The 230686-nt window shown below is 59.6% G+C and carries 193 protein-coding genes, 2 tRNA genes and 1 pseudogene (2 of these 196 only partly in view); 86 read left to right on the forward strand and 110 right to left on the reverse strand.

The annotated features are described in order from the left end of the window. From KJA79_RS07945 to KJA79_RS07975, 7 genes are all read left to right on the forward strand, one after another. Window positions 1-501 carry the 3' portion of a HesA/MoeB/ThiF family protein gene (locus KJA79_RS07945; protein ID WP_213041501.1) on the forward strand. 324 nt of this gene lie to the left of the window's left edge, so 501 of the gene's 825 nt are visible here — the last part of the coding sequence; its start codon lies beyond the left edge, outside the window; its stop codon occupies window positions 499-501. 13 nt (window positions 502-514) lie between these two features. After that, window positions 515-1765 carry a threonine synthase gene (gene thrC / locus KJA79_RS07950; protein ID WP_213041502.1) on the forward strand — a complete coding sequence of 417 codons (1251 nt, stop codon included), beginning with the start codon at window positions 515-517 and terminating at the stop codon, window positions 1763-1765. After that, entirely contained in the window at window positions 1762-2034 is a 273-nt protein-coding gene (locus KJA79_RS07955) for a MoaD/ThiS family protein (protein ID WP_213041503.1), read from the forward strand. Before thrC ends, KJA79_RS07955 begins: the two co-directional genes overlap by 4 nt. A 2-nt stretch (window positions 2035-2036) precedes the next feature. Then, window positions 2037-2276, forward strand: a complete 240-nt coding sequence (locus KJA79_RS07960) for an NIL domain-containing protein (protein WP_213041504.1) — start codon at window positions 2037-2039, stop codon at window positions 2274-2276. Between the two features lie 101 nt (window positions 2277-2377). Continuing rightward, on the forward strand, window positions 2378-3181 hold the full coding sequence (gene moeB / locus KJA79_RS07965; protein ID WP_213041505.1) for a molybdopterin-synthase adenylyltransferase MoeB: 804 nt from the start codon (window positions 2378-2380) through the stop codon (window positions 3179-3181). 1 nt (window position 3182) lies between these two features. After that, window positions 3183-3695: a M67 family metallopeptidase gene (locus KJA79_RS07970; RefSeq protein ID WP_213041506.1), complete on the forward strand. Its 513-nt coding sequence runs from the start codon at window positions 3183-3185 to the stop codon at window positions 3693-3695. A 98-nt stretch (window positions 3696-3793) separates the two neighbouring features. Beyond that, entirely contained in the window at window positions 3794-4123 is a 330-nt protein-coding gene (locus KJA79_RS07975; protein WP_213041507.1) for a hypothetical protein, read from the forward strand. Between the two features lie 223 nt (window positions 4124-4346). Here KJA79_RS07975 and KJA79_RS07980 read toward each other — a convergent pair whose 3' ends face one another. From KJA79_RS07980 to KJA79_RS08050, 15 genes are all read right to left on the reverse strand, one after another. Then, window positions 4347-5096, reverse strand: a complete 750-nt coding sequence (locus KJA79_RS07980) for a hypothetical protein (protein WP_213041508.1) — start codon at window positions 5094-5096, stop codon at window positions 4347-4349. A 136-nt stretch (window positions 5097-5232) separates the two neighbouring features. Beyond that, complete coding sequence (locus KJA79_RS07985; RefSeq protein WP_213041509.1) at window positions 5233-5919, reverse strand: hypothetical protein; 687 nt, start codon at window positions 5917-5919, stop codon at window positions 5233-5235. Between the two features lie 182 nt (window positions 5920-6101). Next, complete coding sequence (locus tag KJA79_RS07990) at window positions 6102-6413, reverse strand: DUF2442 domain-containing protein (RefSeq protein WP_213041510.1); 312 nt, start codon at window positions 6411-6413, stop codon at window positions 6102-6104. Further along, entirely contained in the window at window positions 6373-6546 is a 174-nt protein-coding gene (locus KJA79_RS07995; protein ID WP_213041511.1) for a DUF4160 domain-containing protein, read from the reverse strand. The genes KJA79_RS07990 and KJA79_RS07995 overlap by 41 nt, the downstream gene beginning before the upstream one ends. A 373-nt stretch (window positions 6547-6919) precedes the next feature. Continuing rightward, window positions 6920-7129, reverse strand: a complete 210-nt coding sequence (locus KJA79_RS08000) for a hypothetical protein (protein WP_213041512.1) — start codon at window positions 7127-7129, stop codon at window positions 6920-6922. Window positions 7130-7548: 419 nt separating this feature from the next. Next, on the reverse strand, window positions 7549-9228 hold the full coding sequence (locus tag KJA79_RS08005) for an ABC transporter ATP-binding protein (protein WP_213041513.1): 1680 nt from the start codon (window positions 9226-9228) through the stop codon (window positions 7549-7551). Window positions 9229-9297: 69 nt separating this feature from the next. After that, window positions 9298-9828, reverse strand: coding sequence for a peptide deformylase (gene def / locus KJA79_RS08010; protein WP_213041514.1), 531 nt, complete (start codon window positions 9826-9828; stop codon window positions 9298-9300). A 126-nt stretch (window positions 9829-9954) separates the two neighbouring features. Then, a complete protein-coding gene (locus tag KJA79_RS08015) occupies window positions 9955-10761 on the reverse strand; it encodes a HEAT repeat domain-containing protein (protein WP_213041515.1) in 807 nt (268 codons plus the stop codon). A 194-nt stretch (window positions 10762-10955) separates the two neighbouring features. Beyond that, window positions 10956-12101 (reverse strand): efflux RND transporter periplasmic adaptor subunit, encoded by a 1146-nt coding sequence (locus KJA79_RS08020; protein ID WP_213041516.1) that lies wholly within the window; start codon window positions 12099-12101, stop codon window positions 10956-10958. Further along, the gene (locus KJA79_RS08025; protein WP_213041517.1) at window positions 12098-13444 is read right to left on the reverse strand and encodes a TolC family protein; all 1347 of its coding nucleotides are present in this window, start codon (window positions 13442-13444) and stop codon (window positions 12098-12100) included. The genes KJA79_RS08020 and KJA79_RS08025 overlap by 4 nt, the downstream gene beginning before the upstream one ends. 96 nt (window positions 13445-13540) lie before the next feature. Beyond that, on the reverse strand, window positions 13541-14611 hold the full coding sequence (locus KJA79_RS08030) for a polyamine ABC transporter substrate-binding protein (protein WP_213041518.1): 1071 nt from the start codon (window positions 14609-14611) through the stop codon (window positions 13541-13543). Further along, entirely contained in the window at window positions 14612-15385 is a 774-nt protein-coding gene (locus tag KJA79_RS08035; RefSeq protein ID WP_213041519.1) for an ABC transporter permease, read from the reverse strand. Beyond that, window positions 15382-16272: an ABC transporter permease gene (locus KJA79_RS08040; protein ID WP_246507517.1), complete on the reverse strand. Its 891-nt coding sequence runs from the start codon at window positions 16270-16272 to the stop codon at window positions 15382-15384. Before KJA79_RS08040 ends, KJA79_RS08035 begins: the two co-directional genes overlap by 4 nt. 2 nt (window positions 16273-16274) lie before the next feature. Next, window positions 16275-17411, reverse strand: coding sequence for an ABC transporter ATP-binding protein (locus tag KJA79_RS08045; RefSeq protein ID WP_213041520.1), 1137 nt, complete (start codon window positions 17409-17411; stop codon window positions 16275-16277). Between the two features lie 39 nt (window positions 17412-17450). Next, window positions 17451-17729, reverse strand: a complete 279-nt coding sequence (locus tag KJA79_RS08050; RefSeq protein WP_213041521.1) for a hypothetical protein — start codon at window positions 17727-17729, stop codon at window positions 17451-17453. Window positions 17730-17863: 134 nt separating this feature from the next. Here KJA79_RS08050 and glgC (KJA79_RS08055) point away from each other — a divergent pair, with 134 nt between their 5' ends. From glgC (KJA79_RS08055) to KJA79_RS08065, 3 genes are read left to right on the forward strand one after another with little or no spacing between them, the layout of a single operon-like run. Beyond that, window positions 17864-19102 (forward strand): glucose-1-phosphate adenylyltransferase, encoded by a 1239-nt coding sequence (gene glgC, locus KJA79_RS08055; RefSeq protein WP_213041522.1) that lies wholly within the window; start codon window positions 17864-17866, stop codon window positions 19100-19102. Further along, window positions 19077-20939, forward strand: a complete 1863-nt coding sequence (locus KJA79_RS08060; protein WP_213041523.1) for a helicase-related protein — start codon at window positions 19077-19079, stop codon at window positions 20937-20939. The genes glgC (KJA79_RS08055) and KJA79_RS08060 overlap by 26 nt, the downstream gene beginning before the upstream one ends. Beyond that, on the forward strand, window positions 20936-22006 hold the full coding sequence (locus KJA79_RS08065; RefSeq protein WP_213041524.1) for a DEAD/DEAH box helicase: 1071 nt from the start codon (window positions 20936-20938) through the stop codon (window positions 22004-22006). Before KJA79_RS08060 ends, KJA79_RS08065 begins: the two co-directional genes overlap by 4 nt. 185 nt (window positions 22007-22191) lie before the next feature. On the opposite strand, the gene KJA79_RS08070 is transcribed toward KJA79_RS08065, so the two are convergent. Then, window positions 22192-23223 carry a hypothetical protein gene (locus tag KJA79_RS08070; protein WP_213041525.1) on the reverse strand — a complete coding sequence of 344 codons (1032 nt, stop codon included), beginning with the start codon at window positions 23221-23223 and terminating at the stop codon, window positions 22192-22194. A gap of 515 nt (window positions 23224-23738) precedes the next feature. Here KJA79_RS08070 and KJA79_RS08075 point away from each other — a divergent pair. The 16 genes from KJA79_RS08075 (at window position 23739) to KJA79_RS08150 (ending at window position 36793) form a co-directional block, all read left to right on the forward strand. After that, a complete protein-coding gene (locus KJA79_RS08075) occupies window positions 23739-25415 on the forward strand; it encodes a BACON domain-containing protein (protein WP_213041526.1) in 1677 nt (558 codons plus the stop codon). A 117-nt stretch (window positions 25416-25532) separates the two neighbouring features. Then, window positions 25533-25608: transfer RNA gene (locus tag KJA79_RS08080), tRNA-Arg, on the forward strand. A gap of 466 nt (window positions 25609-26074) precedes the next feature. After that, entirely contained in the window at window positions 26075-26401 is a 327-nt protein-coding gene (locus tag KJA79_RS08085; RefSeq protein WP_213041527.1) for a YtxH domain-containing protein, read from the forward strand. Between the two features lie 50 nt (window positions 26402-26451). After that, window positions 26452-26760, forward strand: a complete 309-nt coding sequence (locus KJA79_RS08090; RefSeq protein WP_213041528.1) for a BON domain-containing protein — start codon at window positions 26452-26454, stop codon at window positions 26758-26760. Window positions 26761-26810: 50 nt separating this feature from the next. Then, the gene (locus tag KJA79_RS08095; RefSeq protein WP_213041529.1) at window positions 26811-28286 is read left to right on the forward strand and encodes a DUF4403 family protein; all 1476 of its coding nucleotides are present in this window, start codon (window positions 26811-26813) and stop codon (window positions 28284-28286) included. A 160-nt stretch (window positions 28287-28446) separates the two neighbouring features. Beyond that, the gene (locus KJA79_RS08100; protein ID WP_213041530.1) at window positions 28447-28857 is read left to right on the forward strand and encodes a hemerythrin domain-containing protein; all 411 of its coding nucleotides are present in this window, start codon (window positions 28447-28449) and stop codon (window positions 28855-28857) included. A 60-nt stretch (window positions 28858-28917) separates the two neighbouring features. After that, entirely contained in the window at window positions 28918-30018 is a 1101-nt protein-coding gene (locus KJA79_RS08105; RefSeq protein ID WP_213041531.1) for a Gfo/Idh/MocA family protein, read from the forward strand. A gap of 126 nt (window positions 30019-30144) precedes the next feature. Next, window positions 30145-30375, forward strand: a complete 231-nt coding sequence (locus KJA79_RS08110) for a hypothetical protein (protein ID WP_213041532.1) — start codon at window positions 30145-30147, stop codon at window positions 30373-30375. A gap of 12 nt (window positions 30376-30387) precedes the next feature. Continuing rightward, complete coding sequence (locus KJA79_RS08115; RefSeq protein ID WP_213041533.1) at window positions 30388-30795, forward strand: phage holin family protein; 408 nt, start codon at window positions 30388-30390, stop codon at window positions 30793-30795. Further along, the gene (locus KJA79_RS08120; protein WP_213041534.1) at window positions 30759-31487 is read left to right on the forward strand and encodes a hypothetical protein; all 729 of its coding nucleotides are present in this window, start codon (window positions 30759-30761) and stop codon (window positions 31485-31487) included. The genes KJA79_RS08115 and KJA79_RS08120 overlap by 37 nt, the downstream gene beginning before the upstream one ends. Beyond that, complete coding sequence (locus KJA79_RS08125) at window positions 31480-31971, forward strand: hypothetical protein (protein WP_213041535.1); 492 nt, start codon at window positions 31480-31482, stop codon at window positions 31969-31971. Before KJA79_RS08120 ends, KJA79_RS08125 begins: the two co-directional genes overlap by 8 nt. Before the next feature lie 8 nt (window positions 31972-31979). After that, entirely contained in the window at window positions 31980-32480 is a 501-nt protein-coding gene (locus KJA79_RS08130) for a DUF421 domain-containing protein (RefSeq protein WP_213041536.1), read from the forward strand. Window positions 32481-32482: 2 nt separating this feature from the next. Then, on the forward strand, window positions 32483-33442 hold the full coding sequence (locus KJA79_RS08135) for a YihY/virulence factor BrkB family protein (protein ID WP_213041537.1): 960 nt from the start codon (window positions 32483-32485) through the stop codon (window positions 33440-33442). Further along, window positions 33439-34641 carry an AI-2E family transporter gene (locus tag KJA79_RS08140; protein WP_213041538.1) on the forward strand — a complete coding sequence of 401 codons (1203 nt, stop codon included), beginning with the start codon at window positions 33439-33441 and terminating at the stop codon, window positions 34639-34641. Before KJA79_RS08135 ends, KJA79_RS08140 begins: the two co-directional genes overlap by 4 nt. Further along, the gene (locus tag KJA79_RS08145; protein ID WP_213041539.1) at window positions 34638-36386 is read left to right on the forward strand and encodes a thiamine pyrophosphate-dependent enzyme; all 1749 of its coding nucleotides are present in this window, start codon (window positions 34638-34640) and stop codon (window positions 36384-36386) included. The genes KJA79_RS08140 and KJA79_RS08145 overlap by 4 nt, the downstream gene beginning before the upstream one ends. Window positions 36387-36418: 32 nt before the next feature. Further along, entirely contained in the window at window positions 36419-36793 is a 375-nt protein-coding gene (locus tag KJA79_RS08150; protein ID WP_343224242.1) for a sensory rhodopsin transducer, read from the forward strand. Between the two features lie 28 nt (window positions 36794-36821). Here the strand turns inward: KJA79_RS08150 and KJA79_RS08155 are convergent, their stop codons facing one another. The 5 genes from KJA79_RS08155 to ku form a co-directional block, all read right to left on the reverse strand. Further along, window positions 36822-36995: a hypothetical protein gene (locus KJA79_RS08155; RefSeq protein WP_213041541.1), complete on the reverse strand. Its 174-nt coding sequence runs from the start codon at window positions 36993-36995 to the stop codon at window positions 36822-36824. A gap of 242 nt (window positions 36996-37237) precedes the next feature. Then, window positions 37238-39820, reverse strand: a complete 2583-nt coding sequence (gene ligD, locus KJA79_RS08160; protein WP_213041542.1) for a DNA ligase D — start codon at window positions 39818-39820, stop codon at window positions 37238-37240. 54 nt (window positions 39821-39874) lie between these two features. Beyond that, window positions 39875-41917, reverse strand: coding sequence for an amylo-alpha-1,6-glucosidase (locus KJA79_RS08165; protein WP_213041543.1), 2043 nt, complete (start codon window positions 41915-41917; stop codon window positions 39875-39877). Between the two features lie 5 nt (window positions 41918-41922). After that, window positions 41923-43788, reverse strand: coding sequence for a malto-oligosyltrehalose trehalohydrolase (treZ, locus tag KJA79_RS08170; RefSeq protein ID WP_213041544.1), 1866 nt, complete (start codon window positions 43786-43788; stop codon window positions 41923-41925). A gap of 74 nt (window positions 43789-43862) precedes the next feature. Beyond that, window positions 43863-44453, reverse strand: coding sequence for a non-homologous end joining protein Ku (ku, locus tag KJA79_RS08175; protein ID WP_213041545.1), 591 nt, complete (start codon window positions 44451-44453; stop codon window positions 43863-43865). Between the two features lie 206 nt (window positions 44454-44659). On the opposite strand from ku, the gene KJA79_RS08180 reads away from it, so the two are divergent. Continuing rightward, window positions 44660-46207, forward strand: coding sequence for an FAD-dependent oxidoreductase (locus KJA79_RS08180; protein ID WP_213041546.1), 1548 nt, complete (start codon window positions 44660-44662; stop codon window positions 46205-46207). Window positions 46208-46520: 313 nt separating this feature from the next. On the opposite strand, the gene KJA79_RS08185 is transcribed toward KJA79_RS08180, so the two are convergent. After that, window positions 46521-47390, reverse strand: a complete 870-nt coding sequence (locus KJA79_RS08185; RefSeq protein WP_213041547.1) for a DUF6279 family lipoprotein — start codon at window positions 47388-47390, stop codon at window positions 46521-46523. A gap of 192 nt (window positions 47391-47582) precedes the next feature. On the opposite strand from KJA79_RS08185, the gene KJA79_RS08190 reads away from it, so the two are divergent. Continuing rightward, the gene (locus tag KJA79_RS08190; protein WP_213041548.1) at window positions 47583-48020 is read left to right on the forward strand and encodes a cupredoxin domain-containing protein; all 438 of its coding nucleotides are present in this window, start codon (window positions 47583-47585) and stop codon (window positions 48018-48020) included. Between the two features lie 325 nt (window positions 48021-48345). Here the strand turns inward: KJA79_RS08190 and KJA79_RS08195 are convergent, their stop codons facing one another. Continuing rightward, complete coding sequence (locus tag KJA79_RS08195; RefSeq protein WP_213041549.1) at window positions 48346-49071, reverse strand: endonuclease/exonuclease/phosphatase family protein; 726 nt, start codon at window positions 49069-49071, stop codon at window positions 48346-48348. A 21-nt stretch (window positions 49072-49092) separates the two neighbouring features. After that, window positions 49093-51369, reverse strand: coding sequence for a VTT domain-containing protein (locus KJA79_RS08200; RefSeq protein WP_213041550.1), 2277 nt, complete (start codon window positions 51367-51369; stop codon window positions 49093-49095). Window positions 51370-51529: 160 nt separating this feature from the next. On the opposite strand from KJA79_RS08200, the gene KJA79_RS08205 reads away from it, so the two are divergent. From KJA79_RS08205 to KJA79_RS08245, 9 genes are all read left to right on the forward strand, one after another. Beyond that, entirely contained in the window at window positions 51530-51925 is a 396-nt protein-coding gene (locus tag KJA79_RS08205; RefSeq protein ID WP_213041551.1) for a four-helix bundle copper-binding protein, read from the forward strand. Window positions 51926-51978: 53 nt separating this feature from the next. Continuing rightward, window positions 51979-52431 carry a hypothetical protein gene (locus KJA79_RS08210; protein WP_213041552.1) on the forward strand — a complete coding sequence of 151 codons (453 nt, stop codon included), beginning with the start codon at window positions 51979-51981 and terminating at the stop codon, window positions 52429-52431. A gap of 212 nt (window positions 52432-52643) precedes the next feature. After that, window positions 52644-57371: a response regulator gene (locus KJA79_RS08215; protein WP_213041553.1), complete on the forward strand. Its 4728-nt coding sequence runs from the start codon at window positions 52644-52646 to the stop codon at window positions 57369-57371. Beyond that, window positions 57368-60487 carry a response regulator gene (locus KJA79_RS08220; protein ID WP_213041554.1) on the forward strand — a complete coding sequence of 1040 codons (3120 nt, stop codon included), beginning with the start codon at window positions 57368-57370 and terminating at the stop codon, window positions 60485-60487. Before KJA79_RS08215 ends, KJA79_RS08220 begins: the two co-directional genes overlap by 4 nt. Next, window positions 60484-61323, forward strand: coding sequence for a CheR family methyltransferase (locus KJA79_RS08225; RefSeq protein ID WP_213041555.1), 840 nt, complete (start codon window positions 60484-60486; stop codon window positions 61321-61323). The genes KJA79_RS08220 and KJA79_RS08225 overlap by 4 nt, the downstream gene beginning before the upstream one ends. A gap of 5 nt (window positions 61324-61328) precedes the next feature. Beyond that, window positions 61329-61919: a chemotaxis protein CheB gene (locus tag KJA79_RS08230; protein WP_213041556.1), complete on the forward strand. Its 591-nt coding sequence runs from the start codon at window positions 61329-61331 to the stop codon at window positions 61917-61919. Then, window positions 61916-64012 (forward strand): response regulator, encoded by a 2097-nt coding sequence (locus KJA79_RS08235; protein WP_213041557.1) that lies wholly within the window; start codon window positions 61916-61918, stop codon window positions 64010-64012. Before KJA79_RS08230 ends, KJA79_RS08235 begins: the two co-directional genes overlap by 4 nt. A 114-nt stretch (window positions 64013-64126) precedes the next feature. Beyond that, window positions 64127-66124 carry a PAS domain S-box protein gene (locus KJA79_RS08240; RefSeq protein ID WP_213041558.1) on the forward strand — a complete coding sequence of 666 codons (1998 nt, stop codon included), beginning with the start codon at window positions 64127-64129 and terminating at the stop codon, window positions 66122-66124. Window positions 66125-66325: 201 nt separating this feature from the next. Then, window positions 66326-69139: a PAS domain S-box protein gene (locus KJA79_RS08245; RefSeq protein WP_213041559.1), complete on the forward strand. Its 2814-nt coding sequence runs from the start codon at window positions 66326-66328 to the stop codon at window positions 69137-69139. A 16-nt stretch (window positions 69140-69155) separates the two neighbouring features. Here KJA79_RS08245 and KJA79_RS08250 read toward each other — a convergent pair whose 3' ends face one another. The 13 genes from KJA79_RS08250 to KJA79_RS08310 all read right to left on the reverse strand — a co-directional run bounded on the left by KJA79_RS08250 (window position 69156) and on the right by KJA79_RS08310 (window position 77736). Then, window positions 69156-69323 carry a DUF1328 domain-containing protein gene (locus KJA79_RS08250; protein WP_213041560.1) on the reverse strand — a complete coding sequence of 56 codons (168 nt, stop codon included), beginning with the start codon at window positions 69321-69323 and terminating at the stop codon, window positions 69156-69158. A gap of 365 nt (window positions 69324-69688) precedes the next feature. Further along, complete coding sequence (locus KJA79_RS08255; protein WP_213041561.1) at window positions 69689-70774, reverse strand: DUF1207 domain-containing protein; 1086 nt, start codon at window positions 70772-70774, stop codon at window positions 69689-69691. 66 nt (window positions 70775-70840) lie between these two features. Next, the gene (locus KJA79_RS08260) at window positions 70841-71437 is read right to left on the reverse strand and encodes an outer membrane protein (RefSeq protein WP_213041562.1); all 597 of its coding nucleotides are present in this window, start codon (window positions 71435-71437) and stop codon (window positions 70841-70843) included. Between the two features lie 40 nt (window positions 71438-71477). Beyond that, window positions 71478-71819, reverse strand: coding sequence for a CsbD family protein (locus KJA79_RS23310; RefSeq protein WP_246507519.1), 342 nt, complete (start codon window positions 71817-71819; stop codon window positions 71478-71480). Window positions 71820-71887: 68 nt separating this feature from the next. Continuing rightward, window positions 71888-72166, reverse strand: a complete 279-nt coding sequence (locus tag KJA79_RS08270) for a PepSY domain-containing protein (protein ID WP_213041563.1) — start codon at window positions 72164-72166, stop codon at window positions 71888-71890. A 48-nt stretch (window positions 72167-72214) separates the two neighbouring features. Next, window positions 72215-72454: a CsbD family protein gene (locus tag KJA79_RS08275; protein ID WP_213041564.1), complete on the reverse strand. Its 240-nt coding sequence runs from the start codon at window positions 72452-72454 to the stop codon at window positions 72215-72217. Then, on the reverse strand, window positions 72451-72684 hold the full coding sequence (locus KJA79_RS08280) for a hypothetical protein (protein ID WP_213041565.1): 234 nt from the start codon (window positions 72682-72684) through the stop codon (window positions 72451-72453). Before KJA79_RS08280 ends, KJA79_RS08275 begins: the two co-directional genes overlap by 4 nt. A gap of 209 nt (window positions 72685-72893) precedes the next feature. Then, entirely contained in the window at window positions 72894-75032 is a 2139-nt protein-coding gene (glgX, locus tag KJA79_RS08285) for a glycogen debranching protein GlgX (protein ID WP_213041566.1), read from the reverse strand. A gap of 62 nt (window positions 75033-75094) precedes the next feature. Continuing rightward, window positions 75095-75634, reverse strand: coding sequence for a ferritin-like domain-containing protein (locus KJA79_RS08290; protein WP_213041567.1), 540 nt, complete (start codon window positions 75632-75634; stop codon window positions 75095-75097). Window positions 75635-75692: 58 nt separating this feature from the next. Further along, entirely contained in the window at window positions 75693-75875 is a 183-nt protein-coding gene (locus KJA79_RS08295; RefSeq protein WP_213041568.1) for a hypothetical protein, read from the reverse strand. Window positions 75876-75998: 123 nt separating this feature from the next. Continuing rightward, window positions 75999-76439, reverse strand: a complete 441-nt coding sequence (locus KJA79_RS08300; RefSeq protein WP_213041569.1) for a CBS domain-containing protein — start codon at window positions 76437-76439, stop codon at window positions 75999-76001. 64 nt (window positions 76440-76503) lie between these two features. After that, window positions 76504-76800 carry a hypothetical protein gene (locus KJA79_RS08305; RefSeq protein ID WP_213041570.1) on the reverse strand — a complete coding sequence of 99 codons (297 nt, stop codon included), beginning with the start codon at window positions 76798-76800 and terminating at the stop codon, window positions 76504-76506. 300 nt (window positions 76801-77100) lie between these two features. Beyond that, a complete protein-coding gene (locus KJA79_RS08310) occupies window positions 77101-77736 on the reverse strand; it encodes a superoxide dismutase (RefSeq protein ID WP_213041571.1) in 636 nt (211 codons plus the stop codon). Window positions 77737-77987: 251 nt separating this feature from the next. Here KJA79_RS08310 and KJA79_RS08315 point away from each other — a divergent pair, with 251 nt between their 5' ends. Then, a complete protein-coding gene (locus tag KJA79_RS08315; RefSeq protein ID WP_213041572.1) occupies window positions 77988-78644 on the forward strand; it encodes a response regulator in 657 nt (218 codons plus the stop codon). A gap of 3 nt (window positions 78645-78647) precedes the next feature. On the opposite strand, the gene KJA79_RS08320 is transcribed toward KJA79_RS08315, so the two are convergent. Then, window positions 78648-79331, reverse strand: coding sequence for a response regulator (locus KJA79_RS08320; RefSeq protein ID WP_213041573.1), 684 nt, complete (start codon window positions 79329-79331; stop codon window positions 78648-78650). A gap of 89 nt (window positions 79332-79420) precedes the next feature. Next, the gene (locus KJA79_RS08325; protein WP_213041574.1) at window positions 79421-80743 is read right to left on the reverse strand and encodes a hypothetical protein; all 1323 of its coding nucleotides are present in this window, start codon (window positions 80741-80743) and stop codon (window positions 79421-79423) included. A 762-nt stretch (window positions 80744-81505) separates the two neighbouring features. Here KJA79_RS08325 and KJA79_RS08330 point away from each other — a divergent pair. The 3 genes from KJA79_RS08330 to KJA79_RS08340 all read left to right on the forward strand — a co-directional run bounded on the left by KJA79_RS08330 (window position 81506) and on the right by KJA79_RS08340 (window position 83978). Continuing rightward, complete coding sequence (locus tag KJA79_RS08330) at window positions 81506-81829, forward strand: hypothetical protein (RefSeq protein ID WP_213041575.1); 324 nt, start codon at window positions 81506-81508, stop codon at window positions 81827-81829. Between the two features lie 89 nt (window positions 81830-81918). After that, window positions 81919-82701, forward strand: a complete 783-nt coding sequence (locus tag KJA79_RS08335; protein WP_213041576.1) for a class I SAM-dependent methyltransferase — start codon at window positions 81919-81921, stop codon at window positions 82699-82701. Window positions 82702-82889: 188 nt separating this feature from the next. Beyond that, window positions 82890-83978: a glycosyltransferase family 4 protein gene (locus KJA79_RS08340; RefSeq protein WP_213041577.1), complete on the forward strand. Its 1089-nt coding sequence runs from the start codon at window positions 82890-82892 to the stop codon at window positions 83976-83978. Window positions 83979-84061: 83 nt separating this feature from the next. Here the strand turns inward: KJA79_RS08340 and KJA79_RS08345 are convergent, their stop codons facing one another. From KJA79_RS08345 to KJA79_RS08365, 5 genes are all read right to left on the reverse strand, one after another. Then, window positions 84062-84769, reverse strand: coding sequence for a PRC-barrel domain-containing protein (locus tag KJA79_RS08345; protein ID WP_213041578.1), 708 nt, complete (start codon window positions 84767-84769; stop codon window positions 84062-84064). A 56-nt stretch (window positions 84770-84825) separates the two neighbouring features. Further along, entirely contained in the window at window positions 84826-85185 is a 360-nt protein-coding gene (locus KJA79_RS08350) for a PRC-barrel domain-containing protein (RefSeq protein ID WP_213041579.1), read from the reverse strand. 250 nt (window positions 85186-85435) lie between these two features. Further along, window positions 85436-88333: a malto-oligosyltrehalose synthase gene (treY, locus tag KJA79_RS08355; RefSeq protein WP_213041580.1), complete on the reverse strand. Its 2898-nt coding sequence runs from the start codon at window positions 88331-88333 to the stop codon at window positions 85436-85438. Between the two features lie 26 nt (window positions 88334-88359). After that, a complete protein-coding gene (gene glgC / locus KJA79_RS08360) occupies window positions 88360-89619 on the reverse strand; it encodes a glucose-1-phosphate adenylyltransferase (RefSeq protein ID WP_213041581.1) in 1260 nt (419 codons plus the stop codon). Between the two features lie 104 nt (window positions 89620-89723). Beyond that, a complete protein-coding gene (locus tag KJA79_RS08365) occupies window positions 89724-91094 on the reverse strand; it encodes a cytochrome B6 (protein ID WP_425518107.1) in 1371 nt (456 codons plus the stop codon). Window positions 91095-91376: 282 nt separating this feature from the next. Between KJA79_RS08365 and KJA79_RS08370 the strand changes: the two genes are divergently transcribed. Further along, window positions 91377-91598, forward strand: a complete 222-nt coding sequence (locus KJA79_RS08370; RefSeq protein WP_213041583.1) for a hypothetical protein — start codon at window positions 91377-91379, stop codon at window positions 91596-91598. 105 nt (window positions 91599-91703) lie between these two features. Beyond that, a complete protein-coding gene (locus KJA79_RS08375; protein ID WP_213041584.1) occupies window positions 91704-92549 on the forward strand; it encodes a hypothetical protein in 846 nt (281 codons plus the stop codon). Window positions 92550-92649: 100 nt separating this feature from the next. Here KJA79_RS08375 and KJA79_RS08380 read toward each other — a convergent pair whose 3' ends face one another. From KJA79_RS08380 to KJA79_RS08400, 5 genes are all read right to left on the reverse strand, one after another. Continuing rightward, a complete protein-coding gene (locus KJA79_RS08380) occupies window positions 92650-93078 on the reverse strand; it encodes a Na-translocating system protein MpsC family protein (protein ID WP_213041585.1) in 429 nt (142 codons plus the stop codon). Between the two features lie 301 nt (window positions 93079-93379). Then, window positions 93380-93739, reverse strand: coding sequence for an isocitrate dehydrogenase (locus KJA79_RS08385; protein ID WP_213041586.1), 360 nt, complete (start codon window positions 93737-93739; stop codon window positions 93380-93382). 34 nt (window positions 93740-93773) lie between these two features. Beyond that, window positions 93774-94787 carry an isocitrate/isopropylmalate dehydrogenase family protein gene (locus KJA79_RS08390; RefSeq protein ID WP_213041587.1) on the reverse strand — a complete coding sequence of 338 codons (1014 nt, stop codon included), beginning with the start codon at window positions 94785-94787 and terminating at the stop codon, window positions 93774-93776. Window positions 94788-95049: 262 nt separating this feature from the next. Further along, window positions 95050-96441 (reverse strand): bifunctional folylpolyglutamate synthase/dihydrofolate synthase, encoded by a 1392-nt coding sequence (locus tag KJA79_RS08395; protein ID WP_213041588.1) that lies wholly within the window; start codon window positions 96439-96441, stop codon window positions 95050-95052. 156 nt (window positions 96442-96597) lie between these two features. Beyond that, window positions 96598-99879, reverse strand: coding sequence for a DUF2309 domain-containing protein (locus KJA79_RS08400; RefSeq protein WP_213041589.1), 3282 nt, complete (start codon window positions 99877-99879; stop codon window positions 96598-96600). 20 nt (window positions 99880-99899) lie between these two features. Here KJA79_RS08400 and KJA79_RS08405 point away from each other — a divergent pair, with 20 nt between their 5' ends. Then, a complete protein-coding gene (locus KJA79_RS08405) occupies window positions 99900-100109 on the forward strand; it encodes a hypothetical protein (protein WP_213041590.1) in 210 nt (69 codons plus the stop codon). 27 nt (window positions 100110-100136) lie between these two features. Here the strand turns inward: KJA79_RS08405 and cysD are convergent, their stop codons facing one another. The 6 genes from cysD to KJA79_RS08435 form a co-directional block, all read right to left on the reverse strand. After that, entirely contained in the window at window positions 100137-100934 is a 798-nt protein-coding gene (cysD, locus tag KJA79_RS08410; protein ID WP_213041591.1) for a sulfate adenylyltransferase subunit CysD, read from the reverse strand. 384 nt (window positions 100935-101318) lie between these two features. Continuing rightward, window positions 101319-102719, reverse strand: coding sequence for a sigma-54-dependent transcriptional regulator (locus tag KJA79_RS08415; protein WP_213041592.1), 1401 nt, complete (start codon window positions 102717-102719; stop codon window positions 101319-101321). Window positions 102720-102796: 77 nt separating this feature from the next. Next, entirely contained in the window at window positions 102797-104773 is a 1977-nt protein-coding gene (locus KJA79_RS08420; protein WP_213041593.1) for a PAS domain S-box protein, read from the reverse strand. Window positions 104774-104889: 116 nt separating this feature from the next. Continuing rightward, window positions 104890-105213, reverse strand: a complete 324-nt coding sequence (locus KJA79_RS08425) for a P-II family nitrogen regulator (RefSeq protein WP_213041594.1) — start codon at window positions 105211-105213, stop codon at window positions 104890-104892. A 49-nt stretch (window positions 105214-105262) separates the two neighbouring features. Continuing rightward, window positions 105263-108610 carry a DUF2309 domain-containing protein gene (locus tag KJA79_RS08430; RefSeq protein ID WP_213041595.1) on the reverse strand — a complete coding sequence of 1116 codons (3348 nt, stop codon included), beginning with the start codon at window positions 108608-108610 and terminating at the stop codon, window positions 105263-105265. A gap of 34 nt (window positions 108611-108644) precedes the next feature. Further along, on the reverse strand, window positions 108645-110312 hold the full coding sequence (locus KJA79_RS08435) for an NADH-quinone oxidoreductase subunit 5 family protein (RefSeq protein WP_213041596.1): 1668 nt from the start codon (window positions 110310-110312) through the stop codon (window positions 108645-108647). Window positions 110313-110646: 334 nt separating this feature from the next. On the opposite strand from KJA79_RS08435, the gene KJA79_RS08440 reads away from it, so the two are divergent. The 6 genes from KJA79_RS08440 (at window position 110647) to KJA79_RS08465 (ending at window position 118114) form a co-directional block, all read left to right on the forward strand. Next, on the forward strand, window positions 110647-111144 hold the full coding sequence (locus KJA79_RS08440; protein WP_213041597.1) for a hypothetical protein: 498 nt from the start codon (window positions 110647-110649) through the stop codon (window positions 111142-111144). Between the two features lie 258 nt (window positions 111145-111402). Then, entirely contained in the window at window positions 111403-112659 is a 1257-nt protein-coding gene (locus KJA79_RS08445; RefSeq protein ID WP_213041598.1) for a TolC family protein, read from the forward strand. Between the two features lie 39 nt (window positions 112660-112698). Next, a complete protein-coding gene (locus tag KJA79_RS08450) occupies window positions 112699-113862 on the forward strand; it encodes an efflux RND transporter periplasmic adaptor subunit (RefSeq protein WP_213041599.1) in 1164 nt (387 codons plus the stop codon). Between the two features lie 7 nt (window positions 113863-113869). Then, window positions 113870-116992, forward strand: coding sequence for an efflux RND transporter permease subunit (locus tag KJA79_RS08455; protein ID WP_213041600.1), 3123 nt, complete (start codon window positions 113870-113872; stop codon window positions 116990-116992). A gap of 188 nt (window positions 116993-117180) precedes the next feature. Continuing rightward, window positions 117181-117546 (forward strand): response regulator, encoded by a 366-nt coding sequence (locus KJA79_RS08460; protein ID WP_213041601.1) that lies wholly within the window; start codon window positions 117181-117183, stop codon window positions 117544-117546. A 124-nt stretch (window positions 117547-117670) separates the two neighbouring features. Further along, entirely contained in the window at window positions 117671-118114 is a 444-nt protein-coding gene (locus KJA79_RS08465; protein WP_213041602.1) for a VanZ family protein, read from the forward strand. A gap of 132 nt (window positions 118115-118246) precedes the next feature. Here the strand turns inward: KJA79_RS08465 and KJA79_RS08470 are convergent, their stop codons facing one another. The 9 genes from KJA79_RS08470 to KJA79_RS08510 form a co-directional block, all read right to left on the reverse strand. Then, a complete protein-coding gene (locus KJA79_RS08470) occupies window positions 118247-119104 on the reverse strand; it encodes a hypothetical protein (protein WP_213041603.1) in 858 nt (285 codons plus the stop codon). A 59-nt stretch (window positions 119105-119163) separates the two neighbouring features. Then, on the reverse strand, window positions 119164-120933 hold the full coding sequence (locus KJA79_RS08475; RefSeq protein WP_213041604.1) for a SagB/ThcOx family dehydrogenase: 1770 nt from the start codon (window positions 120931-120933) through the stop codon (window positions 119164-119166). 45 nt (window positions 120934-120978) lie between these two features. Beyond that, complete coding sequence (locus KJA79_RS08480; protein WP_213041605.1) at window positions 120979-121674, reverse strand: VIT1/CCC1 transporter family protein; 696 nt, start codon at window positions 121672-121674, stop codon at window positions 120979-120981. Between the two features lie 242 nt (window positions 121675-121916). Next, on the reverse strand, window positions 121917-122774 hold the full coding sequence (locus KJA79_RS08485; protein ID WP_213041606.1) for an HDOD domain-containing protein: 858 nt from the start codon (window positions 122772-122774) through the stop codon (window positions 121917-121919). Window positions 122775-122927: 153 nt separating this feature from the next. Then, entirely contained in the window at window positions 122928-126644 is a 3717-nt protein-coding gene (locus KJA79_RS08490) for a DUF4347 domain-containing protein (protein WP_213041607.1), read from the reverse strand. Window positions 126645-126883: 239 nt separating this feature from the next. Next, window positions 126884-129022 carry a site-2 protease family protein gene (locus KJA79_RS08495; protein ID WP_213041608.1) on the reverse strand — a complete coding sequence of 713 codons (2139 nt, stop codon included), beginning with the start codon at window positions 129020-129022 and terminating at the stop codon, window positions 126884-126886. A gap of 3 nt (window positions 129023-129025) precedes the next feature. Beyond that, entirely contained in the window at window positions 129026-130396 is a 1371-nt protein-coding gene (locus KJA79_RS08500) for an efflux RND transporter periplasmic adaptor subunit (protein WP_213041609.1), read from the reverse strand. A gap of 3 nt (window positions 130397-130399) precedes the next feature. Further along, complete coding sequence (locus tag KJA79_RS08505; RefSeq protein ID WP_213041610.1) at window positions 130400-131191, reverse strand: efflux RND transporter periplasmic adaptor subunit; 792 nt, start codon at window positions 131189-131191, stop codon at window positions 130400-130402. Further along, on the reverse strand, window positions 131169-132698 hold the full coding sequence (locus KJA79_RS08510; protein ID WP_213041611.1) for a TolC family protein: 1530 nt from the start codon (window positions 132696-132698) through the stop codon (window positions 131169-131171). Before KJA79_RS08510 ends, KJA79_RS08505 begins: the two co-directional genes overlap by 23 nt. A 319-nt stretch (window positions 132699-133017) precedes the next feature. Between KJA79_RS08510 and KJA79_RS08515 the strand changes: the two genes are divergently transcribed. The 8 genes from KJA79_RS08515 (at window position 133018) to tadA (ending at window position 138489) form a co-directional block, all read left to right on the forward strand. Then, on the forward strand, window positions 133018-133440 hold the full coding sequence (locus KJA79_RS08515; RefSeq protein WP_213041612.1) for a hypothetical protein: 423 nt from the start codon (window positions 133018-133020) through the stop codon (window positions 133438-133440). Window positions 133441-133535: 95 nt separating this feature from the next. Beyond that, entirely contained in the window at window positions 133536-134303 is a 768-nt protein-coding gene (locus KJA79_RS08520) for a tetratricopeptide repeat protein (protein WP_213041613.1), read from the forward strand. 67 nt (window positions 134304-134370) lie between these two features. Beyond that, on the forward strand, window positions 134371-134688 hold the full coding sequence (locus KJA79_RS08525; RefSeq protein WP_213041614.1) for a tetratricopeptide repeat protein: 318 nt from the start codon (window positions 134371-134373) through the stop codon (window positions 134686-134688). Window positions 134689-134705: 17 nt separating this feature from the next. Continuing rightward, complete coding sequence (locus tag KJA79_RS08530) at window positions 134706-134906, forward strand: hypothetical protein (RefSeq protein ID WP_213041615.1); 201 nt, start codon at window positions 134706-134708, stop codon at window positions 134904-134906. Between the two features lie 158 nt (window positions 134907-135064). Next, window positions 135065-136144 carry a glycosyltransferase family 28 protein gene (locus KJA79_RS08535; RefSeq protein ID WP_213041616.1) on the forward strand — a complete coding sequence of 360 codons (1080 nt, stop codon included), beginning with the start codon at window positions 135065-135067 and terminating at the stop codon, window positions 136142-136144. A 124-nt stretch (window positions 136145-136268) separates the two neighbouring features. After that, window positions 136269-136871 (forward strand): sigma-70 family RNA polymerase sigma factor, encoded by a 603-nt coding sequence (locus KJA79_RS08540; protein ID WP_213041617.1) that lies wholly within the window; start codon window positions 136269-136271, stop codon window positions 136869-136871. Further along, a complete protein-coding gene (locus KJA79_RS08545; RefSeq protein ID WP_213041618.1) occupies window positions 136868-137884 on the forward strand; it encodes an anti-sigma factor in 1017 nt (338 codons plus the stop codon). Before KJA79_RS08540 ends, KJA79_RS08545 begins: the two co-directional genes overlap by 4 nt. Window positions 137885-137973: 89 nt before the next feature. Then, a complete protein-coding gene (tadA, locus tag KJA79_RS08550; RefSeq protein WP_246507520.1) occupies window positions 137974-138489 on the forward strand; it encodes a tRNA adenosine(34) deaminase TadA in 516 nt (171 codons plus the stop codon). A gap of 1 nt (window position 138490) precedes the next feature. Here tadA and KJA79_RS08555 read toward each other — a convergent pair whose 3' ends face one another. Genes KJA79_RS08555 through KJA79_RS08565 form a run of 3 tightly spaced genes read right to left on the reverse strand, consistent with a single transcriptional unit; the run spans window position 138491 to window position 150363 of the window. Continuing rightward, window positions 138491-139258: a 4'-phosphopantetheinyl transferase family protein gene (locus KJA79_RS08555; protein ID WP_213041619.1), complete on the reverse strand. Its 768-nt coding sequence runs from the start codon at window positions 139256-139258 to the stop codon at window positions 138491-138493. Between the two features lie 27 nt (window positions 139259-139285). Further along, window positions 139286-140983: a cyclic peptide export ABC transporter gene (locus KJA79_RS08560; RefSeq protein ID WP_213041620.1), complete on the reverse strand. Its 1698-nt coding sequence runs from the start codon at window positions 140981-140983 to the stop codon at window positions 139286-139288. A gap of 17 nt (window positions 140984-141000) precedes the next feature. Then, window positions 141001-150363, reverse strand: a complete 9363-nt coding sequence (locus KJA79_RS08565) for a non-ribosomal peptide synthetase (protein WP_213041621.1) — start codon at window positions 150361-150363, stop codon at window positions 141001-141003. Between the two features lie 280 nt (window positions 150364-150643). On the opposite strand from KJA79_RS08565, the gene KJA79_RS08570 reads away from it, so the two are divergent. Together KJA79_RS08570 and KJA79_RS22960 are read left to right on the forward strand one after the other, a co-directional pair. Then, window positions 150644-150731 (forward strand) — tRNA-Ser (locus KJA79_RS08570). 226 nt (window positions 150732-150957) lie between these two features. Continuing rightward, window positions 150958-151092, forward strand: coding sequence for a hypothetical protein (locus KJA79_RS22960; RefSeq protein ID WP_281412670.1), 135 nt, complete (start codon window positions 150958-150960; stop codon window positions 151090-151092). Here KJA79_RS22960 and KJA79_RS08575 read toward each other — a convergent pair. After that, complete coding sequence (locus tag KJA79_RS08575; RefSeq protein WP_213041622.1) at window positions 151089-152594, reverse strand: DUF2779 domain-containing protein; 1506 nt, start codon at window positions 152592-152594, stop codon at window positions 151089-151091. The two genes, KJA79_RS22960 and KJA79_RS08575, sit on opposite strands and share 4 nt — an antisense overlap. Before the next feature lie 101 nt (window positions 152595-152695). Here KJA79_RS08575 and KJA79_RS08580 point away from each other — a divergent pair, with 101 nt between their 5' ends. Continuing rightward, window positions 152696-154033 carry an MATE family efflux transporter gene (locus KJA79_RS08580; RefSeq protein ID WP_213041623.1) on the forward strand — a complete coding sequence of 446 codons (1338 nt, stop codon included), beginning with the start codon at window positions 152696-152698 and terminating at the stop codon, window positions 154031-154033. Window positions 154034-154038: 5 nt separating this feature from the next. Here the strand turns inward: KJA79_RS08580 and KJA79_RS08585 are convergent, their stop codons facing one another. After that, window positions 154039-155406: a 2-dehydropantoate 2-reductase gene (locus KJA79_RS08585; protein WP_213041624.1), complete on the reverse strand. Its 1368-nt coding sequence runs from the start codon at window positions 155404-155406 to the stop codon at window positions 154039-154041. An 83-nt stretch (window positions 155407-155489) separates the two neighbouring features. Here KJA79_RS08585 and KJA79_RS08590 point away from each other — a divergent pair, with 83 nt between their 5' ends. Further along, on the forward strand, window positions 155490-156221 hold the full coding sequence (locus tag KJA79_RS08590) for an SIR2 family NAD-dependent protein deacylase (protein ID WP_213041625.1): 732 nt from the start codon (window positions 155490-155492) through the stop codon (window positions 156219-156221). On the opposite strand, the gene KJA79_RS08595 is transcribed toward KJA79_RS08590, so the two are convergent. Further along, window positions 156207-156932: an HAD-IA family hydrolase gene (locus KJA79_RS08595; protein ID WP_213041626.1), complete on the reverse strand. Its 726-nt coding sequence runs from the start codon at window positions 156930-156932 to the stop codon at window positions 156207-156209. The two genes, KJA79_RS08590 and KJA79_RS08595, sit on opposite strands and share 15 nt — an antisense overlap. 208 nt (window positions 156933-157140) lie before the next feature. On the opposite strand from KJA79_RS08595, the gene KJA79_RS08600 reads away from it, so the two are divergent. The 9 genes from KJA79_RS08600 to KJA79_RS08640 all read left to right on the forward strand — a co-directional run bounded on the left by KJA79_RS08600 (window position 157141) and on the right by KJA79_RS08640 (window position 168625). Next, window positions 157141-158274 carry a response regulator gene (locus KJA79_RS08600; RefSeq protein ID WP_213041627.1) on the forward strand — a complete coding sequence of 378 codons (1134 nt, stop codon included), beginning with the start codon at window positions 157141-157143 and terminating at the stop codon, window positions 158272-158274. 386 nt (window positions 158275-158660) lie between these two features. Then, window positions 158661-161423 carry a valine--tRNA ligase gene (locus KJA79_RS08605; RefSeq protein WP_213041628.1) on the forward strand — a complete coding sequence of 921 codons (2763 nt, stop codon included), beginning with the start codon at window positions 158661-158663 and terminating at the stop codon, window positions 161421-161423. A 22-nt stretch (window positions 161424-161445) separates the two neighbouring features. Beyond that, on the forward strand, window positions 161446-162291 hold the full coding sequence (gene nadC, locus KJA79_RS08610; RefSeq protein WP_246507521.1) for a carboxylating nicotinate-nucleotide diphosphorylase: 846 nt from the start codon (window positions 161446-161448) through the stop codon (window positions 162289-162291). Then, window positions 162275-163147, forward strand: a complete 873-nt coding sequence (locus tag KJA79_RS08615; protein ID WP_213041630.1) for a biotin--[acetyl-CoA-carboxylase] ligase — start codon at window positions 162275-162277, stop codon at window positions 163145-163147. The genes nadC and KJA79_RS08615 overlap by 17 nt, the downstream gene beginning before the upstream one ends. 34 nt (window positions 163148-163181) lie before the next feature. Beyond that, complete coding sequence (locus KJA79_RS08620) at window positions 163182-163952, forward strand: type III pantothenate kinase (RefSeq protein ID WP_213041631.1); 771 nt, start codon at window positions 163182-163184, stop codon at window positions 163950-163952. A 134-nt stretch (window positions 163953-164086) separates the two neighbouring features. Continuing rightward, complete coding sequence (gene grpE, locus KJA79_RS08625; RefSeq protein ID WP_213041632.1) at window positions 164087-164641, forward strand: nucleotide exchange factor GrpE; 555 nt, start codon at window positions 164087-164089, stop codon at window positions 164639-164641. A gap of 88 nt (window positions 164642-164729) precedes the next feature. Beyond that, complete coding sequence (dnaK, locus tag KJA79_RS08630) at window positions 164730-166658, forward strand: molecular chaperone DnaK (RefSeq protein WP_213041633.1); 1929 nt, start codon at window positions 164730-164732, stop codon at window positions 166656-166658. Between the two features lie 82 nt (window positions 166659-166740). Continuing rightward, window positions 166741-167853: a molecular chaperone DnaJ gene (gene dnaJ, locus KJA79_RS08635; protein ID WP_213041634.1), complete on the forward strand. Its 1113-nt coding sequence runs from the start codon at window positions 166741-166743 to the stop codon at window positions 167851-167853. Between the two features lie 34 nt (window positions 167854-167887). Then, window positions 167888-168625, forward strand: coding sequence for an RsmE family RNA methyltransferase (locus KJA79_RS08640; RefSeq protein WP_213041635.1), 738 nt, complete (start codon window positions 167888-167890; stop codon window positions 168623-168625). Between the two features lie 23 nt (window positions 168626-168648). On the opposite strand, the gene KJA79_RS08645 is transcribed toward KJA79_RS08640, so the two are convergent. The 3 genes from KJA79_RS08645 to KJA79_RS08655 all read right to left on the reverse strand — a co-directional run bounded on the left by KJA79_RS08645 (window position 168649) and on the right by KJA79_RS08655 (window position 172002). Then, window positions 168649-169617 (reverse strand): WD40/YVTN/BNR-like repeat-containing protein, encoded by a 969-nt coding sequence (locus KJA79_RS08645; RefSeq protein WP_213041636.1) that lies wholly within the window; start codon window positions 169615-169617, stop codon window positions 168649-168651. A gap of 11 nt (window positions 169618-169628) precedes the next feature. Further along, window positions 169629-171302: an IPT/TIG domain-containing protein gene (locus KJA79_RS08650; protein WP_213041637.1), complete on the reverse strand. Its 1674-nt coding sequence runs from the start codon at window positions 171300-171302 to the stop codon at window positions 169629-169631. 238 nt (window positions 171303-171540) lie between these two features. Continuing rightward, complete coding sequence (locus tag KJA79_RS08655; protein ID WP_213041638.1) at window positions 171541-172002, reverse strand: RidA family protein; 462 nt, start codon at window positions 172000-172002, stop codon at window positions 171541-171543. A gap of 242 nt (window positions 172003-172244) precedes the next feature. Between KJA79_RS08655 and KJA79_RS08660 the strand changes: the two genes are divergently transcribed. Together KJA79_RS08660 and KJA79_RS08665 are read left to right on the forward strand one after the other, a co-directional pair. Next, the gene (locus KJA79_RS08660) at window positions 172245-172526 is read left to right on the forward strand and encodes a hypothetical protein (RefSeq protein ID WP_213041639.1); all 282 of its coding nucleotides are present in this window, start codon (window positions 172245-172247) and stop codon (window positions 172524-172526) included. Between the two features lie 2 nt (window positions 172527-172528). Further along, window positions 172529-172729, forward strand: a complete 201-nt coding sequence (locus KJA79_RS08665; RefSeq protein WP_213041640.1) for a hypothetical protein — start codon at window positions 172529-172531, stop codon at window positions 172727-172729. Window positions 172730-172807: 78 nt separating this feature from the next. Here the strand turns inward: KJA79_RS08665 and KJA79_RS08670 are convergent, their stop codons facing one another. The 14 genes and pseudogenes from KJA79_RS08670 to recA form a co-directional block, all read right to left on the reverse strand. Next, window positions 172808-173113, reverse strand: a complete 306-nt coding sequence (locus KJA79_RS08670) for a HigA family addiction module antitoxin (protein WP_013248276.1) — start codon at window positions 173111-173113, stop codon at window positions 172808-172810. Window positions 173114-173125: 12 nt separating this feature from the next. Further along, window positions 173126-173404, reverse strand: coding sequence for a type II toxin-antitoxin system RelE/ParE family toxin (locus KJA79_RS08675; protein ID WP_213041641.1), 279 nt, complete (start codon window positions 173402-173404; stop codon window positions 173126-173128). A gap of 288 nt (window positions 173405-173692) precedes the next feature. Continuing rightward, window positions 173693-175642 carry a LamG-like jellyroll fold domain-containing protein gene (locus KJA79_RS08680; RefSeq protein ID WP_213041642.1) on the reverse strand — a complete coding sequence of 650 codons (1950 nt, stop codon included), beginning with the start codon at window positions 175640-175642 and terminating at the stop codon, window positions 173693-173695. 602 nt (window positions 175643-176244) lie between these two features. Then, window positions 176245-177600, reverse strand: a complete 1356-nt coding sequence (locus tag KJA79_RS08685) for an RHS repeat domain-containing protein (RefSeq protein ID WP_213041643.1) — start codon at window positions 177598-177600, stop codon at window positions 176245-176247. Window positions 177601-177675: 75 nt separating this feature from the next. Continuing rightward, window positions 177676-178107: a YbbD-related protein gene (locus KJA79_RS08690; RefSeq protein ID WP_213041644.1), complete on the reverse strand. Its 432-nt coding sequence runs from the start codon at window positions 178105-178107 to the stop codon at window positions 177676-177678. 25 nt (window positions 178108-178132) lie between these two features. Next, window positions 178133-181522, reverse strand: coding sequence for an RHS repeat-associated core domain-containing protein (locus KJA79_RS08695; protein WP_213041645.1), 3390 nt, complete (start codon window positions 181520-181522; stop codon window positions 178133-178135). After that, window positions 181521-181610, reverse strand: a pseudogene (locus KJA79_RS23145) (HigA family addiction module antitoxin); the annotation flags it as partial. The gene KJA79_RS08695 and the pseudogene KJA79_RS23145, both read right to left, overlap by 2 nt. A 1036-nt stretch (window positions 181611-182646) precedes the next feature. After that, on the reverse strand, window positions 182647-183801 hold the full coding sequence (locus tag KJA79_RS08700) for a phosphopentomutase (RefSeq protein ID WP_213041646.1): 1155 nt from the start codon (window positions 183799-183801) through the stop codon (window positions 182647-182649). Between the two features lie 91 nt (window positions 183802-183892). Then, window positions 183893-184582 (reverse strand): deoxyribose-phosphate aldolase, encoded by a 690-nt coding sequence (deoC, locus tag KJA79_RS08705; RefSeq protein WP_213041647.1) that lies wholly within the window; start codon window positions 184580-184582, stop codon window positions 183893-183895. A gap of 86 nt (window positions 184583-184668) precedes the next feature. Continuing rightward, on the reverse strand, window positions 184669-185721 hold the full coding sequence (gene mltG / locus KJA79_RS08710) for an endolytic transglycosylase MltG (protein WP_213041648.1): 1053 nt from the start codon (window positions 185719-185721) through the stop codon (window positions 184669-184671). Next, window positions 185606-186217: a Holliday junction resolvase RuvX gene (gene ruvX, locus KJA79_RS08715; RefSeq protein WP_213041649.1), complete on the reverse strand. Its 612-nt coding sequence runs from the start codon at window positions 186215-186217 to the stop codon at window positions 185606-185608. The genes mltG and ruvX overlap by 116 nt, the downstream gene beginning before the upstream one ends. A 4-nt stretch (window positions 186218-186221) precedes the next feature. Then, window positions 186222-188852, reverse strand: coding sequence for an alanine--tRNA ligase (gene alaS / locus KJA79_RS08720; RefSeq protein WP_213041650.1), 2631 nt, complete (start codon window positions 188850-188852; stop codon window positions 186222-186224). Next, entirely contained in the window at window positions 188849-189337 is a 489-nt protein-coding gene (locus KJA79_RS08725) for a regulatory protein RecX (protein ID WP_213041651.1), read from the reverse strand. The genes alaS and KJA79_RS08725 overlap by 4 nt, the downstream gene beginning before the upstream one ends. An 8-nt stretch (window positions 189338-189345) precedes the next feature. Further along, window positions 189346-190458, reverse strand: a complete 1113-nt coding sequence (gene recA / locus KJA79_RS08730; protein WP_213041652.1) for a recombinase RecA — start codon at window positions 190456-190458, stop codon at window positions 189346-189348. Window positions 190459-190994: 536 nt separating this feature from the next. Between recA and KJA79_RS08735 the strand changes: the two genes are divergently transcribed. After that, a complete protein-coding gene (locus KJA79_RS08735; protein ID WP_213041653.1) occupies window positions 190995-191258 on the forward strand; it encodes a hypothetical protein in 264 nt (87 codons plus the stop codon). Between the two features lie 62 nt (window positions 191259-191320). Here the strand turns inward: KJA79_RS08735 and thpR are convergent, their stop codons facing one another. Genes thpR through KJA79_RS08750 form a run of 3 tightly spaced genes read right to left on the reverse strand, consistent with a single transcriptional unit; the run spans window position 191321 to window position 193878 of the window. Further along, on the reverse strand, window positions 191321-191935 hold the full coding sequence (gene thpR, locus KJA79_RS08740; protein ID WP_213041654.1) for an RNA 2',3'-cyclic phosphodiesterase: 615 nt from the start codon (window positions 191933-191935) through the stop codon (window positions 191321-191323). Beyond that, window positions 191932-193215 (reverse strand): competence/damage-inducible protein A, encoded by a 1284-nt coding sequence (locus KJA79_RS08745; RefSeq protein ID WP_213041655.1) that lies wholly within the window; start codon window positions 193213-193215, stop codon window positions 191932-191934. The genes thpR and KJA79_RS08745 overlap by 4 nt, the downstream gene beginning before the upstream one ends. A gap of 48 nt (window positions 193216-193263) precedes the next feature. Further along, the gene (locus KJA79_RS08750; RefSeq protein ID WP_213041656.1) at window positions 193264-193878 is read right to left on the reverse strand and encodes a hypothetical protein; all 615 of its coding nucleotides are present in this window, start codon (window positions 193876-193878) and stop codon (window positions 193264-193266) included. Between the two features lie 145 nt (window positions 193879-194023). On the opposite strand from KJA79_RS08750, the gene KJA79_RS08755 reads away from it, so the two are divergent. From KJA79_RS08755 to KJA79_RS08775, 5 genes are all read left to right on the forward strand, one after another. Continuing rightward, window positions 194024-194731 (forward strand): chlorite dismutase family protein, encoded by a 708-nt coding sequence (locus tag KJA79_RS08755; RefSeq protein WP_213041657.1) that lies wholly within the window; start codon window positions 194024-194026, stop codon window positions 194729-194731. Between the two features lie 101 nt (window positions 194732-194832). Then, on the forward strand, window positions 194833-195495 hold the full coding sequence (locus KJA79_RS08760; RefSeq protein ID WP_213041658.1) for a hypothetical protein: 663 nt from the start codon (window positions 194833-194835) through the stop codon (window positions 195493-195495). Window positions 195496-195597: 102 nt separating this feature from the next. Further along, window positions 195598-195810 (forward strand): hypothetical protein, encoded by a 213-nt coding sequence (locus KJA79_RS08765; protein ID WP_213041659.1) that lies wholly within the window; start codon window positions 195598-195600, stop codon window positions 195808-195810. Between the two features lie 33 nt (window positions 195811-195843). Continuing rightward, entirely contained in the window at window positions 195844-197013 is a 1170-nt protein-coding gene (locus KJA79_RS08770) for a hypothetical protein (protein ID WP_213041660.1), read from the forward strand. 127 nt (window positions 197014-197140) lie between these two features. Beyond that, on the forward strand, window positions 197141-197578 hold the full coding sequence (locus tag KJA79_RS08775; RefSeq protein ID WP_213041661.1) for an OB-fold nucleic acid binding domain-containing protein: 438 nt from the start codon (window positions 197141-197143) through the stop codon (window positions 197576-197578). A 284-nt stretch (window positions 197579-197862) separates the two neighbouring features. Here KJA79_RS08775 and KJA79_RS08780 read toward each other — a convergent pair whose 3' ends face one another. The 8 genes from KJA79_RS08780 to KJA79_RS08815 form a co-directional block, all read right to left on the reverse strand. Further along, complete coding sequence (locus tag KJA79_RS08780) at window positions 197863-198429, reverse strand: YcbK family protein (RefSeq protein ID WP_213041662.1); 567 nt, start codon at window positions 198427-198429, stop codon at window positions 197863-197865. Between the two features lie 296 nt (window positions 198430-198725). Further along, window positions 198726-200138, reverse strand: coding sequence for a sigma-54-dependent transcriptional regulator (locus tag KJA79_RS08785; RefSeq protein WP_213041663.1), 1413 nt, complete (start codon window positions 200136-200138; stop codon window positions 198726-198728). Window positions 200139-200243: 105 nt separating this feature from the next. After that, window positions 200244-200633, reverse strand: coding sequence for a response regulator (locus KJA79_RS08790; protein ID WP_213041664.1), 390 nt, complete (start codon window positions 200631-200633; stop codon window positions 200244-200246). A gap of 23 nt (window positions 200634-200656) precedes the next feature. Beyond that, a complete protein-coding gene (locus tag KJA79_RS08795) occupies window positions 200657-200899 on the reverse strand; it encodes a hypothetical protein (RefSeq protein ID WP_213041665.1) in 243 nt (80 codons plus the stop codon). Window positions 200900-201338: 439 nt separating this feature from the next. Continuing rightward, window positions 201339-201986, reverse strand: coding sequence for a response regulator (locus tag KJA79_RS08800; RefSeq protein ID WP_213041666.1), 648 nt, complete (start codon window positions 201984-201986; stop codon window positions 201339-201341). A gap of 29 nt (window positions 201987-202015) precedes the next feature. Beyond that, a complete protein-coding gene (locus KJA79_RS08805; protein WP_213041667.1) occupies window positions 202016-205168 on the reverse strand; it encodes a sensor histidine kinase in 3153 nt (1050 codons plus the stop codon). A gap of 260 nt (window positions 205169-205428) precedes the next feature. Further along, entirely contained in the window at window positions 205429-205851 is a 423-nt protein-coding gene (locus KJA79_RS08810) for an NUDIX hydrolase (protein ID WP_213041668.1), read from the reverse strand. 42 nt (window positions 205852-205893) lie between these two features. Further along, window positions 205894-206751: an SDR family oxidoreductase gene (locus tag KJA79_RS08815; protein ID WP_213041669.1), complete on the reverse strand. Its 858-nt coding sequence runs from the start codon at window positions 206749-206751 to the stop codon at window positions 205894-205896. A gap of 306 nt (window positions 206752-207057) precedes the next feature. Between KJA79_RS08815 and KJA79_RS08820 the strand changes: the two genes are divergently transcribed. Continuing rightward, on the forward strand, window positions 207058-207741 hold the full coding sequence (locus KJA79_RS08820; protein WP_213041670.1) for a S16 family serine protease: 684 nt from the start codon (window positions 207058-207060) through the stop codon (window positions 207739-207741). A 96-nt stretch (window positions 207742-207837) separates the two neighbouring features. Here the strand turns inward: KJA79_RS08820 and KJA79_RS08825 are convergent, their stop codons facing one another. The 12 genes from KJA79_RS08825 to KJA79_RS08880 all read right to left on the reverse strand — a co-directional run bounded on the left by KJA79_RS08825 (window position 207838) and on the right by KJA79_RS08880 (window position 225471). Next, the gene (locus KJA79_RS08825; protein ID WP_246507522.1) at window positions 207838-210315 is read right to left on the reverse strand and encodes a CHAT domain-containing protein; all 2478 of its coding nucleotides are present in this window, start codon (window positions 210313-210315) and stop codon (window positions 207838-207840) included. A 17-nt stretch (window positions 210316-210332) separates the two neighbouring features. Beyond that, the gene (locus KJA79_RS08830) at window positions 210333-211622 is read right to left on the reverse strand and encodes a two-partner secretion domain-containing protein (protein WP_213041671.1); all 1290 of its coding nucleotides are present in this window, start codon (window positions 211620-211622) and stop codon (window positions 210333-210335) included. A 143-nt stretch (window positions 211623-211765) separates the two neighbouring features. Further along, complete coding sequence (locus tag KJA79_RS08835) at window positions 211766-213574, reverse strand: ShlB/FhaC/HecB family hemolysin secretion/activation protein (RefSeq protein WP_246507524.1); 1809 nt, start codon at window positions 213572-213574, stop codon at window positions 211766-211768. Window positions 213575-213888: 314 nt separating this feature from the next. After that, window positions 213889-215313 carry a tryptophanase gene (locus KJA79_RS08840; RefSeq protein ID WP_213041672.1) on the reverse strand — a complete coding sequence of 475 codons (1425 nt, stop codon included), beginning with the start codon at window positions 215311-215313 and terminating at the stop codon, window positions 213889-213891. After that, complete coding sequence (locus KJA79_RS08845; RefSeq protein WP_213041673.1) at window positions 215288-216343, reverse strand: helix-turn-helix domain-containing protein; 1056 nt, start codon at window positions 216341-216343, stop codon at window positions 215288-215290. Before KJA79_RS08845 ends, KJA79_RS08840 begins: the two co-directional genes overlap by 26 nt. Before the next feature lie 18 nt (window positions 216344-216361). Beyond that, entirely contained in the window at window positions 216362-218287 is a 1926-nt protein-coding gene (locus KJA79_RS08850) for an acyl-CoA dehydrogenase family protein (protein WP_213041674.1), read from the reverse strand. A 21-nt stretch (window positions 218288-218308) separates the two neighbouring features. Further along, the gene (locus KJA79_RS08855; protein ID WP_213041675.1) at window positions 218309-219517 is read right to left on the reverse strand and encodes a patatin-like phospholipase family protein; all 1209 of its coding nucleotides are present in this window, start codon (window positions 219515-219517) and stop codon (window positions 218309-218311) included. A 43-nt stretch (window positions 219518-219560) separates the two neighbouring features. After that, on the reverse strand, window positions 219561-220349 hold the full coding sequence (locus KJA79_RS08860) for an enoyl-CoA hydratase (protein WP_213041676.1): 789 nt from the start codon (window positions 220347-220349) through the stop codon (window positions 219561-219563). 105 nt (window positions 220350-220454) lie between these two features. Next, window positions 220455-221678 (reverse strand): 3-hydroxyacyl-CoA dehydrogenase, encoded by a 1224-nt coding sequence (locus KJA79_RS08865; RefSeq protein WP_213041677.1) that lies wholly within the window; start codon window positions 221676-221678, stop codon window positions 220455-220457. Window positions 221679-221755: 77 nt separating this feature from the next. After that, window positions 221756-222946, reverse strand: a complete 1191-nt coding sequence (locus KJA79_RS08870; protein WP_213041678.1) for a thiolase family protein — start codon at window positions 222944-222946, stop codon at window positions 221756-221758. A 19-nt stretch (window positions 222947-222965) separates the two neighbouring features. Next, window positions 222966-224681 (reverse strand): long-chain-fatty-acid--CoA ligase, encoded by a 1716-nt coding sequence (locus KJA79_RS08875; RefSeq protein ID WP_213041679.1) that lies wholly within the window; start codon window positions 224679-224681, stop codon window positions 222966-222968. Window positions 224682-224712: 31 nt separating this feature from the next. Beyond that, window positions 224713-225471 (reverse strand): iron-containing redox enzyme family protein, encoded by a 759-nt coding sequence (locus KJA79_RS08880; protein WP_213041680.1) that lies wholly within the window; start codon window positions 225469-225471, stop codon window positions 224713-224715. Window positions 225472-225769: 298 nt separating this feature from the next. Between KJA79_RS08880 and KJA79_RS08885 the strand changes: the two genes are divergently transcribed. The 6 genes in view from KJA79_RS08885 to KJA79_RS08910 are tightly spaced (at most 37 nt apart) and all read left to right on the forward strand, a layout consistent with a single transcriptional unit that may run on beyond the window. Further along, a complete protein-coding gene (locus KJA79_RS08885) occupies window positions 225770-226366 on the forward strand; it encodes a VOC family protein (RefSeq protein ID WP_213041681.1) in 597 nt (198 codons plus the stop codon). A gap of 37 nt (window positions 226367-226403) precedes the next feature. Beyond that, window positions 226404-227519, forward strand: a complete 1116-nt coding sequence (locus tag KJA79_RS08890; RefSeq protein ID WP_213041682.1) for a homogentisate 1,2-dioxygenase — start codon at window positions 226404-226406, stop codon at window positions 227517-227519. After that, window positions 227516-228511: a fumarylacetoacetate hydrolase family protein gene (locus KJA79_RS08895; protein WP_213041683.1), complete on the forward strand. Its 996-nt coding sequence runs from the start codon at window positions 227516-227518 to the stop codon at window positions 228509-228511. Before KJA79_RS08890 ends, KJA79_RS08895 begins: the two co-directional genes overlap by 4 nt. 5 nt (window positions 228512-228516) lie before the next feature. Next, window positions 228517-229278, forward strand: a complete 762-nt coding sequence (locus KJA79_RS08900; RefSeq protein WP_213041684.1) for a hypothetical protein — start codon at window positions 228517-228519, stop codon at window positions 229276-229278. 35 nt (window positions 229279-229313) lie between these two features. Further along, window positions 229314-230315 (forward strand): thiamine pyrophosphate-dependent dehydrogenase E1 component subunit alpha, encoded by a 1002-nt coding sequence (locus tag KJA79_RS08905; RefSeq protein ID WP_213041685.1) that lies wholly within the window; start codon window positions 229314-229316, stop codon window positions 230313-230315. Continuing rightward, on the forward strand, window positions 230312-230686 hold the 5' portion of the coding sequence (locus KJA79_RS08910) for an alpha-ketoacid dehydrogenase subunit beta (protein ID WP_213041686.1). 618 nt of this gene lie beyond the right edge of the window; 375 of the gene's 993 nt are visible here — the first part of the coding sequence; it begins with the start codon at window positions 230312-230314; the stop codon falls past the right edge of the window. The genes KJA79_RS08905 and KJA79_RS08910 overlap by 4 nt, the downstream gene beginning before the upstream one ends.

A 230686-nucleotide genomic window follows, 5' to 3' on the forward strand; every position in this document is an offset into this window, starting at 1 on the left:
CTCACCGCGAGTAATGCCCTCAAGATCATGAGCGGCTACGATGTGGTGATCGACGGCGTCGATAATTTCCCGACGAAGTTTCTGATCAACGACGCCTGTTACTTCGCCGGAAAACCGCTCGTGCACGGAGGAATCCTGCGCTTCGACGGTCGTGTCACCACCATCATCCCGAAGAAGTCGGCCTGTTATCGTTGCGTGTTCAAGAAGCCGCCGCCCGAAGGACTCGTCGCGTCTTGCCAGGAAGCGGGCGTCATCGGCGTGTTGGCCGGCATCATCGGCACGATCCAGGCGACCGAAGCCCTGAAGCTGATCCTCGGTATCGGCCGACCGCTGACGGATCGCTTGCTGGACTTCGATGCACGACGCACCCAGTTTAGAGAAATCCGCATCAAGCGGAACCCCGATTGCCCGCTCTGTAGCGAACGGGCCACGATCACGGAGTTGATCGAGGACGGGAATGTCGGGCCGACCTGTGCGCTCCCGGGTCAACGTAACTTGTAGCGAAGGTGTCTCCATGTCGAAAATGAAAGCGCTCGTGTGCCGGGAATGTGGGAAGGAATATCCACCCAAAGCCATTCACGTCTGTGAAATGTGCTTCGGCCCGTTGGAAGTCAAATACAACTACGACGAGATCAGGGCGACGATCTCCCGAAAGAAGATCGAAGACGGCCCGGACAGCATGTGGCGCTACATCGACCTGCTGCCGGTCGAGAGCACCTCGATCATCGGGCCCCATGCCGGACTGACGCCGTTGGTGCGGGCCAAGAATCTCGGTGCGCATCTGGGCATCGACGAGCTCTACATCAAGAACGATACGGTCAATCATCCGACCCTGTCGTTTAAGGATCGCGTCGTCTCGGTCGCCCTCACGCGCGCGCGGGAGTTGGGATTTGAAACCGTCGCCTGCGCCTCAACGGGAAACTTGGCCAACTCCGTCGCGGCCCATGCCGCCGCAGCGGGCATGAAGTGTTATGTCTTCATCCCTGCCGATCTAGAAGCAGCCAAGGTGCTGGGAAATCTGATCTATAAGCCGAACGTGGTCGAGGTCGAAGGCAACTATGACGATGTGAACCGGCTATGCAGCGAAATCGCCGGTGAACATGGCTGGGCCTTCGTGAACATCAATATTCGCCCCTACTACGCCGAGGGGTCCAAGACGTTGGCATTTGAAACGGTCGAACAACTCGGCTGGCGGACGCCCGATCAGGCGGTCATCCCCATGGCCTCTGGCTCCTTGCTGACAAAAATTTGGAAGGGCCTGCACGAAATGCACGCCCTAGGACTGGTGGACGAGGTCCGCACCAAAATCAACGGCGCGCAGGCCGAAGGCTGTTCTCCGATCGCCACCGCCTTCAAGGCCGGCCGTGACTTCTTCAAGCCAGTGAAGCCGAAGACCATCGCGAAATCGTTGGCCATCGGCAATCCGGCGGACGGCTACTATGCCCTCAAGGCCACGGCTGAGAGCAAAGGCGCGATGGACGCGGTGACGGACGAAGAAGTGGTCGATGGGATCAAGCTGCTGGCGCAGACCGAGGGCATCTTTGCCGAAACAGCCGGCGGCGTGACCATCGGGGTGCTCTGCAAACTCGTCAAACAGGGACTGATCAAGAAGAACGATGTGACAGTCGCCTACATCACCGGCAACGGGCTTAAGACACAAGAGGCCGTCGTGGATGCCGTGGGACGCCCGTTCCGCATCCAACCAAGCCTGGTGAACTTCCAAAAAACATTCAAAATGGGAAAGAACAGTGGTGGTGACTCATGATTAAGGTTCGTATTCCGACTCCCCTGCGTCCCCTCACAAAGGGCCAAGGCGAAGTTGAATCCGCGGCAGCCAACATTGTGGACATGATCGGATCGCTCGATGCCGCCTATCCTGGCCTGAAGAACCGTCTCTGCGATGAAAAGGGCGACTTACGACGCTTCGTCAACATCTACGTCAATGAGGAGGACATTCGCTTCCTCAACGGAAAAGAGACGTCGCTGAAAGACGGTGACGAAGTGTCGATCGTTCCCGCGATCGCCGGAGGGTAACCATGACCAGCCTACGATTTCACATTCGTTTTCCTGAGAATAAAATCAAGGAGCCGATCATTTATCAGATCGGCCATGAGTACAAGGTGGTGACGAACGTGCGCCGAGCCGACGTGCGTGAAACCACCGGCTGGATGGATCTCGAATTGACCGGTGAGACGGAGGAGATCGAACGCGCGATCGACGGCATCCGGACCAAAGGTTGTGTCGTTGATCCGATCGAACTCAACGTGGTGGAATAACAGTGGGCGAAGCGCACCTCGCTTTCCGAAATACTGTTCAATGCTCAATGTTCGATTGAACATTCAAAACTGAACACTGAGCATTCCAGAGAGACGAATACATGGAATTTACCGAGCAGCAAATTCAGCGCTACAGCCGACACATTATCCTCAATGAAGTGGGCGGCAAAGGACAGGTGAAACTGTCCAAAGCCAAAGTCCTTCTCATTGGCGCCGGCGGCCTCGGTTCTCCGGCCGCCTTATACTTGGCGGCAGCCGGGATCGGCACGATCGGTCTCGTCGACGGCGATGTTGTGGATTTGTCCAACCTGCAGCGACAGATTCTGCATACCACCGCCACCGTCGGTGTGCCCAAGGTGGAATCGGGACGCAGGATGCTGTCGGCCATCAATCCCGACATCACGATCAAAACGTATCAACTGAACGTCAATACCGAGAATATTCTCGGCCTCGTGGCCGACTATGACATCGTGCTGGACGGATCGGATAATTTCACCACGCGCTTCCTGGTGAACGACGCATGCTTCTTTGCGAAGAAAACGCTGATCTCTGCCAGCATGTTCCGGTTTGAAGGCCAACTCACGAGCATTAAACCCCATGCCGGGTTCCCCTGCTACCGCTGCCTTTATCCCGAACCGCCTCCGGCCGGATTGGTTCCGAACTGCCAGGAAGCCGGTGTGTTGGGAGTACTGGCCGGCACCATGGGCATTCTCCAGGCATCGGAAGCCATCAAGGAAATTCTCGGCATCGGTGAGACGATCGCCGATAAGCTGGTGATCTACGATGCCTTGGAAATGAAATTCCGCAAGGTCTCCCGCCCCAAGGATCCGCGTTGCCCCCTGTGCAGCGCTACCCCGACCATCAAGGATCTTGGCGGAGATTACAGCGTGGCCTGCACCATCTGACATGCCTGATCTCTCGATTCCACAACACATCCTGGATCAGATCGTCGCGCACGCGCGCGAGCTTGCTCCGTTCGAGTGCTGCGGCCTGCTGGCCGGCAAGGATAAAACGGTCACACATCTCTACCGCATCACCAACATCGTGGCGGTGGAGGGGGCCCAAAATCTGTCGACCTTTGACGACGACAAGATCGCCCATCTCGAGCGCCTGTCTCCTGAAGAGCGGGCAGAGATCGCGTTCGTCATGGACATGGGAGACTTTTCCGCAGCCAAAAAAGACATCCGCAAGAACGGACTCGATCTTCAAGTCGTCTACCATTCGCACCCGAAGGACCCGGCCAGGCCGTCTCAGACCGATATCAAAATCGCCACCGACTACGAGGAAATCTGGCAACGCATCAACCTGCCGGTTCCCGCTTATCTCCTCGTCTCGCTGATGCACGCCCCCGCCGCAGACATTCGCACCTATTGGATCACCGGCGGCCACGTGCGCCCCGCCGACATCCACATCAGCTAGCAATCTGCCTCTTCAACAATTCTGTCTTCCTCCCCTACCAATCGATCGGCAACGATGCCATAATCCGGCTTTGTCTTTGTCATCGAAGGGAGCATTCGATGCGATTCATCCTGCTATTCATCGCTTTTCTTCCCTGCCTCACCGGCTTGACGAATCCTGATCTTGGCGCGGCCGCCGAAAAAAGCTACTACAGCCCGATCATCAATGTAGATGTCGACAACGGCCGCATTCTGATCTCGACGCTGGGTGCGGTCTTTTGGGTGGAGGTCCCCGAAGAAGCCAAGGCTCACATCGAGAAACTCCCGCAATCAGGATTGGTGGATATCGTGGTGGAAACGCGCGAGGGGCAACCGCCGATGTTGAAGACCTGGAAGGTGAAGTCCGGCGAGTCGACCTGCCTCTACTTCGACGGCAAAGTCTGTAAGTAGGCCGGTGGGGGCGGAGGGGAGACTTCCAGATCGGCCGGTCCTCTTTTGCCGTAATTCACTTTCGACTTATATAACCACTTTGACCATCTTATGAATCAGAAATCGCTTGCCACCTTCATAAACTGCCAAAAGGATCTTCAGTTACCCCCATGGCGGACAAGTAGCCGACGCTTCCCCATCATCACAGAATACGTTTGACCACATTTTTCGTCATCGGCCGTACTCATCGTGCAAGTTTACCATTCGACAAGATCACATCGGGGCGCCGCGCCAAAAGGAGTTCATATTCAGTATTGAACTCGCAGACAATACCGGCGAGACGCCATGAAAAGACGGTCGTTTGCACCAACGTCCAGAGCGGTGTACCGCTAAGTCCACCGAGCCACTGCCCTTGCGGAGGCTCACCCGTACCGAACATATCCACCATTTCCTCACGCCGGAACTGACACGTCACGTCCCTTTGACTAACGCTCGTGGCTGTCAGGATGCCGACATATGTCCCCCATTCGATCTGCTGCTCCCCCACTACTTTTCGGTGTGCCCGAGGATAGCCTGCGAAGAAGAGCCCTCTATTAAGGTCCGGAGGTCTTGGCGGCCACTTCCCAGATAACGCTTGATGAATGATCTTACCTTCTGGAATTTCGCCTACCTCAAACCTGAAAGTTGCAATATCGAGAGTTCGATCGCAATCGATGAGACGCTTCTCTGGCACGAACGAGCAGTCGCCGATCTTGCACCGCACTCTTGGATCTGCTTTGCGTCGCTCAAGGTAGGCTTCATACACGTGGTTAGCCGTAACTCCAAAGATGCCGTGACCGAGATCGAGAAGAAAGATACATCCATGACCGATCTGCGAGTTGAGAGCAGGGCTGAACCAGAAGAGAGGTGCAGTGTAATTGCTGGCGAGGTTCCCGATTTCACGACCATAAGGTCCCATCAATAAGGCAATGCCGTGCTCTTTAGGTGTCGCCATCCGGCCTCACTCCATCCATCTTGAACTACCCTCACAGTAGGCAGTTTCTTGTGCGGTCCCGACTCGAAATCACTTAGGAAGTCAGATTTCCCACGCGTGACAGCTTTTCCCACCTGCAGCGTTCAGCCAAGAGACATTACTTCCTAATCACCCGCAAAATTGACGTGGGCCATTGCTCACCATATCTAATGTAAAATTCTACGGTTGAGTGCTTTACTGTCTCATAGTTGAATTTGACCTCGACAAAACTAATCGAATTCTCCTTTATTAGCAGCAGATCAGGCGTGCCGTTCTTGTCCTTAACCATATAGGCAAGCTCCCTGAACTGTGCCGGAGTCATCAATGTTTTCAGCTTCTCTATTAGAGATCTATCCTGCTCAGTAATTCTTGAGGCAAAATCTTGCCAATAGAATTCCACTCCAATTGACCGGTAGCCACCATTTACCCTCGACCGATAAACCTCATAACCTTGTTCCTTGTAATACTCTTCAGCAATTTGCTCAGCTTTGGCATTTTGAGGCACTTCTATTTCATGGTATGGAATCCGTGACGATTCATAATGAAACAGTTGATTGACCTTGCTGAACAACCTCAACTTTTCCGATCTCTCCATCAATGAGAACTCTGCTTCATTGACGCCGACAATTTTCTTTTTCCTGCCCATGGAGAAAGTCCTCTCAGTGAACCGTGCTTGATCGGTTTCATACACAAGCCGCATTTCACTGTGTACACCTGAGATGATTTCACCGCTCCCTTCGAAATTAGAGAACAGTTCAGCCAGCTCCATCTCGCCGCGAGACAGCCAGTATATCTGCCAGTTCACCAACTGCACCCAGGCTCTCTCGAGGCTTCCAGAACACCAAGTTTGATTAATCGCAGATACGCATGGCACATGTGGTCGATAGCATGAATGGGTACGGTGAGAATCGATAACGGCGCAGACTGCGGCTGATTCACATGAAATTGGGGAGATCAGAACCTGTAACCACCTCAGTACGCACAGGATCAGCCTTGATCCAACTTTGTTCGTCGCCTGGGGCCGATCTTCTGGCGAAATTTCTTCGAAACGAGCGGGAACTTCTTTGGATGCCTGATGGATTCGACGGCTAGGTCTAGGTCAAGATCCGGCCAATACAGGTGATGAGGGTGTGGCCATTGAACATTGAGAAGTTCGGCTACAGAGGCATTCTTGAACCAGGGGAACTCCTTGAACGAAACAAACAGTTCCTCGTTCGCAAGAAGCAGCCAGAATCCATGTCTGGAGATATTTGTGACCTCAGCTTCCGAAGTGTTCTTGCCAAGCGTTGCTGATTTCATCGTAATGCTCCTCGATGAGATTTTTCACTACCCGAATCTCGCGAGTGGACAGCCCGAAGTTTTGCGCCAACTCAACCCTGGGATCGAGCCAGAATTTCGCCTCACCACGCTCACAATGTACATGAACGTGCATTCGTGTTTCCTCGCGGGAGAAGAAATAGAACCGAAATCCTCCTGTTCTGAAAATTGTCGGACTCAGACACACCTCTCTCGGGGGAACAGCGAACAATCTCTTGAAGCGGGCGCATTGTCTTCCAATTCACCCATACCGTCAAGGCACCACAGGCTACGGTCGGCGAATGGCTTTCAAATGGCTTTCATTTGACATGATGGTCCATGACCTCAAGTGGCGGACGAAGCGCAACCCGTTCCAACTGTGCGAGGAACAGACACACCACATTCCAGTGCAGGATAATTTCAGCGGAGGGTGATTGAAACGTGTCGGCTGGAATTGTTCGTTGTGCCGGCTTTGGCGACTCACGGGTCAGAACATACCCGTAGCACGACTACTCCGAACTCCCCAACATGTCGTCGACCAGCGGTCGGTTGATATCCGTACACCCCATACAAATCGTATCAAACAGCGCTTCATGATCGGAGACGAAGTTGCGCTGATCTACAAGGTTTTCAGCGAAGACCTGCTCGTAGCAGATATCACATAACATCATCAGCCCACGCGACACCGACACAGTTTTCCGGCCTGTACTTCCCGCCATGACACTCCCCTTCATCTATCGGCTCTCAGTGCTCGCCGTGGCGCTACACTGACCCTTTTTGCCTCGCCACCCAAAAATCCTCCGGTTCCAAATCCACCCCACACACCGCACATTCATAAACCGATTGCCCTTGCGGCAAGATAATCTCCGTCCGATCAATTCGCCCTCGGCACACGTGATAAAACCGCCCTCTGGCATCTTCAGTGTCGAGCGGATCATTTTCGTAAATCAGTACCATATGGTCCTCTTACTCCTTCATGTCTGAGCATGAACCGTCGTTCGTCTTGGTCGTCGCAGGCTGTTCAGAAAGTCCGTCCGGCAAGGCCGCAGGACGCGCGGCGACTGAGGCGTACCCTCCGGGTACGTCGCAGGGAGACGTGCGACCGAGAACGCCGACGGCAGACTTTATCAACAGCCGGCTAAATTTTAAACTGCGCCTCATACAGACCGGCATAGACGCCGCCGCGTTTCATGAGCGCCTCGTGGTCTCCCTCTTCCACGATCGTCCCTCGTTCCACGACGATGATGCGATCCACGTCGTGCAGCGTCGCCAAACGATGCGCAATGATAAACGTCGTGCGCCCTGCGGTGAGATCGTTCAAGGCCTCCCGGATTTTGACCTCCGTCTCCGTGTCGATGTTCGACGTGGCTTCATCAAAGATCACGATCGGCGGATCTTTCAGCAGCACACGGGCAATCGATACCCGCTGCTTCTGCCCCACCGACAATTTCACCCCCCGCTCGCCGATCCAGGTATCATAACCGTCCGGCAAACGTGAGATAAAGTCATGGGCTCGAGCGGCCCGAGCCGCCGCTTCGATACGCTCCTGTCCGGCCGACAGATCACTGTAGACGATATTTTGCCGCACCGTCCCGTTGAAGAGAAAGGGTTCCTGCTGAACCAGGCCGATCTGCCCTCGCAAAAACGCCACCGGCAGATCCCGCACATCATAGCCGTCGACCAACACCGCACCGCTGCGGACGTCGTAAAATCGCATCAGGAGTTTCAGCAGGGAAGTCTTTCCCGCCCCACTCGGGCCGACCAAGGCGATCCGTTCGCCCGGCCGTACTGTCAGATTGACATTGGACAGGACCAGCCCGTCCTGCCGATAGCCGAACTGTACCTGACGGTATTCCACTGCTCCTTGTAACCGTTCAACAGGCCGCACGACACCCGGGCGGTCTTCGACTTCCGACTTGGTGTCCAGGATTTCAAAGACCCTCTCACTGGCAGCCAGCGCATGTTGCAACATGTGGTTCAAGGAATGAATTTCATTGATCGGCGTGTAGAAGAGCCCGAGATACGAGAGAAACATGACGAGTTGGCCGACCGTGAGATTCCCCGCCAGCACCTCCTCGGCACCGTACCACAGGATCAAGACCGTGCCGGTGCTGCCCACGAACACCATACCCGGCCAGTACCAGGACCAGAGCAGCATGGCCCGCAAACTATTCTGGCTATAGGCCTGACTCAAGCCCTCAAATCGTTGCCGTTCGTACGCATGCTGATTGAAGCCGATGGTTTCCTTGATGCCGGAGAGGGCATCCTGCAGATAAGCATTGAGATCGGCCACGCTCTTGCGGATTTCCGCGTAATACTTGTGCACCCGCTTCGTAAACCAGGCGGCACAGACGATCAGAATCGGAATCGGCAGGAGAGACAGCAGCGCCAGTTTCCAGTTCAAGAAAAACATCATGATGGTGATCCCGACCAGGGTCAGCGAGGCAGTGAGCAAGCCTTCGAGCCCGTCAACGAAAATTCGCTCGACATGTTCGGTGTCACTCGTCACCCGGGTCATGATCTCGCCGGTCGACCGATTCTCGAAATAACTCAGCGACAGACGCTGCAATGCCCTGAACACCTGCAGCCGCAGCGTGTGCACCGCCTTCTGCTCCAGCAGGTTGTTGAACCGGACCCGCATGGAACTCATCACATTTCGCAACACGTACGAGCCCATCAATGCGCTCAAGACCCAGAGCAGCATGTCGGGCCGTTTGGCCTGAATGACGTCGTCGATCACGATTTTGACGAGATACGGCGGCACCAATTCCAGCGCCGTGGCGAGACCTGCACAGACGAAGGTCACCACCGCCAGCATCCGAAAGGGTTTCAGGTAGGAGAGAACGCGTAGGAGCGAGTTCACAACGACTCGGCGATCCGGGTCGGCTCAGATGGCACTAGCCGGTTCCTTTTGCCAGTATTTCTGAAACTCTTCCATTTGGGTCAGCGTGGAGAAATCGGTCATACGATCGATGAACAACTTGCCGATGAGATGGTCGAGCTCATGTTGAATGCAGACGGCAAACAGGCCGCTGGCTTCGAAATCCAATGGTTTGGCGTTCCGGTCGAGCCCGGTCACCCGCACGGTCGAGGGCCGTGTCACTTTGCCTCTCAACCCGTCAACGCTCAGGCACCCTTCCCACCCTTCCACCTGCTCGGGTCCGTAAAACTGGATCGTGGGATTGATGAGGACGGTTTTGGGAAACCCGCCTTCACCGGGACAATCCATGACGACCAGTTGCTGCGACCGTCCCACTTGGGGAGCGGCAAGCCCGATGCCCGGTTCGTCGTACATGGTTTCAAACATATCGTCGATGAGTTGCTGAAACGCGGCTTTTTTTATGTCGGCCGGACTGACAGGCAACGCCTTCTGCCGGAGAATCGGATTACCGAGTTTACTGATCGCCAGAATCGCCATGCTCTATCCTCTATCTCGATCTCTATCTCTGTCGTATGACGCGACGGGAGGCCGCGTCACCGTTTATTGACTCTCTTCCTACCACGGGATTTTCGTGCTGCGCAACCGCCACCGCTCTCGGCGGCACTACCCTGCCTGCTTCCGACTCTTCGGCTCAGGGAGCTCGAACGTGTCTTTCGACTGATTCCACCATTCCACCCATTCCTGGGCCCATGTCTGGCGATCCTGTTTGTTCGAGGCGTCCCAATCGTGGAACTCCGCTTCGTGCCTGGTCAAGGTCCACAAGGACTGCACGGCCGACATCGCGACAAACTTCTCTTCATCACCAAGGAGATCGATCAACGGCTGGATCACCTCTTTGCGGCGCACATACCGCGCCTCAAACGCCGCCGCCTTCCGGATCACCGAATTCGGGTCCTTGGCCATGGCCTCGATGGCCGGAGGTGCCTGCTGAGGATCGATCCGCACCGCCACCCGCAGCGCATGCTCACGGATACGCGGCAGTTCCGAGCCCAATTTTGCCGCTTCCAACAAGGCTGGCACTGCGCCTGGTGATTTGATCATCGACAAGGTCTCGATGGCATTATATCGGACGCGGGGGCCCGGCATCGTCAGGGCCTTGGTCAGGACGGGCACGGACGGCTCTCCCAAATGCACGAACTCTCCCATTGCCCAAAACTCCTGCTTCCCCTCCAATAGCGGCAGCAGGGCCTCCGCACGTTGCAGCTCTTCCGGAGTCAGGCTTTTCGTGTTCGGCGCCACTGATACGTCGGGCACCGGATCCGACTTCGGCGGTGCTTCATAGGGCATCTGCACCGGCCAGACGATACCCGCCGACCATGTGTGGGCCGGCACCATACCGACGACACTCAGCACCCCGATCGTCCAGATGACCCATCGACCGCCCATCCGCCTTCCCACTCCTGTCTTCATGCGATCCTTCTCCAACTCGCGTCGTTAGTCGTTAATAGAGGGCGACGATGCCTCTGCGGCATCGATCGCTCGCGGTCCCTCGATTCACACTTTCCTCACCCACTTGTCATGGAAGATTAACAGGAGTCTCCTAGGATTCGCTACTCCCAGGCTCCGATACCAGCTCGGGGGGTGACAGGAGACGCCGTGAGCCGTTACTTCACTTCTTGCCCCTTGATCAGTACCGCGCCTTTGGTCACGATGCGCTGGCCGGACGTCACACCCTCCAGCACACGGACTTGCCCGCCGGACACATTCGAAACGACCACTTCACGTTTCACATAGCGCCCTGGCGCTTCCACGACATACACAAAGTGTTTCCCGTCGATTTCGACGACCGCCTCTTTCGGGATTGCCAGGAACGGCGTAGCATCGCCCACATCCAGCCTGAGCCGCGCGAACATTTCCGGTTTGAGGCGTTGATCCCGGTTGTCCACCCAGGCGCGCACTTTGATCGTACGCGTGTTGGGATCGACCACGTCTCCGATCGACGCCACCACAGACGCAAAATCTGTCCCCGGGTAGGCTTCCACATTGATACGACCGACCTGACTGACCTTCACCAGGGCCAGGTCCCGCTCATACACATCCGCCACCACTTGCAACCGGTCCAGATCTGCGACGGTGAACAGCACCTGGGCGGGATCGCCTCCCACGGACTGCCCCGGAGTCACCGCCCGCTCGACGACAGTACCGGCCAGGGGACTTTTCATTTCAAATCGCGACGTGATGCGTTGCTGCGCAAGGGGCTTCTCCAACTCGGCCGCCGGAATCCGCAACGACAGCAAGCGCTCCTTGGACCGACGAAATTCGGCGCGCGCCTTGATCAAATCGTTTTCTGCCTGTTTCAGATCCTTTAACGCCAGGGCCTTGGTGGCGTACAACTCCTTGGCCAACTCCTGAGCTCGACTGGAATATTCGAGTTCCGACGCTTCCTTGACAAACTCCGAGTAGGCGGCGGTAATGTCGGAACTGTCGATCACGAGCAAGGTCGCGCCAGCCTCGACCCGGTCGCCCAACTTGGCCCGCACCTCTACGACCCGTCCTTGCAGCGGAGAGGAGATTTTGGAGTAGCGGTCTTCCCCATACGCGATCTTTCCCACCAGCACCAATTCCGGCTGCACCGGTTTGAAGTCCACCACCGCCGTTTCGATTTGCCCCGTGGACGGCACGGTCAGCTGCCCGGCGGCCGGTTCGGCCGGGGATGCAGCCGGAGCCGAAGCCGGCTCCGGCTTCTGACTACAGGCGCACAGGCAGAGCACCAGGCCCAAGACAACGACACGGTTTGCACCGGAGATCATGAGGCAATCTCCTGTCCGACGGAACTTTCCAGTTGAAACAGGTTGTGTTGATAGGAAAAGAGCGCTTCGATGAAGTTCTGTTGAATCGTTCGAGACGTCCGGGCCGCGTCCAGCAGATCCAAAATCGTGGCGCCGCCCCGTTCATACGCGCGTTCCACGATGGTAAACGTCGAACGGGCGTCTTCCAACACGCCGGCCAGATACGCTTCCACTAGTCGGCGGCTCTGCAGGAGATTTTGATAGGCTACATCCACCTGATTCTCGACCTGGTTGACCGTGCGATCCAACGCTGCCTGGGCCGATTGCACCCCGACTTCGGCCTGCACGATCCCGCCCTGATTACGATTGAACAACGGCAAGGGCACGCCCAAATTTAAGATCGCCATCTGCTGATTGTCCGGCCCCTGCGGCCCTTGTATCGAATACCCGGCACCGATAGTCACATCCGGGACTCGGAAGGCCTTGGCTAACTTCAGATCCGCTTCGCGCTGCAACAGCGCCGCCCGCCGGCTCTTGATGTCAGGCCGAATCTCCAACGCGACCGACCGGAGCTTCCCCATATCAGGATCGACCCGCCGATAGTCCATCTCCGTCGTCAGTTCCAGTTTCGACGCGGGCGAGAGCCGAAGCAGTTGTCGCAACTCCGCCCGTGCCGTCTCGCCCTCCTGAATCGACTCGATCACCTGCGACTGAAAATCCACCACCTGCAACCGGATACGAATCAGGTCGACCTCGGCGATATAGCCCTTCTTAAAACGAATCGTGTTGACATCCAGAATCCTGGCAAATCGATCCCGATTCTCCTCCGCCAGCGCCAGCCGACGCTGCGCCACCAAGACACGGTAGTAGGCATCCTTGATCGTGAACCCCAGTTGCCGCACCGCATCCTCGAAATCCGCTTCCACCGACTGGACACCGAATCCGGCACTCTCAATGCGGTACCCGCGCTTGCCGGCCAACTCAAACAGCTGCTGCACTTGCATCGTGAGCGCTCCGGACTTGGACAGCGTATTGCCCTGCGTAAAAGACGCCACGTTACCGATCTGCGCCACCGGGTTCGGGAAGAGGCGAGCCGTAATCTGCTGCCCCTTGCTGGATTCGATGCCATACTTCGCGATGAGGAGATCCAGGTTTTGTTTCAGAAAGAGGGCCATCGCTTCGGACAGATTCAAACGGACCACCGGAGGCACGAACGGTGAGGTGGAGAGGCCGATTGAGTCTGCTGCGTGTCCCCACCCCCCGACGGGCGTGGTACAGATCACCAGGAGGAATGCCAAGCCGATGCGAGTGCTCCAAGCTACGGCAGCGCTACGTAGTCTGAAGCCAGTTTCATCATGGCGCATGTCGTTGTGCATTGTGCGGGAATATCGACTAACCGAGGACAGGGGCCGCATTATACTGATTCTTCAACATATTTGAAATAACCTCGCCGGCTCGGCTCACTGCATTTTCAGCTCCGTCCAGGCCCGGTCGTACAGGCGAATACCCTTCCCCACATCCCGCATCCATTCCAGGCGGGCCAACTGATCCAGCGGTGGATAGATGGCAGGATTGTCCCTGATCGCGGGACTGACCAACTCACGCGCCGGCCTGGAGGCGGATGCAAAGCGGAGGCGCTCCGACGTGCGAGCGGCCACCCCGGGCTCCATCAGATAGTTGATGAACCTCATGGCGAGCGCTTTCTGGGGTGCGGACTTGAGCACAACCAGACAATCGGCCCAGAGGGTTGCCCCTTCCTTCGGTACCACATACCGAATGGACGGTCGCTCCACCATGGCACGAGCCACCTGCCCTCCCCACCCATGGGCCAGCACCACCTCGCCCGAGGCCAGCAGCTGGTCGTAGTGATCACTCGTATAGGTTTTGACCAGCGGCTTCTGTTTCAGCAACCGCTCCTTCGCCGCCTCGATCACCAGCGGATCGGTGCTGTTCATCGATTGCCCCATGGATCGCAAGACCGCACCGAACACTTCCCGCTGATCGTTCAACATGCTGATCCGCCCCTGGTAGCGAGCTTCCCACAGGATCGACCAACTGTCCGGGGCAGTGGAAATGCTGTCGGAATCGTAGCCGATCCCCACCGTGCCCCACAGATAGGGAACCGAAAATCGCCCTTCCGGATCGAACGGCAGCGCTTGGAGATGCGGCTCCAACAGCGAGATGTTGGGCATAACCTGGGCCTCCAACTCCTGCAGGAGCCCCTGCTGAATCATCATGGCGACCATGAAATCCGATGGAACGGCCACATCGTAACCGGTCGCGCCGCTCTGCAGCTTGGCCAATAGCTCTTCGTTGCTGCTGAAGGTGTCGATAACGACCTTGACCTGTTCTCGCCGCTCGAACTCCGCGATAATTTCAGGCCCGACATAGTCCGACCAGGTAAAGTAGTGCAGGACCGGTCTCGCCTCACCGGACTCCCCTTCCGTGCCTTGGCCACAGCCGGAGAGTCCCCCGACCAGAGCCAGCAGCCACACGCCGGTCAGGAACATGCTCCGGAACCACGTCTTCACTTACACCTCGCGGCGCTGCAGATGGAGGGAGAGGGCGACGCAGGCCATCGAGACCAGTACCAACAACGCCGACAGGGCGTTGATTTCAGGCGTGACGCCGGACTTGATCATCGAATAGACCTTCAAGGGCAAGGTGGTTGCGCCGGGACCGGCCGTAAAAAACGTGACCAGAAAGTCATCGAGCGAGACGGTAAACGCCACCAGAACCGCCCCCCAGATGGCCGGGCGTAGCAGCGGAAAGGTCACATGCCGGAACGTGTGCCAGGCATCTGCCCCCAGATCCTCGGCTGCTTCGCGCAAGGCCGGGTCAAGTTTGCGCAAACGCGTCCGGATCATGATCGTCACCAGCGGAATGTTGAACACGATATGGCCGAGGATGACGGTGGTGAGTCCGAGCGGCATCTTGAGCAGCACAAAAAACAGCATCAAGGCGACGCCCATCATCACTTCGGGAATCACAAGGGGGAGCACTAGACTGCCTTCGAGGAGTCGTTGTCGACCGGGAGACATCGCCTCCATGCCGAACGCCAGCAAACCACCCAGAACGGTGGCGCCGATGGTCGACACCACGGCGATCACCAAACTGTTGGCCGTCGCCGCCAGAAGGGCCTCGTCATGGACAAGCGCTGCGTACCATTTCAACGTCGTCCCTCGCCAGGCCATGGATAGATGCGCGGCATTAAACGAGTACGCAACGAGCACCAGGATCGGCCCGTACAGAAACAGCATGGCCAGCAGGCTGACCACTCGCAGCCCCACCGCCTTCCGTCTCATCGTTCCTCCACCGAACCGGCCGATCGATCGGCATGGCGGTAGTACAACGCGACCGCGGCCATGACGACCGCCATCAGCACGAACGACACGGCTGACCCCAGGGGCCAGTCGCGTACCACGAGATACTCGTGTTGAATCAGATTGCCGATCATCATGCTACGCGCCCCGCCTAACAGATCCGGCGTGATGAACGAACCGATCGAGGGAATGAACACCAGCACGCACCCGCCGACGATACCGGGCATGGTCAACGGCACCACCACCCGTGAAAACACCGCCCATCGGGATGCATAGAGATCCCAGGCCGCCTCCACCAACACAGGGTCCAGCCGCTCAACCGCCACATACAGAGGTAACACCATGAACGGGAGGTACCCGTAGACCAATCCGATCACGACGGCCGTCGGCGTATAGAGCAACTCCAGCGGGGCCGTGACAATCCCCAGGGAAACCAACACACTGTTGATGAGACCGTCATGCCGCAGGAGGATCATCCAGGCGTAGGTACGGACGAGAAAGTTTGTCCAGAACGGCAACATCACGAGGAGCAGCAGCACCGGCTGCCAGCGGGCCGGACTCCTGGCAATCACGTACGCGAGCGGAAAACCCAGCATAAAACAGCAGGCCGTGGTAAGCGTCGCGTACCACAATGAGTGCCCCAGAATCTTGCCATACAGCGGATGCAGGAGATCGAGATAATTCGCCGTGGTGAACTCCCACACGATACCGCCATAAGTCCCGCGCGATGCGAAACTGATGGCAAAAACCAGTCCGAGCGGAACCAGAAAAAACAGGGCCATCCAGACCAGACCGGGAACGGCCAGCCAGCAGGAACGGCAGGCCTCTCTCGGGGCCAAGGTGACGGATGAAGTACGATGCGTCAGCATGCTCACTCGAAGAATAATCGCCCATCGGAGGACGCCCAGTGGAGAAAGATCTGTCCCCCGGGCGTCAAGGCCGGTGTCTCGGAACCGTTCGTCCTGGCCTCCCAGAGACTCTCGCGGCCGACCCGCACCAGATATTTCGTCTCGCTTCCGGCAAACATTGTCTTTTGAATGCGACCGGACAAAAGGGGACCGGCAGAGGTCGGTCGGTCGCGCGACATGTGGAGCTGTTCCGGCCGTAGCGACAGGGTAGCGAGGCGACCGACGGCTTCCGAAGTTTCAATGCGGAGCGGAAATGGAGACAGTTCGGGGTCGGTGGGATGAAAAAGACGATCTCCTCCCACGCTGTCACCCAGGCGGCCGGTCAGTTCGTTCGAGACCCCGAGAAATCGCGAGACAAATAGGTTGCACGGCCTGGCGTAGACCTCACGAGGAGTTCCCACCTGCCACATACGTCCCTGGTGCATGACGGCGATACGATCCGACATCATCATCGCCTCTTCCTGATGATGCGTGACGCAGACACAGGTCAATCCGGCCTGCTCCTGGATGGATTTCAGCTCAACCTGCATCGCCTGCCGCAATTGTTGATCCAACGCCGCCAGCGGCTCGTCAAGCAACACGACCGCCGGTTTGTTCACCAGCGCCCTGGCAAGGGCGACCCGCTGCTGCTCGCCGCCGGATAACTGCCCTGGCCTCCGCGACTCTTTGCCGAGCAGCTTGACCATCGTGAGCGCCTGCCGCACCTCCTCATCAATCTGCGTGGCGGGAACTCGCCGCATTTTGAGGCCGAATGCCACGTTGTCTTTGACGGTGAGATGGGGAAAGAGCGCGTACGATTGAAAGACCAGATTGACAGGCCGCCGGTTCGGCGGGACCCCGAGCATAGACCGACCGTCGATCCGCACATCGCCTTCGTCCGGATCTTCAAAGCCGGCCAGCATACGCAGGACGGAGGTCTTGCCCGCGCCGCTGGGACCGAGGATGGAGAAAAATTCGCCCCGACGCACCTCGAAACTGACCCGATCCACGGCTGTGACTGCCCCGTGGCGACGCACGATGCCCTGAACCTCAATGGTCGGCGGTGCGGGAGAACTGGAGGAAGAAGACGCGATGACGGGAGGGATGGAAAAGTTGGCCATCGAGGGCTGAATTCAGACCGCCGCGTCGGCGGTCACGGCTCACGGCTCTACGCCGACTTTGGAACTCACATCGCGCAAATGCTTTCGGACGCGCACGCGGTGTTCGTGTTTCCGCAAGAGTTCGCGCCGGATCACATCGCGGTCTTCCGCCACGATCCGCACGAGCCGATCATTATCCTCGGCATGATTGCGGACGAGTTCCGACAGCCGCTGCACTTGCCGCTCCAATCGCTCGAGTCGCCACACCATTTCCATCATCGGATTGGCCGGCTCGATCTCCGGTTTCATGACCGCCGGACGGGCATTCTGCTTCTTCATGTCCGCTCCTTCATCGTGAGCCCGAGCTGCTGTCGGGGTTGCGCGTTGATCGTAGTATCGACCGAGATCGAGTTGAAGTCAATCATTCTGCGTCCTTTCTATTCCCTCTTCGTCCTGCTACAATCGGCCACTCTATGGCGAACATCTTCACGATGGTCCTGGCAGGAGGAAAAGGCGAACGCCTCCAACCCCTCACAGACCAACGCGCAAAACCCGCAGTCCCCTTCGGCGGAAAATATCGCATCATCGATTTCACCCTGAGCAATTGTCTGAACTCCGGCCTGCGACAGATGGCCGTGTTGATTCAGTATAAATCACACTCCCTCGACCGCCATATCCGCACAGGTTGGAACATTCTCAACCCCGAACTGGGCGAATACATCGTCTCGGTGCCTCCCCAGCAGCGCATCAGCGAAGAGTGGTATCGCGGCACGGCGGATGCGGTCTATCAAAACCTGTTCCTCCTCGACAACGACCATCCCGAGTTCCTCCTGGTGCTGGCCGGCGATCACATCTACAAGATGAACTATGCCGACATGTACAACCTGCTGATTGAAAAGCAGGCCGATGCCGTCGTCGGCGCGATCGAAACCCCCGTGGCTGAGGCGAACCGGTTCGGGGTCATCGGCGTCGATGACGATCGCCGCATCTTGAGTTTCGATGAAAAGCCGGACAAGCCCATGCACATTCCCGGCGACCCGAGTCAGGCGTTCGTCTCCATGGGCATCTACTTGTTCCGCACGGAGGTCGTGCGCGAGCAACTGATCCGGGATGCCAAGGAAGGCACGAAGCATGATTTCGGCAAGAACATCATTCCCCGGATGATCAAAGAATGCCGCGTGTACGCCTTCAAATTTCAGGACGAAAACAAGAAGGCGGTGAAATATTGGCGGGACATCGGCACGCTCGACGCCTATTGGGAAGCCAATATGGATTTGGTCTCCGTCGATCCGCAATTCAATCTCTACGATGAGCATTGGCCGATCCGCACCTACCAGGGGCAGTTTCCACCCGCCAAGTTCGTCTTCGCCCAGGACTTTCAGGGCGGCCGCATGGGGGTAGCGTTGGACTCCATCGTCTGCGGCGGCTGCATCATTTCCGGTGGGCGCGTCCAGAACTCGGTACTGTCGCCGCATGTCCGCGTGCATGACCATGCGGATGTGCGGGAATCGGTGGTGATGGAAAATGTGGTGATCGGCGAACATGCCCGCATCCGCCGCGCCATCATCGACAAGGATGTCATCATTCCACCCAAAACCGTGATCGGCTTCGACCCGGCCGCGGATCGTCAACGTTTCAAAGTCACCGATTCCGGATTGGTGGTCATTTCAAAGGGAATGAAACTGCATGCCGCCGTCGATCCATCCGGTTGATCTGGTCGCGACCCTCCGCCAACGACACCTTACCCCTGCGATCATCTTCCTCACCTCGAGACGGGCCTGTGACGAAGCGATGCAATCGTTCGAACGCAGTCAAGTCACCCTGCCGAAAATGCAACAAGAGCAGATCGCCCGCGTCCTGGCACAGGTCATCGAACAATATCCCAGCATTGCGGAACATCCGCTCATCGAGACGGTCCAACGCATCGGCGTGGCCGCGCACCATGCGGGGCATCTGCCGTCCTGGAAGATCGCCGTGGAAGAGTTGATGCGCACCGGCTCCCTTGATGCCGTCTTTGCAACCACCACGCTGGCCGCCGGTGTGGACTTTCCCGCCAGGACCGTCGTCGTGACGCAATCCAGCATCCGCAAGGCGCGTGATTTCACCGACCTGACCGCGAGCGAAATTCAACAACTGGCCGGCCGCGCCGGCCGCCGCGGCAAAGACCTCGTCGGATTCGCGGTCATCACGCCCTCTCCCTACATCGATTTGACGGTCTTGACCAAGGGCCTCACCGGACAGCCCGAGGCGATTCACAGTCAGTTCGTGATTACCTATCCGATGGTCTTGAACCTGCTCAAGGCGCACCCCCGCGAACAGATTCAATCCATCCTGGCCAAGAGCTTCGCCCAATTTCAGCTGAATCAGCGCACGGCGGTGCTCGAAACCAAACTGGACGGCCTGCGGGCGGAAATGGAACCGTTCGGCCCGCGTGTCTGCTCGGACTGGATCACGCAGTGGCAGGTCTTCGAGCAGGCGCGCAAACGGAAAAAGCCTCGCAGCCCCTTCGCGAAGCAGGAATCGCCGGAGGTCGCAGCCCGGATGCACTTCCTCACGCCTGGTCGAGTGGTGGGACTGGTGCGGGGACGGGGCATCATCCTGCGTCAATATCGTAGCAAGGGGCAACACGCGCCGATGGTCACCCTCTTGCGGGAGGGCGGTTCGCTCAACGAATGCCCCGCGTCGATCGTGACGCAGGTCTTCGATCGCACCTTCGAGTGCGAAGAAACCTCATCCTATCCATGGTGTACGGCACAGTCGCTGGACCAGTTGACGCACCACCTCACCGATCTTCCCCCAAGGCTGCCGATCCTGCCCATCCTGACGCACCAAAACGAGGAGACCCCGCTCGACAGTTCCATCGTGCAAACGCTGGGCGACTTCGCTTGTCCCACCTGCCCGTCGCGGCAGGCGTGCCAGCGCGATTTCCCCCGCGCCTCGCGGGTGCGCCAGGAGATCCAACGGCACATGAAGTCGATTCAAGCACTCCAAACGAGCTTATGGCACCGCTTTCAAGAACGAATCGATGTACTGGAGCGATTCGGCTACCTGAACGCCCAGGCCCAACTCACAGCCGACGGAGAATGGGCCCGATTGATCCGCATTGATCACTCGCTGCTCATCACTGAGTTGATTCGTGCGGAGGCCTTCGGCGCCATCGATCCCCCCTTGCTGGCGGCCGTGATGGCAAGTATCGCTCATGACGATGATCGCCCCGGCTCCTTTCCACGCGGCAGTGCGGGACTGGTCACACTCCTGTTCCAAGTCCGCAAACTGGCGGAGAGCCTCGCCCCTCATGAAGCCCCGCCGATGCTCCGCGCCGACGTCGCCGCGCTGACGGAACGGTGGGTGGCGGATCAGACGCTCACCTGGATCGGTCTCGCCAGACTGACCACCATGGCAGAAGGCGACATGTTCCGACTGTTCGCGCGGACGATCGAGTTCTTGTCCCAACTGAAAACGTTGAAGAGCACCCATCCTTCGCTGGCGGAATCAGCCGAGAAGGCCATTGCCGCAATGCGTCGAGGGGTGCTGGAGGAACTGCCGTGACGACCCACGAACTCGAAGCCCTGCTGCTGCAACAACCGGTCGCCCTGCTCCACCGCCTGGCACGAGGGCGGATCAGCAGGCACTTCCGCTCCGGAAAACGCAAACTCGTCGATTTGCTGCTCCAGGCCTCTGCTGAGAATCGACCCGGCTTGGAATCGGATCTGCTGGCCTTGATCGAGGAGCAGAAGAACAGGCGGCAGAGTGCGCCGGTCGAGAACGCTCGAACCGCCAAGGTCCACCTGAAATCAGCTGGTTCGCCTACGGGACCACGCCCGCCGAAACCCGAGGAGCACGGCCACCATGAGCCACCGGTTTCGCTGCACGAGTGGTTGTCGGGCCTCGGCGTTCCCTCACCGCAGCCCTTCGTGCCGGACGCCTGGCAAGTTGAAGCCCTGGCGCGTCTGGCGGAAACCGATGTCGTCGTGAGCGTCCCGACCGGAAGCGGAAAAACCTATGTGGCCATCGAAGCCACCAAACGGGCGATGCAGGACAACCGCACCGTCATCTATACGTCGCCGCTGAAAGCGCTCTCCAATACGAAATTTACCGAATTCTCACGCCTGTTCGGCCCAGAACAGGTGGGAATCCTCACCGGCGATCGACGAGAGCATGCTCAGGCGCCTTTGCTCATCATGACCACAGAAATCCTCAGAAATCTCTTGTACGATGCGGCCGGAGGCGAAATCGATGTGCGCCTGGACACCCTCGGTCTGGTCATTATGGATGAATCGCAGTACCTGGCGGATCCTGAACGTGGAGTGGTGTGGGAGGAGACGCTGATTTTCTGCCCCGCTCAGGCTCGCCTGCTGTTGCTCTCCGCCTCCATCGGGAATCCGCAGGACATTGCCGATTGGTTGACCGCCATTCGCCCCACGCCCTGTTCGCTCATCCGTCACACGAAACGGTCGGTGCCCCTGCGCGCCGGCTACCTGCATCCCAATGAAAAACTCACGCCGCTGTTCAGAACGGCTGGAATCCCCTACGGCCAACCCTACCTCCTGCACCCGGAAGCCAAGCGCCTGTTTGCGGAGTACGAGGAAGAAACCGGCTCCTCCCGCTCACGCTGAACGCGCAGACGCGGGAGCGGAAAGAACTGATGGCGTATGGCATCTGCCAGAGCCTGAGTGGCTCGGCACGCTTGTTCATTGGGTCTCCGGCTATCAGCCATCAGCTCGTTGGTACGACTGAGAGACGAACGCCGCGATTGTGAACAGGCCGACGGCCACGTGAGGGGAGACCGTGAGTTTGAGAGCTAGAAGGTATAGGTGAGTCCCACCGTGGGTCCGTGCCTCAGCGTCTGGAATTGCGTCAGCGAGGCCGTGCTGGTGGATCCGTCCGAGCCATAGAGCTTCCACTGATCCCCTGCCACGACCCGATTCCACCAGACCCGGTATCCACCCGTCAGATAGAGGCGATCCCAAATCCTGACTCGGAGATTGAGATCCGTATCGGTACCCACGCCGAAGCCGACCATCCTGAAACTCGGATCCTGAGCCAGGTCGGTCCGAAGATGATGCACATCCTCATTGTTCAGATACGATAAGAGCAGCGCCACCTTGGCTTCGATCGTCACACGTGGATCGAGTTTGTATTCCAGTTCGCCACCGACACGGCCGGAGAACCAGGTAGCCGTGTTCGTAATCACAGCCTGATTGCGAAACGAAACCGTGCCGACGGGGGAGCAGCGGAATTGCGAACTCGGCGCTGATGCCGTGGTACATTCCGCCTGGGTCACTCCCGTCGCCACATGGCGTTCCCGCCAATACTGCAACCCGGCGAACACCCCCAGGCTACCCTTGTTGTCTTGGAAGGTATACGCAGTTCCGCCGAGATCTCCGGTTAAATACCAGACATTGTCGCCGCCGATGTCACTGTATGTGCGGGAAAACCGATGTTCCCCGCTCACTGTCGCGCCTTGAGAGGCCGCTCCTTGTGCACTGAGAAAGTCGTCATCGGTGAGACGCCCTCCACCGACCGCCCCATACCCGAACACCCCCCGCACAAACATCTTGTTTTTCAACTGCACCTTCCCGCTGATCTCGGTCATGTTGGTGCCGGTATCTTTGTATTTGAGTTTGGAGGTCGGATTTCCAAGATTGGCGTCCAATCCCGAGGCGTTATGGCTCCAGATCGTTTCACCCTGGCTGAACCATTCAGAGATCTTCAGGTCGATACGAGCAATAGAGGAGGACTGGGACGCCGGCACCTCGGCTCCTGCGGAATCCGGCCCCGAGCACAACAGGACTGCGCATACCGCGATGAGAACAACGCGAAACGGGATCATATCGGAGCACTCCCTTCCTGTCCGGGCCGATACGCCGTCCCGCATGAGCGCGAGACTACGTATCACAGCCGGAACAGCGCGCCCACTGATACCGTACCTGTCGAGGATGGTCAACAACTTTCTCCACCTCCCGTCAGGCTGCCTGGGCCTAGCTTCGCGCCGACCCCGTCTTCCAAACGAACCCTCTTCATGTTGTCGACAGATGCGATATCCGATCTTGTCCATTTGAGTGCCGATACCCTACAGGGGGAAAATTTTTCCCCAGAGCATTTCTACGGGAAAACTCCCTACGAAACTTACGAGCGAGCGGTGAAATTTTTGCTTGCCTATTCGGTTTCGATCCGTTAGGGTCGCCACTGACAGATATCCTGACGGGATTCTCACCGAACTCCGCTGAGCCAGTCCCGACAATCAACTAAGAAGAACGCCGGATCGTCGCTTGTGGCACGCCTGTTGCTCACGAACAAGCGATTCGCTTTTTCATTTCAGGACGATCACCTAAGGGAGTATCGATTATGACGTCGCAGCGCGCCACACCGATTCAGCATCCACCACGCATCGTGCAACGACATGCGTCGAGCTTTTTCATAGTCGTGATGCTGATCGTCTGGTTCTGTGACTTCGTCGCTGGAACAACGGATGCCTTCTCACAAAACATTCAATTCACCCCAAGCTCCTTGTCGCTGACCGTTGCGCAGGGAGGGACAACCAGCGGGACCCTGAGTTTAAAAAAGTCGGATACCGCGCAGCACAGCTATTTCATCAGCGCGAACCAGTCCTGGATCTGGTTGAATCCTCCCTACGGAAGCACGCAGACCATCACCACCGAGACGGACACCCTCACCGTCACCATCAATACTGCGGCCATGGGACTGTCCGCAGGCACCTACTCAGGCACCGTCTACATCGGACAATCCGGACCCGGCGTGTCGACAACGTGGCGTATTCCGGTGACGGCCACCGTCACAGCAGCGGGCAGCACGCCGCCACCTCCGCCCCCCCCGCCGCCGACATCCACCACCCCTCCACCACCGCCGCCTTCGACGACGCCGCCCCCGCCGCCCCCCTCGACGACGCCGCCCCCGCCCCCGCCGAGCAGTTCGTTGACGCCGTTATTGCAGGCGTTCCCTTCGGCGCTGTCGTTATCCGCAGCCAAGGGCAACACGGCCAGCGGTGTGTTCAATTTGCAGAAGTCCAGCACACAACAGAGCACCTATAGCATCAGTGCTGGTCAGGGGTGGACTTCTCTCAATCCGCCGTACGGCAGCACCCAGACCATCACGACCGAAATTGATCCCATCACCGTGTCCGTGAACACCTCGTCCATGAATGTCGGAACCTATTCCGGCGTCGTGTATATCGTCGAGAGCGGCCCGAACGGCTCGCAAACGTTGCGCATCCCCGTCTCGCTCTCGGTCCTGGCCAGCGGCACGACACCACCTCCGCCCCCCCCGCCGCCGACATCCACCACCCCTCCACCACCGCCGCCTTCGACGACGCCGCCCCCGCCGCCCCCCTCGACGACGCCGCCCCCGCCCCCGCCGAGCAGTTCGTTGACGCCGTTATTGCAGGCGTTCCCTTCGGCGCTGTCGTTATCCGCAGCCAAGGGCAACACGGCCAGCGGTGTGTTCAATTTGCAGAAGTCCAGCACGCAACAGAGCACCTACAGCATCAGTGCGAACCAGTCCTGGACCTCGCTCAATCCGCCGTACGGCAGCACCCAGACCATCACGACCGAAATTGATCCCATCACCGTGTCCGTGAACACCTCGTCCATGAATGTCGGGACCTATTCCGGCGTCGTGTATATCGTCGAGAGCGGTCCGAACGGCTCGCAAACGTTGCGCATCCCCGTCTCGCTCTCGGTCCTGGCCAGTGGCACGACACCGCCCCCGCCGCCTCCCTCTCCAACCGGGAGCACCACCACACCGCCCCCGCCGCCTCCCTCCGGCACGGCGACTGGTACAGTCACGGTGACGTGGAATGCGAATACCGAGGCGGACCTCAGAGGATATCGAGTCTATGTAGGCACTGCCTCGGGCGTCCGTTCGCAGTCGTTCGACGTGGGCAACGTCACGTCAACGCGATTGACCCTGCCGCTCGGTTCGACCTATTGGTTCTCCGTCACCGCATACGATACGAGCGGCAACGAGAGTTCGCCCTCAGGGGAGATCAGCAGAAGTCTGTTTTGACAACGATGTCTGCTCAACAGACTTGACCGCTCTTCCCTCAAGCCTGTATAACGAGCCCTGTACTTGTGAGCCCGCTCAGAAGGAACACCCCTTCGGGCGGGCTCACAAGTGTCATACGCGCCCGTAGCTCAATGGATAGAGCATCTGACTACGGATCAGAAGGTTACAGGTTCAAGTCCTGTCGGGCGCACCACCACACCCGATCCGGTCTTTCCTCCACCAGTCGCGTCTTCGCGAAACTCGTCATCACGACGTTCACCCTCTCTTGACCGAAGAGTCGTAGCGGACTCACGAGCAGTCGCCGTCGGTTGAGTCCTCGCCTTAGAGATCGTAACGAAAGCGCAATTCGTCATTTGCATCACTGCGACCCGCCGACCGGCGTAGGGGCCTGTTCTCGAGCCATACTCGCCTACGTAACGTGATCCCACGCAGACACCCGTTGCACATCAGATCTTACCTGAATGTACGTATCACCAGGACATCGCGACCAGGTCCACGAATAGACTAACTCTCGATTCACGACTAGGGCCATGCCTAGTATCAGATTCCCGCTGTCCTGTTAGGCTGAGCTCACGCGTCATCGAGAGACATCCTGTCTCCTGCCGCAATGCCTTCGACACCCATGGCCACCACAATAGACACGTAGAGGAGGACGATCTATGCATAACGAGGATTCATCCAACTGGTCGGCATTCATGGCCGGAGCGTTCATCGGGGCCGGGATTGCGCTGCTGCTGGCGCCTCAATCCGGAACCGAATTGCGATCGACACTCCGAGACTATGCGTCAAAAGCCAAGGACGAACTCGATGAGGCCGCCGACCAGGGTCGGGCCGCTTGGGACCAAGCTGTGGAACGAGGTCACGAATATGTTGCCACCGGAAAACAGACGTTGCGACAGGCAGGTCGAACAGCACGCGAGTTTGTCGACGAGAAGGTCGAGACGGCCAAGCAGTCCGCGGAAGAGGCGGCCTCCACACGGGGCTAGCCGTACGACCGTTTACCTGCTGGCTTCAGCGTGTGAAGAGGAGATCACCCATGATGAAATCGATGATCCATATTGCCGCAGGTGTGACGTTACTCACACTGGTCGGCTGCCACTCCACGACCGGCAAGACCGCCGGCCAAACCATTGACGATGCGTCCATCACCGCGGCCGTGCATTCAAAATTGGCTTCAGATCGCCTGTCGAATTTCACCCGAATCGATGTGGATACGGAACGTGGTGTGGTGACACTGAATGGAGTCGTCAAATCTGCGGAGCAGAAAATGCGCGTGGCCGAATTGACGCGCGAAGTGAACGGCGTGCGAACCGTGAATAACCATCTCCAAATCCAAGCGCAGTAACGATGCCGGGAAATTGTCCGGCCGCTCCGATGAACCGAAGGAGGCATGTCATGAAGCTCAGTCGCATCCCCGTCATTCCGGTGCTCGCCGCCGTCCTTCTCTCGGGAGCGGCCTGCAGTCATACCATTCCCAAGACCGCGTCGAAACCGGTGCCGCCGCCCATCACGAGCGCGGTCCCGTCCTTCACCGCACTGGCAAAGGATGAGACGAGAGCCCCCGTCTCGCATCTGCCGGTGCAGGTCAAGACGGATTTGACGCCGATACAAACGGCGATCCGCATGGTCGTACCGGACCGACTGACGGAAACGGGCCACCCGTTGGAGCAGGACTTTCGATGGACCTTCGTAAGGAACGGCGAGTCCCATGTCCACATCCAGGACGGATTGGTGGTGATTCGGACTGAATACAAGGGCGACATCGAAGCGCGTGGAAGTTCCCGCGGTTGCCGACTGGACCCGGTCTACGTCACGTTGGACGCCAGTGGAGAGCTCCAGCTCGTGCAGAACCGGGACACGCTGTCCTTTGCGTTTGAGCCGACCCATCTGGCGGTCACGACGAAACCGGAAAGCGATGTGCGCTGCAACATGTTCAATATCGCGATCAACGAACAGCTACCGGAGTTGTTAGGCCTGATGCAGATCAAAACCGCCATGGCGGAAGCCGTGCATCCGGAGACGTTCAGGATTCCATTTCAGCGTATCTGGGACACGCTCGAAGGCCCCTTGTCCATGCCCGTCGCTTCCTTAAACACGCGCGCCTGCCTCTACGGAAACCCGCGGGAAATGGTCATGAGCCAACAAAAAGGCACGTTGCGGGAGACGGTGATTGCCGGCACCGCGAAACAGATGCCTTTGGTCACCTATGAGGTGACCTGTTCAGAGGCTGCGCCGACCGTGGCGCTCGTGAACTCCGGTCCACCCTCCGCTGAGAATACGCCCTATGTCATGCTGGCCAAGATCCCGCTTTCTTACCAACAGGTCTCGCATCAACTCCAAGACAAGCTCTTCCATCAGACGATCTTCCTGGATTCAACGGCCAACGAATCGGCTGTCATTGAGAAGGTCACCGCCGCCGATGCGAACGGACGGGTGCTGCTCACAGTCGAGACAGCCGGAGAGCTGAAGGGCACGATTTATTATTGGGGCACCCCGCGATTGGACGACACCGGGAAATCCCTCACGATTCCCGATTTACAGATGGCGAATGAATCCAGAACGGCCATCGATTCCATTCGCCTCGGATTCTGGCAGACCGTCGACCGCGAGCTGCAGCCCAAACTTCGGCAGGCAATGGCCATCGACCTGTCAACTCAGGTGGATCGACTGAAGCAGTCCGTGACCGGAAGTCACCGCTCCGGAGACCTCACGATGGACATCCTGGTCACTCGACAGCAGCCGGATCAGGTGCGATCGACAGCCCAAGGCATCACCGTGTCTCTCTTGTTTGAAGGCACGGCCAATGCCACAGGACAGATGACCCTCCAGGCTCAGCCGCCTCAAGCGATGCTGAGACAGCCCAACCGCTGACCTTCCACGGCCTGGCCGGCGTGACGAATCCGCCCCCAGGCCGGCCCTGGCCCTGCGGCATGATCGATCAGGGGCCTTCCCAGTATGCGTCAGGTCACCTCCCTGCTAGATCTGTACAGAGATACCCGACATGAAACCGAGATGGGAGGGAGGTTGACCTATGGCAACTACACAGCTGAAGTCGGGGACCCCAAAGACCAGCATCCGTACATTGCGTGACGACCATCGGAAGATTCTCGCGCTGTTTCAACTGTATCTCGCCATCAGCCCCGATTCCCGGCACGCCACGGTGGATCAGATCCTCGGCCTCGTTGAAGAGCATCTCCACAAAGAAGAGGCACTCCTGGCGGATCGAGCGTCCCAGCCAGGCGACCAGGCAGATCAGCTGATCGAGCATGTAGTGCGGGAACATGAGGAAGTGAGAGCGATGATCGAGGACCTACGCGGATCCGAAACGGATGACGATCAGGTGCTGGACGAATTCTTCGAAGTCATGATGCAGACGCTCCGCATGCACTTTCTGGCCGAGGAACGGGACCTCTTTCCGCGCCTCCGACCACCGGCCGGCTGATAGAGGCCGTTCAATCTTTCACGTCAACACCCTGTTCAGAAGGGAGAGGAGTTTCATCATATGCAGCGCGCTCCGGTTCGGTTTGCAGTCGTCGGTCTCGGACATATTGCGCAGGTTGCGGTGCTACCCGCGTTCGCGCATACACAGTCGGATGCATGCCTCAGCGCGCTCGTCTCTGACGATCCGGTCAAACGTCGTGTGCTCAGCAAGCGCTACGATGTCCGCCACACCTATACCTATCGCGCATACGACACCTGTCTGCGTAGTGGCGAGATCGATGCCGTTTACATCGCCCTCCCAAATAGTCTCCACCGCGAGTTCGCGGTACGAGCCGCCAAAGCCGGTATCCATGTGCTCTGTGAAAAGCCCATGGCGGTGACCGCTGCCGATTGCCGTGCAATGACGCGAGCCGCCGACCGCTATAAGGTCAAGCTCATGGTCGCCTACCGTCTGCACTTCGAGACCTGCAATCTCCGGACGATCAAGCTGGCCCAGTCGGGAACGCTCGGCGACCTGCGGTTGTTTCACTCGGTCTTTACGCAGCAGGTGCGTCCCGGCGATGTCCGACTGAAACAGCACCTCGGCGGCGGGCCACTGTATGACATAGGGGTCTATTGCATCAACGCCGCACGATATCTCTTTCGAGATGAACCGATCGAAGTCTCGGCTTTCGTCGGCGGCGGCGACCGCCGCTTTCAAACAGTAGAAGAAGCGGCCTCCGTCCTGATGCGCTTTCCCCACGATCGTTTAGCGACGTTTACCTGCAGCTTCGGTGCGACGGATGAAACCATGTATGACATCATCGGCACGAAGGGGCGTGTCCGCGTCGAGCCGGCCTATGAATATGTGGGGGGGCTGACGGCCGCCGTGACGATCAACGGAAAGACCAAGGTCGAGACATTCAAAGCCGGAGATCAATTTGCGCCCCAGTTGATCCATTTCGCCTCCTGCATCCGGAGGAATCGCGAACCCGAACCGAACGGCGTGGAGGGACTGATCGATGTGCAGATCATTGAAGCCCTGCACCAATCGGCTCGTACCGGAAAGCCGATCGCTCTTCTCCTTCCAAGGAAACGCACGAGACCGGACATGCGACTCGCGATGCACTATCCGCCGGTGCCGAAAGCCAAAGCCGTCCGCACGACCTCACCCACCCTGTGAGGGAGAGCGGGCGGCTCAACAGGACTAGGGCTTTGCCGAGTACAGCAACCGTGCAAGCGCCGCTAGGCTCTGTACAGAGCACAGGCGTGATGAAGAATGTTCACGATGCGTGAGAAGGAGAGCAGCATGGAACCAGATGCGGACATCGAGCAAGCCGTCAAGCAAGCGGGAGACAGGATCACGGACGTCGCGGACAAGACGGCGGCCGCTGCCGCCCGCACCACACAATATGTTCGGCAGCAGGGAGTCGGCGGAGTCGTTGAGGACCTGGAAATTCTGATTCGACGATATCCGTTGCAGGCACTGCTGCTCGGCCTTGGATGCGGGTATCTTCTCTCCCGCACGCGGCCGGACTAGAAAGGACGCGACATGGAGAATCCGCACCCGATATCCGTCGCCGCCTTGCTGCAGGGACTTCTCGAAGACATTCGGTTACTGATCGGCCAGACGATGCGATTGGCTCGCGATGAGATGAAGCTGGAACGGCAGAAACTGACCAGCCTTGTGATTCGTCTCGGGATCGGCCTCACAATGGCGTTCATGACAAGTGCGCTCCTGCTCCTGATGGTCGTCCATCTGCTGCATGGTTGGCTGGGCCTCCCGCTCTGGACAAGTTATGGAATCGTGGGGCTTCTCTGCTCGCTCATGGCAGGCCTGCTCCTGGCCAGCGCCGCATCCCTGGGGTCGACACTCCGCTTGTGGCCGTTCCGCACCCTTCACTCCATAAAGGAAGACGCCCGATGGATCAAAGAACAGGTGCTCTCGACCAAGACCTGAAAGATATCCTGCACACGAGAATGGCAATCGCGAACAAACTGGATGCGTTGGAACAACGTGTCCTTCATCACGCGGAGGACGCCACAATGCAACTGACCCGAGTGCTCGATCGAACCACGAAGAACGTCAATGACCTCGTGGATAAAACGAAGGCCGTCATCGATCCTTCGCGCCAGATTCAGGCGCACCCGTGGCTGATTGTGGGCGGCGCGCTCTGCGCCGGGTACGCACTCGGTCTCCTTGAACGCGGAACGCGGCATCACCGCAATGGGGTGTATCCCTATTACCCGGCTCGAGCAAAGGCATCACCCGTCATGCCGCCCTCCTCACAACGGGATACAGGGTCGAAACAGGCCGACGGCATCTATGACTACTATCCTGGGCCATCATCCTCACGTCGTGAACAGGGCAACCGGGAAGACCCAAGCCTCTGGCACACCCTATCACAGGAATTCGGACAGGAAACGGAAGAGGCGAAACAGATGGTCCTCCAGCTTGGACGGGGCCTGATCGTCGAACTGACACGTCGCATGGTTCCCGACATTGCGCGCGCGCTCGGCGTGACATGGCCACCGACGGCAACGGATTCCACTCGCGGCGAACGAGAGACGTCTACGTATCGCCACAGCGATGACCCGTCGCGAGGCAGTCAGGGGCACACCAAGGAGCCGACCTCCACACACCATGTATGACCGCTTGGGAATTGATCAGGACTTGCCCTTTCAGCAGCGCGCGTGGCGCTATCAACGTCTGGCCTGGGGCGTGCTTACCTTGGTGTTGATTGGCGCGCTGCTGGGCCTGTTCGGTCAAGGTCCGCTGGCCGATGCTTCCATGGTGGATGCCAGCGGGACAGTCAGGCTGGACTACGAGCGGCTGACTCGTTTCGACCGCCTGACGTATCTGACCGTCTCCTTGTCCGGCGACCCAGCGGCTGATGCCCTCGAAATCCTGCTGGATACGCCCTATGCCGAAGCGGTCGTCCTGCACCAGCCGATGCCTGCATCGGCCCGCATGGATTGGACGGCGGAAGGAGTTCGGTTTCGATTCCCTAGGGTCCTGGGGAAGACGATGATCGTCAAACTGCTTCTGTCGGTCAAGTCGGCGGGCCCTGTCAGGGGCCGCATTCGCGTCAATCAGGGCGACTGGTTGACCTTCACGCAATTCGTTTATCCGTAGGCCCGACGATGGACGCAGTACTTCGTGGCGCGACCATGTATCTGTTTCTGCTGCTGGTCTTTCGACTGGCTGGTCGTCGAACGCTCGCGCAAACCACGGTCTTCGATCTGGCCCTGCTGCTGATCATCAGCGAAGCCACGCAAAATGCCATGCTGGGAGACGATTATTCCGTCACTAACGGAATGCTGGTCATTCTGACGCTGGTCGGGATCGACATCCTGCTGTCGCTGGTCAAACAACGGGCACCGCTGCTGGAAGGGTGGCTCGACGGAAAACCCCTCGTACTCATCGACGAGGGCCGACCGTCGACGGAGTTGATGCGACGGGCCCGCGTAGACTTGCAGGACATTTTACGTGCCGCTCGGGAACAAGGCGTATGCGGACTCGATCGCATCCGATATGCCGTGCTGGAGACCAGCGGCAGCATCTCGATCATCCCTCGTGAATTCGACGATCCGACGAGCACGCAGAACGGACCGCTTACGTATTCTCGCGGACATGGAGTCTGACATTGGCCGCCTCACTGACAAGTCCCTCCCCGCGTTGGAACCCCTGGAAGCTCGGAGGACTCAGCTGGAAAACTTTCGGGGCTCGCCTATGGGAAGAAACTCAGCGCGACGACATCTTCGGTCGGGCGGCACAACTGGCCTATTACTTTCTCCTAGCCCTCTTCCCGGCGCTGCTGTTCCTCACGGCCTTGATCGGACTCTTTCCGTTAAAGGAGACGCTTCCGGAACTCATGCAATATTTGCAGACCGTCCTGCCCGCCGATGCCCTGTCTCTCCTGGAGCGGTATCTGGAAAATGTGGTCCAAGGCAGCGGCGGAGACATTCTGTCACTCGGATTATTGGGCGCCCTCTGGGCCTCGTCCAGCGGCGTCACCGCCATCATGGAAGCGCTGAACGTCGTGTATGGAGCCAAGGAAACTCGGCCCTATTGGAAGGTGCGGCTGATCGCCTCTCTGCTGACCATCGGCCTGGCGGGATTCATCATTCTTTCCATGACGTTGATTCTCTATGGTGCGCGCATCGGGGAATGGATCGCGAACATCGTCGGGATGGGTTGGTTGTTTCTTCTGAGTTGGAACATTCTGCAATGGCCCGTCGCCACGTTGCTGATGTTGTTCGCACTGGCAGTCATCTATTACATCTGTCCGAACATTGAGCACGACTGGCGTTGGGTCACCCCCGGCTCGGTCTGTGCCGTCTCCTTGTGGCTGGCCCTCTCGCTAGGATTCAAGGTCTATGTCGAACATTTCGGTAACTACAATGCCGCCTATGGATCCATCGCCGGCGTGATTGTCCTCATGTTGTGGCTCTACCTGACCGGCATGGTGATGCTGCTGGGCGGAGAGATCAATGCGCAGATCGAACAGGCGGCCGCCGCACTTCGTCGAGGCGAACGACCGCACCAGCAGGACTCGCCCTCCCTCTCGCGGCCGGTCCATGCGAAGGAGCGCACACCGTCATGACACCGGACTCTTCCACCCTGTTAGCCACACGCATGACGCAACCCGAGCCGATACAGCGCGTCGAGCCAGCCCCGGCGGACCGGCATCTCTGGCAGATCACGCCGATACGGGATCTCCTCTGGGGCGGCGGATTGCTGTTCCTCCTCTGGTTCGGCTACTACCTGCGCGGCGTCTTTACTCCGGTGCTGATCGCCCTCCTGCTGGCTTATCTGTTTAACCCGCTCATTCGGCGGGCCGAGGAACGCTGGCATATCCCCCGCCCCGTGAGCATCTCCGTTATTCTGTTCCTCTCTGCGGTGCTCACCCTGAGCCTGATGACCTGGCTGGGTCCGTTGCTGGCGGAGCAGGTCCAATCCTTTGCCGAGCGCGTGCCGGGTTATCTTCAAAGCATCGCGCAGCGCTACCACGTCCGTCTCGGCGACTTCTCGGAACACCTCTCGACGATCGCCACCAGTCTGCGCGAAGACCCCTTGTCGATCTTGCGGCCGATCTTCTCCGGCACGGGCCAGGCGTTCGGCCTGTTGGGGACGGTGATCGGCACGACCACCGATGTCGTCATCGCGTTCATCCTCATTCCGATCTATTTCTTTTTCTTCGCCTGGCGGTTCGACCACAGCCTTGAGCAGCTGAAGCGCTATATTCCGTTCGGCTACCGCGCCCGCGTGCGCCGCATCGTGACACGCATGGATCAGGCCGTGAGCGGATTTTTTCGCGGTCGCTTGACCATCGCGCTCGGTTCAGCCGTGCTCTACTCGCTTGGATGGGCCATGACCGGCATCCGCTACTGGTTTCTGCTGGGACTGATCACCGGCGTGTTGACCATCATTCCCTACGCCTCGTTGATCGGCTGGCCCCTGGCGGTGCTGCTGAAATATCTGGATGTGCTGTCTGCTGAGAACGGAACGTTCGACCTCATGACCATCGTGGTCTGGCCGTCCCTGGCGTACCTGTTGGTGCAGTTCATCGAGAGCTGGCTGCTGACCCCATGGGTGCAGAGCCAGTCGATGGATATGAGCGCCGTGACCGTGCTGATCGTGGTGTTCGTCGGAGGCGCCTTGGGCGGATTTTACGGGCTGCTGCTCGCCATCCCCATCGCCGCATGCCTCAAGATCCTGGGCGAAGAACTTGCCCTCCCGCAGTTAGCCCGTCACGCCGCAACACCCACTCGGTCCGAAACGCAGCGGAAGGAGGCCCTATGACCACCGTGGCGGATCTCTTAATCGATCGACTCCTGGACTGGGGTGTCGACACGATCTTCAGCCTGCCTGGCGACGGCATCAACGGCATCTACGAAGCGCTGCGGACGAACCGTGACCGGATCACACTGGTTCTGGTGCGGCATGAAGAGTCAGCGGCACTCGCCGCCTGCGGCTATGCCAAGTTCACCAGGCGGCTGGGTGTGTGCCTGGCCACCTCCGGACCGGGCGGCATCCATCTCCTGAACGGCCTCTACGATGCCAAATGCGACGGGCAGCCGGTTCTGGCCATTACGGGCCACACGTTCCATGATCTCATCGGGACGCATTATCAGCAGGACGTCAACCTCGACAAACTGTTCAGCGACGTGGCCGCCTACAGTGAACGGGTCATGGGACCGGCCCATGTCCGCAACGTGGTGGATGAAGCCATCAAAACGGCCATTTCTCGTCGCACCGTTGCACATCTGACTATCCCCAAAGACGTGCAAGACTGGTCCGCCGACGGGCAACTCTCCAAGGCCAATGTTCCCGGCCATAGCGGTGACCTCTATAGTGACCCGCTGCCGCTCCCCTCGCGCGCGCTGCTGGAGAAGGCGGCTGCGATACTGAACAGCGGAACGAAGATCGCCATCCTCGCCGGACGTGGCTGTTTGGGCGCCAGGGATGAGATCATCCAGCTGGCCGACACACTGGCCGCGCCGATCGTCAAACCGCTGCTGGGAAAAGGTGTCGTGCCGGACGACCATCCTCTGACTACGGGAGGTATCGGTCTGCTCGGGACCGCGCCGTCTCAGGAAGCGTTGGAAACCTGCGACACATTGATCATCGCCGGCAGCAGTTTTCCATATATAGAGTTCTACCCAAAGCCCGGCCAGGCCCGGGCCGTCCAGATCGATCTGGACACAAGCCGGATCGGCTTGCGGTATCCGGCTGAGGTCGGGTTGGTGGGCCAGTGCTGGGACGTCCTTCGCGCGCTCCTTCCACTGGTCCGGCACAAGACCGATAGAACGTTTCTCCAGAAGATGCAGACACGCATGGCCGAGTGGAATGCGTTACTTGAGGCACGAGGGAGCAGAACCGACGTGCCGATGAAACCTCAAGTGGCGGTGCGAGCCCTGAATGAATTCCTGGCGGACGATGCGATCATCTGCTGCGACACCGGTACGGTCACGACATGGGTGGCGCGCCACATCGCCATGAAAGGGACCATGCAGTTTTCCGCCTCCGGCACCCTGGCGACCATGGCCAACGGACTGCCCTACAGTCTCGGTGCAGGCATTGCGTATCCGGAACGACAGATCGTCTGCATCGCCGGCGACGGCGGATTCTCCATGTTGATGAGTGAGTTGGCGACGCTTGTCAAATATGCTCTTCCCGTCAAGATCATCGTCCTGAAAAACAATCTGCTCGGCATGATCAAGTGGGAACAACTCGCGTTCGAAGGCAATCCGCAATATGGCGTAGACCTGCAGCCCATCGATTTCGCCGCCTGCGCTCGATCGTGCGGAGCGACCGGCTTCAGCGTCGAGGATCCCGCTGGCTTACGAGACGTCTATCGACAGGCCTTTGCTCACCCAGGTCCGGTGGTGGTGGAGGCAGTGATCGATCCCCTGGAGGCGCCTCTGCCAGGCAAGATTACGATGGAACAAGCCTGGCAATTTGCGAAGGCGGTCGCCCGAGGCCAGGAGGACCGATGGGATTTGATGAAAAGTCTGTTGCTCAATAAGATTCGTGAAGTGGTCTGATGAGGCCGAGCCGAAGAAAGGAGTGACGATACATGGAGGGAGTCGGTCGTATGAAATGGGCCCTCGCTGAGGGATATATTCCTCGACACAGTCATGGACCGGCACCGCAGATGACGAGCCATGAGACCCTCTGTCTCCTGAACACATCGCCGCAGGAGGCCCTTGTCCGGATCACCATCTATTTCGCAGATCGCGAGCCTGTCGGTCCCTATCGGGTCACGGTCCCGGCACGCAGAACAAAACATCTTCGCTTCAACGACCTCACGGATCCCGCCCCCATACCTGTCGATACGGATTATGCGAGTCTCATCGAGTCGAATGTTCCGATCGTGGTGCAGCATACCCGCCTGGATTCCCGCCAGGCGGAAAACGCACTCTTCAGCACCATGGCGTTTCCGCTACCCTAGACTCAACAGACTGCTGGGGCAGCGGAAATCATGCGGCCTGAACGATCTCTTTTCGATCTCCCAGCTCTTCGTCCTCTACCAACAGGGGTGGCGGGACAGGCAGGCGGCGGTTCCGCAAGATGACTTCATCGACAATGTCACCACATTGAATGCACCGCTGTCCCCAGAACCAATAGCCCCCCAGGCTCTCGCCAATATCCATGCAACGCTCCTGGACCATCCAACCGCCGCAACGGGTGCAGTGCATTGGCTGGTGGGTCCGGCTTCCGGTGGTGGTCCCTGCAACGCTGGTCATCGTGGCATGCATGACAGGCTCCCTTCAGATTGTTCGGTTGAATGAATTCAACCGAACATGCTCACTGATACCAGGACCCCCTCGACGAGCATACTAGCGCAGTCCCCAGGTGCCCGCACAATGCACCCTAGGGGATAGGGATCGCAGGGCTATGGCTTGAGTCGGTTCAGCATGGAGCGAGTGATCGTCTGCCGACTGGACATGTAGTCCTGCCAGGGATCCTTGGCGAGCTGCTGCAAGCGGTGCGGGAGATTCGAGAGGGTAAAATGATCGGAACGGAGCTGCGGAGATAATTCCTCCCAGGCCAACGGCGCAGAGACCGGAGCGCCGCGCCTAGCCCTGGTGGAGTAGGCGGCTACCGCCGTCGCGCCTTTTGCATTGCGCAGATAATCGACGAATATTTTTCCCTTGCGCTGCTGTTTCGACATCGTGGCGACAAACCGTTCGGGAATCATGTGTGCCAGATGCTCGGCGACGGCCTGGGAAAACGCCCTGGCCTCCTCCCATCCCCCTGTACGACGGATCGGCACGACAATATGCAGTCCCTTTCCGCCGGTGGTTTTGACGAAGGAGCGTAGATCCAGCTCTTCAAGCAGGGTCCGGAGCAGCTGGGCCGCCTCCACTACCAGCTTCCAAGGCACATCCGGTTCGGGGTCGAGATCGAACACCAGACGATCGGGCCGATCCAGTCGATCGCGCATCGCCCCCCAGGTGTGGAGTTCTAACACCCCAAGTTGTACCAGCCCGATCAGGGCCGGCAGCGAATCGGCGACCATGTAAAGCGCCGAGGATTCTTTGCCGGGAATTTCCACCCGACCGATCGCCTCAGGAATACGATCCGTCGCATGTTTTTGATAAAAACATTCCTGCTGATACCCCTCCGGACAACGCACGAGGCTCAGCGGTCGACCGTGCAGATGCGGCAGGATCCAGTCACTCACCGTCTCGTAGTAGCGCGCCAAGGCTTCTTTGGTGAGTGCGTGCTCAGGATACAGGATCCGCTGGGGATGGCTGAGCCGCACTCCCTCGATCACGATGTTCGCAGCCACGGAGGCCTTTCGCCCGGCAACTTGGCGCCTTGGCTCGACGATCGATCGCTCCCTACTCGTTGCTCGCTCCGTCACCGACTCCTGCGTCACCGCGGACGCCGGCTTATCATCGCGCAAACCTTGGAATGAGGCCTGGCGAAGCTGTCCCTCCTTCGTCCACTCTGCAAAAGACACTTCCGCGACCAGCGTCGGCTCAACCCAATGGATCCTGGCGCGCGACACATTCGCCGGCACCGACTGGAACGGTGAGGCTTTGCGTTCAATGGCGCACAGTCGACGATGGAGCGCCTGCAATGACCTGGTGGAAAACCCGCTCCCTGTCCGTCCAGCATACCGCAACGTCCCATGGTCATCGTAGACACCCAGGAGCAATGCGCCAAGAGCTCGACGTGATCCTGACGGGTCGGTGAATCCCCCGATGACAAACTCCTGCCGTTTCGAACACTTGACCTTCACCCAGGTGCGCGATCGCCCCCCCGAGTAGGAGGCGTCCGCCCGCTTCGCCATCACACCCTCCATGCCACGACGACAGGCTTCCGCGAACACATCATCGCCCTGCCCGGCAATGTGGGCGCTGAATCGGATCAACCCCTCGCTGCCTTCCACCTTGAGCAATTCAGCCAAACACTGCTTCCGCTCAGCCAGTGTCGCAGGCCGGAGGTCGTACCCGTTGAGATATAAGAGGTCGAATACGTAGTAGACGAGATTCGCAGCCTGACCAGACTCAAAGGCATTCTGGAGCGCTTGGAAACTCACTCGACCGTCCGGCAGCAGGGCCACCACTTCCCCATCCAGCCAGGCGCGTTCGACCGGGAGGCCCGCAAGCGCGTCGGCCAATGACCGTAGTTTGGCGGTCCACTCGTGACCGTTCCTGGTCCACAAGGTGGCCTTGCCGTCGCGGATGCGGCAGAGGATACGGTAGCCGTCGAATTTCAGTTCATGGATCCACTCATCCCCCTCCGGCGCGCGCTCCACGAGCATGGCCAGTTGCGGAGCCATTCGAGATGCCTGCCGGGCTTTACGCGCCATCGTGGGCAACGCGATGTCCGATGATTCGGTTGGGATTGCGCGAACGGACGTTCGGTTCGAGCGCCCGGCCTGCCATACCTTGTGGGGTCCGGAAGCGATCTCCTCCAGGGATCGTCCGCTCGTGACGCTCTTCGTCAAACGACGGGTGATCTCAGCCTTCCCGCCGAACCGGGCGGACTCGTCGCGCTCCTTTATGAGGAGCCAGTTCGCTTTCCCCTTGCCTCGCTCACGCCCCATGCGGACAAGGGTCCAGTCCCCGGACAACTTGTCGCCTTGAAGCGTGAACGTCAGGCGCCCGTGTGTCAGGCCCTCACGTGGATCTTCGAGAGGAGTCCAGCGACCACGGTCCCAGAGCAGCACCGTGCCTCCGCCATATTGCCCGGCAGGAATGAGGCCTTCGAACTGTGCATAGTCGAGTGGGTGGTCTTCAACCTGAACGGCCAGTCGCTTCTGTGTGGGATCGAGACTCGGTCCCTTAGGCACGGCCCAACTTTTCAAGGTCCCATCCAACTCCAAGCGAAAGTCATAGTGCAGACGGCTTGCCGCATGCTGCTGTATCACATACAGTCCCTTGCCCCCTCCGGACCCGAGCCGACCGCGAGGTTCAGGCGTCTTCTTGAAATTCCGTTTCTGCCGATATTCTCGAAGACTCATGGTCTCCTCGCAGGGCACTGAACCGACGGCCACGGGGCAATCGCGTCCGGCAGGTTACGCCGATGGCCCGCGAGTCTTCTGCCACGCCCGTAACACTTCCGCCACACTCCACGCCTGAGCGATACAGCCTCGCGGATGGTATGGGGGCTCGGCATCGAAAATTTCGCTGATCGTGCCGATCCCGCCCTCTAAAAGATGACGCTGAAATCCTTCGAGCAACGATCGCGCCTGAGCGGGATCGGACGACACCTTCAGCCAGGCATCGATGAACGGCCCGATCAACCAGGCCCAGACCGTTCCTTGATGGTAGGCGGCATCCCGCGCGCGCAGATCGCCGAAGTATTTCGATTTGTACTCGGAGTGCTCGCGCGAGAGGCTCCGCAAGCCCACCGGCGTCAGGAGTTTTTCGGCCACCACCTCCACCACCTCCTGCCATCGCTGCTCATCCAGCACGGGATGGGGCAGCGCGATCGACAACAGTTGATTGGGGCGGAAGGCCGGATCGTCCCCCGGTTCGCCATCGACGACATCGTAGAGGTAGCCGCCCGGTTCATACCAGAATCGCCGGTTGAATGATTCTCGCGCCTGCTCCGCCAGTTCAGCCCACTCGGACTCCGGTCGACCGCTAAGACATCCCCACTCGGCGATGCATCGGAGTGCGTTGTACCAGAGGGCTTGGATTTCGACAGGTTTGCCTCGGCGAGGGGTCACGACCCACCCCTCGACCTTCGCATCCATCCACGTAAGTTGATACCCGTCCGCGGCGGCACGGAGCAATCCGTCCCGCCGGTCCACGCCGATCCCGAACCTGGTTCCTCGCACATGATGGTCGAGAATGGATCGCAGCACCGGCTGCAACTCAATCAACAGGTCGCGATCACCTGTCACGCGATAGTACCGATCGAGTGCGTGGAAGTACCACAGGGTGGCATCCGCCGTATGGTACAGGCCTTGCCGTTCTCCCTCGGGAAAGAGATTGGGCAGCAAGCCGTCTTGTACGTAGCCGGCAAAGGTCTTCAGAATGGACCGCGCCTCCTGGTACCGCCCCGTGCAAAGGGTGAGTCCCTCCAAACTGATCATCGTGTCGCGCCCCCAATCGGTAAACCAATGGTAGCCCGCGATGACGGTGCGGGCTTGGTCGCCGGAGGCTCTGGCGAGCGCCTGCTCTTCCACACGCGACCCGGGAGCGACAATGAATTGGTCCGCAGCCAGAGCCAGCCGCTCTTCGGTCTCATCAGCCCCTGCAGCCCGGACCGTGTGTAACAACTTGCCGATCCGCTGAGCCTCCGCCTCGAAGAGGGCTTCGGACCGACATTCAAGATGTTCCCACGGTTCCGTACTGGCGACAAACGCGACAGGTTGCTCTCTCGTCACATCGGCCTGGAAGTAGCCGGGGCTGGACAGGTTCTCCAGATGCTCAGAACCGCGGTCTCGATCGAGGCGATAACAGACCCCGTGGCTGAGGCGTGCATCCGCCACAAACAGACCGCAGGAGGGGCGCAGACACAGTTTCAGCGGCGGAGCGCCGTCACACAGCTGCATTTCGTACCGTCCTTCCACCGCGGTCAGTGGGAAAGGCGGTTGCTTCGCCTCGTGAAGAGCGGCGTCCAGCATACGAAAGGTCACGAACGGACGCACGTGAATGTGAACCGGGTTCCCTTCCAACAGCCGATATTCGACATAGACCGAGTTGTGCCCATAGGGCATCAGCACACGCTTCTCCACACGGCGCCCGGCAACATGATACCGCCACACCGGGGTCTGCCCGTGACGTACGAATTCCTGAAGCACTGCGGGCAGGTCGCCGTCTACACGTCCGTCCTCGAACTCCACTCCGCTGAGATAGACGGAGCCGGCATCTGCGAGCACCACCTCGTCCAGCCGCGGGATCATCACCGTCCGGCCCCAGGGCGAAGGCAGGTCAGGGACAAACAGGCCATGGTAGCGCCTGGTCGGCGCACAGAGCAGCGTGGAGGATGCGTATCCGCCGAGGCCGTTCGTCACCAGCCATTCACGCGCGAGCAGGCACTCCTCGTCCTGCACACAATCGCGCGGGAGAGAGAGGGTGACGACCTGATGGGGAAGGGTCACAGCCACAGGAATTATCCTTCCGGTTCGGTGCGGTACAGCACGGCCGATTCGGCCGGGAGGCGCCACCCCTCGTCGCTCAACGGATCGATGACACCGGGGCCGCCATAACGGAGCTCATCACTGGACCAGAGCAACGACCATCTCCGTTGGGCCGGAGGGGCCAGCAACGGCTCCGGCGCAGGCCGATACTCGCAATCAGGTCCGAGGTTGAGGAGCAGGAGCCGGTCATCACCCTCCGATCCAGGATAGCGCACGACGAAGGCCTCAGATCCAATGACGGCTCCATCCAGGCGGTGGCGGTCCTGTTGCGCAATCACCGGATCTTCACGCCGCAGCCAGAGGAGATCGCGATGCAGCGCGTACGAGTTCCGGTGACGGTCCCGCTCGGCGAGATCCAGTTGTGATCGCTTGAACACGATCGGATTGCAGGGGTCCGGAATGGCTGTTTGCGCCTCGACAGATGCCACGCTGGGAAACTGCGCCAAGAACTCCCTCCTGCCTCGATGAATTGCCTGTGCCAATTCGCCGGGTGGAAAATCCGCGAAGAACAGAAACGGTGAAGACGCGGCGAACTCCTGCCCCATGAAAAGCAGCGGCGTCTGCGGAGACAGGAGCAGCAGAGCCGTGAGCACACGGAGCAGGCCTGGGCTGGTCTTCTCGTGCAGTCGGTCACCGCGTAACTGATTGGCGACCTGATCATGATTCTGGAGAAAAAACACAAACCCGGCCGCCGGTTCGTCTCCGACAACCGTACCTCGAGATTTGCCCTGCCACTGATACCGCTGCCCCTGAAACAGAAACGATCGTTTCATGCACGACAACAATTCCTGTGGCGTACCCCGGTAGTCTGTGTAATAGCCTTCACGGCAACCGGTTGCCGCCACTCGCGCCGCGTGGTGAAAGTCTTCGCTCCATACCCCGTCCAACCCCCACCCGCCTTGGTTGATGGGCTGAATGGGATGGATCCATTGCGCCTCACATTCCGCAATCAAAATGATCGATCTCGCTCCGGCCGCCTGCCTCGCGGCCTGCGACAATTCCGCCAGCACATGCCGTGGGCCCTCATCGTGCAGCGCGTGAACCGCGTCGAGCCTCAACCCGTCGAGATGAAATTCATCCACCCAATAGCAGGCATTCTGTATGAAAAAGTCACGCACGCCGCACGATTCCGGCCCGTCAAAATTGATAGCCTGGCCCCATTCGTTCGGATAACGATCAGTGAAATAGTGATGGGTATAGGCCGGCAGATAATTCCCGTCCGGGCCCAGGTGGTTGTAGACCACGTCCAGGATGACGCCCAGCCCAAGCCGATGCGTTGCATCGACGAACCGTTTGAGCGCTTCCGGATCACCGTACACATGAGCCGGTGCATAGAGACCGACTCCGTCATAGCCCCAGTTCCAACGGCCGGGAAATTCGGCGACGGGCATCACTTCAATGACGGTGATGCCGAGGTCTTTCAGGGCGACGAGCTGCGCGGAGGCGGCATCCAGGGTGCCTTCCTGGGTGAAGGTGCCCACGTGGAGTTCATAGATCGCCTGCCCCCGCATCTTCACGCCGGGCCAGCCCTTGTCCTGCCATCGATAGGCTGCAGGGTCGACGATCAGTGACGGACCATGGGGACCGGACGGCTGGAATCGTGAACAGGGGTCGGGGTAGGCTTCGCCGCGATCGAGGCGATACCGGTAGGTCATGCCTGCCTTCACACCACGGACTTCAGTCGACCAATACCCATCGTCCTCCTGCTGCATCGAATGCGCAGTACGCCCGCCCTCCAGCAGCACCTCTACCTGTGTCCGTTCAGGAGCCCAGCAGCGGAACCGCACAGCGTCACCCGCCACGGTTGCCCCGAGCGTCATCCCCTGCCAAGGTTTCATCACGGTCGTTCCCTCGCGCCTTTCTTCTGCCCTCACATCCATACCTCCGTTCACCATTGGGCAGGGGGTCCCGTTCACCGGTTACGCGCTTTTACGCCGGACCTGCCGTCTGCTTTAAGCTTCGTCGCTGGAATGTCCAGGTGCTTCACCGGCCGGATTTCATTCGCATACCGCAAGGTGTTCAACAGCAGCACCCCTTCCCATGGCATGATCGCCGCTAGGTATTGCCTCGTGCGAATCACAACCATCGCGATCGCAACTTTGCCGGTCTTCTTGAGTGTTTCCCGCAGCAAGGCATAGCCCTTTTCGCCGCGCTTGTCGGGCACCACATAATACGGTGTTTCAAACAAGGCAGGCGCTATGTGCTCCACCTTGACGAAGCTCACGATATCGACCGTCTGCGTGGCCTCAACGTTCGCCCGGCGAAAATCTTCGTCGGTCAGCACCACATACCGGTTCTTCTCGTATTCATACCCCTTGAGGATCTGGTCCCATGGGACTTCTTTCCCGGTGACCTTGTTGTACCGCTTGAACCCCACCGGCTTCCTGTCGCGCCGATCCAACAGGGTCAAATCGAAACGATTCCGGTTCTCCGCCGGGTAGAGGTCGACCGGGATGTTGACCAGCCCGAAGCTGATGGACCCTTTCCAAAGTGGTCGGGACATGTTTGTTCCTTCATGATCGAATTCAGTCTGCACATCTAACAACAGACTGGTCGTCCGCACACTCGGAGTATCCCCAGTTCGACGCGGCAATGAAAAACTAGGTTCTTCCCTAGCTGCGGGCTGTCAGAGATCCCGATACGGTCACTCGTTGCCGACGTTCAACCGATTCCCGCCGATATCGCCCTGGTGGCCATAAAGGAGACACCATGCACCATACAAGCGAACAGACCCGATCGATCTGGATGGCAACGGACATGCCGGTGGTTCCCCCCCTGACGCTGGGCGCGCATGCAGATGTCTGTATCGTCGGGGCCGGCATCGCGGGTCTCACCACCGCGTACTGCCTGATGAAGTCCGGCAAATCCATCATCGTCGTGGACAAAGGGCCACCAGGCGGGGGAATGACAGGCCGGACCACCGCACATCTCTCCAACGCGGTCGATGATCGTTATGTTGAAATCCAACGTCTGCATGGCGCATCCGGCGCGCAAGTGGCTGCAGAAAGCCATTCCGCAGCTATCGACTGGATCGACATGATCAGGGTACGCGAGGGCATCGATTGTGATTTCATGCGACTGGACGGGTACCTGTTTGCCCCCTCCAATGGCCCCGCCGATCTGATCGAGGAAGAATGGCAGGCCGCCCAACGTGCGGGCCTAACCGGAGTGGAACGTCTCAACCGGTTGCCTCACGGCCTCTTCCCCACCGGGCCCTGTCTCAAGTTTCCACGTCAGGGCCAATTTCATCCGCTGAAATATCTTACGGGTCTGGTCAGAGCTATCCAACGGGACGGTGGGCGCATCTTTAGGGACGCCCATGTGGTGAACGTCGAAACCGGCGCGCAGGTGACGATCGAGACGAGTCAGGGATGCGCCGTGACGGCAGATAGGCTCGTCGTGGCTACCAATACTCCGATCAACAACATCGTGACGATTCATACCAAGCAAGCAGCCTATATCAGCTATGTCATCGGGGCGAGGGTTCCGGCGGGAACCGTTACACCGGTCCTGCTGTGGGATACGCTCGATCCGTACCACTACATCCGATTCTCCACCGAATCGGCGGGAACGCCAGATGAACAGACCTGGATCATCGTCGGCGGTGAGGACCACAAGGCAGGTCAAGCGAATGATGGAGAAGCCCGATATGCCCGATTGGAAGCCTGGGCGCGGGAACGATTCCCCGAGATGGGAGACCTGGGGTTTCGCTGGTCCGGGCAGATTATGGAATCAGTCGATGGGCTGGGCTTTATTGGGCGTAACCCCGGCGATTCCGACCAGGTCTACATTGCTACCGGCGACTCCGGCATGGGCATGACTCACGGGACCATTGCGGGCTTAGTGATTGCGGATCTGATTATGCAGCGCCCATCGCCTTGGGCCCCATTGTACGACCCATCACGCAGGACAATTCGCGCCGCCGGTGAATTTCTGCGCGAATCCCTCAACATGGCTGCCCAATATACCGACTGGGTGACCGGCGGCGACGTAAACAGTGAGGAGGAGGTTGCGCCGGGGCAGGGAGCCATTCTCCGTGATGGCCTGACCAAGATTGCGGCCTATCGTGACGACCAAGGGATCTTGCACAAATGCTCCGCCGTTTGCCCGCACCTGGACTGTATCGTGGCGTGGAACAATACGGAATCCACGTGGGACTGTCCTTGCCACGGTTCCCGCTTCGATAAGTTCGGAACGGTGCTTAATGGACCAGCGACTACGAATCTCACTCCGATTGTCGCAAAACATCCGGCGTAACTCGCGGCACTCCGGAGATGTTTGGCCAAAGTCCCAGGGAGTCTCCTAGTACCGGAAGGTCGGCATCCGCCGCATGGTGATCACAAGAGCGCGCAGGTCCTTTCCCGTCCCGATTGGATAGGCCCGCTCTACTGCGGAGGAAAAGACGTCGCGTCATTGACCCGGCGCCTTTTCCTCCCGACATCCCTTTTTGTTAAGCCACTTGCTGAAAGGAGCCCGCAATGCCGATCATTCTGTGGATTCTGGGTGTGCCGGTGAGCGTAATTCTCCTACTGTGGTTGTTCGGGATCGTGCACTTCTGATCTCCCTGTGATCACCGTGCACGCGTCATTGTCCGGAGGTCATCAATGAGGTCTTGGATGGATGACACGGCCCGCCCCCGTTGCACCGGCGTCAGCATGTGATCGAGTTGCAGGATCACCGCCGTCAGTCCCGCGCGCCACTCCCTATCCAGTTGAGCCCGGGCCGCTTCCGACTGCTCCACGGTCGGATTCACAATCCCACGCAGCTCATCCGCGAGATGCTCCTCCGTCGCTCGTGTTCTGAGTGAGGCGATGAAGGCCTTACGACGTTGCCGGCGCGACTCCCACCAAATCGGCTCGGCGTCGGGAAGCGCCCGCACAGACGCACGCAATTGCGCCACCTGCCCGGCCTGTAACGAGCCTATCCATTTCCTGGCGAGCGCCAGTGCTTTGTCCGCCCGCAACTCGGCGCGGGCATCGCTCGGCCCGGCCCATGATTCCCTGGTCTTTTGTTCTTCGCGGATCAGGACCTGCTCCACATGTCGTACCTGTGATTCACTCATAGTCGTCAAGAGGGCGCTGCCGTCAGGAAGGACGCGCTCGACCAGATCGCCACGGAATCGATCATAGGCGGCATAGGCCCAGTCCAGATCATCCGGTCGCAGCCCGGCTTGTACCCGTGCCTTTAATTGGTCAAGAAATTCCGCATAGTCAGGAAGCATCTCCCTGCGATGACGAACAAGAAGGCGTTGGGTTCGTGCCAGCAGATCTCGACGTTGCCCTGAGGTCAGATCGAAATAGTGATCCGCCTGCCATTCAATGATCCGGTCCGCATGCCTATAGCCCAGGGTCAACGCACAGCCGCTTACCAGAAGGCCTACCGCGACTGTGGTCAACAGCCTGGCACAAAGAGTTCGACCCCATGCCGCTCCGAGTTTCATCTCATCTGCCCCTATCCTGTGCCATGAATCTATCCGCCATCGAGACCGCTGTATTCAGCCATACTCCAGTTCTCAAAGCGGCGCACACTGGGGGTATTCCGAGTATGTGACGGGGCGAGACTGTGAGATTGTGGGCGATAGCATTGCTCACGTGTGAACGACGGGCATGTTCATTCTTAGAGGAGGACAACGATGAAGACGATGACGCATGTATTGGCGGCGTTGGCGGTACTGACCCTGAGCGCCTGTTCCCATTCCCCAACGGCCACGAAGACGGTATCGGAAACGGAAGCCGGCACGAGGACCGGAATGGTCAGGAATATCGTCATCAACGAGACCATTCATCCGGAGACTCTCACCGTGCGGGCCGGCGACGAAATCCGCTGGATCAATCAGCGACAGGATGCGGTGACGATCACAATCGATCAAGCATTGGACCACACCGTGTCCTGTCGGAATGGATTTTCGAAATCCATGGGGATGGGAATCGACAACAGCACCAAGTTGGCGAGTCATGAAACGGCCGGTCTCTGTTTTACGCGAATCGGCACGTTCAAGTATTCAGTCCACGCATCATCCGACGACAAACACGATTTACCCAACACCCACGGTTCCGTCACCGTGCAGTAACTCCGCGCTCCGAATGACCCGCCGTCCGGAGTGAGGCCGGCGGGAGACGGGTACATCTTCACCCGACCCTACACAGATATCAGGGACAACCCTATCTTGCTGACTGGAGGTCTCATCATGAGCCAGGAACGATTCATCGCCATTTGTTGTGTCTGCGATAACGTGCGGGATGATTCCGCGAAGGGGAGTCCCGGCGAGGAATGGGGACCGCTGTCTGCGTATCTCTCACTCCATCGGCTTCGCAGCGGCGAGTACCGGTTGACGCATGCCTACTGCCCCAGCTGTTCCAGTAAATTCTCGCGGCGGGAGAGCAGCCCCGTGGCCCTCACGCCACCGGTGACCGAGTCCCTGGAACCGATCCGGGCGGAAAGCGTATATCGGCCTTAATCGGCAGATGATCCGACGAGAGGCGGCTGAGCGGGGTGTCGTGCACCGCCACAGACAGCAATGCCTGGGCAGGTGCGATCAAGATTCGATCCAATGGGAGGATCGGGCAGCGGGCGGGGAAGGTGGCCGGAGAGGATGACGCGCCGAACAGTCGGCTCAATCCCCGTAATGTCTTGCCTCGCACGTTCCATTCATTGAGGTCTCCCATGAAAATGGTGAGGTCTTGGCGGTTCGGCGCGAACAATTTCAGCAAACGCTCCACTTGCACGGGACGTTCCCGCGGCCACAATCCCAAATGCGTGGTGACGACATGCATCGTCTGTCCACGCAACCGCAAATCGACATCCAGCGCACCACGGGGCTCATGCAGACCAACCGACAGATCCCAGTGCCGGACGCCTGCCACGGGGAACCGGGTCAACAAGGCGTTCCCGTACTGGCATGGCCCTCGCGAACGGACCGGACCTGGTATCGCCCTCAAACCGGTGCACGCGGCCAGCCAAGGCAGCAGCTGATGACCGCCTGGCTCCTTCAAATCGATTTCCTGTAACGCCACAATGTCCGCATTCATTTCCGACAACACTCGCAGGATTCTGCCTGGCTCATACCGCCCGTCTTTCCCAATCGCCCGATGAATGTTGTACGAGGCCACTCGCAGCTCCATGGTCGAACGATCCTTTGCGACTTATGAGGCAGGACTCGCCATGTTGTCGCGTCCTGCTGTCGTGACCGGTCGCATGATCGGGACATGGCGCAACACATATCGAACCACACTCCACGTCAACCCGACGAACAGCCCGAGGCCGACCAGGGCACCGGGCGTGGGAGCCCGCAACGCCCCGTCCAGGCCATTCAGAATGGCGGACAGCAGCACAATACCGGGACTCATTCCCAACGCCGTGCCCAGCAGAAACTCGCGCAGGGAGATCGACGTCGATCCGGCGACCAAATTGACCATCGAGAACGGGGCGACGGGAAGCATCCGGATCAGGAACACCGCCCAGGTGCCCCGCTGCGCCAATCGCCGGCTGAGGTAGGCAACGCGGCGACCGGCGAATCGCTGCACATGATATCGCCCCAAGACGCGGCCCAGCCAGAACAGTGTCGCCGCGCTCAACAGCGATCCCGCCAGGGCGGCGCTCATGCCCAACCATGGTCCGCATGCGAGCAGCGTCAGGATGATCAGCAGCGTGATGGGAACCGCAACGAATCCACCGACCACATATCCCCCCAGCAACGCCATAAGCCCCAATGGGCTGCGGCCCAAGGTCTGGATTTCTGCAATCACCCCGCTTGCCTGAATCCAGTCGTCCAGCGGAATCCATCGCCAGGCGAGAGCCAAGAGCCCGATCGCCCCCAACAGCAGATATCCGGCCAGCAGCCTACGGCCCAAATGATGACGTTCCGGGGCGGGCACCACCGTACCGAGCACCTCCTCCATCCCCATCGCTCGTTCCGGATCCACCAAGCGCTGTTCTGGAATCACTGCCGGCACATCTGTGCCGGTGAAACAGCCGCTCTCCAAGCTGCGCGGCCCCCCGCGTAAGGACGTAATGGCCTGTAGCAGGGACCCGCAGCACTGCGTCGCCTCCATCAGTCGTGCCGGCTCGACGCCAAGGTGTTCGCCAATCAGTCGGTTCCGCAGTCCGGCAATGACTGCCTGAACCCGTGGTTGGTTCTGCGCTTCGATGGCGAGATTACACTCGGTATCGAATCCCATCGACCGATTGGACACGTTTGCCGAGCCGACACACACAAACTCGTCATCGACGATCAGCAGTTTGCTATGGATTGCCACCCATTCGGGTCCCTCACTCCCCGATACGGTCGGAGCATAGACGGACAACCGGCCATAGTGATCGGCCAACTCCAGGTCATGGAGGACCTTGGCCCGCAAACTGTCCATCGTCCTACGCTCCAACCAGCCGTCGCAATTGTGGCGCAACACCAGGACCACTTCCGGCCCCTGATGTTCGGACAACCGGGCTGCCAGGGCACGTCCGATGGTGTGGGAGGTACAATATTGCGATTCAATATAAATCGAATGTCGCGCCCGTTTGATGGCTTCGAGATAGGCCTGCTCGATCTCCCGGACCTCAGCCTGGCCGGCGAAGCCTGGTTGGGTTCGCATCACCCCCACCTCGCATTGTTCAAGGTCGGGTTGCAAGGTTGCGGGCCAGAGGTCCGTGACCGGGCGTTGTGTAGGCCTGGGCGGGCGTCGCCCCGTGGCGACCTGCCACCGAGTACGGAACAGGTCCCCGAGGGCGCCAGCCGCCGCTCCCGCGACCATCATCTGCACGTCATGAAACGGAGGATAGGCCTGCCCGTCGGCGTCGACACGTCGTACATCCGCAGTCGCATGGGCACTCGTATCCCATCTGGATTTCGTGAGATCCAGGCCCCCGATGAATGCAGCCGTATCGTCGATCACAACAAGCTTCTGATGGTGGGACGCACCGAGCGGATGTTGGCCGTCCACTCGGTACACTAACCGGCGATGCCTGTTCCAGCCGGCCTGCGCCGTCGGCATCCATTCACGCTCAAGGGCATAAATCATGGAAAAGTCCCAGTTCAACACGTGAATTTTCAGACGGCGTTTGCGGCGTAGCAGCGCGGTCAGAAACTCCCCGAGTTTGGCGGGCAACGGTGAGACCGCTTCGGCCCCCCGTACAAGTTCGACCTGCGTGTCGAGGTCCCATCCCGCGATGTAGATCGACTGTGAGGCCCGTAACGCGACGTCCCGGAAGGTCTGGAAATAGGCCTCCCCGTCGATGAGGAAGGCGGCTCGCTCGGCCGGTTCAATGCGCCAGCACGTCTGTCCGGATTGGAGAATCGGCGATGGAGTATCGTCCGGTTTCCGGTTCTGGTGGTCGTCGGGCCGATAACCATGATCGGACTGTTTTAATCGATCCCCACGTGGAACAGCCCTAGCATCGCCGGTCGTGAAAGTCGTCTGGTCCATGTGCCCGCCACCTTACACGAGATGCGACTGCGTCCTGAGCTAGTCATCTCCCTAGTCGATGGCGACGCAAACGAGCGGTTTCCCTAGTAGGCCTGTCGCTCATCCCGGCGTAGCCTGACGCATGAGACAACGACGTGAGCGACATCGGAAGGAGGCGAGCATGGCGGCAGTGCCCCATTCACAAGAGCAACACACCATCGACTGTATCGAGGCGTGCATGGACTGTGCGCATTTTTGCAATGCCTGCGCGGATGACATGATCGGCATGCCTCATGAGGAATCGGAGGACCTCATAGTCCGCTGCATCAGACTCTGTCGCGACTGTGCGGACATCTGTCTCCTGGCGGCTCAATGGATGGGCCGGAACTCGGCCTTTGCCATTCGTGTCTGTGCACTCTGTGCGGAGATTTGCGAACTCTGCGCCGGGCTCTGTGAGCAGCATGCTCCACACCACGCGGCTTGCGGAGATTGCGCGAAAGTGTGTCGACATTGCGCCGCCCTCTGTCACCAGATGGTGGCGGAGACCATTCCCGCAGCGTCGACCGGCAATGCGTGAGCGGCCGGGAGATGACCGTCCAACGGTCCTCCAGCCGCTCCGGGAGGGACACCATGCGGAATCACTTGCTCGGAGCACTCATCGTGACCGCGCTACTGACGGGGGGATGGACCGCCGGCACACCGGAGGTGCCGGTGCCCGTTCCACAGCCGGGACCAGGCCCGACCGTCCCACCAAAGCCGTCTGATCCGGTTCCTCTACCACCCACGACTCCGCACTCCATGCAACAGGAGGGCGAGATCCACACCTCTGCGCTCCATCTGATCGCCGAGCGGGAAGGCTCCTCCTCAGAGACTCTGTCGGGTTTGCTGATCGAGTTGAACCTCGATCAGCGGAGGGGTCGCGTAACCACCGATGTGGGGAAAACGGTGTCTTTTTCCATTCCAAATCCGGACCTCTTCCGCAACCTGTCGATCGGCGAGCGCGTGACACTCAAACTCGACTCGTCTCAACGGGCGGTCGGCGTTCTCGAACAGACCGCCCCGGAGATCCCCCCGCCAGGGTAGCGGCCGGGGGAGCCAGGGGAGATGGTTCGAAGGCCTGCCCCCTGACCAGCCGGACAGCCAGCACAGACCCTCGACTAGGGGTTTCACTAGTGGGGGGGGACTGCCGGGAATGCTACAACCTTCAGCGATTCTTGAGCATCGTCCGGTCATGACTCACGGTACCTTCACGGGCAAGCACCATCCGCGACCATTCCATTGTGCCGGGCCTCACGATGAATGCACACGATCCGTCCAACTGGCTGACCGGAAGTGATATGGGGGAACGTATCAAGGCCTTCGATTGGTCGAACACTCCGCTCGGCCAGATCGAACAGTGGCCTACCGCGCTCGTTTCCACCTTGAGTGTCTGCCTGACCGCCCAAACCCCGATGGCCATCTATTGGGGGAAGGATTCCTGGCTCCTGTACAACGACGCCTGGCGTCCGATCGTGGGCGGGAAGCATCCCTGGGCACTGGGCATACCGGCGAGGAACGTCTGGCCGGAATTGTGGCCCACGATCCAGCATTACTACCGAAGCGTCCTCACCACAGGGGAGGCCAACTGGAGAAGCGACGAGCTGTTGCCCATGCAACGGTTCGGCTATACGGAAGAATGTTACTTCGATTACAGCCTGAATCCCATTCGTGGCCAGGACGGGCAGGTCGAAGGGATCCTGAATATCGTTCAGGAGACCACTTACCGTGTCCTGAACGATCGCCGCACGCGCTTGTTGCGCGAACTCGCCTCCCTTTCCGGATCTGCTCAGCACGAGGACGACGCCTGTGCGCTGGCCTTACAATCACTCGCCACCGACCCCACCGATCTTCCCTTCGCCCTTCTGTATCGATTAGATCGGAGCGGCGGCCAAGCCACCCTCGCCGGCGCGATCGGGCTGGAGAAGGACCACCCTGCCAGACAGGACCGAGTCCAACTCCACGACCCCAAAACCACGGCGAGCTGGCCTCTCGCAGCGTCGCTTCAGCAGGGTAGCCCGCTGGTCCTGGACGATCTGGCCGATCGGTTCGGCTGGCTCCCCGGAGGGGCATGGCCCGAACCGACTAGACAGGCGATCATTCTTCCCATCACCCAAGGCACCCATCAGGACGGCGATGTCCTCCTCATCGCCGCGGTCAGTCCGCGTCTGCAGTTGGACGGTGATTATCGGCATTTCTTTGGCATGGTCGCCTCGCAAATTGCCATGGCCCTCACCAATGCGAGAGCCTATCAGTCGGAGGCGAGACGCGCGGAGGCCCTGGCGGAATTGGACCGGGCCAAGACGGAGTTCTTTAACAATGTCAGCCACGAGTTTCGCACCCCCCTCACACTCATGCTCGGTCCGCTGGAGGAAGAACTCCGCGAGCGGCCGCATAACACCAACCTCGACGTTGCCCATCGCAATAGTGTGCGCCTCCTGAAACTCGTGAATATCCTGCTGGACTTCTCACGCCTTGAGGCAGGCCGCACGGAGGCCCTGTATCAACCGACCGACCTGGCCGCCTACAGTGCGGACCTGGCGAGCGGGTTTCGCTCCGCCGTCGAGGGAGCCGGTCTGACCTTCCGTATCGACTGCCCGCCCCTGCCGCAACCGGTCTATGTCGATCGTAGCCTGTGGGAAAAGATCGTCCTCAACCTGCTCAGCAACGCGTTCAAGCATACATTTCAGGGCGAAATCTCGCTATCGATCAGACACAGTCAGGAGGGCGTCACGCTGGCGGTGCAGGACACCGGAGTCGGCATTCCCACCGACGCGCTCCCGCGGCTGTTTGAACGATTCTACAGAGTGCAGAACCGGCAAAGCCGGACGCATGAAGGCAGCGGAATCGGATTGGCACTCGTCCGGGAAGTCGTGCAACTGCATGGAGGGACGGTACAGGTTGAGAGCCGCCTCGACGAAGGCAGCATCTTTTCCGTGACGCTTCCCTGGGGCAAGGACCATCTGCCTCCGGAACAGGTCAGTCTGGATACCGCCGCCTCGACACATGCGCCGGCCGTCTCAGCGTATCTCCAAGAGGCGTGGCAGTGGCTGCCCGAGGTCGGAACAGATGTCTCGCAGGAGGAGGTGCCCTCGCCGGATGGGCCCGCATCCAGACGAGCACGCATCCTCGTGGCCGACGACAATGCGGATATGCGCCGTTACATCGTGCGCCTCCTGCGCGAGCACTACGAGGTCAAAGCGGTCGGTGACGGACGTGCCGCCTTGGCTGAGATTCGCCGCCGCCCCCCGGATGTGCTGCTGAGCGACATCATGATGCCGCAACTGGACGGCATCGGACTCGCCAGAATTCTGCGGGCCGATCCGGCCCTGCAGACCATTCCCATCATTCTGCTCTCCGCCCGCGCTGGCGAGGAGCCGCGCATCAAAGGCCTCGAGCAGGGCGCTGATGACTATCTGGTGAAACCCTTCAGCGGGCGAGAGTTGCTGGCGCGGGTGTCGGCCCATTTGAATCTGGGCCGACTTCGCCGGGAGGCGGCCGGACAAATCGCCTCCAGCGAAGCGCAATTGCGGGCGATCATCAACCAAGCCACGGTCACGGTCGCACAAACCGATCTGGCCGGCCGATTCCAACTCGTGAACCGACGGTTCTGCGACCTGCTGGGTTATACGGAGTCTGAATTGCTCGCCATGCGCATGCAAGACGTGACGGATCCTGAGGACCTTCCACGGAATCTCGACCTGTTTCAACAGCTCGTCCAGGGCGGACCCGATTTCGTGATCGAGAAGCGCTACCGGCGGAAAGACGGGACGGCCGTGTGGATGAGTGTCAGTGTCGGAGGCGTCAGGGAGGGCACGGACCTGCAGTCCATCGTGGGCGTCGGACTCGACATCAGCGACCGAAAACGGCAGGAGACACAGCTGCTGATCGTCAATCGACGGCAACAATGGCTCTACGAGCTGGCCGATGCCGTGAATCGCGCGGAACCGTCGTCGCGTCTCTATGAGCGGGCGTTGCAAGCCATGGCGGAAGCGGTCGAAGCGGATCGGGCGGCGATTCTCCTCATTGATGACGAAGGCGTGATGCGATTCAAGGCGTCCCAGGGTCTGTCTACGGAGTATCAGCGCGCGGTCGAGGGGCATTCCCCATGGACCGCCGATCAGAAAGACCCTCCGCCTCTGTTCATGGAGAACGTCGCCTTGTCTGAGCTGACGCCAGAATTGCAGGCCACGATCCAACGGGAAGGCATCCAGGCCCTGGCCTTCATTCCCCTCACCTATAGCGGCCGATTGCTGGGCAAATTCATGCTGTACTTCGACCGGCCCCGCCGCATGACCGACGAGGAGATCGAATGGTCGCAGGCCTTGGCCACGACCTTGGCACTCGCCGTCGCACGGGCCCAGGCCGATGAGGTGCTGCGCGCCAGCGAGGAACGGCTGCGACTGGCCATGGTGGCCGGACGCATGGGCGCCTGGGATCTCAATCTCCATACCGGAGAGACCACCTGGGACGCGAAACAGTACGAACTCTTCGGACGGCCGACGGATCAGCCAGTCCGTCGAGCGGAGGAGTTCTACACGGCGCTGCATCCTGACGATGCGGCCCAGGTACAGGACGCAGCCACGCGAGCCATGGACACCGGCTTGTTCACGTCGGAATTTCGCGTCGTGCACCAGGACGGCGCCGTCCGCTGGCTGTCAGGACAGGGTGCGACCGTCACGGATGACCAGGGCAGGCCGGTCCGCATGATCGGTATCAACTATGACATCACCGAACGCAAACAAGCCGAGCAGGACTTGCAGCGATTTGCCGCTCAATTGGAACATCGCGTCGCCGAACGCACGCTCGAGCTGACACAGTCGCGGGAACAGTTACGGGCCCTGGCCACCGAGCTGAACCTGGCCGGACAGCGCGAGCGACAACAGGTGGCGACGGAGCTGCATGACTACCTGGCCCAACTACTCGCCCTCAGCCGGATTCGTCTGGCGCAAGCCATGCAACACCCGATGGCGCCCCCGCTGAGCCGGACCTTGCATGAGTTGCAGGAGGTCACGGATCAGGCGTTGACCTACACCAGAACCCTGGTCGCCCAACTCAGTCCGCCGATTCTCAAGGAATTCGGTCTACCGATGGCCTTGCGATGGTTGGCGGAGCAAATGCTCCAACGAGATCTACACGTCTCCCTGGACTTCTGCCCGGCCGAACTGGCCCTTCCGGAAGATCAAGCCATGCTGCTGTTCCAATCCATCCGCGAGCTGCTCATGAATGTGGTCAAACATGCGGGCACGAAGGACGCGGCCATTGCGGTCCTGGTCAACGACGGTCATCTGCAAATCACGGTGACGGACCATGGAACTGGTTTTTTGCCAGCGGAGAAGACCGCTCTGCCCCGACAGGGGACCGTGCCCGGATTCGGGCTGTTTAGTATCCGTGAGCGGATGCTTGCACTCGGGGGACGGTTCGATCTCCGCTCACGGCCTGGTGAGGGCACGATCGCGACGCTTGTCATGCCCCTTGCGACTCCGCTTGGACCAGCCGGGTCGCTGTTGCCTCACCATACACCGGCTACAGGTTCACCCCGAACCGCCAAGGAGCATCCGGGATCATCCACTCATCTCAACGGCCACCCTCACCGGCCTACCCCGGTCATCAGGGTCCTCATCGCCGACGACCATGCGATGGTCCGGCAAGGGCTGTGCGGGCTGCTGGCCGGTTATGCGGACATCGAAGTTTTGGGTGAAGCGGCCAACGGGCAGGAAGCGGTGGCCCTCACCACCCAATTACAACCCGATGTCGTCCTCATGGACGTCAACATGCCGGGGATGGACGGCATCGAGGCCACCAGACTGATCAAGGAGGTCATGCCCAACACGATCGTGATCGGCTTGTCCGTTCAAAATGCCGGCCATGTGGGCATGGCCATGCGCGAGGCTGGCGCCATCGCGTTCCTGAACAAGGAGGCCGCCGTCGAAGATCTCTACCACACCATCCTCACCGCCCGGAACGCCCTGCTGAGTACCCGATGAGGCGATTTCAACAACGGCCGACACCCCTGATCACCGGCGGACTCGCCCTCGCCCTGGCGCTGGTGTTTCTGTCTGAATTCTATACCGCGCTCGGCATTACGGTCTGGGTGTTGTATTTGATTCCTCTTGTGCTCTCGTATCTTACTTGGAATCCCGCCGTGCCGGTCATCATCGGTGCTGTCGTGACACTGATGATGTTCGTCGGTCTCTTCATCAGCCCTGCCGGCATTGATCCCTCCCTGGCGTTGATGAATCGAAGCATGGGTGTCGTGACGGCCATTGCCCTGGCCGCCCTCGGACATCAGTTCGTCAGCGGGCGCCTGGCCGTGCGGAGAGAAGAATGGGTGCGGGTCGGCCAGACGGTGCTGAGCGAGCGAATGATCGGCGATCAGAGCCTGCGGACGCTCGGGGAAAATGTGTTGCACGGGCTCGCCGCATACCTTGGTGCGCAGGGCGGGGCCATCTTCATCGAAGAGGCCGGCGAGTTCCACCGGACCGCCACCTATGGAGTGCCGGACGGCAGTCCCATCCCCGATCGTCTTCGGTCCGGTGACGGGTTGTTGGGCCGCGCGCTTCATGAACAACAGCCCATCGTGGTCCAGGATCTGCCGGACGGCTACTTCACCATCGGTTCCTCCTTGGGACAACATGCGCCGCGGCATCTGCTGATCGCGCCGGTCGGCGTCGACGGCCGCATCAACACCGTGCTGGAACTCGGGTTTTTTCACCCGGTGCAGGACTCGGATCGGGAGTTGATCAGCCGTCTGAGTCAAGCTATCGCCCTCTCCGTCCGGTCGGCCCGTTATCGGTCTCAGCTGCAGGAGCTGCTTGAGGAGACCCAACGTCAAGCCGAAGAATTGCAGGTGCAGAGCGAGGAACTCCGGGTCGCCAATGAGGAACTCGAAGAGCAGAGCCGGGCACTCAAGGAATCGCATGGCCGGCTCGAACAACAGCAGGTTGAACTGGAACAGACGAACAGCCAGTTGGAGGAACAGGCCCAGATCCTGGAGAGACAGAAGGAAGATCTCAGGGAAGCCACTCAGACCTTGGAGGCCCAAAAGCGTCAGTTGGAACAGGTCAGCCGCTACAAATCGGAATTCCTGGCCAACATGTCGCACGAGATGCGTACGCCGCTCAATTCCACACTGATTCTGTCCAAACTGCTTGCGGATAATCCGCAGGGAAACCTCACCCCGGATCAGATCAAATCGGTGACGACCATCGAATCCGCCGGCCATGATCTGTTGACCCTCATCGACGATGTGCTCGACCTCGCCAAGGTCGAAGCCGGGCGCATCGAGCTGACGTCGGAAGATATCTCGCTCAAACGCCTGCGGGACAACCTCCAGGCCCTGTTCGCGCCCTTGGCGGAACAGAAGGGCCTCCGACTGCGTGTCACACAGGCGCCGGGGGCGCCGGAATCCATCGAATCCGATTGGCAACGCCTGGAACAGGTGCTGAAAAATCTCCTCTCCAACGCGATCAAATTTACAGAAACGGGCTCGGTATCCCTCGACATCAGCCCGCTGCCGGACGGCTGGCTCGCCTTCGCCGTACAGGACACCGGCATCGGCATCCCGACCGACCAGCAAGGATTGATTTTCGAACCGTTTTGTCAGGCCGACGGAACGACCAGCCGCAAGTACGGGGGAACGGGTCTCGGGCTCTCCATCTCCCGAGAATTCGTGCGCCTGCTCGGCGGCCACATTCACCTGACCAGCGTCCCCGGACAGGGCAGCACGTTCACTGTGCTGCTCCCTCAGGCAGGAGCCGGCTCGGCCGCTCCTGTGTCCTTCCCCTCTTCATCCGGGCACACACCGGTTCCCCCTTCACTGTCACACAGTCTCGATGACCTGTCGGCGGGGGAGCAGCGGAACAGCCGCGCTGTGCCAAGACTGGCTGACGACCGAGAGTGGCTCTCGGCTGATCGACGGCTACTCCTGATCGTCGAAGACGATGACTCCTTTTCGCGCATTCTTTCGGACCTGGCCCATGAACTCAACTTCCAGGTTATCACCAGCGCCACGGCGTCCGATGCGGTACTCCTCGCCTCCCGCTACCTCCCGAGTGCCGTCATCCTTGATATCGGATTGCCGGACCATTCCGGTCTCTCCGTGATCGACCGCCTCAAATCAGACGTGCGCACGCGCCACATTCCGGTCCACGTGATTTCCGGCCATGACCACGTGAAGACGGCACTTTCGCTCGGCGCCGTCGGCTACATGCTCAAACCGGTCAAACGTGAGCAGCTGGTCGAAGCCTTCCGGCGGTTCGAAACTCGGCTGACGGAACGGCCTCGCCGGGTCCTCATCGTGGAAGATGATCCTGCGCAGCGTGAAAGCCTCCGTCTGTTGCTCGGCTCGAACGACGTCGAAACCGTGGGGGCGGAAAGCGCCGCCGAATGCCTCACACATCTGACGCAACGAACCTTCGATTGCATGGTGTTGGATCTCACCTTACCGGATGCGTCCGGCTTTTCATTGCTGGAAGACCTGAGTCGCGAAGAGCACCTCGCCTTTCCGCCCGTCATCGTCTATACCGGGCGGGACCTTTCCACCGACGAAGAACAGCGCCTGCGTAAATACTCGCATTCCATCATCATCAAGGGCGCCAAGTCGCCTGAGCGGCTGCTTGACGAAGTGACGCTGTTCCTGCATCAGGTCGTCACGACCTTGCCCCCCGAACAACAGCGCATGCTGGAGAAGGCGAGGAGCCGCAATGCCGCCCTCGACGGACGACGCATTCTCATCGTGGAAGACGATGTCCGCAATATTTTTGCCTTGAGCGCAGTCCTGGAACCTCATGGTGCCAAGCTGGAGATCGCGCGAAACGGGCTGGAATGCCTGGCCCTGCTGGATCGCGCCATGTTGACCAAAGAGTACGGCATCGACATGGTGCTGATGGATATCATGATGCCGGAAATGGACGGACTGACCGCCATGCGAGCGATTCGCGAACGCCCCGACTGGCAGAAACTGCCCATCATCGCCCTGACCGCCAAGGCCATGAAAAATGACCAGGAACAGGCCCTGGCGGCGGGCGCCAACGACTACATGGCGAAACCGCTGGATGTGGATCAATTGCTTTCGCTGATACGTGTATGGATGCCACGATGACACAGGAGACCGCGGCGAGGACGGAAGACATCGAGCTGCGCCTGTTTCTTGAGGCGATGTATTCACAATACCATTATGATTTCCGTGGGTATTCACGAGCCTCCCTCAAACGCCGTCTGATTCTCGCCTGCCAGCGCCTCGGCTGCCCGACGGTCTCGGCGCTGCAGGAACGCTTACTGCACGACGACCGGGTCCTACCCCAGCTGCTCGACTATATGACCGTACAAGTCAGCGACATGTTTCGTGACCCGGCGTATTTTCGCGCACTCCGTGAACAGATCATCCCGCACTTGAGGACCTATCCCTCGCTGAGAGTCTGGGTCGCGGGCTGCAGTTCCGGGGAAGAGCTCTACTCCCTGGCGATCCTGTTTCGGGAAGAAGGCTTGGAAGAAAAGACGATGTTCTATGCCACCGATGTCAACGGCAATGCCCTCGCCAAGGCGGAGGCCGGAGTCTATGCCTTGGATCGCGTGGCGTTATTTACGAAGAACCACCGGCTCTCCGGCGGCAGCGGTTCATTGTCGGACTACTACCACGCCGCCTACGGGGCCGCTCGCTTTGATCAGACCTTACGCCGACGCACGGTATTTTCAGACCATAGCCTTGCATCCGATTCCGTCTTCGGCGAAATGCATCTGATCTCCTGCCGGAATGTGTTGATTTATTTCGATCGTCCGCTGCAAGACACCGCGGTGGGACTCTTCAAAGACGCGCTGGTCCGAAAGGGATTCCTGGGAATGGGGGCCAGAGAAACGTTGCGTTTTAATGCCCACGCCAAGGCCTTCACCGAGCTTCTGCCCCATGAGCGGATCTATCAGAAACGGGGAGAAACCTGAAACCCATGCGGACGGTGATCTCCATCGGCCACATCGAAGCCGTCGTCATCGGCACCTCGGCGGGAGCGATTGCCTCGCTCTCCCACCTGCTCCCGCCGCTCCCGCAGGACTTTCCGCTGGCTATCCTGGTGGTGGTGCACGTGCCTTCGGACCAGCCCCACTCGATTTCGAGTCTCCTGCAGACCAAATGCCGCATCAACGTGAAAGAGGCGGAGGACAAGGAGCCCATTCTCCCCGGCACGGTCTACTTCGCTCCGCCGGATTACCACGTGCTCGTGGAACAGGATCGCCGGCTCTCGCTGTCGAACGAAGAACCGGTCAATTTCTCACGGCCCTCGATCGACGTCCTGTTCGAATCCGCCGCAGACGTCTACCAGGAGCATCTCTTGGCCGTGATCTTAACCGGAGCGAACCACGACGGCGCCCAGGGAGCTCGTGCGGTCGGCCGCGCCGGCGGCACGGTGTTGGTGCAACATCCGGACTCGGCGACGGCGCGGATGATGCCGAACGCGGCATTGGCCGCTTGTCCGACTGCGGAACCGATGTCGCTCTCCGACCTCACCGATCTGTTGGTGTCACGAGGGCAACGACCATGATGCCAGCCATGAATCAGGCCAAATTTCTGCTTGTCGACGATCATGAAGCCAACCTGGTAGCGCTCGGCGCCGTGCTGTCGCATGACGGCGTCGAGATGCTGCGAGCGAGATCGGGACGGGAGGCGCTGGAGCTCCTGTTACGGCATGACATCGCCCTGGCGATCATCGATGTGCAAATGCCGATCATGGACGGGTTTGAGCTGGCGGAGCTGATGCGCGGGTCCCGGCGTACCCAACATGTGCCCATCATCTTCCTGACCGCCGGCCCGCAGGACAACTTGCATCGCTTCCGCGGATACCAGGCCGGGGCCGTCGACTTTCTCTACAAACCGATCGAGCCGAATGTGTTGCGCAGTAAAGCAGCGATCTTTCTGGATCTCTATCGGCAGCGTGAGGAACTGGCCCGCCAGAGGGACAAGTTTCTGACGCTCGCTGAAGAAAAAGCCGCTTTGCTGCGCGAACGTGACGAGGCCAATCGTCGCCTGCGCGAGAGTGAGTCCCGTTTTAGAAGCCTGGCCGACAGTGCCCCGGTGATCATCTGGATGATCGGCCAGGACGGATGTGAATTTGTGAATCAGGCCTGTCTTGAGTTTTTCGGAGCACCACGCGCCGAGCGGATCGACGTGTCCGGCTGGGCCGAATGCATCCACCCGGACGACCGGGCGCAGGCCGCTGAGGCTTACCGCTTTGCAGTTGAGGCTCGCACGCGCGTGGAAACCTTCTTCCGCTGCCGTCGCCGCGACGGGACCTATCGCTGGCTCCACAGCATCGGAATGCCGACCCTCTCTGCGACGGGCGAGTTGCAAGGATACATCGGCGCGAGTCACGACGTGACCGACAGCAAGGACGCGGAGGATCGCCTGCAACGGTGGAGTATCGATTTGGAACGTGCGGTCGATACGAAGACGGCGGAGTTGCAACAGTCGCAGGATCAACTGCGCGCATTGGCCACGGAACTCACGCTGACCGAACAGCGAGAGCGCAAACGGCTAGCCACGGAACTGCACGACTACCTGGCTCAATTGCTGGTCGTCATGCGGATGAAGTTACGCCAGACACTCCTGCTTGTGAGCGAGGATCGCATCGGCCTCTTGCTCCAGGAAGCAGACCAGGTCCTGACTCAGTCGCTCGACTATACTCGCTCACTGGTCGCCGAACTGACGCCGCCGAACCTGAAAGAGTTCGGGCTGTTGGATGCCTTGAGCTGGCTGGCGAACCAGATGCACCGTCACGGGCTGACCGTGACCGTGCAGGAAGACACCGGCGAGCCGGGGCTTCCCGAAGATCAGGCGGTGCTGTTGTTTCAGTCCGTGCGGGAACTCCTGTTCAACGTGGTGAAACATGCCGGGGCGAATGAGGCTCGTATCACCATCGCCCTGACGGACGATGACCGGCTCGAGATTCTGGTGGAGGACGACGGCTGCGGATTCGTGCCCAGCCCCCCGCCGGATCGGGGCACCGCCTCGTCCCAATTCGGACTCTTCAGCATCCGTGAACGGATGGCGGCAATGGGAGGCCGCTTGAACATCGAGTCCGCTGTGGGGAGCGGGACAAGGGCCATTCTCACCACTCCCTACCGGGCGGTCCGTGATGAGCCGAGTAGCACGGCACCAGGCCCGGTCCCCGCTCAGGACGGCCCGGCTCCCGCTCAGAACTCCCCATTCGATTCGAGGGTCGGCAACCAGCCAGGATCATCCGTCATCGGGATACTGCTCGTGGACGACCACCAAATGGTTCGCGAAGGACTGCGCAGCCTGTTAGAGAACTACGACGACGTCGCAGTCATCGGGGAGGCGGCGGACGGCAGTGAGGCGATTCAGTCAGTAGACAGCCTGCACCCGGCCGTCGTGATCATGGACATCAACATGCCCAAGACCAACGGAATCGACGCGACCAGCGAGATCAAGTCACGCCATCCTCACATTGCCGTGATCGGACTCTCCGTGCAAAACAGCGAAGAAGCCCAGGATGCCATGCTGAAGGCCGGAGCCGCGAGACTCTTATCGAAAGAGGCCGCGGTTGATGAATTGTATGAAGCCATTCGCCAGGCGCTTGCGGACGAAAACCCCCGGTGCGGCACCTCCCTGACATAACCGGCTGACCGCGCTAGCGTTATGCCTAGTTGGCGAAGTGCTGTCAAACCGTTTACCATAGCCCTCGGACCGACACCAGTGAGGCGAAGGACCTGTCGCCACGAACCGATCACCATGCAACCCGACAACGAGGCATTCGCACCCATGACGGACCCGCTCGCAGCCGACCTCATGTCGGCGCGCCTCGCGGCCATCGTGGAGTCATCGGATGATGCCATCATTTCCAAGGATCTCAACGGCATCATCACAAGCTGGAACCGAGGCGCTCAGCGACTCTTCGGGTATACCGCAGATGAAATGATCGGTCAGCCGGTCCATCGACTGATTCCCAAGGACCGATTTGATGAAGAAATCCACATCCTGGGGCGGATCCGGACGGGTCAACGAATCGATCACTATGAAACCGTGCGACAACGCAAAGACGGCTCGCTGGTCCACATCTCGCTAACGGTCTCCCCGATCAAAGACGGCAAGGGCCGCATCGTGGGCGCGTCAAAAATCGCGAGGGATATCACCGAACGGAAACAGGCAGAACGCCATTTGGCCAGCCTGGTGGAAGGACTTCCGGCCGCGGTCTTCACCACCGACGCGGAAGGACTCATCACACATTACAATCAAGCGGCCGTGGATCTCTGGCACTGCCGGCCGACCTCAGGAGCGCCGTACTGGCGTGGATCCTGGCGGCTCACCGGGTCGGACGGTGGACCGATGCCCGATCACGAATGCCCGCTGCGTCAGGCGCTGAAGCAGGGTCGCCCGGTGCTCGGCCTCGAAGCCGTGATTCGACGCCAGGATGGAACACAGATTCCGGTCACCCACCATTCAACCCCGTTGCGGAATGAGGCAGGGGAAGTCTTCGGCACCGTCAACATGCTGGTGGACCTGACGGAACGGAAGGCCACGGAACAACAACTGCACGCCTCTGCAAGCGAATTAGAGCACCGCATTGCGGAACGCACGCAGGAACTCCGCACATCACAGGAGCGCCTGCGCGCACTCGCTTCGGAACTCACGCTGACCGAACAACGTGAACGGCGGAGATTGGCCACCGACCTCCACGATTACCTGGCCCAACTGGTCGTTGCCAGCCGGCTGCGGATTTCCCAGCTCATTCCGCGAATCGGCGACCCTGCAATCTCCTCCACCCTTACACAGGTGGACAGCATGCTGGACCAGGCGCTGACGTATACCCGTTCCCTAGTGGCCGAGCTGAGCCCCCAGATCCTCTATCAGTTCGGTTTGGCTAAATCGTTGCTCTGGCTGGGTGAGCAGATGAAGCAGCACAATCTGCGAGTGTCGGTCGAACTCGGCGGCACGCCCTTCACCCTGGCCGACGATCAAGCCGTTCTCCTCTTTCAATCCGTGCGCGAGCTGCTGTTCAACATCATCAAACATGCCAAGACCGACCACGCGACATTGACGGTCAGCGTCGACGAGCAACAGGAACTCTGGATCTGTGTAGAAGATGAGGGAGTCGGATTTGATATGGCAGACCTCACCCATCCGGGAGATCCCCATGGAAAATTCGGGTTGTTGAGTATTCGAGAGCGGATGGAATTGTTGGGAGGGGAATGCGAATTGTCTTCCGCCCTGGGGGTGGGAACGATCGCGATTCTGCATCTTCCCCTTGGCCAAACCGCGGTCTCCTCATCCGCGAACGTCCAACAGACCGCGGCTCATCCTGCCGGCTCTCCCGCCAAGGACCAGGCCAAGACGGTCAAGGTGTTGCTGGTAGATGACCATGCCATGGTGCGACAGGGGTTGCGCAGTATCCTCGACAGCTACACGGATCTGACGGTCGTGGGCGAGGCTGCCAACGGGCAAGATGCCGTCGTCATGGCGCGTTCGCTTCAGCCTGATGTCGTGGTCATGGACGTCAACCTTCCCCTCATCGACGGCGTCGAAGCCACACGCCTGTTACGCCGCGAGCACGCGTCGATGGCCGTCATCGGCATATCAGTCCGCAACGATCCGCAAGTGAAACTCGCGATGACTGAGGCCGGTGCCGCGGACTTTTTGCCGAAGGAATCCGCAGCAGGCCAGCTCTACGATATTATTCTCCGGCACTGTCCGGTGGCCTCCTCAGCAGGCGGTCGAGCCGTTGCCAACTAGGGTATTTCCCAGTTTCTCCTCGCCCTCGCACTCAGTATGATAGTGCGTGTCACGTATCACACATAGTCAATCTCCATGCACGCCTCGCGTTGACTCAGAGCGCCTCACGTTTTCCATCCGGACATCGCGGCGCAGCGGGCAGTCGGTTCCGCCGAACAACGCATCGCTCCGCATCCGCATCACCGACCGTGAGCCGTCCTCATGACTCCAGCCCTGTCCTCACTGCCGTGGGTCACTCGCTTCGCGGCACTGGCCGCCATGATCTGGCCGCTCGCCACGCTGCTGTCCTGGGCCTATGATCCCTCCTGGTTGTCCACGCTTCATCCTTCCTTCCGTACCATCAAGCCTGTCACGGTCTTGTCGGTCCTCTTCTGCGGATTGTCTCTGTGGCTGCTGGCGGAGGAAGCCGCGGTGACGACAGTCCGACGGCGATGCGCCCAGGCTGCCGCTGCCGTCGCCTGCCTGTTGGCCGGGCTCACGCTGGCCGAATACCTGTTCAATGCGAACATCGGCATCGATCTTTGGTTGATGCACGATGCCGACATCGACGCGGCGGCACACCCGGGACGCATGGCACCGCTTACCGCCGGCGTGACATTTCTGCTGTCCCTCGCGCTGCTCACCATAGATCAGCCATTGTCGAATGGGCACTACCCCGCCCAATATGCGGCCCTGGCCGGCAAGACCATGGGCGGCATCGCCCTCGTCGGTTACTTCTACGGAGTCCGCTCGCTCTACCAGGTGGGCAGCTTCTCGACCATGTCGCTGTACAGCGCTACGCTGCTGTTCCTGATCGGCCTCGGCATTCTTGCCGCGAGGCCGGCGAGGGGGTTTATGGCCACGCTGGTGTCCGACGATCTCGGCGGGGTGATGCTGCGACGTATGCTGCCCTTCGCAATTGGCCTGCCGATCCTTGCCGGGTGGATCCGCATTACCGCGCAGCGCTCCGGCTCTTACGACTTCAATTTCGGAGTTGCGCTGGCCGTGGCCGCGGTGATGGTGATTATGCTGGCCTCGCTCTGGGTGTTGGCCGGGAGCCTGAACAAGACCGACGGCCAGAAAAAGCATATCTTGCAGATTCTTCAGCAGCGTGAGGCCCGGCATCGCCTGGCTTTGAGAGCCGGCCGGATGGGGACGTTCCATCAGGACCTCGACAATCAGACACTCGCATTGTCCCCCGAATTAGAAGTGATGCTCGGCGTGTCGGCCATGAGCTTCGGCGGAACACTGACCTCATTTGGTCGATTGATCCACCCGGATGACTGGGGACGCGTGCAAGCGGCAATTGAGGAAGCGGTCCTCAATCGCGGCTCCTACGCCCTGGAATGCCGCGTTCTGCGTCAAACCCCGCCTATCGAGGCCTGGATTGCGATTACCGGCCAAGTCCTCCCCGATGCCGAAGGCCACCCCCGGCAGATCACCGGCGTGATGTTCGACATCACCGAACGCAAGCGCGCCGAAGCAGCACTTCGCGAAAGCGAGGCCCATTTTCGCCTGCTGGCCGACGCCACGCCCGTGCTCGTCTGGATGGCCGGCCCCGATCGACTGTGCACCTGGCTGAATCGGTCCTGGCTGGACTACACCGGACGCACGCTTGAGGAGCAATTGGGGGACGGCCGCATGGCCGACATTCATCCGGATGATCGCGCCATGGCTGTGCAGCTGTATCACGACCACTGCTCCCGTCATGAACCGTTTGAACTGGAGTATCGCTTGCGACGGCATGACGGAATGTACGGATGGATGTTGGATCGCGGCGTGCCGCTCCTGACAGAGTCGGGGGTGCTGACCGGCTATCTCGGCGCGGCGCTCGATATCACTGATCGGAAACATGCCGAAGAACAATTACAGCAATGGACCGTTGAGTTGGAAAAGCGGGTCGACGAGCGGACACAAGCGCTGCAGCGTTCGCAATCCCGCTTGCGCGCCCTGGCATCGGATCTGAGCATGACGGAACAACAGGAGCGCCGCCGGCTCGCCACGGAGCTTCACGACTATCTGGCCCAATTGTTGGTCGTGGGACGGATGAAACTGAGCCAAGCCAGGCCCCAAGTCAAAGACCAGAAGGCGCAACAACTCTTGGGTGAAACGGACGACGTGCTCACCCAATCGCTCAACTATACGCGCTCGCTGGTGGCGGAATTGAGTCCGCAGATCCTGTACCAATTCGGCTTGCCTGCCGCGCTCAAATGGCTGGCCGGGCAAATGAAGACCCACGGACTCGTCGTCACCATCCGCTCCGAGGTCGAGCGCTTGCCCATGGCCGAGGAGGGCGCGGTCATTCTCTACCAGAGCGTTCGAGAGCTCTTGTTTAATGTGGTCAAACATGCCGGCACCGGCGAGGCTGAAATCACACTGTCAGAGAACCCCGAGAAATGGGCCGCGGTTACCGTCACCGATCATGGACAGGGTTTCAACCCCGACCAGCTGCTGGAAACCGATCGTGACCATCCCGGACAGTTCGGGCTCTTTAACGTCCAGGAGCGCGTGGAAGCCATCGGCGGACATTTGAGTCTGATCTCGGGTGTAGGGCGCGGGACCACGGTGACCATCACGGTACCGATCGACACCTCCCCTCACTCAGCACTCACCGCCTCGGCAGCGGCCGTCCAACAGTCGAGGACACGCATGGGTCCCTCTCAACGGCTGCGCGTGTTACTCGTGGACGATCATGCGATGGTTCGACAAGGCTTGCGCAGTGTGCTGGATAGTTACGAGGACCTGGAGGTGATTGGAGAGGCCGGTGATGGTGAAGCCGCGATTAGTCTGGCCACGACCCTACAGCCCGACGTGGTCGTGATGGACATCAACATGCCAAGGGTTGATGGCATTGAGGCCACGCGCCGGATCATGTCCACTCATCCGGACATCGTGATCATCGGGCTGTCGGTGCAGAATGAACGCCACATCGAAGAAGCGATGCTCAACGCCGGGGCGGCGGTCTTTGTGACCAAAGAACGCGCCGCCGTCCAGTTGTACGAGGCGATCGTGAGCACGGTGCGCGCCGGCCGATAAAGACGTGCCCCCTCCATCAGGCCACCGGAGGACGTTTCCCCATGACCATACCGATTGCGGCAAGAATCAGGAACACGACGAACAGCACATAGGCGATGTGAGTGGCCGTGCCGGCAACCCCCGAGACACCCAACACGCCGGCGATTAACCCGATGACGAGGAATGTAACTGCCCAGCTCAACATGATGACACCCCTTTCGATGATGAACGGTTGACCATGGGATCTACGATGACGAACTGGTCTGCCGTGTGACTCCAACAAGCATCGTGTCCACAGCGGCAGCCGCCGGTCGGCACGGTTGCGTTCCGACAGGCGTCCGAGCAAAACTCCTTGCCCTTTTCAGCCTGGCAGGCGCAACGAGGATGGGCACAGGATTTTCCGGCACTCGCCTCCTTCGACATCACAGGCTCCTTTCGTGATTCAAGGTTTCCCAATTCCGAACAACCAGAGCAGCAACACCACGACGACCGGCACGGCGAGCGCCCACAAGCCGACGAGACGCCACATACGTCACCATTGTTCTCCCTGCCGAATCAGCGTCGATCCGCTTAAAACCACAGATGCACGCCCAGGCCGACCCATTCGACACGTTTGGAGAATAACTGGCCGTCCGGACTCGGTCCTGAGAAATACTCCCCTAACACTTGCAGTTTTCTGTCGCCGATCCTGGCATTTTCAAACTGCAACCCTGCCATGATCGACCGGCTGACCGCCCAATTAGCACGCGCATTGGCTTGAAAGTCCGCATAGGCCACCGGTCTGATCGTGCCTCCTGCCAAAAGCCACGGACTCTTGAGTTCGACTCCAGCCTGCGTGGTCTCACGTCCGAGCGTCCGAGGATCTTTCCTCACGAGGGTTCCCACGCCTCCATACCACCTCATCCAACTCGTCAGATCATAGGAGAGTTTCAGATCGATCTCTTCGTAACTGAGATTGACACGCATGACCTGCGGATTGTTGAGAATGAACTCATCCCCCAAATGCGAACTCTGGTGCCGAATGCGCACGAAACCGGAGAGTCGATCTGCCCGATAACTGGCGACGACCCCGATGGTGTAATCGGCATTGATGAGGTCGATCGAACGTCGCTCGGTGTCAAATACGCCAAATACTCCCGCCTGAATGCCCAGCTCCCACTCTCCCTTGAACGGCGCCGCATTACGATAGACTGCAAACGATTCACCGAACGCGCTGGCGAACTCACGCCCTGATGAAAGGGCGTGATAGGCGGCGCCGAAGTGCGGCCATCGGGGATCTGCATGCAGGGGCTCCACCAGGAGACCACGCGGGAGAAACTTCGAGTGAGATTCTGGTGTCACCGCTCGTACGGCCCCCGCCTTGGCACTCTTGGCTGCCTCCTGGCCGGTATGCACGTGCGCCCCCGTGACTCCAGGAATGGCGCGGAGGGAAGAGAGAATTTTTTCGGGATCCTCCGCACCGAGACGCGGAACATACACGTCCACCATTCCCCCCTCGACTTCGATGACTGCCGCCGAGAGATGAAACTCATGTTCCAGCATGGAGGCCGCATAGCCGGCAATGTACTCATCCTGCCCCGCATAGGCAGGACCACCCCATATCCCGGACAAGACCCCTATCATTACCCAGAGCGCGACCGCGCATCGCTGATGCATGCGCCCAGGGCCGGAACTTCCATTTTTCGAATGCCTCCTCGTGCATCGCTTCACAAGTCACGACGCCTAAAAATGGAAGTTGAGGCCAACCGTGACCATATGCCCGTTGTCTTGGAACTTTTTGTCCACGATGTTCTGGTCACGTGATTCGATTTTCTCCAACCAGATGTATCGATACGTACTGTCGATCGATACATGTTTGCTGAAGAAGAACTGCAAGCCGCCGCCGGCATGGGCGCCGAATCGATTTTGCGTATCATCGAACCCACCCGGGCCCTTGACCGTCGTGTAATACCAACCGCCTCCGCCGAGCAGGAACGGGGCCAGCCTCGTGGTGCCGAGCGGATAAATGAGCGCGGAGACCTGCACCGGATAGGTGTGGACACGGGTGTCGCCGATGTCATTTCGGCGGTAATCGACCGACCCTTCGAAGGCAAAGTAGCGGGAAGGGTGCAATCGGACCTGTCCTCCCCCGAACCACCGGCTTGAACCGTCTTTCGGATCGACGTACGTGGCGCGTCCACCAACCGATAACAACCCGATATCGATCTGGTCGAACAGATTCTTTTCATCGGCTGCCGTGGCCACAGCCGGCAGCACCAGCCCCCAAGCCGTCAACGCAATTCCCAGCGTCATCACTACAGGGAGAACCAATCGTTTCATGTATGACTCCTTCTGAATGAATATGCCGCCTGTGTCGTCATTAGGACTCGCGCGGACGCGTCCCATGGTGATCGAACCACTCGTCGACCCACCGCTTGACCTCTTCCCGACGGTCGCCATAGCGCTCTTGTATCTTGCCCTCAAGCTTGTCGACACTGCCTTCGATGGCCAACAGATCGTCGTCCGTGAACTCTCCCCACTGCTTCTTCAGTTCACCTTTAAACTGTTTCCATTTCCCTTCGAATTGATCCTGATTCACCACGGCCGTGGCAGCCCCGGCAGAAGCCCGAACTGATCCGTTCACCGCCTGGACCGTCTCCGCTCCCGTCGCCAGGGCCAGACCCACCAGCGTCAGCGTCAGCAGTCTTGGTCGTCGCGTCATGGTGCCATCCTCTCGATTTCGGCGTTCGACGCGCCGCCCCCTCTTGGGGCGGCACGCCGGATCATGCGTTACCGGTCGATTTTGGTCTGACCGCTCTGCGCATCGACATAGACCTTCTGGGTCTTGTTGTTGATGTCAATGATCTCCACTTCATAGACCGTCCGGCCGTCCTCTTTGCCGATTTCAGCCTCCACCGCCTTCCCTGGAACGGCCTTCAATGCATGCCTGACGGCATCCTCCAAGGTCACGCTGGCAGTAGCCGCCAACTGTTTATTGGTTTCAAACAATGCCCAGGCGGGACTCGTCAACAGCGCGGACATCAGTGCAATCGCCATCACCTTTTTCATCGTCGGTACTCCTTTCATTGAGGACAGAGATTCGTCAGGCCCCATGCGTTATCGAGGACGCTGCGCTTCACGCTGCCCGGGGCTCGGTTGACCTTGCTGCCGGTACCAATCGTCGGCCCAGCGGACGACTTCTTCCTTCTTCTCTCCATACCGTTCCTGTACACGGCCGACGAATTTGTCGTAGTCGCCTTCGATCTGCATCAGGTCATCGTCCGTGAATTTCCCCCACTGCTTCTTGACCTCCCCCTTGAACTGCACCCACTTCCCCTTGAACTGATCGGTATTCATTGAGAACCTCCCTGTTGAGATGATATCGCCGCGGATGCCGATGCCACCGAGAGCATGGCTTCACCCGTACGACGCGTTCGGGCGGCGTCCTTTAAAATCCGATGCGCTGGAGATCGAAATGCCAGGCCGGTTCTGCCGCCGCGGTACAGAACGATGGTCGCATCGCCCTGCTCGTCACCGACGGAGACCACCACCTTCGACTTGATTCCATTGGCTGTGCGGATCTTCATGCCTGCCTCCCGTTGTGTATGGGCTACGTATACCGCCGAACACCTCGAAGCACGCCTGGACATACCCCTAGTTTTCAGAGCACTCGCCCCTAATACTCTGCACTACGTACGCATTCGTGATGCGAGCAGCCCTCCCCATGCGTGAAAGCTCATGGGGATAATCAGACCACCTCTACTACGGGAGGTCGACGAAGGAGATCTGTATTCGATCAGGACGAAATGGTGAAGGGCCGGCAGAGCAGGGCCATGGATCGGGGTTCGATGGTGAAGGGTTCGCCGCTTGTCACGGTGGAAGCCGGATGCGCAATTCCACCCACATGGGTATTGAGGACCACGCTCCAGGAAGCATTGCCGTCGGGGGAAGGCAACAGGAAGGGAATCGCCTCATGGTGCGCATTAAGGAGCAGCAGGAACGTGTCGTCGACGATCCGATTGCCGCGTGCGTCCGTTTCCTCGATGGCATCACCGGCCAACACGATGCCCAACGCCCGGAGGTATCCCTGACTCCAATCCGCTTCATCCATCTCCTGGCCGTCCGGACGCAACCACACAATGTCCTTGATTTCCGACCCATGGATTTGCCGCCCCTGAAAGAAGCGGCGGCGACGGAAGACCGGATGCTGCTGACGGAGCGCAATCAATTGCCGGACGAATCCGAGGAGGACGCGATCTTCGGCCGTCAGATCCCAGTCGTGCCAGCTCAATTCGTTGTCCTGGCAATAGGCATTATTATTCCCCTGCTGAGTCCGGCCGATTTCATCTCCCCCGCACAACATCGGCACCCCTTGAGACAGCAACAGGGTCGTCAGCATGTTTCGCTTCTGCCGGAGACGCAAATCGAGAATGGCCGGGTCATCAGTCTGGCCTTCGGTCCCGCAATTCCAGCTGAGGTTGTCGTTGTGGCCATCCTGATTGCCCTCGCCGTTCGCCTCGTTATGTTTCTCGTTGTACGAGACGAGATCCTGCAAGCTGAATCCGTCATGCGCCGTGATGAAGTTAATGCTGGCAAACGGGCGGCGCCCGCTCGTTTCATACAGATCGCTGCTGCCGGACAGCCGGTAGGCCAACTCCGCGACTTGCCCGCCGTCCCCCTTCCAGTAGCGGCGAATCGCATCGCGGTACTTGCCGTTCCATTCCGCCCAGCCGACCGGGAAATTGCCGACCTGATATCCCCCCGCCCCGAGATCCCAGGGCTCTGCGATCAGCTTGACCTGAGACAAGATGGGGTCCTGATGGATGATGTCGAAAAACGCGCTGAGACGATCCACTTCGTGCAGTTCTCTGGCCAGGGTGGAAGCTAGGTCGAACCGGAACCCGTCCACATGCATGTCCAGGACCCAGTAGCGCAGACTGTCCATAATCAACTGCAAGGTTCGCGGGTGCCGGACATTCAGACTGTTTCCACAACCGGTGTAGTCCATGTAGTAGCGAGGGTCGTCGGCCATCAGCCGGTAGTAGGCCGCATTGTCGATGCCGCGAAACGAGAGCGTCGGCCCCAGGTGGTTGCCCTCGGCCGTATGGTTGTAGACCACGTCAAGAATCACCTCGATCCCGGCGCTGTGCAGGGTTTTCACCATGGTCTTGAACTCCCGCACATGCCGCCCGCGCACCGGACTGGCGGCGTAGCGCATGTCGGGCGCGAAAAATCCGATCGTGTTGTACCCCCAGTAATTCGTCAGCCCCTGATCCGTAAGGTGTTTGTCCTGCACCGCATGATGTACCGGCAACAGTTCGACTGCCGTCACCCCCAGCTCTTGGAGGTACTCAATGACCGCCGGCGTGGATAACCCGGCATAGGTGCCGCGTAAATGTTCCGGCACCTGCGGATGGCGGGCGGTGAATCCCTTCACGTGTACTTCATAAATGATCGTTTTGGACCAGGGCGTGCGGAGCAGATGATCGCCGCCCCAGCTGAACGCTTGATCCACCACGACACATTTCGGCATCTCTTCGGCATTGTCGCGGTCATCACGCACCAGATCCCCATCCGCCTCGCCCAACCGGTAGCCGAACATCCGATCCGAGAGGCGAATGGTATCGGCAATGGATTTGGCATAGGGGTCGATCAACAGCTTGGCCGGATTGAACCGGTGTCCCGCTTGTGGATCGTACGGACCGTCTACTCGAAACCCATAATGGAGGCCAGGGCGTCCCTCCGGCAGGTACACATGCCACGTCTGATTGGTCCGTTCCTCCACGCGAATCCGATGGGACTCCTTGGAGGCGTCAGGCCCATCAAACAGACATAATTCGACCGACGTCGCGTTTTCAGAAAACAGAGAGAAGTTCACCCCCTCCCCGTCCCACGTTGCCCCCAGCGGATAGGGCCGGCCTGGCCATACCTTCATGCAGTCTCCTCTTCGGTGTCCCGAGCGGCAACACCCGTGGCGTCGCCGCTCGTGGATGGTGGCTACTTCAATAGACTGACCAGATCCTCAGCATGTTCTTCTTCTTTAGCGAGGATTTCCTCCAAGAGGCGTCGCGTGGTCGGGTCGTCGCTTCCGACGAAGGCAATCATGTCCCTGTAACTTTCGATCGCGATCCGTTCAGCCACCAAATCCTCCTTGATCATGTCCTCCAGATCATCCCCTTCCACGTACTCGCTATGGCTGCGCTCCGTCAGACCGGACGGCGACAGGTTCGGTTCACCGCCCAGTTGAACAATGCGCTCAGCCAATTGATCGGCATGCGCCTGCTCTTCGCCGGCATGCGTCAGGAATTCCGCCTTCACGCTTTCCGCATTCATGCCTTCCGCCATGAAGTAGTGCCGCCGGTAACGCAGGACGCAGACGATTTCGGTCGCCAACGCCTCGTTCAGCAGGCGGAGGACAGTATCGCGATCCGCCCGGTAGTCCGACGTCTGCGCCCCATCCTCGATGTGTTGACGGGCGCGCTCTCTGAGGGCTTGGATGTCCTGAACGAATGATGATTGACCTTTCGTACGACTCATAATGGCTCCTTTCACAACGTGCTTACAGTGTCGAGGTGCTCGCGATCACGCCGAGGCGTTACATGCGGAAATCTGTCCGGAGATGCGGCCAGGCAGATTCGCACCCCAGCGGTTCGCCCTCCTCGCGAACGGCGGTGAATCTGGACAGGAGTTGCTTGGACTGCACCCCGAACGCCAGCGCACACACGGCGACGGTCAGGACGACTCCAGAAGGGATCGACGGGGCTGACAACATCTGCATAACTACCTCTTTTCGTGAGAGAGACGGTGCGACAGTGATGGCTGTTGGACTCACCTTAGGCGAGGCGGTGGCAGGAGAGGACTAGGGATGTCCCTAGACCTGGGCAAAGAGGGCCCTGGCAGATCAGAGATGGGCCGTGTACTTAGAGAGCACTCCGACGAGACGGTGCCGGCGATCCAATACGGGAAGCCATTCCAGCCTGGCGACACGCATGACATCGAGGGCATCCGTGAGCACATCGTCGTCATGACAGGAGGGAACCGAGGTATTCATGAATCGTTCGATGGTTGCATTCGGCGGAGCGTTCCGGATGGACTGATTGAGTCCCATATCGCGTGCGGTGAGCATCCCTCGCAAGCGTGCCCCGTCAAACACCACTACGACCGGCACATCAAGTTTCTTCATCAAGCCGGCTGCCTCCCCGAGACTGGTTCGTGGGGTCGCGGTCGTCACGTTTGTGGTCATCACGTCCTTGACCTGTTTGACGTCTCCCGGCAAGAGACTCATTTGCTCGTTGCGTGTCGACTCCAGATAAATCCCCGCTGCAGGACGAGTCGCTTCCATGGTGATGGGTCTCCGAGGATCGGCTTCGTTGCTCCTGTTGGTGACCATTGTTCCCTCCGAATCATTACGCCAAATGAGGCCTGTCCTCGTGCACGATCAGGCGCAGTCGACCATACTGCAACGGCCTTTCGGGATTTCGCGTGTAATGCCCCTTGTCTTCGCCGATCGAGATCAGGCTCAGCGGGAGCGTCACAGTTTGGCGATAGTGCGGAAACGCCGTCTCCAGCAACACCGTCACGGTTTGGGCGTCACATTCGACGACTTCTCCGTTCAACCCTCGCTCATTATGAAAATCCACCGTCACCCGTTCCTCCGGATCGATCCAAGGACGGATGAGATCGACCTTGTCAGATGTCGTCATACACAACCTCCTTGCCGATCGACCCTCGAGGACTGCTCGTCTGCATGTCTTCGAAGGCCATCGACGAGAATCCCGTCGGACCGTTCCGTGCCATTCGAACGAACACAGCGAGGCGCCCCGTACACCGGGCCTCACATCCCACAATTGTGGAATCGGCGGCTGTGTCGGGCGCGGAGGAACCGGCGGAGGAAACGGGTCCGGCGGAAAGGGGCCAGGTGCCGGGTCGGGAAGTGGCTCGGGATCCGGTGGCGCAGGAGGGGGTGATTTCACAAACGCGCATCGTCTCATAATCGTACTCCTTTAACGATGGGCCATGGCCGGAGAGAGTCCGGCCTGCATGCGGTCTTCGACCGCACCCCAGGCGACATTCTGAAAAAATGAGTCAATGTAGTGCCTGCGCTCGTTCGGCTTATAATCCAGTAGATACGCATGCTCCCACACATCCATGACCAGCACCGGTTGAAAGCCCGCGACATTGCCATGTTCATGTAGTGTGACCCAGTGGTTGGACACCAGACCGCTCGAAGGATCGACATTACAGATCGCCCACCCCACGCCCCGCAACATGCCGACGCTGCAAAAATCCGCTTGCCACCGTTCATAGTCGCCGAATGTCCTGGCAATCGCTCTTCCAAAAACCGACTCCGACGAGGGACGATTCCCGCCGCCCCGCAGGAGGTTTCCGAAATAGTACTCATGGAGTACCATCCCGTTGTATTCGAACCCCAACCGCCTGGTGAGCTCGGAGTAGGCCGGCATGGCTTCCTGATCGACTGTGCCGTCGCGCCGGAATTCATCCAGTTGAGCGCGTAACGCATTGGCGGCTTTGACATACCCCTCATACAGACCAAAGTGCATGTGGAGGGTGTCATCCGAGATACCGGCCAATCCGAATACATCGTAGGACTTGACGCGATACAGATCGGGCCTGTTCATGCTCTGTCCTCCATAGCTCGTCGGTGGGCCTACCATGACCGGTTTCCATCTCACGCTCACGCTACCATGACCGGCAGACCGCGCCCACTAGGTGATGCCCTGGCGGAGGAAGGAATGAGGGGATTGCCTAGGAACAACATGGCCACGGCTGTGCTACATCTCAGATCACTGGTTCAAGACCTGACTGTTATTGTCTAGGCTGAGCCTGGTATGCTGCGTTGACCACACGCCTTATCGAAAAGGAGGGGTCCGTGCCGAAAGCGCGTCTCGTGATCGCCGACGACCACAGCATCGTCCTGGAAGCCTATCGGCAATTACTGGAACCGGAGTATGAAGTGGTCGGATCCGCGTTGAACGGCGAGGAATTGCTGCGTATTGCGCCGGCCTTGGCTCCCGACATCATCCTGCTGGACATTTCCATGCCGACCCTGAACGGTCTCGATGTGTCACGGCAACTTCGGGCTTCCCTGCCTCAGGCAAAGTTGATCTTCGTCACGATGATGAGCGAGCCCTTCTACATTACCCAAGCATTCGACCTGGGCGCCGTGGGATATGTGCTGAAGCAATCGGCGTCGACTGAACTGCTGTCGGCCTTGACCGCGGCGCTGAAGAATCGCCGCTACATTTCGCCGCAGTTGTCCTTGGAAGTGCAGGATGCGATCGAGACGCCGTGGGTCAAACCGGAGGGGTTCTCGTCTAAACTCACGCCACGGCAGCAGGAGGTATTGCAGCTGCTGACGAAGGGGCGTTCGACAAAAGAAATTGCGGCGGAGCTCAAGGTCTCGGCGAAGGCGGTGGAGTTTCACAAGGGCAACATCACTCGCCGCCTGGGGATTCACACCACGGCCGAACTGACACGGTTCGCGCTGTCACAGGGTCTGACGACCCTCGATGAGCCACAGCCCTGACGCCTATACCCTCGACTCAGGGACGGTCGGCTGCTGGGGCATCACAATCAACCCGATCGCAATCGCGTGCTTGGTCAATTCGGCCGTACTGTGCACTCCAAGTTGCTTCATGATGCGCGTCTTGTGGAACTCTACCGTCTTGATCGACACATTCAACGTCGATGCAATCTCTTTGGCCGACTGCCCCTCGGCGATCAGTTGCAGCACTTCCCGCTGCCGCACGCTCAGTCCATCATGTGCAGCCGTCTCCGTAGACAGCGGCTCCGCGCTGGGGTGCAGCGCCTGCTCGACCAGATTCTCGGCGACGCTCGGAGACACATACATACGCCCCTTCAGCACTTCCTTGACCGCAAAGAGCAATTCCTCCGCCACAGACTGCTTGAGCACATAACCCGAGACGCCGGCGCGAAACGCTTCCGTGACGAAGTACTGTTCGCCATGCATGGTGAGCACGAGCAACTTCACCTCCGGCGCGGCCTTCTTGATTTGACGGCACGCATCTAATCCGTTGAGCAACGGCAGGGCGATATCCACCAGCGCAATGTCCGGTTTGTCGCGTTCGACGGCCTGCACAAGGGCTCGTCCGTCGGCGACTCTGCCGCAGAGGTCACACTCGCGCTCCAGCAATCGTTCGATACCTTCCGCCACCAGTGTATGGTCATCAGCGATCAGGACTCTGGGTTTCATGGCATGGCTCCGGGCTAGAGGGGGAAATGAGCAGAGCGACAAAAAATCCTACCACTGTCTCCATGTGATTGCGAGCGGCCGGCTCCCTGTTACAACTCCTTGGACCAAAACACGATGAGACCATGGCCGCCTTTGGTCGGAGGGGCACCCCCGGGATCCCGATAGATACCGAAGTTATACGTGTAGTTCAGCTCGACCTGCGATTTCCAGGGAGCACCGGTCACCACCCCTCCCCCTAACGCCGGCATCGAATCCGTGATCTGCTTCACCGCGGTGTTGGACGTGAACACGGGGCGCTCAACCAGGCCCCAGGTGGCCTCGACGTAGGGATACAAAAAGAACAACGCTTCGTACCGATACTGAAGATTCGCCACCGCATAGCGGGTGGGAAACAGTTCATTGAAGGCCACGCCGTGGATCATCGGGAGGGAGATAGCCTCCCACTCATAGCCGGTGGGTCGTCCTGGCAGGCGGAAGGCGGAAAACCGATCCAGATCTTTACCAATACCGGCATGTACACTTGTCAGCAGGCGATGTTTGTCACTCTCGATGAAGGGCAGCCCCGTCGCGAGTAGCGCATAGGCACTCGCTTGAATATAGGTCCGTTCCTTCTTGAAATCAGGCGTATTGAAGGGCGCACCGCCCCATTGATCCCACTTGGCGCGATGGCCGTGTACCAGATCGCCGCCCATCGTGATCCCTTCATGCGGCAGTTCCATCAGGTTTCGCTTCAAGGCATCCGCGCGGATTCGAAAATGGATGCGCCCTTCATAAGTATCTTTGGGCACGCCGTAGTCGGACGCCGTGTGACCGGTGCCCTTAAACCAACGGTATCCGGCCTCATAGGTCACGGAAATATTCACGGCGCTGTCTTGCCGGAACGGGTGCACCGGTAACCGATACCCCAGCCCGGCCCCGGCGAAGGCATAACTCCATTCCAGTTCCGTCCCTCTCTGGCGCTGCCCCTGGACATACTCCGACCGCCCCATGGGAAGCACGAAGTTGTCCCACGTGAACAACAACGACCAGTTCGGATACTCCCGCAGCCCGATGGTGTAATCGACATCGTTCACCACACCGGAGAACGTCCCCCGAAGCCGACGATTGTCGTCGTCCCAATTTCTCCACACGTACAGCGCCCCGAACGGCAGCGCTTCCATCTGACTCGGCCCGTTCGGAATCGCCTGTATCCCAAAACTCATGGCCGTGACGCTTCGACGATCACGCGGCGGCACATAAATCTCCTCCCCGAAGAGCGTCGTACGAAACTCTTCCCCCGCGATCGGCGTGGGTTCCTCGCCCCAAGCCTCTCCAACTTGTCGATCGGGGAACAGAAGGTTCGAATTCAGCAGGCTGATCATGACAAACAAAACCACCACGACTGATCGACGATACTTGAGGGATCGACTCACGCGCCTCACTTTCCTCCCAGACAGGAGCTTGCTGACTATTCGGTGCTGTTTCCTTATAGAACAGTTGCCCCCCGGCTGCGGCCTAGTGAACCCCCTAGCTCACTGTCTTATGCATCTCCGTTAGAGGCGCACGCCGAAATACCAATCCGGCACCATGAACATATCGCCTCCCGCTACGTATCCGGCCCTGGCATGGAGAGAACTAGGAGAATATCCAGTACCGGCAGGGTGGAGGAGCAGAATACGGTGCAGGTATGCGAGGCGGCACGGGTGGGATCCCCCCGCATAGCCGATCGGCGAGTAGAGGCCCAGAACCTGAGAACCTCACGGAAGGATTGCTTATGAAACGAAGGGTGACCACCAAGTCTCGGAGCCGTAAGCCCTCCACATCAACCAGCCGGCGGGGGTCGCGCGATCCGATCGATCCGACGCCACGCGTCATCGAACGCAAGAACCTCAAGAACGCTGATCGAGACTCTCGGCGAACCACACAGGGCCGTTCGGTCTTGAAAAAGAAGCGACCTTCCGCCAAGACCACTTCGCAGAACGTGCGTCAGGTCGGGCGAGCGATAGGAAGCGTGTTGGGTAAAGTGATCGGCCGCGTTGAACAGACTGTCGCGAAAGTAATGCCTGGAGCTACACCGCGGAAGCGGAGAACGAGCTAGCTGCCAGCACTTCTCGCTGTGCGGTCCCTGGCTCGTTCATTCGCGACCGCAAACGCTGGACGGTAATCGTGACCACTCCAGAAAAGGGAGGACTATCGTGACACTGCTGATACGGGCTATGGTTGGAGCAGGGTTTCTCATGGCTGTCGTCCCGCTGAACACGACATCGGCCGAGCCAGGGCCGGAGACGCCTCCGGCAACCCCGTCGCCACCTTCCCCACAATTCCCCCCGCCGCCGCCGGCTCCGCCGTCACAGATTGATCCAGGCATCCTCAAACAGCCTGACCATCTGCCTCCTCCAAACCCTGAGGCGGTGGTGCCGCCTCCCGTTGTGGATCCTAAAATGGCCATCGATCCGGAGAAGCCTAACCAGGAGGATCCTGGTCGTCCCATCCCGACGCCGCCATCCGTACCTCGCTGACGGCTGACTGTACTAATACAAACTACATGCAATGTTTGTAGGAATTCATTACAATGGCACTATCTCAACAACGCGTGGCATGGAGAGAGATGAGCATCCGCAGCCGACTCATTTCTGAAATCGTCAGACCCTTCAAGCACACCATGCGCAGGGTGTTGGGCGACACCCTCTACCAGCAAGTCCGAGTGACATTCTTAGGAGAACCCAACGGGCTTGGGCTGGATTGGCGCTGGGGTCATTCGTTGCGTCGCACCCACCCCCTGCGACGCGACTTCGGATGGCGGGCCGGTCAACCCATCGATCGTTACTACGCGGAATCGCATTTTTTCCCCGCCCATTGTGCGGACGTCCGCGGGCACGTGTTGGAAATCGGCGACAACCGTTACACGACGCAATTCGGCGGCGACCGTGTCACCAAGTCCGACGTGCTCCACTTTCACGCTGACTCCCCTGGCTCCACGATTCAGGGCGATCTCACACATGCCCCGCACATTCCCTCCGACAGCTTCGACTGCATCATTCTGACGTTCACGTTGCAGTTCATTTTTGACGTGCGGGCCGCGATTGGCACGATCGCCCGTATTCTCAAACCCAACGGCGTCGTACTGGTCCTGGCTCCGGGTATCAGCCAGATCTCCCGGTACGACATGGACACGTGGGGAGAATATTGGCGTTTCACGTCCCTGTCCGCCCGCCTCCTCTTTGAGGAAGCCTTTCGGCCCTCAGGCATCAGCGTCTCCACCTACGGCAATGTCTTGGCCGCGACCGCCAGCCTTCAAGGACTGATCAGTTCCGAACTCCGTCGCGAGGAACTCGATTATCACGATCGAGACTACGAGGTATTGATCGGCATCCGAGCCGTCAAACACTGAGCACTCTTCCCATTTCTCGTTCCTGCTCACACATTCCCTATCCCGCTAGGGACTCGCCTAGTACGGCCGGCTCTCCTGTTCCCTTTAAGATCGCACTACCTCAGCAATCTTCGTCGGAGGCGGCTCAAGGTATTTCTCCGGATCATGTGGCCGACACCCATTCATCCAGACCGACCAAAGGAGTCATCATGAAAATCGCTCAGGTTGCTCCGCTCCGTGATAGCGTTCCTCCCCTTCATGGAGGACGTACCGAACAGACCATCTCCTATCTCACCGAGGAATTGGTTCGACAAGGACACGAGGTCACGCTCTTTGCCAGCGGCGATTCCATGACTTCAGCTCGCCTGGTCGCATCCTGCCCTCAATCCTTGCGTCTCGCCTCCGGAATCGCAAATCCTGATGCGCCGCTGATCACACTGATGGAACGAGCCTTCTCGGCATCGCAAGCCTTCGATCTGATTCACTCGCACTTGGATTTTCTACCGTTTCCCCTTGCGCGTCGTTGCGGAACACCGGTCGTCACGACCCTGCACGGGCGTCTCGATCCTCCGGAACTGCTGCCGGTTTACAGAAAATTTTCCGAGATGCCGCTCGTCTCTGTATCAACGGCACAACGCGAACCACTGGCCTGGGCGAACTGGCAAAGGACCATTTACCCTGCCCTACCGATCGATCTCTTTTCTCCCCGGTATGAGACCGGCCGATACCTGGCATTCCTCGGACGACTGGCCCCGGACACTGCCCTCGATCAAGCAATCGCCTTGTCTCTCCGGAGCGGAATCCCGCTACGGATCGGGGCGACCGTGGACCCGACTCAGATAGAGTACTATCACACGGTCATTGAGCCGCTGTTGGATCATCCTCTCATCGAACTGGTAGGCGAGCTCACGGATTCGGAGAAAAACGACTTTCTCGGTCATGCCTATGCCTTGATCGCTCCATACGACAGAACGGTATCGTCCGCCGTGGAGCTCATCGAATCGTTGGCCTGCGGGACACCGGTCATTGCCTCCTCAACGGCTGTTGCCTCCGAAATCATCGAGCAGGGCGTCACAGGAGTGCTGTGCAAGAACTTCGACGAGATGCTTGCTGCAACCGATTTTGTTCCGTTGCTGGCCAGATCAGATTCCAGGCAGTCATTTGAATCACGTTTTACCGCGGAGCGAATGGCACGGGAGTATGTCCAAGTCTACCAACAACTGCTTGGCCACTCACTCTCCGAAGATGCCCTCCACGCTCCAGACTCGAATCGCCTTGCTTACTCAGAACCACGTTGATCTTCCATCTCCCTTCTCACAGCACGGGCAGGCCCTCAGTCGAGAGCCTGCCCGTTAGATCCGATCATCGAGAGCGACACGTGTTACCGCTTACTGCTCGGATGGCCCCCCTCGAATCCCGGCGCTGGTCCGGACGGCAATCCGCTGGTCCCGCTCATACCGCCGCCACCCACGCTCTCTTCGCCCATCGAGCCGGTCGCATCCGGTCCCTTTTGGCCGGGCACGCCGGAGCTTCCGGAGGTGGAGGGCGCAGACCGCACTTGATTGATCTGATCCATATAGGCCTTCAGATCAGGAGACTGATCCTTGCTACTGTTCATCTGCACGATGTTTTGATAGTCCTCCTTGTTCAAGGTGAGTTGGAGCTTGTCGTTCTTCGTTTGAAATTGACTCCAGCGGAGCGGAATCGGCCGCTTCGAGTCATTGGGCACAAAGACCGCATATTCGATTTCATTCGTTTTCGTATCTTTCAACAGCTCCTTGATTCTTCCGATGGCTTCGCCCTGTGCATTGTGGACCATGGCATTGGAAAACCTATTGTCCCGTGCCTCCACCAGCTTGCCCTGCCGTACCGGAGTATCGGCATAACCTTCCGGGACACCCTGTTGCCCACCGGTGAGATCGGTTTTTTTATCGACTTTCGGAGGTTCCGTCGGCGTTCCTGTGCCGGCCCCCTTCCCCATCGTCGAGTCCGGCTTGTCGCCGATCGTGGCGTCCTGAGAAAACCCCGGTGAACTCGCGGCCAGTACAAACGCGATCGTTCCTGCATACATCATCATAGTCCGTTTCATCACCCAACTCCTTTGGTTAGACCGTTTCTCTTGTACCTGTGCCATTCGCCCCTTCTTCACCAATAAGGCTTGTACCCATAGTAGGTATGAAGGCGTTCGCCCCAGGCCGTGTCAGCCATGTCGGGCCAGCGATCCTTATCGAAGCCTTCTGCCTGCTCCAGCCGCTCTCTGGCCACGTTCAGAATAAAAAATTCCCCACCAGCGGACAGCGTGAGCGCTTCCCACGGCAGTGCGAACAGCTTGTCGCCCAGCCCAAGAAATCCTCCGAATGACAGGACGGCATAGGCGATACGACCGTTTTCGAGGTCGATCATCAGCGAATGAATTTCACCGAGATCTTCGCCGGCTTGGTTCTGCACCGGCATGCCCTCGATGGCAGAGGCGGACAACAGCCGTCGACCTGTATGAATAGTCATCTGAACCCTCCTTGTTGTGTCCTGTGACGAGTCGGCTCGTCATGGTGATTGAGCGATGGAGGCTACGACAGCCCCCTTGTGTTACTAGTAACGCCCAGCCGGTCCCAGGCCAGCTAGGAATGCCCCTAGAAACGATCCGCGCGAGCGCAATACGAATACCGGTGATCGGAGGATGGGGATGGACTCGCAGTAACAATCGAGATGGGAGGAGCAGACACAACGTTCGATGTTCAGGCAGTCAGGCAGAAGGCTACGGCTCAGAACGGATCAACAGTCCTACGGGGCAATGCCTCAGAACCACACCGACAGACAACACCTGGTGCTGCCCGTGACCGGTAGTCTCGAACCGTTCCCCGGTGAACAGGTGTCGATACACCGATCCCGGCTTCCATGATGGAACCGTGACGGCAGTGTCCTGCCAGAGATTGTCCGGCGAGGCGCCCTGCTGTTCCGCCTCCATGCTTGCCAGAAAGCGAGGAGCAACAGCCACGATTGCCTGGTCTTGATACAGTCGCGAAAAGGCGCACAGGTGGGAGTGAAAGCGTCCCTGTGAAGCCAATGGCACATAGTCGCCGTGCAGGTAGAGGTCCGCCTGTGCCCGCCGATGACGGAGCGCCTGGCTCAACAGAAACATCTTGATGCGTCCGTCTTCCCAGGAGGCACACCATGCCCGCAGCGTGGCCAGCCGATCTTCGCCTGTAGCCCGTTCGAGGCGCACGCACTCCGCCATCATACTCTCGCGGGTGGCGTAGTCGACCGGAACACGATTGTCGGGATCCACGAGCTTGAGGTCCCACAACTCCGTTCCCTGGTAATAGTCGGGAACGCCGGGCGCCGCGACCTTCAGTACCGCCATCGAGAGGCTGTTGAACATGCCGTACTTCGCCACCATGCCTTGAAATGGAAGGAATTCATTCAAAAACGGATTGCCGGAACGGCGTTCCAGCAACTTCTGAATGAATCGTGTGATGGCATCCTCATAGGCTTCGTGACTGTTCACCCAACTGGTCCGCACTTTTGCCTCTCGAACAGCCTTGATCATGTAGCGCTCAATCCGCTTGCCGAACTCCTCATAGCGCCCCGCATCCAGCGCACCGACCGGCCAAGCTCCGATCAAGGTCTGATACAACAGATATTCCACATTGCGTTCCGGGGCCGGTCCCTCCTCCAATTCGGTGCGATGCCGTTTGTTCATTCTCATCCACCGAGCGACAGCTTTTCTCCACCGGTCCGGCATCTCCGAGAGCACATTCAGCCTGGCGCGAACATCCTCGCCACGCTTGGCATCGTGGGTCGACGTAGTCGATATGGCATGGGGCCACCCCGCGTAGCGATCCCGTATCCCCTGGTGAAACTGCTCCAGCGATCGGCCGAATCGTCCTGGGTCTCCACCCACTTCGTTCAGCGAGACCAGCCGGTTGTAGAGATAGCAGACGGTGTCTTCGACCCCCTTGGCCATGACCGGGCCGGTGGTCTGCTGAAACCTCGTCACAAACCGCACACGTTCCTCGTTCGTCAGCTTCTGGGACGGCGGCAGCGAGCCCAACAGCAGATCACGCACAAACTCGAAGACCTGTCGACTCACCGCAGGATTGCGTTGAACGGCGCAGGCCACGGCCTGATGAATGAAGCGGCGATCACGCTCCAGCACGCCCTCCCGGTCCGCGGTCACATAGGATCGGTACACCGGAAAACAGGCGATGATTTCGCGCACCGCATGAGTCAGACTGTTGAGCGTGAAATCGCGATAGTGCCGATCTCGTTCCGACAAGCGATTCAACTCATGCCCGAGTACGTTGAGTTCACTGGACATCGACGCGCGCATGATGAGTTTTTTCGCCTGGTACACCAGTTCCTCGTACGACTGGCGCTGTCCAGTCAGAGTCCGGTAGACGGCCTCCATCGCCTTGGCATGGTCGGTGCGCACGAACAACCCGTTCAGCAGATTCAAAAAGTCATACCCAGTCGTCCCCGCCACCGGCCAACTGCACGGCAACTGTTCTCCCGCCCCCAGAATCTTCTCGACGACAATGAAGAGAGAGAGACGATCCTCCCCGACCTGTGGCGGCAACTCGGTCGCCGCCCAGTCCTGTAATTGTCGGAGATAGTGTTCGGGATCGTAGAGGCCGTCGACATGATCGATGCGCAGGCCGGTCGCCACCCCCTCCTTGATGAGCCGAAAGATCAGCCGGTGCGACTCCGCAAAGATCCGCGGATCTTCGGTACGAATCGCCGCCAATTCATTGATGTCGAAAAAGCGCCGGTAGTTGATTTCTTCGGACGCCACACGCCAGGAGGCCAGCCTGTAATGTTGCTCATTCAGCAACGCATCCAGATGGTCGAAACTGTCGGAGGCGCCTTTCGTCCCGTTATAGCGTTCGACGGTCGCTCCTACATACGCTCGCACGTCCTGACTGTCGGACATCAGCGCCGCCAATCGACGTCTCGCCAATTGTGTTTCCCGGTCACGCTCTGCCATACTTTCCATAGATCGTTCGCGGGCCGGCGGCAGATGACGCAAGGCCGTCACGATGCTCCTCAACTCTTGGACCGCGTGATGTTCCTCCCCCGCAGTACCGGCCAGATCATCGATGCGAAACGACAAGATTCCGGCCCAGGACGCGGGGGCGATCGGCAGCCGATGGTGGAAATATGTCACCACAAACCCGCCCTCCTCACAGACCAGTCGAATATCTTGCTGTTCGAGGGCCGTGCCGTACTGATCTCCCAGAATAGGCAGCAGAACTTTGTCGTTGAGTTCTCGCTTCAACGGGGTCCAATCCACATCGAAGGCCGAGGCATACCGAGAGCCAGGGCCGTGCTCCAACACGTCCCACCACCAACGGTTTTCGGCACTGAGAATCCCCATGTGGTTGGGAACCACATCGACCAGCAGCCCCATGTCATAGGTTTTCAAGGCCGCAACAAACGCGGCAAAGTCCGTCTCGCTTCCCAGCTCCGGATTCAACTGACCATGATCGATCAGGTCGTATCCGTGCAGACTTCCTGGCACGGCTTTCAAGAAAGACGAGGCGTAACAATCGGTGATACCAAGGGCATGGAGGTAGGGGATGAGCCGAGCGGCATCGAGAAACGTAAAGCAATGATTGAACTGCAGGCGGTACGTGGCAAGCGGAATGCGCGGCATGGCGGCTCAAACCTTCAAGCGATGGTTCAGGTCGAGGACAATCGCGGCTTCGGCACATCCTGCGGCAAGACCGCCTTCGGCACCACCGTCAGGCCGGAGGCGGTGACTCCCGGGAAAGGTACCGCGACAGTCTCATCATGACCCAAGACGAAACCGGCGGGAATCGCATTTCCACGATCAATGACCACGCGGCGCAACCGTGCCTTCGCGCCAATAGACGTGTGATCCAAAATCACGGAGTCTTCAATCTGCGCACCAGGTTCGATTTTCACATGACGACCGATGACACAGCGTCTGATGTCCGCTTCGATGACGCGACTCCCCTCCCCGATCAGCGCGTGGTCCACATAACAGTTGACCAGACTGGCCGGCAGCCCTCGCGAGGATTCTCCGCGAATCGGCCATTCGGTATTTCGGAGGTCATTCAGGGGTGTTTCGCCCAGGAGATCCATATTGGCCTGCCAGTAGGCCGGAATCGTTCCCACATCGCGCCAATAGGCGGGCTCTTCATAATAGTGCAGACCGGGAATTTCGTTGTCTCGGAAGTTGTAGGCCATCACCCGCTCCTCATGGAGCAGGCGCGGCAGAATATCCCGCCCGAAATCATGCGTCCCACCCCTGTCGGCATCATCGCTCAGCGCTCTGAGCAACACATCCGTATTAAAGAGATAGTTGCCCATGGACGACAAGGCGCGATCAGGACGCGTCGGCATCGACTTCGGCTCCGGCGGCTTTTCCTCGAAGCCGATAATCCGATCGTTGCGATCGACTTCGATGACGCCGAACCCCTGCGCGGAAGCCAGCGGCATAGGCAGCGCGGCCACCGACACATCCGCTTGGCGATCCAGATGGAAGCGAAGCATCTGCCGGAGATCCATCCGATAAATGTGGTCGGCCCCGAACACGGCAACGACGTCGGGCGAGGCGTCTTGAATCAGATTCAAATTGTGATACACCGCATCGGCCGTGCCCTCATACCAGCCGCGGCGAAGGTTCATTTGCGGAGGCACCACCGTCACAAACTGCCGATCTCCATCGCCGATCCGCCAGGCACGTCGCAGATGCTCGATCAGTGATTGCGAACGATACTGAACCATGACATGGATCGCGGTTATGCCGGAGTTGTAGAAATTGCTCAGCACGAAGTCGATGATGCGATAATTGCCCCCGAACGGCACGGCCGGTTTGCTCCGGACCTCGGTAAGCGGCATGAGGCGCTCCCCCTTGCCGCCGGCCAGAACGAGCGCCAACACCTTCGGCTGATGGGTCATGTCGGACTGTGCCATGATGCCTCCTCAGCGCGGTCCTCTCGTTTCCCGTTCAACATCCCCTCAGACGGCCCCCTTGTCCGCGGGAGCAACCGGCCCCCTACCGTCGATCCTGCGTTTCGTTACAATGCCCGCAGGAACGCCACCAGAGCTGCTTTTTCATCGGTATTCAGTTTCAGGCCACCCACGACATTAAAAAACTCGACCGTATCTTCCAAGGTCGGCAAACGTCCGTCATGGAAATAGGGCGGCGAATCCTTGATCCCTCTCAACGCGAAGGTCTTGATCGGTCCGTCGGCTTCCGCTCCGAATCGTTCCAGAAACAGGTCGTGCATCATGTGGTCCGTGTACGCCGGCGGTTGATGGCATTGGGCACAGCGCGCCTTGCCGAAAAAGAGATCCTCGCCGGCAATTTCTTGGCGATCTGCTCGCGAGCGATCCAACCGTCCCGTCATCGGATCAAGCTTCGGCGCGGGAGGAAAATCGATCATGTTCTGGATCTGCGCCATGTGCGCAACCTGCAGGCGGTCGATGATATTCATCCCCTTCTTGGCCGCGCGGATGTGATCGCCGTTGAAGTACGCCGTCCGCTGCTCGAATTCCGTAAAGTCTTCGATGGATCGCAAACTCCGTTTAGAGCCGTGAATTTGTTGATTGAACATCCCGCGAAGACTGACGGTGTCGAGACGCAACCGATCCCGCTGCGGCCGAGTGTCCGGGTTGAGATGAAATTGGCCGGTCGTATGGAAATTGACATGGCAATCTAGACAGGCTACGCCGAGACTCGGCTTCAATGACTTCCGGTCCGGCGTCAGATTGAACTCCTCTTGCGGAAACTGCGTGACCAGCATTCTCAACCCGTCCAACTGCACAGGCGTGATCAGGCCGCGGAAGAGCCGATCAAAGTTGTCGGCGCTCAGCACTTCGCCTTGTGAGACATCTCCCAGCTCGGGATGTGTCGTAAGAAAAATGGGCGGTGGAAACTCCGGCCGAAAGCAGGCCGGGAGATCGAAGTCCACATCAAATCGTTCCAGTCGAGGGAACTGTTCGATCTGTTCCTGAGGAAAGACCATGCCTCCGACTTCATGTTTGACATGGGGCAACCGCATAAACCCCTGCGGAAATGTTTTCTGCTTGCGAATGTCTTCCGCATCCATGCGGGCGAGCGCATCCCATGTGAGCCCGTCTTTCAACTTCACCGTCGGTCCGATCGGCTGAGGTTTTCCCTTCGTCATCCTGGCAGACGAATTGGTCGTGCAGTCGAGACGATACCGCTCCTGTAATCGTCTGGCCTGCTCCGCCATGACTTTCGGTTTGTCGTTGCGATCCTTCGCGACGGCTTGCTCGGCCAGCTGAGTCGTCGATTGACCGGGAGGGCCTCCGAAGAGGTCATACGAAAAATCCACCCCGGCGAAACCCTTTTCCTTTGCGCGCTCAATGGGTGAGTCGACACCGCCTCGCTGATCGGCAACTCGCTCTGCGTGGACAAGCATCCACGGCGCAATCACTGCCCCCATCGCCACTGCCGCTCCTGCCAACACTCCGGCTGCCTTTCGATAACTCTTCACGACTCACCTCCTTCGTCACTGATTGTTTCGAACTCTAGGCGCGCCGGCTCCCGGAACCCACTAGGCAGATCCCTGGATCGGACACCGAGCCGGCACCGGGCGCATTCAAGTGTCAGAACCAGGGACCCTCCTAGTGCTGCGACGGACGAGGCTTCTGTAGGGTGCGAGTAGGGCTTGGCACAACAATCAAGACTGCGGGGTAGGACGATGCACTGTCGACGTTGCGACAATCTCATGTTCCCGATCGGTTTGCAGGATTGGGGTGGCGGACATCCGCCGTACGATGTCGAAGCGTGGCGCTGCTTTGCCTGTGGAGACATCGTGGACCAACTGATTGCCGAAAATCGCAATCGAAACAGCGCCGACCGGGAAGACTATCGACGTCAAGGCGCCCGGCGACGCGCGAATGCGATCGGCCTGCTCCGATAGTGCGGACGTGAGCAGACATGAGCATGTGTCTGCGCCTGTTCGTAGGCGTGCAATCCCAAGCAATCAACCTTGCGCTGTTCTTATGGAAAACATGAAGGAGGGATTATGGTGGTCAACAGACTCATTCAATTTCAGCCACGTCGCAGATATGTCGGCATGAGTGCCTGTCTCATGGGGCTGCTCTGTCTCACCCCCGCCATGGCGGGCCAGCCGGCACCAGGCAGCACGGCCGAAGGATCGGCCCAGCTTCGAGAGGATGCCGATACATTACTGAAAGGCAACCGTTCTGTGTTAGCGAAGGTCCTGGCCATATCGTCCGACCAGATCAAGGTCGATGTCGGGGAAGTCCAGCCTCGCTTCTTGCCGTTGAAGCAAGCACACCAAAAGGGCTTCCCTGCCCTCGCAGAGGGTGACGATGTCGTCGTGGTCCTCAACGAACAAAATCTCCTGGTGGACTATCATCCGGTGGACGGAGAGTTGAGCGCGCACACAGTGATCCGTGGCGAGATCGCGCAAAACCTGCCGGTCGGCCAGGAAACGGTAGTCGTCAGATCCGCCGGAGAGGAGCGCTCGTATCAGATACGCTCTCAGGTGCGTAGTAAAGTCGCTGCGATCGCGATCGGCACCACAGCTATTTTCTTGCTGGATGAATCCAATCAGATTGCGGACGTCGCGTTGTCCACTCGTCAGAACAACCACGACTCAGGCAACCGTCACGGCGGCATGTCGCCGATCAAAGGCGCGCATCAGCAGGTTGACGGTACCGTCGTGTCTCCGTTGACTGCCAATCGGATCACATTACGGACCGGAACTCAGGCGGAACAGCCTTTTGAGGTCCGAGAAACGACCCGTCATAAATTGGAGTCCCTGAGGAAAGGGGACGCGGTGATCCTGCTCATCGACACCGACAACAAGGTCATCGATGTGGCGATCCCGCCACGGAAGGATTGAGAGACACTTTTTTAATGAGTCGCGGGGTAGCCCGCCGTGGGAGGAGGTCGACAGCCGATCGAACAATCACGTACCGACTGGGGCGGACGGCTCCCCGCGCTCAATCCTTGTGATAGTCGGCATCGGCTCTTCCCAGCGGGGGAGAAACGTTGGGGTAGGTCGGTGGTCTTGGAACATCTTGAAGATAGACCGCAATGTGACTTCTGCCGGACACCGGGTCGAGGCTGGTGACCATCGTCCGCACCTTGCGGTCCATGACGGTTTCAATTCGCTGCATCAGCTCTGCCTGACAGGAGGTGAACAGGGCCTCGTGTACCTGCCTGAGCAGCGCCCGCCCCTCCTCCGATTGAGCCAATCGTGCCTCGGCAGGAACTGATCCATTCCTGGTCAACGTGACATGGATGAGGTCTGTAGACCATTGAACATCAACATGCGAGTAGCCGGATTTCATGAACTCTGAATGAAAGTTTAAGACCGTCATCATAACGGCATATTCCACATCGGCCTTATTCGTACTCAAGCTTGCCATGGTCTGCTCCTCGGTACTCAGATGGCGAATCATCCACCAATGCGAGGACATGCATTCTGGGTCCTGCCGGTGATCGAGATATGCCTCCTGCGCGAGCGGAACTTCGCGCGCACCTACTCAGGGTAATCGTGTTGACAAGGTTATTCAATACCGTGTCCGAGAATCTATTGCTCGGCCGACGTCGCGATGGAACGGTTCAACACCGGTAAGAATCTGACCTGTTCCCTCATTCCCCGAGACACCGCAGACCCTCGATCGGCTCGGGGTGCACGCGATGGTGCACCCCGAGCCACTCTCCTGGCTAGTACGCCTTGCTGTAGGCTGCCTCTCCATCATGAGTCCACAACTTCTGGGCAGCGGACCACCACCAGCCTTTCTTGGTCAACACCGACAGGAACGTATCGACATCGCTATCGTTCACATCGCGAGTAGACATAAAGCGACAGCGATACCAGTTCACCATCATCAGATCGGGACTCACGAATCCCGGCCAGACCTTGGTTCCGCGATTGGAAATAAACTCGCACTTGAAGGGACCGAACTCGCCTTCCGGGAATGTCGGAATGCCCTGTTCGGTCACAATGTACATGTCCACACCGACAAGCTTGATCTCTTTCTTCTTGCGTGTTGCTCGCGCTGCTTCGGAAAACGTCGTTGCCATGGGTCCTCTCCTTTTCTTGTGCGATTGCGGGATCTCAGGCCTTCGCGTGCATCTTATCGACGATGGCCTGGGCATATTCGTCGGTCGTGGCGGTCCCACCCACGTCGTAGGTGACATGCTTTCGTTCGTCGAGGACGGCGAACATGGCCTTTTCGATGCGGTCGGCCGCCGCCGTCTCCTTCAACCACCGTAACATCATGATCCCCGACACCAACACGGCCGATGGGTTCACCTTTTTCATCCCGGCATACTTCGGCGCAGAGCCGTGCACCGCCTCGAAGATCGAGCAGTTGTCGCCGATATTGGCACCAGGGGCAAAGCCCAATCCCCCGACAAGGCCGGCGCAGAGGTCAGTGAGAATATCGCCATACAAATTCGGCAGCACCAGACAGTCGAACTGAGCCGGATTTCTCACCAGCTGCATGCAGCAGTTGTCGACGATCACATCACCGATTTCGATCTCAGGATACTTCTTCGCGGCTTCGCGGAACGCGTCGAGAAACAATCCGTCGGTCATCTTCATGATGTTGGCTTTGTGCACGCAATACACTTTCTTCCGGCCGTTGGCTCTCGCCCACTGGAACGCAAAGTCGGCGATACGGTACGAGCCGGGCCAGGTGATAACTTTCAAACACTGCGCCACTTCGTCGGACACCATATGTTCGATGGCCGCATAGGAGTCTTCCGTGTTCTCACGGAAATTGATGATATCGATCGTATCCCACGGTCGTTTCAGCACCGGAATCAGTTTCGCCGGGCGGACATTAGCAAACAAATCGAACACCTTGCGCAGCGTCACGTTCGCGCTCTTGTGCCCGGTCCCGATCGGGGTGGTCGTAGGGCCTTTCAGCGCGACCTTGTTCTTGGCAATGTTCTTGATGGTCTTGTCCGGAAGCAAGGTACCGTACTTCTCTAAACAACCCAATCCGATCTCTTCGTATTCCCACTTGATATCGACGCCGCTTGCGTCGATCACCAGCCGCACCGCTTCGCAAATCTCAGGGCCAGTACCTTCTCCTGGAAGCATCGTCACGACATGTTGTGCCATCAGTGAACCTCCCTTACGCAGCAAGGATGACCGGACCATCCGCTCCCCCGCTCGCCCAATCACGTCTTGCAAGGGCGATTCCAGCAAATCGACCCTCGCGACTGGCCGGGGGCAGTTCACATTTCCCGCACAATGTATGGAATTCTCGAAACGGGTTCCCCGCTCTGCGCGCCGTCCCCATCCAGGTCGTGCACACATACACAAGAGCCGCGCGCACTGTGCATCTGTGCTCACTACCGGCAGGAGGTGCGAAAGATCGGAGCTATGGTTGTCCCGCAACTTCAGCGACGAACGATTTTGCGAGCGGCCGGCAATAGCCGCCAAGCTGTGGAGACCCAGTCACAACCACGACCCCATAAGGGCCCGCCGCCTCACGGGCGCGGCAGAATGCCGCATCCGGACTCTCCACAATTTCTGCGGCCACGCGAGAGGAGGCACGCCAACGTTCTGCAATCATCTGCGGAGCCACGGCCCTCTCAGGGGGATAACAGGTCACGATGACTCGATCGGCACTTGCACCGGCAAGGGAACGCAACATCTGCTCCCATTGCGCATCGCGGCACATAGAAACGAGCCAGACGCAGCGGCGGCCTTCGAAGGTAGTCCGAAGCATTGTCGCCAGCCTGGTGGCCGCCGAGGCATTGTGCGCGCTGTCAAGGACAATGGTCGGGGTACCTGGGAGCACCTCGCAGCAGGCCGAGAGATTCATCTCACCGAACAATCGTGCGATTTCACCCGCATCGATCTCCGGCACTAAACCTCTTCGGCGTAACACGTCATACGTCATGAGGGCATGCGATGCATTGGTCGCCATGAACGGAGCCGGCGAAGTGAGGCGCACGCCGGCAAGAGTCGCCGAGCCCACCTGCAGTGTGCAGCGCCCGGTGTAGCCGGTACGCACAAACTCCTTCACATCGTAGTCCTCTCCGCTCACCAGCAACGGAGCCTTGAGTGCTGCTGCTCGTGAGAAGATCACGGCACGCGGCCCATCCGGCATCGGCCCACACAGGACAGGTGTGAGTGGCTTGATAATTCCCGCCTTCTCGGCGGCGATCTGCTCGAGCGTCTCGCCGAGCATCTCCGTGTGGTCATATTCAACGTTCGTGATGACCGAGAGCTCTGGTGCGATGACATTCGTCGCATCCTGCCGCCCGCCGATCCCCACTTCGATCACCGCATAGTCCACCTTCGCCGCGCGGAAGGCGAAGAATGCCGCCGCGGTCAAAAACTCAAACGGAGCGAGTTGAAGCCCACGCACGTCCAAGAAGGCTTTGACGTGGTTACAGGCATCGACCAGCTCCTCCTCGCCGATGGGCTGCCCGTTGATGGCAATGCGCTCTCGAAAATGCAGGACGTGCGGACTCGTATAGACACCTACCGTCAACCCGGCGGCCTGAATTAACGCGCCGATCATGCGGCTGACCGTCGTCTTCCCGTTGGTGCCGGTCACGTGGATCGACCGATATGCCCGATCCGGACGCTTGAGCTCGTGCAGACAGCGGGACACGGCTCCAAAGTTGACGGTACCGTCGGACGGCCGGCCCCGTAGGATGCAGGCGACTTCGACCTCCCGTAGCATGTTCGTCACCTCGGCATAGGAGGAGAAGGGCACGGTCCAGGAAGGCGGAAACGTTCGCGGACGCCGGCTATGCATACTCACTTCTTCCCCGCTATGAGTGAACATCCATCAGAACAGGGAGCATGTCCGCCGGCGGGTACCCGCGAGATACTGATGCACCTCGCCGGCCGGCCGCGTTCACAGCCATGACGCGCCTGTTTCCATCACCTGCCAGTCGAGAGGTATCCAGGCTTATGCCCGCGGGAGGATCGCATCGCCGACCGGCCTCTCGATGTCGACGATCGCAGCCCACCCGCTGGTTCCGTGGTAACGGTAGTATTGCCCTTCGGACGGTTCACGCGCGATGAGCAGAACCCATCGATTGTTCAAAAGCTTCTCGAGAATCGGTTGTCGTGCAACGATGGCCATGATCCGATCTCGCGGCGCTTCGATAATGGCCGTCAACCGCATCGGCTCATGGTACGCATCCCCGCCACGCATGACAGTCTGAGTCGGCAATCCCATACGGAGATCGCTCTGACTGCCCGTCATCACTCCGATGCCACCGGTGACATTGTGATAGATCTTGCTGCCGCTCCCATAGACATCGGGAGCCACCGCCGAGAAGTAATACTCCATATTGATCCACTGAGCGACGATCAGGGGGGCGGTCATGATGGTTTCAAGCAATCGACCGTCTACGTCCTCCAGGTGGTCATAGGAGTGCAAGAAGGAGCGTCCCTGCAGATCGGCCGACTGCGTCAGCCGTCGGTCGCCGACAATAAACACACTATTGCGCGCCAAGCCCCACTCGGGACGTACCTGCGCCCAATCGAAACTGCGCCGTTCAATGTCCTGTCGTGCCGCACGCGATTCAGTGCCGGATGTTGCTGCGGTCAAGGCGACCCACCGCTCTGCCGAGGCCGCCACGCCGGCCTCATGGACATCTTCCAAGATTTGCGCGAGTTCCTTCCGATGGGTGGACGGCACATCTTCGAGATCGGATACCTGCACCTCATCCGTCGTCGTATTGTGGAGCGCCGCGACAAAATGCGTATCGGGAGAGATCGCCAGGCCACGGGCCGCTAACATCTCTCGAACCTGCGGACGATTCGCCATCATGGCGAATGCACGCGCATTGGGAAGCCCCTGTCCTCCGCCACAGGCGCCGCAGTCCAAGGACGACTCGTAGGGATTATTCTCCGAGGTGCTGCCATGCCCACAGAGCACCACAACTCTGGCAAAGGAGCCGGTCAGCCCCATCAGCCGCAGGGACGTTTCGACATAATAGGCCTGCTCATTGAGGGTAAACCCGGTTCGGGTAATGCGATCCAGCCGAGAACGAGTACCCCGATAGGTGAGACGGCACTCCCGGCGCAGCATCGCAAGAGCCTCTGCTTCTTCCGGGGACGATAGCCCCAGCAGCCTGCCAAGCGCCCCGGGGGGCGAGAGGACTGCTTCGTCGTCTGTGAGGACTTGTCGCCTGATCTCATCCAACACAGCACCCGTCACTCGACTCCCGGCTCGTCGTCCGTGTTTCCTCAGCCACCAGGCAATCTGCAGACGTTGTTCGGCAGCCAGCATGTCTTCGGCTTCGGCGGTCGAAAACTTCCCGACCGTCAGTGTCGTCGCCACCGCCGGCATGATCATGGACTTGATCCATGCGCTAACCCGATGATACCAGCGAGGACAGAGCGTCTTGCCGATGAAAGGCAACAGAAAAAACCAGCCGATCGCTTCAACCATGACATAGGGCGTCACGACGTTGTGCTTCAGATCGTGGAGCAGTTCATGTCCCGCTTTGACGAGATGCGTACTCTGCTTACGCCGCTCTGCTCGCGCGTCCTGATACGTTCTGGGGACTTCCCGAATCAGATGTTTTGGTTTCAAGAGGACCGGGCAGAGAGCCAATTCCGGCTGCTCATCCAATGCGCGATAGGAAAACGGCAGCCCGAAGAAGCCGGCAAATCCGAAGGTTTCGTAACCGCCGCGTTGTTCAAGATGTCGCCGAAACACCTCAGAACGCACATCGATACAGAAGACAACCTGTGCCAGGGGTCGCGCAGACTGCCGACCCGGTGTCAACGCTCGCTCGTCTCCATCATCGGCGGCATCGAGCTTTTGCAGCACCTCGTCCTGATGGCTCCGTTCAAACGCCTCCAACCATGTGAGGCGCTGCTGCCGAGGGGTGAAGGCTCGGAGCCAGGCGAGCAGCACAGACAGGTCGTGCGGCTGCGTCGAGGTGATGAGGGGCGCCGGCACCCCCAAATTTTCTGCGATCGTCAACAGGAGACGAGCCTCCGCAGTACCGGTGCGGTCACCGGGACGCTGTTCCTCAAACCAACGCCGACATTGCTGCTCCCAGGCGCTGGGATCGGAAGGCGTCCCTTCTGGCTGGAGACGTGCGGCGTCCGACACGATTCTCTTGGGGAGGTGTCCGGACACGGAGGCCCTCTTGAACCACAGGGTATAGGGAAACCGTCTTCCGTACTCGCGAACGGCGACTGCACTTCCCTCACAGCGCAACGACTTGTGGCAGGCCGTCGCGACAAGCTCTCGCTCATAAAACAACCGAACGGCGAGATACTTCACGAGATCGATGCGATAGGCGAGTTGCCAGGCATGCGTATCCTGCTCTTCACGCCACTTAATGAACCCCGCCCAGCCGGGCAGCGCGGCCAGATGCAGCGACAAGTACTGCTGCCAGGTTGAATGGGGCACCTGAAGCATCTCCAGCGATTCAAGCACAACGTCTTCAGGACGGTCGGCAAGCGCCAGAATTTTGGACGACACCTGTTTGATGCCTAAGCATCTGAGGCTGAGGTCATATCGCGCCGCAGCTTTCCATGCTCGAAAGAACGTTTCTTCTCGCCTCGGCATGGGCCAGGCTGCATCACCTTCGTCGCAGAATGCCGCGCACCACTTGATCATCTGGCGATTAATCTGGTCTGTAATATCGGTACCGAGCGTTCGATCACACCAGGTGGCCATCGTTTCCTCAGATGACCCCTCTTCAACTGCGCAAGGGGCGCCCGGCTCCGTCTGTTCTCGTGCCTCCCAGGAAGGAGTCCTGCATAACCACTCGGTCACGTTCGAGATCATGACCTCGGCTTCCTTGCTGGAAGGCTCAGCCGTCGCGTCTCCGCCACATAACTGAGTGGCGTGCCCCCTCGCAACCATTACGGCACGGAGCACATCTCGATGGGAGAACACATGACCGCCGAAGGTGATCTGCTGGTCGGTCGCCAGCGGCTTCAAGACCGCCTCAAGATGGCGCGCCTGGATACGGCCGCTCCGGAATGCCTCTCGATAGGCATCGGAAGACAGAGTGCCTGATCCTCCGAATAGCTGCTCCCCGCGCTGAACGGCATCCTCAAAGCTCAAATCTTCCAACCCTTGAAGCGGATTTCTCGCGATCACCGATGTCATCGGCCAGACCTTTGCGATGACTTCTCCGGCCAAGCTGACATAGGTCCGTAACTCCATTCGCTGCGCGTCGGTATACCGCATATCCACACCATTCGTTGTGTTCATGCCGTGCTCTCACCTTCTCCATGGGTAATGAGCAAGAACGAGGCCATCTCGATCACTCTTGGCGAGAGACGACGGATTCCATTCAATTTCTCAGGAACGGACGGATTCCGTGGTATCGCCCCGACTGCATCGGCGACCGTCGGCAAGGCCCGATCGTGCAAGGGTACACGTACGTGCAGGCTCGCACGTACGTGAAATATCTTCATCTGTTCGGCATCGGAACTCGATGATTGAAGGGCGGGACGAGGTGCAGAGCGCTACATGTGTCCAAGCTTACGTAGAGTCTCCATCCCGCGCCCTTCGTCTTGAGCACGGCCGGCTCGTTCAGCGGTCGTGGTGAGGCGCAACTCCGTGATGATTTGTGGGATCGTTGTGGCGCAGGAGGGAACCGTACCGGTGCAGGGCACGCAACCCAAGCTTCTGAATCGGGTGCCGGAGCCACGGTCGAAATAGGGCGTCGGCAGCTCAATGTGCTCATGCTCGAGATATTCCCAAATGTTGAGTTCGGTCCAATCGAGAAGGGGATGGACTCGAATATGGGAACCAGGGGGAAACATCGTCTGGTATTGATCCCAGAGCTCAGGCGGCTGGTCACGAAAATTCCATTCTCCATCCTTGCCGCGCAACGAGAAATACCGTTCCTTAGCCCGTGTGCCTTCCTCATCTGCGCGAATGCCGAGGATGATTGCGGAGAACCCGTGGCGCGCGATGGTCTGTTTTAGCGCCTCGACTTTCATGGCGGTGCAACAAACCACCCGGCCCCGGTCAGGACCCATGCCGTCAGCCAGCGCCTCCCTGTTCTGGCCCACAACGAGGTTCAACCTCCATTCACGGCACAACCGATCTCGATATTGGATCAGTTCCGGCATCTCGTACCCGGTGTCGATGTGTACCAGTGGGAAGGGCACATGGCCGAAAAAGGCTTTACGCGCCAGCCATAAGAGAACAGTTGAATCCTTACCCATAGACCACAACATGGCGAGATGATCGAAATGCTTATACGCCTCACGCAAGATGTAGACACTCTGATCCTCCAGGTCGCGCAGATGTCGCATGCCGCCTCCTTATGGCGCACAATGAGATCGATTGAACGTTATTCACCGGCGCGATCCCAGGGCTCCCCTCGATCGCGTCCGATCAGTCACAAGACCGGTTGTGCAAGATAGGTTCCTGTTATCAAGACGCCCGGGCCCGTACGCAGGACGACCGACCATCCGGACGAGGACATTCGGAACACAGGACAGATCGCCATTCATCCGACTGGACCTGCTCAGACGTGGCCATCGTGGCTCGATCGACCCCGTGCGCGAGCAGACTCGGTCCGCACACGCGTGTGTCTGCGCACTCACGCTCGACTCAGCACGGCTCGTTCGGCTCAACAGGGCTTGTGGGAGGGAAACATCAAGGAGGCGTGAGGAAAGGTGAGCGCTGGAAGGACCTTACCCCTTGCGTCGCCGGTCAAGCATCCAGCGTGTGATTCCCAGATACTTCGCTGCAAGAGTTTTATTCCCGTCGGCCCGCGCCAACACCGCATGAATGATGGCATCCTCGAGGTCGGTCAACGAACGCTCCCCAACCTTAAACGACAAGTGAACCATGAACGGATCGGCCTCAGCGGCAGGTACCGCAGTCGGCGCGACCGCCGGGACTGTCATGGGCGCCACTGCCGCAGACACGTCGTTCGGAAAATGAGCGGCATCGAGCGATGGGCCGTTGCAGAAGATCACCGCTCGTTCGATGAGGTTGCTTAATTCCCGCACATTACCGGGATAGTGATACGCCTGAAGCACTTGCTTGGCGGAGTCGGTCAACTCCCGAACAGGCTTTTTGAGCGCCAACGCCGACCTCAGGAGACAGTGTTCGGCAAGCGGAATAATGTCTTCCGATCGCGCGCGCAAGGGAGGAACGGTCAGCATGACCACGTTCAGACGAAAATACAGATCCTCCCGAAACTCCCCCTTCGCGACGGCTGCCTTGAGATCACGGTTGGTCGCGGCCATGAAGCGCACGTCGACGGGCACCGTCGTCATACCTCCGACCCGTCGCAGCGATCGCTCCTCGATCACACGCAGTAACTTGGCTTGTAAGGCCAGTGGAAGATCCCCGATTTCGTCAAAGAAAACAGTGCCCCCTTCGGCCATTTCGATCAGCCCACATTTCCGGCCGGCTGCGCCCGTGAATGCTCCCTTCTCGTGACCGAACAGCTCACTTTCGAACAGGTCTCTTGGAATTGAGGGGCAGTCAACCTCCACACAGGGTTTGGTTCCACGTGCACTGTTGTAATGGATCACCCGCCCCATGTATTGCTTGCCGGTTCCTGTTTCACCTTGTAACAGCACTGTCACACGATCATTGCGCACGAGTTCCTGCACCTGAGCCAGAAAGCTCCTGGTGACAGGACTCTTGGCGATCACCCGATCCAACGCATAGCGCGCGGCATCCTGGCCGCTGTGCAACTGCACCTGACGCTGAAGGGTCAGGAACTCCGTCACCCGGCGCAACGTGTGGAGCAGATCATCCATATCGATGCTCTTCGCCACAAAATCGAACGCGCCAAGCCGCATGGCTTCGACCGCATCTTTGACCGTCCCTCTGGCCGTCAGCACGATGACCGGCAATGTCGGCGACATCTGTTTCACTCGGGCCAGCACATCCAGCCCGGACAGATTGGGCATCACCAGATCAACAACCAGCACATCCGGCTCGAACGAACGGAGCAAGCCGAACGCCTCCTCACCAGAGCCGGCCGTCTGGACCACATAGCCCTGGTCTCGCAACCGTAACGCAAATGCTTCGCGAACGGAGGCTTCATCCTCTAAGAGCAACAAATGCCATGGCATGTTAAACGCCCCCGCATTGACGAGAGAGATCGCGCATCACGGGCCGACCGTCACCGGCCAAGGCTTGGCTTCGCATCCTACGAGACCTCGTGCTTCACCGGCAGCCACACATCAACCACCGCTCCGCTCCCTGGGGGACTTTGAATGATGAGTTGACCATGATGACGCTCCACCATATCTCGGGTGATCGTGAGCCCGAGGCCGACCCCTTTCGCCTTCCCGTTCGTGAAGAACGGCTCATAGATCCGTCCCAAGTCCTCGGCCGGTATCCCCTTGCCCGTATCCGCAAATCGCATCAACACCCCAGGCACTCGCCGGACGTCCGGCGTGAGCGTCACATGCAAGTGACCGCCGTTCGGCATGGCATCGATGGCATTCATCGCGATGTTCAAGAACACTTGTAAAATATGGGCCCTCGATGCATCGACGGCCGGCAGGTCGGGCACAATGGAGCTCCTGATGAGAATCTGGTGTTTAACTAAGTTCGGACGGAGCAACGTCAGTGTATCCTCCAACACCGACGCCAGGTCGCAGGGAGCGATATCGAACGGCCTGGGCCGCAACTGCCCCAAATGAGATTCCAAGAGTTCATCGATCCGAGCCGCCTCCCGGGCGATCAACCGGCAGCGGTCGCGAGCCTCCTGTGGCAAAGACGTCTGCTCGGCCAGATGTGTCGCCAGGCTCCCTAAGCCGATGAGCGGATTGCGCACCTCGTGCAGAATGCCGCCGGCAAGTTGCCCGACCAGCTTCACCTGCTCTGTGTGACGAAGGGCTTCCAACATCTGTTCCCGCTCGCTCAGATCGGTCAGGATCGCCATGAAATACTGGGTCGTCCCGTCGAAGGCCTTAACCGGACTGACACGTTCCCACACCAAGAACTCAGATCCGTCTTTTCGTCTGTTCATAAACCGTTCGACGAAGGGGTGGCCGGAGCGAATGGATGCCCACAACCGTTCGTAGAATTCCGTCGGATGCTTCCCGGACTTCAGAATGGTCGGGCGCTGGCCCAAGGCCTCTTCGCGCGTCCACCCGGTCATGCGCTCCAGGGCCGGATTCCATTCCAAAATTCGGCCGGTCGTGTCGGTCATCATCACGCCGTCCTCCGCGGAGGAGAATAGGCGATGATAAAAATCCATCTGTGTCTCTTCATGCCATCGGCGCTCCAGGACCGTCCCGATGGTGTTGGCCATGGTGCACAAAAACTCCTGCTCCTGCTGACTGAACTTGCGGACCCGCTTCGCATGAGCCGTCATCACCCCGTAGACCTTGTCCTGAACCAGCATGGGCACACACATCCCCGAGACTGCCCCATGTTCGGTGAGCAATCTGGACGGAGAAAATCGAGTCTCTTGCCGGAGGTCGTCGACCACGACCGGAACCCGCTCCCGGATCGCGTAGCCGGCTTGGGAATGCGTGCCGCCTTCGATGGTGAGCTTGCCGATGAGATCCCTCTGCAACCCGACCCCCGCCATGATGTACAGATGGCTGTCCCGCTCGCGCGGCACCAGGATCTTGCAGAGTTCCACTTCCAGCGCGGCCGCCGTTTCCCGCACCGCCTCATTCATCAACGCCTGGGCCGACAGGCCGCTGACCGCCAGAGTCCCGATGCGCGCCAACGCCGATTGAAATCGCGCGACGTGCGCCGCCTCCTGTGCGAGCGCGATCCGCTCGGTCACATCTTCCAATACCATAAGGACACCGCGCTCCCCGCGGTAGGGCACCACATTGAAACGGCAGGCATAGTAGAGTCGCCCGCCGTCCCGAGTCTCCAGCGTGTATTCAGCCGTCTTTCTGGCTCCCAGCGCTCGCGTGTTCCAATCGATCGCGTCATCCAGAAGGCGTCTCCGCAGGGCATGTTCCATACCTTCCACCGGGGACTGCGCACGTTTCACCAACTCGGCGAATTGTGAATTTTCGAAAATGAGAAGGCCACGGCAGACGAAACAGAGGCCGCCGTGGATACAGTCGCTCAGCCAGGCCAGCACCTCAGCGGCGGCGAGTTCCGCCCCAACCGGTCTGGAGACCTTGGAACGGTTACGATGGGTAGAGGCCATGACGGTCGCGCTTGGTGGAACAGACTCGAGTTTCGTTCGGCAGACTCAGACACGCCGGGTCAGTCTCCCCGGCGAGTCTCCGCCCGTCCAGGGTGAGCATCCGGTCCTGAGGCCTGCTACTGACCCACAAAATGATCACGCCGCGTCACCGCGACATCACTGACGAACATGGCACCGGAATGTTTGTGAAAGAGCGGCCCCAATCCAGCCAGAATCGGCTCGATGCGCTCTTCCGGCACAACGGTGAACACGATCACCTGGCTGCTGGTGTCGTCGAACAACAAGTGCCCTTCATGGAACCCGTGATGTCCTTTGCCCGAGACGTTGTTGATGATCGTGTAGCCGGTGGCGCCGACTCGATCGAGCAAATTCGTCACTAACTTCAGGTGCTCCCCCTCGACCACGATGCGGATTTCTTTCATCGGATGCAACGTCAGCATACTCCGGTCCCCCTCTCCTCCTCTATTCGACATCCTTCGCTCCCCCACACTATCGGCCCTCATTCCATTCTGCCGTGCCTGAGGGGCGTGAGGCGGACGAGGTTTCGCCTTGATGCGATTCCACACAGTCCATCGGGACAGCGGATGCCACGGCGTCAGCCTCTCCAATCAAATTCCCCTCTGCGTCTTCCAACACGGGTCGCCAACCCTGCATGATGTCGTAATGATAGAAAATCGCCTCGGTCGGCTCACATACCACCAGCGTCACCCACTCATTCTGAAACAACCGCTCGAGTCCGGGATGTTTCGCGATCACGGACTCGACGCGGGCGCGTGGCGCCTCGATCACGGTCAGTAAGCGCATCGGCTCATGATAGGGACGCGGTCCGTCCAGCACGGTCTGCGCCGGAAGACCCAGTCGAAGGTCACTGCTCGCTCCCGTCATCACCCCCACCCGCCCGACGATGTTGTGATACACCTTGCTCCCGCTTCCGTAGACGTCGTTGTCGACCGTCGAGAAATAGTGCTCCATGTTGATCCATTGAGCCACGATGAGCGGCGCGGTCATGATGGCTTCCAGCAGTTTTCCCGAGTCGTCTTGTCGATAGTCGTAGGAATGGAGGAATGCCCGCCCCTGGAGATTCAAGGGTCGCGTGAGATCCCGCCGCCCGATGATCAACAGGTTATTTTTCGACAGCCCCCACTCCGGACGAACCTGAGCCCAATCGACGCTTCTCCGGCTGGCTCTGACGTATGGATCTTTGCGTTTGGCCTGAACGACCGGTCCATCCAATGCCGCACCCCGTTCGCGGGCTGCCTGCTCACCCGCCTCGCGGAGGTCGTCTAGCAATCGCACCAGGTCTTTGCGATGTGTGGCCGGCACATCTTCCAAGTCGACAATGCGGACATCATTCCTAGTCGTGTCGTGCTGCGCGGCCACAAAATGCGTATCGCCGGGAATCTTGATGCCGCGGGACTCCAACACCTTGCGCACGGCTTGATTGTTGGCCATCGCCGCAAAGGCCCGCGCGTTGGGGAGGCCGCTGTTGCCGCCGCAAGCGCCGCAGTCCAGGGCGGATTCGTAGGGATTGTTGTCCGACGTGCTGCCGTGGGAACACATCACGACCAACCGTGCGAACCCCGACGTGAATCCCATCAGTCGAAGCGCCGCCTCCACGCCGTAGGCCTGCTCGGATACGGAGAATCCATGCTGGGTGATGCGCTGCAGCCGGGAGGAGAGGCCACGAGGCGTCAGCGTGTATTCACGACGGAATCGTTCGTACAGCGCCTCAACCTGGGCAACGGTCATTCCCAGACTGCCAGCGACCGCCTGATTCCTCTGATCATCCTGCTGCTCCATGGCGCCGAGCCTGATGTTGTCGATCAACGAGGGGGTGATCGCGGAACCGAGTTCGGGGAACTCCTGCCGCAGCGCGGCACGAATGGCGGCGCGCTGTTCCACCGCCACCATTTCCTGCGCTTCTTCGCGGCTTAGCTTGTCGATCGTGAGGGTGGTCGCCAACGGCGGCAACCACAAGCCCTTCACCCAGGTCGTGAGGCGGTGATACCAGAGGGGGAAGAGGGTTTTCCCGAAAAACGGCACGCTGAAAAACCACCCCAGCGCTTCCACCATGACGTAGGGGGTGATGACGTTCTCCTTGAGATCGTGCAGCAGATGGTGGCCGGCATGACTCAGTGTGGCGAACAGCCGATGCCGGCTCGCCGCCGTCCCATGGTAGCTTCGAGGAATCTCACGGATATGATTCTTCGGCTTCAGCAGCACGGGGGCATGCGTCACGGGAAGTTCTTCCCCGAATGCTTGGTACTTCACGGGAATGCCGAAAAAACCGGCCACGCCCAACGTCTCATACCCGCCGAGCTGTTCGAGATGCCGCCGGAACACTTCTGAGCGCACGTCGATACAGAACACTATTTGCGCGAGAGGGCGCGCAGGAGCCGCAGCCGCAGCGCGGCCGTCACTGTCCCGCAGTTGCCTCGCTACCCCGCTCAACTGTCCGACCACATCCACACGTTGTCGTGTTTCAAACGCTTCCAACCAGCGTTGGCTCTGCTGCCCGGCAGGAAAGCCATCCAACCAGTTCAGGACTGTGAGCACATCCGAAGGCGAAGTCTGGGTCACCAGCTCGGGATCGACGCCCATGGCGGCCGCAAGGGCCGACACTCGTCGAGCGTCCCGCCTGAAGATATCGGCGCGGCGCGCCCCGGCAGTCTGGTCATAGACTTGCCGCCCGAACTCATTCCACTCCTCCTGAGTGGCCTTGTTATGTTGTTGCTGCCATATGCGCACTTCGGCGGCCACTGCTCCCGCCAGTACCCCATCCACCAACTTCCGCCTCAGCCAATGGCCATAGGGAGCCTGCTCGATGTGGCCACGGATGGCGTCAACCTGCCCCTCGATGTTCAGCCGCTGCCGGCAATGCAGGTTGACAAATTCCCGTTCGTAGAACAATCGCACGGCCAGATACTTTACGAGGTCGATGGGATACCGTGCCTGCCAGGGGTAATGCGGCTCTTCCGATCGCCACTTGATGTACCCGGTCCACCCGGGCAAGGCCGCTAGATGCAGGGCGAAATACGACTCCCAGGCAGGCTTGGGAATACCCATCGCGGTCAGACTATGCAGCACTCCCTCTTCAGGTCGATCATCCATGGCATCGATTTTTTTCGCCGCATCCCTCACACCCAACAACCGCAGACCGGCATCGTACCGGGCCAATCGTTTCCATGAGCGATAAAACGTATGCTGCCGCTCCGGCATGACCCAGGACGCTTCCCCCTCGTCCAGAAACACTCCGCACCATTTCACCATCTGCTCGTTGATGTCCGACACGATCGACGTCCCTAACGTGCGATCGCACCAACCCGACAGAGTCTCCTGCGAGCAGAGATCGAGGGGTTCCCAGGGAAGGAGCGATTCCGGCTGCATGGTCCGGGTTTCGCCGACCGACTGCGTGAGCCAGGCCGCGAGGTGATCCGTCGCTTCATCGGAAACCGGCGAATCGAGGACCGGATCGCTGAGCCCATGCATCATGGACAACCGCAGCACCTCCAGGTGCGATAACGGGCGTCCGGCAAACGTCACCTGGCGATCCCCTGCAAGCGGAGTCAAGACCTGCGTCACATCTTCCGGACGGATGCGGCCCTCGGCCACATAGCGGCGATAGATCGTACTCGGAAGGTAGCCTTTGCCCCCGAGGAGCTGCTCACCACGCTTCACGGCCTGATCGAACGGAAGCTCTTCCAGGCCATGCAAGGGGTTATGGTGGATGAACGTCCGCATGGGCCAGTAGGAGGCAATGGCCTCTCCTGCCAGTTCCACGTGAGACCGCAATTCCATCCGCTCTGCATCGGTGAAAATGCGTCGTTCAAGTGCCATGCATCGACTCCATTCGGCTCCGGTTCCCGGTGGATTACCGGCGAAACGCGGCTCGACCGATCATACGAACCAGATCCTCGACATAGAGGCCGTTCAGAAACATCACATAGGCCCGTGCGCGCAACTGATCCATCCAGGCCGGCATCAGAAATTTTACGCCTCTGGCCTTGCCGTAAATCATCCCCCATGCCGCAAGGATCAACATGACCGTCAAACCCACCACCGCATCAAACAACGAACGATTCCACTCGGCAGCACGCATAAAACCCGCGGCGGCATCGTGGGCCGGGTACAGAAAGTGGGTAAACGCCTCGCCGGCCCAGAGGTAGGTGAGGCCGATAAACGCCAATGCTCCCAGCATGGTCAACGACACGGTCCAAGAGGCCCCGGTGTGGAGTCGGTACAACGTGAACATCGCTTGCGAGGTCGTGACCCACCCGAAGAACAGAAAGATCACCGCCCCCTGCGCGTCTTGCAACGGAATACTCACGACCCCGTGCGCGACGAGCAGGATCACCAACGGCAGCACCAGGGTGGCCACCAGGCCGGTCGTCCAGGTCATGGGTGAAAAGCTATGGGCCTCATCCACCTTGGCAGCCGGCGGTAATTTGAACTCCTTCCTGGCCTTATGAATGACAGAACCCGAATTGAGAAACAACGTGGCCTTGAACAGGCCGTGCGCGCAGAGATGGAACACTGCCAGGGCAAAGGCGCCCAACCCGCATTCCATAACCATGTACCCCATCTGTCCCATGGTTGAATAGACGAGCCGACGCTTGACGCTCGTTTGCGTCAGCATTGCGCTGGCGCCGATCAACGCCGTCACACCACCGATCACAAACATCAGATGGAGGGTCGTGGGCGCCATCCCGAACAGGGGGGCGAGGCGATTGACGAGAAAGCCGCCGGCATTCACGATCCCCGCGTGCATCAAGGCGGACACCGGCGTAGGCGCCTCGATCGTGCCGATCAACCACAAATGAAACGGGAACTGGGCCGACTTCGTCATGACCGATACCAGGAACAGCAGGGTTGCGACCAGGGCGACATCCAGGCCCGTGTGCCAGCCAGGCCAGAGGGTGAGCGTCGCGGGGCTTGCCTGCAAGCGGGCAAACAGCTCTGTCAAATCCAGGGTACCGGTCGCCCCATAGAGCGCCAACAGCGCCAGGAAAAACGCGGCATCGCCGAGCGTTTGCACCCAGAACGTCATGCGTCCTGCTTCCCTGGCCGGACGACTCGACGGGTTGCACACCAACAGCGACGCGAGCAACCACGTCACCAAATGCCAGCAGACAAACAGCCAGAGCAGATTGCCGCTGCTGACCAGACTCAGCAGCACCGAGGTCAGGCCTCCCAACAACGCAAAAAACCGGGTATAGCCGGCGTCACCCACCATGTATCGCTCGGAGTACACATGGATGATCAGGCTGACGAGGCTGATCAGCACCATCATGACGCCGGCCAGGCGATCGATGAGAATCGTATAGGTCAACGCCCCCGAAGGCGCGCCCAGAATTGTGAGACGGATCGGGTCCTCGTACAACACCAGGGCAAGGGTGACCAGTGAGGTCAGCGCTGAACACCAGAGCGCCCCGATGCCGAGGCGTGCAACACGCTCTCCAAGCTCCCGATGGAAGAGAGCGATCAGCAGGGTGCCCAGCAGAGGCGCAAAGATTGTCAGCAGTGGAAAGATACCATCCATAACGCCAAGGTCTCCTTAACACACATACTCTGCGCGGCATCATCAGCAAGAACAGGGCCTAGAGTGCAACCACACGCGAAATCCTGTGAAATGCGGAAAATGAGGGAACGAACTTGTTGCCAGTCCGGACGGCCACAAGCCCCCCGCCTTGAGTCACGTGCATCCACGCACACCCGTGCATATGCGCACAACAGGGAAGTTAAGTTCAAGTCTGGCGTAGACAGAAGGCCGCGTTCGAAGAAGGTGCATTGCCCAAGGAAGTGACGGTCACGCCCGTTTCGCTTCCATACCGTTGCTTGATGTGATGATCCGCCTATGATAGCGTTTGCTCACCATGCGATCTCTCGTGCAGAACCTCTCCCTGCGATGTCCTCAAATCGACCACCTGTTGCGTGGGTGGGCGGTGTTGTGGTTGCTCGCACTTCCCCTCTTTCATATTCACCCCGAGACCCATCCGCATCATGGAGAGGCCGGACATGTGCATGCCATGGCTATCCATACCGTCTTCTCGGGTGACTTGGAGGGCGAGTTCGGCGAACCTCAGGAAGGGTCGACGTCACCGGCCGGCGAGGAAACAGGCCCTACGTTCTCCACCGGGGGGCCGCAGACCTGGACGACGGATCCCGAATTAAGCTTCTCCCTTCTCAACGACGCAACCGACCGCAAACCGATCAAACCTACGTCGACGCAGGTGTTCGTTCTTGCCCATCACCTGCGCCCCGATCCTGTACCCCATCACCAGCGTTACGAGGATAATTGGTCTCCTCCCGCTCTCACGCCGGCCCTCGTCGATATTCCCGCACGTGCACCCCCGTCCCTCTCCATCGCCTAACAGGTTGCGAAAACACTCGCTCGTCGCATCACAGTCCACGCGGGGCTCCACGTGCAGTCTTGCGTTCAGATCAAAGGCAGGAATGCGCGAAAGGGCTGCCCAGCAAGGCCGTCGCAAGCGAGCAGGCGAATTGCGCTCTCGCGGCACGGTGAACCCCGGAGTGAGGTGAGGACGCCCCTAGCGGACGTGTTCCGCATCCTGCCAAGCATCGTGTGTTTGACCCTCTATCGCGATATCACGCACAGGGAGGAAACGTCCATGATCTGTCGTGTGCTCTTTTCCATCGTTATGTTCGGCGCAGCCGGGCTTGGCCTGCCTGACCAGACAACCTGGGCCGGAGAAACCAGCCCCACCGCTTACGCACTACCCGACATTCTTGCCCTGGCCATGCGGCACAATCCCACGCTGGCCGGAGTCGAGGGCTTTGTCAAACAAAGCCAGGGCCAACAGATCGCGGCCGGTGCCTATCCCAATCCTTCCATCACCGGCATTGCCGGGCGCGGCGCGATTCGTGACCCGAGTACCGGGACACATGTCACCGAGCGGACGTTCACCGTGGAACAACCCCTTGAATGGACGGCCAAACGCCAGGCTCGCCAGGAGGCAGCCGATGCCGGTGTGGCCGGAGCCAACGCCGCCCTGGAAGACGCCCGCCTCTCGTTACTCGCCGATGTGAAAATTGCGTTCTATCACCTCCTCTTCGGCCAACGCGATGTCGAGCTGGCCACCCAGAATGTCGCGAATGTGGAAGAGGTCTTGCGCACAGTGCAAGCGCGTGTGGCAGCAGGCGAGGCCACCTCCTTCGATACCTTGAAAGCCGGAGTAGAAGTACAGAAGGCCAAGAAGGAAGTGGCCAGGGCACACAATGCGTTACTGGTGGCCAAGGCGCGGCTGAATACCCTCACTGCCGGATCACTCGGCAAGAACTTTTCCGTTCGAGGCGACTTTCACCGGCCCAAGCAGGGCATTGAGACAGACGGGTTGGCGACGCAGGCGTTGGAACAACACCCGGCCATTCGACGTGTCAGCAAACTACAGGAGCAGGCCGACCACACACTGCGCTTCGAGCGCGAGGCCCGTGTGCCCAATGTCAGCGTAATCGGCAGTTACCATCGCGAGGCGGGCGACGAATCCGTCACTGCCGGCCTGGCCCTGCCCCTTCCGCTATGGTACCGGCGACAAGGCGAAATTCAATCCGCACTGGGCGCCAAACATCGGGCCGACGCGGAACGCGTGCGGGCGCAACAGGAATTGGAGCAGGCCATCACCCAACATACTCAGGAGGTGCGCACGGCGCAGGAGCAGCTCTCCCTATTCGAAAGCGGTTTACTGAAACAGGCCGAGCAGACGCTGACGGTGGCACGCACGAGTTTCCGCCATGGCGCAGCCAGTCTCCTGGACGTGCTGGACGCGCAGCGGGTGTTCCGACAGACCCAACTCGAATATGCCCAGGTGCGGGCCGACCTCTCCATCGCCTTGGCCCGTTTGGAGCGTGCGCTGGGAACCTCATTATGAATGCTGATCGCAGAGTGAACCGACCATTGGAGTGCGGCAATGACTAGACGATTGACGGCGATCGGGATAGTGCCCGCGCTGCTCTGGCTGCTTTCGGCCTGCAACGACCAGGGAGCCCAGCCGCCACAAGCAGCCACGAGCGGAGGGACACCGGCGGCGACCGGCAAGAAGAGCGCCATTCATCCTCCACCGGCCGTGCAGGCGCGCCTCCGCACCGAGCCTGCCGCCCTAAGGGCCGTTCCAGAACAGGTCACCGCCCCCGGCGAGGTCGCCCTCGACCTCAAACAGGTGGCCAAGATCACGTCCCGCATCGGCGGCCAGGTGGAGCAGATCCACGTGCAATTGGGTGATCGGGTGAAAAAGGGCCAGCCGCTCATCGCCATCGGCAGCCTGCAGCTCGATCAACTGATCGAGGAATACCTGGTCGGGAAGGCACAGGCCGATGTGGCGGAAAACAGTTTTCGCCGGACCAAGAAATTGCGCGCAGACGACATCGTCACGGAACGCAAGCTGATCGAGGATAAAGGCCTGTACCTGGAAACACAGGCGCGGTTCCAACACATCCGCGAAAAACTCACCAACATGGGAGTCTCCACCGCCGAACTCGACCGTGGACAACACGAAGAGCGGCATCTCTATACCCTCACCGCCCCCATTGCGGGCACCGTGGTCACTCAGAACGCGGTGCGCGGACAGGGGGTCGCGCCCGGTGACGAATTGTTTGAAGTCGTCGATACCGGCCGCGTCTGGGTCTTTGCCAATCTGCCCATCGAACAGGCTCGTAAATTCAAGGAAGGCGACTCCGGCACGATTACACCGAAGGGCGGCGACGCTGTCGTCGCACCCCTCACCTACCTTGCGCCGGTCGCCGACGAGACCACCCGAACCATTCGCGTGAGGTTCGAAGTAGCCAACCTCAAGGGAGAGTTGAAGCCACGCGAATATGTGGAGGTAGCGCTCGTCTGGTCCGGTCCTCCGGTGCTGAGCGTTCCCATCACCGCCATGACCACCATCGAGAACACCCATGGGCTCTTCATCGAAACCGGAGAGGGCTACATGTTCGTGCCGATCGAGACCGGCCGAGAGGGCGGCGGCTGGATCGAAATCCGGCGCGGCGTACAGGAAGGCGACCGTATCGTCACCAACGGCGTGTTTGATCTGAAAAATGTGCTGCTGAAAGAACACATCGGCTCGGGCGAATGAGGCGCGCATGAATCATCTGTTGACCTTTTCGCTCCGCTATCGGTTTTTTACCCTCGTGGCCATCGCCGTTGTGATCGGCTCCGGCCTCTGGTCGTTCGCGCACCTCACGATCGACGCGGTTCCCGACCTGACGCCGGTTCAGGTGCAAATTCTCACGCATGCCCCCGCGCTGGGGCCGGTCGAGGTGGAACAATTCGTGACATTTCCCATCGAAGCCTCATTAAACGGCCTGCCGGCCCTGCGCGAGCTGCGGTCCATTTCACGGTATGGCCTCTCCGCCGTGACAGCCATCTTCGACGATCGGACGGACATCTACAGAGCCAGGCAATTCGTTGCAGAACGGTTGGCCCAGGCGGTGGAACGCATTCCGGCAGAATATGGCCGCCCAATGATGGGGCCGCTCACGACAGGGCTGGGCGAGGTGTATCAATTCACAGTTAAAGGTGGCGGCTACAGTCCGATGGCCCTGAGAACACTTCTCCAGTGGGACGTCGGCATGAAGTTGCGCGCCGTGCCCGGCGTGGTCGAGGTCAATATCTGGGGCGGCGAGCCTCAGCAGTTTCATGTCCTCGTCGATCCGTCGAAATTGTTGTCGTTCAAATTGTCGCTCAAACAGGTGTTTGACGCCCTGCAGCGCAACAATGCTCTTGCCGGGGGTGGATACATTGAGCATCAGCGTGAGCAATTGCTGATTCGGGGAGAAGCCCTCGCCACGCAGGTGAGCGACCTGGCCCGGATTGTCGTGGCCCATGGGCCAGGCGGCGTGCCGATCTACATTGCCGACCTCGCCGAGGTGAAAGAGGGCTCGGCGCTCAGAATCGGAGCCGCCACGGCCATGGGCGAGGGCGAGACCGTGATCGGCATGGTGCAGATGCTCGCCGGGGAGAATGCCCAGGAGGTGGTCACCCGGGTAAAGGCACGCGTGCAGGACATTCAGGCTACCCTGCCCGCCGGCGTCACCATCGAACCCTATTACGATCGTACGATCTTCGTCTCGAAGGTCATGCAGACCGTACGCAATAACCTACTGGAGGGCGGCCTCCTCGTCATTGCCGTCCTCTTTCTGTTTCTGGGCGATCTGCGTGCGGGGCTCATCGTGGCTTCCGCCATCCCCCTCGCGATGCTGATCGCCTTCATCGGCATGATGCAGGCGGGACTTTCCGGCAATCTCATGAGCCTTGGTGCGATCGACTTCGGACTTCTGGTCGATGGCTCCGTTGTGATGATCGACAACATCCTCCGGCGACTGGCAGAGAGACCGACGCCGACTCGGGAAGCACGATTGAACGAAGTGCTGGCCGCGGGACGCGAGGTCCTGCGTCCCATGACGCTGGCCGTGACGATCATCATTCTCGTGTACGTTCCGATCCTAGCACTGACCGGCATCGAGGGAAAAATGTTCCGCCCGATGGCAGTGACGGTCATCATGGCTCTGACCGGTTCCCTCCTCGTCGCCCTAACGGTCACGCCATTATTGTCCTTTTGGTTCTTGCGGCCCAAACCCGCTACGGAGGCCACGTTCGTGATTCGCGGGTTGAGGCGGATCTATGCGCCGTGGCTGCAGCGGGCCATGTCCCGCCCCGTTTTGCCCGCGTCGATCGCGGTCGGGCTCTTTGCCGTCAGCCTCCTGGCTGGAAGCAGGTTGGGAATCGAATTCGTCCCGCGCCTGGAGGAAGGGGACCTCGCGGTGCAAGTGTGGCGACTCCCGAGCATCTCATTGAGCGAATCGGTTACCACTGCACTGGATATCGAACGGGTCCTGCGACATTTTCCCGAAGTCACGCGGGTCGTCACACGTACCGGCAGCCCGGAAGTGGCGACGGATGTCATGGGTGTCGAAATGTCCGACGTCTTCGTCATCCTGACACCCCAGCACGACTGGGTCACGGCACACAGCCGCGACGAACTGATCGACGCGATGAGAAAGCAGATCCTCGATCAGGTGCCTGGCGTCGGGCTCAGTTTCACCCAACCGATCGAAATGCGCTTCAACGAATTGATTGCCGGAGTGCGGTCCGATCTCGCGGTCAAAATTTTCGGCCCGGATCTCGAAGTGCTGAAACAGCAGGCCGAACGTGCGGCACGGACGCTTCAACACGTACCGGGCGCAGCGGATGTCAAAGTCGAACAGGTCGCCGGACTCCCATTGCTACGTGTCATTGTCGATCGCGCGGAAATCGCCCGCTACGGGCTCACGGCCGAGGAAGTGCTCGCCCTGATCCAATCAACCAGGGTCGGCACGGTCGTGGGAACCGTCGTGCAGGGTTCCAGGCGGTTCGAGCTGGTCGTGCGGTTATCGGAACGTGTCTCCCGTGATCCCGGCTCTCTGGGCAGTCTGCTCATACCGACCATGCATGGAGAACTTGTCCCACTCTCACGCGTGACCAACATTCTGCTCGATTCCGGTCCGGCACAGGTCAGCCGCGAGCACGTGCAGCGGCGGATCGTGGTGGAAACCAATATTCGCGGTCGTGATCTCGGCGGTTTTGTGGCCGAGGCTCAACGCGCCGTCGCCCAGGCGGTCGCGCTACCGCCAGGATATGAGCTGATCTGGGGCGGACAATACGAACATCTGCAGGAGGCGAGCAAACGTCTGGCCATGATCGTGCCGGTCACTCTCATGCTGATTCTGGGAATGTTATCCGTGATCTTCGGCACGCTGCGGCCTGCCCTGCTCATTTTCCTCAATGTGCCGCTGGCCCTGTCGGGCGGGATTCTGGCGTTGTGGCTGCGGGGGTTGCCCCTCAGCATCTCCGCGATCATCGGCTTTATCGCCTTGTTCGGCATTGCCGTCCTCAATGCCGTGGTACTGGTCAGTCATATCCGTCACCTTGAAGCGGAGGGTACTCCCACGGATCAGGCCGTCATCCAGGGTGCGATGGATCGCCTGCGACCCGTGTTGATGACGGCCCTGGTCGCCAGCCTGGGGTTTCTCCCAATGGCCCTGGCCACGAGTATGGGTGCGGAAATCCAGCGGCCGCTGGCCACCGTGGTGATCGGCGGCCTGCTGACCTCCACAGCGCTCACGCTGCTCGTCATTCCAGCGATCTATTCATACGTTGCGGTGCAGGACAGACGGAAGGCAACCCCTGGCGCTCCCCGCGCATCCAACGGCGATGCCGGTTCGTAAGCCCTTGCGGAATCAATACGAATCGTCCGAACAGCCGGTCGATTTCACGCTGGTTCCGACTCTTTTCTGGACAGACTTTCCTCCCGGCGGTAAGCTTCTTCTACGAGTTGAGGTGTCTGCAGGCAAGCTCCTCCCTGGAGCAGCCCCTCTCCCGAAACGGCAACCTGACATCTTCCTGAGGAGTAGCTATGGCGACCATCATGGTAATCGACGACGAACCCTCCATCCGCGGCCTCTTGCGGGAGGTCCTGGAGCGATCCGGGCATACAGTCGTCGAAGCGAAGGATGGACGCGAGGCGTTGGATCTCTACCAGAAGCATAAAGCCGATCTGCTTATCATGGACTTGCTGATGCCGGAGGTGGATGGACTGGAAGCCACGTTGCAGCTGACCCGTGAGTACATGGACACCAAGATCATCGCCATGACCGGCGCGCAGGGAGATCGCAACTTTTTGGACATCGCGCGGTTGTTCGGCGCACACCGCACGTTTGAAAAACCCTTCGATCTGAAGGAAATGCTCAGCGCGGTCGAAGCGGAACTGGCTCAGAAGTAATCTCACTCCCCGGCCACCCGCGTGGCGGCGCCCCGCGATCATTCCAACAGGAAAAACTACTGGAAACGCTGCCGCCGATTCTGCAAGAATCAACCGTGCAGCGGACCGCCACCATCAGGCTCTCGTGTCGCTAATCTCCTCTCGCGCATCGGTTTTGTGGTTTGCCTGGAGCATCCTCATCCTACTTGTCGGCATCCTTCCCCTCCATAATTTCGTCGGCCATGCCCACTGGCAATATATTCGCTGGGTCCCGACGCCGGATCAGTTAGCCTCCCCCGCTATCCTGTTGGATCTAGGCGTCGACGCCGTCGCCAATGTCATCCTCTTTGTTCCCTTCGGCCTGCTGTACACCCTGCGCGGGGACGCTGACAAACCCTTCTCTCCAGGCCTGCTCATGCTCATGGCCTTCACCCTCTCATTCGGGATTGAGTATTACCAGGTGTATTGTCACAACCGGAGCACATCACTCCTTGATTTGCTGAACAATGTTCTGGGTGCGTATATCGGGATGAAACTTGGAGCGTACTATCTCAGAAGAACAGCTGTGGCGGTGGAACCTGCGTCGTAGCAAATACCCCTGCACAACTGCCGAAATTGATCGGGGGGGGAAGCCGGTAAAGCCCTGCAGGTGTGACACGGGGGCGCGCCCGGCCCCGGTGAGTAGCGTCCGGGGGCGCGGACAAGCGGACCCTGCAGACTGCTAAATTCGAGCGCCCAGATCCTTCCGCTGCAGAGTCCGCATCATCATGGCATCGTTGTAGGCTACTTCGCTTAATGCGTCCATGATGTGCAGGCCCTTGGTGGCGACCAACTCTTTGGCCTTGCTATAGTTCTTAGCACTGAAGCGCGCCACGGCCGGCTGGCCGTTCACAATCTGGCAGGCAAGTACTTCTCCGCCGGCCACCTCCATCGTCCCGCCCTCCTCGACCAGCTTCTTCGCCTGCGCCGCCGTAATCTGGTGTAGTTGTGCGAACTCCTCCAATCCTCCCGTTTCCACGAGACGTCCGTCGGGCATGATGCAGAGCCGTTTGAAGTGCGGAGACCAGTCCTTGCGGAAGTCGATAAACTTGATGTCGCCGCCTTTCGCGACGGCACGATCCAGCGTCCGGTAGTCGAGCCCCAGATTTTTTTTCGCGAGTTTGGTTCTAAGCTCTTCCGGAAGGGTGCGATAGAACACCTCCGTGGCCGCTTCCATCAGCGTGAGGGACCGTGCCCGAGCCAATTGCTCCGCTTCCGCGAACTGCATGAGATCCAACACCCAGGTCTGTTTCGGAGTCTCGCCGCTCGCATCCACACGACAGGCAAAGAGTCCGCGCGTCAGCAACCCGCCGACTTGCGGATAGACGTAGACGCCCCCATCCGTCAGGAGTTGCATCATCTGCTCCAGCGGCACCTCGTAACTTTCCGAGAGGATTTTCGCATGGCCCGGCAGGTTCTCCGGCAGGGTCATCGCACAGACGGTCACGTTTCCTGGCGCGTCGAACTCCGAGTAGTCCTCGATCACGTTATACAAAATCGGCGGTTTGGGCTTGTCGATTTTCTTCTTAATCTTGAACATGATGAATGCGTTCCTCGTCTCTCGTCGTAAGACTCCCGTGCGCAACCGGTCTTGTGCAGTCACTCACCTTGGAGGTGGTAATAAGGAGGCAATGTCAACAGCCGCCCGTCGTCCACCGGGCCGCCGATCGTAAAGTGATAGAGCGATTGCAGCGCTAGGTCCTTGATCCCGACGATCTCATGAACCGGATCATCGAAGAAACAGCCGATCCCGGTCCCACGCACGCCGGCCGCCTCAGCCTCCAGATACAGCACCTGGCCGACCAAGCCGGCTTCCCAGAACACTCGTGGATACCACCAGGCACCCCCCTGCCGCAAGCGGCCCTCAAAATCTGCCACCATCCCGAGTGAAAATGCGCTGTCGCCTGCAATGCCTTGATGGCAACTGACTTGGGCCGCGAGACGTTGCGCATCACCCTGCAGCAGCCAGTACAGCGGCAGATCATCCGGACAGCCCGGGGCCGGAGTCCATTCCAGGTCCGGATTCATCGAGCGTTTCAGCAAGGGCAGCTGTTCCGCATCACGTGCCAACAGATAGAGTCCCGGCGCCAACCCGTCGACCCGATGGAGAAACAGCATAAGATGGATCGCCGGCTCCCAGGGTAGGAGATCCCAGGGCATGGGACGATTGAGCTGCGGCGTACCGGCTTGCGGCATGAGCCGTTGCAACATACGAAACAACGTTGCGGCAGAAATGGCCGTCCGAGCATCGAAGGCGACGGCGCTGCGGCGCTGCCTGATGATCGTACCGGCCTCCTGTCCCGAGTATGCCCCTTGAGACCCGTCTAAGCGCGCCGATGGAAGCGGTGCCGGCGAAAGGCTTCGATGTTCCGTGCTGGTTTTCCACGAAGCGTCCGCAGCCTCGTCGATGGCATCCCAGTGCACGCCATGCTCCCGACTCAACCGATTGGCCTTGCCATGCCATGCTCCGGCCGTCAACTCCTTCACCAGCTCTGGATCGAGAGACAAGGGGATTGCGGCTGACTCTGCGCGCTGCACAAACGACGCTTCACGCTTCACGCCTTCCGCCGCCCAGATCACCGCTAGGCAATCGGGATGTTCCGGTTCGGCCTCGCCGAAGTCCTCCGCCCGATGCGTGCCCAGCACCCGTGCCACTTGGTTTTGATCCGCCCCGTCGAGCAGAGTCATCTTCCACCCCAGGGCGGCAGCCGCGACCCTCGCAGAGCCAAGCGCGTGCCCGACATCGTGGTTGCAGTAACGAAATGCCCGCTCGCCATACTTCCAGGCTTCGCGCCAATGCACGGACGTGAGGCCGAACAGGAAGGCCCCGGACGGAAACTCGGCCAGCAGCCTCGTGAGCTGTTCAGGAGGATACTCAATCCGCAACTCCAACCCATGTTCCTTGGGAGCATAATGATAGAGGCCCGGCCGCAGTGCCGATGCATCCATCGGTGGAAGAACCACATACCCTTCCGTCGGATGCAGATTGCCTGAGGAAGGATTATTACGCAGCGCCCACTCCGACTCGCCCGCCTTCTTCCACGCCGAAAGCCCAAGCGCCAGCTCGAAAAATCGTGAGATGGTCCGGATGGTCAATGGCTGCGAGGCCACTGCGCCTGGCTGATAGATGGCGTCATAGGACGGCGACAGCAGGTCGTCTTTCGGATTCAACAGCGGCAACCGGATCAGCTGCGTCCCCTCGAACCGCCGAAACGGATTGGGCTGATTCGCCCAATCCAAAAACCCCAACGACTTCGCGTATCGATTAAAATGATGTTTGGTTCGAAGGTGATAAGCGATGACTCGATCGATAGGATCAGTCGCGGTCGGCTGGGCGGATGTGACGGGCGAAGACGGCTCGGTACCCATGCCCGCAGTCTAACGAGGCAGAGGAAAGAAAGTAAACGCGTGCGGTTAACCGATCAACCGGGCGATCCCGAAGGCGGCTGCCGCAGCCAACCCGCCGACCATCACCGTCTGGAACCCGCCACGCCAGGGCGGAACCCCCGTGAATCGACTCTTCACATATCCAAACAGGAATAACGCGACCGGGGTCACGGCCGCCGACCACCACAGGGCGGTCTGGACGTCGTGCACCAGCATATAGGGCAGCAAGGGAATAATCCCCCCCGCGACATAGGCGAGCGCAATCGTCCAGGCACTGATGCGCACGCGTGCCGGGTCCGGGGCCTCCAGGCCCAGCTCAAAGCGCATCATGAAATCGACCCAGCGCGAAGGATCGGCCCGGAGCGTCTCGACCAGGGGCACGATCTGCTCTTTCTGCAAACCATACCCGCGAAAGATCTCGTACACCTCCTCGGCCTCCCGTTCCGGAATATGCTCGGTCTCGCGGAATTCCCGCACCCGTTCCGCAGCATAATGTTCCGCTTCCGTCCTGCCGGCCAGATACCCGCCCAAGCCCATCGCGATTGAACCCGCGGCGATCTCCGCCAGGCCTGCGGTCACCACCAGAGCGGAGGAGGTCACCGCGCCTGAGAGGCCTGCCGCCAGGGCAAAGGGAACCGTCAACCCGTCGGCCATGCCGATCACAATGTCGCGCACCGTTGCCGTCGCGGTGAAATGTGTTTCCGTATGAGGCGCGTGAGTCATCACAGCTCTCCTTCCGGGTGAGGCTGCTTGTGTACGCGTCTTGAGCGCGGCGGTCAAGGAGAGCGAGGAGACTGCCTGTCGAGTCACCCGTGGCGATCCACAGGGTTGGTGGCCGACGGCCGTCTCTGCGTGCATCGCGAGAGGAACCGGGAGAAAGGAACGTGGGAGGTTCTGAAAGGAAATTTCGTCTGCCGGCGACGCGTCCCGACACCGAGTCACGCCGCCGGCGAATCATAGAGGGGCTAGGCGGCCATCGCCACAGGGCTGAACAACTTCACGGTCTCCTGCAACTGCTCCGTCGCTTCCTTGAGTAACGCAGGCCGCTCTTCCGCTTTAAAATTGGTCGCCTGTAAGGCCGCCGCCCGAAAGGACACATCCTGCGGCGCCTGCGCGGGGTGCAGCTCTTCGTGGTCGACCACCGCGCCGGCAAGATGCACCATGGAGGCGTGCAGCGCATAGTCGCCGGCTTCTTCCGGGGCCAACTGATGGCGAATCGCCTGCTCGATTTGAATCGGCATGCCCCAGGAATGGATCAATTCGGCGCCGACCTCCGTGAAATCACACCCGAAATTGGATTGCTCGACTTCCGCCAAGGGTTCTCCCAGGTTCCCCGCTTCAATCAAGGCCGATTGCGCGCGTTCCGGAATCGTTTGATAGAGCACGAGGTGGCCGATGTCCCGCAGGAGCCCTTCGATGAAAAACCGTTCGCTATCTTCGATACCACAGGCCTTGGCGATCTTGCCCGCCATCAACGCGCAGAGGACGCTTTTCCGCCAGTAGGCCGAGAGGTCCATGATCTGCACCGTCATGCCGCTGAAGCTACGACCGACCGTCGTCGCGGTCACCAGATCACGCACTGCCTGCATGCCGAGCAAATTCACGGCGCGGGTCACCGTATCGACCTGCTTGGGAAATCCGTAGAGTGGGCTGTTGACAATTTTGAGCATGCGGGCTGAAATTCCCGGATCCATCTTGAGCACGCGCGCCAGATCATCCATGGTGGAATCGGGATTGTCGACGACATCGCGGACGCGGAAGTAAATCTCCGGGAGGGTAAAGACGTTTGAGCAGGACTGAACAAGTTCTTGCGCCGATGCCATGATAGACGATCCTCCTTGCGACGCGGTGCGCCTGCGACGGTTGCAAAGTCCCCGGTTACCTGTATCGGCTTGGATCCTTCGTTTCTAAAGCCGGGGCTGGGGTCGGAGGACGGATCAGACTCTGGTGCCGCCCGGTTCCTCTCACAGCCCCCGTTACTCGACCGGCTCCTCCCGCGCGACATCTTGTTGTTCGCGTTTCTGCTCTTTTCGCTCGCGGCGATGCGCGGCAAGGACCGGAAGGGGATGGGCGGTCTGCCAGGCCGGAACCGTCGCAAAGAGGCTCGTCGCCAATGCCGTGCTGCGCAGGGCCCACGCGACGAACCCGGCGGACAACACCACACCGGCCGCGGCGGCGATTCTGGTCATAGAGATCTGCTGAGCGACATCAGTCGCTACCGCTTGTTCCAATTCCTCGATCACCGCATCCAATTTGGCAAACAGCAGCTCACTCAGCACGTCTGGTGAGCGTCCTGCTTCCTGCCCGTTCACAGGAGTGTCTTCTGCGGAGAGCGTAACCGGCGGCACCGGCGCAGATTGATCGTTCACTCTCCCCTCGCCATCCACCCCGCGAGTCGAGGCTTCGCCCGGGCGCAGCGCTTCCGGCCTGAACGGCGCTTCTCCGGATATCTGATACGCCGATCGAACGCCCGACTCGCCATCCGCAAACCGTGCGCCGGGGGCAGCCGCTTCGATCACAGGCCCTGACACAACCGGGTTGAGCGGGGCAAGAACCGGAGTCTGCGTGGGAACAGCCGGTGGAGTGGTTGGGACGAGGGACGGTGGCAGCCCCGCAGGCACGCTGCTCTCGGCGACGTCCGTCACAGTGATGTGAAGCGTCTGCGTCACACTCGCGCCCTGCGTATCGGTGACCCGGACCTGGACGACATAGACGTTGTCCCCGTTCGAATCGGTGGGCACGCTGAAGTCTGGTGGAACCGTAAAGCTTAGGGCGCCGGTCGCAGCATCAATCGTAAACAGCGCCTGATCCACGCCGCCGCTCACACTATAGGAGAGCGTTTGCGCAGGGAGATCGGCATCTCTGCCGCCCACCATCGTGACCGCGCTGACATGTTCCGCCACGTTGATCGCGGCGGTGCCCCCGCCGCCGTCGCTCACGATCGTCGGCGCATCGTTGACTGGCGTAATGGTGAGGGTGACTGTTGTCGCCGCCAAGGCGCCGCCCGCTCTATCCCGCACGGTGAAGGTAAAACTGTCGCTGGTTGTTTCGGATCCGTTGTGGACGTATACAAGGCGATTGGCCGCGATATCCGCCTGCGTAAAGGATGTCGCAGGCACACCCGGCCTTGTCGTCAATTCAACCCGGCCATGCGCAGGACCGGTTCCGATAGCATAGGTCAGTTGTGCGGCGCCATGGTCGACGTCGGACACGGCCAACTCGCTGCTGCCGATGATATCCGTGCCTCCCTCGGCGACCGTGCTTCCGCTGTTCACGACCAGAACCGGGGCATCGTTGACGGCGGTAACATTGAGGGTGAGGGTGTTGGGGGTGGGATCATAGGCATTGGCACTGTCCCGCACGGAGAACGTGAGGCGGGCGTAGCCTGTCCCGTTGGCGTTGGCCGCCGGCGTAAACACCAGGTTCCCCGCCGTCAGATCCGCTACCGACACCACCTGCCCCGCCGTGACCGCCACGCCCGACAGGGTCAGCCGCCCGGCGGTCGGCACCGTATCGATCCGCACGGCGCTGAAGCTGTCGCCCACGTCCGCATCGCTGAAGCCGAAGTTCGTGCTGGTGAACGTATGGGACGTATCTTCGGTGAGCGTGACCGTCGCCGTGGTGCCCGACGGGGCGTCATTGACGTTGGTCAGGTTGATGGTAAAGGTCTCGTTGTAGGTCAGCCCGCCCCGGTCCGTCACCCGCACCGTCACGCTATGGCTCGTGGCCGCTTCGTAGTTCAGCAGGGTCCCGTTGGCCACCGTGATGACCCCCGTCCCGCTGTTGATCGCAAAGCGGCCCCCGGCGCTGTCCGTCAAGCTGTACGTCTTCGTGTCGCCGCTGTCAGTATCCGTCCCGCTGACCGTCCCCACCACGGTCCCGTTCGCGGCATTTTCCGCCACGGTATTGGCGGACAAACTCACATCCGTCGGCGCATCGTTGACCGCAGTCACCGTCAACGCGGCCGTGTCGGCCGCGTGACTATACGCGCTCGCACCTCCACCGATGCCGCTTGCGGTCACCTCGATGTTATCGACGTGCAACCGTCCCATGGAGTCGCTTCCAGTGACGATAAATCGAACCTGGGTATTCGCATTGGCGTATGCGCTGATATCGATTTTCACACTTTGCGCCGAGGCATCCGTCGCATCGATCGAAAAAGTCTGAAGATTGGTCCAAGCCTTGCCGTTAGAGACCTCCACGGATACAGCGCCTTTGGTACCGCCGCCATGTTGGCGGATATAGTCGAACGAAAGCGTGGCGGAAGTGGCGGTACTCAGATCAACGTGCCGACTCGCCCCACGGGACAGGAAATCGGTTTCAATCTGCAGAGAATTCCCTGACAGACCGGCGTAACTATTCACGACGACCATGCCGCTGCCCGTCCCGTTGCTTTCGCCGATCTCTTGCCAGGACCCGCCCCAATTGACCGTCCCGTTATTGTTGGAATAGGAGACTGTGTTGAACTGGTCCCGCACCGTCGATGTCGCGGTCAGATCGGCCGTTCCACCGTTGGTTCCACTCGTCTGATCCCAGGCATGAAAGGTAATCGCATCACTCACGGTGCCGTTGTAATTCGCATCCGCCTGGAAATAGATCCGCGTACTCGCATTGGCGGCCAGGAGCCTGACACTCCCGTCACTGACGGCCCCCAGCGCATTCCATGTCGAACCATTGTTGATGCTGTACCACCAGGTCCCGTTGCTGGTATTCGCACCCGAGATCGCAATGCCGAGTTGCGCCCCGCCGTCTGCATCGGTCACGTTGTCGACTTGCCCCGATGGCGCGGCGAAATCGACGAGCGAGGACACGAGTGTACCCACCGATCCTGACGGTGCGCCGGCATCCTCGGTCACGGCATTCAGAGTGGGACTCCTTGTGGCATCCAATACCGGCGCCGCCAGTAACCCAACCCAGTCTGTCTGTTCCTGGACATCAATCGCGATGCGGGCTTCAATGGCGCCGGTTCGCACTTCGAGATCCCAATCTCCACCCAGTGAGGCATGACCGGTCACATCAGTGCTGGCTTGCACGTCGGCACCCGTGAGTTGCGCGAGACAGTCGACGGCGTCCTGCCCGGTTTCACCCGCGGCAAAATCGCAGCCGTACACCAGAATGTCGGCTTGCTCCGAGAGCGCCTGTCGTATGGTCGAAAGTTCTTCCGCGTAGTGACCGGACATGGTCTCGGCATTGAGCGTGCCCGTGCCCAATTGCAACGTGCCGGCTTCACCATGCGAGATGATGTGAATGGCGTCGATCCCCGTGCGACTCGACAAGACATCGGCCATCTGCGTGATCCCATCCTGCCCGCCGTCGAGCATGACCACTTCAATGTTGGGAGTGATTCCGGCAAGCAGCGTGGCATAGTCCGGCACGGTCGGATCGACAAAGACGATCTCAGCCGGAGATTTCTCAGGCAGAAACGTCTCCAGGGCGTCGACCACCTCATGGCCCTCGTGTGAATCGTGGGCTGAGCCCTCTGCCGGGCCGTCCGCGGAGACGGCCGCGTCGGCCTGTTCCTGTGCGACCGCTTCACCGGCAACCTCGGCTGCGGTAGCTGCCGCAGCCGCATCGAACATCAAGCGCTGCTCGAGGGAGAGAAACAACGACGTCAACGAGCTCTTCGTCGGCGGTGGCTTCGAAGACTCGGAAGACTTGCGCGCATTCGCGTCGTCGCCTGATTGCTTGTTCATGAAGCCGAACCACCCCATCCTTGCCCCGCCTTCAGATTCCAATTCCCCTGTGTCTTCATCGGATTAGCGTTACACGAGCTGAAACCTGAGCAGCCGATCGGGAGGAGCCAGGCCCGGCCAGGAATGCGGGACGTTGAACTGCTTCCAACACGCACAAATGAACAGGCAGACTAACCACGACGATCTCGCCAGCCGCCCACCAGACTCCCAGGGGCGATCGTGCTCGACACCAATCGCCGTCAGAATCCGCTTTCTCGAACCAAGACGGCTGCCACCCGATCCCAGATCCGCCCGGCGAGACTGCGGTGCGGCCCCGTGACTAGGGCCTGCCCCGTGACGGCATGCTGCAGGGGCTCATCGTGATCTTGCACCTCGAACTCCACCCGGTACACAGACTGTTCGGCCTGGAGTCGTCCCCGAACATCTTTCCGGACGGGGACCTCCCCACCATAAATCGAGGCGAAATAGGGAACCGACACATCGTGCTCATCGAGATCCCTGATGGCGAGCACCCGCGCCTGCCTCGTGCTACGCGTCAAATCATCAGGAATGAACCGTGCTTCCTGCCCAGGCGCAAGAAACCGGACATCCTCGACAGATGCCAGCGCGGTAAGATGCGCGTGAAGCGGATCGACGAGATAGGCAACCGGCAGGTCGGCGTTGATCCATCGACCGGGGTAAAGCGACTCCGCACGGTCCGCCACAACCCCCGCGATCGGCGCGCGCAGCAGGAAATCCTCTTGCCGCTCGATCATGCCCTCAAGTTCCGCCTGCTTGGCGCTCAGCGCCTCGCGGATCACCAACCTCTGCGCACGATCGTCGGCGTTGCCGGCTTGGCGCTGCGTCCGGAGGTCCAGTCGCGCCAGGTGGATCTGAGCGGCTTTAACTGCCTTGATCAGTTCCGGGCTTTCCATGACCAGCAACGTCTCGCCCTCCTGCACGAATTGCCCGGGGCGTGCGCTCACCGAGACGATCCGTCCAGGAGCGGGCATATAGACCGTGGCATACGTGGCCGATTGCAACACCGCAGGAATCGAGATACGACCGCCCCAGGGAATGCACAGCAACAGGATGCCGGTCGTCAGGATCGCCATCGTCAACGCCGACCGCCGGGTCGAGGCATACACAGTTCGACGAGTCCACCAGGCTTCCAACTCGCGCCAGACCGGAAGGCAGACAAAAAACAGGATCTCCACGAGAAACAAGGCTATCCCGAGTAGTTTGAAGGAGTAGTGGTACACCATGATCGCGATGCCGGTGAACAGCACGATCCGATAACTCCACACAGCCCAGGCATAGGCCACGAGACTGTTTCGCCTCGACGTTCCGACCATCTCCGGCGGCGCGGCCCCAGGAGCAAAGAGCAATTCCCGCAGGCGCCACTGACCGAAGGCAAACGCACGATCCTGGAGATTTGCTACTCCCAATCCGTCGGCCAGCAAGTAGTAGCCGTCGAATCGCATTAACGGGTTGAGATTGACCGACAGACTCATGATCCAGCTCGTCGTGGCCACGACGAACGCCAGGCTGCGCACGGTTCCGTCCGGCAAAAAAGACCACAGCACCGTCGCCACGGCAGCCAAGCCCAGTTCCGCCAGTACCCCTGCAGCCGCCACGGCCAATCGCTTTCGCTTGTCGGTCAGGCGGTACGCGTCACTCACGTCGGAGTAGAGCACCGGCATCATCACCATGAACGCCACCCCGATGGTCGGGACCCGGCATCCGAATCGCGTCGCGGTGTACGCATGGCCCATTTCATGAACCACTTTGACGCCGCAGAGCACGGCCCCGTACATGACGGCGCCGCGCCAACTAAAGAAGTGCAGGAAGGTCGACAGAAACGTCTCCCACTGGCGACTGACGAGGAAGAGGCCGGCACAGAGCAGGAGGGCGAAGATCCAGGCCGCTGCCGCGGTATACAGGGGCGCAACCAGCGGGAGCGTCCTGCGGATGAACGCATCCGGACGAAGCAGCGGGATCTTGATGAACAGGTAGTGATGCAACAACCACTGCCACCAGGCCTGACGGCGCGCGGCCTGCTGCTCGACATAATCTTTCGTGTGTCCGCTCGCCGATTGATCCGTCAGATTGTTCGCATAGAGAAATCGAACGAAGTCTTCGACGTCTTCAACGCCGAGACGCGAGGTGGTGTCGCGCGCGACCACCTTCACGAGCGACTCGATCGTGCCGGCACTCCATCGCTCCAGGAGCTGGTAGACCTGCCATTCGATCTGAAAATACTTATTACGGACCGGGTCGACGATCGTCCACGTGGGTACGCCTTCCGGCGACGGGGCGCCGCGGAGAAACTGGAGATTCTTGCGAAGCGGAGGAAGCGGGCGCTCCTTGAGAGACTGGGCGGGGGTGACACCGGCCATACGTTACAACCCCACGAGTTGGCGGAGCGCGGCAAACGGACGACGGAACAACAGGAACGCCAGCGGCCCTTGTTCACCATACACCTTGGCCGATCCCTGCCACCCGATGCGGATGCGAGGATCGACGCGGGAAAGATCTGCCATGACCCGATAGGCCAAGATATCCCCCGGCAAGACCTCGGCGTGATAACTGGTCCGACGCACCGCGCCCGGAAACGATTCCAAGGGCAGCGCATCAAAAAAGGCGACGACGTCCCCGCCTTCCCGCAACAACAGCGCGTCGCTGACGGGGAGATCGATGCGGAGCTCGATGCGCCGTGGATCAGCGATTTCCATGATTCGCTCACCGACCGACACCGGTTTCCCGATCCAGTCCGACTTGTCCGTATAGAGGAGCAAGCCCGCTTGAGGCGCCCGGACCTCGATCTGTCGAAGCATCTCCTGGGCATACTCAAGTTCCGTCTCCTTGAGCGAGACTTCCGCAGCCTTCAGCGGCACCTCCGCCTTGCGCGCCGGATCGCCGAACCCGGACTGGATCGCCTGGGCCTGTTCGGCCCTGGCCACCGCCAGTTGTTGCTCGGTCACCCGGAACTGGTTCCGAATATTGGTATCGTCGTACCGCAGCAGCAGACGATCCTGCTGCACCATGGTATTCGGTTCGACCACCACGTCGGCGATCACCCCGTCCATGGGCGCACTCACGATCACCGGATCCGTCGCGACCACTTTCACCGGAGCCACGGTTGACATCCGGACCGGGAGACAGAGCAGGCCGGCGACTGCAACGGCAATCACGATCAGCGAAGGCTGCTTGAGCTTCGCCGTCCACCCGATGTGGCGAGTCGACAGGGCCTTCCACGCATAGGCGAAGCTCCCGGTCAGGCGACGCACGATCGTCACATCGTTCTCCTGCCAAGGACTCTCCCGCTCGATCCACAATCCTCCCAGAATCGTGTCGTCGGGATGCTTCAGGGGACACCAGAGCACGTGGCCGTGGACGAATTCCTGCCATCCGGCACGCAGGGATTCCGGTATGGCCTCCTGCTCGAGCACGATCGGCGCATCCCCCGGCTGCGCATGCCGCACGGCCTGCACGACCTCTTCCAGCCAGACCATCATGGGGGCATCGCGATCGATCACCGCCACGCTCGATGCCGTGACGGCCCGATAGGGAGTGTCCTCCGAATCGGTGGCGCTCAGGAGAATCGCCTGCTCATAGGGAACCAACCGGCGGGTTTCATTGACTGCGACGAACTGCAATTCCTCCAACGTCGTCGCCGCGCGCACCTGCGCTTCGAGGTACGTCAACGTCGCCAGATGGATCAGGGTCGCAATTTCCCGGGCTGTTGGTTCCGCAGTGGTGGTCGCCTGCACGATCTACTCTCCCTTAGGCTGACCCGCAGCGAATTGAGCGGACCCGCTCATCCCTGCGAGAATATCAGCCGGCAACCGGTCGAAGGTCCCGACAATCTTGATGGTCTGACTGGCCGGATCGACGTTGGCGCCGATCTCTTTGATCGTCGCCGGATATCCATGCTGAGTTTCGTCGACCATGAACGTAAACGGCGCCTTGCGTCGCAACCAGGCCAATGCGGACGAAGGCACCACGAGCTCGATTTCCAGACTCGTATCGTCCAATACGCTCACCAGCTTGTCGTTCGGGAACACATTTTCATACTCATTGACCATCACACCGACGACGCGTCCGGCAAAGGGGGCCGTGATATGGCATCCCTTCACATTGACCTCGGCCACCTTGATGGCCGCGGCTGCCTTCTTCTCTTCCGCCTCGGAGATCTGAAGATCCAGCGTACTGACGGCATTGAGGGTCATGAGCGAGCGGTTGTTCTGCGCCGTTTTGTCCTTCGCTTCATGCTCGGCTTTCGCTGCCGCGAGTTCGGCCTTGTACTTCTCGCAGTCAAGCTGGACCAACACCTTTCCTTTCTCGAACCGTTGACCTTCCTTGAAGGGAACCTGGCTGATCCGGCCTTGAACCTGTGCATACAACACGGCCTGGGCGGCCGCCTTCACGATCCCCCGGATTACGCTCTTGTCCGACCGCACCACCTGCAACGGACGTTCCCCCTTCGCCTCGCTCACGGAGGTCGCGAGTCCCACCCCTCCCAACGCCAGCAGCGCTATCGCACTATGGAACCACGGCTGTCGCATCGTTCTGCCTTTCTCCAGAGGGTCTGGAAACGCCGCCGGGCATCGGTTCCCACAGCTGCCGTAATGAATCCGCCAGGCCGGAGAGCGTCTGCTCCGGGCCGGACGGTGGAACCGCCTCCTCGCCGACTGCCGACCGGAGGGTGGCATACGCCGTCTCGACGCCCGCTTGCGCCACGTCCAGCCTGACTTCTGCGAGAATCTGGTTGACCTGCTCCCGCAATAACACCAGTTCGCTCGTGCTATTGGTAATCCACAGACTATGGGTGTGCTCGACGATCGCCTGTTGCGTTTCCTGATAGGTGCGGGCATTGCCCAGTTCGTCTTTGGCCAACATGAACTGCGCCGCCCCCACATGCACTTCCGTCAACACGGTCATCGTCAGCGCCAAACTCTGGGCGTCGAGCACCGCCCGTTGTGCCTCAATTGCCTTATACTTGGCCGGGACTCTGAAGACCCCCATGAGGTTCCAACTGACTTGGGCCGCATAATTCAGCCAGTTTTGATAGAGGAAGAAGGAATTCGAGTTGTAATACCCGCCGAACTGCAATTTCATGCTGGGGAACAGCTCCAGCAGCGTCGCTTTGGCTTCTTTCGCGTTGATCCGCTTTTGATAATCGATCGTCCGTAACTCCGGTCGGAACGTCAACGCCTGTTGCTCCAGGCTTTCCGCATCGAGGTTGTCGATCAACGGGGCGGCAGGACGAGAGGGCTGCTGCACCTCGAACGAGACCCCGGGAGGAAGGCCCATCAATGACGCAAGCTGGATCTTGGCCGTGCTGAGTTCGCGAAGAAGCTTTTGCACTTCCCGCTGAATGTTCAGCATGTCCCTGCGGTAGTTCAGCGGCGTGAGCGGCGCTTGGAGTTTGCGTTGCACGATCGCCTGGCTTTGACTCAAGGCCTTGTCGATCATGCCGTCGAGCTGCCGCACTTGCGGCAACAGTCGTTCGGCGCTGACCGCCCGCCAGTAGGCATTCCGCACATCCTGCAACAGGCGAACGGCAATCCGGCGGCGTTCTTCCTCCGCGATCAGCATATTGTCGCCGGCCTGCTTGGCACGGATGTAGGACAGTCCAAAATCCAACACGTCCCAACTGAGAGACAGATTCCCGCTGAACACATTCTTATCCATCGAGGTAAAGGGTTCGAGAATCGGACGACCGTCCACCAGCGATTGGGCACCGCCGCCGGCGAAATTGTTTCGCCCGTCGAACCCCGCATTCACCGCCACTTGCGGGAGCAGACTGTAATGCGCCACGTTGAGTTGCTGATGCGCCAAGGCAGACTGCATGGCCTTGACCTTCGCATCGAGGTTGTAGCGGAGAGCCCTGGCCGTCGCCTCATAGAAATCGATCGGCTTCTCGATCGGTTCCTGCTCCTGTACAATCGCCAGGAGATCCTGGCTGACACGCCCTTGAATCTCTTCTTTTGTCACGGGGCTGGGGGTGACCATACAACCGGTCACCAACAACAGAGCCGTCGCACCGCACCACACACGATACACAATCATGCCCCTCATCTCTCCCACTACGCGGGCTTCCACGTAGGAATACGGCTGACAAAACTCCCCTTCAGGCCGTACCATCGGTCACAGTGGAGAGAAACTTAAGCGAACGAACAGGAAGGACCAAGACGACAAGGGAGAAATCACTCAGGATCTGAACGACTTGGTGTGAGGATCTGTCATTAAAACGACCTGAATGACAGCGAGACCCATCACGGAGACTGCCGGGTTTCCACTTACGGATGCACCCATTGACCTGCCTTCCGCACACCCAGTATTCTGCGACCGGGACAGATACCGGACACGCAACCCTGGTGAGGACTGCATGCAATTCGACGCCGCGTTAGCCGCGCAAGAGACATTACAGGAAGCGGAATCCGAGCTTGGTGCCGACTGGGACGAAGCCGCTGAACTCGAAGAGACCTTTTCTTCCAACGCCGGCGCCACGGCCAGGGATGCCTACGAGCAACTCCTTGCGCTGGCCGCCCGCCACCCCAACGCGCACCGGTTTCAGGCCTTTTGCATTTACATTACCTGGCAACAAGTGACCGAGGAAACGATTGCCCGTCATTTTCAAACCGGCATGACCCTCGCCCAGACTTACCTGGCCTCGCCGGAGGGGAAGGATCCAAGACACCTTGCCTGTGTCGCCGAATTGCTCGACTCGTTTCGCGCAGGCTTGGGACTGGACGAAGAGGACGACATCGTGGTGGAATTTCGCAAAGACACGCCCAAAGGTGGCGACTGACCCAAGCGTGAAACGTCACTCGTGAAACGTGAAGCGTTTCAGAATCGAGATACCCACGACGAGAGACGAACGACGATTCCAAGACATCCGGAACAATGGCTGAAAACGATAAACATCGCGCCCGCATTTTTCTTCACAGAGGCGATCTCGTCCAGGCGCGGGCCGCCTGGGAAGCCGCGGTCAAAGATGACCGCCGCACGGGAACGCCACGCGAACTCTCCAATAGTCTCGGCAATCTGGGCAACACCCTGGCCCTGGCCGGCCTGTTTGAGGAGGCCGACGCCTGTTATAAGGAAGTGCTCGCCATCCAACGGGATGAGCGTGACCCGCATGCCATTGCCCACACGCTCGTGAACCTCGGTAACTTGTATATCGGCGCCGACAAGCCGGAGAAAGCGCGTCCCTACTACCTGGAAGCACTCGACCTGCTGAAACCGCTCAACGATCATCGCGCATTGGGCATCCTGTACCACAACCTAGCCATGGACGAAGCGCGTCGGCAGCATTGGAACGAATCCCTACGGCTGTTCACCCAGGCGCTGGATGCCCATCGTATCGTCGGGAACGAAGAGGGGTTGGCCGGCACCTACAGCCAGATGGGAAAAATGTTTCTGGACAGTGGGCAATCTGTGGAAGCAGAACGCTGTTTCAACAACGCCACCGAACATTTCATCAAACTCGGTAATCCGGCCGGCGAAGCAGCCGTCCTGCGGGAGCTCGCCGACCTCTACGAACGGCGGCAGGACACCGTCGCAGCCATCCGTTGTGTGGAACGTCTGCATCACCTGGCGCTGGGAACCGGGCGCGCCCCCTCCACTGCCGATCGCGATCGACTCACAAGGCTGCGCGCCGCCCGTAGCTGAACCGACAGGGGTGATGGTAGAATTTCGCGCTCTTCACCCCCGTCATGCATGCATCATAAGGAGCCCTATGGATATCAGTGCATTCCGTCAAATGGTAGAGAAGAACCCGAAAGGATTCCTCGGCCGTTACGGTCTGGGAAACAAAATTCTGCAGGAAGGCGGCAGCCTGGAGGAGGCGGCGGAGCACCTCACCGTCGCCACCCAATTGGACCCCACTCACGTGGCTTCACACCTCGCCCTCGGGCGCGCGCTCGTGAAACTGGGAAAGAAAGAGGAAGCGAAACCGGTCTTGAAGGCCGGGATCGATGCCGCAGTATCCGGCCGATCCAACGGCGGCGTAGACTTGGTGCCGGAACTGCAGCAACTCCTGCGAACGCTTGAATAATCCAGGGTGGAGGATCTATGGATCTTGACGTAGCCAGACAACGGATCGAATCCGCAATTACCCAATACGGCCAGCATGCCGCCATGGCCATCGAATTAGTGATCAATGAAGTGCGCTCCGACATGGGCCGTGACGCCGTCAACGAGTTGATCGATGAGTTCGATTTGGAACTCATGTACAATATCGCCCCGATGGAATCGGACTTCTCAAACAGCTGAACCAGGATGGAGCTGATTCGCACAGCTCTTCGAGGGTGCTCAAAACGGCCCTCCGACGAGGCCGCAGCCGAGGAAGCCTCAGATGCGTACGTGCAGAGGCATGTTGAGGGACATTGCGTGTCGAGAACGAGGGTGAAGGGCTTGTTCGGCATCCCGCCATGTCATTAATCTGGTGCTCCATCTCCGGCCACGGCTATGGCCATGCTGCGCAGGTCGTGCCGGTCCTGAACACCCTGGCTCGGCGGGCCCCACACCTGAAGGCCCTCCTCCGGACCTCGCTCCCGTCCACCTTCTTCGAACCTCGCCTGAAGCTGACGTGGGAATTGAGTCCTGCTCAGCAGGATATCGGTTGCATTCAGAACGGCCCCCTCACCATCGACGTGCCTGGAACCTGGGAGGCCCACCGGGCACTTCATACAGAGTGGGATCAGAAAATCGAGACGGAAGCCGCCTTGATTCGTGAGGCACATCCGGCTGTGGTCCTCTCGGATATTTCCCACCTCGGAATCGCCGCCGGAGCCGCGGCCGGGATCCCGACCATCGGCCTCTCTTCCCTCTCCTGGGATCTCGTCCTCGAACCGTTCGTCGATCCCGCGATACCGGAACACGCCGTGATCTTGCGACAGATCCGCGATGCGTACGGCAAGGCCGATCGATTCCTGCGTGTGACACCGGGCCTGGCGATGACGGCATTTCGAGCCATGGACGACATCGGCCCCATTGCGGAACCAAGCACTCCAGAGCGTATGACACTCCGTCGATCACTCGGCGCGGACGATGCAGACCGGATCATCCTCGTCGGGTTCGGCGGGATTCCGCTCGACACGCTCCCGTTCGAACGAATGGCACGCATGCCTGCCAGCCGCTTCATCTTTGACGGCCCCGTCCCGAAGGGATCTTCGCGAGTCGTCCCGCTCTCTGCGCTGGGCCTCCCGTTCAAACAGGTCCTGGCATCGGCGGACCTTATCCTCACGAAGCCCGGGTACGGCACGATCGTCGAATCCGTCGCGCTCGGCATTCCCGTCGTCTACGTACGCCGCTATAATTTCGCCGACGAGCAGTCGCTGGTAGACTATCTCCATCATTATGGACGCGGAGCTGAGCTGTCGCGGGATGATTTTTACCGCGGAGCATGGGAGCCCGCCGTGCACCTGGCACTGGCACAACAGCCTGCGGCCCCTCCCCCGCCGCTCTCCGGGCCACAGGATGCCGCGCAGTTTCTCGCCCGCTACGTATGACCACCGCCATGCGCATTCCCGCTCCCTGCGCAAACTGACATCCGATTAGTCGTTTTTTACGTACAGTGTTATAGTGGGCCCTATTCAGAATCCGAGGATAACCGCACGCATCTAGGCCGACTGCATGGACGCTCCGCGACAAGCCGCATCATCGATCGATCCCAAACTCTTGGCCCGCGTGGCCAGGGGTGATCAACAGGCATTCGGCCAACTCTACGATCAATCGAGCACGCTGTTGTTCACCCTGGCCTATCGCATTCTCAGCAATCGCGACGAGGCGGCGGAGTTGCTGCAGGACGTATACCTTGAGGTCTGGCGAAAAATCGCCAAGTACGATGTGGGCCGTGGCAGTCCCATCGCCTGGCTGGTGACCCTGACGCGGAGTCGCGCGATCGATCGGCTGCGCGCGCGCGCCTCGCGCGGACAACAGATCGTGGCCGATTCGTTCGAGCACCCGCTGGTGTCCGTCACACCCGATGTCAGCCCAAGCCCATACGAAGCCCGTGAGGATACCGAGATCCGGCAGCTCATGGCGAAGGCGATTCTCGACCTGCCACTCCCGCAGCAACAGGCCATCGAAATGGCGTTTTACCAGGGATTGACGCATACGGAGATCGCCGCCAAGTTGAATCAGCCGTTGGGAACCGTGAAAACCAGAATCAAACTGGCCATGATCAAACTCCGCGCCTCCTTGCAGGAGACCTTACCGCAAGGGCACCAGTCATGACTCACGAGGAATTGGAAGAGGCCGTTCCCCTGTATGCCATCGGCGCCCTGGAGCGTTCGGAGCGACAGGCTATCGAAGCGCACCTGCTGTCCGGATGCACGGCTTGCCATGCCGCTTTGAAGGACTATCAGACCGTCGCATCACTGTTGCCGTTCGGACTGACTCCCGCAACGCCCCCCAATACGCTGAAAGCCAAAATCATGATGGCGCCGGCAGCGACCACGAGCCAGACCGAACCGGAGCAGCCAGGCCCGCGATCAAGCCTGGAACCGGGCGAGTGGATGAACCATCTGTTTCCTCCTATCACGCCCGCCCGATCACTGCCCTTCCGGTTCGCCATGGGCTTCGCCGTCCTGGCGCTGATCGTCGGAGGTGGCTATGTCGCCTGGCTGACCTATACGCAGACGGCGCAACGTTCCGGTGAAATCCAACAACTACAGGCAGCGGTGCAACAGGGATCTGCGCGTGTGGCGGCGTTACAAACTGAACTCCAGCAACGTGAGCACACGCTCGGCTCCCTGAAATCTACATTGGAGCAACGCACGACGGAGGTGGCCGAACTGCGAGATCAGTTGTTGCAACGGGAGGCGGAGTTGGAGGACGCCCATGCCCAGCTGACACACCACGACAGTTCGTTGCAGCGACTCGCCCGCCAGAGTGAGGAGTTTGCCGGCCTGTTCAAAAATCCAGCTTCCAAAGTCGTTTCCCTCTCCGGCTCTGAGATGGCGAAGTCAGCAGGCGCGTTTCTGCTGTTCGACCCGACAACCAAGAAGGCCTGGCTCTATGCCTTCAACCTGCCCGCACTTCCGAACGGAAAGGTCTATCAGCTCTGGGCGATCGACGACAAACCGGTCAGCGCCGGCGTGTTTGGATTGGACCCAGGCCAGAAGGCCCGCATGTTGATTAAGAACATGGGCGACTTTCCGCGAATGAAGAAGTTCGCGGTGACGGTGGAACCGGACGGTGGACGCCCGGAACCAACGGGTGCCATCTACTTAATCGGCCAGATCTAGCCTACCGCCACTTTTCCTCGACGAACTCCCGCTGCGGTTCTCACCCCGAACGTGCTAGCATGGTTTGATCGCCCGGTTGACGACGCCTCATGCCATCGACCGACCCCGACCACGCCATGCCCTTGAACGAGGATCTCGATAGGCACTTCATGCAGCAAGCCCTGGCCCTTGCCAGGGAAGCGCCTCTAATCGGTGAAGTACCGATCGCCGCCCTGCTCGTCCGCGAGGGCCTCGTCATCGCCGGCGCTCACAATCTGCGGGAAACCGAACAGGATCCCACCGCGCATGCGGAGCTGCTCGTGATCCGGGAAGCAGCCAAGCAGACGAAGAGCTGGCGCCTGACTGAAAGCACGCTGTACGTCACCTTGGAACCCTGCACCATGTGCATCGGTGCGATCGTGCTGGCCCGCATCCCGCGTCTGGTCTTCGGGGCGCTCGATCCGAAAGCCGGTGCCTGCGGATCCATCATGGACATTCCGCCGGAACCCAGGCTGAACCATCGCGTGGATGTCATCGGAGGACTGTGCGCGGAAGAGAGCCAGGCCCTCTTGCAGGATTTTTTTCGCGCCCTGAGGAAAGACTCAGCACAGAGGAGATCGGGTTAGATTAGTAAAGAGAGTAGGCCGTTGACTCGAGTTGATGCAACTCCCACTCCTCGCCCTGCACGGCGACCGCTCCCGCCAAGTGATCGAGCAACGCCAGCGACCGAATGTGCCAGCCCGGGTCGAACGCCCCAGAGTCCGTCCACCGTACCTGGGCGAGTGAGGAACCCCCTTCGAACAACACTTCAAACCGATCCAGTCCGAGCGAGAGCCCCACGCCTTTGCCTTTCAGATAGGCTTCCTTCGCCGTCCAGAACCGATAAAACAGGTGCCGCCTGGCCTCCCCCTCACACTTAGCCATGAGCGCTGATTCGCCGTGCGCAAAGAACCGCCGTGCCAGCTTGAGTGCATCGACATCCGCCTTCAGGACCTCCACGTCCGCCCCCAACGCCCGACCTTTTGCCACCGCCACCAACGCATAGGGTCCGGAGTGAGACAGACTGAACTGGATGTCCTCGGCCGCCGCGCTCATCCCACTGATCGCAGGTTTTCCATGCCGGCCGAATGAAAATCGAATCTGCCCGGCCACCTTGTGTGTGTAGCGGGAGAGCAGCAGGCGCAGCAACGCATGGGAAAGGATATAGCGTTGACGATCTCGATCAAAGGCGAACCGGGCCGCACGCGCCTGCTCATCGTCAGACAACAACGCGGCGAGAACACGCTGATCTTCGGCATAGTGCAGGAGATCGCAGAACCAGACGTGGACGTCTGAAGGTCCGAGGGAGGGAAACGTCTTGGAGACGGAGGGGCGAGTCGAAGGACGCGACATCATTCAATCAACAGGATCCACATCGCAGGGCTACCCCGACGATCGCGCGACCGGCTTCAGCATGGGAGCGGCACGGAACCCGGCAGAAAAAGCACTGCCGGATGACGCCTCAACGACCCGCCCGTCGTCCAGTTTTAACACGCGGTCACCCACATGAAAATACCGATCATCGTGCGTCACGACGATCACACCTTTTCCCCGCGCCCGCAGTTCCGGCAGCAACTCCCCGTAAAACACGTCCTTATATTGCGGATCTTGATCGGCCGCCCATTCGTCGAACACGTAAAACGGCCGGTCTTCCAGCATCGCGGTGACGAGCGCGAGGCGTTTCCGCTGCCCCTGCGAGAGGTTGATCGTGGAATATTCCCCGTCCTGAATGGTTACCTTGTGATTGATGCGCAGAGTCTTCAACCACCCGTCTGCTTGGCTGGCGACAAGGGAGGGATCAAGCCCCAGCAACTTCTTGAAGAGATAGAAATCCGAAAACACCGCCGCAAAATGCTGCCGATACCAATCCTGCGTGGCCGGCACAATGGCTTCTCCGTTCAGCGTGACCTGGCCCTGGTGCGGCAAATACAGGCCCGTGAGCAGTTTGACGAACGTGGACTTGCCGCTGCCGTTTCCTCCAATAATGAAGACCAGCTCCCCTGAACGAATCGACAGATCCAACGGGCCCAGGTTGAAGGGGCGTTCATCGTCCCCTTTGGATTCGTAGGCAAACACCGCCTGGGAGAATTCCACGCAATGACTCCCCTGCGCCACCGGCCGTTCCGCTCCGCCTTCCCGAGTTCCCTCATCGAGGGCCAGCCCCAACGATTCAATTTTTTCTAGCGCGACCTGGCCGCGGCTCAGCGTCGGCACCATACCCAGCAGGCCCCACATCGGACCGATCATATACAACATGGCAAAGGCATACCCCGTCAGTGATTCACCGGACAGGGACAACAGTCGTGGGAACAGCAGCAGAATGACCCCGATCAACCCATAAAAGAGCACTTGGGTCCAGGAATCCGTGGTGAGGTATTGCGTCGTGGTGATTAAATTATGGCGCCGTAGGGCTTCGGCGGCCTGCCGAATGTCTTGCTCGACGAACGTGTCGCGGCGGCCACGATGCAACATCAATTCCTTCATTCCCTCCGTCAAGCTGCGGAAATGTTCGAACAGCACGCCCTTTGACTCGCGAACCGCCAACGACGACTGCAACACCCGCTGATAGAGTTGGCGATAACCCAGCAGCCCCAACACGGCAAGGACCACGACGCCAAGAAACGCCTGCCAGGACAGCCACGCCAGATAGAGTGAGCAACCGGCGAGAATGGCCACATTGATCGCCAAGCCAGGCAATCCATTGACGGCCCAAGCCATGGCATTGGTGTCATCGGTCAGCGTGGCGAGAATTTCGTGCGGGCCCCGACGCTCTAACGTGCGGTAGGGGGCGCGCACCACCTTCCAGCACAGGTCCATTCCCAGCTTCAGAATCGTTTTCTGCGCGAACGTGACCAGCAGCAATTGCGAGAGATAGTTGGAGCTGACTTTCAACATCGCCAATCCGATGAAGGCAAGCGCAAACCCCTCTGAGGTTGTCCCCGCCCCATTGATCAACTTGTTGATGACGGCCAGCAGGCCCACGCTGGACAGGCCCGCCAACAGGCCGGTCAACACCATCAGCACCATCATGGCCCTGGCGTCACGCAACAGGAAGAGGAGGAATCGATAGAGTTTCATCATGGTGAGCCCGCCATCACCTAGGCGGCTTTCGAGGCCGGTCCATCTCCCTGCCCGTCCGGATGTTCACGCATCTCGACGCCGGCCTCTTTCCAGAACGCGGTGAGATGCTGCGCTAACTCCTGCACCTGCGGAGCGACAAACAACCGACCGGAGTCCTCAGCCGGCAGGTAGATGGTCCGGCTGGTACCCATGGCCCACTCACCGAAGACCAAGCGCGTGTCGTCGCTGGAGTTCGTGAGCGGATGCTTGGATGCAATGACGTTCAACACCTGCCCTCGGAACGGTTTCAGCTCATATCGGGCCACGGCATGGAAGGTTGCGTACGTCACCTGGTCCTTGTAGAGAAATTCGTCTTGATGTTCGGCAGACTCCGTGTGATGCATCATATTCCATACGCGATGTAATTTTCCCTTCCAGAATGTCGCCCATTCACTGACGGGTAGCTGCCGCATGAGCCGCAGGTAGGTCGCGACTTTCATCCACACGAAGAGCAGTGGCCAGAGGAGATAGGGCGGACGACTCCAATGTCTCACGTAGGAGCGCGGATGCCACGACTCCATCACAGCCAGAATGACGGTTTCTCCCTGGGCGGTCAGCTGCTGGGCGATTTCATAGGCCGACAGGCCCCCGGTGCAGGTACCACCTATCAGGTACGGCCCTCGCGGCTGCACTGTCCGAATCTCCGCGATGTAATGGGCCGCCATGTCCTCAACCCGCATGAACGGCTTTTCCTTCCCGTCCAGACCACGCGCCTGTAGACCATAAAAGGGTTGATCCTCTCCCAGCAACTTGGCAAGGCGAGCGAACACCAGCACATTGCCCCCGACCCCCGGCACCGCAAAAAACGGCGTCTTGTGTCCTTCCGGCTGAATCGCCACCAGGGATCGCCAGCGTACGGTGCAGCCTTCATCGGCCAGCACGTCGGCCAACTGTTCGATCGTCGGAGCCTGGAACAACACCGCCATCGGCAGACGCTTGCCGAACGTATGCTCAATGGCGCTGAACATTCGGAGCGCGAGCAGAGAATACCCGCCGAGGGCAAAAAAGTTATCGCGCACGCCGATGGGCGTGATGCCCAAGACCTGCTCCCAAATCGCGACCAATTGTAGTTCGAGACGATTCCGGGGTTCGATCGCCTGAGGCCCCTCATGCTCCGCTTCGATGGTCGGCGCGGGCAAGGCACGCCGATCCACCTTTCCGTTCGGCGTCAGCGGGAAATTCGTCATCGGCACAATCGCCGCGGGCACCATGTAATCGGGGACCACGTCCCGCACCGCCTTGCGAAGGGCCTGCGGATCACACGACGAGCCCTCTCGCGGCAGCACATAGGCGACCAATCGTTTATCGCCCGGGACATCCTCGCGCACAATGACGACGGCCTGTTTGACGGTCGGATCATCCGCCAACACCGATTCGATTTCGCCGAGTTCGATCCGGAACCCGCGCAATTTCACCTGATAATCGATGCGGCCGATATACTCCAATCGTCCATCCGGCACCCACTTTACCTGATCGCCTGTGCGATAGAGTCGCTCGCCCGCGCGGAACGGGTTCGCCACAAACCGCTCCGCCGTGAGCTGCGGCGCGCCCCTGTATCCACGCGCCAACCCCATGCCGCCGATATAGAGCTCGCCCGGTGTACCGACCGGCACGGGTTCCCGATTGGCGTCCAGGACATAGACCTGTGTATTCGCGATTGGTTTCCCGAGGGCGATCATCCGATCGGCCGTGCGGACCCGTTCGAGCGTGGACCAGATGGTCGTCTCTGTGGGTCCATACACGTTCCACACCGACCCGGCCCTGGCGAGCAGTTCCTGCGCCAGTTCCCGAGGAAGTGCCTCTCCTCCGCATAACACTTTGACTCCTCGCCCCCCCTTCCAACCGAACTGCAGCACCATTCGCCAGGTGGCAGGCGTCGCCTGCATGACGGTGACCGTACCCTGGTCCAACTCACGCTGAAGCCAAGCCCCATCCATGGCCTGCTGCCGGGTTGCGAGAATAATCCGCGCGCCCGCGAGGAGCGGAAGGTACAATTCCAGACCGGCAATGTCGAAGGAGAGCGGCGTCAGTGCCATCACCACGTCGCGAGCGTTCACTCCCGGTTCCTGCTGCATGGAGCGCAAAAAGTTCACGAGGGCGCGATGCTCGATCTCCACACCTTTGGGGTGTCCTGTCGACCCCGACGTAAAGAGCACATAGACCAGATGCTCCGGGCCGGCCACCGGACAGGGGTTTCCTTCTCCGCAACGCCCGATCGTCTCCGTTTCCCGATCCAGGCAGAGGACGGGCAACTGATGCTGCGGCAGTCCGGCGACCAGCGTGGAATCCGTCACCAACACCGCCGCATGACTGGTTTCGATCATGGCGGCCAGTCTCCGGGCGGGCAACCCAGGAACCAGGGGCAAATACGCCCCACCGGCTTTCATGACGGCCAGCAGCGTGATCAACAGCTCGGGTGACCGCTCCAACAACACCGGCACGACGACGTCCGGCCCCACCCCACAATCCCGCAAGTGATGCGCCAACTGATTTGCCCGTCGATTGAGTTCCGCGTAGGACCATTCGACTCCCTCGAAGACCAGCACGATGGCGTCGGGCGTTCGTGCAACCTGCGATTCAAAGAGTTGAGGAAAACAGACGGTTTGGTCGAAGGGTCTGTCGGTCGCGTTCCACTCACGCAGCATCCGATGCTGTTCCTCTGTCGTCAGCATGGAGACCCGTCCCAGCGTAGCGTCCGGATGATCGGCGACGACTTCCATGAATTGTCGGTATTGCGAGAGCCACCGCTCAGCCGAACTCCGGTCGAACAGGTCCGTATTAAATTCCAGATAGGCTTTGCGCGACGCAAGTGGGTCGATGGAAAGCCCCACATCCAGCTGAGCCGCGCCACGGCTGACTTCGTAAGGCGTCCAGGACAGGTGCTGGAATTCTGTCCGGGCAAACGGCGTGTTCGCAAAATTGAACAGCACCTGCACCAACGGAAGCCCGCCCTGACTGCGGTCCGGCCGCAATTCCTCCACGAGCTTCTCGAACGGCACATCCTGGTGCGCGTACGCGTCCAAGGTTAAATCGCGCACCTGCCTGAGCAATTCGCGGAAGGTCAACTCGCCCGTCACTTCGGTGCGCAACACCAGCGTATTCACAAATGTGCCAATGAGATCTTCGATTTCCAACCGGTTGCGATTGGCGATGGGCGTCCCGATGACGAGATCCCGTTGCTGCGTCAACCGATGCAACAGGCTGAAGAAGCCGGCCAGGAACACCATGTACAGAGTCACGCCCTCGCGCACACTCAACTGCTTCAATCGGTTCACTAAGGACCATGATAGGTCGATCGAGACGTGATCGCCTTTGAACGAATGCACGGGTGGCCGCGGTCGATCGGCCGGCAAGGCCATGACCGGGAGGTCGGTCAGCTTGGATTTCCAATGTGCGAGCTGCTCGACCAAGACTGATCCCGTGAGCCAACCCCGTTGCCACTGGGCGAAATCGGCATACTGAATGGCAAGGTCAGAAGGCGTCGCAAACGGCTTCCTCCCGCAAAAGGCGTTGTAGCTATTCACCAATTCACGGGCGATCACGCCGTAGGACCATTGATCGGAGATGATGTGATGCGTGCTGACGACCAGCACATGGTCTTCATCGCCGACCTGAATGAGCAGAATGCGCAGGAGAGGACCGCATTGCAAATCAAATGACCGGCGTGCTTCCGCGGTCGCGACCTCTAATGCTCGCGGCTCACGCATGTCCGCCGGTAACCGCCGCACATCCTCCTCCGCCCAGAGCGGCTGCAACGAATCATGGATAATCTGGCGCGGTTGTCCGTCGACCTGTGCGAAGGTGGTCCGAAGCGATTCGTGGCGTCGAACCAACTCGCCGACCGCCCATCGCAGCGCGGCCTTGTTCAGCGGACCATGGAGACGCACGCTGGCGGGAATGTTGTAGGCCGAAGCTTCCGGCGAGAGTTGGTAGAGAAACCACATCCGTTCCTGCGCGAACGACAGCCGAAGTGGCACGCCACGACTGGCTTTCGTAATCTCGTACCCCTTCATGTCCCGTATCGCCGACTGGCCCTGCTGCGAGTCCTTCACCACCTCGGCCAGGGTGGCGATGGTTGGGCGCTCGAAGACCTGACGCAGGGGCACCGTGATCCGGAACAGCGCCTGCACCCGTGACACCAGCTGGGTCGCCAGCAGGGAATGTCCACCCAACTCGAAAAAGTTGTCGTGCACGCCGACATCTTTGAGTTGCAGAATTTCCCCCCAGATGTCGGCCAACACCTGCTCAAGGGGAGTTCGCGGGGCGAGATACGTAGAGGTCAAATCAACTTTGCTGGCCCGACTATCCGCGGCCACCAGCAATGCGCGCCGATCGACCTTTCCGTTGACGGTCAGCGGGAGCGCCTCCAGCTCAATGAACATTGAGGGAATCATGTGGGCGGGCAATTGTGTGCGAAGTTGTTCCCGCAACTGCCCCAGCCCTAAACGATTGGTCGGGCGCGGAACTATGAACGCCACGATCCGCTTGTCACCGGGCTGATCCTCCCGCACCTCCACAACAGCCCGCTCCAGATCGGGATGGCGATTCAGCACCGCTTCGATCTCCTCCATCTCCACCCTGAATCCACGAATCTTGACCTGGCGATCGACACGACCGCGAAACTCCAGCTGCCCGTCCGCCCGCCATCGCACCAGATCTCCGGTCCGATAGAGACGAGCTCCGGGACGACTGGAGAAGGGGTCGGAATCAAATTTGACCGCGGTCAGATCAGGGCGACCTCGATACCCCCTCGCCACCCCCAAGCCGCCGATATACAACTCTCCCGGCACCCCCACCGGCACCGGCTGCTGCTGACGATCCAACACATAGACGGAGGCATGTGGAAAAGGGCGCCCGATCGGGAGATCACCGGTGACCTCGCCGTTCGTATTCGCATCGGTCAGGTCCGCCCAGGTGGCGGCCACGGTGGTTTCGGTCGGCCCGTAGGTATTGATCAAGCGAACACCTGTCCCGACCTGTTGGCTCCACCGCTGCACGATTTGCGGAAGCACCCGTTCACCGCCGATGATCACGGTCTTCACCGATTCAGGGAAGGGCAACTGCTCCAGTTCCATACGCGCCACGACTTCGTGCCAGTAGGCCGTCGGCAGGTCAAGCACCGTCAGGTTCCACTCGCGGCATCGCGCCAGAAATCCCGACACCGAATCCACCATCATCGCGGTGCGCAGCACCAGCGTCGCTCCGATGGCCAGGCAGGGAAAAATCTCCTCTGCGGCGGTGTCAAAGCTCATCGATGCGAATTGCAATACTCGATCGTGAGGCATGAGACCGACAACGCCGGTGATGCCCTGGACATAATTGACGATCGACCGATGCTCAACCATCACGCCCTTCGGATGCCCGGTGGACCCGGACGTGTAGATCACATAGGCCACATTCTCGATGGCATCAGTGCCCTGAATCGGGGTGTCAGGAAACCGCGCAATCTGCGCCCATTCGGAGTCGAGACAAACGGTATGGGGATTCGTCGCAGGCAAACGAGCGAGTTGGTCCTGTTGCGTGACCAGCACGCGAACTTCGCTGTCGCGCAGCATGTATTCCAGTCGCTCTGTGGGATAATCCGCATCCAACGGCAGATAGGCCCCGCCCGATTTCAGAATTCCCAACATGCCCACGATCAGATTGATCGAACGTTCGAGACAGAGCCCAACGACAATCCCCGGCTCGACACCCCGGCGGCGCAAGTAATGGGCCAGGCGGTTCGCACGCGACTCCAGCTCTCGATAGGTCACCCGCTCCCCGTCTTGTTCCAGGGCGATGGCATCGGGTGTGCGTTGCGACTGTCGTTCGATCAGACGGTGGAGACATTCGACCGGCTCTATGCCACCGGATGACTGCCCCCAGGCCAATAGCGTCTGGCGTCGTTCGGCCTCGGACATGAGTGGCAGCGAACCGATCGTCCGACCTGGATCGCCCACCATGGCTTCCAGCAGGCGAACAAAATGCTCCTGCATGCGTGCGATCCGGTCCGGCGAGAACAGGGCGTCTTTGTATTCGAAATACCCGCTCATGCCCTGTTCCGACTCCCCCACTTCGACACAGAGATCGAACTGGCCGCTCTGTTGGGGAATGACATAGGAGGCCCACGCAGGCTGTCGGACGTCGGAAGCAGCACGCGGCAGGACATGTTGCCGTCCGTCGAGTTCGGCCAGGAGGGTGAACGGTTGCAGTACGAACAGCACTTGCGCCAACGGAGCACGATGCCCCTGATGAGTCGGGCGCACATCCGACACGACTCGTCCATAGGGATAGTCTTGGTGCGCGAGGGCGTCGAGAAAACGCTGTTTCGTTCGTGTCAGCAACTCACGTCCGGTACAGTCAGACCGCACACTATCGCGCAGGACCAGCATGTTGACGAAATCCCCGATGGTCCGGGCGAATCGAGCCCGGCTGCGACCGAATACAGGCGTGACCACCATCGTGTCTTCGTGATCCGTGTATCGGTACAGCAGGACTTGAAGGGCGGCCAGGCAGAGGACGTACAGCGTCGTTCCTTCTTCATGGGCCAATGCTTTGAGACGCTCGACGAGTGGTCTTTCGAGATGAAACGCGTGCCAGGCATAGTGACCAGGCTCAAGCGTCTGCTCCGGCCGGTCATACAACATGTCGTAGCTCGGCAGTTCACCGCTCAATTGCGTCTTCCAAAATTGTGACAGGCGTCTGCCTTCGTCGCCGGCCAACAAGGCACGATGCCATTCGACAAACTGCCGGTAGGGTACGGGAGCCCCGGTGACCGCTTCACTCCTTTCACGTGCAGGTTGCCCTGCCGACGCACAGTCATGCTTAAGTTCCTCGACGAGTTGGAGCATCGACCACCCGTCAACCACGATATGGTGGGCGACGAGCAACAACCAATGCTGTGTGGCCCCCTGAAAGAAGCGGGCATTCCACAACGGTCCCTGTTCAAGATCAAACGGTATCGCCGCCGCGGTCATCGCCTCCTGCCGCAAGCGGATCCAGTCCCAGGTCGCCCTCTCAACCAGCATCCAGCCCGGCGGGAGCTGGTCATGAACACGTTGGACTGGGACATCCGCCTCCATCTCAAACGTCGTGCGAAGCATCGCATGCCGGGCAGCCAGCCGGTCCAGCGCCTGCCGTAGGGTGGTCGGATCGACGGTAACCGGCACATGCAGCAACACGGAGACGTTGGCTGCGGCACTGCCAGGCGCGAGACGACTCAAGAACCATAAGGCGGCCTGATTTTCGGACAACGGTCCCGGGGTAACTGCATCAGCGCCCATCGAGGAGACCGCCGTCCTGGGTGATTCCCCCGCACCCCATTCCCTCTCAATCGTCGTGGCAAGGTCATTGATCGTCCCGCCTCCCAGGAGGGCGGATAGGGAAAGCGCCACATGGAACGACTCCTCGACGCGATGCAGCACGTCGGCTGCCATCAAAGAGTCGAGACCTAAACGATGGATCGGCTGATCCGCGTGAATCGCTTCTTCGCTCCTCCCTAGTCGAGCAGCAATGATCCTCTGCACCTCACACACGATCTCTTGGCGGCGTGCGTCCGGCGTGAGCCTGCGCAGGTCGGCTGGTTCGCTGGTCCTCGCCAAGGGGGCGACAGGCGGAAGCGGCACCCGACTCTGGCCGATCACCGCCAATCGATCCGCCAGGTACTGCTCGCGACAGGTTCGCCGTTGTACTTTTCCACTGGAAGTTTTGGGAAGGCTGCCCGCTTTGATGAACACGACGGCAGACACATGCAGCTCATGCTGTTCCGACAGGGCGAGGCGGATCGCAGAAGCCAGTTCCTCAATAGGCGGAGATACGGCCTGCCGTTCGAGTTCCTGTACGACCACGACAGCTTCTTCACCGGCATCCTCGACGGAGACGGCCGCTGTTCCCCCTACCCGGAAGCTGGCATGGCACGACTCCACCGTGCGCTCGATGTCCTGGGGGTAATGATTTCTGCCTCGAACGATGAGCAGGTCTTTCAAACGCCCCGTGACAAACACTTCGCCGTCCTTGACGAACCCGAGGTCGCCGGTGCGCAGGAACGGCCCCTCGCCCGTATCCCGCAGCGTCGCGCCGAAGGTCCGCGCCGTCTCCTCCGGATTGTTCCAATACCCTTGAGTCGTGCTGGCACCGGCCAGCCAGATTTCTCCGACCTGTTGCGGCGCACTACGGGACAGGGTTTCGGGGTGCGCAATGACCACCCTGGTGTCCCCGACCGGAAGCCCGCACCCGACCACCTGCCGAACCGGCCCGGCCTCCGACATGGGCCCTGCCACAACCCCCTGCTCAAGCGCGGCCGCATCGAGCGACTGAATCGTGGGTGACACACCTTGCCGCTTCAGAGAAATGAGGAGCGTATACTCCGCCATGCCGTAGGCAGGATAGAATGCTTCACGCCGAAATCCCGCCGGTCCGAAGGCTTCCAGAAATCGCTCGATCGTGTCCGGCGCAATGGGCTCGGCGCCGCAACTTGCCACCTGCCATCCGGAAAGATCCAATTTGGCACGATCTTCTGGTGCGATGGCGTCGACGCAACGACGATAGGCAAAATTTGGTGCGCCGCTATGGGTGACGCCATAATGCTGGATGGCCTCAAGCCAGCGAACCGGGCGCTTGAGGAAGGTCAGCGGTGACATGAGGTAGGCGGGGCGCCCGATCCAGGCCGGCTGGATGATCCCCTTGACCAGCCCATAGTCGTGAAAATGCGGCATCCAGGACAGTGTCACAGATCCCGCGTCGTAACAGCCCGCCTCTGTAATGCAACGACTCTGGGCCGTCATATTTTGATGGCTGACCATCACGCCTTTAGGGACGGCGGTCGAGCCGGACGTGTATTGCAGGTACGCGACCTCAGAAGCGGACGGACGCGTCGGACGCCAATCGGAAGCAGGCGCCAAGGCCGTGTCCTCAATCGACAGCCACTGCCCCAACGAGGGCAGCTGATTCTGCGACTGCAGCGTCTTTAGGATCGTGCTGGTGGTGAATGCGCCGACGGCGCCTGCGTCTTGGATGATGCCCTGCACGCGCGACGCGCCGGACTTCACGCGAAACGCATCCGGAGGCGGCACCGGCACGGCAATCAGACCCGCATAGAGAGCTCCCCAGAAGGACTGCACAAACTCAAGGCCTGGGGGATAGACCAGGAGCAGCCGCTCTCCCTGACCCATTCGGGATTGCAGGTATCCGGCGATCGCGCGAGCCCGGATGTCAAGGTCCCGATAGGTGAGACCAACCCCGCTGCCGCCGCCGTCGCGGAGAAACATGTAGGCCGTCTGGTCGGGCTGATGTTCTGCCCGCCAACGGAGCACATCGCACAACGTGTCGCCAGGTGGATTGCTTACCGGTGGATGTCTGACCACAAAACGCTCAACCCCAGTGGGACCGAGAGGCGTGGGGAAAATTCAGGTCGCAGACCCGTCTTGATGTAACCACAAAAAATCCGGCCACACCACTGTCCCCAGCCGTTCTCACGGTACGAGGTGAGTCTACGGTGGAATGAATGGATTACAAAACGGAATCACCTTTTCCCCACTCATAGGAGTTCCCTCATGGCGGAAGAAAATCATCTCCAAGCACATGATTTCATTTGAATCTCGGAGCCGTCCACGGTAAGCTGCACGTCTTTGCCTGACCTTGCGCGGAGAGGTGCGAGAGCGGCCGAATCGGACGGTCTCGAAAACCGTTGTCCTGAAAGGGACCGTGGGTTCGAATCCCACCCTCTCCGCCACGCAGGGCCGGCCGCAAAACCTGTTCAGGTTGCGTCGGTCTTCACCAACCCCTTCCCGCAAGCGCCACCCCCTCCTACTTCGTGATCTGCTGAAATCCTATAGGCTTCGATGTCGTTCACATCGCGGTGCGGCGACATGCTGAAAGGTTACGTGCGTCCCCCACCTCTGGTGGTCTATTCGCCTCTTCGGTTCCAGGGTAGTCTCTGGTCCACACAGGAGGGCCGCATGTTTGAACAAACAGAAGCCGCGCTGGTCATGACGCTGTTGGCCTTGGGTGGGATCGCGCTGATGGCGGATGAAAAACTGGGATCAGCCTGCGTGCAGATGGTGAAATGGCTTCGCACGCGGGGCAAGCATTAACCGGCTCTTTTTCTCAATTCCTTCCGTAACTCGACCATCGCCAGGGTGTCACGCTCACAGTACCGCAGGAGTGCCTCCTGAATCTGTGCCTTCTCGATCCAATCGGACACGGTAAAAATCATGCGGCTGTATTCGCAAGCCGCGACACCCCCATCCCGAATTACCAAGTCGTCATAACTCAGGGACGGCACAACGGCCGGCAAAACAGTTTTGATCGAATAGCTGCCCTCAAAAGCCGGATGATAATAGTGATCCCGGATGATCACATGGAGATCCCACAATCGGGCCACCACCCGTTTCAGGTCTTTGCGCAGCGAGGGGAAATCCTCCGCCAGTCGCTCGATCACCGACCGTTCGTAACTCGAGTAGACGCAGATGCTGCCCTCCCGTCCCAACGATTCGAGCAATGTCACCGCCAGTTCTTCGCGCGGATCCCGTTCGTCCCGGCAGAGGAACTCGGCATGCGCCAGCGAGCCGTCAGGCTGCTCAATGTGATTGGACCATTGAGTGGGAATCACCTGGTAGGGTCTCGTATCCACGAATTTCGGTACCGCCGGCATGAAGGTCTCAAAATCCAGATGGTGGACCGGATACACGATCGTCTCCAGCGCCGACCGCAGGCCTTCCCCCACCCATTCCCGATTCTCCTTCACCCGCCGTTGCACCGCCGTGAGCGAGACAGAATCAGGAATCTCGTCGATCGTCTCGACCCCTAACTCACGGAGGTGGACGACCGTCTTACTGCTCCCAGGCAGGTGGTAAATCCAGCGCGCCGGCTTCTCCCGCGTGCAATGATCCCAGAACGGGCATTCATAGGGACTGTGGCAGTGCTCATCCGGACCGATGGCAGGCGCCGACAACTCTTCCAACATCGCCTGCATCGCCCCGAGCCGCGTCGCAACTTCCGGCAGCCGTGGCCACACCATGTCGGTCAGCGAACGCAGGGTAAACAGTTGGTCGAGATCCAGATGGCGACCGTCAAACACATACTGCGTATTGACGTGCATCAGGCAGATCTCCGCAAGCGCCAGCCCGATCCCCTTAAGCACGTAACTTTGGATCGCCAGATCATCCACATGGGTCGCCTTCACCTTGCTCGAGGACTTCACCTCTACGAGGCGCCAGGTCGGTTGCCCCAGGTCTTTCACCCCGACACGTTCCAGGACATCGACACGGACCAGAACCTGGTTGAACTGAAAGGCGCCTTCGAATATTGCCGGTATTGTTGAGTCGTGCAGCAGTTCGGTCGTCTCCGCCAGGGCCTCTTGAGACTGGCGATATCCTGCCGAGACAAGCCGCCCGCCGGGAAATCGTCGACGTGCCAGTTCGCCGAGATCGGTGCCCATATCCAGAATCGCCTGCGTGGCGGCATCCGGTTTGGTGGCCAACCCTGGGGCATGCACCTCCAGATAGAGACGCTTATGACATTGCAGCCCCGACAAATACCGTGATTTGGACAACCGATAGGAGGAGCGCGCGGCAGGCTCTGGTGAGATCAACATAGGCTTCTGCAGGCTACCGAAGGGCAGTGGGAGTTGTCCAGTCCCGTCCGGCCAACAACCTGCTCCACGAAGCGGACTCGGTTCTGTTAGGATGACGCCGCATGGCAACCGGCATCGCACAGATCAGACGCTCGGTCCTCACGTTAGCCCTTCCCGTCACCGTCAGCAGCCTGCTCCAACGGGCTGAAGGCATCGTTGCCGTCTTCCTCGTAGGAGGATTGGGCGCTGTCCCGATTGCGGCCGTCGGCCTCGGCCAATTGTTGGCCTTTATCGCCACGACTCTGGTGTCCGGTCTCTCGGTCGGTTCCAATGTCGTCATGGCGCAATTATGGGGCGCCCGCCGGTACGACGACGCAGGCCAGGCCGCGCGCCATTTCCTCGGACTGTCCATCCTCATCTCCCTCGGCCTCTTGACGTTCGGGCTTCTGGTGAATCGGCGCGCGATGGGATTGCTGGGAGCACAAGCAGACGTGATCCGCCTTGCGCTTCCCTACTCGAACCTGATCTTCCTGCTCATTCCGTTTACGATCCTGCTGCAGGTCCTCTCCTCGATCTTGCAGGGCACGGGTGACACCAAAACGCCGATGTATGCCATGATCGTAGTGAATCTGCTCCACATTGCCATCGCGATTCCTCTCATCTACGGTCACTGGGGGTTTCCGGCCTTGGGCATCAATGGCGCCGCCATCGCGGTCGGCGTCGCGGAGGCGACCGGCTGTCTGTACCTCCTCACACGCTGCCGGCCCATGCTCCGCCGCGCGCATCGATTCCGCTTCGATTTGATTCGCACGATTTGGCACGTGGGGGCACCGGTCTCGGGCGAGCGTGTCGTCCAGCAGGCCGGCATTTTGCTGTACACCAAGATCGTGTTGATGTACGGGACCGTCGCGTACGCGGCCCACCAGGTCGGCTTGTCGATTGAGTCCCTGTCGTTTCTTCCAGGGTACGGCTTCGCGATCGCGGCAGCCACGATGGTAGGACAGAGCATCGGCGCTGGCAAATACACCCGGGCGAAGCTCGAAACCTGGGAAGCGAACCGACTGGCCGCCTACCTGATGTCAGCCATGGGGCTGGTTTTTTTCTTGTTCCCCTATGCGTTGCTCCGCGCCTTCACCAGTGATGAGGCCGTCGTTGAGTTGGGCACGCTGTTTTTGAAAATCGTGGCTCTGCTGCAGATTCCGCTCGCGCTCACCATGGTGGTGGCCGGCTCCCTGCGCGGGGCGGGTGATACCCGGTTCGTCATGATCGCGACGATGATCGGCATGTGGGGCATGCGGATTCCCCTGGCCATCGTGGCAGGCTACTGGCTGAGTCTTGGAGTGTTCTACGTGTGGCTGGCAATGATCGCAGACTGGACGCTGCGCATGGCCTTGATGCTCTGGCGGCACCGTTCGGAGCGGTGGAGAAGCATCCAGGTGCTCCGTTCATCCCCCACCTGAAGCACTCAGCTCTTCCCGTCGACCGCACATTCCGGCGGGCGAACGGCCGGCCGCGTGTCCTTGCCCGAGCCGGCTCGAACCTCGATACGTCCGACGGCCTTCACATTCGCGCAGAGATCGCCCAGGCCCGGCGTCACCAAGCGATAGGGCCCGCCCTTGCCGTCGGGAAGAGGCTGCCCGTCAAGCTCATACAGCAACAGCCCGAAATCCTGCGCCTGTTGCAGCGTGAGGGTGGCGGCATACTTGCCGTCGATGGAGTGAAACGTCACATGGTCGGCGTCGACCGCGAGCGCCGGGATCTCCAGCAAGCCCTTCACACGGATCGCGCGCCCCCGCATGGACGGCATCAGTTCGCTGATATCCTCTACCCGTTGCTCGCGCGGCAACTGCCCCAGCGCTGTCCTGGTTAATGAGACCGGCTGAACGACCGCGCCGTCGATGCGCACAATGCCAGGCCCCGACAGTTCTTTTTCAGTGATCGTCTTGACCATCGCCGTCAGCGCTTCATTCACCGGTGTGGGAATGCCCAACTCACGTCCGACCCGCACGATGTAGCCGTTCAGATAGTCGATCTCCGTCGGGCGTTTGGCCTTCCAATCGTCGTACATCGACGTATGAATGTCGCGCAGCTCCTGCGTCCACTTCACGACCTTCTCGGCCATGTCGGGCGCCAAGGGAACCTTCACCGCCGCGGACACCGCCGCCACTTCGCCGACAATTTGGCGGATGACGCCGGCCATCTCCGGATGATCGAGCGCCTTCGCGACCTTGTCATCGATCACGACCGTGAGCGGATTGAAGACACAATTCCAGCACATCTTCTCCCATTTGCTCTTCCGGATATCCTCGCTCAGCTGGCAGGATATCCCCGCCTGCTTGAACACCTCAGCGATCTGGGAGACCCGGTCGCTCTTGTGCCCCATCAGTTCGCCGATGGCCACCCCACCGCGCTTGTAATGTTCAATGACGCCTGGTTCGACGATCTTGGAATAGATGAAGGCCACCCCGCCGACCACACAGTCACGGTGAAGGCGGGATATGATGCGATCTTCTGTATCGATGCCGTTCTGTAGCGTGAGAATCACCGTGCGATCCGTCAGCACCGGTTCCAACTGCGTCATGACCTCGTCGAGGTCATAGGCCTTCACGGCCAGGATGATGAGATCAGGTGTCGCAAGCTCCCGGGGATCGGAAGCGGCCGGCGGATGGACGGTGAAATTTCCCTTGGCGCTCTTAATCGTCAACCCATTCTGTTTCACTGCCTCCAACGTGCGAGGCCTGAGAAGAAATGACACATCGGGATTGTTCTTGGCGAGATGCGCCCCAAAGAACCCCCCGACGGAACCAGCCCCGACCACCATGATCTGCTTCATGAGATGCCTCACTCGTTGCGTTCAAAAGACGCGTACTATAGCATGCAGCCGCGCACCTGAAACAGTGAGGGCAACCAACCTTCATGGGAGCCGGATCCACCCTCGGCCTTGTTCGGCACAAACTCTCCACTGCGAGGTCTGTCACCGTCCTGACCGGAGCGGGGATCTCCGCCGACAGCGGCGTCCCGACGTTTCGCGGCGCCGACGGGCTGTGGAAGCAATACCGCGCCGAAGAGCTTGCCACCCCGGAAGCCTTCGCGCGTGATCCGAGGCTAGTCTGGGAATGGTACAACTGGCGCCGGGAACTCATCGCCACCAAACGGCCCAATCCGGCCCACGAAGCGGTCGCCTCGATGGAACAGCGGTTCGAGCAGTTCTGGCTCATCACCCAGAACGTCGACGGGCTGCACCGCGACGCCGGATCCCGACAACTCTCAGAAATCCACGGCAACATCTGGAAGGTCCGCTGCACCGCCTGCCGCCTCATCGTGGAAAACCGGGACGTCCCGATCGCCATGCTGCCCCTCTGCCAGTCCTGCAGCGGACTGCTTCGGCCGCACATTGTCTGGTTCGGGGAATCACTCGCAGAAGAAGATCTGGAGAAGAGTGCCGCTGCACTGCAGAGCAGCGATGTCTGCCTGATCATCGGCACATCCGGACTGGTCTATCCGGCGGCGGGATTCGGCGCCATCGCCAAGCAGGCCGGCGCGTATATCGTGGAAATCAATCTCGACTCAACGCCGCACTCGAGCCTGGTTGACGCCAGCCTGCAAGGACGCGCACGCGACCTAGTACCGTTGTTACTGGAGACGTGACAAAAGCGGCAGGATTTCGTTGAGGGTCGCGATGGTCGTTCCGCTCGATGCCCCGGGCGGCATGCCTCTGGCGAGCAGCACACCCGTCAGCCCCACAGCAACCGCGCCCTTCACATCATCTCGTTCGCTGTCGCCCACATGCAACGCGTCTTCCGGATCCACCGCATGTTTGTCCAGCGCCTGCTCAAAAATCCGGGCGGACGGTTTGGCGGCATGGGCCAAGCTGGAAATCGTAATTGTATCGAAGAAGTCCGCGATCCCGAGCCCTCGCAGTACGGCAAACAACCGCGAGTCGAAATTGGAAATGATCCCCAGCTCATAGCCCTGATCTTTGAGCGTCTTCAGCACATCCAGCGTCTCCGGAAAGAGCTTCCAGGACTCCGCTTGTGCGAACCGTGCAAACACATCTTCAAAAAACTCATCAAACTTCTCAAACATGCCGACGCGGTAAAACACATTGTGGACGATATCGAACCACCACAGGCGCTCCGATTGCTTGATCGCCCCCGGTTCCGTCGCGGCAAACACCGGCGGCGGCGCATCTCGGAACGAGCGGGCAAACGCCGCTTTGATTGCCGCTAACGAATCCGGCGTTTTGCGAAAACCGTGGCGCTCCGCATGCTGGAGATAAATCTCCGCCACGGATCCTTGAATGTGAAAGAGGGTATCGGCAGCGTCGAAAAACACGACTTGGATGCGGCTCTGACTCATCGTACGGATTCACTCCTCATCTTCGGCTTTCTACGCCATCACCCGGCAAGGTGGTCGGATTGTATCAGGATGCGCAAAATCTCCGCCAGCGCTGTCCGCACCGAGGCTCACACCTGCCTTGTCACACGCAGTGAGATTCGGCGTTTTCTTTGACAGTTCTCAGACCCTTTGTTAGCGTCGCCTCAATGGGTACAGCGGGGTATGATTGATGGGATCCACCGTTTTCGTCATCGACAGCAGCCCGGCCGTGCATCGCATGGTGGAGCAACTTTCCACCACGGATGGCCATAGGGTCTTGGGATTCCACGATGGGCCTGCGGCGCTCGAAGCCGCCCGCTCACAAAGCCCCGCACTGATCATTGCCGACTATCATCTTGAGAACATCACCTTCTCAGGCTTCTGCAAAGAAATCGGGCGGCAGGAGAATCTGGCCGAAACGTTGATCATCTCGATGGTGGACGCCGCAGACCGGCTGGATGAAAATAAACTACGCTCGCTCGGCGTCCGCGCGTTCCTCAAGAAACCGCTTCAACGCGAACAACTCCTCGACATGATCAAAACCATCCTGACCGGCACCGGGGAACGCCCCAACCCGAAACCGGCCAAAGCGCGAACCTGGCCCCCGGTTTTCACAGGAACCGACGACGAGGAAGCGCAGGCATTGCCGCAAGACGCCGCCGCCGATGAGCCCCCTCGCCCTGCGAGGGAGAAGGAACAGGTCACTATGCCCTCAGCAATGCCCTCGACTAAACCCACTGGCGAAGAGTTGATGCGGGGTCTGGTCGAACATCTCCTCCAATCGGCGACCGTGCAAACCGATCGCACCATCACCGAGCTCATGCCCGCCGCCGTCGCCAAGGAGGTCGCAGGACAATTAGGGGCTGCCCTCGGCAAGGCCGTACAGGCTGAAGTGAGCAAACAGGTCGCGGAAGCGCTCACGACGGAACGCGTGCAGACGAGTCTGCGCACGCTCATCCAAGAGGAATTGAAACGTCAGAGCGAGGCACAGCTGGCTGGTGTGGAGGCGACGATCCGCCAGCATGTCACAGACCAGACGCCTGCACTCGTGGAGCAAGCGGCGGACAAACGACTCGGCGAGCTCACGGACCGCGGCATCCAGAAACACCTGCCGCAAGCCATGCAGAGCCATCGTGACCTGATCACGGAGTTAGTAAAAAAAGAAGTCGAGCACTCGGCTGCGACCTATGTACGACAAGCAGCCGACGAGATTGTGCGGGAAATGGCGAAAGATCCGATCTTGCAGGCTGTGCAACGGATCGTTCCAAGCGTGGCGGAAACCCAGATCCGGGCCGAGATCACACGATTGAGCTCACCCGACTAACGCCTCGCGGCGTTACCCTCGCTTCACCTTTTTGGCCGCTGCACGGCGGGTCTTGGCGAGCGCCTTCACGCGCGCCACGTTCTTGCGGTGCTTCTTCCGAACCTTCCGATCCTTCTCACGTCCCCTCGGCATAGTTTCTCCTTCAACGGTAAACCGGCTTGCTGGCCGGCGAGCCCACTCGACATCGAATGAACCGCCGGATGTATATCACAGGGCTTCACTCCGCTACAACCTGTTGCACCGCAATTGACGCGCGATCGTTACCTTGAGCACCCCGGCGGCACATGGTAAGATGCGCCCGCGCTGCAGCATGCGCGCCTAATTCACTCGATACCATGAAAATGTTTCTGTGCAGGATGCTCACGATCCAGCATCCTGCCTAGCCCATGTCCACGCCACAACTCGATAAAACCTACAGTCCCCACGACGTCGAAAACCGCTGGTACCATCGCTGGATCGACGCCGGCCTGTTTCACGCCGACCCGACCCATGCCGGACAACCCTACTCCATGGTGATCCCTCCGCCGAATGTCACGGGATCTCTGCATGTGGGCCACGCCCTGAACAACACCCTGCAAGACATCCTGATCCGCTGGCGCCGCATGCAAGGTCGGAATGTGCTGTGGATGCCCGGGACCGACCATGCCGGCATTGCGACGCAAAATGTCGTGGAGCGGCAACTGCAGGCCGAGGGCACGTCGCGGGAAGCACTCGGACGCGAAGCATTTCTGAAACGAGTCTGGAGTTGGAAGGAAAAATCCGGCGGGACGATCATCGGCCAGCTCAAAAAGCTCGGAGCCTCCTGCGATTGGGAGCGGGAACGGTTCACCATGGATCCCGGTCTGTCCGAAGCGGTCCGCGAGGTCTTCGTTCGCCTCCATCAGGATGGACTCCTGTATCGCGGTGAACGGTTGATCAATTGGTGCCCGCGCTGCCTGACGGCCTTGTCAGACATCGAAGTCGAACACGAAGACGCAACCGGGAAGCTGTATACGATTCGCTACCCGTTGGCAGATGACCCGACACAATATCTCCTCGTCGCCACCACCCGCCCCGAGACCATGCTCGGTGATACGGCGGTGGCCGTGCATCCGGAAGACGATCGATATCGCTATCTGATCGGCAAGCGCGTCCGGTTACCATTGACAAGCCGTACGATTCCCATCGTCGGTGATTCGATCCTCGTCGATCGTGAATTCGGCACCGGCGCCGTGAAGATTACGCCCGCCCACGACTTTAACGACTTCGAGGCCGGTGAGCGACACGAGCTGAAACGGATCAAGATCCTCGATCTCCATGCCCACCTTCGACTGGACGGCTCCTTAGCCGATCCCGCCGTCGCAGAGGCGGTCGAGAATCTTCCTGTCGCGAAAGCTCGCCCCAAGATCGAACAACTCCTCACCGACCAGGGGTTCCTGGAAAAGTCTGAGCCTCATAAGCTGGCGCTCGGCAAATGTTATCGCTGCAAAACGGTGGTCGAGCCCTTCTTGTCGGATCAGTGGTTCGTCAAGATCAAGCCGCTGGCCGAACCGGCGATCCAGGTTGTCGAAGACGGTCGCGTCAGGATCATCCCTGAGGCCTGGAAGAACAACTATCTGGGCTGGATGCGGGACATCAAGGACTGGTGCGTCTCGCGGCAGATTTGGTGGGGGCATCAAATTCCTGCCTGGTACTGCGAAACCTGTTCCGGCACCTCTTTCTTACGACGCAGTTCCGATGGAGCGCCATTGATACCTTCGGATGCGGTCGCAATCGTAGCGAAGACGCAGCCGGACGCCTGCCCGCTGGGCCACCGCGACGCGCTTGTCCAAGACCCCGATGTGCTGGACACCTGGTTTTCCTCCGCCCTCTGGCCCTTCTCTACCCTCGGATGGCCCAAGCAGACGCCCGATTTAAAAGCCTTTTATCCCACCTCCACTCTCGTGACCGGGCTCGATATTCTCTTCTTCTGGGTTGCGCGCATGATCATGATGGGACTGAAGTTCATGGGCGAAGTGCCGTTCCGCGACGTGTATATCCACGCGCTGGTTCGCGATGCCGAAGGCCAGAAGATGAGCAAGTCGAAGGGCAACGTCATCGACCCGCTGCATGTGATGGAGCAATACGGTACGGACGCGCTGCGCTTCACGCTGGCGGCCATGGCCTCCCCCGGGCGCGATGTGAAACTGGCCGAAGAACGCATCGAAGGCTATCGCAACTTTACGAACAAAATCTGGAACGCGGCCCGCTTTCTCCTGATGCATCTCAACGGCGAACGCGTCGAAGTTCCGCCGGCACAACGATCGTTTCCAGACCGTTGGATTCTAAGTCGCCTGAATACCGCGATTAGTACCGTCACGCATGAGTTAGAGCAGTATCGGTTCGACCGTGCCTCCAGTGCGATCTATCAATTCATCTGGCACGAGTACTGCGATAAATACATCGAGATGGTGAAGCCTGCCCTCAAGGATCAGGACTCCGAGCAGGCCAAGACTACGCGGCAAACCCTGGCCGAGACCTTCGAGACGATGATGCGATTGCTGCATCCCTTCATGCCGTTCATTACCGAAGAAATCTGGCAAACGCTCCCGCATGAAGGCACCAGCATCGTCCGCAAGCCCTTCCCGACGACCAGAGCGGATTGGGCGTCAGAGGAAGTCGAACAGGAGTTCAGCCTGCTGGAAGAATGCCGCGCCCTGATGAACCAGGAGCGCGCGATTCTCGGGTATCCCGCTGGCAAACGTCTCCATTTCAAGGTGCATGGCAAAACGGAAGCGATTGCGTCCATTCTTGAGAAACACAAAGCCCTGATTGAATACATGGAGAACGTAGACAATCTTTGGATAGCCAAGACGTTCGACGTCAGCAACCCAGGGGGTCTTCTGATCTTGACGAGTGGCTCCATCCAAGTGCGGACCTCCATGGAAGATGCGGATCTTGGCAAGGCTGAAGAAAATGTTCAGAAACAAATTAAGCTGCTTCAAAAAGAAGTCGATCGCACGCAGCAAAAACTGGGCAATCCCGATTTCGTGGCGAAGGCACCGCCTGAGGTACTGACCGAACACCGCGAGCGTCTTCAACGCGAATCTCAGATGATTCAACTCCTTCAACAGGCGTTGGAACAGATCAAGCTATATACTTTGGAACGAACACGTATTGAGCGCCCCTAGCCCCCAAACCATTCTGATCGCCGTGCAACAGGCGCTCGCCGAGGATCTCTCCCACGGCGACGTCACCACCAGCGCGTTGTTTCCAACCGCGCTTCAGGCTACGGCGACCATTGTCGCCCATCAGCCGATGACCGTTGCAGGCGTGGCCGTCGCCCGGGAAGTGTTCCTGACGGTAGATCCCTCCGTGCGCATCACCACAGCCATCAAGGACGGCAGAGCGGTGAAACCGGATACCACGGTATTGACGGTTCAAGGTGATGTGCGCTCGCTGCTGATGACCGAACGGGTCGCCGTCAATTTTCTCCAACAACTCTCAGGCATCGCGACACTCACTGCGCAGTTTTGCGCTGCGGTTCGTGGGTACCCAACCAGAATCCTCGATACTCGCAAGACCACGCCTGGATTACGAGCCCTCGAAAAATGGGCGGTTGCGCTCGGAGGCGGCAAGAATCATCGGTTTTCACTGGGTGACGGCGTGCTCATCAAGGACAACCACCTTGCCGTTTTGCGCTCAACCGGCATTGATGTGGCCGGAGCCTGCCGCCTCGCGCGCGCCGGTGCACCCCATGGCCTTCGTATCGAAGTGGAAGCCAAGACCTTGCAAGAAGTGAAAGAAGCACTGGCCGGCAAGGCCGACATCATCCTGCTCGACAACATGTCTCCCGCCCTCGTACGACAGGCTGTGGCACTCATCAAACAACGAGCCCTGGTCGAAGTTTCTGGTGGAATGACCCTGCAGACCGTCGCCGCCATGGCCCAGGCCGGGGCGGATTTTATTTCAGTCGGCGCCCTGACCCATTCGGCCCCCGCCGCCAACCTTAGCATGGACCTCTCGACATCTCGGGGGCATCGTGCCCGAGGCCGCTGACCATCCACCATTCGCCGATCAACTGAACCTCGACCGTCTCAAAGCGTCCCTGCGCACGCGCGCGTTCGGCCGGGTCCTGCGGTACACCACCTCCACGCTTTCCACCAACGCGGATGCACTCCTTGCGCTGCAGCAGTCGAATGCGACACCGATTCCGCACGGCTCGGTGTTCCTCACCGAGTGCCAAACCGCCGGCCGAGGGCGGCGGGGCCGAACCTGGCACTCCCCACCCCAGGGCAATATCTATACGTCCCTGGTCGTGCTCCCCACACCAGGAGGCACGCGCGTTGGCCCCTGGTTGTCATGGATTCCTCTGTTCACGGCATTGGCCACCGCAGATGCGCTCGCTGCCACGACAGGACTGCCCATTTCCGTCAAGTGGCCGAACGATCTCCTGATCGATACAAAAAAAATCGGCGGTATCCTGTGTGAACAGACCACCAGGCCCGATAAGACGGTCGCCGTCGTCATCGGCATCGGATTGAACATCAACGCTCCCCTCGACAGTTTTCCAGAAGAGCTCACAGCCGGCGCCACCACCCTCGCCGTAGAAGGCGGTCGCCCCGTTGACCGTGTCGCCCTCCTGGCTGAGTTGTTCCTCAGGCTCGAGCAGCGCCTGGATCGTCTCCTCACCGATGGGCCAACTGGCATGATCGATGAATTCACCCAACGATGCTCGACCCTCGGCAAAACCGTCCGCGTCAGCCTTGAGCAGGGACGCATTGTCGAAGGCGTTGCCGAATCCATCGGTCCCGACGGCTGCCTCAGGATCCGTGTCATCTCCGACAGCGCCCAACCGCCCGCCTCGTCGCTGCTGGAGGTCAGGAGCGCGGAGGTCGTTCACCTGCGGGGGTGAAATCCGCTTTCGGTTGGGGTAGAGTGATCACACCATGTTATTAGCGATCGACATCGGGAATACCAACGTGGTGTGCGGCCTGTTCGAAGGATCGACCCTGCAGGCGCACTGGCGTTTGGCCACCGAATCGAGACGAACCGACAATGAGTACGGCATATTGCTACTCAACCTGCTTCATAACGCGGGATTCGCACCCGGGCAAATCACCGGCTGCATCCTTTCCAGCGTCGTTCCCGCGCTGACCGCGACCTTCGATTCGCTGCTTCAGGCCTATTTTCATCACATCCCCGTGATCGTCGGCCCTGACACCGATTCGGGATTGACGCTTCGTTATGCCAATCCGAAGGAAATCGGGAGCGACCGCATCGTCAATGCCGCTGCCGCCTACGCGCGATACCACTCCGACCTGATCATCGTCGACTTCGGTACCGCCACCACATTTTGCGCCGTCACCGGATCAGGGGAATATCTCGGCGGTGTGATCGCACCCGGCTTGGGAATTTCTGCCGATGCGCTATTTTCCCGCACCGCCAAACTGCCGAAGGTCGAAATCATCCGTCCGAAAACCGTCATCGGGACCGACACGATCGGGGGCATTCAGAGCGGGTTGCTCTTCGGTTATGTCGGACTCGTGGATGGCATTGTTCACCGGATGGAGCGCGAACTCGGTCGCCGTTCCACGGTCATCGCCACCGGGGGTCTGGCCACCGTCATTGCGAAGGAAGCCGAAACGATCCAGAAGGTGCTCCCCTTCCTCACCCTCGAAGGCTTGGAGTTTTTGTACCACCGCAATCGCCTCACATAGGGCCGGCTCTCCTCGGCCCGTCGCTGCAGCCCCGATCAAACCCGTAGGGACCTGAAAAAACGATGTTTTCTTTTTATTCCCCGTTGACTTCCCTTCACGTGTGGCTATCTCACTCCCCATCATAGGTGTAATCAATGGCTGACGACGAGAAGAACATTCACAGTATCGACAACTTAGACGATTCCGGCGAGGCAGTAGCAGGCACGAATGACGGCGTGAGCGAACTACAGCAGGCGCTGGACGCCAAGGCCGACGAGTGCAAGGCCGCTCACGAAAAGTATCTGCGACTGGCGGCGGAGTTCGACAACTACAAGCGACTCGCCCAACGGGATCAACGCGAACAGATCAAGTTCGGCAACGAACAGATTCTCAAGGAACTGCTCCCGGTGGTGGACAATCTTGAGCGGGCCATCAAGTCTGCCAAGGGAACGGGAACGATCGACGCGTTGACGGAGGGAGTGGAACTCACCCTCAAGCAGTTGGTCGGCGCGCTCACGAAATTCGGCGTCAAAGCGGTCGAAAGCGTCGGACAGGCCTTTGACCCGGCCACGCAGCAAGCGGTCGCGCAGGTTCCGTCAGATACCGTCCCTGAAAATCATGTCGTGGAAGAGTATCAAAAGGGCTATCTCCTCCAGGACCGCATCCTTCGGGCCGCCATGGTGACCGTCTCCACCGGTTCGGCGAATTAACGTCGGCCCTTAGGAGACCGTGCGCGTTTCACGAGAGAAGCTGACACAATCGTTCACGTATTGATATTTTTTGCGAAGGAGTCAACCCATGGGCAAAGTTATCGGAATCGACCTCGGCACGACGAACTCCTGCGTGGCCATTATGAGCGGTGGAGACCCGGTCGTCATCGCCAATGCAGAAGGCAGTCGCACGACCCCTTCCGTGGTGGGCATCACGGACAAGAATGAGCGTTTGGTCGGACAGATTGCCAAGCGGCAGGCGATCACCAACCCGGAGAACACCATCTTCTCAGTCAAGCGATTGATGGGACGCAAATTCAGGAGCAAGGAAGTGCAGGAAGCCATGAAGCGGCTCCCGTACAAGGTGGTGGAAGCCGACAACGGTGACGCACATGTCGAACTGCGCGGCAAGCGCTATAGCCCACCGGAAGTCTCGGCGATGATTCTACAGAAGATGCGGCAGACTGCGGAAGACTATCTCGGTGAAAAGGTCACCGAAGCCGTCATCACCGTACCGGCCTACTTCGACGACAGCCAGCGCCAGGCCACCAAAGACGCCGGGCAGATCGCCGGATTGAACGTGTTGCGCATCATCAATGAACCGACGGCAGCGTCATTGGCCTACGGTCTCGACAAGAAGAAAGACGAGCGCATCGCGGTCTATGACCTTGGCGGAGGAACCTTCGACGTCTCGGTGCTCGAAATCGGCGACGGCGTGTTCGAGGTGAAGTCCACGAACGGCGACACCTACCTCGGTGGCGACGACTTCGATGAACGCGTGATGGACTGGCTGGTCGAAGAATTCAAGAAGGATCAAGGCATCGACCTGCGGAAGGATCGCATGGCCTTGCAACGCCTGAAGGAAGCAGCCGAGCGGGCGAAGATCGAACTGTCCTCCTCTCAGGAAAGCGAAATCAACCTGCCGTTTATCACGGCCGACGCCAGCGGACCGAAGCACCTGGTCACGAAGCTGACCCGTGCCAAACTGGAACAGTTGGTGGGCGATCTCATTCAGAAGACCATTGAGCCATGCCGGAAGGCGTTGGCTGATGCCGGTGTCAGCGCCAAGGACATCCAGGAAGTGGTGTTGGTCGGCGGGATGACCCGGATGCCGAAAGTCATCCAGGTCGTCAAAGAATTCTTCGGCAAGGAACCGCATCGTGGCGTGAACCCCGACGAAGTCGTCGCGATCGGCGCCGGCGTCCAGGGTGGCGTGCTCAAGGGCGAAGTCAAGGACGTGCTGCTGCTCGACGTGACCCCGCTCTCCCTCGGCATCGAAACCCTCGGTGGCGTGTTCACGAAATTGATCGAACGCAACACCACGATCCCGACGAAGAAGAGCCAGGTCTTCTCGACGGCCGCCGACAACCAGACCGCCGTGACCATCCGGGTCTTCCAGGGCGAACGTGAGATGGCGAACGATAACAAGCTGCTGGGGCAGTTTGACCTCGTCGGCATTCCTCCCGCCCCGCGCGGTATGCCGCAGGTGGAAGTATCGTTCGACATTGATGCCAACGGCATCGTGCATGTCGCAGCCAAGGATCTGGCCACGCAGAAAGAACAGTCCATCAAGATCACGGCGTCCAGCGGACTCAGCAAAGACGAAGTGGACAAGCTCGTGAAGGATGCGCAAGCGCATACGGAAGATGACAAGAAGCGCCGTCGGGTCGCGGAAGCCCGCAATCAGGCCGACTCCCTGCTGTACAGCACCGAGAAGAACCTGACCGAGCATGGCGACAAGATCGGCGAGGACGACAAGGCGAAAATCACCGAGGCGATCGCGGGGCTCCGCAAGGCCATGGAAGGCGATGATCCCGCCGCCATTGAGTCGGCCACACAGGCCTTGACCACCGCCTCTCATAAACTGGCTGAAGAGATGTACAAGAAAGCCTCGGCAGCCGCCGGTGCCGGCGCAGCCGACGCAGGCGCTTCGGCCGGGGACGCAGGTGCGCAGGCCAAGACCGACGAAAAGGTCGTCGATGCCGAGTTCGAAGAAGTCGATAAGGACAAGAAGTAAGCTTCCGATAGATCGCACGACCGACTCTCCCGTTTAGGTGGAAGTCGGTCGTGTTGCACCTTCAACCAGGTAAACCCTTTCCGTGGCAAAGCGCGACTATTACGAAACCCTCGGTATCGAGCGGAATGCGTCCGACGAGGAAGTCAAAAAAGCATTTCGGAAACTGGCTCGCCAACATCATCCCGACCTGCACACCTCCCCCGAGCAGAAGAAGGCCGCAGAGGAAAAATTCAAAGAGCTCAACGAAGCCTACGAAGTCATCAGCGATCAGGAGAAGCGGCGTCGGTATGATACGTTCGGCCATGCCGGTGGACCACAGGGGGCCGAGGGATTCGACTTCGGGGGACAGGGCGGCTTCGGCGATATCTTCAACGACATCTTCGAAGACTTTTTCGGCCAGCCTCGCGGACGTGCGCGAGCGGAGCGCGGTAACGATCTCCAATACAATCTGGAACTGAGCTTCGAAGAATCGGTATTCGGCAAGGAAGCCAAACTCAAAATTCCTCGTTGGGAAACCTGTGCGGACTGCAAGGGGACCGGCGCAAAATCCGCCACCGCGATCAAGATGTGCCCATCCTGCAAGGGACAAGGCCAGATGCGCTTCCAGCAGGGCTTCTTCAGCGTCAGCCGTCCCTGCGGTCAGTGCGAAGGGGCAGGACAGATCATCACGGAACCCTGCCAGACCTGCAGCGGACGCCAACGGGTTCGCAAGGAGCGCATGCTCTCCGTTCAAATTCCCGGCGGCATCGAGACCGGTATGCGCCTGCGCCTGGCCAATGAAGGTGAGCACGGCGTGCAAGGCGGACCTCCGGGGGATTTGTACGTCGTGGTCAATGTGAAGCCCCATCCCCACTTTCGCCGGGAAGGGCAGGACATTGCCGCAGATCTTCCCATCAATCTTGTGACCGCGATACTTGGCGGCCGCGTCGAAGTCCCTACGCTCAAGGGCAACACCTTCATGAAAATTCCTGCAGGGACACAGCCCGACAAGGTGCTGCGACTCAAGGGGCTCGGATTTCCAAACCTCAAGGGCGGCCATACCGGCGACCAGTTATTCAATGTCAAAATCGAGATCCCCACGAAGCTGAGTGCCCGACAGAAGGAACTGCTGGAAGAATTTGCGAAGGAAAGCGGGTACACAAAGGACAGCGAAGGCGAAGGATTTTTGGACAAGATGAAGACGTTCTTCGAATAGACCGACCTTGCCCCCGCCACACAGGCCGACCACCATGCCGGCGTTTTTCATCTCGTCGTCCGAAATCCGCGAAACCGAACTCACCCTGACCGGTGACCTCTGCCATCATCTAAGGGCCAGCTTGCGGGTCAAGCCCGGTGAGGTCCTGTGGCTCACCGATGAGCACCGTCAACGGTATCAGGTGCGGGTGAGCGCCTTGACCTCACAAGCGTTGTCAGCGGTCATCCTCGAACGCCGGCCAGGACCGATCGAGACGGCACCACCTGTCCTCCTCGCGCAAGCCCTACTCAAAGGCGACCATATGGATTGGGTGGTACAGAAGGCAAGCGAGTTGGGCGTGCGGACGATTCTGCCGCTGATCTCCCGGCACGGCGTCGTACGACCGCAACCGGAGAGAGTCGCCTCCCAAGTCGCCCGCTGGCAGCGCATTGCCACCGAAGCCGCGCAGCAATCGGAACAATGGCAGCCGCCACAGGTACTCGTGCCGCTCGAGGTGCGCCGTTTTTTCTCCAGTCATGCGGCCACCTGTGCACTCCTGTTAGCCGAGCGTCAGGACACCGTGGGATTGACTCACGTTCCCCTACCGACTCTTCCAACCGACACTGTAACCTTGATTGTCGGACCTGAAGGGGGATGGGCAGAGGAAGAACTCTCTCACGCCATCGAGGGACAGTGCAGAGCCGTGAGCCTGGGTGAGCACATTCTTCGGGCGGATACCGCGGCGGTGACAGCACTCAGTATCGTGCAGAGTCGATTGGGAAGATTAGGCTAGAGAGGCAGCGACACGGCGAGCGCTTACTTCTTTCCTGCACTGATTGAGATAATGGTCCCTCCTTCACCTGCCGCCCACCCGGCTGAAGCACGAGGAAAACTGAGAGCCATCAGAGAGCGTTTCACGGGACTGGTTTCTTCCACCCAATTAAACCCCGCATCACTGGTTCGCAGAATCTGACCACGTTCTCCGACAATCCACCCCTGCTGCGCGTCCGTGAACCGTACACGAATGAGATCCGTGAGCTTGTTGCAGGTCCGCCCGCAAGGCAAAGTCCGATCGATCCAGTGCGTCCCTCCGTCGGTGGTCTGGAACAATGCACCGGCATTGCCGACCGCCCAGCCGTTGGCCTCATCCGCGAAGGCCACATCAAAGAACGTCGCCGAGCTTTGGCTCACCTGTGTGGTCCAATTTTTCCCGCCGTCCGTTGTGGTCAGAATCGTCCCCAATGCCCCCACGACGGTGCCCTGCTGTTCGCTGGTCAGTGCAATAGCATACAATGCCGCACTCGTGCCGCTGGCTTGATCGGTCCAGTTCTCTCCGCCGTCAGTGGTCTGCAAAATGGTGCCGTTCCCACCCACCATCCATCCCTTCATCGGGGAAGCAAAGGCAATCCCGTAGAGCGGCGCCTGAGTCGAGACTACGACGACGCTCCAGGTCTCGCCTCCATCTTTGCTCGTTCTGACCGTGCCATTCGCGCCGACAACCCATCCGCGCTGCGCATCACGAAAGTACACGGCTGTCAGGAGAGCGGTTGTGCCGCTGGAAACTTTCTTCCACTTGTGGCCGCCGTCGGTAGTTTTCAGGATCGTTCCTCCAGACCCGACGGCCCACCCGAGCTGAGGGTCGTGAAAAAATACCCCCAACAGCGTTGCCTCCGACCCGCTCTTCTGCATGGCCACGGTCACTGGAACGGTCAGGGAAGCAGCCTCCGTCATGCCGATACCCAACAGGGTCACGAGCCAACACGCCACTGCAGCCAACGTACGCACAGTTCGATGCCTCAATGAAAGTGAGAGTTGTCGGGATTGGGATTGCGCCAGTAACTGGCATCAGGCAATCCGGATGGTTGGATCGTAAAGGTGCCGGCTTCCAACGTGAGCCATTTCTTCGGCGTGCAACAGGACCCATCCGGCAGCAAATCCCATGACCCGCGCCGCACGACGAGGGGCCCGGACGTCAGATCCGGATTGAATTCACCGAGTTTCCCGACCCCGTACGAGTGACGGTGAGGAATCTTGACCTTGATCTCCGTGTCCGTCCAGGATTGGACGATCGCCCCGACCCCGTTGAACAAGACTTCGGTACGCGAGACGTTCTCTCCCAACTCCGGCGCCACTCGAGCGTAGACACTGTCCGTGATGACCTTGCTCGGTTCCGCGGTCTTCAAGAACTTGCCGAACCCGCTCCCCTTGATAGTCACCACCTCGTCGAGGCCTCCGGTATTTGGGCTGTACGAATCGATCTTCGGCGTCACGAGCGTGAAATTGCCGACCTCGGTCTCCAGCACCTTCTTCTCGGCGCAGCAGGTGCCGTCCGGCTTGGGCGTGTTGGCGGCGCGTTTCACCACCACCGGACCACTCTTCGCGCTGAAAGGCACCCAGACATCAATGCGGTCATGCCCCCATCGATACACGATCGCCTGCACCCCGCCGATCTCGACGGTGTTTTCGCTCAACGAAAAATCGATATAGTTAAACGGCGTAGACCCGGCCTCCGAATAAAACCCGAAATTCTCTCCCGTGATTTTCAACAAGGTGCCGATGGGTGCCTCGGTCGGCGTCAAGGCCGTGGCCTTGGGCGTCTGCACGGTGTACGTCCCGATGGCCCGTTCCTGCCCGTTGCGCTTCATCACGACAGGGCCGGTTTGAGCGTCGAGCGGCACATGCACCACGATGGTCGTATCCGTCCACTGCGAGACCGTGGCCAGATGTCCGCCGAACAACACGCCATCCTCAGGATTCCTGCTTGTCCCGAACCCCTTGCCGAAGAGCACGACTTTTGTGCCGACCGGGCCGCTCGTTGGATCGACGCGCACCGACGCCAGCACTTTCACCGGCATCGAATTGCTCACCACCTGCTTCACCGGAGCGCAACACGACCCATCCGGCAACGGATCGGAAGAGGCCATGCGAATCACGACATCGCCCGACTGCACATTACCCGGCAACTCCACTTCGATCTTGTCGTCACGCCACTTGCGGACGCGCACGCTCACATCACCGACAGCCACGCTGTTGACGCCGAAAATCGTGTTGGGATCGCGCGGTCCGGCCGTGTTGCCGAAATGTTCGCCGATGATTTCTAGGATCGAGCCCGGCTCCGCTTCGGCCGGCGAGACCGAGTGAATCGTGGGTTGCAGCCTCGTAAATGACCCGGCCTTTACGTGTTTCTTGCCGATGATGACATCAACGGGACCATTTGCAGCCTGTGACGGCACCCGCACTTCGATGAGATCCGGATCCCACCGCTGAATCAGCGCAGGCACGCCTTGAAACATCACCTGATTAAACCGGGTCGATTTGAACGGACCGAAGCCTTTGCCCGTGATCGACAGCGTGGCTCCCGGCACGGCGGCATTGGGATGCAAAGCCGGAGGTTCAGCCGGGGCGGCCATGGAATCAACGGAAGTGGCCGCAAGGGCTAAGCTGACAATCGCACAAGTTATATATTTCATGGGATTCACTCCCTACCGATACCCTCTGACTGAGCCTGAACCGCAGGCCTGGTGAGGATGACATGATGGTACGCCAGATGAATGCCCCGCACGTGGCACAAAACCCCACGCAACTGAGGCAACGAAGCCGGATGGGGGGTGTGGTATCAAACCAGGAGACTTCCGGACTATAACAAGCGGTTTTTTTTGATGTCAAGGCAAGCGGAGACGGTGGATGGCAACGCGAGCAGTGGGTACGTCAGGCTCTGACTTGCACCAGTAATTCAAGTTCGATGGCGGCATGCAGCGGCAACTCCGCCGCCCCGAGCGCCACACGCGCATGGCGTCCAGCTTCACCGAAAATCTGCACCAGCAAGTCGGACGCTCCATTGATCACGGCCGGCTGTTGCACGAATCCGCTGGCCGACGCGACGTGGCCGACGACTCGCACGATCCGCTGTACACGATCCAACGAACCGAGTTCCTGTTTCACGACCGCTAAGGCGTTCAGGAGCGCCAGCCTCGCCGCTTCGGCTCCCCGCTCAACCGTCACGTCCTGCCCCAGCTTCCCTGTGATCGCCACTTGCCCGTCCCGAAACGGCAAGATGCCGCTTAGGTACAGCAGATCACCGGCCAGTACAGCCGGCACATAACTCGCGACCGGTTTCGGCGCAGCCGGGAGCGTGAGACCAAGGCCGCTGAGTTTTTCGTCAATCGACACAATCAGATCCTTTCTTGATCACGACTTCATCGGCAGTCACGCAAGCGAGAGTCAACCATCTCATTGCTTTCCTCAGGTAGTTGCCCTCAAACGAATCGTACGTATACGCCATCCGGGGGTCATGGGGCAAGATACAGCCATCCGGCATGCATCAAACCAATAGCGAGAAAATGGGGCGCATCGACAGCAGATTCGGTCCCGTGATATATGTGGTCTATATATCCAAGCCGAGGGAGGCCTCAATGGCATCCACCATGGTCCAAGTCCCCATCCTCATGAGTCCCAGCCAGAAACGCCGGCTCGCACAGAAGGCGAAAGCCGCCAATCTCACCATGGCGGAACTGCTTCGCGAAGGGGGCGAGCGGTACGTTCCGGCTGATGATCCGACACTCTTGGATCACATGGCCAAGCAAGTCATCCGGGAGACGAAGAAAACCATTCGCGCCATCGACAAAACCCTCGCCCTCGTGGCGGAGTCGGAAGCGCGCATGCAGGCGCTCTCCAAGACCCGTAAGAAAGGGTGACGATGGGACTCACCGAGCGTGTGTGGGATGCCTTCGCCAACACCATCAAGCTCAACGACAAGGTGGAACAACTCAACACCACAGTCGCCAAGCAGCAATCCCATATTGAAGACCTGAACGCCCGCGTCATCCGCCTCGAAGCCGCGCTGGAATTTGCCCTCCACGCGCAACGCTCCCGGCGCTTGCCCGCATCACCTCGCTAGCGCTCGTCCATTTCAGACAGGCCTGAGATACTACCTGGCACCATTTTCCTGATATGCAGCTTCTATAGCTGATCGGGATTACGCTTCGACCAAGACGGCACGCCGCACTCTTGGCGCACCGGCCTTGCGGGCTAGCCACAGGTCATACGCGGCCTGCTGCGCCACCCAGACATCGGCGCGCCCTCCGTGCTGCACTCCAAGCCAGCCCTCTAATCGTAAGGCCATTTCCGGAGAGATCGCCGCACGACCATTCAATACGCGCGACAAGGCGGCACGGGTCACTCCCAGTTGCTTCGCAGCTTGCGTCACGTTTAAGCCCAACGCAGGCAAAATATCCTCTCTCAAGGTTTCGCCTGGGTGCGGTGGATTGTGCATCCGGCTCATGCTGTCTTCCTCCTAATGATAATCGTGGTAATCAATGAATACTGCATCCCCGCCATCGAAACCGAACGTCAGCCGCCAATTCCCGCTCACGGAAACCGCATAGCGGCCAGCCAAATTGACGGCCAATGCATGCAGCCTCCATCCTGGCACATTCATATCCGCCGCCGTTGTGGCCAAATCCAATCGGGCGAGTTGCCGTTTGAGTCGAGCCGCATGATGTGGCTGGATGCCTGCCTTGCTGCCGGTTTCAAAGAAGGCTTGTAGTCCCTTGTGTCGAAACGACTTGATCATGAAAAGAGACTGTATAGCGTGACGTTTCAGCTGTCAATCCTAGGCATATGCTACGCCTTGAATGTATGCACAAGAGCCTTCATGGGAACAAATCCACAATTGAACGCCTCTGAGGGGAATGCACATGTTCATTGGTCTCTGCCCCAATGTGCCGTGCAGAGGGGTGAGTATTGAACCGAACAAGACGAACCAGGCAAGAGGACAGCCAAGAAGACGGCCCGAGAAAACATCAATCTGACGTAAGTCTTTCGTGTTCAGCGTTCAGAAATCAGCTCGAACTAGACGAAGTCAACAACGAATGGAACCACATACGGCGATGACCAAGTGGAGGGGACACTGGCCGATCGCCGGTGCCGGCATTCCTGAGACAAACACAAAGCCCACCGACAGCTGGCCGTTCACCTTAATCCCATCATCCACCACTGGCCCGCGCAGACCATCCGGCGTGGACGCCAGCACCACGACCTGCCCGCTGCCGAGGCCCGGCACCATCGGCGTCCGGCTCAAGGGCTCATCGATACCGGGGCCGTGGGTATATTTGGCCTGTAGCACGTTGCTGCCGTCGTATTCGAGGAGAATGTCTTCGCCGTCATAGACGTAGCGTATGGTCTGGCCATTGGCGATCTTCTCAATGCGACGGCCCAGGCCGTCGTAGCGGTAGCTGCTCGTCGTAATAGCGGTGGGATTCCCGGCGGCGAACTCTTCGACTTTCACCAGCCGATTCTCAGCATCGTACGTGTACTGGGTAGAGTTTCCTGTGGCCAGGAGCGTCTTTCTCGTGAGATTGCCGTTGTCGTCATATTGATAGGAAAAGTTCGCATCCGCCGTCAGTTGATTGCCGGCATTCGTCACACTGCCATTCGTGGTCCGATTGCCGACCGCATCGTACGCAAAGGCCTGCGGATCGAGCAGCAAGGGGTGACTCGCACCAGTCAGCCGATCCAGCTGATCATACCCGAACGCTTGGACGCCTCTTCTGTCCGTGAGACTCGTCCGGTTGCCGACATCGTTGTAGACATAGTCGGCCTTGTTGATCTGCGTGGCGCTCGCCGTCAGCTGATGCAAGATGTTGGTCACCTGGCTTGCGGGATCATAGCTATACGTGGTCTGCGTCCCGTTCGAGAGGGTGACACTCGTGCGGCGCGAAAGCGCATCGTACACATAGGCGGCCACCGGCTGGTTCTGCGCTCGGCTCTGCACCTCCGCCAGCGTGAGGGTCCGGCCATAGAGCCGCACTTCGTCGATCTCGCCCTTAAAATGGCCGCCGCCGCCCGCCGTGTTCGGGTCCTGCCTCCGTCCGAGGTACTGCTGGTTCACGTTGGACAGCGTGCCACTCAGGGTGGCGGGCCCAAAGACCGTCGTCAGGGTCAGCGGCTGGCCATTGACCCAGAGCTGGGCCGTGCCGGCCACGGTGTCCACTGCGGCCGCGACATGTTGCCATTGACCAAACGTGATCACCGGGGCCGTCGAGCGGAAGGTGGAGCCCGACACCGTGGGGCTGGTCGTGGTCCGCACGGTCAGTTGCATCCGTCCATCCTGCAAGAGGGCTACCGAGAAGCCTTCGCTGACAAACGGGTCGCGCCGGCTGAAGATCCATCCCTCCGCCCCCACCGGCACTTCCGGCTTGATCCAGGCGTCCACGGTCGCGGCGGTGCTGAGACTATCCAGCACCGCGGAATCGGGAATGAGCACGTAGTCATTGACCCCGTCGAAGGCAAAGGCCTGATGGCGCACACCGAGGTCGAACGCGGTCCCCAGTTGGAGCGTGCCATGTTGGCCTCCGACGGGATTGATCGCGCTGCCGTCGCCGGGCCATGACGCCAGCAGCGTGGGCAACGGGGTGGCCGGGGCGTGGGGCTGCGTGAGGGACTGGAGGCGATTGACGGCATCGTACGAGTAGCTCGTGATCTGGACCGGATCGGTCAGCGTCAGCCGGTTGCCGTTGGGATCGTAGCCATAGCCCAGCGTCACCGCCGGTTGATTCGGCGAGCCGTCGGTCTTCACACTCAGCAGCCGATTCGCCTGGTCATAGGTCATGGCCAGCACGCTATCCGGATCGGTCACGCGGGTCAAGTTGCCCACGAGGTCGTAGGTGTAACTGGTGACCTGGGTGCCGGGCAGGGTTTTGCTCACGAGTTGGTTCACAGCATCGTAGGCGAAGAGAATGTCGTCGCCCTTCGGCGTGCGGCGCTGGGTCAAATTGTCGTTGCCGTCGTAGGTGTAGTGCGTGTACGGCACAACCTATACGCCGCAATAAGTCTTACAGGGCTTCCTCTCTCTTGTAGCTGCCAGATGGTTTCACTTGGTTTGTGGAATCGAAGGGCTTGGTGAGGCAAGGGAACTAGTTCCGCTGCTTCTTGTCTCGTGTCTTGTGATCACAAAGTTTCCTCCCTTACCTTCCTTGCAGCGAAATACGAGCCTTTTTGACCTGCAAACCCACTCGACCCTCACATTGTATTTGCCGGTTATTTCCGTGAGAGTGGGGAACATTATGTTTAGATCAATTATGTCCTCCAAGGATTGACCAGGGGCTAACTCATTGGAGATGCGAGCATAGTCCTCCATAGGGGTGAACCTCGGAAGCGACGTACGACGCGCATTGGTCCGATAGGCACGGTTAACAAACACCAGCTGATTGGGAGTGATCCACGGCAGATCTGTATCGTAAATTGTAATTGGCTCAGATGATGTGTTGGTCATCCTGAGTTTAAGCTGATACACACCGGATGCGGGACTCTCAAGTGTCACATCGAGAAGCAGGCTCTTGGCCTCCTCAGCGAAAGTAGTTCCCGATGAGAGGATAACAATACTAGTCACAATTGAAAATGCGCGCCTTACTATCATGGGTATAGAAACAGTTTCACATCGCTTAGCCTGCCGTTCAAAAGGGATCCACATGGACAGTCTCCCCTCGTCTTATTAAGAGCTTCCTTAAGACAATTCTCTTCCGTAAGATATGCCCTGATTTCTGATTCACTCGCGAGTCGGTCTCCGAACAAAATCTGTGTGCCCAATTCCTGTGCGGATGAACTCCGCCCTTTCTTGTTTTTCTTCGTTCCGCTACATACGAGTGGCTGCCTTGAAAGTGCATCGGCCAGGTGGACCCCTTCGTGCTTGAACAAGCATTCCGACAAGCCACATTCCTGTGACTGTAGATCATTGTAGTAATCCTGAATCCAGACTTCCGGATTGCCGTCATTACATAGGATTGTACCGAGAGGCCGCTTATCACTCTTAGGCACAAATGGCTTGCTAGCTCTCCCAACGTCATAGGGTCTGAGGCTAGGATCTAGTCCTGTGGAATCCGTACCATTAGGAGGATTATCCCTGAGGTAAGGATACAAATTGGAGCCACGTTTAATTCCAACTATATCCTTCTGCAGAAATCTCCCCGTCGCCGCATCATAGTATCGCGCCCGGTAGTAATAGAGCCCGCTTTCGCTATCGAGTTCCCGTCCCGTATACGTATACGGCTGGTTTACCGTGCCCGGCGATTCCAGAATATTCCCATACGCATCATAGGCGTAGGCCTTGGCGACGGCTCCAGCAGAGTCGGTCAACTCCGTCACTGACCCCAAGCCGTCCTGGTGGTAAAAGAAGGTGCTCGCACCTTGGGTGACCGCAATGGGCTCATCGATCCCAGGGCCGTGCGTGTAACGCGCCTGCAGGATATTCGCGCCATCGTACTCTAACAGAATGTCCTCACCATCATAGATGTATCGCTTGGTTTGGCCGTTGGCGACCTTTTCGATTCGTCGGCCAAGGCCATCATACCGATACGTACTCGTCGTGGTGGCGGTAGGATTGCCAGCGGCAAACTCCTGCACCTGAATCAGGCGGTTTTCGGCATCGTAGGTGTAGTCCGTGTGATTTCCATTCGCCAGTAGGGTCTTTTTCGTCAAATTCCCATTCTCGTCATATTGATAGGTAAAGTTCGCATCCGCCGTCAGCTGATTACCTGCATTGACGACACTCCCGCCTGTCGTGCGGTTGCCGACCGCGTCATACGCAAAGGCCTGCGGATCCAGCAGCAAGGGATGGCTGGCAGCCGTCAGCCGATCCAACGCGTCGTAGCCGAAGGTCTGCGCGCCACGTCGGTCAGTGAGTGAGGTCCGATTGCCGACGGGGTTGTAGACGTACTCGGCCTTGTTGATGGGCGTAGTGGTGGCCGTGAGTTGATGGAGGATCTGCGTCACCTGACTGGCGGGATCATGCCTGAAGCCCTCTGCCGTTTCGCCGTCAGTTGAGGCAAAGTCCGACCGTATGCCCCATTATTTGGATAACTTCCACAAGAACACTTGTGCCTTTATCCGATCAATAGCCAACGTCTCTCCATCCTTACAAGTGTAGTACTCAAACTCTGCCTTACCCTCCTTCGAGGCAAGAGTTAACGCGTCCGGCCACCAACCACGCGGTCCACTACTTGGGTAATTGACATCTTTTGTTGTCAGGCCATGGCACGCATTAAGGATTGTGGGTCGATCAACCATTCCATGAAAGGAAAGCCAAGTGCGATTGTTCTCAACATCATACTTAAGCCAAATCTCCATAGCAGATTCTGGCACAAAGGCGGGTATCCACCCTCGTGAGATCTCACCCGCTTCCGCAGCCGCTTTCATATCTGCATAGTGAGACTCCTTGGACTCAATCCAATCGCAGCTAACTGAAAGCAGCGCCATCAACGTAACCAGCAATCTAACCATTCGTAAAAGCCTTCCTAACGACGAATCAATACTGTGGAGGCAATCCCACGGGCCTAAATGGAGCACATGACTGCTCACACGGCGTTCCAGGATTTATACTCCCCTGTAGACGACCATATAGGTTTGCTTGCTGATCCGCCGCGCTGTCTTGTGGTGTGGATTGTGGCTCCCAGTAAGACTTTACATTCTGATCCCACCATTCGCGGATATCACTAATGATACATGCTACAGCCTCACCTTCCACACCTCGTTGAGCAGCTTGGCAATTGGCTTTGCAATGAAAATACTTGTCCGCACCTTTCCACCAAGCTTGCCTCATATCGACATAGTTCGCTCCGAAGTCGCCAATGGCGCCAAAGAACTCGCCCCAGAAATTCAGCACTTCGCCTGGAGTTGCCAAATCGAACAATCCAAATGGATCTGCTAGGCGGGGTGGGTTGTTTCGAACATAATTGTAGAAGTTAACATCACCACCGCCCAGCCCAATCGGATCCTTCTGCAAGAACCGTCCACTTGCTGCGTCGTAATACCTCGCTCGGTAATAATAAAGTCCCGTCTCCTGGTCCAACTCCCTCCCCGTATACGTATACGGCTGATTCACCGTGCCCGGGGATTCGAGGATGTTCCCATACACATCGTACGCATACGCTTTGGCCACGCTGCCGGTGCTGTCGGTCAACTCCGTCACTGATCCCAAGCCGTCTTGATGATAGAAGAAGGTGCTCGCACCTTTGGTGACCGCAATGGGCTCATCGATCCCAGGGCCGTGCGTGTAGCGCGCCTGCAGGACATTGCTACCGTCGTATTCGAGCAGGATATCTTCACCGTCATAGATATAGCGGGTAGTCTGGCCATTGGCCACTTTTTCAATCCGGCGCCCCAGACCGTCATACCGATAGCTGCTCGTCGTGACGGCCGTGGGATTCCCGGCGGCGAATTCCTGTACCTGAATCAGGCGATTCTCGGCGTCATAGCTGTACTGGGTGTAATTCCCGGTCGCGAGCAGCGTCTTGCGCGTCAGATTGCCGTTGTCGTCATATTGATAGGTAAAGTTCGCATCGGTCGTCAGCTGATTGCCGGCATTCGTCACACTGCCATTCGTGGTCCGATTGCCCACCGCATCGTAGGCAAAGGCCTGCGGATCAAGGAGCAAGGGGTGACTCGCGCTGGTCAGTCTATCGAGCGTGTCGTACCCAAACGTCTGCGGCCCACGGCGATCCGTCAATGACGTTCTGTTGCCCACCCCGTTGTACAGGTACTCCGCTTTGTTGATCTGGGTCGAGGTCGCCGTCAGTTGATGCAGGATCTGGGTCACCTGGCTCGCAGGATCGTATTGATACGTCGTCTGCGTCCCATTCGACAGGGTCATGGCCGTCCGACGCGACAGCACGTCGTAGCTCCAATTGGCGACGGGCTGTTCTTGGCTGCGAGGCGCCTGTAGTTCGGCCAGGGTCCAGGCTCGATCGGCGATCGTGATTTCATCCAATTGGCCGGTGAACAGACTCGTGCCGCATCCACCGGTCCCCAGGTGCAATCCGCCTGTCGGGAGCCCGGTGAGCAGCGGCGGGCCATTGAAGTAATTCCAGAACCCCTCTAGCTGGCCATCCAGATAGAGCCGTTGTTCCGTGCCATTGCGCACGGCGGCGATCCGATGCCATTGCCCATCATTGATCGGATGCGTCGTCGCCACGCCGGCGCTCACCAGCGTGGTCCCCGCCCCCGCGTCCGGGCCCGCGACGGCAAAGCTGGCCGTGCCGTTCGGCTGCACCTGTAGCTCCCAGGAGGCCGCGTTGGCCGGGGACGTGACGGTGCAGGTCAGCCGATCGCTCATGATCGTCTCGCGCCGCGTCGAGGTCGTCTTGACCCAGAATTCAACCGTGGCCTGGAATCCGAAGCGGCCCACCGTGCTGGTAAAGCCGATCTCATCGTCCACCCCGTCGAACTGAAAGGCCTGACCGGCGAAGCCCGCCACGAAGCTCACCCCATTGCGCAGGGTACCGGGGTTGCTCCCCTGTTCGTCGGCCCGCGTACCTTCGCCCTTCCACCAGGCCACGCGGTTGGTGGCCGGCGGCGGCAGGGTCACCCCATTCCCCAGGCCCGTCAGGCGATTCACGCCGTCGTAATGATAGCTGATGGAGGTGGCCTGATCCGCACGCGTCAGCCGGTTGCCGTTCGAATCATAGGCATAGCCCAGCGTCACGGCCGGTTGGTTCGGCGAGCCGTCGGTCTTCACACTCAGCAGCCGATTCGCCTGGTCATAGCTCATGGCGAGCACGCTATCCGGATCGGTCACGCGGGTCAAGTTGCCGACCAGATCGTAGGCGTAACTGGTGACCTGGGTGCCGGGCAGGGTTTTGCTCACGAGCTGGTTCACAGCATCGTAGGCGAAGAGAATGTCGTCGCCCTTCGGCGTGCGACGCTTGGTGAGGTTGTCGTTGCCGTCGTAGGTGTAGGTCTCGACTTTGCCCAAGGGATCGGTGGTGCTGAGCAACCGGTTGCGGCCGTCGTAGGCGAAGGTGGTGGCTTGGTTCTTCGCATCCGTGACCGTGAGGAGATTCCCATTGCCGTCGTACGTGTATTCCGTCACGCCACTCAGCGGATCCGTGACTTTCTTCAGCCGGTTCTTGGCGTCGTACTCAAACGTCGTGATCCGGTTCAGGGGATCTTTTGATGTGGCCACGTTGCCCGCCTGGTCATAGGTCAACGTCGTGGTGCGGGTCAGGGGATCGGTCGTGCTGAGCAGCCGTCCCAACGCATCGTAGGTGAACGTCGTGGTCTGATTGAGCGCATCCTTCGTCGTGAGGAGCAGGCCTTGGGGATTGTAGGTAAAGGTGGTGACCTGGTTGAGCGCGTCGGTAATCGTGAGCGGATTGCCCTTCGCATCATAGGCGATCTGGGTGAGATTCCCTTTCGGATCGCGGATGCTGGTCACCTGATTGAATGTCGGCTCATAGGTGAATGTCGTCGTCGCGTTGATGGCCTGCTCCGTCGCGGTGAGCAAGTTACCCTTGGCATCATAGGTCATCGTGGTCACAGCGCCGTTGGGCCGCGTGATCTGCGTGGGATTCCCCTGGGCATTGCGCGTGATCATGGTCACCCGGTTCAGCGCATCGGTCTGTTTGGTGACCCGGCTCAACGCATCCAATTCAAACGTCGTCGCCTGCGCGGTGGCATCGGTAAACGTCGCCCGATTCAGACTGGTCGCGCTCAGCGGCGCCGGATTGCCGGCCGTGCCCTGGCCAGTGGTGAAATTGGGGACGGCCACGGTCTGGCTCGACGCCAGGGCTCGGGTGGCCCCGTCCGGCAACGTAGCCTCGGCAAACCGGCCGGCGGCATCGTAGCGGTACTGGAAGACCTGATTGCGCGCATCGGTGCGGCGAATCAGCCGGTGTTGGGCGTCGTAGACGAAGGTCACCGCCGTGCTGCACTCCAAGCCAGCCCTCTAATCGCAAGGCCATTTCCGGAGAGATCGCCGCACGGCCATTCAACACGCGAGACAAGGCTTCATTAAGCGTAGCCCCTTAATTTCCTGCGTTGCTATATCAGTTGGAATCAGTTCGAGCTGATAATACCTAGAACCTATCTCAAAATCGGTTCTTGATGAGGAAATAGCTTCACAGATAGACGTGAGCCATGACCAAGCTGCAGATTCCTTGGGAATATCACTATTGATGCCTTGGACCTTGCACAAGCGGTATCTACCAGAATCTCGTTTTTCAATTTTGAGATAGGTTCTAGTGTGCGTAAACACTCCTCTCCCAACAAGGGATATCCGCACAAAGTACGTCCTACCAGCTTCAAGATCCACTTCAAGACTATCCTCTTCTGGCCAGCCTTCTACCGAAAGCTTTATTTGCCCTGGCCTGGTCACGAATGGGTAATAGCCCTCCCGATCCAGTCTCGTTAATGGCTTTTGGTTAACTAGAACCTATCTCAAAATCGATTTACGGAGACGGAGTAGCGTCACTTCATGGATCTCAGACCCGTGCAAACTCCAGCATCCTTTGAAATATACAGTCTAGGCCCAGGACCTCCCATGACAGCTTTCCGATAGAACGTTATTTTTCAATTTTGAGATAGGTTCTAGAATCGTATGGCTATCATCCCATCCAATTTGAATCGGAAAATAAAAATAGACAAGTGATCGTTCTGGCCCCAAATTCTCCACCGGTTGAAAGGAAGGCCCGACTGCCTGACTACATCCGATATTGATAAAAGCCACCAAGCCAGCAAGAGTCTGCATGCACGACCAACAAACCGCTCCCAAGTCGTTTTTTCCTAATCCGCCTCCTGCGCTGAAAACTTCATGCGTCATGAATTATTCCTTCGCACTCAGCTGGTTCCTCAGCTGTAGGTTCACCAATTCTTCCCCTCGCCTCACGAACTGAACCCGTCACGCATTGCGCTCGGCATAGGGCACGACAGTCAGACAATGCTGGCGAATCTGGATTGGAACGGAGATGAACCAGCCCTGATCCGACCACGCACGTCGTGGCGAGCTATCGAAGGCACGGGCTTGCTGAGGATTTAGACTCTCCGCTACCGGGACTGGAGGGCATCCAGAAAGCTGTCTCCCCAGGGGAGTCTCGTCGCGCCTAGCGCTTCACCGATCGTCTGTGCGAGGTCTGCGGCTGTGGTTCTGGTCCCAAGGTTCACGCCGCGCGCAAGCCGCGGGCCGGACACGAGACAGGGCACATACTCGCGTGAATGGCCGGGATCAGGCCGGGCACAGTCGAACCCGTGATCGCCGGTGATGATGAGGACATCACCGACCTTGAGGCAGTCTTGCAAGTCACGCAGCCGACGATCGACATGTTGCAGTGTCGAGACGGTATCCTGCAGATCGGGGCTCATGATAGGAAGATTCGCGTAGATCAAGCCGCGTGGTGCCTTACTAAACATGCGGAGGACTTCGTCCATGACGGCATGGGCCTGAAAGAGAGGCACCGACCTGGTGACGCCGCGTCCGCTGAAGAGATCGCCGACTTTTCCCACGCCGAATACCAGTTGGCTGGCGCGGCTCAAATGATCCAAGAGCGTGAGGCCTGGCGGTTCCACAGCAAAATCACGACGACGTTCCGTAACGGCAAATCGTCCGGGCTGTCCGGCAAACGGATAGGCCACCACGCGAACGATCGGCATTGTCGCCTTGAGCCGCCGCCTCGCTTCGCGCGCCAGACGGTACAATTCCTCAGGCGGGACGACCTGCTCGTGAGCGGCCAGCATGATGGTCCCCGCGGTATCGATCCACGCGATGGGCATGCCGGTTTTTTGATGCTGCGCGCCGAACTCTGCGATCGGCTCCAGATGAACCGTGCGGCAATTCCCCAGCGTCTTTTGTCCCAACGCGGCTTCGAGTCCGGAGGCGAGTTCGCCCGTAAACGTTTCACATGGAGGCGGGCCGTCTTCGATCACGTACCCGGCTAATTCCCAATGTCCGGCCAGCGAGTGTTTGCCCTTGGTCGTAAACCCCAACATGCCATAGCAACCCTCAGGCTGAGTCATGGGGCGAATGCCTTGAAATTGACCCAGGAGACCGAGGCCGAGTTGTTCGAGATTGGGGAGGGAAAGACCTTTGGAGATCGCAGCCAGCCGCTGCAGTGTATTACAGCCGGCATCGCCGTACGATTCTGCATCAGGCAGTGATCCGATGCCACAGCCATCCAACACCAACAGGACGATTCGAGTCATCATCGGGGCACTATATCAAATCCGTTGGAACGAGCAAGCCAATCTCACCGTCCCGGCATTGCGGCACATTTCCCGGCACAACTCGTGAGACGGATCAGCGACCAGCGGCCTGCTCCGCCCGCCACTCGCTCAGGATCTTTAGACTCGCGCTCGTGCCGATACGATCCGCCCCCGCCTCCAGCAAGGCGCGCGTCGACTTCCAGTCTCGAATGCCGCCGGAGGCCTTCACTTTTGCCCGTCCGGCCACGGCGTCTTTCATCAAACGCACGTCTTCCACCGTGGCACCGGCCTGATTGAACCCTGTCGAGGTCTTCACATAGTCCATCCCCGCCTCCACGGCCAGGCGGCAGGCCGTGATCTTTTCTTCGCGGGTAAGTAAGCAGGTTTCCAAAATGACCTTATGGTTGACTCCAGGCGTAGCCTGCACGACGGCTGCCATATCCTGCCGCACGAAATCGTAGTCGCCGGATTTCAGGCGGCTGATGTTGATGACCATATCCAACACCCGCGCGCCATGTGCGACCGCCTCGATGGCCTCCGTCACCTTGGCATGGGTCGAGTGGCCACCGAGAGGGAACCCGATCGGAATGCCGACCTGCACCGCCGTTCCGGCGACGGCCGCAACCGCCTCATCGACATAACAGGGCGGCACAAAGATCACGACAAATCCCTGCTCCTTCGCCTCTGCACAGAGCCGCACGACGTCGGCTTTGGTCGCCTCCGGACGCAATACGGTGTGATCCAGCAGAGCAGGCACATTCTCATTCCACGACACAAGTCCCATGTTCTTATTCCTTTCAGATTGTCAGTCTCACTGGTGTGATCGATCACCCTGAGGCGAAGCGTCGTACAGGTGCAGGCACCGGCAGATCAGGCGCCGTGAACGGCGAGGCTTCCTCTGGTGCGCTTGCGGAAGGGCTGCTTCTGATACTTCTCCACGGCTTGATTATGCTCGGCCAGCGTGGAAGAAAATTGATGGGTCCCGTCGTTGCGCGACACAAAATAGAGATAGGATGCCTGAGCCGGGAACAATGCCGCACGGAGCGAGTGGGCTCCAGGGCTAGCGATCGGTCCCGGCGGAAGTCCCTGCACGCGATACGTATTGTAGGGACTCATGACGGACAGATCGCGCTTATGAATGTTGCCGTCAAACCCCGGCAGCCCATAGATGACCGTCGGATCGCTCTGTAAAGGAATTTTCTTTCGCAACCGGTTATGAAACACTGCCGCAATCAGTTCACGCTCTTCCTTCGAGCCGGTCTCTTTTTCGATGACGGATGCCAGCGTCAACACTTGATGCAGAGACAACTTCATACGCGTCGCTTGTTCCTGCAACTCGGCGCTCCACACGCGATGGAGACCGTCGACCATGGCCTTGATGACATCACGGGCCTTGGCCTGGCGAGGAAATGAATACGTCTCCGGAAACAAGTACCCTTCCAGCGAGTCCGCTTCAATTCCGAGCGTCGCAATGAACGTACGATCGCGCACCAGCTTGGAGAATTCCTGAACGTCGGTGACTTGCTGTGCCGCAAAAACCTCGGCGATCTGCGACAGATTGTACCCTTCAGGGATCGTGACCGGATGCAGCACGACTCGACCGGCCAACAGCTTCGCCAGGATCGCCTGCGCAGACATGCTCCCATCCAATTCGTATTCACCGGGGCGAATTTTTCGATCGCTGTCGTGCGACCGGCCGAGCAGCAGAAATGCCCAGCGGCTGCGAATCAGCTGCTCGCTCTTCAACATACCCACCACTTGCTGAAAGGTACTGCCGTCGGGAATCGTGACAATCTTGGAGGGAGGCCTAGGAAGCCCGCTGGCGACCGGACTTTGAGCCCAGCGCAGCACCAGATACCCCGAGATGGCTAGGAGTATCACCGTTGCCAGTGCCAGACCCGCAATCAATCTCTTCTGCATCATCGACTCGTGGTTCGTCAAAAGACCAGGGATCGTCGTCTTGGGAATCACCCTCCCCCTGCTCCTGGCGCGACGACGGCTTCTCCAAACTCGCGAGGTAACTCTGGAGCAGAATGGCGGCGGCGATCCGATCGACGATGCCTTTCCGTTTCCGGCGTCCGACATCGGCGGCAATCAATAAGTCCTCCGCCGCACAGGTCGTCATCCGTTCATCCCAAGTCACCACCGGAACCGACAAGGCCGGTTCGAGCAGCTGGATAAATTCCTCGACCACCTTGGCCGCCGGACCGCTTTCGCCGTCCAACCGAAGCGGCAGACCGACGAGCACCCGGCCGACCTCGTGCTCGCGCACGAGCTCTTGAATATGTCGGATGTCGGCCTCGGGATTGCGGCGGTAAAACGTCTCCAACGGCTGGGCCGTCCACCCGAGCTCATCGCTCAGGGCAAAACCGATCCGTTTCGAGCCGTGATCGATCGCGAGAATCCGCTGGCCCTTCATCAGTTTACCCTTCCAAGGCCTTTTGGACCAACCCAAAAACTTTTTCGAGCGCCGGACCGAGCCCCTCAGGATTCTTTCCGCCCGCCTGCGCCATCTCGGGACGACCGCCTCCGGTTCCGCCGACCTCGATCGCCATCTCCTTGATCAATTCACCGGCCTTGAGACGGCCCACCAGATCCTTGGTCACCACCACCAGCAACGACACCTTGCCGTCGTTGGCCGCGCCGAGAGCCACGACGCCGCTCCGGAGTTTGTCGCGCAATTGATCGGCGAGCGCTCGCATGCCGTTCACATCGAGGCCGTCCGTACGTTGTGCGTGGACTTGTACACCCTTAATCTCTCGTGCCTGCGCGTCACCGGACGACGTGCTCGCCATCTTGAGCTTCACATCCGCCAGTTCCCGCTCCTTGTCTTTTAACTGCTCGCTCAACTTCCTGGTACGCGCGACGACTTCATTCGGTGCGACCTTGAGCAGATCGGACAGCTCGCGCACATCCGCTTCCAGGCGTTTGAGGGAATCCAACGCGCCACTTCCCGTCAAACACTCGATCCGGCGGACACCCGCTGCCACTCCCGATTCGGACACGATCCGGAATAGACCGATTTCGCCCGTGCGCCGGCAATGGGTGCCCCCGCACAATTCCTTGCTGAAGGTGTCGATCTGGACGACTCGCACCCGGTCGCCATACTTATCGCCAAAAAACGCCAGTGCCCCGCCTGCTACGGCATCCTGCACACCCATCACATCCGTCTGTACCGGCTGATCCTGACGGACTTGTTCATTGACGACCGATTCGATCTCGTCGATATCTCGGGAGGACAGAGGACGGAAATGGGCAAAATCGAAGCGCAGACGATTCGGCGCCACCAGTGAACCATACTGTTTGACATGCGGGCCGAGCAGATCACGTAGCGCGGCATGCACCAAATGGGTGGCCGTATGGTTACGCGCCGCAGCCTGCCTGGTGCGAGGATTCACCGAAAGCTGAAGCCGTTCGCCTTCACGAATAGACCCGGATGTCACCACGCCCTTATGGACGATCAACGTCGGCACCGGCCTGGTGGTCTCACGGATCTCCACTCGACCGTCGGTGCCGCTTAACACACCTTGGTCGCCGGCCTGCCCGCCGCCTTCCGCATAAAAAGGCGTGACGTCGAGCACGATTTCGATTTCGTCGCCCTCCCGGGCTTCCTTGATGAGGCGATCACCCTGGAGGAGTGCCTGCACCACGCCCTCGGAATCCAACCGCTCATAACCGACGAACGAGGTGGTTCCGATACGCGCGGCCACCTCGCTGAGGGCCGGTCTCGCCGTCTCACTCTCGAAGCCCCCGGTCTTTCTAGCGCGTGTCCGCTGCTCTTCGATGGCCGCTTCAAATCCGGTTTCGTCGAGGGTCACCCCTTGCTCACGGCAGGCTTCTGCGATGAGGTCCATCGGAAACCCGTACGTGTCATAGAGTTTGAAAATCTCCGTCCCTTGCAGCACCTGTTGCCCCGACGTCTTCACCTTCGAGAGCATGTCGTTCAGGATCGGCAACCCTTGATCGAGTGTGGCGATAAACCGCTCTTCTTCGCCGCGCGTCGCTTCGGCCACCGTACCGGCCGCAGGCCGCAGCTCGTGATAGGCCTCACCCATGTGGTCCACGACCGTCGCCGTCAGCTCATGCAGGAACGGTTCGGTGATGCCGAGCAACCGGCCGTGACGGGCTGCGCGCCGGAGGATTCGACGCAGCACGTACCCCCGCCCTTCATTCGACGGTAACACGCCGTCCGCCATCAAAAAGGTAATCGCCCGAAGGTGGTCGGCAATAACCCGCATGGAACGATCCGCCTGTTCCATCGCACCGTACTCAGCACCGGCCCGCCGTCCGATCGCCGCCAACAACGGCGCGAACATATCACTGTCGTAATTGCTGAGCCGTCCCTGCGCCACCGCCGTCAGGCGTTCCAGCCCCATACCGGTATCGATACTCGGCTTCGGGAGTGGATTCAGCGTCCCCGCGCTATCGCGGTTGAATTGCATGAACACCAGGTTCCAGATCTCAATGACCCGGTCGCCTTCACCGTTCGGCGTGTCATCGCCCGGCACCGACGGTCCCTGGTCGAAGTGCAATTCCGAGCAAGGCCCACAGGGGCCCGTGTCGGCCATCTGCCAGAAATTATCCTTCTCACCACAACGCACGATACGGCTCGGCGATACACCGATCTTTCGCCACAACCGATCGGCTTCGTCGTCTTCGCGAAAGATCGTGATCCACATCCGGTCTTTCGACAGTCCGACGACCGACGTCAGGAATTCCCACCCGAACCTGATGGCCTCTTCCTTGAAGTAATCGCCGAAGGAAAAGTTGCCGAGCATTTCAAAGAACGTATGATGACGTCTGGTGTAACCGACGTTTTCGAGATCATTATGCTTCCCGCCGGCACGCAGGCACTTCTGCACGGTCACGGCTCGCTGATAGGCGCGCGTCTCTTCACCCAGAAACACTCGCTTGAATTGATTCATTCCGGCGTTCGTGAACAGTAATGTCGGATCGGCCTGGGGGATCAAGGACGCGCTCGGCACCGCCCGATGGCCCTGCTGTTCAAAGTACCGGATGAAGGCTCGCCGCAGATCGTTTACACTGTGACTCATAACTCGTCTAACCCCGTCTCCAAGTCGACTTGCGTGACTTGCTGAATGGTGTCGTCATCAAACCCGCGTTGCCGTAAAAATCTCACCCACTGTGACGGGCGCATGCTCGTCGTGCGCCCCTCTAGCGCCCGACACGCCAACTCCTGTTCGGAAATCGACCGGTAGGCACTGTGCAAGGCCCGCTCCGCCACCGTGCCTTCAAAGCCTCGACTGAGGAGCTCCAGTTTCAGTCGTTCACGCCCCATCGGACGTCGCAACAGCCTGGCTTCCGCCCAACGAGCGGCATAGGCCTGATCGTCGAGATACCCCCGCCGCTCCAACTCGCGCACGACCCCGCGACCCTGCGCCTGGCTCGCCCCTTTGTCCTGGACGTACCGCTCGATCTGAGCCGCGGTCCGGTCGGCACGGGCAAGGTACCGGATCGCCATGGTCAGGAAATCCGGCGGCGACTCCGCACGTCGTCGTCCACCAGGTCCAGCCGGCATGCCGCTCCCTACGTCGTCGCTCTCGCACTGTGGCCGCGCTTCTCGTCCTGCCGACTCTCCACCTTGCGCTCGGGTTTCTCGTCTTTGGCCTCTTTGGCCTCGACTTTCTTGTCGGCCCCACGCGCAGGCAACCCGGCAAGTTCGCGCACCTTTCCTTCAATCTCCTTGGCGATGGCCGGGTTGGTCTTGAGAAAATCGCGCACGGCTTCCCGCCCCTGGCCCAATCGTTCCCCTTTATAGGAGTACCAGGCACCGGCCTTCTCCACCACACGCTTCTCCACACCCATATCGACGATCTCGCCCGACTTGGAAATGCCTTCGGCAAACATGATGTCGAATTCCGCCTGCCGGAACGGCGGGGCCATCTTATTCTTGACCACCTTCACCCGGACACGGCTTCCGGTGACATCCTGACCATCCTTGATCGACTCGATTCGACGAATATCCAGGCGCACGGACGAATAGAACTTCAACGCGTTGCCGCCGGTCGTGGTTTCCGGATTGCCGAACATCACGCCGATTTTCATGCGGATCTGGTTGATGAAGATCAAGGTCGTCTGCGATTTGGCGATTGCCGCCGTCAGTTTGCGCAAGGCCTGCGACATCAACCGCGCCTGCAAGCCCATATGGGCATCACCCATTTCGCCTTCAATCTCAGCCCGCGGCACCAACGCCGCCACGGAGTCGACGACGATCACGTCGATCGCGCCGCTGCGCACGAGGGTCTCGGCAATTTCGAGCGCCTGCTCGCCGGTGTCCGGCTGGGACACGAGCAAGTCGTCGGTCTGCACGCCCAACTTCTTGGCATAGGTCAAATCCAGCGCATGTTCGGCATCGATGAACGCGGCCACGCCCCCCGCCTTCTGAGCCTCGGCGATTGCATGCAGCGTCAGGGTGGTTTTGCCGGACGACTCCGGACCAAAAATCTCGATGACCCGTCCACGGGGGAATCCGCCCACGCCGAGGGCAATATCCAATCCCAAGGAACCGCTTGAAATCGCCGGCACGTCAGCCGGTCGATCCTCGGTCCCCAACTTCATGACCGCGCCCTTGCCGTATTGCTTTTCAATCTGAGCCAGGGCCAAGTCCAACGCGCGCTTTTTCTCGTCTTTTTCAGTCATTCAAAACTCCTTCTCGCAACATGACTCGTGAAGTGTGCGTGTCTCCCATGCCGTCGGAAACAACGCACCAGCCGGCCATGAGTTGACCACGCGCCAACCGGACCAGACTCAGACCATGGAAGCGGACAGAACGGTGGATTATACCGGACTTAGGCGGAAGAAGCCTAGCCCGCACGTCCCTCCGTCGACCTCGACGGACGACACATCCGAGTGGTTCCCTCAAGCCATTCCGCGAACCCGCATCGACGCCACCGTGACCAACGTCAGAAATCCCGCGAGGTACTGTCATAACCGTCACCGCACCAACATACCCCTGACTCAATTTGCTCGATCACGTACGCCCGACTCGTCGTGCGCCCGGACGCGTAAGTCCATGAAAACATTTTGGAGATCGCAGAAACTCTACGAAAGATCTTGCGGCTGAGGCTTCTGAATATCTACATCGAGTTGCGTTCTGCATGAACATACCCCTGGCACCAAGATTGCTCCCACTGACCAGTGGTGACTGATTCCCTCACTTGATGCAGGAGGCCTCCATGCCACAACAGCGAATGGATGACGGATTCGGACAGTCTGCCGCACAGCTGCAGGAGCCCGTCGCGCCTAGCCCTCGCGACCTGACGTATGACGAAAAGAAAGCGGCCGAAGCGGCGTTCCGTGGCGAGCCGTTTAATCCCGCTTGGTCTGTTGCCGCCGCAACCGTCTACGAAGGGATCGTGTCCGCCATGTGCCGCATGCAGGTGGCCGCACTGACCGAATTAGACGCCGTTCCTGTCGCTGAGGCATGCGTCACCCGTTGAGAGAGCCGTCGGCGATCCGTGACAATCGCGCCCAATGACAGGTCCCGCTTCCGGACCGGATTTCAAGCAATTGGGTTCAAAGGGCATTCCCACAGTTGCGTATAGACCGACCCTGTGGGCCGTAGTTGGCTTTTCATCATGACCACCGCCTTGATCTCCAACAGGCCACAGGTCAGGGACTGATTCAGCATCCCACTCTCCACCAAGACCTGCCCGACCTGCCGTTCCCCTTCTTTGATGCGTGCCAGTGTCAGATGCGGACTGAATGGCCGTACTTCCGCCGCCAGCCCTGCGGCCCGGCACACGTCCTCCACCGTCCGAGACAAGGCTTGCAATCGTTCTCCCTCGTTCCCCTGCTCCCAACTTTCAGGCGGGCCTGCCCAGAGGACCCTCGGTTGCTGCGGTCGGGGAAACGTTCCCAATCGCGAGAAGGGCACCTCGATCATGCGATGACCGGCCACCGCCTGCGCAAGCGGCACCTGCAGCGACTCGATCAGATCCTCCGGCGTATCACCGAGAAACTTCACCGTCAGATGCATGGAGGTGGGTTGCACCCAACTGATTCGTGCCCGACGATCGACCGTTCGCTCGAACCGTCGCTTGAGGTCCTGCTGGACCGCCGACAAGGCCGCGCGGAGTTCAGGAGGGATGTCGATCGCGAGAAATGCCCGGATCATGCGAGCCTGTTCTGCAGCAACCACCGCCGCAGCAGATCCAGTGCGGCCTGCGACGCGCGCTGCTTGATGACGGAACGGTCTCCGCCGTGGAACCGAAACTCCTTCGTCATCGCCTGGCCCGGGCCGCCGTCGAGCCCCACATGGACCAACCCCACCGGTTTCGTCTCTGTCGCCCCTCCCGGCCCAGCAATGCCGGTCACACTCAACCCGACGGACACGCCGCTTCGCTCACGGATACCTCGTGCCATGGCTGCCGCCACCTCCGCACTCACTGCTCCATGTCGATCAATCAGATCCGGAGGTACCCCCAACAACTCGATCTTTGCCCGGTTGCTATAACAGACCACGACTCGATCCACGTAGGAGGAAGAGCCGGGCACTTGCGTCAACCGATGGCCGATCAGTCCCCCCGTACAGGACTCAGCCGCAGCCAGCGTCATCCGCTGCTCATTCAACAGGCGGCCGACCACCGATTCCATCGTGTCCGCTTCCTGGCCATACACAATATCGCCGAGCTTCGCGTTGGCTTCTTCAAACAATCGCTCAAGAACTACGGAGCCTTCTGCCCCGGCTGGTCCTGTCAGTGAGACCATCACCTCCATAGGAGACGCATAGATCCCCAGTTGGACGGAACTTTTTTGCGGCACCAACCCTGCCAGCTTCTGATCCACAACCGATTCCGGCACGCCCGACGTATGCAGCACCCGCCGAATCATCGGCATCGCGGGTTTCACCTTCTGCGTGGGCATCCACGCGTGCAAGCGCGGCAATACGCCCTCACGCAGCATCGGCTCCATCTCACGCGGGACTCCGGGAAGCGCGGCAAAAAACGTCCCGTTCCACACCAGAGCGAATCCCGGCGCGGTGCCGACCGGATTTGACAGGATGTCCGCCCCCGACGGAATCCTCGCCTGTCGAAACTGCGACGTCGTGGGAGTCCTGCCCCACTGAGCCAATCGGGCCGTCATTTCGTCCAGCGCGGCCTTTCGCCGGACCAAGCGATGCCCGGTGGCCTGCGCAACTGCTTCGCGCGTGAGGTCGTCGACCGTTGGGCCCAATCCGCCCGTGATGATCACCACCCGCACACGCCGGGCCGCCGCCTTGAGCACCGTCACCATATCCGAGAGATCATCGCCCACCGTCGTTTTGTACCGAAGTTCGATTCCGCTGGCCGCCAGGCAGTTGGCGATGAAGAGGGAATTCGTATCCAGGCGCCCACCGAGTAGAAGTTCAGACCCAATGGCGACGGTTTCGGCCGTCCAGGCGTTCGACTTGTTCATACGGCACCAACCTTTATGCTGGAAACGGGCATTGACGGGATGTTCACACTATTCGATACGGGCGAAATCAAGTTCGAAGCTGACTTGCCCGCCGCCGGATGGAAACACGGTGAGGGTCGTCTTCGCACGCGGGTCTAGCTCTGCATAGGGGAATTGCGCAATCACCTTCGCCCGATAGGCCGGCTGTTGCGGCCATACGGCTGTGCGATCGCCTCGCGCATCAAATCGCACCGTGGCAGGCTTGACGGTCCGGCCGGCCTGCTCCAGGACCACGTAACTGTCGGCCGCGAAATTGAGTCGGTCCCCATAGAGCACTACATTGATGAGCAGGTTCTCATTGGCCATGACCTGGGCGATGTCCTGTTCGGTCGGCGACAACGCTCGCAAGGACAAATGGTTGGCCATCACCAGCAGGCTCCCGAGCTTGGTCATGATGAACCCGCGGGGAGCTAAATCTTTTTCGGAACCAAACCAGGTGTGGAGTTGATCAGGAGAGACGCCTTGGGCCGCAGCCGCTTGTCCACGCTCCACTGTGGCATGAATCTGTTCGGGAGTCGGCTGGACCTCGATCCCATGCGACAGCGCGGGAGCGCTCAGACCTGCTGCGATCAGCAGGCCCCGCAGACACGGGAACTCGGCCCCCCATCTCCGAATGCGGCTCATCGTGTGCAGCCAGTACCAGATCGGTGAAGGCCTGTCAATTCGCTGCCTCACCACGGTAGACTGTGTTGACAGCCCAGGAGACGAAATGCTAAAGAGCTAGCTCTTATTCTTTTACATTATCAAGAAGTTGCCTGGAGGGTTCCTCATGTCCAGCCCCGAACAAGCGGCCCGCCGCCAGTACGTCAATTTCACATTCTACAAGGTTGATCCGGCGTGGCGTCGCCTTCCCGAAGATGAGCGCACACGTGGCAAGCAGGAGTTTCTCCGTGCCGTGGAGGAATACCAGGGCAAAGTGCTCGTCATTGCGTATACGACCGTCGGTATTCGCGGCGACTGCGACCTGATGCTCTGGCGCATCAGCTACGAACTTGAGCTGTTCCAGGAAATGAGCACCAAGATCCTGGCCTCCGGATTGGGCAAGTATCTCCTGAACCCCTATTCGTACCTCGCGATCACCAAACGCTCCATTTACGTCGACAACCACACCCACGAGAACCAGGAAAGCAAACGGCTGACCGTGGTCCCCGGCAAAGCGAAATACATCTTCGTGTATCCGTTCGTCAAAACACGCGAGTGGTTCTTGCTCACCAAGGCCGCACGGCAGGGCATGATGGACGAACACATTGAAGTCGGCCATCGCTTCCCTTCGGTCAAACTGAATACGACCTACTCCTTCGGTCTCGATGATCAAGAATGGGTCGTGGCCTTTGAAAGCGACAAGCCGGAAGACTTCCTCGACCTCGTCATGGCGCTGCGGGAAACCGAAGGCAGCCGCTATACCTTGAGGGATACTCCGATCTTCACCTGCATCCGCAAGAGCCTGAAAGAAACACTCGACACCTTAGGTGGCTAACAGCGGCCTGGTTGAACGATTCTCACGGCCTTCGATCTGCTGATCGAGGGCCGTGTGCGTTCTAGCCCCACAAGCCACAGGATACTGCACTCCCCACTTCCATGGCAGTTGATGCCTTGTCCCATTCGACCTCCGATCACCGCGCGGCCTTTTACTCAGCGCTTCTCCCCGGACTGGGCCAGTTGCTTCGCGGGCGGCATCGAGCCGCCGTTTTCTATGGCCTCATCACCATCCTGCTGATCATGTTGAGTTTCGCGCTGGGGCGCCTCTCCGGACGAGCCGCCGAAGTCTTCTTCTTCATGCTGCTGGCACTTCCCTGGTGGGCACTTCAGAGCTACGACGCCGCGCTTGGACCGGCAGCCTCAGGCTCCGATCTTGCACGAACCAGCCGCATGGCCTGGGCGGAAGGGCATGATATCCGGTTTCTCGGCCTCCTCTTCCTGGTCAGCGCCGCAAACGATGCGATCATCATCGCCAAGAACCCTGAGTACCTGCTGCCATTTTTCTGCACGAAACTGGACGGTGCCGCCGGCTTCGTCACCAAAGCCCTCTCTCCGTTTCTCCATACCTGGGTCGGGTACGGATTTCTGCGCGTCAAAAAATGGTCGCTTCTGGTGTATCTGGTCTATGCCGCATACGGAACCACCAACGCGCTCGTCAACTTGACCTGTTTCGGGCCGGGCCGAATCCGAAACACGCTGCTGATCGCCCTCCTCGCCTTCACCAGCTACATCCTCTGGCGACGGCGCATGTTTCAGCGCTGAGGGTGCCGTTGCGGGCGGCCGGTGACATTTTGACACTCAGCTCGAGCCTGTGTTACCAAGTAGTAGCGGTACCGTTCCACATCCTCAGACGGAGCAGCTCCTATGGCCGAAAACAATGCGGTCTATGCGATTCGCCACCCTGACGGTTCTGTCACCCTCTACATCGACGAAGAATATGCCACCGACCGTGGCGTAGACCCGGCCAAGCTGGTGCGGGTCGAAATTCCTCGTGAATTGTTTGTCAGCGGCAGCATCCAACAAATCCGCGAATACGTCGCGGTCTACCTTGAAAACAGCCATCAAGGCACGGCCTGAGCGAACCTTTTACCTCGCACGAGAGGCCACACCATGTCCGCCTTACTGACCCCTGAACTTATTGCCTCCACTATCGAACAAGCCCCGATCCAGGGCCGGATCATGCTCAAACTGCTGCTCTTGCAGCACTTTGACATCACGCCCGAGGAGATTAGCCATATCGCGGCCGATCGTCCCGACCCTCGCTGCGTGGCAGGGTCCAAACCGATACACCAGATGGTCAAACAGGATGCGCTGCGAGACGTCACCAATCGAAGGGATGAGTATCGTCGGCGAGTCCGGCTTCGACGAGAGCGCCTCTGGCTGCAAATGGAAGCCATGAAGGGAATGATCGCCCTGGCTGAAGGATTGGTGCGCGCGGCCACGGACCTCCTCCGCACCCGCTACAAGCTGGATGCTGCAGCCGTGGATGCGATCAAGCAAGGTGCACGCGCCGCAGTCCCCAAGCCGGCGATCCGATCACTAAACCGCAGGTGGGATGAGGATGATATCTCCGCCGAAGCCTATCAAGAAGCCAGGCTCGGTCTTGAAATTCAGGCCCAACTCCGCTTGATTGAGAAGTACAAGAAACGCCTCGAAGTCTCGGAACGGGAATGGAAATCCATCAATGCTGCGCCCATGCAGGATCATGAGATCGGGCACATTTGGGGTATCCCTGCCGGCAGTCTGGCTGGTCGGAAGGTGAAGCATCTCCATCAGTACCTTCACGCCATTCAAACGAACTTGCAGAAGGCATCCCCCGAGGCCGTCCCGGCCACTGGAGCACTCGATCTCTGGAAAGAGACGCTCGCTGTCTTGGGTGAACGGCCGGTCGAACGCTCGATTGCACACTATGACGGGCTTGAGCGAACCGAAGAAGCGTTGGTGGAAAAACTCCGGACATTTGCCTGGGGCACCCTCGGGGAAGATCTGGAAGCGAAGTTCTGGCTATCACTCGTGCATGGTGCCAGTTCCAATGCCGTGCACTCGGAAAACACCCGGTCCGTCTTCGGCTTGCAGCGTCTGCTGGCTGTGCTGTCGGAGATTGATTCCAGCCCTGACGCACTCGAAGAAGAACTGCTGGCTCGAACGGCCCCGGTCCCCAAGGAGACCCAGGCACTGACCGATGAGACGACCCAGCCCAAGCCTGAAGAAATGGGACAAATGCAACAACATGTGCTGAATAGTTTCATCGGAGAATTGCACAACGACCTCCAACGGTAGCGGATGTCCGTCAACAGATCCCGTACCGGTCCGCACATCGCGCGAGAGGAAGGCTGCAGCACCGCCTCAACATTTATTTTGCGTCCGGCTACTCACCCTGGGGTGAATTTTGTATAATTTATCAAACATGCATACTTCTCATCGCACAAAGACGTTCCGGTCACGAGGAGGCATGCTGCGGCTCCTGACCTGGACGATTGCCTGCATACTCATGACCATGCCGGTCGGCCCCCTCTCTGCTGCCGCACTGGTCGAGGTCACGGAACTCCTCGCTCATCCCGACCATTATGATCATCAGGTAGTCACTGTCAGCGGGCGCGTAACAAGTTTTCAGCTTGCAACCAATCGCGATGGGCAACCGGCATTCGGCTTCCTTCTGCAGGACACGGCAGGCACGGTAAAAGTTGTCGGACTTGGCAAAGCGGATGTACGGGAAGGCGACTATGTGGTCGTCGAAGGGGTGTTCAGTCGCTTGCGCCAGGCAGGCCGTGCCATCGTCTACAATGAAATCAAGGCCACATCGGTCCAGTCGATGACGAAGATGAATCCGGATTTGGTCGGCTGATCACCTCGGTACGATCACTCCTTCAGCCACTCCTCACTCATTCCGCAGATCGATTCTTTTCACGCTCAGCTCCTAAACAGGCTCGGCCCTTCGCCTTTGACGACCTCCTCCTGAAACCATCTTCTCTATCGGCCCAATACCCTGCCTGCATGGCCGAATCGACGTCGAGGATGTCGCATGGGATGGTGAAGCCGCTCGACTACCCACCAAAGACGGCCACAGGACCAACCGTTCATGAAACCCTGGTGGAACGCGAACAGAGAGGGAGAACAACCGCGAGGGACTTACCAATGACGGAAGGGGCCTGAGTCAAGATGCACGAACTTGCCGCGTGGATAATAGCCGACACCGCCACAACCGAGCCGTAGCGCGACCTCCCGAAGAGTCCGCAACGGCACACCGGGGATTTGCACATCCACAGCCTGGCCGGACACGTGATAGCTGTGGCGCGCCGCACGAGTGCCCATTTTAATGAGTTGTTCGTTGTACTCGGGTGAGCGATAACCGGAAACAATATGGATATCGCGTCGCCCCCCGATCCGCTTCTGTACGAGATTCACGAACTCGATGAGTTGGACATCCATCGTCCTCGACTCATTCGTATGGTGACAGCGCAGGAAATAATTGAGCTCATTGAGCGCATCTTGATCATAGTCGCCGATCTCATTCCGGTACCTGATCGACAGGTGCTCATCCGTGTGCAGATTATACAAACGCACCTGCCCGTCCGGGAGTCGCGATGCCCAGGCCGCTGAAGGCAACACCAGCTTGGCCACCACCAAGGCCGCACCGGCGGTCACAGTGCGGAACAGACTCCGTCTCGTCCAGAGGGCCGGGGCTTGCACGGGCATCAACACACTCCACGAAAGGATTTCTTCGCTCGCCTCACGACATTCACAGGACTGTGACCAGGCAACGCTGCCTTCCTGGTGCGTGTCACAGATGGCTCACGCGAATGACGAAACAGGACGGGCCGACAGATAACGGGCTGACGAGACCTCGGAAGGATCGAGCCAGCAGATACTGGAAGATTCATTTTTTTAACAAATACCGACGCAACGGTCAACCAATTTAGCCCTGGCAACGGAGTGCTTGAGGCGACCCACCGGAACGACAGCACGTTGGGGCAAGAGGACTGATGCGCCGGTCAATGCTCCGTCATCGACGCTCGCGGCGCCACACCGGGAAATCGACGTGCTTCGAGGCTTCGTTCCATTCCATATTGGCGCAAGCGTCGATAGAGCGTCGAGCGACTGATCCCCAGCTCCTGAGCCGCTCGACTCAAGTTCCCCTGCGACAGCGTAAATGCCTTCAAGATCAGATCCGTCTCGATCCGTTGTTGGTTGACCTTCAGTGAGATCGAGCTGTCATCCCGGCGCATCGCCTGCCGCGGAACGTCCAGGTCCGCCGGCGTGACATGTGTCCCCTCCGCCATCACCACGGCGCGGCCGACACGATTGGACAACTCGCGCACATTGCCCGGCCACGAGTAGGCTTGCAGCGCCTCCTGCGCTTCTCGGGTGAAGCCGTACACACGTTTGTTGTAGCGTGACGCCGCGTGGCGCAGAAACGCCATGGCAATGAGTGAGACATCCTGACCACGCTCTCGTAGCGGTGGAAGATTAATGTGCACGACCCCGAGCCGATAATAGAGATCCTCGCGGAACGTTCCCTTCTCGATCGCTTCTTTGAGGTTCACATTCGTCGCCGCAATGATGCGGACATTCATCTCAATCGGCTGATGGCCGCCGACCCGCTCAAAGGTATGATCCTGCAGAAAGCGCAGCAACTTCACTTGCAGCGTGTGAGGCAATTCCCCGACCTCGTCCAGAAACAGCGTCCCGCCTTGCGCAAACTCCACCTTGCCCTTCCTCTGCCCGACCGCGCCGGTAAACGCGCCTCGCTCGTACCCGAACAGTTCCGACTCGAGAAGACTTTCGGGGATCGCCCCGCAATTGATTGGGATAAACGGTCCCTGCCGACGAAGCCCCCGCTCATGGATCGCGCGCGCAGTCAGTTCCTTCCCGGTCCCGCTTTCGTCGGTGATCAGAATCGGCGCATCGTTCGTCGAGACTTTCCGAATCGCCTCATAGATACGATGGATACTGGGGCTGGTCCCGAGCATACCGCTGAATTCTTCCTGCCCAGCACCAACGGTCGCTTCCCGCGCTTCCTGTTCCAAATCAGCAATTCTGGCGACACGGTGAACCAGCTGCTTCAGCAGGGTCAAGTCCAGCGGCTTGGTCAGGATCTCGCACGCGCCGTGCTGAATGGCTTGTACCGCGAGACGTCTTTCGGTGATCGCCGTATACGCGATGATTTTCCCCGTATGGCCGGCCTGGCGCAGGTCTTGAAGAGCTGCGATGCCTTCCTCGCCCGTTGAACTCGATGCAAGATCAAGATCCAGCAGAATGACCATCGGTGCCCGCTCGTGAATCTGGTTGACCGTATGCGCATTCCACCCGAACAGGCACACATCGCATTCATCCTCAAGCAGCGCACGCAAGGCAGAGGCGATTAACTCATCTTGTTCCACCACACATACGATAGGTTTCGCCACGATTCGGCTCCTTTCAAAAGATGAGAGGGAGGACGCCGGTCCTGGGGCCCCCTGTTACACAGCTTTCGAGTCAGGAATGCTGCTATGGATTGACGGGACGACGGGCTACGGAATCGTCTCTGGAGGATCGAGCGAGTCACACATAAACACGTCTGCGCCGAAGGCTTTCGCAAAGGCCGGAGCAGAGCCGACGCCCTTGGCGATCGACCGTTCCATCATCGCGATAATCGGCACTTGCGGGCAGGTCATTTTGAGGCGCGGGACGGTGGCCTGCAGAGGTGTGGACGCAGAGGAGAAGCCAACGACAATGAGGTCAGGGCGAAGCTCTTTCAGACTCTGTTCCAACGGATGAACCGTCGAGGTCATCGTGGCCTGGTAGCCGTGAAGGGCCAACCAGTCAGCGCACCGATACCCCTTCGTCACGTCGTCGTACACCACCGCAACCGTAGGCCGCTTCCCTACTCGTACTCCATGTCTCCCATTCGGTTGCACCATACATCCCTCCCCTCCGGATCGAGTCACGTCACCTGCCCTACATCTGTGAGTTGCGTCAATCGACGCTCCATCTGCGGCCCCCACCAGGGAATATCCTGCAACATGGCGACGTCGACTGAACTCAGTTGAGCCACAATCTCCGGCCACCCCTGTCGAAACGCGCCGGTACGCGGGTCCACGCCAGACCGCTCAACAGTCCGACATTCACGCGCCGCCTCAAGCACAGCCAACAAGGTGGTCGCACCTGTGATCCACGGTTTCGGCATGAAGATGAGAATAGGCTTGAACGGAGGGGGGAGACTATCGCTGCTGAACCGATTTCTGTGTCACAAAACTACACGGTCCGTCGTCATGGTTGGCACGACATGGTCTAAGTCTCGCCAGCACCTTGGCAAGTTGCAGACACATTCGCTTGTCGCGTCATCGTCCGCGCTGCATTCAACGTGCCCTGTTCGGTCAACACTCACAACCCGCAGGATGCGCAACACATTCGTCCGACAAGACTGCGGCGAGGTCCAGCGCAAAGATGCATGAGCGCTCACGTCTGCAAACTGGCGCGAGCCGATGCACGCCCGTGTCCTAGAGGTGAACAGACATCCTTCCCCACCACCCCGAGCCTGCCAAGAGAGGGTCCTACTCCTGGTGGTGGGTTGAGTCGCTGAATGACGCGAGAAGGCCGCTCTGGCGGAAATGTTTCGCATCTCGTTAGACGACGAGTCCATGCTGCAACGCGTATCGGGTCAGTTCGGCATTGTTCTTGAGGCTCATCTTATCCAAGATCCTTGCGCGATAGGTGCTGATTGTCGTCACGCTGAGATGAATACTTTCGGCGATGTCACTGACGGTCTGCCCGGATGCGATCAAGCACAACACCTCATACTCACGATCAGAGAGACGCTCGTGAGGCAACTTGTCCACGCCCGTTCTCACCGTCAACGCCAGGGCTTCTCCCACCGAGGCACTGACATATTGCCCTCCCGCCATCACCTTTTTCGCCGCATGCACCAATTCCTCCGGAGCACTTGCTTTGGTGAGGTACCCGGCAGCACCCGCTTTGAACATCCGGATGGCATATTGATCCTCGGGATGCATGCTCAGAATGAGAACCGGCAGGGTCGGCGCCAACTGCTTAAGTTCCTTCAACACTTCAGGGCCAGACCGCCCCGGCATGCTGATGTCCATGACGACGAGGTCATACGGCTGCTCGCGCACCTGATCCAACATCTCCTGGGCATTCCCACACTCGGCCATGCTGGCCCCCTCAAACCCTTCCTCAAGGATGTCCTTCACCCCGCGCCGGAACGACGGATGATCGTCGACGACCAGAATTCGTACGGTGGTTGCTGTTCGCATCGTGCTCTCCATCCTGTCACCATCCTTCCTTATCGAGGCAACTGCACGGCAATCGTCGTCCCGTTACCTTCTTGTGTTTCAATCTGGACGTCCCCCCCGAGAAGACCGGCACGCTCCCGCATGCCCAGCAGGCCGAAGGATCTCGCATCGGTCAACCGATCCGAGGGAATCCCCCGCCCGTTGTCACGCACCCGCAGAACCAACCCCACGCCTTGGTCCTCCAAACACACGTGAACCTCGGTTGCCTGCGCATGCCGGGTGACGTTCGTCAGTGCCTCCTGGCAAATGCGAAAGACTGCCGTCGCCTGCTCCGGTTCGACCCGCAAGTCTTCGTGACTGACCATGCAGTGACAGACGATTCCCGTGCGGCGCTGAAAGTCACGGCACTGCCACTCGATCGCCGCGACCAATCCCAAATCGTCCAACACCCCGGGACGCAATTCAGCCACAATCCGTTGCACCGAGGTGATGGTACTGTCGACTTGCTCCTTCATTCCGCGAATTTTTTCATCGACTTTCGCCCGATCGCTCGGCATGAGGCGCTCGCCCAATAACCCGCCGAGGCGAGACAAATCGATCTTGAGACACGTCAACCCCACGCCCAATTCATCGTGCAATTCTCGCGCGATCCGCCCGCGCTCTTCCTCACGAATTCCCTCCATCCGTCCCGAGAGTTTGCGCAACCGGCGAAGGGAATCCTGCAACTGCGCCTCCGCCCGCTTCCGATCCGTGGTGTCTTTGAAGACCACAACTGCGCCCACGATCTCCCGCCGCTCCCACATAGGGGTACTGACATATTCCACGGGAAAGTTCGTGCCGTCTTGACGCCAAAACAGACCATCCACCTGCTCGCGGATCTCCCCGGCCGCAATCGTTTCCGCAATCGGGCAGCGCAATTCCCCGAACGGGCGCGCGCGAAGATCGGGAGGAAAGACGAACGCATGCATCGAGCGGCCGATCACCTGCTCCGCCTCCGCTCCGAACATTTTCGCCGCCGCCGGGTTCAGGAAAGTGAAACATCCGTCACGATCCACACCATAGATCCCTTCTCCCGCGGAATTCAGGACAACCTGATTGTGGTAATGTAACCGGTCCAACTGTTCTTCCGCCGACTTTCGCTCGCTGATATCGCGCATGATCATGGTGAAAAACAGATCGGACTTTCCTTTCCACGAGGTCATGCTCAACTCCAACGGAAATTCCTCCGCCACTTTCCGTCGGCCCACGAGTTCCAGTGTCTTGCTTGTCAAATGGACCCGCTCCAGCAACCGTACCCGTTGGACATTACGCTCCAATTCCTCGTGATACCGCTCGGAAATGATCAACGTAACAGGTTGACCGATGATTTCGTCCGCCGAGTACCCGAAGATCGCCTCGGCGCCTTTATTCCAGAACGCCACCTTCATCAGCGCATTCACCAATACGATGGCATCAGTCGTCGATTGCACAATGGACCGCAATCGCTCCTCACTGACCCGCAGCGCATCCTCTATCCGTCGACGCTCAGTGACATCGCGAATAATCCCCAAGACACCGACAACCCGTCCCTGACGCATCTGCGGCGTACCCACGAATTCTCCGGTCACGTATCCGCCTTGTTTCGTGCTGATTTGCATCGAACAGGTCAAGGGGGTCCCCCGTTCCAATATCGCCTGCAGGACATCCTGACAAAATCCCGCATCATCTGGATGCAGCAGGGCGACGAGCGGCTCGCCGATCCACTGCGAACGTGACCAATTGGTCACCGTCTCAAATGCCGGATTCAGCGAGGTCATGGTCGCATCGGCTGACAGCGTAAAAATGATATCGCGCGCACCTTCCACCAGACTGCGGAAACGATACTCCGATTCAAACAACGCATCCTGAGCCCGCTTGAGCCACGTAATGTCATGAAAGACCAAAACGGCTCCGGACAGCACCCCCGCGTCGTCTCTGATCGACCTCGCATTGATGCTGATCCAGCGACCGGGAACGCCCTGTGTAGCCCTCAGATAGGCCTCCAGCCAATCGACCTTCTCTCCGCGCAGCGCGCGCGCCAACGGCCATTCCTCGCGGAGAAACGGTGTCACCGTGTCTCCATGAAAGAACTCATACCGCTCCGCCCACTCAGTCGGAGGGAGGAGGCCCGGAGCAAACCCGAGAATACTTTCCACAGCCGGATTCACGACAAGGAGCTTCCCTTCAGCGTCGGTGACCACTACGCCGTCCCCCATGCTTCGCAGGACCGAGTTGACGATCCTGGTCTGCTCGTTCAGGGCCTGTTCCGATCGTTCCAACGCCCCTGCCCGTTCCCGCAGTGCTCGCTCCGCCTCCGCAATTCCGGCCGATTGCGTCCGGACGGCATCTTCATAGACACGCAGCAACTGTTCGGCCACGGCCAACCGCGACTGATAGCGTAGTTCGGCACTGTGCTCGGGAGACGCCGACGAAGTCGAGAGCACAGAATGCTCCGCAATCGCCTCAACCGGAGCAGCCTCGTCGAACGCCAGCAAGGATGTTTTGAGGCTGAGCGCGAGGGATTTGCAGAGGGCCGCGGCCTCACGAGGGACCGGAATCTTCGAAAACACAATGACCGCGAACAAATCACGGGAGGGCAGCATGCCTCCGAAACACAGGACGGATTTAATACCGTATTTCCCGACAAAACCTTCCTGCATCGGCACATAGGGACTCCCGACCGCGTCGGGGACGTAAAAGACGTTGTACGTTTTCTCTTCCAAGTCCACGAGCCACTCACCCTCCGGAGTGACGTCGAACGCCGTCGACACGCCGAACTGATGCAGCAGCTGAGAAAACATCGGAAACTGTTTGACGAAATCGGCGCTGACCATCGGGATTACCCGATACCGGTGCGACTGTTCCACATGGTTCCACGCCGATTCCTCACCGGCAGAGGCCACCAGTGTGAAACACTTCATCTCAGGGAACGGGGCAATGCCGCCAAGCTTCTCCCGCGCTAGTTGCTGAGTTGTCGGATCGAGTCGGCTGTAGGAGGTGGTTTTGAAACAGCGGACCAGCGCACACTCGCGAACCCCCGTTTCTTCGTTGCCGAGGTTGGTATAGAGATAGTTCACGGCCCGGGACGCCGCTTGCTGCAGAGAGCTGGACTGTTCACCCAACTGACGCAAGACAGCCGAGCATTCAGTCACTTCCAACAGCGAAAAGCGAGCCAGACTATACACAGGCGGGCCCTCAGGTGAACGATGGGGGATGACGTGATCAACGCGCCACCGGGTGACGCGCGTCTGGGGATGCCGGATCGAGCGGGGAAGCGCGTACCTGCAGCACAGTGCCTTGCAACGCGAGGCGAGGAACGACTATTCACGCGAGTCTAGTGAAGGGGGCCGGCCTTGTCAAGTTGTGCGCTCGGACAGAAACCGGGTCGGTTCTCCGGAACGAATCTGCTCGTCCGCAGCATCGACATGAGGAGGGTTGAGTATCGCTACCGTGAGGAGGCTTCCTGTGTGAACGCTTGCGACAACAGGGCGACGTCGGACGGATAGGTCAGTCGCCGCAACGCAGCCTCGCGTTCAACCCACTCCACCTCCTCGACCTCCCCGTCCGGCACACCGGTGCGCTCCACCGGAGTCATCTTGAACCACACGACCGTCTTGCGGAATCGTCGCCCCTCGCGCTGGAACCAATATTCCGTCGTAGAGAGATCGGCCTCGATCCGACAACACCACCCGGTTTCTTCCATGACCTCGCGCACCGCCGCCTGCGCCGGAGTTTCTCCGGCGTCCAGCCGCCCTTTGGGGAAGGACCAGACCGGCCGACCTTTGATATCGGACACCCGGATCAACAGGACATCCTGTTGCCGCAACACGACCCCCCCCGCCGATCGCACCCACCCAGCTTCAGGCATCTCAGCTCCTTCACACCTTTAGACTATCGCACAACCACACACTCAGGCTTGATACGGAATACCCATAAACCACGCCAAGAGCCGATCCTGCGCGCGATCAGGCAGAATCCGCTTCAGTAAGGCCCTGAACCGTGCGTCCGTACCGACCAGGTACCGTGTCCGCGGGCGCGAGGCCGTCAACGCGCGAGCAACAGTGCGAGCCACCGCATCCGCCGGGATCGCTCGTGCGGCTGCACCGGCCATCACCTCCTGCATACGACCCAGCGGCTGCGCATACAGCGCAAGCGACTCCGGCGCGACCTCGCCGAGCATGCGCGTCGCCGACATCGTGGCCCGCTGCCAGATCTGAGACTGAATGGCACCGGGTTCAACGAGCGAGACCGCGATGCCCCAGGGCGCCAATTCCAACCGCAAGGCATCACTCATTGCTTCCAGGGCAAATTTTGATCCACAGTAAGCGCCGAGAAACGGCGTCGCCGCCAGTCCAGCAATCGAACTGATATTGACGATTCGCCCGCGCGCAAGTCGCAATGATGGAAGGAGTACCTGCGTGACGGCAAGCGCGCCAATGACATTGACCTCGAACTGCGTGCGCACTTCCGCGAGGGGCAAGAGTTCCAGCGGCCCGGCGACTGAAATTCCGGCGTTGTTGACCAGCGCCGCCAGGCCGGATCCGGCGGTCTCTTCGGCAATGGCGCGCCCCGCTTCAGCGATGGACATCGGATCGGTGACATCCAGCATCACGACACGGAGACGCGGAGAGGCCGCACGAGCCAACGCATCCCCGTCCGCCTTGCGACGCACACCCGCCCAGACTGTGAATCCTAACTGATCGAGATGCCTCGCGCAGGCCGCGCCGATTCCTGACGACGCACCAGTGATGACGACCGCTCCCCTCACTCACGGACCTCCTTCACGTCATACAACGCCATCCATACGGCCGCCAGCGACTGCAGGGACGGCATCCACAGCTCGACCGCTCGATGCACCAGATTAGCATGCGCGCGGGGCACGAGGCATCAGACACTCCGCCAGATCATCCCTTCATGCAATTCAGTAGGTGATTTCCGGAGCGAAAAAAAAGAGTTCAATGTTTTCACTTCCTTGCTTGGTTCATCTCGTGGATGGCGCCTACGCCGTCGCGCACACCTCACAGACCGGATCGGGCGGATTTGACATTCGAGTATCCTCATCTAGACTTGATTCATGCGCACGCACACCACATTTTCCAGAAGCGGCACATGGCCACACACCTTGACCTTCGTGATGGTCTCGTTGGTCGGTTGCCTGCTGTTCATCCCTCCTCCGGCCCTTGCCAATCGCACCCTCGTCGTACCGATCTCCGTCGCCACTTACACGGACGCTCAATCGGGATTCCCAACATTCGTCATGAAATGGGACGAAGGTCGTCAACCGGATCCGCTGACGTTGAAATGGGGACGCAGTCAGGTTCCGGTCAGAGGCGCCGGGATGAAATCCATTCAGCACGCATTCCAGTTTGCCGTGGAACGCCTTACGCCCTCGCTCCACCCGACCGGTACTCTCTCTCTCTCTGCGACCTTCTCAGGACCACTGAGCGCCGAGGGCTCAACAGCCGAGGCCGCCCTGGCGATCGGATTTCTGGCTTTGCTGAAAGGCGATCACCTGAAACAGGACATTACGATAACAGGAACCTTGGAAGATGATGGCCGGATCGGAGAGGTGAGTCAGGTAGCTGAAAAAACCACGGCGGCGGCGCGAGCGGGGTATCACGTGCTGTTGGTGCCTCGAGGCCAGTTCTACGCGCCTCGCGTCAACAGAGTGAGCCTGACGCTGGAATCACACGTCCTGGTGCGCGAAGTAGACACGATCGAAGAAGCCTACGAAATCATGACCGGCAAAAAACTCTAGCCCACGCCCTCCGCTCCGCAACCACCCACCAGCGGTCCGTGACCTCCACCGACCTGTGCGATTGAAGCAGCCCGGCTGATGCGTGTGTTCCGATCGTTACATCCAGTTATTGATCAGCAAGAACGCCGACCAGAAACTGGGATGGCTGGTCCCACGCTGGGAAAGAATTTTTTGCTGGGCCCGCTGCAGAGCGATCGCCTTCGATACCGTCGGATCCTGCAGCTGCCGATAAAACTCCTTGACAAGTTCCGGGACCACCTGCTCCTCCGCCACCCATAAACTCGCCAGCGCACTGCGCGCACCGGTTTTGACGGCGATTCCCGAAAGACCGAGTGCCGCGCGATCGTCCCCGACAGCTGTCTCACAGGCACTGAGGGTGAGCAATTCGAGCGGTTGATTCCGCTCCTGTAGGAGACCCACCATCTGCGCCAACCGGTCCATGGAAATCTTCTCATCGTAGGCGAGCAAGAAAGACTTCTCCGCATTGTTTCCCACCTCAGTGTGTGAGGCGACATGCACGATTCCCCCGCCTGAATTCCGGATTTCCTGTTCGAGCGATGGGGTGGAGAACTGATTGTTTAACAGGGAGGTGCCCCCGTAAAGCGCATTCACAGCATGCACCTCTTCTCCTCGGCCAGGTTTCGCAGGAAATCCCAGAACTGAGTCCGTCACACCCAGCGAGAGCGCGCTCCCCCTGGTTCGCTGGAGAGGCCCCGAGTCGGTCAATTCCATCGCCGGACTCACGGCAACGGCATACTTGTTGACGACAAACTCCCGCCCATCGTGCAACGCCGCGATCGGAATGGTCCGGAGCGGCCCCTCAGGAATCATGACCAGCGTGGTAATGCCCGATGCGGCGAAGTCCTGTTGCAGCGGAGCGATCAACCAACCATACAGTGCCTGTGCCGACGGGAGAAAGTTTTCAGATCGGCGATCCTGCACCAGGCGTCGAAAGTTCCTCACTTCGTTGGTCAGAACATCGGCATGGACAGGAACCCCGTACTGCTTCAAACCGGCAGACGTCTCCACCAACAGTTCCAGTCGATCCGGGAGGGAGACGGGATAGACGACTGCCGTACCAGCCGGCAGCATGCCTGTACCCCGATGAGTCTTGGCCGTGGCCACGCAGTCATCCTGGAAATAGTCTTGCAACTCCGCCGCATGAGCCGTTTCAACCGTATCACGAACCTGTACGAGAAGCTGTTGCTTGCCCTCTGGGGACGCGACGGTCGATGCACGCCGCAACAAGGCGTCTTCATATTCAACGAACAGCGGCGCGACGGATTCGTTGAACGAGTGGTGCCGACCTTGATACCCCACAGAAAACTCGTGCCCGATCGGTTTCAAATTGACCACAGCCCGCTGATAGGCGGCCAAGGCCTCCTCTTCCTGCCCCGCGGCCCGAAGCAAACGAGCAGTCTGCCACTGCCACTGATACAGCGCTTCGGGCGCATTGAGCCGTTGAGCCGCCAGCGAGGCTTTCCGCGAATAGGCTAACGCTTCTTCCGGGAGTCGCTCCCGTTCTCGCAACGCGCCAAGGTACCCCCATGCATAGGACTGCCCCCGCGTATCTCCCACGCGCGTCGCCACCTCCCCTGCCGCAACAAATGCTTCGGAAGATTGGCGGAGGAGATTTCCCCCGACTTGAGCGCTCGCTCCGGTTTCACGTGATCGGGCATTTCCGGCTTCTTGTTTCATACCCGACAGCGGTCCGGATACCAGCGCCGCATGCAGATCCTGATAGCCCAACCCGATAGTCAGCAATCCCGATGCTTTGATAGGACTATCCTGGAGCGACTGCGTCTCGGCCAATGCTCGATCAAACTGGCGTTGCGCATCGGCCGACTGCTGATTTTGGAGCAGGGCCATTGCGCCGTTGATGTGCGCCGTAGCCGACAGCTCTGGCTGCTTCGTGTCGACGGCCAGGCTCCGGCTCTCCTCATAGACGTCAATGGCTTCTGCAAATTGGCCTCGTGCAGCAAGCGCGTTGCCCAGATCATTGAGGACCGTCGCAACCAGGGCAGGTTTTGTTTCTTCGCGGGCAAGGCCCAGGGCTTTCGTGAGGTGCTCGGTGGCCAGCTCATATTTTCCCATGAGCTGGGAGGTAGTGCCCAACTGAGCCAGGATGGTAGCCGTCAACAGGCGATCGCCGGTTTGCTCAGACAGTTTCAGTGCGGCCTGCAACGTCCGCTGGGCACGGCGAATTTGACCCTCGCTCTGCAGTGCGTGTGCCATATTGATCAACGCCTGGCACTGCGCCTTCACATGTCCACCCTCTTCATACTTGAGGGCCGCATTCATCCAGTGCACTGCCGCTTGGGCAAACGCTCCCTCGTGATACCGGGCTGTGCCGTATTTCATCTCCTGATCTGCGGAGCGAGCCCCGACATTGTCTAGTCCATTAGGCGACGACTGCGCAAACACGGGCACTCCGCCCTCGCCCATGCCGAACAGCAGGACGGCACTCACCCCCACCCCGATGAGGCAAGCACGAACTGTGGCAGGCCGGGCGGCTTTGCGAGCAATGCCGGAGTGCTCTACGACTGGAATGACCGATTCGTCCGGATGGAGCATGACGCCCTCCTGTGAACTTAACATCCCTCACCTACTTCGTGCAGAAGGTTCATCCGCTGAGGCACCAGGCCTGCTGCCTGAAGGGCGGATGTCTGTCCGGCGGACACTGCTGCAACGTCTTCCAGTACGACCGGGCTCGCCAGGAATGCGCCAGGCGGTGTCGGCGTGACGTCTCTGCCGGCCTGCACGAAACTGCTGCGCGAACCGTCTTTCCTGGCCGCGCAGCGATTCGTCACAAGAGTAACCGGGGCTGCCGGCTGCTGCTGCGGAAGCACCGTTGCCGCTCGATTGACTACCGCGACGGGATCAACCGGATTTGCAAGAGCCACCGGAGAAGCCACGAGTGAACTGGCGACAGGAAGCGGGGAAAGACCACCCGTGCCTTGGCCGGTCACTTCGATTTGCGTCACCCGCTGAGTGAGCGGGTTTGTTGAGGTCACCACTTGTGCCCCAGACGGCACCGTGATCGTAGCCGGTAGCAGATCCACAGAAGCAGGGATCACACCACCGGCAATCGTCTGCAGCACGGTTCCGGAGGCAGCCTGTATCTCACCCCCCTGCGTCACACGCAGGAAAGGGTTGGCCACTCCAGGTTCCACACTGACATTGCCGCCAGTCCCAGCGTTGCTCCCCAGGACGATCCGGTGAGCGGAGATGCGCGACCCGTTGATCTGAATCGTCCCGCCGACGAGGCCGATCACCGCATTGGATTGAAGCACGGTCCCGGGCGAAAGCACCACGGGGCCGTAGGGGGACGGGCCGAGGAAACCGAAAGAGGCCGGTGCCGCAACCGATAAGGTGTTGTCAAAAGCGAATTGGTTCGCCGAGAACACCCGCTGGTCGCTGAAAAGGATGGCATTGGCCGTGCCAAAATAGGCGGACCCGGTCACGTTGAGCTTCGCAGACGGACCGAAAATCACCCCGGATGGATTGATGAAAAACAGATTCCAGTTCAGGGCCTGGATGGTCCCGTTGATGTTGGAGGGTGAGCCGCCGATGACCCGACTGATCACATTGCTGGCGCCGCCGGGATTGACAAACGACGCGACGTCGCCGGCCCCCACTGAAAACTGGTTAAAGCTGTGAAACACGTTGGGGCCGTTTCCCGGTCTGGTGCCGCCCGTGATACTCGTCACGTTCCCTGAGGTGTTCACAGACGTGCCCAAGCCACCGGTACCGACCGCTCCCGGAGTGGCGACGATATTCGTCGACTGCGCGTGGAGCAGTTCGATCGAAGTGGCGAACGCGATGAGCGCCGCGAGAGGAACTGCTATCCGGGTGACTCGCCTGCCGGTCTCAAACCTCATCGTGATCCTCCTTCAGCGAATCCAGTAAATAGTCTGCTCTCTTACTCTAATTTGTCCGCGAAGTTCAAGGCACGAGAAAGTATGTACGGATGTCACCTAGAGCCTTTCGGCTCCGACCATCTACCCCGAGACCATGCCGATTCCTAAAACGCTTCGACTACCAATTGGAGATGGACTCCGTGATCCTGGAGATTGCCGCGCTCCGTATCGAACTTCCGCAGCTGTTTTCCCCAATAAATCTCGAAATGACTGCCACGCCAAAAATTCCAGATGGCTCCGATACCGACACTGGCCAATGTCTGAGGAGGCGAATTCGGCGTCGCCACAGTGCTCTGCCAGCCATGACCAAAGTCAAAGAATGGGGCGAGAAATACCGAATCGACACCGGCCTTCGTGGTGTAGACCGGAACGCGGGCCTCAATCGATCCCATCGCCGCATTATCTCGAATCAAAGTGAATTCCCGGTAACCGCGCACGCTGTACCGTCCACCGACCGCCATCTGTTCGAGCGGAAACAGGTGATCGTTGGATAACTGCACGACACCGCGTCCGACCAATTGCGTTCGCATCCACGGTAACTGACGGATGACTTGGGCTTGTCCCAACCAGGAAAAGAACCGGGCATCGGGCAGGTTCTTATCACCGTTCGCCGTGGCCCCGAACGCCCCGACGCCCACGGAAAAGCGGGAGGAGGCTGAAAATACCTGATTCGCCGAACGTTGTGCGTATTCCTGCCCGAAGCGGAGGGCCGTTACACGGAACTTGCCCCCGGGGGATCCTGCTACTAATTCAGTCGGCACTCCGGAGACCGAACTTTCGTTCCGCTCATGTTCTCCGGTGAAGGAGACGGCAAACTCCCGGTCAAGCTTTCGATACACAGGGTGACGGACCGAGACGCCGAAGATCTGCGCTTTGTTCTTGATATCCAACGCCTCGAACGGATCTTCTGTCACGGCAAAATCAAACCGCCGATATTGCACGGCGACGGTCGTATCATGGGCGTTTACCGGCACTTCATACCGGAAGTTCAACATAGGATTGACGCCGGCAGAACGCCCGTACTGCAGACTCAGCGTGTCCCCGAATCCCAGCAGATTCCGATGAGCGAGGGTGACAAAACCCTGCTCGGCGCCCACATTGGGCGACTGATAGTTATTGAACTCCAGCCACGCCTTGAACGGATTCGCTTCTTTGACTCTTGCATTGAGCGTACTCTCACCCCTCACCACCCCCGGCAGCAGTTCCGCATTCAACCGTTCGATGCGGGGATTGGCCTGGAGAAGTTGCAGCCGCTCTTCGAGTTCGGTGACATTCAAGGGGGGGCCGGCCGCCAGATTGATCCGGCTCTGGAAATAGGAAGGACGAAACCACTTGGTGTCCTCGATGTGGATTTCCGCGAGTTTCCCTTCCATGATTTGCATGGTGAGGGTGCCGTCGGCGACATCCTGCTCCGGAATCACGGCGCCTGACGTGACGTACCCGTGATTGATGTAGTGATAGGTCAACGCGAGCCGCAACGCCTCCAGATCTTCAGCGGTGAGCTCGCGATTGGTGTACGGAGCGGTGACCTCGGCTAACTGCTGAGAAGTGAAGGCGGTATTCCCGACCAAGCGGATCTCCCTCACCATGATTTTCGGTCCAGTGACGGCCTGTTCGAGAGTGCCTGGTGGACGCGGTGACGGAACCTCCAATGCGGGCGGCTGAACCGGAGGAGGCGCCGTAGGGAGTTGGGGCGGCTTCGGAGGCAAGGGGATGAGCTGCGACTGAGCCGGTCCGCCCCAGCCGAACAAGAGCACCAGGGCCACGAGACTTCCACCGAGTGTCAGGGGCCACACCTTGGTCGCCTGTGCGCCCCCATTTCGCACGGGCCGAGAGCCCCCTATCCCGTCCAAATCCCGCTCCACGTCGTTGCTCACTGACTCTTGCCCCCCGCTGTCTCTGACACACGCCATCAAGGCCTCCCCTCTTTCTTGATGACAGGGCGGACACCGGGCATTCCCGTGTCCGCAACGCTGTTGTACTGTGATGTGACGATACGCTCGACAGCCGGCCTCACAGCCACCTGGCGGCCGTGGCGTCGATCGAGGTCCCGGTCACCGATGAGCCGCTCTCTTCGTACGTATCTCTTCGGATCACCAGAGCCGGTGTGATGGTGCTTATAACATGTCTCGAAACAAAATACTTCTCCGGCCGGAAGTTTTTTCGTTCGATGGGAACGCTGGCTCAGGTTGGCACAGCGGAACGGGTGGGATGTTGGGTCCTGCTGCTACTGCGGCAGCGTGACCACGCCTGCACCGTGGAACTGAGTTACGGCCGATGACTCCTCTTCAAAACGCGCCGTGAAGTGCCGCAACTGAGGTGCCCCATAGGTCATGACCAGTCCCCTGATGGCATCGCGGTGCTGGAAGAGGTCGACGACTGATTCCGCGACATACGCCAGATGCGAATTCGTATAGACACGGCGCGGGATGGCCAGCCGGACCAGTTCCAGTTCGGGATAGGCGGCCTCCTCCGCCGGTGAATCACGCGTCCCGAACATCACGGATCCAATCTCCACGCCTCGAATGCCATACTCACGATAGAGAGCCACGGCCAGCGCCTGCGCCGGGAACCGGTGTTGCTGGAGATGCGGCAGAAATTCCCTGGCATTGATGTACACCGCATGTCCCCCGATGGGCTTGAGAATCGGCACACCGCCACGTGCGAGCAATTCCCCCAGATATCGCACCTGACTGATTCGGAACCGCAGATAGTCCTCATCCAGCACTTCTTCCAGACCTCTGGCCAGGGCTTCCAAATCACGTCCGGCAAGACCGCCATAGGTCGGAAACCCCTCGACCAGGATCAGGTGATTGGTGATCGCCCGGGCCCACCGCTCATCATTGACACTCAGAAATCCACCGATGTTGACCAACCCGTCTTTTTTCGCCGACATGAGGCAGCCGTCACCCAGACTGAACAGCGACCGGGCAATCTCCCGTACCGGCACATCGGCATAGCCGGGTTCCCGTTCCTTGATGAAGAAGCAATTTTCCGCAAACCGGCAGGCATCGAAGAACAGGGGGATGCCGTAGCGCTTCAGCAACCGGCTGGTCGCGCGAATATTCGCGATCGAGACAGGCTGCCCACCGCCGCTGTTGTTGGTGATGGTGATCAATACGAGCGGAACCCGATCGGGCCCGACTCGTTCGATGATCGCTTCCAGGCGGTCCACATCCATGTTGCCTTTGAACGGCAGCTCGCAATGCGGATCGTAGGCCTCCTTGATCACGAGATCGAGCGCCTCGGCGTCCCGATGTTCGATGTTGGCCCGCGTGGTGTCGAAGTGCATATTGTTGGGCACGCACATGCCGGGCTTGACGACGGCCGCAAACAGCACATGCTCCGCCGCCCGCCCCTGATGCGTGGGCACCACATAGCGATACCCGCACAGCGAGCGCACCGCCGCCTCGAAGTGATAAAAATTCTTGCTGCCGGCGTAGGATTCGTCGCCGAGCATCAGCCCGGCCCATTGGGAATCACTCATTGCGGAGGTGCCGCTATCCGTCAACAGGTCGATCGCCACACTCTCCGCAGGAAGCTGGAAGAGATTGAAGCCGGCCTCGTGGAGCAATCGGCATCGCTCCTCGCGGGAGGTGAATGTGATCGGCTCGACGACCTTGATTCTATACGGCTCGTATGGGCAGTTCACGGATCGACCTCTTGAAGTAGGCCAACTGCTCGTGAAATGGACCGGGGCCCTGGTAGTCGAACACGTAGCGGGTCATGTCGAAGAGCGGCGCCGGATCGAGTTCCCTGATCATCTCCGGCTTCCAAGAAATCTGCAGGCGATTGATCATCGTAATCGGTGTGGGGGTCCCGACCATGCCCAGCGGAACGGTTCCGTAGGTTTGAGAAAAGATCAACACCTCGCGATCGAACATCGCGGTGTTCATATCCTCGGCCGCGCCGTATTTTCTAAAATCTTCCTCCAATCGCTGGAACGTCGGCGAATGAACCAGGGCCTCGCGAAACGCATAGAAAATCTTGATCCCTGCGCGCCGCTGATCATCCATGACCTGGATGGCATCGGCGACCGTCGCCTCATCCTTCATTTGCGACTGCGTCAGGATGAGCAGGCGGCGAATCCGCACATGCCGTCGCGCCGCCGCCTGGTTGGCCAGCAGATAGTTGGGATAGAGGGCCTCACCCTTTTTCCAGATATTCCATCGTTCCATCATCGCATCGACCGAACGCTCGGCCGTCTCCATCAACCGAACCGCCTCGGCGTTCGCAGCCGCGCCTTCATACGTGAGGGTTTGCGCCTCCAATTGCTTGAGTTCCCGCCCGATGGCTTCGACCTTCTTCGGCAAGTAACGCGGATGTTTGGGAACGTGTAACATCACGTCCACCGCAGTCAGGGCCAGGGTCCAGTATTCCTTGGCCTGCTTGGGCGCCTTGTCCTTTTGCGCGATCAGCAGGAGTTCCACCGGATTCCGGTCGAGCAACTTGGCTATCTTGATGCAGAGTTCCGGCTTGGGAATTTTCAGCCCGCGCCGCATCAGGTTCGCTTCCGGTTGAGCAATGCCCAATTTTTTCGCGAGGGCATAGTCGCTGCTGAGGCCATACCGTTCCTTGACCACGTCGAAATACCGGGCAATCTCCATCAGCGCCCCCTCACCAACATCGTCATCACCCTCCGGCACGGTCGAACCGACCTCATGTAGAACAGTCCCCAGCATAGCCGTCCGGCCCCGGGCTCACTCGGAGAGAGAGGCGCCCACCAACCGTTCCGCTCCACTTGCCACACCGGACTCGGTCGCCTGACCACGAATGATGCCCTCCTCCAACCAATCCAGCCGGCCGGACACAATGGCTTTGGCCACCGGATACAGATAGGTATCGTCATCCCACCCCGACGTCCGCCAGGACAGCAGCGGCGAGGGATCAAATTCCCCTTTCACCTTTGAGCAGAAATACGTTACCAGACTCTGGATATGAGGCTGATCTCGAAGCTGCTCGCGCGACTTGTACCACAGCAACGTTTCGACGGCAAAGAGATGCATCGCCGCTTTGACCAGGCGATTCGTCAGAAGTTGCTTCCGCGCCAAGCCCTGCCGATCGCGTATCGCAACCCAAAGGGTCGTCTGCGCGAGTTCGCGACTCTTTCGCGCCACAAACGGCTCCCACACGCGATCGAATGTGCCGACTGTCCCGCCGTGCTTCTCGAAGGCGGACAGGGCATGAACCGACCTGGCCGCAGTCTTCATGAAAAAGGGCGCCGCCCGCAACATCTCGGCAACCTGGTAGTCGAGAAACGCCTGGCCATGCGTCAAAAACTCCGCCAGCCCCTCCCGCCCGATCCAGAGCGTCAAGATCCCGTTGGTTCCTTCCCAAATCACATTAATGAGCGCGTCGCGGATCATCCGCTCAACCGGCACCGGCACATCTCCATGGAGCCGGAGCGAGTCCGGCGTCTCAAATGCACGCCCGCCATAGATGCGAAACAAGTCCAGCAACGACTCCAGCAGCCATTCCGTCGCGAGAATTTTTGCGGCCGCAGACTCCAGCCGCACATCTTGCTTGCTATCGGCCCAGATACCAGTGATCTTCACGATGGCTTCCAGCGCCAACACCCGCGAGGCCATCAAGACCAGCTTGGCACCGATGTCCGTATGTTCACCGATCGGACGGTCATACTGCACACGCTCTTGCGCTCGCTGTCGAGCGAACCATAAACATTGTTTGAGATTGCCCAAGCAGGCGGCAGGCAGCGTGAGCCGCCCCACCGTCAGACTTTCCAGGGCTCGTCGTAGGCCGTCGCCCTCTTCGCCCAACCGGTCCGCCACCGGCACGAACACCTCGCGCAGATGCACCTGTCCATTGTAGATGCCCCGCACGCCCATAAAGCTGAGCCGCGTACAATGGCATCCCTGCGACTGCGTATTGACGAGAAACGCCCCGAACTTTCGTGCTTCTTTGGGGCGATGCACCTCGTCAGCCGCGTCCACGATTTGCGCAATGACCACGAGCAGTGAGGCCAGGAAAGCATGATTCCCCCGCGGGGCATTCGTCGTATACAACTTATCGCCGGTCAGCCGGTAGCCGACCAACTCACCGCCTTCATGGATGGGAATCGCATAGGTGTGCAGATCCCAGATATCGCACCCCGCCGCCTTTTCGGTCAGCGCAAATCCCGAAATCGTGCCTTTCGCCAAACGAGGCAACCATCGCGTTTGTTGCTCCTGATTCCCCACCAACTTGACAGGTTCGGCCGCCCCGATCGAGTTGTGGGCCGAGAGAAGGACGGTGGTCGCCGCATCATGGCTGCCCAGCAGGGTCGCCACCGCGTGGTACTCCGACTGAGAAAGCCCGAGCCCGCCGTAGCGGCAGGGGATCTTGATCCCGAACGCACCGATCCCCCTCAACGCGGCAAACACGTCCTCGCCGATGGCCCCCTCCCTGTCAATCGCTTCCGGATTCACCCGCTCGATCAGCACACGCCTGAGCCGATCGAGAAAGACGTTCGCAGCCTCGCTGGTCGCAGGAATCGCAATGTCGGCAAATAGGTGTCGGCGGACCTTTCCCTCGAACAGACCTGAAATGAACCCTGAATAGGCGCGGGTATCGCGCGCAGCTTCGGCAGCCGCGAGCGAACCGTTGAAGAGAGGCCCCCTGGTCGCCATCGGTGCCCTCCGTTGCTTCTACTACTTCGCCTTCCGCCAGGCCACTCCGACCCCGCCGACGCGGGCCGGTGCCGCGACGGACTGAGGCGCGCGCGGGACGACCACGGTCCCCGCCGGATCAAGCCCGGCAAGCCGTCCTCGAGCCCGTTCCTCGAATTTCATACGTGACAGGGCCACACCATGACGGGCGAACTGCGCCGACAACTCTTCGAATCGGTCCCTGGCCATCATCGTCACCGACATGTATCCGGCCCGGAGAAGATGGATACGGTCGCGGTAGCTCAGAAAACTCCGCTCGAACAACAGCGCATCCTCTTCCACCGGCGAGATGACCAGAACTTCTTTGTCCGGATAGTCATGCTGGAAACGTTCTAACGCGTGGGAAAAACGGGCATCGAAGTTGATCCTGGACGCCTGCTCGCCGATGGACAGAAACCCCCGCTCCCGCACTCGCCTCTCGGCTGTCCCGCCGGGCAACGACCGGCGCTGGGGTGCCCGTGCCATGGGATTGATCATGATCATGAAATCCACGTGCTTGTGAACGGCGATCTCAAAAAACGCCATGCGGCCGATCCCTGCATCGATATAATCGCGACCTTGGATCCGCACGGGACAAAAGTAGATGGGCACCGCGGAAGAGGCGGTGACGGCACGGGAGATGGGAACCTCCCGCCAGCCCTCGTCACCGAACATCACCCCCTCGCCGGTTTCGAGATCGATGGCCGGGATATAGAGTTCCTTTGCGAGTCCGGCGAAGGTGTCGCTCAGTTTTCTCGCCCTGAAGATCGCCGAGAGATAGGCAGCGAACGGCTCCAAGGTATAGATGCCGCTGGGGAGCGCATCCTGCGCCTTATCAAGAAGATCGATGAGCGTCATCTCGCGATAGTGCCGCACATAGAGTTTGAGCAGGGGAATCAACTGGCGGGTAACGCGCCAGACGGTCTTGAGCCCTTCTCCGATGGCGGGCGAGAAGACGTTGCGATGATCGAAATAGTAGGGCCTGGTTCCGGACAGATTCGTCTCCAAAATCTCACCCGGGGTGACACCATTGGCGATCAGAGACGCCGCCGCGGCTCCGGCACTGACACCGACGTACAGATCAAGGTCATTCATACTGGTGCCGTCCTCGACCAAGTCATCGAGGGCGGTCAACGCGCCGATCTCGAAGAGGTAGCCCGTGAAGCCTCCTCCGCCTAAAGCCAACGCCCGCTTGCCGCGCGCCGGTGCCATGTCGTCCCTTTCATGTCATCGACTGCCTGATCGTCACCGGTGCTCAGCGGTCGACGAAATGCGGTTGACGTTTCTCCAAAAAGGCGGCCACGCCTTCCCTCTTATCCTCCGTCTCACAGAGCCCGCCGAACAGGCGCGCCTCCAACGCCAGGCCCTCCTGTAACGTCAACTCATGGCCGCCACGTATCGCTCGCAGCGAGGCGCGTAGTGCCGCCAGGCCCTTGGAGGCCATGTTGCGTGCCATGCCTTGAGCGTGACGCAGGAGATCTTCCGGCGGGAGGACATGAGACACGAGCCCGAGCGACTTGGCCTCCTGTGCGGAGATCGGATCCCCCGTCAAGATCAACTCTCTCGCCTTCGATTGACCGACGATTCTCGGAAGCCGCTGGGTGCCCCCAAAACCTGGCATGATGCCCAAGTTGATTTCCGGCTGGCCCAACCGGCTGCCTTCAGCCGCGAGGCGAATGTGGCAACACATGGCGAGTTCCAGACCTCCCCCGAGGCAGACACCATTGATCGCCGCGATGACCGGCTTCTCCAACGCTTCGATACGGTTCAAGATGGCCTGTCCTTGCTGCGCTATCGCTTCGCCTTCCTGCGCCGAGGCAATCGACGCCAACAGGCGAATGTCTGCCCCCGCGATAAAGAACCGGCCCGTCCCGGTCAATACCACCGCTTTGACGGCATCATCCTCCGCACAGTGACCGAAGGCCCTGCTCAGCTCGGTGAGCAGGTCGGGCGTGAGCGCGTTCGCCGGAGGACGATTGATCACCAGCGTGGCCACCGCCCCGTCCACGCTGCACGAGAGCATCGAGTCGGTTGTTGTAGTCATACGAACCTCGCATGATTCAATGGTTGGCTCACCTGCTCGTGGATCGACGGGAGACAGTGCCCATGTCCAGGGCGGCTCGTTGACCGACGATCCGGCATGGGCACGTCAGTATTGGAAAAAGCCCCTCCCGGCCGGCTGCCCGGTAAAACCGGCATCCACCATTCGTCGCAACATCGGCGCGGGCCAGAACCGGATTCCCAGGCTTTGCATGAACTCGTCCAGCTGCCGAAGGACCTGATCGATTCCCAGCTGGTCGGCAAGGTGCAGTGGCCCTCCCTTGTCATTCGGAAATCCCGTTCCCGCCACGACCGCGAGATCGATATCACGCGCCGACGCCACACCTTCCTGCAGCGCGATGACCGCCTCGTTCACCATGGCCAACAGAGGCCGTGCCCTCGTCCAGTCGCGCCGATGCCATCCACTGAGCTGCCGAAACTGCTGCACGAGGTCTTCAAGGCGTTGAGTACCGGCTTGCTCGTCTCCGCTCCCATACTCGTAAAAGCCATGTCCCGCTTTGACGCCTGTTCGTCCCGCCTTGACCAACGCCTCCAGCAACGGCGCCGGTGCCATCCGCGGCCCATACGATCGGTGGAGAATCCTCGCGACCTCCAGCGCAATATCCAACCCGACACTATCCAAGAGGGCAAAGGGACCAACAGGCATGCCGAAGGACACCATATCCTGATCGATGTCTTTGATAGAGAGGCCGCTGTCTTGAAGGCACCAGACAGCCTCATTCAAATAAGGTGAGAGCAGTCGATTGACGAGGAACCCCGCACACTCCTTCACGATCACCGGCGTCTTCCGGAGACTTTCCGCAAAACCGACCACGTCATCGACCGTGTGCGGATCGGTCGCCAGTCCGGGGATGACTTCGACCAGCGGCATCGCATAGGCCGGATTGAAGAAATGCAATCCGATCACCTGACCGGGCCGCCCGGTTCGAGCCCCCAGCGCTGAGATGGAGAGTGCGGAGGTGTTGCTCGCCAGGATGGCGCTTCGCGGACAGAGTCGATCGAGCTCCTGGAATACCTGCTGTTTCAGCGTCAGATCCTCCGGCACGGCCTCGATCACCAGATCGACATCCTTGAGGTCTTCGAGGTTCGTCGACGCGCCGACCAGCAACATTTTTTCTTCCAGTTGTTCGGGCGTCATCTTGCCCTTGTCCACGCGGGCCTGGTAGATCCTGCGCACCGCCGCAACCCCTTGCCTGGCCAGATCGTCCTGTCTATCCGCCACCACCACCGGCAGACCGGCGTAGCTCACGACTTCCGCGATTTGCGCACCCATGGTGCCCGCCCCTACGACACCGACTTTATAGATGTACATGGCGTCACCACACGTTTCGGATGGATACCATCGTCGTTCCTACGGCTCACTCACGACTGATCGCTCACCACTCTTTCTCAGACCTGCTCCAGCACCATCGCCGCCCCCTGCCCGCCTCCGACGCACATGGCCACTGCACCGAGCGCAGCGCCTCGCCGCTGCATTTCATAGAGCAGCGCGAGCACCAGACGCGTCCCGGTCATACCGACCGGGTGTCCCAGCGCAATGGCTCCGCCGTTCACATTGACGCGGTCGCGCTTGAGCCCCAAGACTTGCTCCACCGCAAGGTATTGTGCGGCAAAGGCTTCATTCACTTCGATCAACTCCAGGTCCGTGAGACTCAAACCGGCACGTGTGAGGGCTAACGGCAACGCCTCCGCCGGACCGATACCCATGCGGGTAGGATCCACGCCGACGAACGCGTAACTTCTGAGGCGTCCGAGCGGCCGACAGTTCAGCTCGCGCGCACGTGCGGCAGACATGACCATCGCCGCCGCCGCGCCGTCGTTCAGCGGGCAACTGTTGCCCGCCGTGACGGTGCCGCCTTCCTTGAACAGCGGCGGATAGAGCGCGAGTTGCTGTTCGGTCAACCCGACATTCGGCCCTTCATCCTGCGTCAGCGCGACCGGCGCCACGTCCCGCCCGCCCACTGATTTGGGGATGCTGACCGGAAACAGCTCGTCCTTCAATCGCCCCTCCCGAATGGCTTTGAACGCACGGCGATGGCTGTCCACGGCAAACCGATCCTGTTCCTCACGGCTGATGCCGAATTCTTCCGCCAGATTCTCCGCCGTCAGCCCCATCAACTGACCACAAAAGGCATCGGTCAATCCTTCCCAAATGCTGTCGATGAATTCCGCGTGGCGCAGTCGTTTCCCCCATCGCATGTCCCGCGAAACAAACGGGGCGCGGCTCATGCTTTCGACCCCGCCGACGATCTGCACATCCGCATCCTCACTCTGGATATTTTGGTATGCGTTGACGAACGGTTGGAGGCCGGAGGAACAGTTGCGCTGCACCGAATAGGCGGGCGTTCGTACGGGAATGCCTGCCAGAAGAGCGATGACACGCGCGACGTTGTAGGCATCGCTCGTATGTCCGACGGAACCGATGATTACTTCATCGATGATTCGAGGATCGACCTGGGCGCGTGCGATCACCTCTCGCACGGCCAACTCTCCCATCCTCTGGGGCGTGACATCCTTCAGCGCGCCGCCGAAGTTGCCGATAGGAGTTCGCGCACCGGCCGTGACCACTACCTGCTTCACAGAGCCTCCTTCCAGCCCGTCACATCGCCTTCCGTGACGGCGAAGCATCCACGACAGGCGCCCCCGACTCATCACGTAGCGCTCTTCGCAGCACCTTGCCGATGATGGTCCGCGGCAATTCGGTGCGGAATTCGATCACCGCCGGAACCTTGAACCGCGCCAGCGACTTGCGACAATGCTCGATCAGGTCCCGTTCGGTCACACATGCTCCTTGGGCGGGCACGACAAACGCCTTGACCGCTTCCCCGTAATGACGATCAGGAATACCGACGACTGCGGCTTCATGCACGGCGGGATGCTGGAACAGAATGTCTTCCACCTCTCGCGGGTAGACCGTCTCACCCCACGGTTTGATCACATCCTTCTTGCGATCCATGAAAAAGAAAAATCCCTGCTCGTCACGCCTGACGATGTCCCCGGTATAGAGCCACCCCTCCCGTAACACGGCCTGCGTCTCCGCCTCTTTATTCCAATAACCCCGCATCACCTGCGGCCCGCGAACGATGAGTTCCCCGGCCTCGCCAATCGGCACGTCTCTGCGCCCGGTCTCCAGATCCACGATCCGCGCATCCGTGTCCGGAAACGGCAGCCCCATCGAGCCGCGGGGATGCGTGCCCTGAATCGGGTTGCAGTGAGTCGTGGGACCCGCTTCGGTCAACCCGTACCCTTCTGAAATGGTCACCCCGCTTAACCGTTCAAATTCCTGTTGCACTTCGGCCGGGAGCGGGCTGGCTCCGCAGAGACAGACACGAATCGAACGCAAGTCGTGCCGCCGCGCCTTGGCCACATCGGTGATCATGGAGAACATCATCGGGACACCGGACATGATGGTGACACGATGTTTCTGGATGGCCTTCACGACCTCGCCGGCGTGAAAACGCGGGAGCAACACGATGTGAGAACCCGTCGCCACGGCAAGATTCTGGCACGTGCTTAATCCATAACAATGAAACAGCGGCACCGCGCCAAGAAACACTTCCTGGCCCTCACGGAAATTCGAACACCACATGCGGCCCTGTAGCGCGCTGACCAGCACGTTTCGATGCGTGAGCATCACGCCTTTGGGCGAGCCGGTCGTGCCGCCGGTGTATTGAATCTGTGCCAGCGAGTCGGGCTCCAACAAGGGCAAGGGCGAGTCACCCACGTCCATTCCCGGGAATGCCGCATCGAGGAGCTCGAGAAAGCCATAGACCGGCGGACTCTTCTCCACCACGATCCAGCGTTTCGCCCACCAGGCCTTGATCGGATACAATAGTCGTTTTGCGGTCGGCAGAAAATCCCGCAGGCTGGTGACAATGATCCGTTTCGGCAGGCCTGCGCGCTCGCGGACGGCCTGGATTCGTGGATACAACAGATCCAAGGCGACGATCGTCTCACTCCCTGCGTCCATCAACTGACTCTGAATTTCGCGCTCGACAGAGAGCGGATTCATCGGCGCAACGACGGCCCCGGCTTTCAACACACCGTAGTAGGCAATGACCGCCTGCGGGATATTCGGCAGCATGAGTGCCACGCGATCACCCGCCCGCACGCCAAGCCGGCGCAGACCGAAGGCACAGCGGGTCGTGAGCTCGTTCAGCTCTCGGAAGGAAAGGGTCGTCCCGTAGAAGGAGAGCGCAGGAGAATCGGGGAAGCGTGAGGCAGAGCGTCGGAGCAAATCCGGAACGGTCCATTCCGGATAGTCGGCAGTGGCAGGAACACCCGGATCATACCGGCTGATCCACGACCGCGGCATGGACGCCTCCATCCCTGGCCGGGCGACGAGATTATCCGCGCCACTCGCTGGGGAGCTGTGGCACCGGCCTGGCCCATCCCTGCATGGCACCAGCCGGTTCCCGGTCCAACCCCATCCAAAATCCTTGGAGATAATCGAGCACCGCGTTCATCCCGAGGCGAAACTCACGCTTCTCCAGATCCGTCATGCCAGCCTGCGAGACGGATCCCGTGCCGTCGACCGCCTCCATGGCCTGCGCCATAGCTTTTTCGTGCTCAGACTCGAGTTGCCGGTGAAACGTAAAGTAGGTCATATCCATGTGAGGGTATCGGGTGGTCCGTATGATCGAGAGGCCTGGAATCAGCTGATCCCACATCGTAATGGCCATGTTCTCCAGACCAAACGATGCGCCCAATGCCGTCGCATGGTTTCGGCTGCCGTACAGGCCTTCCATGCCATCGATGTACGCACGCGTGGAGGCGCGCATCGGGGTCATCATCGCGTCGTGAATGGAAATGCCGATGGAGCATAGAAACCGCCGGTACAACAATTCATGTCGATTCTTGACCAGCCCATCGCCGAGTTCCGAATAGAGAACCCTGGTCAATTCATCAGCAACAGCCTCATCCTCTGTGTTGACCAACTGGGCGGCCAGGATGCGAGGAAAAAATCGCGCGAAGCTGTAGAACTGCACGGCGAATTCATGAAACTCTTCATCACTCACGTCGCCGGCCCGAAAGCGTGTCAGAAATGAATTGTGGATCGCACCGTGCCGAAGCACCTCAGCACGAACGTCGTCGTAAAACGGCATGGCGCACCTCCCCACCTGCAAGAGGATTGTGTTTCCGCCATCGATACGATTAATACGTTCTCCATATCATTCCCTCTTTCCACTCGCTCTCTGCATCAGCCTTGAAGGCACTTCGTCTCGACCAACTCAGATCGAGCATGTCGCAATTGCCTTTCTCTTGCGACGCATTAAAATAATACAAAAACTATATTGAATGATGCAACTCTTTTGTTATATAGTCGACTCATGATCGATGCACGACAACGGCGGTGGGTAAGACGACTTGAGGTTCCAGGGATACCGAGCAGGAGGAACCGTCATGAAAGAAGCCATCGGCATTGACCACGTCACCTTGTGCGTAAACAATCTGGCAGCCACACGTTATCTCTTCACGCACATTCTCGGATTTCATGTCACCTGGGCCGCGCAGGATGTGGGAAGCGACAAGTCCTCCATGGACACCGTCGTCGTCCAGAGGGGCGATGCGAAGATCGCCTTGATGCAGGGGCGAAACAAAGAGCAGAAGTCCCAGATCTGCGAGTTCATCGAGAAATATGGCGAGGGCGTCCAACATATCGCGCTTGAAGTCGACGATATCGACGCAGTGTGCCGCGAATGGGAAGCTCAGGGCGTCAGGTTCAGCGGGGATATTAAAGACGGGAGGGACGGGTTTGGGCCGCTGAGACAACGCTTTACGTATCCCCTGTTCCCCGGGTGCGGACTCTTCCTCGAATTGACTCAGCGGCAGCACGGGTTAGAGGAATCCAAAACGTTCGTACGAGCGACCGTCGAGGCGCTCTATCGGGATATCGAGCGAGATCAAACGAGAGGAATAACACGCACGATCGTCGACTACGAGACCTTGCCGCTTCCGTTTGAAACGGCTGAGGCCACATCTCTTCAGCACGCATCCTGAAACATCGAGCCACACCTGAGCAGTCAGGAGGTTCCCGATGTATCTGGTGAGACAAGGCGCCGCCCCCGGCCAGGCCCACGTGGGCATCCCCGAGGGCCTGTACGAGGAAGAGCACGGTCGGCAGGGATTCTCCGGCCCTTCCTCGCATCTCTATCACCGTCGTCCTCCGACCGAATGGAGCAGGATCGAAGGGCCTCTGCGACCACGAGCCTGTACCTGCACCGAATTACCGACCCCCGATCAACGCACACCCGACGGGCGACCGGTCACGATTCTCCAAAGCGCTGATGCGCGCGTACGCATCTCTCGACGGCGAAGCACGATGACACATTTCGTGCGCAATGCCGGCGGCGACGAAATCGTCTTCGTCCACCAGGGGCAGGGACGCTTCGAAACCGACTATGGCCTGTTACCCTACGAGCCAGGCGACTATCTCGTCATCCCGAAAGGCACTACGTATAGAGTGCATGTCGAGTCGGCACAGGGCGAGGGCCTCTTCCTGATCGTTGAAACCAGGGCGCCGGTCACCCTGCCTGAACGGGGTCCGCTCGGTCGGCATGCGCTGTTTGATCCTGGCGTCATCATGGTACCGGAACTCGGTCCGCCGCCGGAGGATTCGAAGAGCAGGCGGGAATGGGAGGTGTGTATTACGCGCGACGGGGAAGAGACCCGCGTCATCTATCCCTACTATCCCATGGATGTCGTCGGCTGGAAGGGCGACCTGTGGGCGGCGAAATTGAACGTCCGTGACTTTCGCCCTGTCATCAGCCCACGCTATCACCTTCCTCCCAGCGTGCATGCCACGTTTCAAGCAGGGGGACTCATGATCTCCACGTTTGCGCCACGACCCTTGGAGACCGATCCCCAGGCGCTGCGCGTGCCGTTCTACCACCGCAATATGGATTATGACGAAGTCCTGTTCTATCACCGGGGAGAATTCTTCAGCCGGGCGGGCATTCGGGCCGGCATGTTGACGCTGCATCCCCAGGGCATTCATCACGGGCCACATCCTCAGGCCGTGGCCGCCAGCAAAACGAAAGACCAGACCAGCGAAGTCGCCGTCATGATCGAGTCTCGACAGCCCTTCGCGGTGACATCGGAATTTGAAACGATCGAACTCAAAGATTACGCCATGAGTTGGAGTCGTCCATGAAACTCATGAGCTTCAATGTCCCCACCCCCGTCGGCACTTTCACCAGAATCGGCGCAGGCCTGGGACAGGTTATCATTGATCTCAACATGGCCTATGCCCGCCGACTGGCCGATCAGGGGGAACCGCAGCCCCGCCGCCTGGCCGATGCGCAGCTCCCCTCAACCATGTCGGAGTTTTTGGCGGGCGGCGCCTCCGCCATGAACGCGGCACGGGAGGCGTTGACCCATGCGGTGCACCTGGGCGCATTCGCCACAGGCCCGGCCGGTGAAACAATTTCGTATGATCCCGGCACCGTATCCCTGACTGCTCCGCTTCCCACTCCGTCATCCCTGCGCGACTTCATCGCCTTCGAAGACCACATTGCCGCCACTTCCAAACGGCGGGGCCAACCGATTCCGCCTGAATGGTACAAGGCCCCCGTCTACTACAAAGGCAATCACCGGACGATCATCGGGCCTGACCAACGGCTGCGTTGGCCATTGCGGACACAGAAACTGGACTACGAGCTCGAGCTGGCCTGCATCATCGGTCGCACAGGCATGAATATCTCCGAGCGTGACGCATCCGGATACATTGCCGGCTACACGATTATGAATGACTTCAGCGCGAGGGATATTCAATTTCAGGAGATGGCCTGTCGCCTCGGTCCCGCCAAGGGAAAAGACTTCGCGACGGCGATCGGCCCCTGCATCGTGACACCCGAAGACATCCCGGATCTCGCCGCCCTGGAGATGATCGCCCGCATCAACGGAGAAGTCTGGTCGCGGGGACGGTTCGGTTCGATTCACTGGTCATTCCCGCAGATGATTGAGCATGTGTCTCGGGACGAAACGATTTATCCCGGGGATCTGCTGGGCTCCGGCACGGTCGGCGGCGGCTGCGGCTTGGAGTTGGATCGCTACCTCAAACCGGGAGACGTCGTTGAATTGGAAATCCAACCGATCGGCATCCTTCGCACCACGATTGCGGCGCCGGACGAGAGGAGCGCGTGACCATCATGCTGCCATCCATCGACAAACCCGCGGATGCCGCCACTCTGGAGCTGGTGGAACGGCAGAGAACGCTCTATGAAGGGCCCGAGATCGACAGCAGACTCGATCACCTCATTCGCGAGACCCCGCACCCCACGTTGTCGTCCCGGGATATCCAGCAACTGCTGCGTAGCTCCCGGGCCCTGTACTTCGACAGCCATGTCGAGGTGGTCTCCGGTCACCACACGGGCGTGTACCTCCGCTTCGAATCCATTGCCCGGTTCCCGGACCTGATCACACGCATCGCCTTGAACATGGCCGAATGGATCGTGGACACGTTTGGAAACGATCCGCCGGACGGGATCATCACCACATCATCAGACGCTCGCCTGCTGGCTCAACGCACCAGCGACCTCCTCGCCACGCGGCTACCCATCCGCGTCGCCCTCACGCCGTTCAATCCACAGACGGGCAAAATCGGTACCGACATCGTCCATGGCAGCGTCTCAGCCGGGGAACGGTTCCTCGCGTTGAATGACGTGACAACGCGAGGCATGTGCGTCAACAAACTGGGGACCGTCGTCACCGATCACGGCGGACAGGTGGCGGGCATGATGGTTTTTGCCCGACGCGACAGCGGTCAGTTTCCATTGATGGCCGAACTGACCAGCACCTACCCCTTTTATTTCAGCGTCGATCTGGAGATGCCCCAGTGGGAGCCGGCTGACTGTCACCTCTGCAGGGAAAAGCAACCGCTGTTCCTCTGGAGGGATCTGCCCGCGTTGTAATAAGACCCGGGACGCCCGGGACAGGAGGAGGAGCTATGGATCAGGCATCCCTATCGCACGACATCCCGCGCAGCGACCTCCTGAACATGTACTGGTACCTCCGGCTGACGAGAAGTCTGGAGGACCGGATCAGCGCCCTCTATCGACAGGGACGCATCGTCGGCGGTGTGTACACCAGCCACGGCATGGAAGCCATTGCTGTCGGCTACGCCTCGGCATTGCAGCCCGATGATGTCATCGCCCCATTCCACCGTGATATGGGCGCCTTTCTGATTCGCGGATTCACGCCGGGGGAAATCCTTGCGCAGTACCTCGGCAAACGAACCGGCCCCACTAAAGGAAAAGACGGCAACGTCCACATGGGCGACCTGAAACGGAGGATGATCGGATTTGTCAGCCACTTGGCCGACAATCTGCCGGTCGCGGCCGGCGCCGCGCTTGCTTTCAAGATCCGGGGAGAAGCGCGCGTGGCATTTGCCGGGACCGGCGACGGGGGGACGAGCCGCGGGGATTTTCATGAAGCCATGAACTTCGCGGCGGTTCGGCGGCTCCCGGTCGTGTATTTTTGCACGAACAATCAATATGCCTACTCCACCCCGGTGCGCTATCAAATGGCGATTACGGACGTGGTCGAACGGGCGAAAGCCTATGGCATGCCGGGTGAAATTGTGGACGGCAACGATGTCGCCGCCGTTTACCTCTCCTGCCGCCGGGCCATCGCGAACGCCAGAGCGGGCAACGGACCGACCTTTCTGGAGTTTAAGACCATGCGCATGCACGGGCATTCCGAACACGACGCGGCCAAGTATGTGCCGCACGAATTGTTGGAGGAATGGAAGGCCAAAGATCCGATCCTCCGCGCAGAACGATTGCTGATGACACTCGGCTATGCAGACGAGTCCTATTTCCACGATGTGGGCGAGCGTGCCAGGAAAGAAATCGACGCCGGCACGGAGTTCGCTGAACAGAGCCCGCTCCCGGAAGGAGCTGAGACGCTGACCGGCGTATTTGCATCACTCGATGAGGTGTCGGCATGACCACCGCAACGACCACCCACGAAGTCACGTACGTCGATGCCATTTCACAGGCCCTGGACGAAGAAATGACTCGGGACGAACGGGTGTTTCTCATGGGGGAGGACATCGGCACGTACGGCGGGGCGTTCAAGGTGACGAAAGGCCTCCTGCAGAAATACGGCGAATGGCGCGTGCTTGATACGCCCCTGTCGGAATCCGGTTTCGTCGGAGCGGCAATCGGCGCGGCCATGATGGGATTACGTCCGGTCGTCGAGATGCAGTTTGCGGACTTCATTTCCTGCGCCTTCGATCAGATCACCGAAGTCGCGGCCAAAAACCACTATCGGTGGGGCGCAGCGGTGCCCCTGGTCATCCGGGCGCCTTTTGGAGGC

The organism is Nitrospira defluvii (assembly GCF_905220995.1).
Lineage (GTDB): Bacteria > Nitrospirota > Nitrospiria > Nitrospirales > Nitrospiraceae > Nitrospira_A > Nitrospira_A defluvii_C.

Bases quoted from the DNA above. Each gene is read 5' to 3' on its own strand.
- thrC (WP_213041502.1), top strand. From the start codon at position 515: ATGTCGAAAATGAAAGCGCTCGTGTGCCGGGAATGTGGGAAGGAATAT.
- KJA79_RS07955 (WP_213041503.1), top strand. From the start codon at position 1,762: ATGATTAAGGTTCGTATTCCGACTCCCCTGCGTCCCCTCACAAAGGGC.
- KJA79_RS07960 (WP_213041504.1), top strand. From the start codon at position 2,037: ATGACCAGCCTACGATTTCACATTCGTTTTCCTGAGAATAAAATCAAG.
- moeB (WP_213041505.1), top strand. From the start codon at position 2,378: ATGGAATTTACCGAGCAGCAAATTCAGCGCTACAGCCGACACATTATC.
- KJA79_RS07970 (WP_213041506.1), top strand. From the start codon at position 3,183: ATGCCTGATCTCTCGATTCCACAACACATCCTGGATCAGATCGTCGCG.
- KJA79_RS07975 (WP_213041507.1), top strand. From the start codon at position 3,794: ATGCGATTCATCCTGCTATTCATCGCTTTTCTTCCCTGCCTCACCGGC.
- KJA79_RS07980 (WP_213041508.1), bottom strand. From the start codon at position 5,096: ATGGCGACACCTAAAGAGCACGGCATTGCCTTATTGATGGGACCTTAT.
- KJA79_RS07990 (WP_213041510.1), bottom strand. From the start codon at position 6,413: ATGAAATCAGCAACGCTTGGCAAGAACACTTCGGAAGCTGAGGTCACA.
- KJA79_RS07995 (WP_213041511.1), bottom strand. From the start codon at position 6,546: ATGCACGTTCATGTACATTGTGAGCGTGGTGAGGCGAAATTCTGGCTC.
- KJA79_RS08000 (WP_213041512.1), bottom strand. From the start codon at position 7,129: ATGGCGGGAAGTACAGGCCGGAAAACTGTGTCGGTGTCGCGTGGGCTG.
- KJA79_RS08005 (WP_213041513.1), bottom strand. From the start codon at position 9,228: ATGCTGGCGGTGGTGACCTTCGTCTGTGCAGGTCTCGCCACGGCGCTG.
- def (WP_213041514.1), bottom strand. From the start codon at position 9,828: ATGGCGATTCTGGCGATCAGTAAACTCGGTAATCCGATTCTCCGGCAG.
- KJA79_RS08015 (WP_213041515.1), bottom strand. From the start codon at position 10,761: ATGAAGACAGGAGTGGGAAGGCGGATGGGCGGTCGATGGGTCATCTGG.
- KJA79_RS08020 (WP_213041516.1), bottom strand. From the start codon at position 12,101: ATGATCTCCGGTGCAAACCGTGTCGTTGTCTTGGGCCTGGTGCTCTGC.
- KJA79_RS08025 (WP_213041517.1), bottom strand. From the start codon at position 13,444: ATGCGCCATGATGAAACTGGCTTCAGACTACGTAGCGCTGCCGTAGCT.
- KJA79_RS08035 (WP_213041519.1), bottom strand. From the start codon at position 15,385: ATGAGACGGAAGGCGGTGGGGCTGCGAGTGGTCAGCCTGCTGGCCATG.
- KJA79_RS08040 (WP_246507517.1), bottom strand. From the start codon at position 16,272: ATGCTGACGCATCGTACTTCATCCGTCACCTTGGCCCCGAGAGAGGCC.
- KJA79_RS08045 (WP_213041520.1), bottom strand. From the start codon at position 17,411: ATGGCCAACTTTTCCATCCCTCCCGTCATCGCGTCTTCTTCCTCCAGT.
- KJA79_RS08050 (WP_213041521.1), bottom strand. From the start codon at position 17,729: ATGAAGAAGCAGAATGCCCGTCCGGCGGTCATGAAACCGGAGATCGAG.
- glgC (WP_213041522.1), top strand. From the start codon at position 17,864: ATGGCGAACATCTTCACGATGGTCCTGGCAGGAGGAAAAGGCGAACGC.
- KJA79_RS08060 (WP_213041523.1), top strand. From the start codon at position 19,077: ATGCCGCCGTCGATCCATCCGGTTGATCTGGTCGCGACCCTCCGCCAA.
- KJA79_RS08070 (WP_213041525.1), bottom strand. From the start codon at position 23,223: ATGATCCCGTTTCGCGTTGTTCTCATCGCGGTATGCGCAGTCCTGTTG.
- KJA79_RS08075 (WP_213041526.1), top strand. From the start codon at position 23,739: ATGACGTCGCAGCGCGCCACACCGATTCAGCATCCACCACGCATCGTG.
- KJA79_RS08085 (WP_213041527.1), top strand. From the start codon at position 26,075: ATGCATAACGAGGATTCATCCAACTGGTCGGCATTCATGGCCGGAGCG.
- KJA79_RS08090 (WP_213041528.1), top strand. From the start codon at position 26,452: ATGATGAAATCGATGATCCATATTGCCGCAGGTGTGACGTTACTCACA.
- KJA79_RS08095 (WP_213041529.1), top strand. From the start codon at position 26,811: ATGAAGCTCAGTCGCATCCCCGTCATTCCGGTGCTCGCCGCCGTCCTT.
- KJA79_RS08100 (WP_213041530.1), top strand. From the start codon at position 28,447: ATGGCAACTACACAGCTGAAGTCGGGGACCCCAAAGACCAGCATCCGT.
- KJA79_RS08105 (WP_213041531.1), top strand. From the start codon at position 28,918: ATGCAGCGCGCTCCGGTTCGGTTTGCAGTCGTCGGTCTCGGACATATT.
- KJA79_RS08110 (WP_213041532.1), top strand. From the start codon at position 30,145: ATGGAACCAGATGCGGACATCGAGCAAGCCGTCAAGCAAGCGGGAGAC.
- KJA79_RS08115 (WP_213041533.1), top strand. From the start codon at position 30,388: ATGGAGAATCCGCACCCGATATCCGTCGCCGCCTTGCTGCAGGGACTT.
- KJA79_RS08120 (WP_213041534.1), top strand. From the start codon at position 30,759: ATGGATCAAAGAACAGGTGCTCTCGACCAAGACCTGAAAGATATCCTG.
- KJA79_RS08125 (WP_213041535.1), top strand. From the start codon at position 31,480: ATGTATGACCGCTTGGGAATTGATCAGGACTTGCCCTTTCAGCAGCGC.
- KJA79_RS08130 (WP_213041536.1), top strand. From the start codon at position 31,980: ATGGACGCAGTACTTCGTGGCGCGACCATGTATCTGTTTCTGCTGCTG.
- KJA79_RS08140 (WP_213041538.1), top strand. From the start codon at position 33,439: ATGACACCGGACTCTTCCACCCTGTTAGCCACACGCATGACGCAACCC.
- KJA79_RS08145 (WP_213041539.1), top strand. From the start codon at position 34,638: ATGACCACCGTGGCGGATCTCTTAATCGATCGACTCCTGGACTGGGGT.
- KJA79_RS08150 (WP_343224242.1), top strand. From the start codon at position 36,419: ATGGAGGGAGTCGGTCGTATGAAATGGGCCCTCGCTGAGGGATATATT.
- KJA79_RS08155 (WP_213041541.1), bottom strand. From the start codon at position 36,995: ATGGATATTGGCGAGAGCCTGGGGGGCTATTGGTTCTGGGGACAGCGG.
- ligD (WP_213041542.1), bottom strand. From the start codon at position 39,820: ATGAGTCTTCGAGAATATCGGCAGAAACGGAATTTCAAGAAGACGCCT.
- treZ (WP_213041544.1), bottom strand. From the start codon at position 43,788: ATGAAACCTTGGCAGGGGATGACGCTCGGGGCAACCGTGGCGGGTGAC.
- ku (WP_213041545.1), bottom strand. From the start codon at position 44,453: ATGTCCCGACCACTTTGGAAAGGGTCCATCAGCTTCGGGCTGGTCAAC.
- KJA79_RS08180 (WP_213041546.1), top strand. From the start codon at position 44,660: ATGCACCATACAAGCGAACAGACCCGATCGATCTGGATGGCAACGGAC.
- KJA79_RS08185 (WP_213041547.1), bottom strand. From the start codon at position 47,390: ATGAAACTCGGAGCGGCATGGGGTCGAACTCTTTGTGCCAGGCTGTTG.
- KJA79_RS08190 (WP_213041548.1), top strand. From the start codon at position 47,583: ATGAAGACGATGACGCATGTATTGGCGGCGTTGGCGGTACTGACCCTG.
- KJA79_RS08195 (WP_213041549.1), bottom strand. From the start codon at position 49,071: ATGGAGCTGCGAGTGGCCTCGTACAACATTCATCGGGCGATTGGGAAA.
- KJA79_RS08200 (WP_213041550.1), bottom strand. From the start codon at position 51,369: ATGGACCAGACGACTTTCACGACCGGCGATGCTAGGGCTGTTCCACGT.
- KJA79_RS08205 (WP_213041551.1), top strand. From the start codon at position 51,530: ATGGCGGCAGTGCCCCATTCACAAGAGCAACACACCATCGACTGTATC.
- KJA79_RS08210 (WP_213041552.1), top strand. From the start codon at position 51,979: ATGCGGAATCACTTGCTCGGAGCACTCATCGTGACCGCGCTACTGACG.
- KJA79_RS08215 (WP_213041553.1), top strand. From the start codon at position 52,644: ATGAATGCACACGATCCGTCCAACTGGCTGACCGGAAGTGATATGGGG.
- KJA79_RS08220 (WP_213041554.1), top strand. From the start codon at position 57,368: ATGAGGCGATTTCAACAACGGCCGACACCCCTGATCACCGGCGGACTC.
- KJA79_RS08225 (WP_213041555.1), top strand. From the start codon at position 60,484: ATGACACAGGAGACCGCGGCGAGGACGGAAGACATCGAGCTGCGCCTG.
- KJA79_RS08230 (WP_213041556.1), top strand. From the start codon at position 61,329: ATGCGGACGGTGATCTCCATCGGCCACATCGAAGCCGTCGTCATCGGC.
- KJA79_RS08235 (WP_213041557.1), top strand. From the start codon at position 61,916: ATGATGCCAGCCATGAATCAGGCCAAATTTCTGCTTGTCGACGATCAT.
- KJA79_RS08240 (WP_213041558.1), top strand. From the start codon at position 64,127: ATGCAACCCGACAACGAGGCATTCGCACCCATGACGGACCCGCTCGCA.
- KJA79_RS08245 (WP_213041559.1), top strand. From the start codon at position 66,326: ATGACTCCAGCCCTGTCCTCACTGCCGTGGGTCACTCGCTTCGCGGCA.
- KJA79_RS08250 (WP_213041560.1), bottom strand. From the start codon at position 69,323: ATGTTGAGCTGGGCAGTTACATTCCTCGTCATCGGGTTAATCGCCGGC.
- KJA79_RS08255 (WP_213041561.1), bottom strand. From the start codon at position 70,774: ATGCATCAGCGATGCGCGGTCGCGCTCTGGGTAATGATAGGGGTCTTG.
- KJA79_RS08260 (WP_213041562.1), bottom strand. From the start codon at position 71,437: ATGAAACGATTGGTTCTCCCTGTAGTGATGACGCTGGGAATTGCGTTG.
- KJA79_RS23310 (WP_246507519.1), bottom strand. From the start codon at position 71,819: ATGACGCGACGACCAAGACTGCTGACGCTGACGCTGGTGGGTCTGGCC.
- KJA79_RS08270 (WP_213041563.1), bottom strand. From the start codon at position 72,166: ATGAAAAAGGTGATGGCGATTGCACTGATGTCCGCGCTGTTGACGAGT.
- KJA79_RS08275 (WP_213041564.1), bottom strand. From the start codon at position 72,454: ATGAATACCGATCAGTTCAAGGGGAAGTGGGTGCAGTTCAAGGGGGAG.
- KJA79_RS08280 (WP_213041565.1), bottom strand. From the start codon at position 72,684: ATGAAGATCCGCACAGCCAATGGAATCAAGTCGAAGGTGGTGGTCTCC.
- glgX (WP_213041566.1), bottom strand. From the start codon at position 75,032: ATGAAGGTATGGCCAGGCCGGCCCTATCCGCTGGGGGCAACGTGGGAC.
- KJA79_RS08290 (WP_213041567.1), bottom strand. From the start codon at position 75,634: ATGAGTCGTACGAAAGGTCAATCATCATTCGTTCAGGACATCCAAGCC.
- KJA79_RS08295 (WP_213041568.1), bottom strand. From the start codon at position 75,875: ATGCAGATGTTGTCAGCCCCGTCGATCCCTTCTGGAGTCGTCCTGACC.
- KJA79_RS08300 (WP_213041569.1), bottom strand. From the start codon at position 76,439: ATGGAAGCGACTCGTCCTGCAGCGGGGATTTATCTGGAGTCGACACGC.
- KJA79_RS08305 (WP_213041570.1), bottom strand. From the start codon at position 76,800: ATGACGACATCTGACAAGGTCGATCTCATCCGTCCTTGGATCGATCCG.
- KJA79_RS08310 (WP_213041571.1), bottom strand. From the start codon at position 77,736: ATGAACAGGCCCGATCTGTATCGCGTCAAGTCCTACGATGTATTCGGA.
- KJA79_RS08320 (WP_213041573.1), bottom strand. From the start codon at position 79,331: ATGAAACCCAGAGTCCTGATCGCTGATGACCATACACTGGTGGCGGAA.
- KJA79_RS08335 (WP_213041576.1), top strand. From the start codon at position 81,919: ATGAGCATCCGCAGCCGACTCATTTCTGAAATCGTCAGACCCTTCAAG.
- KJA79_RS08340 (WP_213041577.1), top strand. From the start codon at position 82,890: ATGAAAATCGCTCAGGTTGCTCCGCTCCGTGATAGCGTTCCTCCCCTT.
- KJA79_RS08345 (WP_213041578.1), bottom strand. From the start codon at position 84,769: ATGAAACGGACTATGATGATGTATGCAGGAACGATCGCGTTTGTACTG.
- KJA79_RS08350 (WP_213041579.1), bottom strand. From the start codon at position 85,185: ATGACTATTCATACAGGTCGACGGCTGTTGTCCGCCTCTGCCATCGAG.
- treY (WP_213041580.1), bottom strand. From the start codon at position 88,333: ATGCCGCGCATTCCGCTTGCCACGTACCGCCTGCAGTTCAATCATTGC.
- glgC (WP_213041581.1), bottom strand. From the start codon at position 89,619: ATGGCACAGTCCGACATGACCCATCAGCCGAAGGTGTTGGCGCTCGTT.
- KJA79_RS08365 (WP_425518107.1), bottom strand. From the start codon at position 91,094: ATGCTTGTCCACGCAGAGCGAGTTGCCGATCAGCGAGGCGGTGTCGAC.
- KJA79_RS08370 (WP_213041583.1), top strand. From the start codon at position 91,377: ATGCACTGTCGACGTTGCGACAATCTCATGTTCCCGATCGGTTTGCAG.
- KJA79_RS08375 (WP_213041584.1), top strand. From the start codon at position 91,704: ATGGTGGTCAACAGACTCATTCAATTTCAGCCACGTCGCAGATATGTC.
- KJA79_RS08380 (WP_213041585.1), bottom strand. From the start codon at position 93,078: ATGGCAAGCTTGAGTACGAATAAGGCCGATGTGGAATATGCCGTTATG.
- KJA79_RS08385 (WP_213041586.1), bottom strand. From the start codon at position 93,739: ATGGCAACGACGTTTTCCGAAGCAGCGCGAGCAACACGCAAGAAGAAA.
- KJA79_RS08390 (WP_213041587.1), bottom strand. From the start codon at position 94,787: ATGGCACAACATGTCGTGACGATGCTTCCAGGAGAAGGTACTGGCCCT.
- KJA79_RS08395 (WP_213041588.1), bottom strand. From the start codon at position 96,441: ATGCATAGCCGGCGTCCGCGAACGTTTCCGCCTTCCTGGACCGTGCCC.
- KJA79_RS08400 (WP_213041589.1), bottom strand. From the start codon at position 99,879: ATGAACACAACGAATGGTGTGGATATGCGGTATACCGACGCGCAGCGA.
- KJA79_RS08405 (WP_213041590.1), top strand. From the start codon at position 99,900: ATGGGTAATGAGCAAGAACGAGGCCATCTCGATCACTCTTGGCGAGAG.
- cysD (WP_213041591.1), bottom strand. From the start codon at position 100,934: ATGCGACATCTGCGCGACCTGGAGGATCAGAGTGTCTACATCTTGCGT.
- KJA79_RS08415 (WP_213041592.1), bottom strand. From the start codon at position 102,719: ATGCCATGGCATTTGTTGCTCTTAGAGGATGAAGCCTCCGTTCGCGAA.
- KJA79_RS08420 (WP_213041593.1), bottom strand. From the start codon at position 104,773: ATGGCCTCTACCCATCGTAACCGTTCCAAGGTCTCCAGACCGGTTGGG.
- KJA79_RS08425 (WP_213041594.1), bottom strand. From the start codon at position 105,213: ATGCTGACGTTGCATCCGATGAAAGAAATCCGCATCGTGGTCGAGGGG.
- KJA79_RS08430 (WP_213041595.1), bottom strand. From the start codon at position 108,610: ATGGCACTTGAACGACGCATTTTCACCGATGCAGAGCGGATGGAATTG.
- KJA79_RS08435 (WP_213041596.1), bottom strand. From the start codon at position 110,312: ATGGATGGTATCTTTCCACTGCTGACAATCTTTGCGCCTCTGCTGGGC.
- KJA79_RS08440 (WP_213041597.1), top strand. From the start codon at position 110,647: ATGCGATCTCTCGTGCAGAACCTCTCCCTGCGATGTCCTCAAATCGAC.
- KJA79_RS08445 (WP_213041598.1), top strand. From the start codon at position 111,403: ATGATCTGTCGTGTGCTCTTTTCCATCGTTATGTTCGGCGCAGCCGGG.
- KJA79_RS08450 (WP_213041599.1), top strand. From the start codon at position 112,699: ATGACTAGACGATTGACGGCGATCGGGATAGTGCCCGCGCTGCTCTGG.
- KJA79_RS08455 (WP_213041600.1), top strand. From the start codon at position 113,870: ATGAATCATCTGTTGACCTTTTCGCTCCGCTATCGGTTTTTTACCCTC.
- KJA79_RS08460 (WP_213041601.1), top strand. From the start codon at position 117,181: ATGGCGACCATCATGGTAATCGACGACGAACCCTCCATCCGCGGCCTC.
- KJA79_RS08470 (WP_213041603.1), bottom strand. From the start codon at position 119,104: ATGTTCAAGATTAAGAAGAAAATCGACAAGCCCAAACCGCCGATTTTG.
- KJA79_RS08475 (WP_213041604.1), bottom strand. From the start codon at position 120,933: ATGGGTACCGAGCCGTCTTCGCCCGTCACATCCGCCCAGCCGACCGCG.
- KJA79_RS08480 (WP_213041605.1), bottom strand. From the start codon at position 121,674: ATGACTCACGCGCCTCATACGGAAACACATTTCACCGCGACGGCAACG.
- KJA79_RS08485 (WP_213041606.1), bottom strand. From the start codon at position 122,774: ATGGCATCGGCGCAAGAACTTGTTCAGTCCTGCTCAAACGTCTTTACC.
- KJA79_RS08490 (WP_213041607.1), bottom strand. From the start codon at position 126,644: ATGAACAAGCAATCAGGCGACGACGCGAATGCGCGCAAGTCTTCCGAG.
- KJA79_RS08495 (WP_213041608.1), bottom strand. From the start codon at position 129,022: ATGGCCGGTGTCACCCCCGCCCAGTCTCTCAAGGAGCGCCCGCTTCCT.
- KJA79_RS08505 (WP_213041610.1), bottom strand. From the start codon at position 131,191: ATGCGACAGCCGTGGTTCCATAGTGCGATAGCGCTGCTGGCGTTGGGA.
- KJA79_RS08510 (WP_213041611.1), bottom strand. From the start codon at position 132,698: ATGATTGTGTATCGTGTGTGGTGCGGTGCGACGGCTCTGTTGTTGGTG.
- KJA79_RS08515 (WP_213041612.1), top strand. From the start codon at position 133,018: ATGCAATTCGACGCCGCGTTAGCCGCGCAAGAGACATTACAGGAAGCG.
- KJA79_RS08520 (WP_213041613.1), top strand. From the start codon at position 133,536: ATGGCTGAAAACGATAAACATCGCGCCCGCATTTTTCTTCACAGAGGC.
- KJA79_RS08525 (WP_213041614.1), top strand. From the start codon at position 134,371: ATGGATATCAGTGCATTCCGTCAAATGGTAGAGAAGAACCCGAAAGGA.
- KJA79_RS08530 (WP_213041615.1), top strand. From the start codon at position 134,706: ATGGATCTTGACGTAGCCAGACAACGGATCGAATCCGCAATTACCCAA.
- KJA79_RS08535 (WP_213041616.1), top strand. From the start codon at position 135,065: ATGTCATTAATCTGGTGCTCCATCTCCGGCCACGGCTATGGCCATGCT.
- KJA79_RS08540 (WP_213041617.1), top strand. From the start codon at position 136,269: ATGGACGCTCCGCGACAAGCCGCATCATCGATCGATCCCAAACTCTTG.
- KJA79_RS08545 (WP_213041618.1), top strand. From the start codon at position 136,868: ATGACTCACGAGGAATTGGAAGAGGCCGTTCCCCTGTATGCCATCGGC.
- tadA (WP_246507520.1), top strand. From the start codon at position 137,974: ATGCCATCGACCGACCCCGACCACGCCATGCCCTTGAACGAGGATCTC.
- KJA79_RS08555 (WP_213041619.1), bottom strand. From the start codon at position 139,258: ATGATGTCGCGTCCTTCGACTCGCCCCTCCGTCTCCAAGACGTTTCCC.
- KJA79_RS08560 (WP_213041620.1), bottom strand. From the start codon at position 140,983: ATGATGAAACTCTATCGATTCCTCCTCTTCCTGTTGCGTGACGCCAGG.
- KJA79_RS22960 (WP_281412670.1), top strand. From the start codon at position 150,958: ATGTTTGAACAAACAGAAGCCGCGCTGGTCATGACGCTGTTGGCCTTG.
- KJA79_RS08575 (WP_213041622.1), bottom strand. From the start codon at position 152,594: ATGTTGATCTCACCAGAGCCTGCCGCGCGCTCCTCCTATCGGTTGTCC.
- KJA79_RS08580 (WP_213041623.1), top strand. From the start codon at position 152,696: ATGGCAACCGGCATCGCACAGATCAGACGCTCGGTCCTCACGTTAGCC.
- KJA79_RS08585 (WP_213041624.1), bottom strand. From the start codon at position 155,406: ATGAAGCAGATCATGGTGGTCGGGGCTGGTTCCGTCGGGGGGTTCTTT.
- KJA79_RS08590 (WP_213041625.1), top strand. From the start codon at position 155,490: ATGGGAGCCGGATCCACCCTCGGCCTTGTTCGGCACAAACTCTCCACT.
- KJA79_RS08595 (WP_213041626.1), bottom strand. From the start codon at position 156,932: ATGAGTCAGAGCCGCATCCAAGTCGTGTTTTTCGACGCTGCCGATACC.
- KJA79_RS08600 (WP_213041627.1), top strand. From the start codon at position 157,141: ATGGGATCCACCGTTTTCGTCATCGACAGCAGCCCGGCCGTGCATCGC.
- KJA79_RS08605 (WP_213041628.1), top strand. From the start codon at position 158,661: ATGTCCACGCCACAACTCGATAAAACCTACAGTCCCCACGACGTCGAA.
- KJA79_RS08620 (WP_213041631.1), top strand. From the start codon at position 163,182: ATGTTATTAGCGATCGACATCGGGAATACCAACGTGGTGTGCGGCCTG.
- grpE (WP_213041632.1), top strand. From the start codon at position 164,087: ATGGCTGACGACGAGAAGAACATTCACAGTATCGACAACTTAGACGAT.
- dnaK (WP_213041633.1), top strand. From the start codon at position 164,730: ATGGGCAAAGTTATCGGAATCGACCTCGGCACGACGAACTCCTGCGTG.
- KJA79_RS08640 (WP_213041635.1), top strand. From the start codon at position 167,888: ATGCCGGCGTTTTTCATCTCGTCGTCCGAAATCCGCGAAACCGAACTC.
- KJA79_RS08650 (WP_213041637.1), bottom strand. From the start codon at position 171,302: ATGAAATATATAACTTGTGCGATTGTCAGCTTAGCCCTTGCGGCCACT.
- KJA79_RS08660 (WP_213041639.1), top strand. From the start codon at position 172,245: ATGGCATCCACCATGGTCCAAGTCCCCATCCTCATGAGTCCCAGCCAG.
- KJA79_RS08665 (WP_213041640.1), top strand. From the start codon at position 172,529: ATGGGACTCACCGAGCGTGTGTGGGATGCCTTCGCCAACACCATCAAG.
- KJA79_RS08670 (WP_013248276.1), bottom strand. From the start codon at position 173,113: ATGAGCCGGATGCACAATCCACCGCACCCAGGCGAAACCTTGAGAGAG.
- KJA79_RS08675 (WP_213041641.1), bottom strand. From the start codon at position 173,404: ATGATCAAGTCGTTTCGACACAAGGGACTACAAGCCTTCTTTGAAACC.
- KJA79_RS08690 (WP_213041644.1), bottom strand. From the start codon at position 178,107: ATGGTTAGATTGCTGGTTACGTTGATGGCGCTGCTTTCAGTTAGCTGC.
- KJA79_RS08700 (WP_213041646.1), bottom strand. From the start codon at position 183,801: ATGATGACTCGAATCGTCCTGTTGGTGTTGGATGGCTGTGGCATCGGA.
- deoC (WP_213041647.1), bottom strand. From the start codon at position 184,582: ATGGGACTTGTGTCGTGGAATGAGAATGTGCCTGCTCTGCTGGATCAC.
- mltG (WP_213041648.1), bottom strand. From the start codon at position 185,721: ATGATGCAGAAGAGATTGATTGCGGGTCTGGCACTGGCAACGGTGATA.
- ruvX (WP_213041649.1), bottom strand. From the start codon at position 186,217: ATGAAGGGCCAGCGGATTCTCGCGATCGATCACGGCTCGAAACGGATC.
- alaS (WP_213041650.1), bottom strand. From the start codon at position 188,852: ATGAGTCACAGTGTAAACGATCTGCGGCGAGCCTTCATCCGGTACTTT.
- KJA79_RS08725 (WP_213041651.1), bottom strand. From the start codon at position 189,337: ATGCCGGCTGGACCTGGTGGACGACGACGTGCGGAGTCGCCGCCGGAT.
- recA (WP_213041652.1), bottom strand. From the start codon at position 190,458: ATGACTGAAAAAGACGAGAAAAAGCGCGCGTTGGACTTGGCCCTGGCT.
- KJA79_RS08735 (WP_213041653.1), top strand. From the start codon at position 190,995: ATGCCACAACAGCGAATGGATGACGGATTCGGACAGTCTGCCGCACAG.
- thpR (WP_213041654.1), bottom strand. From the start codon at position 191,935: ATGATCCGGGCATTTCTCGCGATCGACATCCCTCCTGAACTCCGCGCG.
- KJA79_RS08745 (WP_213041655.1), bottom strand. From the start codon at position 193,215: ATGAACAAGTCGAACGCCTGGACGGCCGAAACCGTCGCCATTGGGTCT.
- KJA79_RS08750 (WP_213041656.1), bottom strand. From the start codon at position 193,878: ATGAGCCGCATTCGGAGATGGGGGGCCGAGTTCCCGTGTCTGCGGGGC.
- KJA79_RS08755 (WP_213041657.1), top strand. From the start codon at position 194,024: ATGTCCAGCCCCGAACAAGCGGCCCGCCGCCAGTACGTCAATTTCACA.
- KJA79_RS08760 (WP_213041658.1), top strand. From the start codon at position 194,833: ATGGCAGTTGATGCCTTGTCCCATTCGACCTCCGATCACCGCGCGGCC.
- KJA79_RS08765 (WP_213041659.1), top strand. From the start codon at position 195,598: ATGGCCGAAAACAATGCGGTCTATGCGATTCGCCACCCTGACGGTTCT.
- KJA79_RS08770 (WP_213041660.1), top strand. From the start codon at position 195,844: ATGTCCGCCTTACTGACCCCTGAACTTATTGCCTCCACTATCGAACAA.
- KJA79_RS08775 (WP_213041661.1), top strand. From the start codon at position 197,141: ATGCATACTTCTCATCGCACAAAGACGTTCCGGTCACGAGGAGGCATG.
- KJA79_RS08780 (WP_213041662.1), bottom strand. From the start codon at position 198,429: ATGCCCGTGCAAGCCCCGGCCCTCTGGACGAGACGGAGTCTGTTCCGC.
- KJA79_RS08790 (WP_213041664.1), bottom strand. From the start codon at position 200,633: ATGGTGCAACCGAATGGGAGACATGGAGTACGAGTAGGGAAGCGGCCT.
- KJA79_RS08795 (WP_213041665.1), bottom strand. From the start codon at position 200,899: ATGCCGAAACCGTGGATCACAGGTGCGACCACCTTGTTGGCTGTGCTT.
- KJA79_RS08800 (WP_213041666.1), bottom strand. From the start codon at position 201,986: ATGCGAACAGCAACCACCGTACGAATTCTGGTCGTCGACGATCATCCG.
- KJA79_RS08810 (WP_213041668.1), bottom strand. From the start codon at position 205,851: ATGCCTGAAGCTGGGTGGGTGCGATCGGCGGGGGGGGTCGTGTTGCGG.
- KJA79_RS08820 (WP_213041670.1), top strand. From the start codon at position 207,058: ATGCGCACGCACACCACATTTTCCAGAAGCGGCACATGGCCACACACC.
- KJA79_RS08825 (WP_246507522.1), bottom strand. From the start codon at position 210,315: ATGCTCCATCCGGACGAATCGGTCATTCCAGTCGTAGAGCACTCCGGC.
- KJA79_RS08830 (WP_213041671.1), bottom strand. From the start codon at position 211,622: ATGAGGTTTGAGACCGGCAGGCGAGTCACCCGGATAGCAGTTCCTCTC.
- KJA79_RS08835 (WP_246507524.1), bottom strand. From the start codon at position 213,574: ATGGCGTGTGTCAGAGACAGCGGGGGGCAAGAGTCAGTGAGCAACGAC.
- KJA79_RS08845 (WP_213041673.1), bottom strand. From the start codon at position 216,343: ATGCTGGGGACTGTTCTACATGAGGTCGGTTCGACCGTGCCGGAGGGT.
- KJA79_RS08850 (WP_213041674.1), bottom strand. From the start codon at position 218,287: ATGGCGACCAGGGGGCCTCTCTTCAACGGTTCGCTCGCGGCTGCCGAA.
- KJA79_RS08855 (WP_213041675.1), bottom strand. From the start codon at position 219,517: ATGGCACCGGCGCGCGGCAAGCGGGCGTTGGCTTTAGGCGGAGGAGGC.
- KJA79_RS08860 (WP_213041676.1), bottom strand. From the start codon at position 220,349: ATGACTACAACAACCGACTCGATGCTCTCGTGCAGCGTGGACGGGGCG.
- KJA79_RS08865 (WP_213041677.1), bottom strand. From the start codon at position 221,678: ATGTACATCTATAAAGTCGGTGTCGTAGGGGCGGGCACCATGGGTGCG.
- KJA79_RS08875 (WP_213041679.1), bottom strand. From the start codon at position 224,681: ATGCCGCGGTCGTGGATCAGCCGGTATGATCCGGGTGTTCCTGCCACT.
- KJA79_RS08880 (WP_213041680.1), bottom strand. From the start codon at position 225,471: ATGCCGTTTTACGACGACGTTCGTGCTGAGGTGCTTCGGCACGGTGCG.
- KJA79_RS08885 (WP_213041681.1), top strand. From the start codon at position 225,770: ATGAAAGAAGCCATCGGCATTGACCACGTCACCTTGTGCGTAAACAAT.
- KJA79_RS08890 (WP_213041682.1), top strand. From the start codon at position 226,404: ATGTATCTGGTGAGACAAGGCGCCGCCCCCGGCCAGGCCCACGTGGGC.
- KJA79_RS08895 (WP_213041683.1), top strand. From the start codon at position 227,516: ATGAAACTCATGAGCTTCAATGTCCCCACCCCCGTCGGCACTTTCACC.
- KJA79_RS08900 (WP_213041684.1), top strand. From the start codon at position 228,517: ATGCTGCCATCCATCGACAAACCCGCGGATGCCGCCACTCTGGAGCTG.
- KJA79_RS08905 (WP_213041685.1), top strand. From the start codon at position 229,314: ATGGATCAGGCATCCCTATCGCACGACATCCCGCGCAGCGACCTCCTG.